Source organism: Deminuibacter soli (assembly GCF_003412455.1).
Taxonomy (GTDB): Bacteria; Bacteroidota; Bacteroidia; order Chitinophagales; family Chitinophagaceae; genus Deminuibacter; species Deminuibacter soli.
Map to the genome: position 1 here is coordinate 1,263,496 of NZ_QTJU01000001.1, position 184,525 is coordinate 1,448,020.

Consider the following 184,525-nt stretch of genomic DNA (forward strand, 5'->3'; position numbering starts at 1 on the left):
CCTTTCAAAGTTGTTGATTTACCTGAGGTGGAAGAAAAGGATGACAGCATTGTTTGCCCTACCGCAACAGCGGCCGAACCGGCTACAATGTTTTTAATGGCAGCTCTCCTGTTTTGCTTGGTTCCCATGTTATATTAGGCTGTGTACCGCATGCGCAGGGCTTTATGAAAAGGTGTACAATTGACAAATAATACATCACTTCTTAAAAAAGCCGCAATATTGCTGCCGGTACCGTAATAAAATCTGCTGTTGCCGAACCAACGATACGCGGGACTGTTCATTGTAAAGCGTAAAAAGAGGGAAGGTGAATTTACCCTGAAGCTTTCAAATGGCGGCGCACATATCGTTAAATTAAAATAGCTAATGAGCGATAAATGTAATTTTTTTTACTTTTAGTTCCACATAAATGGTAAACTTTTTAACATGAGTATAAACAGGAAACTCCGTATGGGGATGATCGGCGGTGGACCGGGCGCTTTTATCGGTGCAGTTCACCGTATTGCAGCCAATATCGATGGCGAAATAGAACTGGTTTGTGGCGCATTCAGCAGCAACGCAGAAAAATCGAAACAGGCAGGCGGCCAATTGTACCTCACCCCGGAGCGCAGCTATGCCTCGTTCAGTGAAATGATTGAAAAGGAAAAAGCCCTTCCTGAAGATGTACGCATGGATTTTGTAAGCATTGTTACGCCCAACCACGTGCATTTTGAGCCAGCCAAACTGGCCATGGAAAATGGTTTTGATGTGGTGCTGGATAAACCCATGACTTTTTCCCTTGCCGAAGCGCATGCTTTAAAACAGGTTGCTACTCAAACCGGCCGTACTTTTTGCTTAACACATACCTATACCGGTTACCCGATGGTAAAACAAGCCAGGCAGCTGGTAGCTTCGGGCGTGCTGGGTGCTATACGCAAAGTGTATGTAGAATACCCGCAGGGCTGGCTGAGCACGTTTGCAGAAGGTGAAAGCAGCAACAAACAGGCAGGCTGGCGTACCGATCCGTCTAAAAGCGGTATGGCAGGCTGCATGGGCGATATAGGTACACATGCATTTAACCTCGCAGAGTATGTATCGGGCCTGCAGGTAAGCGCTGTATGTGCTGAACTGAATATTGTAGTACCCGGCCGTGCACTGGACGATGATGGTGCCGTACTGCTTAAATTCAACAATGGCGCTACCGGCGTGCTGATGGCATCGCAGATTGCAGCAGGTGAAGAAAACAACGTAAAAGTGCGCGTATACGGTGAAAAGGGCGGTATTGAATGGCAGCAGCAGGATGCCAATACCCTGCAGGTAAAATGGCTGGATAAACCCACTGAGATCTATCGTACCGGTACCGGTTATGTAAGTTCCTATGCAGCACACAACAGCCGCACACCCGCCGGCCACCCCGAAGGATACCTGGAAGCATTTGCCAACCATTACCGCAATTTTGCGCTTACGGTAAAAGCACGCCGCACCAACAACGAACCGAAGCCCGAATGGCTCGATTTCCCGGGCATTGAAGATGGCGTTCGCGGCATGGCCTTCGTAGAAAACGTGGTGAAAAGCGGTAAAAGCAACGAGAAATGGCTGCCGTTTACCCTGTAGTGCTTGTGTTTCGGGATGCAATGAAAAACCAGCTAAATTTTTAACCCTCTGCGCCTGCCCTGTACAATTGCGTGAATAACGCAAAAACAAAGGCGGCGACAGAGTTTAATGCCATATAAAACGATGACAACATTAAAAGGACCCGGCATATTTCTCGCGCAGTTTATGGGCAGCGAGGCGCCGTTTAACGATCTGAAATCTATTTGCCAGTGGGCTAAAAGCCTGGGTTATATTGGTGTGCAGATACCTACCTGGGACCCGCATTATTTTGATGTGCAGAAAGCTGCTGAAAGCAAAACCTATGCAGACGAAATAAAAGGTATTGTAAACGCTGCCGGACTGGAAATTACCGAACTAGCTTCACACCCCATCGGCCAGCTGGTGGCAGTAAACCCTGCATTTGATGTGCTGTTCGATGGCTTTGCGCCTGAAGCAGTGCGCAATAACCCCAAGGCACGTACAGAGTGGGCGGTAATGCATTTAAAAAATGCAGCAAAGGCGTCACAGAACCTGGGACTGAATGCCCACGCTACTTTCAGCGGTTCGTTTTTATGGCATACCGTGTATCCCTGGCCGCAGCGCCCTGCCGGTTTGGTAGAACAGGGTTTTACTGAACTTGCCAAACGCTGGACACCCATTCTCGACACTTTTGATGCAAACGGTGTAGACCTGTGTTATGAAATTCACCCCGGTGAAGATTTGCACGATGGTGAAACCTATGAAATGTTCCTGGATTATGTGAACCAGCACAAGCGCGCCTGCCTGCTGTACGATCCGAGCCATTTTGTGTTACAGAGCCTCGACTACCTGACGTATATCGATTATTACCATGAACGCATCCGCATGTTTCATGTGAAAGATGCAGAGTTTAACCCAACAGGTAAACAGGGTGTGTACGGCGGTTACCAGAGCTGGGTAAAACGCGCAGGCCGTTTCCGTTCACTGGGTGATGGCCAGGTTGATTTTAAAGGCATCTTCAGTAAAATGGCCGCTTACGATTACAAAGGCTGGGCTGTACTGGAATGGGAATGTGCACTGAAACATCCTGAAGACGGTGCACGCGAAGGAGCCATTTTTATTAAAGACCATATTATCCGTGTAACAGAAAAAGCGTTCGACGATTTTGCTGCCAGCGGTGCTGATGAAGCAGCCAACCGTAAAATACTTGGCATATAACATGGCTGCATGCAGGTATTTATTAGCTGAAAAAAGGATTTGTATTACCGTTGGAACACATCTTGCAACGGCTTGTAATGCGGAAATGTCAATTTTTTTGTCATAGTTCTGTAAAAAGGTTTTAGCTTAGTTGCAAGATTATTACTGGTTGTTTCCAGATCAATTGAAAAAAAGAAAGAGCAAATGAAAAAGTTTTTAGTTATGGCAGGCTTTGCTGCCCTGCTTGTTGCCTGTGGCGGTAATAACGATAAAAAAGCGGCTGGTGATGATACTTCCGCTACCACAGCAAATTCGGGCGCTGCCGCAGGTAGCGGTGACCTTAGTTCGAACCCTGACTACCAGAAAGGTCTTGAGCTGATTGCAAAAAATGACTGTTTAACCTGTCATAAAGTAGATGAAAAAGTAGTTGGTCCTGCCTATGCTGATGTAGCTGCCAAATATGAAAACACACCTGCCAATGTTACCCTGCTTGCAGAAAAAGTAGTTAAAGGTGGCCAGGGTGTTTGGGGTTCTGTACCTATGACTGCGCATCCGCAGCTGAGCCAGGCAGACGCTGAGCAGATGGTGAAATACGTGCTTTTACTGAAAAAGAAATAATCAATCGCTTTGCATATGAAAAACATACTGGCCGGTGCCGCCGCGCTGGCGTTTGTTACACTTACTTCTTTTGCACCGAAAGGAAAGTCGGAAGGTTTTAAGCCGTTGTTCGACGGTAAAACCACTACCGGCTGGCATACTTACGGACAAAAAGGTGTAACGGGCGGATGGCAGGCAGAAAACGGCACGTTGCATTTTGCGCCCAATGGCAAAAAAGGCGGTGATATTGTTACCGACGGTGTTTACGGTGATTTTGACCTGAAGCTGGAATGGAAAATTTCAGCCAACGGCAACAGCGGTATTATCTTTTATGTATATGAAGATACCACCCGCTTTAAAAGCACCTATAACACAGGTATGGAGATGCAGGTACTTGATAACGACGGCCATCCTGATGGTAAAATTCATAAACACCGCGCAGGTGATTTATACGATCTGATTCCCAGCTCAACCGAACCGGTAAAACCTGTTGGTGAATGGAACCAGGTTGAAATCATCAGCAAAAAAGGACAGCTGGAGTTTTATCTCAACGGTACCAAGGTTGTTTCTACCACTTTGTGGAACGATCAATGGAAACAACTGATCGCCGGCAGCAAGTTCAAAGACATGCCTGGTTTCGGCACATACAAGGAAGGTCATATTGCATTGCAGGATCATGGCAATGAAGTATGGTACCGGAATATTGAAATTAAGAAACTGTAAGCCTTTACAGCAGGCTTTATACCAGTTGCGCCCTTTGTATTTCAATTTGTACTACAAACTGAAAGGCAAAGGGCGCCATGTTTTATACAGGTGATGCCTGTTTTATTTTAAAGCTGCTGCTGCCGCTTCATCAACAAACCAGTGCAGCTGGCCGTCGGGATTAATGATTTGTGAAGGATAACGGTCAACGTTTTTCTCCCCTTTAATTACCTCGTGCAGCACAGTCGCTTTTTTCTCGCCTGTTGCCAGGAAAGTAACACAGGCCGAGCGGTTGGCTACCGGGTGTGTAAGCGTTACGCGGTACATATCCTGGGCCTGTAACCAGAATGAAGTAACCCAGTGTTTGGTTTCATGCACCACCGGTTGAAAAGGAAACAGCGACAGTGTATGACCGTCATCACCCATGCCCAGAATTACCAGGTCGAAGGTGAACGGTTCACCATCGAAATATTCGTGCAGCAGTTTTTCGTAAGCTGCGGCACTTTCTTCGGCAGTAATGTTTTCTGTTTGCATAATGTGAATCTGTTCTTTGGGAACAGGCACATGGTTCAGCAAAGTATCGAAAGCCATTTTTGCATTGCTGCGCTCATCTGTGAGCGGCACAAAACGTTCATCGCCCCAGAACACATGCAGTTTGGTCCAGTCAATTTTGTTTTTATACGCATCGGTAGCCAGCAGTTCGTGCAGTTTTTTGGGTGTGCTGCCGCCTGATAAGGCGATGGTAAAACGTTGCTGTTTCTGCAGCACATCCTGTATATACCCTACCAGCCAGTCGGCATAAGTAGTACTCAGCTCGTCTATATTTTTCGAGATATGAATTTGCATGGTGTTATAGTTGAAAAAACTATTCCATACCGTTGGGGTATGGAATAGTGTATAAATGAGAAATGTTAGCCTTTTGTAGGTAAGGTTACCCAGTTGTGCCCATCCCGCGCAATAAGCGCTTCGGCATCTTCGGGGCCCCAGCTGTTGGGCGCGTAGTTCGGGAAATCAACCGGCGGGCGTGCTTCCCATGCTTCAATAATCGGCATCACTACTTTCCAGGCAGCTTCTACCTGGTCTGCACGCATAAACTGGGTGGCATTGCCTTCCATTACGTCGAGCAGCAGTGTTTCGTATGCTTCGGGCTCATGACCTGCACCATATGCATCTTTGTAGCTGAAAATCATATCAACAGGATTCAGCGACATGGTTTGGCCCGGGCGTTTAGCCTGGAAGCGCAAACGGATATCCATATCCGGCTGGATGCTGATGATTAAACGGTTAGGCCTCCATGTATCTGCCGATTCTGAAGGGAAAGCATAGTGCGGCGGTTGTTTAAACTCGATAGATACGATGGTGGTTTTCTGGTGCATGTATTTACCGGTGCGCACATAGAAAGGAACACCCTGCCAGCGCCAGTTATCAATATAGAATTTCGCAGCTGCGAATGTTTCTATGGCTGATTTGGGGTCAACATTTTTTTCCTGGCGGTAAGCTTTTGCTTTTTCGCCTTTCATCCAGCCTTCACCGTACTGGCCGCGTACTGCATATGCATGTACCTGGTCGCGCGATATTTTGCGGATGGCATTAAGCACATCCACTTTTTTATTGCGGATTTCATTGGCGTCGAACGATACGGGTGCTTCCATGGCCAGTATACACAACAGCTGCAGAATGTGGTTCTGCACCATGTCGCGCAGGGCGCCGGAGCGTTCGTAGTAACCGCCGCGGTCTTCCACGCCTACCGTTTCGGCTGCGGTGATCTGGATATGATCAATGTAGTTGCGGTTCCAGATGGGTTCAAACAGGGCGTTTGCAAAACGCATGGCCAGTATGTTCTGAACGGTTTCTTTACCCAGGTAGTGGTCAATGCGGTAAATCTGGTCCTCATCGAACAGGCTGTTGAGCAGCTGGTTCAGTTCGTGTGCGCTTTTCAGGTCATGACCAAATGGTTTTTCCACTACGACACGTGTTTTCTGTTTGTCGCCGCATTCCTGCACTTTGGCGAGTTTAACAGCAATATCGGGCACCAGTTGCGGCGCAACGGCGAGGTAGAACATGACATGGGGTTCCGTTTTCCATTCTGCTGCGAATTTTTTTACTTCGTCAGACATTTTGGAATAGGCTGCAGGGTTTTCTGCATCCATCTGCAGGTAAGAAATATGCTTGGAGAATGTTTCCCATATTTTGTCCTTACCGTCTTTGCGGCGGGAAAATTCCTGGATACCATCAAACAGGTGTGTGCGGAATTTATCGTCAGAGTATTCACTGCGGCCCAGGCCAATAATCTGGAACTGCTCAGGCATCCATCCGTCGATAAACAGGTTGTATAAGGCGGGGGTTAATTTCCTTTGATTGAGGTCACCACTTCCGCCAAAAATAAAGATGACGGTGGCTGGTGGTTTAACTGTTGCTTCTGCCATAATTTTTTGTTTTAAATGTTCGTCTGTTGGTTTATGCGCCCCATTCTGTGTGAAAACTTCCTTCTTTGTCGATGCGCTGGTAAGTATGTGCACCAAAGAAATCGCGCTGTGCCTGGATAAGGTTGGTAGGCATGCGTTCTGTGGTGTAGGCATCGAAATAGGCCAGTGCACTCATTAAACCGCCAACAGGGATATTGTGTTCCACTGCTGATAAAATGGTTTTGCGCAGGCTGCCTTGCTTGGCTTTTACAATGTTTGCCAGTGAGCCGTCGAGCAGTACGTTGGGCAGCTGCGGGTTGGCACTGTAAGCTTTGTAAAAATCCTGTAACAACACGGAGCGGATGATACAACCGCCTCTCCATGATTTTACCACATCCTGCAGCGGTATATCCATTTTCAGTTCTGCAGAAGCATTGTGCAACATAGACAAGCCTTGTGCATAACAGAAAATGATGGCTGCATACAGCGCTTCACCAACCTGGGCAGTAATGGCTTTTTTATCACCGCTGACAGGTGTAACGTTTGGTGCATAAATTTTAGCTGCTTCCACACGTTCGGCTTTTACGCCGGAAATAGTACGGAAGGCAACTGCTGTATCGATGGTTGGGATGGCGATGGGCAGTTCCATTGCATCCTGTGAAGTCCATTTACCGGTACCTTTAGAGCCGGCTTTGTCCAGGATAACGTCTACCAGGTCTTTACCGGTAACATCGTCTTTCTGTAAAAATATATCGCGGGTAATTTCAACGAGGTAGCTCTGCAGCTCGCCTTCGTTCCATTGTTTGAATACCTCGTGCAGTTCGCTGTTGCTGAAGCCCAGGCCGCGTTTCAGGATATCGTAAATTTCGCTGATCAGCTGCATAATGGCATATTCAATGCCATTGTGTACCATTTTAACGTAGTGGCCTGCAGCATCTTTACCCATATAGGCAGTGCAGGGTTCGTTGTTTACTTTGGCTGCAATGGCTTCGAGCAGTGGCTTAACATGATCGTATGCTTCTTTATCGCCGCCGGGCATCATGCTTGGGCCTGTGCGTGCACCATGCTCACCGCCCGAAACACCCATACCCATAAAATGAAATCCCTTCGGATGCAGGTAATTTACCCTGCGTAAAGTATCTGTATAGTGAGAGTTGCCGCCATCGATAACCACATCTCCTTTTTCGAGCAGGGGCAACAGGCTTTCAATTACATCGTCTACCGGTTTGCCGGCAGGTACCAGCATCATCAGTTTGCGTGGTTTTGCCAGTTGCTGCACCATTTCTTCCAGTGTGCCTACCCCTTTTACGGTTGTGCCTTTAGTGGCTGCAGCTTCAAGTGAACCTGTTTTTTGGCTATCCTTGTCAAATCCAATTACACTAAAACCATGGTCTGCCATATTCAGCAGCAGGTTTCTTCCCATCACGCCAAGGCCTATCATTCCAAAATCAAAAACTGTCTTTTCCATATCTGATCTCAATTTGATTATGATGCAATTTAATTATTATCGGGTTAACATTTAATTCTGCAATTTGTTAACGAATCGATACTTCTTACAGTGCAATCCCGTATGCCTCCGAAAATGCAGCTACAGCATAGGCATCGCTTGCATAACCAAAACCCTTATCGCCCCATTCTGTGCCAAAGCTGTTGCGTATAATAAAAGCATCTTCTGTATAACCTACAATGGCCACTGCGTGCGTACTGCCCAGGTTGCCTTTGTCGTATTTCTCCAGCTTACCCTTTGTTTTTGCCGCGTTGCTGAATGCATTGTCCACATCCAGGCAGGCGAGTATTGGTCCGCCGCCGCAGCCCAGCCAGGTGCGCCAGGTGGCTGCTTTATCGGCTCTTTTCTTTATCAGGTTAAAGTAACCTGATATTTTATACTGGGAGGCCAGTGCATACAGTTCTTCTTCAGGTCCCTGGTATAATTTGCCTGCATCAAAAGGCAGGTCTTTCGCCGGCACGCAGCCATATTTGCGTGCAAGATCGAGCGCAGATTTTAAACTGGTGCCTGCCCTTTCGATAAACGAGGTGGGGCGGGTGTGAAAATTGTCGGTCTCTTTAGCGCCCATCCATATAAAACGAACAGAAAGCATTTCGTTTGGCTTCAGTTGTTTCTTTTTGGTAAAATGCCAGCGTAATACACCATCTGCAGTGGCCCATCCCACACACGAACCGCTGGTGCCCTGGTTGCTGATTTTCCACTGTTTGTCGCGCAAATCAACCGTTGCAGGCAGGGTTTTACGTTGTTTGAGGTAACCGGCAGTAAAAGCATGATCTATTTCCCAGTCGCTGTGTTGATCTTTCGAAGGCAGAATGTTGAGAATCCGTTTGGCGGGCATACAGCAAATTTGAACTAAAATACAACAAACGCCCTCAGTTTGCTAACAATTACGTAAATCGATATAGCCCAAACGAAGAAGGTAGTATTTTTGCAAAAAATTTTTAGTATGAGCAACCTGGTGAGCGAATTTAACGACTACAGGGCCCGGATGAACGAGGTTATTTTAAGTAAGAATAACCTGGTAATGAAGCGTTTGTGGAATCTTGACACCAATACTTACGAGGCTGGTGCATTAGATAAAAGAACCAAGGAAATGCTGGGCCTGGTAGCAAGTATGGTGCTTCGCTGCGATGATTGCATTAAATATCACCTGGGCAAATGCCATGAATTAGGCATCAAAACAGATGAAATATACGAGATTTTTTCCGTGGCCAATATTGTCGGCGGAACCATCGTTATACCGCATACACGCCGTGCTGCTGAATACTGGGAAGCGTTGAATAATGAACAGAAAACAGGGAATAACGAATAACTGAACCGGAACTTTTAACCGAAAACAGCCCTGAAACCCGGGCAAAGAAGGAAATGACGGGCCTGTGATATATTACACGGCATCAATATGTAAGTTTGCTGACCAATTGAAATACACCAGGCAACCGCAGGAAAAAATAAGAAGATGTGATGTTCGTTCTTCGTTTTTCCGGTTGTGATTTTAAAAAAGAGCAGTTAACAGGCAATCAAGAAGGCTTTGAATGTTTTTATTCCTTCAAACTTCAAAATTCCTTGTTCCCTGTTCGATATTCACTAAGCATAAAAAAGAGCAGGCAACAAATAACCAGGAAGCCGCAGGAGTATTCTATTCCTTCAAGCTTCAAATTTCATGTTCCCTGTTCGATATTCGAAACATGTCAACTACTACAGCCACACATCCGCAAACACTCACTGCAAAAGATTTTGCCACCGACCAGGAAGTACGCTGGTGCCCGGGTTGCGGTGATTACTCTATATTGGCACAGGTGCAGAAAGTAATGCCCGGTATTGGTGTGCCGAAAGAAAATATTGTGTTCATCAGCGGTATCGGTTGCAGCAGCCGTTTCCCTTATTACATGAACACCTACGGTATGCACTCTATCCACGGCAGGGCTACAGCCATTGCCAGCGGTTTAAAGGCTGCCAGGCCCGAGCTGAGTGTATGGATTGTAACCGGCGATGGTGATTCACTCAGCATTGGCGGTAACCATACCATTCACCTGTTGCGCCGCAACTTTGATGTAAACGTGCTGCTGTTTAACAACCAGATTTATGGTTTAACCAAGGGCCAGTATTCACCTACCTCCGAGCAGCAGAAAGTAACCAAGAGTACACCTTACGGTAGTATTGACCATCCGTTTAACCCGCTGGCGCTGGCCATGGGTGCAGATGCAACATTTATTGCACGCAGTATGGACCGCGATCCCAAGCACCTGCAGGAAATGCTTACCCGCTCGCACCAGCACAGGGGCGCATCGTTCCTGGAGATATACCAGAACTGTAACATCTTTAACGATGGTGCATTTGAAGTATTTACCGATAAAAGTTCCAAGGCAGAAGAAACTGTTTTTCTTGAACAGGGAAAACCGCTTGTGTTCAGCAACCAGCAAAAGGGCCTGCGCTTCGATGGACTGAAACCCGTGGTGGTGAACCTGGCCGATGGTTATTCAGCCGATGATTTGTGGATACATGATGAACAAGATTTTTACAAGGCACAGATCTTAATCCGCATGTTTGATGATGCACGGGTAGAGGGACATTTTCCACGCCCGTTCGGTGTGTTTTACGAAACAGCGCGTGCCTGTTATGAAGATGCCCTGCGTTTGCAGATTGAAGAAACCATTGCTGTAAAAGGCAAGGGCAACCTGGACAAGCTGCTGCGTGGAAACGAAGTATGGGAGATCGCATAACCGCAATTTAACGGCAGCCCCGGCTGCGAAACAATACCAGTTTACCAAATGCCGCCCTTACGGGGCGGTATTTTTTATGCCCAATGCGAAGATTTTTCGCAAAATCCTGCTCTCCCAACTGATAAAATGGCCTGCTATTACTTGATTCTGGTTTAAAAAGCAGTCTTTTTTAATGCAAAACCATTGATATGCAATGATTTAACAAGAAAATGTGGAAAATCACGCCGAAATCGGTGTTTTTCACATTGTTTTCAATTGAACATTGTTGCACTTTTGTATTGCTCTTAGATAGTAGTTGGTTTATCAGCTTACTATGTTAAGTTTTTTCATTGGGGGTTATATGCTGACACAACTACGGTGGCTTTCTAGCCGCCGTTTTTATTTTATATCTATTAATCTATCTGTTATTAGGATATATAAATGCACAAAAAAGGCTACTTCGCGGCGGCCTTATATAAAGTTGTATAAGGTTGGGATTTAAGCTGCGTGCATTTCCTTATCTGCCTGCTCGTATATCTTTTTCTGTTTCCATTCGTACCAGGTTTGCGGCATGGTTTTTTTCAGCAGCGTATCAATGTTGCGCATACCTACCAGGTTCCACACGCCTTTTAATTTACCTGTTACAGAATTGTTGAGTGCGCGCAGGCTCATGGCAAAACCGCTGTCGAGGTATTCCATGTGGTGCCAGTAACCGCCCGGCATAAACAGGGTATCGCCATGTTCAAGCGTAATATCAAAGCCCTGTGCAAACTGCACGGCAGGGAACTTGTTTACATCCAGCTTGCTTTTATCGTGGTCGTAATAATTGCTGAAATCAGCAAGGCTCAGCACTTCAAAAGGTTTGCGATACAGTTTATGCTGTTCTTTATAAGGGAACAGCAATACACGTTTGCGGCCAATAAACTGTGTGTGTAAAATATGGCTGAGGTCTATATCGAAATGCATGTGTGTGATAGAGCCTTTGCCGCCGGTAAACAGCATGGGCACGCGTTTTACAAAACCTTTCATCAGGTGGTCGGGCCAGGTAAAATCCTGGGTGAGCTGCGGGGCATGACTGAAAATGTTGAACAGGAAAATGCGCCAGGCAGCCGGGCCCTTGCTGATCATGTCTACGTATTCGCCAAAGGTGGTGTAGTCGTCGGCCTTGTTTATTGGGGTGTAAGCATCACTTTTTACATTGTTGTAGATCCCGACTTTTTTGTCTCCCACAACTTCCTTAAAATATTCCCAGGTCCATTTGTTGTAAGCTATCCATTCTTTGCTCAGGTTACGGATAACGACCGGTTTCTGAAGGTCGTAGTAGTTTTTCTTAAAATCCTCACCTGAAATTTCATCTACAATGTCTACCGGATGTAACTGCATGTGGTAAGAGTTTACACAAAATTAATAGTTGCTCCGCAAGTGTGGCATAGTTAAAATCTATGAACCATAAAAGAACCACTATTTTATTCGTTAAAACAAACTGCAAATATACCGCGTTATGTATAAAATTCCGGTCATATCTTGGTAAATTGCTATATGCTTGTAACGATACATCCTGTAAATCCGCAGCCCAGGCAAGTGAAAATGGTGGTGGAATGTTTGCTCGACGGCGGGGTGATTATTTACCCTACCGATACCATTTACGGTCTTGGCTGCGATATATTCCAGCACAAGGCAGTAGAGCGTGTTTGCCGCATTAAACAAATTGATCCGCAGAAGGCACAGCTGAGTTTTATCTGCTGCGATCTCAGTGATCTCAGCAAGTACACCAAAAGCATTTCTACACCGCTGTATCGCATGCTAAAGAACCATTTGCCAGGCGCGTACACATTTATTTTACCGGCAAGTAAAGAGGTGCCAAAAATTCTGCAGAGCAAAAAAAGCACCATTGGTTTGCGTGTGCCCGATAACAAGATTGCCCATACTTTTCTCAGCGAGCTGGGGCACCCTATTTTATCGGCCTCCCTGCCCGGGAATATGGTAGAAGAATACACTGACCCCGAACTGATGTATGAGAACTTTAAAAACCAGGTAGACCTGGTGATTGATGGCGGCATGGGCGGCATGATACCCTCTACGGTGATTGACTGCACTACGGACGACGATTACACGCTGATCAGGCAAGGCCTTGGCGCGTGGGATACCGGGGACTGATAGAAGGCAGGTTTAAAAGTTTAAGGGTTTAAAAGTTCAATAGTTCAAGGTGGATATTGAACTTTTGAACAATGAAACAATCGAACCATCTTATACGATCCCTGCTTCATCCGGTTCTTCGCCTTCGGGCAAAATGGAAAAACTTTTACGGTGGTATTTGCAAATGCCATGTTTGCTGATGGCTTCGCGGTGTTCGAGGGTGCCATAGCCCTTGTTCTGTTTCCAGTTGTAGTGCGGAAACTCGTCGTGCAGCTGGTGCATGTAAGCATCGCGACTGGTTTTGGCAAGAATGCTGGCGGCTGCAATGCTGGCGTACAGGCCATCGCCTTTTACAATGCAGGTGTGCTGAATAAAGGGGTAGTTGACAAAACGGTTGCCATCTATCAGCAAAAATTCGGGGATAACGCGTAATTGTTCAATAGCCAGGTGCATGGCCTTAAACGAGGCTTTGAGAATATTGATTTCATCAATCACCTGCTCGCTTACCATGGCCACGGCATAACTCAGGGCATGTTCTTCAATAATGGCGCGGGCTTCGGCGCGCTGATCGGCGGTGAGTTGTTTACTGTCTTTTACCAGCGGGTGTTTAAACTTTTTGGGCAAAATAACGGCAGCAGCAAATACAGGGCCTGCATAACAGCCCCGGCCTGCCTCGTCGCATCCGGCTTCAATCAACGTTTTCTGGTAATAGGCTTTTAACACGGTGTAAAGTTGCGAAGGGCGTACAAAAAGGGCAAAAAATCTTTTTCACATCAGCGGCAGGTTGGTTAGCATTACCTTTGCACCTGCAAAATTCAAGGCATGAACAGGGCGGATAAAAATTACCTGCATTTTACGCAGTTTGTATTGTTCTCGGTTTTCCTGGTAATAGTAGCAGGCTCAGTGGTACGTATGACGCAGAGCGGGATGGGCTGCCCGGACTGGCCCCGCTGTTTTGGCCGCTGGATTCCGCCGGTAAATGCCAGCCAGCTGCCGCCTGATTATGAGAAGTACCTGAAAAAGCAGGACATTGATCATACTTTCAACGTATTTCACACCTGGACAGAATACATTAACCGCCTTACCGGTGCCCTGCTGGGTTTGTGGCTGGTGATACATGTGGGCTGGAGCTTCAAAAAATATTTCCGCACCCGCCCTTCGCTGTTCTGGATTTCTTCCCTGCTGCTGGTAATGGTGGCGTTTGAAGCATGGCTGGGCAAACTGGTGGTGGATGCCAACCTGGCCGTGGTAAAAATAACGGCACACATGCTTGCAGCGCTGGTAATTGCAGCGGTAACCATCGTTATTATCCAGCGGGTGAACAAGAAAACGCCGGTGCAGGATAAAGAGTTAAAATGGCTGGCCAATATTGCACTGCTGTGTTTGCTGGTGCAGGTAATACTGGGTACCGAAGTGCGCGAGCAAATCGATGAAATTTCGAAATCGCTCAACTATATTCAACGCGATAGCTGGATCAGCAGGCTGAACGTGTTTTTTACCCTGCACAAAAGTTTTGCCTGGGTGGCTGCGCTTGCATGCGTGGTTGTTTTCTGGAAAAGCCTTTCGTACCCTACCGTATCTAAAACCGGTGCATGGATATTTGTTACCGTACTGGCCAGCATGGGGCTTGGCCTGGCCATGACTTACTTTCACATGCCTGCGCTTGCACAGCCCCTGCATTTGCTGTGTGCCACCATTTTGTTTATGCTGGTATTCGCGCTGCGCCTGCGTTTGAAATAAGTAATAAAAACGCCTTGCACAAACTGGTACTGCCTGTACAATTTTGTACTAACTTCCCTGTATTATAAGGCTTTAACCGGGCATACTATGGAGCACAGGTCAACATTTGTAAGCGATGTATCACACAAAACTTTACCCTGGTCGCAAAGGGTAACCGGCAAAGCCATCCGCCAGTGTATTCTGGAAGAAATACAGAAAGATTATCCTACGTTTAACGAGCACAGCGTAATGTCGCTGCTGGAGCTGAATGTATACAGAAATCGGTATATACAGGAATCGGTAACCAAAGAGCTGGGCACACTTTCGGGCCTGGAGCAGAAAGTGGTGGAGGCCATGCAGAACGATGAAATACTCAGTGACAAACTCAATGAAGGCGAACTGAAAGAACTGCCGTCGCACAGCCAGCGCCTTGCAGACAAGGTTGCTTCGTTTGGCGGCAGCTGGAAATTTATAATCCTGTTCACCACGTTTATCGTGATATGGATGGGCATAAATGTTGTACTTCTGTACAATAAAGGTTTTGACCCTTATCCGTTTATATTGCTTAACCTCATTCTGTCGTGTATTGCTGCATTGCAGGCCCCGGTGATTATGATGAGCCAGAACAGGCAGGAAGAAAAAGACCGTGAGCGCGCACGCAACGATTACATGATTAACCTGAAATCGGAACTGGAAATACGGCTGCTGCACGAGAAAATAGACCACCTCGTGATTAACCAGCAAGAGAAGCTACTGGAGATTCAGCAGATACAGATGGATTTAATGAGCGATATATTGCGGCACCTGGAAAAAAAGATGAATCATTAGGATATGAAAAAATACCTGATCGGTTTTTATTATTCTCTGCCTATTCAGTTATTTCTGCTTCATTTCAGGCGTTACCAGATTTTCCTGATATTCTGGTATGTACTGTTTGCCACCATAGCAGGTGATTTTATGCAGAATTTTGGAGCCTATGCCCTTTACCTTTCACCCGAATACCTCGGAAGCGTAAACAGCATCAGTACCTCTATTGTGGGTTTCAGCATCGGTGCCTTTATTATGAGCTGGAACATTACTACGTTTATCCTGCACAGCAAGCACATCCGTTTCCTGGCTACAACAGCACAACCTTTTTTAAAGTATTGCATCAACAACGGCATTATACCTGTTGCCTTCCTTATATTTTATTTCTACAAGGCAGTTGAGCATAACCACTACCGCGACCTGCTGGGGGCAAGGGATATCTTTTTTCTGGCAGCCGGTTTTACCAGTGGTTTTGTACTGGCACTGCTGATTGCCTTCCTGTATTTTTTTGGCGCAGATAAAACGATCTATCACCGCATGGCCAGCATTATTACCACGGCCAACAAGCATTATGTGGAAGCGCTGAAATTAAACCCGCTGCCGGTTGATAAAAGAGAAAAGGAAATACGGGTAGATTTTTTCCTGAGTGCAAAACTGGGGCTGCGTGTACCGCGCGATGTACGGCACTACGCGCCTGAATTTCTCGACGTAATTTTTAAACGCCACCACTTTGCAGCGGTGATCGCGATATTTATTGCTTTCCTGTTTTTAATCACCATCGGTTTCTTTCTCGATAACCCTGTATTCCAGGTGCCGGCTGCTGCCAGCATCACCATTTTCTTTGCCATTCTCATTGCCGTGGCAGGCGCCTTTACGCTGTTTTGCCATAGCTGGAGTTTGCCCATACTGGTAGTGATTTACCTTTCTGTAAACTGGATGTACGAGCACGATATTATTGACCTGCGCAACAAGGCTTACGGGCTTGCCTACAACCAGAAAGAAGGGCGCCCTGAATACAGCAGGGCCACCATAGATGGCATGGCATCCCCTGAATTTGCAGAAGCAGATAAAAAGGCATTCCTGCGCAGGCTCGAAAACTGGAAGGCCAGGCAGGGGCCCGGAAAGCCCGTGATGTTTTTGATTAACGTAAGCGGCGGAGGCTCGCGCAGTGCCTATTTTACCATGAACGTACTGCAGCGCCTCGACAGCCTTACCAATGGCCGCATTATGCCGCAAACCGTGTTAATGACCGGCGCTTCGGGCGGTATGCTGGGGGCTGCCTATTTCAGGGAATTATACTGGCTTAAACAGCGCGGTGCGCCCATTCATTTGCAGGATGAGCGTTTCAGAAACGATATTGCCCGTGATTTATTAAACCCGCTGTTTTCTTCATTTATATCAAGAGACCTGGTTGGTCCGGCAAAGAAATTCCAGATCGGTAACAAGAGTTATGTAAAAGACCGTGGTTATGCATTTGAACGCGCGCTGCGGGAGAACACGCATGGCCTGCTTGATAAAACCATTGGCGATTACACCCTGGCCGAAGACAGTGCTTTTATACCCACCATGTTTTTCAGCGCCACCATTTCGCGTGATGGCCGTAAAGTGCTGATGGGTTCAAGGCCTGCGCGTTTCCTGATGCGCTCTGTGCGTACGGGGTACCGCGTGTTCCCGGAATCGGATCCTGATGCCATAGATTTTGCCTCGCTGTTTGCCGGGCAGGATGCCATGAAACTGCAGGTATCATCTGCCCTGCGCATGAATGCCACTTTCCCTTATGTGCTGCCGAATGTATGGCTGCCCACTAACCCTGTTATCGATGTAATGGACGCCGGCCTGCGCGACAATTTTGGGCAGGAAACAGCGCTGCGTTACCTGCGTGTGTTCCAGGACTGGGCTAAGGCCAATTGCCGGCGCGTGGTAATGATAGAAATACGCGACAGGCCCATTGGCGAATGGGAGAAACCGGGCGATAACAGCATGGTAAGCTTTTTAACCAAACCCTTCCTGCTGCTGCAGAACAACTGGTTTAAACTGCAGGATTATTACCAGACCGACCAGCTTAATTATTTATCCGAAACCATGGGGCCGCAATTTTACCGGCTCTGCTTTCAATACGTAGCCGGTGAGCATGATAATTATGCATCGCTGAGCTTTCACCTCAACGCATCAGAAAAAAAGGGCATTGCCATGGCACTGAACAACGATGGCAACAGGCTTACGTTTAATATTTTGCAGCAGCTGATGAAATAACTGAATGATAACTTCTTATGACAACTGAATTGTCAAAACGGGTGAATGCGTAGCAGTGGTTAATAATACATTAACAATTCCGTTACAATGCGTTAATCGTACCGTAACCTGCAGGTAACATTAGGGATGGAAATTTGAAAAACCCGCCTCTAAATGGAAAAAAGATCTGTTGATGTTGTTGTGATGAGTGATTTGCACTTAGGTACTTACGGTTGCCACGCAAATGAAATTGTAAACTACCTTAAGAGCATTCAGCCTCAAATACTGGTGCTGAATGGTGATATTATTGACGGATGGCAATTCAGCAAACGCTACTTCCCTGTAGCGCATATGCAGGTAATCAAAGAAATTATGAGCCTGCTCAGTAACGGCACCCGGGTTATTTATATTACGGGTAACCACGACGAAATGCTGCGCCGTTACAGCGATATCCAAATGGGCAACTTACAGCTTACCGATAAATTAGTGATGGAAATAAACGGGAAAATGACCTGGATTTTCCATGGCGATGTATTTGATGCTACTACTAAGGGCGGAGCCAAAATTCTGGCTAAGCTGGGCGGGCACGGGTACGACCTGCTTATTTTAATCAACAGCTTTATCAACTGGTGCCTGAAAATAATGGGCCGCGATAAAATGAGCTTCAGCAAAAAGGTAAAAAACAGTGTAAAGAAAGCAGTGGCATGGATTGCCGATTTTGAACAAACAGCAGCCGAGCTGGCCATTCAGAAGAAATACGATTATGTGATCTGCGGTCATATTCACCAGCCACAGAAAAGAGTAATAGAAACAAAAGATGGCAGTGTTACCTACCTCAACAGCGGCGACTGGATAGAGAACCTCACTTCGCTGGAGTACAGCCAGAACGAGTGGAATATTTACCAGTACAACGAAAAGGATTTTGAAAAGGCACAGGTAGTGAAAATGGAAAAGAAACTGCCGCAGCTGAACGTGGTAACCGATGAGGTTGCCATGTTTATCAATTCGCTGATTTTACCGAACGAAAACGGTAATAACATAAACGCACGCGCGCTATGAGAATCTTTTACGCCGTACAGGCCACTGGTAACGGGCATATAGCAAGGGCTATTGAACTGCTGCCTTTTCTGCAGCAATATGGCAGTGTTGATGTTTTTTTAAGCGGCAGCAACAGCAACCTGCCTGCTGCTCTTCCCGTGCAATACAAAAGCAAGGGAATAAGCCTGTTTTATAACAAAAAAGGCGGGCTCGATTACGGTAAAATGGTAAAGGCTTTTCAGCCCAGGCGTGTATGGAAAGAAGCGCGTGCACTGCCGGTTGACCGGTATGATTTGGTGATCAACGATTTTGAAAGCATTACTTCACTCGCATGCTGGCTTAAAAATGTGCCCTGTATCAACTTTGGTCACCAGGCAAGTTTTCAGAGCGCTCATACGCCGCGTCCTGCCAGCAAAGACCGCATGGGTGAACTGGTGCTGAAACGTTATGCGCCTGCTACGGATTATGTAGGATTGCATTTTGACAACTACGATAAGTTTATTTTCTCGCCTGTTTTAAAACAGTCTGTTTTGCAGGCAACACCGGTTGATAAAGGACATATCACCGTATATCTTTCACACTATGCAGATGAAATTGTTGCAGCAAGCCTGAAACAATTGCCTGGTGTGCGTTTTGAAGTATTCTCCAAAAAAGTGAAACAGCCGGTTACAGACGGCAACATCACTTTTATTCCCATCAATAACGAAGGGTTTAACCAGAGCATGATCACCAGCCGCGGTGTAATTACCGGCGCCGGCTTTGAAACGCCTGCCGAAGCTTTATATCTTGGCAAAAGACTGCTTTGTTTGCCCATTAAGGGCCAGTACGAGCAATGGTGCAATGCCGCAGCACTGGAACAGTTCAATGTGCCTGTTGTGCCCAGTATCGGGGCTAATTTCGCTGCTGTGGTAGATGACTGGTTACAGTCGCCATTACCCAAACAATTACAACTGCGCCAGTCAACCGGCGAAATTGTACGCCATGCCGTACACAAGGGTCTTAGCCTGCGCCAGCACGAGCCCGGCTTTACCTTGAAAGGTTTGCTGGCACCGGAAGACATCCTGGCCGTAGGGTAATACAACAACCATTAAACCATTGATCCATTAAACCATTTTTTACAATGCTAATAAGACCTGCCAGGCTTTTTCTACTGCGCCTTCGCTCAGGAGTTGTTTGGCATACAGGTGCAGTTCCTTCTCCATGTCGTCGGGGTTCAGCGAATAATACTGGAATATGTTTTTGAGCTGGTCATCGTAAAAAGCGGGATCAATGGTGGGCATACTGTGCACATTGGCCAATTGCCCCAGGTTGTTACCGGTTAATATGGCGCTGTTGCGTATGGCCGGCGGCAGGTTGTCGATACCGATACCCAGCTGAACATTGGGTTTGGCCACCTGGAATAAATTGCGTTCGTTCACGGCGCAATACCAGTCGCCGCCGAGCCTTGCCACCAGCTGCAGTTTAAGCTGGTCTATACGGCCTGCAGCATTGAGTATTTCCTCACTTACATGCATGCACAGTATTTCGGCTAATACCAGCTGGCCGGCACCGGGTTTTTCGCCCAGGCTTTTTACTTCCAGCACCCTGCATTCCATTTTTATTTTGGCTTCTTTTACCATGGGCGGCCGCACCAGGGTAGCGGGCTCTTTGGTAAAGCCTGCCTTGATAAATTCATCTGTGCCTTTGGGATACTCGCAGCTGGATAAACTGATTTGCTGCACCATATCGTAGTCGCAGATATGAATCACCACTTCCGGCACCTCCAGCACATTTTCCAGCGTATGTTTGGTGGTATTGTCGCGCACCCTGCGCGACGGAGAAAAAATAACCACTGCAGGATCTGTAGAAAACATATTGAAGAAGCTGAAGGGGCTCAGGTTTACCCTGCCTTCTGCGTCGATGGTACTGGCCAGGCAAATGGGCCGCGGGGCAATGGCATATTGCAGCCATTGCTGTTTATCTGCGGCAGATAATTGCTGTATGTCTATTTTCATGAAAGCGTGCTATAAATCAGGAAACGACCGGTTTTTTCTTCCTGGCAAGGATAGAAAAGTCTGTTTCTTCGGCAACGATATTGTTGCGTAAAGTTCCCAGGCCGTCAATGGCCATTTCTACAACATCGCCGGGTTGCAGCCATTGCTCCTGGTAACCGGGATCGTTGAGTTTTCCGGTGCCGTTCAGTTCCAGGAAGCACCCGGTGCCTACTGTGCCGCTGCCGATTACTTCGCCGGGCTGCAGGTTTACCCCGTATGCACAACGTTCTATTATTTCAGCAAAAGTCCAGTCCATATCTGCCAGGTTACCCTGGCTTACCTGCTGCCCATTTACAGTGCAGGTCATGTTTAGGTTCCAGGTTTTACCGGTGTGCCCTTCACGGGCGGGTACTTCGTATTGTTCCAGTTCATCGGTGGTAACCAGCCATGGGCCAAGCACCGTGGAAAAGTCTTTGCCCTTGGCAGGTCCCAGGTTCAGCAACATTTCTTCCATCTGCAGGGTGCGTGCGCTCATATCGTTCATAATCATAAGGCCGCCGATATAGCTGTCGGCTTCTTCTGCCGGGATATTCCTGCCGTGTTTGCAGATAACGATGGCTGCTTCCAGTTCAAAATCCAATTTCTGGAAATGATCGGGCATGCATAAAATATCGCCCGGGCCCTGGATACCGTGGTGATTGGTGAAGTAGAAAATGGGATACTGGTCAAACTCAGGTATCATGGGCACCTTGCGGTTTCTGCGTGCAGCCGCTACGTGTTGCCTGAAGGCATATCCATCGCGGCAGCTGGCCGGGAATGGTATGGGTGATAACAAGTGCACCTGATCGGGGTTGAGTGATTTTTCGCGGCCTACATTCCCGTTTTTGATGGCTTTTTCAAGGGCCTGCAGCTGCGGAAAATAGTCTTCCCAGTAATTCAGCAACAGCTGCATGCTGCCCGGCATTTCGGGGTTCAGCGCTTCGGCGTTATACAAAAGCCCATTTACTAACAGGGCGAGCTGGTCGTGCCCGTCCTGGAGATAGGAAACCAATTTCATCTGGCAGAATTTATTAATTATAGCAGTAAAAATAGTACGATTATTTGCAGCAAAACCGGAAATAATTTTGTCTGCTATTCAAGGGATTGTGGCAAAATAAACCATTTAACGGTTTGGCATAATTTTTTAGCCGTTCATTTTATATTCATACTTCAACCCGGCCGAGGAACAAGAACTACTGTTACGCCGAACGCATTTTGAGGATTTAAACAGCGCGTTTATGGAGCGAACATTGAAGCCGGCTTTTGCAAAGCCATCAGAACAGGATTTATTCCGGTTATTAAGAAAGGAAGTAAACCAGACAGTACGCTTGCTGGAACCTAAGCGAAAATTCATCATCAGGCTGAAGGCCGCATTGTTTCCCACACTGTATGTGGCCCTGTACCTTGGTGCAATTACCCGGGGTGATAACCTGCGCATACTATACAGCTGTTACTGTTTGCTGGGCGTATTGCTGGTGCTTAATTTTTTAAACCTTATTCACGAAGCAGTACACAACACGCTATTCCAGCGAAAATGGATGAACAGTTTGTATGTGCATTTCTTTGACCTGCTTGGCGCCAACAGCTTTATCTGGAAAGTGCGTCACATCAGGCTGCACCACAATTATCCCAATGTAATGGGCTGGGACAGCGATTTTGAACAGAGCCCGATGGCCCGTGTTTTTCCGCATGGTGTGTACACACGCATGCACCAGTACCAGCACATTTACCTGCCCCTGCTGTACCCGTTGTATTTGTTTAACTGGCTGCTGGTACGTGATTTCAAAGACTTTTTTTACAAAGACAAACTGGTATGGAAAGTAACCACTATACCACGTATGGAGTATGTTAAACTGTTTTTATACAAGGGGCTGTTTGTGTTTTATATACTGGTGCTGCCGGTGTTGCTGCTGAAGATAAGCTGGGCGCAGATGATGGGTGCATTTTTGCTGATGTTGTTTACCGCGAGTATCTTTTCCTTACTGGTATTGTTAACGCCACATGCGGTACCTGACAGTGAATTTCCCATGCCCGACGGGAAGGGGAATATGCCTACTACCTGGTTTGTACACCAGTTAAACACTACCAACGATGTTACAGAAGATACCTGGTTTACACGCTTTTTTATGGGCTGCTTTAACTACCATATTGCGCACCACCTGTTCCCTTCGGTAAACCATGTGTATTACCCTGAAGTAACCGAGGTAATCAGCCGTTTTGCAAAGGAGCACCAGTTGCCCTACCGGCGTTTTCCGCTGGCGGTATCGTTACAGAAACATTACCAGCTGCTGAAGAACAATAGTGTGCAGGAGGATATTTTTGAGGAGACGATGTAACAGCACAGCCGCTCACCATTTTTCGTCGTCGGGAATGTTGGTGTTGTCGCTGCGGTATTTTCTGCGCGTTTCAATTTTCTGCAGCTGCCTTTGTATAATCAAATCAGCTATCAGCAGGCCGGCATCATTGCCTGCTGCGTTGGCCAGGGCAGTTTTCAGTTTTTTCTCCGATACATCCAGCCGGTACAGCAGTTGTACCAACTGTGGAAAGTGCTGGTTAATGAGTGTGTGAATATAGGCTGCCAGCTGTTCCCTGAACAGTTCAAACGAGCTTACCGGCACCAGCGCTGTTGATGCAGCAATGCGGATAATCTCCTGCTGTACTTCCTGGTTTGTATCGTTGTTATACATATTTCTCCATTACGCCCAGTGCAAACAGGGCAAAGTCGTATTTAACAGGGTCTTCAGGGTCAAGTGTGCGCAGGTACCCTGTTAACTCCACGGCTGCATTCCAGTCTATCACTTTGCGATCGAGCAGGTCAAACCTGGTGGCTACGCGTGCTACATGCAAATCTACCGGGCAAATAAGGCTGGCCGGGGTTATTCTTTTCCATATGCCAAAATCCACGCCGCATTTGTCTGCACGCACCATCCACCGCAAAAACATATTCAGGCGTTTGCAGTTGGAGTTTTTCTCCGGTGAGGCAATGTGTTTTTTGGTGCGGTGCGGGTAATCTTCCAGCGAAAAAAAGTAGTGGTGAAAATGAATCAGTCCCAATTCAACCACATTGCCGTTTGCAGCCGCCTGCAGTACTTTATCCGGGAAAAAAGCAGTTTCCAGTGAGCGGTTATGTTGGTAATGGTATTGCAAAAAGGCAATGAAATACAGCAGGTCTGTTGCATTAAAGGTGCGGTGTTTAAAACCCAGCATGCGTTTCAGGTCGGTCTCTTCGTGGTTAACGATGAAATCGTAAGGCGCCATATCCATGAGCTGCATCAGTTCCCTGGATTTTTTGATGATGATGGTACGGTTGCCCCAGGCAAACACCGAAGCGAAAAGACCGGCAATTTCGATGTCTTGTTTTTTGGTAAACAGGTGCGGAATGCACACGGGATCATCTTTAATAAAAGACGGCTTGTTGTACTCGGTTACTTTTTTATCGAGAAAGGTTCTTACATCCATGATCACTGCTGTTGACGGCTGCCCCAGCTTTATTAAAAACATACATCCTGCTGCAGCGCTGCAACAGGATGTAGTTGGAAATGCTTTGTATATTAACCGATGGCCTGCTGCAGATCGGCAATCAGGTCGTTTGCGTCTTCAATGCCTACGCTCAGGCGTATCAGTGAATCGGCCAGGCCATTGGCCATACGTTCTTCGCGCGGGATGGAAGCATGCGTCATGCTGGCCGGGTGACCGATGAGTGATTCTACACCACCCAGTGATTCGGCCAGTGCAAACAATTGTGTTTTGCTCAGCACCTCTATCGCTTTACCGAGGTTATCATCTTTTAATGTAAACGAGATCATACCGCCGAAAGCGCGCATTTGTTTTTTGGCAATTTCATGGTTGGGATGATCCGTAAAGCCGGGCCAGTATACCCTGGCCACTTTTGGATGGTTGCGCAGGTAGTTGGCAATTACCTCACCATTTTCGCAGTGGCGCTGCATGCGTACGTGCAGGGTTTTAATACCGCGCAATACCAGCCAGCAATCGTGCGGACCGGGCACTGCGCCACAGCTGTTCTGGTAAAAGCGCAGTTTTTCTTCCAGCGCAGCATCATTGAGTATAACGGCACCATGCACTACATCTGAGTGGCCGCCGAGGTATTTGGTGGCAGAGTGCAATACAATGTCTGCGCCATCATCCAACGGGTTTTGAAGGTAAGGTGAGGCAAACGTGTTATCTACAACCGTAAGTAATTTATGTGCTTTACCAATGGCGGCGACGGCGGCAATATCAACAATATTCAGCAGCGGATTGGTGGGCGTTTCCACCCATATCATGCGCGTTTTATCATTGATGTATTTTTTGATGTCATCTGCGTTCTGCATGTTAATGAAATGAAAACGGATGCCATAACCTGCATATACTTTGGTAAAAATGCGGTAAGTACCGCCATACAAATCGTTGGTAACAATCACCTCGTCGCCGGGTTGTAACAAACGTGCCACGGCATCAGTAGCAGCCATGCCGCTTGCAAATGACAAGGCATATTTACCGTTTTCAATAACAGCCAATGCATTTTGCAGGGCAGTTCGGGTGGGGTTTTGCGTGCGTGCATATTCATAACCCTTGTGTTCACCGGGGGCGGTTTGCACATAGGTAGAGGTTTGGTAAATCGGTGTCATAATGGCGCCGGTAGAAGGATCAGGTTCTGCGCCTGCATGGATAAAACTTGTGCCGTTATTCCATTTTTTCATATGAGAGACAAATTTAGTTTTCAAACTTACGGTTTATTTTCCTGGGTAGCGATGCGCGTTTTACCCGATAAAAAAACCGCAAAAGAAACATTCTTTTGCGGTTCAACGCTTATAATAAGCTGTTTATAACAAAGTAATGGGAAGGCTTGCCTTTGAATCGTCCCACATTATATTCAGGTTCGTGTTGTTTTTGCTGAGATCGTCGAAGTAGATGGTCAACGCTTCCACAGTTTCGGGCAGTTTCTGGATGGTTACATCGGTGCGCAGCACATCTTTCTTCGGGTTTTGTACGAGGCCCCAGTAGTCTTTATCGCCGTTGATAACGATGGTCCATTTGGATTCATTGCAAATGGCATACAGGGTATAACGGCCTTTGGCCAGTAGTTTGCCGCCAATTTTCACATTGCGGAAAAATTCAATTTCCGTGGCTTCATTGGCTCCCATGCGCCATACCTGGTTGTAGCGTACAATATCACCGAATATTTTACGGCCATTGCACTGCGGTCTGCTGTAAATAACACGGGCATAAGGCTGGTCACCGGCCTTGCCGCTCATTCTGAGAATGGGATAGTTTTGCGGACAATAACTGATATCCATCGGGGACTTATCGAGTTCCGTTGGCTTTTGCTGGGCAAAACTACCCAGTGCAGATAAGGCAAACAAACAGGCGAATAGCAGCTTCATAAACGAGGGTTTTCAATTTGCGGGCAAAGATAATACCTAACCTGTTGCGGGCAGCTGTTCAATGTGTTGCAATGCGTGTGATTTAACATTCGGGAAAAATTGCTGATAAGCATTCTGCAGGTCTTCGTAGTTTTCTTCAAAGGCCCTGTAAATGGGCTTGTAATCGCTGAGATAGGCTGCCCGGTGGGTTAATCCTTTAAAGCTGTTTTCAATACCCCATGTAAAGCGGTAATTGTACAGCCAGTCCTGGCTTTCCATGTAGGGCAGCATGTAGGCAAATTTAGCCGGCAACCATTCCCGGCTGGCTTTCAGGGTGCGGTAGGTAAAACCGGCCAGTTGTATCCATTCTGTTTCTGAATGCTGATTTTCATCGAGCGCAAGAAAATGATCGTATACTATATCCATAAACGCACCGGCATATAAGCCTGCTGCTGCCTTAAAATGTTTTTTGGCCTGTGTTGTTACGGCATGTGTATCGGTGAAGTGATCAATGGAACGGTGCAGCATAATACCCTCCTGTATAATGGGCGGATAATCGAACTTTTGCTTTCCTTTTACAAAATCACTGATCATATTGCCCACCAGCAGCTGCGGGTAACGAAACGATAGGTATGCATGTGCGAGGTAATTCATTAAAAACAAAACGCTGCCGGCAGGTATTTGTTTTACAGTATACCATGCTTTCGGTTTTATTTGCCTGCAGGTTGCATTACTACGGTTGTTGTTTTTGCAGGGAGCGGTAGTAAAAATACGAGTACCCGATGGTTAAAACACTTACCGCTACACTGATGCATACAATACATATAGTGGCCGCGGCCGGCGGTAATACCAGCCCGCAAACTATAAGCAGTATGCCGCCTATAACAAATACTACGGCGCCAAAACGATGAGTTTTACGCCAGGTGGGTTCGCTCTCCAAAGTCCACGGAGTGCGTATGCCGATAAAGTAATTGGGTTTAAGACTGTTCATTAAATTACCGAGAAATACAAACAGGCCGCCCAGCAAAAAAGGCAGCAGGCGTGTAATATTGCCGCTGCTGCCGTGTTGTGCACTGTATATTACCATCACACTTACTGCCACTACCAGCAGCAATACCGCAAGTGCTATTTTTCGTGCAACATCTGCAGAATACTTCGCTGTTTTTTTAGGATCGATACTGGGCAACCACCTGCATAAGGCATACACACCTGCTGCAACACCGGTTAATATGCACAACACAATTAACAGCTCGGTTTTACTGCCATAACGGTCCGGCGTGCCCTGTATGTTAAAGTGCATGGGTACGCGGGCTGGTAAAGTATTGTATACGGCAGCAAGGTAAACAAGCGGAACGGCGAGTAAGACAAGTGCGAGCAGGTCGGTTTTGGAGAAAGTGCGCATATGATTAGTTTTTAGGTGTTGAGAATTGCAGCAGCCATTTGATGATTTCATCCATTACCGTGGTATTGAGGGTATAGGATATAAACTGGCCTTCTTTTACGGTAAGCACCAGTTTGGCCTGTTTCAGCAGGTCGAGGTGGTGCGAAACGCTGGGCCAGCTGATATCGAACTGTGCGGCTATTTCACCGGCAGTCATGTCCTTATCTTTCAGCATTTCCAGGATGGCGCGCCTGGTGGGGTCGTTTAAGGCCTTGAATAAGAGATTCACCGGCTGAAGTATTTAGACAAATGTCTAAATATGTGGGCAAATTACCAAATAAATCGCCCGGCACCGGTTTTTGCCGTTCATCACTGCCGTTCGTCACCGTATTTCACTTTTAACCCTTTATTGACTGCTTTTAGCTTCTTCTTAAGAAATCGCCTGTAATGCAGGACTGTACTGCATTTGACGGGTATGTAAGGGGTGCCGGGCACATGGGGTGCTTACCGTTCATAACAACTGTGCGATAGGCTTCGTACAATGGTCACAATTCGATTGTACAGGCTGTTGAAGCGTTCTACTTTTGAATCGTCAAGCTGCTTAAACAACACAGCGAAACAAAAATTAAACAAACTGTTCCATACATTATTCAAACCACTAGTTTATGAAAAAGATATTCTTCGCCCTTTGCCTGGCAGTAGCAATGACCACTGCTGCCTTCGCCGACGGAAAAGTAAATGCCAAAGCCCTGAACCATTTTAAAACCAATTTTAAAAATGCCGAAGGTGTAGAATGGAAAAACAATGCTGATTATACCAGGGCAAGTTTTACCTGGAACAACCAGCACATGGAAGTATTTTATGATGAAAATGGCGAAATACTGGCCTCAAGCCGCGCCATTACCTTAAAAGAACTGCCTATTAATGCCCAGGCAAAACTCGATGGCAAGTACAGTGAGTATACCGCTACCGAAGCCATTGAATTAAACAGCGAAAAAGATGGCATGAGCTATTATGTATCGCTGGTGAAAGATAATACCAAGCTTGTATTACAAATTGCTACAGACGGTAGCATGTCAATATTTAAAAAGTCTCATCTCTAGGTTTTACGGATTTACGTTTACAGTTGTGCAATTGGTTTAAAGCTCCTTTTTAAGGGAGCTTTTTCTTTTGCTGTAAACTGCGTAAACAGCAGCTGTGCAATTAACACCAGCCATACTATAAACGGCGGCAATGCTTTGAGCGAATAGGTTTTGATGGGCTTGCGCAATATGCGTGGCACCAGGTCGGTTGTGGCCAGGCTGGTAACAACCCATACCAGCAGCAATAAAGCGATTTGCCATTTGTTGATGGGCTTATCCTGCAGGCCATACCAGATAGCCACGCCGGCTACTGCAATAACAAAGGTGGCCGATTCTGATGCCGTGCTGAAAATAACTACAGTAATCAGCAACACGGCGAGGTAAGAGGCGCGGTAGGCAAAAGCAGCATATTGTTTAAAACGTAACAGGGGTAAAGCAAGCAATACAGCTGCAGGGGCCATCACCATCCAGTCTGCAAAGCCTTCGGGATGAAACAGCCTGCGTATAATGCCCATTACACACATATCCTGTGCGCTGGCAACGGCAGCGCCGCTAATGTTTTTGTTGTTCTTGATCACCAGTGCATGTATCCATTGCTGGTACGATTCTATTACGAACGAAGGTGAGGAAATAAGCATGGGCAAACAAAACAGCAACAACATCCATCCTGCAAAAAAGCCGATGAACTTTATTTTATGCTTCGAGAACAGGAAGAACAGCAAGCCCACACCTCCATAAATCTTGGTGAGCAAGCCTGCTGCAATAAACAGCGTACCCCAGATGTCTTTTTCTTCTTCAATCAATACAAAAGCGAGTACCAGCCATGCAGCAACCATAGGGTTGAACTGGGTGTTGTGCGATGCGGTCATCATTTCAATGGCGCAGAACAGCAGTATGATTAAAAACGTTGTGCGTTCAAAAGGCATGCGGCGTAAGGCGTAGTACAACAGCCAGGCATTGGCAAGTGTCCACAGGGTTACGCCCAGCCAATCGGGCAGTATGGCGAACGGGGCTATTAAACAGGCAAAACTGGGGCCGTAGTGAAAAATATCCAAACCGTAATTGGCATACAGGTTTTGAAAGTGCGTACTGTGCCAGAATGAATCACGGAAAATATAATAGTTCTGTATGCTGCCGCGCAGCGTTTCGGCCAGTACGGCAACGAATGCCATAACAAACCAGGCAAGTACCGGGAAAGCAATTTGTTTGGTGCGGGAAAACCGGATATTGCGCAAAAGCAGGTTCATGCTGAATAGTTGTAATTAAGTGGTATGACAAAATTATCCGGGAACTTCCTGATCGTCAAAATAAGTTCGGCCAGGTTTATTACAGTGCCGGCTGCCGGCGTTGCGCCAGCATTTGCTGTATGGTTACAAAATCGCCTTCCTTGCCCAGGTCGGCAATGAGCTTGTACAGGCGTTGTTTTAACGGCTCGCCTGCCCAGCGTTTGGTATAACCGGGAATATGGTAACCATCCAGCGAAGTAAATTCCCAGGGATGAAAATACAGGCACAGGTAACCATCCTGCTTCAGCGTGCGGATGGCCAGGCTTTTAAACAGGCTGTAGGGCATGTTTTTAAAGGCCAGCCAGAACAGTGGAATACGCATACGCGGCGAAACGGCTGCCGGCAAACGCAGCATGCCTTCTTCACAGTACATGGTGCGGGGCTTGTCCCTGTTATCGTACCTGCCCGGCAGCCAGGTGGGGTTAACAGATGAATCGTATGTATAACCTGCTGCAATAACATCGGGCATGGCTACATACCGCATGCGTGGCATACGCAAGCCTGTTACGGAGTTGCCGGTAATGGCTTCGAGCTGCAGCCGGCTTTGCAGCAGGTGCGGCACTTCAAAGCTGGAATGGTAAAAGGTATGGGAAGCTATTTCATGCTGCTGCGCTATACGCCGCACGGCATCAGGAAATGAATTGGCAAAATGTGCTGTGGTAAAAAAGGTGCTGGTGGCACCGGTGGCATCAATTACCTCCATGGTATCACGCAAACCTTTGTAACCAACTTCCAGCTGCTGATCCATAGGAACAGGCTGGTTGTACTCCAGCGGCATATCAAATTCTTCTACATCAAAACTCAGCAGTATGCTGCGGTTGCGGCTCATATATTGGATTCTTTTACAATGTAAACAGGGCGCTGTTTGCTTTGCATAAACAGTTTGCCCAGGTAAATGCCAATGATGCCGAGTATCATTAACTGCAAGCCACCAAAGAAAGCGATGGTTACAATCACCGATGTCCAGCCCGAAATGGCTTCACCAAAATAACGGCTGTACAGTGCATACGGCACATACAGTGTTGACAACAGTGAAAACAGGAAGCCGATATAGGTGGCGGCGTACAGGGGTTTTGTGCTGAACGAGGTAATGCCCTGCAGCGCAAAACGCATCATCTTTTTAAAGTTGTATTTCGATTCACCGCTTCTGCGTTCATCCGGCTCGTAGTCTACCGCGAGTTGTTTAAACCCGGCCCATTTCACCAGCCCCCTGAAAAACAGGTCATACTCCTGCAGGTTGCGCAGCACGTTTACCACGTTGCGGTTCAGCAGGCGAAAATCGGCGGTGCCTTTTTCCAGGTCAATATCAGAGAGGCCGTTGAGCAGGGAATAAAACAGGTTAGATGTTTGGCGCTTGCTGTACGAGAGGCGTTCATCTTCTTTGCGCACCGTGTACACTACATCGTAACCTTCCTTCCATTTGCTCAGCAATAGCGGAATCAAATGCGGCGGGTGCTGCATGTCACCATCCATGCTTATTACGCAATCACCATCGGCCATATCAAGCCCTGCTTTCAGTGCAGCCTGGTGCCCGAAATTGCGCGAGAAAGTGATAAAGCGTACTTCTTCATACATAGAAGCCTGCTGCTTTAAAACAGCGGCCGTGCCGTCGCTGCTGCCATCGTCTACAAAAATTACCTTGTAACGGTAAGGCAGGGGGCCCAGCTCCCGCTGCAGCGCCTTAATCATTACAGGAATATTATCCTGTTCATTGAATACGGGTATTACAATGGAAATAAGCTGCGTCATACTGCAATGGCTGTTTTCGGGGTTTCACACTGCTTAAAGGCCACTTCCCCAATCAGCAGCAGCCATACTATAAAGCAGGGCAGCGATTTTAATGAATAAGGGGCCACATAGTGGTTGCGCAGGTATTTAGGGAAAAGATCAGACGGGGAAAAGCTGGTTACTGCTACTACAAATACCAGCAAGGCAATATTCCATGCACTTACCGGGCGGCGGCGCAATACAAACCAGATGGCTACACCGGGTATGGCCACTACATAGGTAGATGATTCTGCCGATGTGCTGAATATTACCACCGACAACATTACCAGTGCCAGGTACCGCAGCCTGAAGCCAATATTATCATATTGTTTAAAACGCAGTAATGGTAAACCAAAGGCCAGCAATGCGGGTAATAATACCATCCAGTTGCTGAACCAGCCGGGATGAAAAATACGGCGTATCATGCCCATCACGCAAATATCCTGCGCCATGGCAAAGGTGCTGCCATCCATGTTTTGCGCGTTTTTGGCGGCGAGAGACTGGTACCAGTCGTAATAGCTGTTTACAATAAATGATGGTGAAGAAATAAGCATGGGCGCACAGAACATCACCACCAGCCAAAACACCAGCGACCAGGCGAATTTGAACTTGTCGGTTGAAAAGAGGAAGAAGGCAACGCCTGCAATGCCATAGAGTTTTACCATAAAACCCGCGGCGATAAAGAAGGTGGCCCAGAAATCTTTCTTTTGTTCTACCAGGGCAAACGACAGCAACATCCAGCCCGAAAGCATGGGGTTAAACTGCTCGTTATGGGTAGAGGTCATCATATCCATGGTGCAGATAAGTACCATGGTGAGAAAGGTTTTCTGGTTAAACGGCAGCTTTTTTATGGCCCAGAGCAGTACAGCTGCATTGGTAAGCGACCAGAGCACCACACCCAGTTTGGTGGGGAAAATGGTAAAAGGGGCAATCACGAAACTGAAGAAAGGACCATAATGGTTCAGGTCCCAGTACTCGTTCGGGTAAGGTGCATACAGGTTTTGCTGATGCACCAGGTGTTTGAATACACCCGTGAATATTAAGTAGTTATTAACCGGATCGCGCAGGGCTTCGGCTATTATCGCTGCCGCAGCGAGAGAAAACCAGATCAGTACGGGCAGGGGCATACGTTTATTACCCGGCAACCGTAGGGTGGTCGTTAATAAAAAATTCATTTTGCAGCAGCAACAGATTTTACTGTATACCAAACAAAAATAGATATTAAAATGATTAGTTAACAAGCCATACAAGGCTTAAGCTAGATTTAAACAGATTAAAAAATTACCTTTGCAGCCTAAAAATTTAAATGATGAGTAAAGGACCTGTTTCTCAATTTATAGAGCATCACTACAGGCATTTCAACGCTGCCGCGCTGGTAGATGCTGCTAAAGGTTATGAAACACATTTGCTGGAAGGCGGTAAAATGATGGTAACCCTTGCCGGCGCCATGAGTACTGCCGAGCTGGGTATTTCACTTGCAGAAATGATTCGCCAGGATAAAATTGCTATCATCAGCTGTACAGGCGCCAACCTGGAAGAAGATGTGATGAACCTGGTTGCACATAGCCACTACAAACGTGTACCCAATTACCGCGACTTAACGCCCCAGGACGAATGGGACCTGCTCGAAAATCATTATAACCGCGTTACCGATACCTGCATTCCCGAAGAAGAAGCGTTCCGCCGTTTGCAGAAACACCTGGTAAAAGTGTGGAAAGATGCAGAAGCCGCCGGTGAACGTTATTTCCCCCACGAGTTTTTATATAAGGTAGTACTCAGCGGTGAACTGGAGCAGTACTATGAAATTGACCCAAAGAACAGCTGGATTGTAGCCGCCGCACAAAAAAACATTCCGATCATCGTTCCGGGATGGGAGGACAGCACTACCGGCAACATCTTCGCCAGCTATGTTATTAAAGGCGAACTGAAAGCCAGCACCGTGAAAAACGGCATTGAATACATGGTGTTCCTTACCGAATGGTACCGCGCCAACAGCAGTGGCAAAGGCGTAGGCTTTTTCCAGATTGGCGGTGGTATTGCAGGTGACTTCCCTATTTGCGTAGTGCCGATGATGTACCAGGACTTGGAATGGCATGATGTTCCTTTCTGGAGCTATTTCTGCCAGATCAGTGATTCTACTACTTCTTACGGTTCTTACTCAGGCGCAGTGCCCAACGAAAAAATTACCTGGGGCAAGCTCGATATTCATACACCTAAGTTTATCGTAGAAAGTGATGCTACCATTGTGGCGCCGCTGATGTTTGCGTATATACTTGGATGGTAGTAATGTGGCCATTGGGTGAATAGTCAATAGTGAATAATACAGTATAAAAAAGGGTCCTGCTTTGCGGGACCTTTTTTAATAGCATCGTGAATTGTTAGTCGGTGCGGGATTTCTTTTTGGCACAATGCCCCTGCCGGATTGTCATTTTTGCACTGCATGCCTGCGAGGCAGGCGGACTACTTTTGAATAATAAAATCTTTTAGTTATGCGAAAGTTGATCATGAAAATGTCTGTTTCTGTTGACGGTTTTGCCGGTGGCCCTAATGGAGAAAAAGACTGGGTGTTTAAGAGCAGCGATGAACATTCGCGCGCCTGGCTGGTTGAGCATACCCGGCAGGCCGGACTGATTATTATGGGAAGAAAGAGCTTTGAAATGATGGCGCCATACTGGGTTACGGCACATGGCCCGCTGGCTGAAGCGATGAACGAAATACCCAAAGCGGTGTTTACCCAAAATGGATTTGCAGGTGTTAGTTTTCCCGATAAAGAGCAAACGCCTGCTACTGCTTCGTGGGCAGGCGCAAAGGTATTGGATGGAGACCTTGCCGAAAGTATCAAAGCACTTAAAGCGCAGCCCGGAAAGCCCATTATAGCAATGGCCGGCGCAGGATTTATGCGCAACCTTATTGCAACCGGGCTTGTTGATGAATACCACCTGGTTACGCATCCCGTGCTGTTGGGTGCAGGCGAACCGGTGTTCACAGGTCTTGACAAACCGCTTCACCTGAAGCTGGCAGATGTAAAGTCATTCCCCGGGGGGATTGTAGTACACATGTATCAGCCGGAGTAGAAGTACCTGCTTCGATCATTTACTATGCCTATTCATTACCCACTGAAGCGTGCACACCGCGCAGCGTACCACCTACCCTAAAACAGCACCCCTTCGTTATACAAATCAATTAAACACGCCACCAGGTTAAATACAAAGTGAAAAATAACGCCGTACCAAAGCGTGTGGTATTTTTTGCGGAGAAAGCCAAGGAAGATGCCGAAAGGGATTAGCCAGATAAGGGAAATGAAATTGAGGTGCATGGCGGCGAATATGAAACCGGTGATGATCATCACCAATTTTTCATCCATTACTTCGGCGAGATAACCGTACAGCACTCCGCGAAAGGCCAGCTCTTCAAACAGCGCAGGCATTAAGGCAATAGAGTATACCATTAGCAAACGGGGTGCTATATAAATGCGGTAGCCGCGGTAAAAACTTACGTCTGAGTGAAACAGGGATACATTCAGTTCGTGCACCAGCAGGTTTACAAGGAAGGAAAATAGGATGGCGAGTAATACAATGCCTGCAGTAATAAGCGGACTAAATCCCCTGAACGACAGCAAGGGCCGTACATTGCGGCGGTTGGCGATAGCAAATGAAACCGTGATGGCGGCGAGCAGCAGTTCTATCCAGAACAGGTGATCGTAATTGCCAAACCACTCGGTGTATTTTACCATCAGGCATATAAACAGGTACAGCGAATAAAACACAAAGGCATGGCGCAGCTGGCTGTTGTTAAACACATCAATACGCTCCCCCTCGCCGCCCAGGAAGGCGCCGCAGTTAAAGCAGAAGCGGTGATGCGGTTTTACTGTTTCGCCGCATTCACCGCAGGTGCTGTGGGTAATATGAATGTTCAGTTCTTCCACTATAAAATGTCCAGCTCCGCTTTTATAATATCGGCCCGGTAAGCATTGCGTATGCCCCTGAGCAAAATATACAACACAATGATGGAAATAAACGAACCGTATACACCCTGCAGGGTGGCAAAGGTTTGGTGCAGCCGGTTTACAAATGCGATGAGTGAAAACGTGGCCACAATTACAAAGCTGATGAGTAGTGCGGTAAAGGGCTTGTGCCTGCTCCACCAGGCAAGTACGCCAAACAGTACGGCCAGCAAAGCAGCTATTACCGACATTACATAGCGCTCGTCCATTTCACTTAACAACAGTGCAACACCCGTACCGCAAAAGGCGGTGAGCAGGTACAATATTACACGGGCAGATTGAATGGGCGCCTCTGTGGCAGATAACATTTCGAGGCGTTGCCGCATACGCAGCCTGTACAGGGTTTGCGGATGGCTTTCGGGCAATACCGGCGCGCCGCAGTTGGTACAGAAATGATAATGGGCTTCGTTTACAAAACGGCAATGACCGCAAATAATAAAAGCAGGGTTTAAAGGCACCACAGGCAGGCGTGCATGCAGTTGTTTTGCAAGCGGCATATTAAACACCTTAAGATACTGCGCTTCTTCACCCATTAACTGCAACTTACCGATTTTAGCCCAATAAAAAAGCCCCTTGCGGGGCCTTTTCAATTCAATCTGCGGTCTGTTTTACCGGCGGTTATTTCAGGGGTATATCCCGTTTGAGCATGTTGTCGCGGTTGCTCATTTCCCAGGCTGTGAAAAACACGAGTTTTACGCGTTTCTCCATTTCAGGGAAGTTGATTTTGTCAACCGTGTCGGTTGGCCTGTGGTAGTCGGCATGCACACCGTTGAAGTAAAAAATAACCGGTACGCCATTCTTTGCAAAGTTGAAATGGTCTGAACGGTAGTAGAAACGGTTAGGATCTTTAGGGTCGTTAAAACGCCTGTCAAGCTCCATGTGTGCATAGGTTTTATTGATGCTGTCGCTAATGGGCAGCAGGTCGCTGCTCAGCTTGTCTTCACCAATCACATATACATAGTTGGTTGAATCGCCTTTGTAGTCAGGGTCAATACGGCCCACCATGTCAATGTTCAGGTCTACGCTGGCCTTGCTTAAATCAATCGTAGGGTGTGCGGTAAAGTATTCAGAACCCAGCAGGCCTTTTTCTTCGCCGGATACAGTCATAAATACCATGCTGCGGCGTGGTCCGTGGCCCTGTGCTTTGGCTTTGGCAAATGCCTGTGCTATTTCCAGCACGCTGGTAGTGCCCGATCCATCGTCGTCAGCGCCATAATAAATCTGGCCGTTGTTGATGCCCAGGTGATCGTAGTGGCCGGTAACAAAAACATATTCGTCTTTTTTATCGGTACCGGGTAAAATGCCGATTACATTGCTGCTCTGCAGGGTGAGTACCTGCTTTTTCAGCGTAAGGTTAATGGCAGTGGTAAAGTTGGCAGAGAGACTGTGACCGGTAGCGATCATGGTATCCGCATCTTTTGAAAGACCAGGTGTAATGGCTTCCAGCACTTTGGCAGTTACCAGTATGGTGTTGAAACCACCGGCCCTGGCGTTAACATACATTTGACCGGTACGGCCAATGTTCATAATGCGCGGCTGGTAAACAAGCACCATCGCGGCACCTGCTGCACGGGCATACATTACTTTGGCGCGCAGGTTGCCTGCACGGGACAGCTTATTGGTGCCGGAGAGCAGGTAGTTACCGTTTTCGAGTTTGGGCTCGCCATCGGCAATCAGCACACATTTGCCTTTTACGTCGAGGTCTTTGTAATCGTCGTAAATAGAATCTTTGATACCAAAACCGGCCAGTACTACTTCTTTGATAGTGGCGGTGGTATCGGTAAGTGAAGATGGATTGATGCTGATGTCTTCACCAAATTTGAAATCCTTACCGTTTACGCTAAATGCAATCTGCGCCAGTGAATCTTCGTACACCGGGTAAAGCTGCTGGTAGCCGTTGGTAGCGCCGGGTTTAAGCCCGATGGTTTTAAAATGGTTCTCGATAAAGGCGGCAGCTTTGCGCTGGCCTGGGGAAGTGGTTTCGCGGCCCTGCATTTCTGCGCCGGCAATAATGCTGAGCTTGGCTTTTAAATCGGCTGCGGTGATGATCTCCGCATATTTGGCCGCGTTTTTATCCTGCGCCATCGCCGTAACAGATGCAGTTAAGGCAAGCACCACAGGAAGGAGTTGTTTTCTCATGATGTATGTGATTGTTTGGGATAGATAATCTGATGCACTAACAGCAGGGTATTTTGTTTACGCGTGTTTCATGCCGGCCGCCTTCAAAAGCAGTATCCATGAATGTTTGTACCATTTCCATGGCAGCTTCGGTTGTTACAAACCGCGCGGGTATGCAAATAATATTGGCGTTGTTGTGCTGGCGTATCAGCTGGGCTACTTCCGTGTTCCATGCCAGCCCGGCCCGTATGTGCTGGTGTTTGTTGGCAGTAATGGCTACACCGTTGGCCGATCCGCAGAATAAAATACCAAAGGCGGCTTCGCCTTTTTCAACAGCGGTTGCAAGCGGGTGCGCTACTTCGGGGTAATCGACAGAGCTGGTAGATGCTGCTCCAAAATCGATCACAGCGAACCCTTTGCCAGTGAGCCATTCCTTTACTGCCTGCTTGTATTCAAAACCGGCATGGTCGCTGCCAATGGCAATGGGTTGCTGTGTACTCGTATGTATGTTCATTCTTGTTCTAAATTAAACCTAGCTCCACTCTTCAGGCTCTTCTTCCCTGCGTTCTTCATCAGCTTTCATATAGTCTTTGTAGGCACGTACCGATACAATAATACTCAGCTGGTATAATAAAAAGAGCGGGATAAATACAATGGTCTGGCTCATCCAGTCGGGGCTGGGGGTAATAACCGCTGCCACAATCAATATCACCACAATGGCGAATTTCTGCGACTTCTTCAGCACGTCTGGCGTAATGAGCCCGATTTTGGTTAAGGCAAACGACAATACCGGCAGTTCAAATGCCAGGCCGCAACCCAGGATGATATTGGTAAGGTTATCGAGGTAGTCGTTAATGGTGGGTTTGGTTTCTACCAGGTTGGCAATTTTAAAGCCGCCGAGGAAGTTAAACGTAAAAGGCCCCAGCAAAAAATACCCGAACGCTGCACCCAGGAAAAAGAAGAAGGATACCCAGAATATGATAAAACGGGTGTTTTTCAGCTCTTTCGGGCGAAGGGCAGGTTTAATAAAACGCCAGAACTCCCAGAATATATAGGGAAACGAAATAATGAAGCCGAGAATGAAGGCAATGGAGATACCACTGATAAACTGACCGCCGAAGGTGGTGGTTTGCATGGTAATATGCACCGGCGGCATACACATGGCATCGCCCATATGCGCCCAGTGACTAAAATCGCACAATGCCTTGTAACTGATAAAATCGGGGTTAATGGGGCCTGCGATAATGTTGGTGAAAATCCATTCGATGTTAATGAAAATCACTACTGCCATAACCAGGATGGCGATAACAGACCGTAAAATATGCCAGCGTAATGCTTCCAGGTGGTCTACAAAAGACATTTCGGCCGTCGCGTTCCTTCTGCTGAAAAAAGATTTTGCCATTGATGTATTGACTGTCGTGAGGGGGCAAAGTTAATCGGTAGCGGTATTCAACCCCCAACAAAATGATTTTATTCGGTGTGCTTTAACGATTTCCAATATACGGGTGGAAAAACGGTGCGGTTTAGCGCAATACTTTCATCTTCACCATTTCAATGCGCGTGTCGCTTACGTTGAGCACATCAAACTCGAAACGGTCGATGATAATGCGCTCTTTGAGCTTGGGAATGGTTTCGTACTGGTTAATAATGTAACCTGAAAGTGTTTCTGATTCGTTTTCGGGGAAATCGAATCCGTATTTTTCGTTGAGAAAGTCCAGTTCAAGCCTGCCGGAGAAGATATATTCGTTTTCGGCCAGCTGTTTTTCTACAAACTCCTCAGTATCATATTCATCTTGTATTTCGCCGAATATCTCTTCCAGCACATCTTCCATGGTAACAATGCCGGCGGTACCGCCAAATTCGTCAATTACCCAGGCAATGCTTTTGCCCTCTTTGGAGAATTTGTTGATAAGGTCGGTGGCGCTCATGCTTTCGGGAACTGCCGGGATGGGCAGCATCACCGAACGGATGGTGGCGGGTTTTTTAAAGAAATCCAGCTGGTGTATAAAACCAAGAATATTGTCGATGTTTTCCTCGTACACCACCAGCTTGCTCAGTTTGCTTTCCACGAAAATGCGCAGCACTTCATCTACCGATGATTCAATATCAACGGCTTCAATCTCGGTACGGGGCACCAGGCACTGGCGTATTTTCACCATGGGCAGCGACAACGCGTTCTCGAACAGCTCGGTATTCAGTTCAGAATTGTCTTCATCCTGCTCCTTGGTTTGCTGGAAAAAATGCTCCAGGTCAACCTTGGAGAAGGCCGCATTTGTCTCTTTTACGCGCACGTTGAAGATGTTTTTCAGTATCCATTCGGAAATAGACACGAAAATAGTGGCGATGGGATAGCATATTTTGTAGAAGAAGTTCGATACTCCGGCAAAAAAGTTCAGCAGTACATCGTTCTTGGCCCTGAAAATGGCTTTGGGAATAAACTCGCCCAGCAGCAACAGTATGGCAGAGCTGAGTACGGTATCGAACAGCAGTTTCAGGTATTCGTTGTGAATTTGCAGCGGGTTCCAGAGCGAGCGTTTCATGAGATCGCTGAACAGCAGGCCGTATACCACCATGCAGATATTGATACCTACCAGGCAGGTGCCGATAAAGGTAGCCGGCTGCTCCATAAAGCGGGATAAGATACGGCCGCTGCGTTTCCCCTGTTTCTTCTTCAGTTCAATATTTAAACGGCTTGCGCTGACAAACGCTATTTCTATACCGGCAAAAAAACCGATGAGGATGAGCGTACAACCAATCAGCAGAAAAGTGTATAAATTGGTCATATATCGAAAATAATATAAATCGGTAACCTGTGCAAATAACCTCTGCGTAGCAGGCGCTTACACAAACATACCGTTTGGTTGGGGGATGTATGTTTTAAAACTCGGGTAAAACGGGTTTGGTGCGTACAATACTGTCAATTTTCGCCTTTACTTCTGTTGATAAAAGCGGCAATACATTCAGCGAATTCAGGTTTTCTTCCAGCTGCTCGCCCTTGGTGGCGCCCAGTATGGCGGTGGTTACATGCGGGTTGCTGATAACCCAGGCAAGCGACAGGTTGGTGAGGCTTACGTTCAGTTCATCTGCCACATCCTGTAGGGAGCGCACTTTGTCCAGCTTGTCCTGCTGTAATTTCTGGTCTTTCAGCCATTCAAAGCCCTGTATGGCCAGGCGGCTTTGTTCAGGTATGCCGTTATTGTATTTGCCGGTAAGCAGTCCGCTGGCAAGCGGGCTCCATACCGTAGTGCCAAGGCCAACCGTATTGAATAACTGCAAATAGTCGCATTCTATTTTCTGACGCTGGAACAGGTTGTATTCAGGCTGCTCTACCGCCGGACCAATCAGGTGCAGCCGCTGTGCGTGCAGGTGGGCTTCCATAATTTCTGTGGCAGACCATTCGCTGGTGCCCCAGTACAGTATTTTACCCTGTTGTATCAGCAGGTTCATGCTCCATACCACTTCTTCGATGGGCACATTTTTATCGGGGCGGTGGCAGAAGAATATATCAAGGTAACTGGTTTGCAGGCGTTGCAATGCCTCGTGGCAGGCTTCGGTAATGTGTTTGCGCGACAACCCGGTTTGGTTGGGCTTGTTTTGTTTGCCGCGCCAGCCGAAGAATACCTTGGAGGAGAGTACATACGAAGTACGGTCCCACTGTTTGCCGGCCAGCACGCGGCCCATCATTTTTTCGCTTTCGCCCAGTGCATATACTTCGGCGTTGTCGAAAAAATTAACGCCATTGTCATAGGCAATACCCATGAGCGTATCGGCTGTATTGGTTTCTATCTGTTTGTGAAAAGTTACCCAGCTGCCAAAACTGAGCACGCTTAACTGCAAACCTGTTTTGCCCATGCGGCGGTATTCCATAAAATTACTTTAGGTATAATGGGAATAAGATGATTGTATAACCGGGCAACGAAAATTTTGTTTGAGCAGGCATCAGGGCATGGTGCTGTCGGCAACGGTGCGTTTGGCCGAGGCGTTGAACAGTGTCCAGTGATTAAGGCTCTGGTCTGCTTCCATGCCATCCAGGCCATGCATGTAGTCGCTGCCGGGCTGGCGTATCATCACCTCTTTCTTGGTGTAAATGGTTTGTTTATTCTGATCCCACCACAGCTCTTCGGTACGCAGGGTATCGCCATTGATATTAAATACCACCACACTGTCGCGCAGGTACACCTTTCGTTCTGATTCCAGGAAGCGGCCGTATTTGGCAAAAATCTGCGATTCTACTTGGGTGCTATCATTGTACATGTCAACGTGCAGCGTATGCGGAAACTCAATTTTCGGCGTGTCTGTCTGGTAGCGCAGCATTAATGGTGAGGTAAGTTTGGCGCGCATGGCCCCGCCCTGGCTTAGGTAGCTCTCCACATTTTTTATTTCGTCGATGCCGATCTTTTTTGTTGCAAGCGCCTGAACGGCCTTGTAGTCGTTTTCACAACCCAGCAGGCAAAAGCAGATTATCAGTGCCGGCAGGCAGTACAACCGGGTTATGTGTAAAAATGGGTTCATATATTCATTAAGGCCAACGGGCGGCCCAAAGATAACCCGGTAAGCATTGTAAATGTGTGGTTACCCGATTATTAACATTTGGGCAAAGTTAGCGGTTTGCCTCGCTGATCGCATATAAACCTTTGTACATCAATCCCGCATCGGCGGTTATTTTTTTGCGGAGATGGGGGGTGAAAAACTGCATATCGCCACCGGTAAGCAATACGTTGAGGTTATTGTAACGCTCTTCATATGCTTCAATCATGCCGTCAATTTCTTTGCACATACCCAGGATGGTGCCGCTGAGCATATTGGTTTTGGTATCGTAACCCACCAGCGGGAAATTCCATTCTGCCTTTACCAGTGGTAGCTTGGCGGTATAATCGTGCATGGCTTTCAGGCGCATTTCCATACCGGGCGAAATGGCCCCGCCCAGGAATTGGTGAAACCTGTTAACGAAGTTGTAGGTAATGCACGAGCCCAGGCCTATTACCAGGTTGTGCTGGTTGGGAAACAAATCAGTAGCCGCAGACACCAGCCCCAGCCTGTCGGCCCCAATGGTTTCGGGTTTGCCTACGGGTGTGGTTACCGGCAGTTTGCTGGTGTGATCCAGTTTGTGAAAATGAGATTGCTGCGCCAGCAGGGTTTCTATTTCCGGGTTGTGATTCACTACAGACGATAATAGCGTAAAAGCAGGCCGGTGCGTTTGCAGCAGCTGTGCAATGGTGCCCGTATCATCATTATCAAGTACCAGTACCGTTGACAGGGTGCGGTTATGAAAAACAGCGCATTTAAGGCGCGTGTTGCCGAAATCGAAACAAAGCGTGGTTTGCATACTTGGTTAATATGGCTCAGAAATCCAGGTTAAATCCTTTCAGTTCCCTGAAATGACCGTTGAGTTGTATTCTTTCTTTTAATTCTTCCATCCCCGATACCACGGGCAGCACTTTGCCGAGATGCCTTTTCAGGTATTCAAGCCGCTGATTTTCCTGCAGCAGCTGCAGCAGCTCGTACTCTTCGTTCAGCGACAAGCCTACATGGTGCGCCAGGTCGTAACTGCGCAATGCTGTATCCGGTTTGCCAAAGTCTTTTGATACTTTCAGCAGCCGGTGCAGTTCACGTATATCAGTCAGCACTTTTTGCAGCAGTATTTTCTTCTGTTGCGTGGCATTGGCCGGGTAATCTACAATAGCGCCGCTATACAGTTTGTCTGGTACTACCTGTATGGTTTCGAGCATGCGGAACACGCTTACACCACGTGTGGTAATATCCATTGAACCGCTGTCGTGTACCTGCACAATCTCAACCAGGTCAACCAGTGTTCCCATTTCCTCGGGCTTGCCGTTTAACACGGTGGGAATACCAAAGGGTTTGTTCTCGGCCCTGCATTCATGGATGAGTTGTTTATAACGCTCCTCAAAAATGTGCAGGTTCAGCTTCTCGCCGGGATAAACCACAATGTTCAGTGGAAATATGGGAATAAAATTGATCATAGTTTCAGTTCGGTACAGTCATGCAATTTACTGCAAACGCAAATATCATGATTCCCGGTTTTGTGCCTCTGCAGAATTATGCCGCAAAAGACATTCGCAAGAGGGAACTTTGTACATTCGCGGGAAGCTGTTACAACAGCCTATTGTTAAATCATTTGTATGAAGATCTCCGGTTTTTCCTATGTACGCAACGGTTTGTATTACGATTATCCTTTCCAGGAAGCGATACGTTCTGTGCTGCCTGTGTGCGACGAGTTTGTGGTGGCCGTGGGTGATTCAACAGATGGCACACGCGAAGCCGTACAGGCCCTCGATCCGCAGAAAATAAAAATTGTAGATACCGTATGGGATATGTCGCTGCGCGAAGGCGGTAAAATATTTGCCCTGCAGGCCAATGCAGCGCTCGATCATATTACGGGTGACTGGGCTTTTCACATACAGGCCGATGAAGTGATTCATGAAAAAGACCTGCCTAAAATAACTGCTGCCCTTCAGCAATACGATGCAGACCCGCGTGTAGAAGGTTTTATACTGCCCTTCCTCCATTTCTGGGGAAGCTTTGATTATATCCGCAACACCCGTCGCGTACATGCACATGAAGTACGCCTGTTCCGCAACCTGCCAGGCATGCGCTCGTACCGCGATTCGCAGGGCTTCCGCAAATACAAAAGCCTGGAGCAATACAACCAGGATCAATCGCTTGGTGAAAAACTGCACGTGAAAAAAATTGATGCGCCGGTATATCATTACAACGGCGTACGCCCCGGCAAGGTAATGAGCAAACGCACACAGGCATTCACTTCGTTCTGGCAGCCCAACCAGGAGCAGAAAGAAACACAGGAGGAATTCGATTACCAGCGGGTTGACAGGTTGCAGCGTTTCACCGGCCCGCACCCGGCAGTAATGCAGCAACGCATACAGCAGCAGGACTGGAATTTTGTGTACGACCCCTCCAAAGCTGTATGGGCCAAACCGAAAGACAAATGGATACAACCCATTGAAGACATACTCGGGTTTAAGATTGGCGAGTATAAAAACTACAAACTCATTAAATAGTTAAGTGTGTTCTTTATTGGCGCTGGCTTCTTTAAGCAAAGCGTATTTCATAAAAGTGTAAAACGCATTGCCCTTGGCTATGTACCATCCTTCCACGCCGTCTAAAAAGCCCAGCCTGAACACATAACCCTGCAAAAAATTAAATAAGGGAGAGAAATACATTTTAAGCGTACCGGCTTTTTTACCTGCCGCCGCATACTTGTTTGCACTGAGTTGCGCGTACGCGAGATTCTTTTGTATAAAGCTGTAAAAGTCTTTTGCCGTGTAGTGGTGAATATACTGCTGCAACAGGGTTACCTGCATGTTCTGCAGCTCAATATCTTCATGCACGGGTGCCTGGTTCCAGCCGGTGCTGTTGCGGTTGTACAGGCGCAGTACCTGGTCGTTTTTCCATGCGCCGAAGCGTATTTTTTTCTGCCTGAAAAAGTTCTGCCGTTTTATTTTATACACCACATTGTTATCGTTGAGCGGCAGTTGTTTTATTTCCCGCGCCAGTTCCGGGCTAATGGTTTCATCTGCATCGAGCGATAATATCCAGGCGTATTTAGCTTGCGGCGCGCCCCAGTTGCGGGTGTTGCCATAACCCAGCCATGCGCTGTGTACCACCTTTGCGCCGGCAGTGGCGGCAAGGGCGGCCGTGTTATCGGTGCTGCCTGTATCAATCACCAGAACATTGTCTGTTAACTGCAGCGCGCTGTTAATGCAACGCTCAATTGCGTGCGCTTCATTTTTGGCGATAATAACAACAGAAACGGCCATGAATAAAATTATGCGGCAAATATAGGCAGTTAGTTTTTGCCCGCTATTTTGCGTGTATACTGCCGGTTGAATTAAATAGAAATACCCTTACCCCTGAAACTGGTTTTGGCGTAACGCATGGCGTTTTTTACATGCGAAACAATGGGCAGCAGCCTGCGTTTGTGGCCGAATATCACCTGCCTGTTCTTCAGCAAAAAACGGAAGAAACCGCAGTTAAATGGCGGGTGTGCCGAGCTGTTCTGCACGTCCAGGAACTGCAGCAGCTGGTGTATGTGCCGGTGTGTGCGCTCGTTCATGGCAGGTATGGTATCAAACAGGCGCAGGGTTTCATCGAGGTCCAGTTCTTTTTTCTTGGAAGCAGCACCGCTGCTAAAGAAATTATTGCTGCCGTGTATGCGGTGATGCACCAAAAAGTCGGGAACAGCAGCAATATTGCCGTAGCAGGTAGCCACAACGGCAATCCACCAATCGTACGACATGCGTTCAGGTATAGGAACAATGTGTTGTACCAGGCTTCTGCGAAACATGGCATCGTGCCCCATCATCTGGTTAAAGAACAGCAGCCTGCGGGTGTCGTTGCCGGAGAACTGGTGCTGCAGGCTTACTTTATGAAAGTCAAGCTTGCCGTTTTCGAGGCGCACCGAGCGGGAGTGCGCCAGTACGGTTTGTGCATCGTTGAAACACGGCACCAGTCGCTCCAGTTTTTCGGACAGCCATATATCATCCTGGTCGCTTAATGCAATGAGGTCGCCGGCAGCCAGCTGTATAGCGTATTCAAAGTTTTTATTGTAACCAAGGTTGTGTGCATTGCGGTGCAGTTTAACCAGCGTCGATTGCTGTTGCCACTGCTGCAGTTTTTGCCAGGTGCTGTCTGTAGAGCAATCGTCTACAATAATCAGCTCCATGTTTTGCCAGGTTTGCTGTAAAATAGATTGTACCTGCTCGTCAATGAACTTTTCGCCATTGTAGGTACACATTACCACCGATATAAAAGGGGCATTGCTTGCTTGCATAAACATTCATTAAACAGTGTACCGGTCAATGGTCCAGGCCTTGCCGCCAATATTGCTGATCAGCTTTTGCAGGGTGTTGCGGTTATTGTACAGGCGTTTGTCGGTAACAATGGCTGCAGGCAATATATCTGCCGATTTTGCCGCAAGCGCGTCAACCGTATTGCCCGTGTATTTTTCAAAAAAGCGTTGCAGCAGGTCGCGGAACTCTTTGAGGTCCCAGTAATGAAACACCTGGTCTGCCGCTTCTTTAATGGCAATGCCTTTTTGCTGAAAGGAATAACAGAAAGAGAACTGTTCAACCGTATGCCTGGGGAACAGCGGGTACAATGCATCGGTAAGTGTCAATGCAGCTTCAACCACAGGCAGGTGTTCGGCCGATAAACCAATTAACCCGGCATTGTACATATGCGTATGCAATGCATTGGGCTCGCGGAGTGCTGCAATAGCATTGGTTTCAAGAAACTGTTTCCACTTGCGCATGTGCAGGTTCTGCGGCTGGTCAATACGGCCCTCATCTGCATGAAACAATACCTGGTTGGGCTGAATGGCATTAAACAGGTGCTCGCAGGTATCAAGACAGTATGTGTCTGTATCGAGGTAAATAACTTTACCGCCGCGCTGCTGCAGGCAATGTTTGATAATTTCGATCTTAACGCGGTGAACAAACTGTATATTGCCTTTCCACGCGGTAATGCCGGCTGCTGTAATGGTTTGTATATGCAGCGGCATTTTTTCCTTAAACGCGGCAAATGCTTCCGGCTGATCGGTATATACCACTACATCGGGAATAGGCTGGTTGCCATAAGTGGCCAGTAAACGCAGCAGCGAATACCTGCACTCGTTGATAATGCCTGCCTGCCCGTATGCCTGGTATAATAAGCTTTTAGTCATGTGCGGTAAAAATACAGTACCGGTATGGAACAATGCAAAAAATTGTGGCAGCGATGGCCTGCCAAACCGTATCTGGCAGTTGTTGTTCGTGTTACGGGTATTACAGGCTGAATGCGGGCAGAATTGGCGTATCTGCTAGCGGCGTTACAATTTTTCCATTATTTTGCGGGAGAATATCCCTACCTCAAAACCACACTAAACAATTGTTAAAAAGGCCCGGGCGTTTGTAAAAGAGCCTTTTCAGTGCGTATTGCACTGTAAACCCCTAATCGACTTTATGAATCTTGCTGCAGTAGTGATATTATACCATTTTGGTGAAGATGAGCTTGCCAACATCCAATCGTATTGCGACCTGGTCGATAAACTATATATATTCGATAATACAGAAGCGGTATCCCCTTTGGCAGAAAAGCTGATGGCTTTGCCTAAAGTGCATTTCGTTCATGATTTCCAGAATGCAGGTATTGCTGTAAGACTGAACCAGGGCGCTGAAATGGCCATCCGTGACGGGTTTACGTTATTACTGACCATGGACCAGGATTCATATTTCGAAGCAACCACCTGGCGTTATTACCTGCAGGGTATTGAAAGCTACGCAAGCAAAGAACAGGTGGCCATGTTTGGTACCACATATAACGACCGTGATCATGCTGTGGTATCTACCGAAACGCCTGAGCCGGTTGATGTGCGGGATGAAGGACTGATTACTTCAGGCGCCATTTTAAACCTGGCACTCTTTAAACAGATCGGCGGTTTTGATGAAAACCTGTTTATTGATTCAGTGGATTATGACTATTGCTTGCGCGCGCATATACAGGGACTGAAGCTGGTACGTTTTCAGAATATTTTCCTGCATCATGCCATTGGCAACGAGGTGCGCAGGGCTTCCATTAAATCGTTGTTCCTGGTAAAAAAGCAGAAGTTTTTACATTCACCTTTGCGCTGCTATTACATGTACCGTAACCTGTTGTACATGGAGAAAAAGTTTGGTAAAATAGCACCGGCTTCGATGGTTACGTTACGGGAAGGTGTAATGACTTACCTGAAAAATTTCCTGTTATACGGTCGCCGTTCGCGGGCAATGTTCCGGTACCTGATTGCCGCAAGGCGCGATTTCAGGGAGAATCATATGGGGCGTATCAGGCAGGAATTATAACTGTCTTTCCCTGGCCCACCAGCGGTAACCGATAACGCCCATAATCCCGAGCGGAATCATCATCATGTACAGGATGCCGGCGTTTAAACCTTTGGCCGGCCCTTCTCCCAATTGTGAAGCGGTTTTGGTGCAAATAGAACACTGGGCCTGTGTAAGCACGGGAATCAACAGTACCAGTGCCACCAACAAAAAAATGCCTGCTCCTCTTTTCATAACAATGCCTGCTTTTTGCAAAGGTAGGAGTTTTGGGGAATCGTGAGCCGTGAGCCAAAAAGTCACCGACAGTTGGGATTATCTTAGCAAGTCCGGCGAGTGTCTCCTCACATCGCCCACGGCTGTGTCCCCGCAGCCGTATCCGCAGCATGTACTGGCTGTGAGCACACAGCCAGTGGCAGATAATTCAAACAAGCTTGTAACCCGTAGCTTGCAGTTTATTAACCAACACTACTATGAACGACTTACAGATCATCCCTTTTACAAAAAAATACGGGGCGGCGGTAGCAACGCTTATTACGCATATTCAGCAAAACGAATTTAACGTGCCTGTTACGCTGGCCGACCAGCCAGATCTGCAGGATATACCCGGCTTTTACCAGCAGGGGCGAGGCAATTTCTGGTGCGCGGTAAACAGTAAGGATGAGGTGGTAGGTACCATTGCCCTGATTGATACCGGTACAGGGGTGGGAGCCATCCGCAAAATGTTTGTGCGGGCCGATTACCGTGGTGCTGGTGTGGCCCTGCAATTATTGCAGCTGATGGAAGCGCACGCAGTGGCGGGCAAATTCACTGGCCTGTACCTGGGTACCGTACCGGTACTGCAGGCAGCCTTGCGGTTTTATGAAAAAAATGGTTATGTCCCGGTTAAGGTAACGGACTTGCCTGAGGCTTTTCCACGTATGCCGGTTGATACGCTGTTCTATTGTAAGCAACTGTAAAGCATAAAAAAAGGCAGCAGGTTAACCGGCTGCCTTTTAAGTATTGTGCAATAGCTACTATGCTTCTTCACTTTTCATAGAACGTGATACGCGTTTACGTTCTTCCTCGTCCAGTATTACTTTACGCATACGGATGTTGTTAGGCGTAACCTCGATACACTCATCCTGCTGAATGTATTCCATACATTCTTCCAGGGTTAACAGTGTTTTAGGCGCAATATTGGTGGCAGCATCACTACCGCTTGCGCGCATGTTGGTGAGCTTTTTACCTTCAATAGCGTTTACAATCAGATCGCCTGGTTTAATGTGTTCAGCAATGATCTGACCTGCGTAAACTTCTTCTCCCGGATCTACAAAGAAAGTTCCGCGATCCTGCAGTTTATCGATTGAGTAACCTGTAGTGGTACCGGTTTGTTTAGCCAGCAGCACACCGTTGTTACGGCCGGGGATAATACCTTTCCAGGGTTTGTATTCGTTAAAGCGGTGCGCCATAACAGCTTCACCGGTTGTAGCAGTGAGCATTTGTGTACGCAGGCCAATCAAACCACGTGAAGGAATTTCAAATTCCAGGTGCTGCATGTCACCTTTGGTTTCCATTACATGCATTTCACCTTTACGGCGGGTAACCAGGTCAATTACTTTACTTGCAAATTCCTGCGGCACATCTACCACCAGGTTTTCGTAAGGTTCGCTTTTTTTACCGTCGATTGATTTAACGATAACCTGTGGCTGACCCACGGTTAATTCGTAACCTTCGCGGCGCATGGTTTCTATCAGTACACCCAGGTGCAGGATACCGCGGCCATATACCAGGAAGGTATCACCGTTATCGGTATCTACCACGCGCAGGGCGAGGTTCTTTTCGGTTTCTTTCATCAGGCGGTCACGCAGGTGACGTGAGGTAACAAATTTACCGTCGCGGCCAAAGAAAGGTGAGTTGTTGATGCTGAACGTCATGTTCATGGTAGGCTCATCTACACTGATGATAGGCAGTGCTTCAGGGTTTTCGGCATCGGCAATGGTATCGCCAATGTTGAAATCTTCCAGGCCAACCACAGCACAAAGGTCACCGGCAATAACTTCGGTTACTTTTCTTTTGCCCATGCCTTCAAACACGTACAGTTCACGCACACGGTTTTTCTTGATGCTGCCATCTGCCTGAACCAGCGCAATAGGCTGACCTTCCTTGATGCTGCCGCGGGTTACTTTACCAATGGCGATACGGCCGAGGAAAGAAGAATAGTCGAGTGAAGTGATCTGCAGCTGCAGGGTACCTTCAGATACCTTGGGCGCAGGAACATATTTCAGGATACCATCCATTAAAGCGGTGATATCTTCTGTAGGTGTTAATGAATCATTGAACCAGCCGTTTTTACCGCTACCGTAGAAAGTAGGGAAGTCCAGCTGCTCTTCTGTAGCATCGAGGTTGAAGAACAGTTCAAATACCGCGTCGTGCACTTCGTCGGGGCGGCAGTTGGGTTTGTCCACCTTGTTGATTACTACAATAGGTTTCAGGTTCAGCTGCAGGGCTTTCTGCAGTACGAAACGGGTTTGAGGCATGGGGCCTTCAAACGCATCCACCAGCAGAATTACACCATCAGCCATTTTCAGTACGCGTTCTACCTCGCCACCGAAGTCGGCGTGGCCCGGAGTATCGATTACGTTGATTTTTACATCTTTGTAAGTAACAGCGGCATTCTTGCTGAAGATGGTAATGCCACGCTCACGCTCCAGGTCGTTGCTGTCCATAATCAGTTCACCGGTTTCCTGGTTATCGCGGAAAACTTTGGTAGTCTGTAATATTCTGTCTACCAGGGTTGTTTTGCCGTGGTCAACGTGCGCAATTATTGCGATGTTCCTTATATTCATACAAATTGAAATGTTGAGCGGCCTACTTTCCCGTGTTTTTGGCAAAGATCGGCCCAAAATTGGCCGCAAAGGTAAGCAAATACAATGGGGTGCCGAAATGATTTAAGCAATTACCCGGAATTTCACGTAAAATTAAAGGGCACCGTCCGAAGCGGTGCCTCACAGGTTAGCAACCCCCATAATTCAAGCCGCAAATATCGCTTAACAATGGAAATATGTAACGTTACTCCCTATAATTTCGGTAGAATGCTGTTGACTTCCTACAAAATAGGGATGCGTTGAACCTGGCGACTGGGTTGCAGCGCTAATCTTAAACATAAGCGCCCGCATTATATAACCTTCATTCCGGGTACGGCTGAGCTTAAATGCTTGTTAACAAAGCAGAAAAACTTTGCCGGATAATTACTTATTGTACCTTTGATTTACACGATTTGCTTGCGTTAACAGGATGGTAAAATCTGTTATTTAACAACATTGCCGCAGGCATAGGTGTATTATTGCTTCATTGATTTATTTTGGTCCGCGGTCATTGGCAATGTGCGCGAGCGAATGACCACTAATAACAGAAGAATGACTTACGGAACAGCGATTTCATCAAAGGCAGAAATAGTGGGTACGCAGCGTGATAAAAAGAAACCGGTAACTGGTCGTAATATCGTTTACCTGGTTAATCCAATATCCGGAACCTCTAAAAAAGATTCACTGCTGAAAGTGATAGAAAGCATCAGCCGCCAGCAAAAGCTGCAATATGAAATTATCCCTACCAATGCGAGCGGCAATTACGATTTCTTAAAAGAGAAAATATACAGCGATCATATTACCGATGTCATCATCATCGGTGGCGACGGAACGGTAAACCAGGTAATTGAAGCCCTGCACAGCCAGCCCGTTAATTTTGGTATTATCCCTTTTGGCAGCGGAAACGGCCTGGCCCTGGCAGCAGGTATTCCCCGCAAACCCAGGCAGGCGTTTGAGCTGGTGCTGGAAGGCAAAGCCAGTGCGGTAGATGCATTTAAAATTAATGGCAGGTTCTCGTGCATGCTCAGCGGGCTCGGCTTCGATGCGCAGGTGGCGCATGATTTTGCTGCAAAGGCAAGTCGCGGACTGCTTACCTACACCCAGCAAAGCCTGATGAATTATTTTAAGGCGCAGCCGTACCAGTTCGAGATTTTGCTGGATGATTTTTCATTCTTTACAGATGCGTTTTTTATCAGTATTGCCAATGGCAACCAGTTTGGCAACAATGTAACCATTGCACCCCAGGCCAGCCTGCAAGACGGGCTGCTGGATGTGGTAATAGTGCAAAAAATGAACAAGGCCAGGTTGCCCTTCGCCATTTTACGCCAGATTCGCGGCAATAACCAGCTGCAGCAACTGGTAGATGATATGTCGCAGAAAAACATCCTGTATTTTCAAACCCCGGGTTTAACCATACGCAACCCCAAACTCGCCCCCCTGCATGTGGATGGCGAACCAAGGGATACGGCGGCAGAACTGAAAATTGAGGTATTGCCCAATTGTTTCAGGCTTATTCGCCCGCAGGCATAAAAAAACTGGTGTTGTAAAATCTTTGTTACCTTTGTAACATCTCCCATTACATATTTTATTTATAAGTACATATAATGCTTGACTTCAATTCATCCGAGTCCATGGAATACAACACGGCCCGGAATTACCTCACAATGCGCGAATACGGCCGTCACATCCAGAAAATGGTGGAATACCTGCTTTCTATTGATGACCGTGAAAAGCGCCAGCAGCAAACCAAGGTGGTGATAGAGCTGATGGGCTTTCTGAACCCCCACCTGAAGAACGTGGAAGACTTCAGGCACATGCTGTGGGATCACCTTTTTTACATCAGCGATTTTAAGCTGGATGTGGATAGTCCCTATCCTATCCCCCAGAAAGAAACATACAAGGCCAAGCCCGATCCGCTGCCTTATCCTAAACGCTATCCCCGTTATTCACACCTCGGTAAAAACCTCGAGATTGTGATTGACAAAGCGCTGAAAGAAGACGACGGCGAGAAAAAAGCAGGCTTTGCACACGCCATTGCCTATTACATGAAACTGGCATACAGCAACTGGCACAAAGAGCTGGTACACGACGATGCCATTCGCAGCGAGCTGGACAATATTACCGGCGGCGAGCTGGAATTCAGCAACACCCCTTACATCAAACACCGCAACCAGATGCAGGACCGGGACGATTACCGCAGCAACAACGGTCGCCGTCACCAGAATTTCAAAGGCCGCAACAACCGCAGCAACAATGGCCGCGACAACCGTGGTGGCAACAATGGCAGCCGTGATAACCGCGGCAGCAACAACGGCGGCCGCGATAACCGCGGAGGCCAGAACAATTTCAAGAAGCGATTCAAATAAGATGTCAGCGCATCAAAAAGAGCCCCGTTTTACAGCGGGGCTCTTTTTTTGTGCAAAGCTATTGGCTCAAGCTGCAAACTTGCTTACAGTATCTGCCACTGGCTGTGTCTTCACAGCCAGTGCATGTTTGGGGATGCAGCTGTGGGGACACAGCCGCCTCCGGCGCAGTTAGATCTTCGTGCTTCAGAACGATCAAAAACTGCGCTGCGCCCTTCGCGGGTTTTCTCTTTGCGTCTTTTGCGGTAAAAAATATGAATCGCCTCAGATTTTCAAATTATTTTCGCGGCATTCAAAACAACAAAATGGCTTCATTTGAAGTAAGAGGTGGCAACCGGCTGAAAGGCACCATCGTTCCCCAGGGCGCAAAAAATGAGGCCCTGCAGATTATTTCGGCGGTATTGCTGACTGCCGAACCGGTTACCATTTCCAATATCCCCGATATCCTGGATGTGAACCTGCTGATAGAGCTGATGTACGATATTGGTGTAAAAGTAAACCGTGTAACACGCGACACCTGCATTTTCCAGGCCGACGATGTAAACGTAGATTACCTGGCTACCGATGCCTTCCATAAAAAAGGCGCCAAACTGCGTGGCAGTGTAATGATGGCCGGCCCTATGCTGGCCAGGTTTAAAAAAGCCTATATCCCCAAACCGGGTGGTGATAAAATAGGTCGCCGCCCCCTGGATACGCACATTATCGGTTTTGAAAAACTCGGCGCAAGGTTCGATTACGACGATGCGCAGGGGTATTTCCAGTTAAGCTCACCCAGGTTGCAGGGCACGTATATGCTGCTGGATGAACCTTCTGTTACCGGCACCGCCAATATTGTAATGGCAGCAGTAATGGCAGAAGGTATTACCACCATATACAACGCGGCCTGTGAGCCCTATATACAGCAGTTGTGTAAAATGCTCAACCGCATGGGTGCTAAAATCAGCGGTGTTGGCAGCAACCTGCTTACCATTGAAGGCGTAACCAAACTGGGCGGTACCGAACACCGCATGCTGCCGGATATGATTGAAGTGGGCAGCTTTATTGGCCTTGCAGCCATGACGCAGAGTGAAATACTCATCCAGGGCGCAGGCGTTGAACACCTCGGCGTAATTCCCAATAAATTCAGGCAGCTGGGTATTCAGCTCGAAATAAGAGGCGACGATATTTACATTCCTGCACAGGAAAAATATGAAGTGGCTACTTTTCTCGATGGCTCGGTACTCACCATTTACGATCATCCCTGGCCCGGTTTTACGCCAGACCTTATCAGCATTATGCTGGTGGTGGCCACGCAGGCAGAGGGCAGCGTGCTGATTCACCAGAAGATGTTTGAAAGCCGCCTGTTCTTTGTAGACAAGCTGCTGGATATGCGCGCGCAGATTATTCTCTGCGATCCGCACCGCGCCACCGTAATTGGTCTTGGCCGCAAACACCCGCTGCGGGGTATTACCATGAGCAGCCCGGATATACGCGCAGGTCAGGCCCTGCTGATTGCCGCGCTGAGTGCAGAAGGCAAAAGCGTGATTCAGAACATCGAACAAATTGACCGCGGCTACCAGTACATAGACGAACGTTTACGCAAACTGGGCGCCGACATAAAAAGGGTATAACAACAAACAAGTATGAAACAACTGGAAGATATCATCCGTGACAGGCGCAGTGTTAGCCCTGGAAAACTGAATGGCAAAAAAATAGCCAACGAAACCATACAACAGCTGCTGCAGCTGGCCGACTGGGCGCCTACACATGGCCGCACCGAGCCCTGGCGCTTTGTAGTATATGCAGGCGGGGCAGCACAGCGTTTTTGCAACGATCACGCAGAACTGTACAAAGCCAACACACCTGAAGAAAAATATTTGCAGGCTACGTACGATAAATTCCTGCACATGGGCGACAATGCATCGCATATTATTGCCGTGTACAGCAAAAGAGGTGAAAACCCCAACATCCCCGTACTGGAAGAAATTGCAGCTACCGCATGCGCTGTGCAGAATATACTGCTGGGCGCAGAAGAACAGGGTATTGCCGTATTGTGGAGCACCGGCGGTATGACGCTGAAACCAGCCATGAAACAGTATTTCCAGCTGCGTGAAGAAGACACCATGATGGGCTTGCTGTACATGGGTTACAGCGACAATGTAGACAAAACAGGCAAACGCGCCGTTCCGCTCGAAGAAAAAGTGCAGTGGCACCAATAAAAACAAGCTTATGTCAGCAGCAAAAGGAAAAATCATCATCATCACCGCTCCATCCGGTGCCGGTAAAACTTCTATCACGCGTTACCTGTTGCATAAATACCCGCAACTGGCATTTTCCATTTCTGCGGCTACCAGGCAGGCACGTGGTACAGAGAAAAATGGTGTGGATTATTACTTCATGAGCGAACAGGAGTTTCAGCAGAAGATACAGGAAAATGCTTTTGTAGAATGGGAAATGGTGTACGAAGGCAAATACTACGGCACGCTGAAAAGCGAGCTGGAACGCATCTGGAGCGAGAACAAAGTGCCGATGCTGGATATTGATGTAAAAGGTGCTATTCACGTGCAGCAGCAGTATCCCAGCCAGTCATTATCGGTATTTATTGAACCGCCTTCTGTAGATGAGCTGCGCAAGCGCCTGCAAAGCCGCGGCACCGAAACAGAAGAAAGCTTGCAGACAAGGGTAAACAAGGCAGCGTATGAAATCTCTTTCAAGCATCATTTCAATAGTGAAATTATCAATGATGATTTGCACAGGGCCTGCCAGGAAACCGAGAACGTGATTAAAAAATTCCTGGGCTGGTAAAACGCTTTGCTGTAAATTGAAGTGAACCATACGCTTGTTATATGTCATTTCAGCAACAAACCGTTTTTATTACAGGCGCCAGCAGGGGCATTGGTAAAGCCATTGCACTAAAACTGGCAGCAGCAGGAGCCAATATAGTTATTGCCGCCAAAAGCGTGGAAGAAGACCCGCGCCTTGGCGGCACTATTTTTTCAGCAGCAGCAGAAGTAGAAGCAGCAGGCGGAAAGGCGCTCGCCGTGCAAACCGATATACGTGACGAAGAACAGATTGCCGCTGCCGTGCAAAAAGCAGCAGACCGCTTTGGCGGTATCGATATTGTGATCAACAATGCCAGCGCCATTCAGCTTACCGGCACACCCCAAACCACCCTCAAGCGATTTAACCTAATGTACGACATCAATGTGCGCGGTACCTTCCTGGTGGTGCAGCATTGCCTGCCGTATTTGCTGAAGGGGCATAACCCGCATATTCTTACCTTATCACCTCCCATCAGCCTGCAGCAAAAATGGTTGTCGCCCCATGTGGCTTATACTATGAGCAAATTCAACATGAGTATGCTAACACTTGGCTGGGCAGGTGAATTTAAAGAAGCGGGTATTGCCGCCAATGCCCTGTGGCCGCGAACCACCATTGCCACTGCCGCAGTGAAAAACCTGCTGGGCGGCGATGCACTCATTAAAATGAGCCGTACGCCCGATATTATTGCAGATGCCGCTTACTTTATTCTCAGCAAAACCAACCTCGCTTACACAGGCCGTACGTTTATAGATGAAGAAGTACTGGCTGCCGAAGGCATTACCGACCTTGCGAAGTATGCCGTAGAACCGGGTGGGCAACTGTATCCTGATTTATTTATCTAATGATAGTACATAAAAAAGCAGGCTCAAATGAGCCTGCATACAAATACATGGGGGTTCAGCTATATCTTATCAGCTGTTCACACTGTGAAACAGTTTGTGTAATCGGGAAGTACTAATACAGGAAATAAAACAACGGCAGAAACACCGGTAAAATGCGCGTAGCGAGGGCCGCGTTTTAGCATAGATCAGTAATTAAAAATTAAGATAATACTAACAATCCGCATTTGCAATAGGTTAAAGAAAAAATCATGGGAAGTTGGTATTGGCGTGAATCGTCAGCCGTCAGTCGTGAGTGACCTGAGCGAGTATTAAACCTATCGCCGGAGGTGATTTAGGGCAAACAGGCTCGCAGCCTGAAGCTCGTGGCTGTTCTCCTGTCGTGATAAAAAAATGCCCCGGTAGCAATAAAGCTGCCGGGGCATTTGTATCGGTTAAACTGAAGCAGTTATTCTTCCGTTTTTGTTGTTTGTGGTTCGTTGGTTTTCTCGGGGCGCATTTGCGGGAACAGCAGTACGTCCTGGATGGAAGGCTGGTTGGTTAACAGCATTACCAAACGGTCGATACCGATACCGATGCCCGATGTTGGCGGCATGCCGTATTCCAGTGCACGCAAAAAGTCGTAGTCGATGTACATGGCTTCGTCATCACCGCGTTCCATCAGTTTTACCTGGTCTTCGAAGCGTTCGCGCTGGTCAATGGGATCGTTCAGCTCGGTATAGGCATTGGCCAGTTCCTTGCCGTTAATCATCAGCTCAAAACGTTCTACCAGTCCGGGTTTGCTGCGATGTTTTTTGGTGAGCGGGCTCATTTCAACCGGGTAATCGATAATGAAAGTCGGTTGTATGTAAGTGTGCTCGCTGGTATTGCCAAACAGTTCATCAATCAGTTTGCCTTTGCCCATGCTCGGCGTTACGCCAATATGCAGCTGTTTGCAGGTAGCACGCAGCTGGTCTTCATCCATGGCGCTTACGTCAATGCCGGTATTTTCTTTAATGGCATCGTGTATGGATATGCGCTTGAACGGCGCTTTAAAGCTGATAATTTTATCACCAACAGGCACATCGGTAGTACCATGTACCGCAATAGCCAGGCGCTCGAACAGCTGCTCGGTTACTTCCATCATCCACAGGTAATCTTTGTATGCAGTATACCATTCCAGCACGGTAAACTCGGGGTTGTGCGTTCTGTCCATACCCTCGTTACGGAAATTGCGGCTGAACTCGTATACCCAGTCAAACCCTGCAACAATCAGTCTTTTCAGGTACAATTCATTGGCAATACGCAGGTACAGCGGAATGTCCAGCGCATTGTGGTGTGTGGTAAACGGACGTGCAGCGGCACCGCCGGGGATAGACTGCAATACGGGCGTATCTACTTCCAGGGCACCCTGTTGGTTCAGGAAGTCGCGGATGGTATTGATGATACGGGTACGTTTTACAAACGTGTCACGTACTTCGGGATTCACAATCAGGTCTGCATAACGCTGGCGGTAGCGGAATTCAGGATCGGTTACTGCATCAAACACATTGCCTTCTGCATCCCTTTTCACCACCGGTAATGGCTTCAGTGATTTGGTAAGCAGGGTAAATGTTTGCGCATGAACCGAGGTTTCGCCGGTGCGGGTAATAAATACAAAACCGCTCACGCCAATGATGTCACCCAGGTCCAGGTGTTTCACCACTTTGTCAAATAAGGTCTTGTCTTCACCAGGGCAGATATCGTCTTTCTTCACATACAGCTGAATCTGTCCCTTACTGTCCTGTATTTTGATAAAGAACACCTTGCCCTTATCGTTGATGGTCATAACACGACCTGCAACGGTAACGCTGGCAAACTGATCTTTGTTTTCTTCTGTAAACTGCGCCTTGATATCGCCGGAGTAGTGGCTCACGGGGAACAAGGGTGCCGGGTACGCATCGATACCCAGTTGCGTAAGCTCCTGGAGTTTTTCCCTGCGTATTATTTCCTGCTCAGACAAATGCTGGTAACTCATATTCCTGTTTTAAAGGACTGCAAAAGTAGCTGATGCAGGGCGAAGTTGTATGTTTTACGCCAAGAAAGTAATGTGTTTGCGGTTATCAACCTGTTTTGGATCAAGCATTTTGACTTCTTTATCCCTCAAACCGGTTGGGAGGGTTCAAGGGGTTTCAAAGTTCAAGCGTTCAATGAAGCGGTTGGTTTCCAAGCAAAAATGTCGGTTAAATTGAACTTTTGAACAATTTGAACATTTGAACCGCTCTTGTACCATAACCAACGTTAAACCTGAAACTTTAAACATTGAAACGCATCTCCCCACCTGCTCCGCAGGAGTTGTAAGACCCAACATTAATCCCGCCTTTTTTCTATCTTCCGGCAAAATTGAACGTACAGCATGAAAAAATTACTGATGGTATTACTGGCCGGGGCCGCAGCGGCTGGCTGCCATACGGGTACCAATACTGCCAAAACACCCAATACTGCATTGGCAAACCTGTTTAACAGCTACTATGAAGATCGCATGCAGCTGTTTCCGCTGGAAGCCACTTTCAACGGCGACAACCGTTACAACGACCAGCTGCCGGTTGATTTTACCGACAGCTACCGCGCTAAACTCAAAACCTTTTTTCAACGTTACCAGGATTCTATCGGCCAGTACAAACGTGACGAGCTGAGTGAGAACGACCAGGTTAGCTACGATATTTTCACCTATGAAATGAAAACCAGCCTGGACGGGCTGCAGTTTCACGACAACTACATGCCTGCCAACCAGTTCTGGGGTCTTACGCTCACACTGGGCCAGCTGGGCAGCGGCGAAGGCGCACAGCCTTTTAAAACCGTGCAGGATTATGATATGTGGCTGAAGCGTGCCGCAGGTTTCAGTGCCTGGACTGACAGTGCTATTGCGTATTTCGGCAAAGGTATTGCCGACAGCACGGTACTGCCCCGTACACTGGTGGTAAAAGTGATTCCGCAAATGGATGCCATGGTTACACCGGATGCCACCAAAAGTATTTTTTACGGTCCCATTGCAAAAATGCCCGCTACATTCAGTGATGCAGATAAAAAACGCCTGACCGATGCCTATGTGCAGCTGATTAAAACACAGTTAGTGCCCGCCTATCTTAAGCTAGGCACTTACCTTAAAACACAATACCTGCCACATGCGCGCAGCACCAGCGGCATCAGCGCCATACCCAATGGCGACAAATACTACGCTTACCTGGCGCATTACTGGACAACCACCAATAAACAACCGGAAGACATTTACAATACCGGTTTAAGCGAAGTAAAACGCATCCGTGGATTGATGGACAGCGTAAAAACGGCCGTACATTTCAACGGCAGCCTGGATTCGTTTTTCCAGTACATGAAAACAAACCCGCTGTTTACCCCATACAAAACACCGAAAGAAGTGCTGGATGCCTTTCATTCCATTCACGCACGCATGACGCCCAACCTGGCAAAGATGTTTGGCCGCACACCCAAAACACCGTTTGAAATACGGCAGACAGAAGCCTTCCGCGCGGCCAGTGCCAGCGCAGAATACAACCAGGGCTCGCCTGACGGTACAAGACCAGGCATTTTCTATGTGCCGATTGTAGACGCCACCAAATTCAATACCACCAGCGGCATGGAAAGCCTGTTTTTGCACGAAGCCATACCGGGGCATCATTACCAGATAAGTCTTACCCAGGAAAACAACGACCTGCCTAAATTCAGGCGCTTCCTTGGCTACGGTGCTTACCAGGAAGGCTGGGCTTTGTATTGCGAAAGCCTGGGCAAAGAGCTGGGATTATATACCGACCCCTACCAGTACATGGGCGCACTGGGCGATGAAATGCACCGTGCCGTTCGCCTGGTAGTAGATGTGGCAATACACACCAAGGGTATGACACGCGAAGAAGCCATTAAATACATGATGGAAAACGAGCCGATCAGTGAAGACGGCGCTACTGCCGAAATTGAGCGTTATATGGCCATCCCCGGCCAGGCGCTGAGCTATAAAATCGGTGCACTGAAAATACGCGAGCTGCGCAATAAATACGAGCAGCAGCTGGGCGCCAAATTCAAGCTGTCAGCCTTTCACGATGAATTCCTGAAAGACGGCGCCATGCCACTCGACGTGATCGAGAAAAAAATGGACGCCTGGGCTGCGAAGCAGTAGAAATGTTCAAAAAGTTTAAGAGTTCAAAGGTTCAATTGGGGTATAGGTGCACGGATAATTGAACATCAGAACGCCGGAACCTCTTGAACAAGAAGACTAAAGGCGCGCCCGCAGGGCGCGCCTTTAGTCTTCTTTGTACTCCAGTATATCTGCAGGCTGGCAATCCAGCACTTTACAAATGGCTTCAAGGGTGCTGAAGCGTATTGCTTTTGCCTTACCTGTTTTGAGAATAGAAAGGTTGGATAGGGTTAGACCTACCTTTTCAGACAATTCATTCAGCGACATTTTCCGCTTGGCCATCATTACATCAAGGTTTACAATAATCGGCATGGCTTATACAGTTAATTCGTTTTCTGATTGAATTTCAATTCCTCTTTTAAAAATCTGCGCGATGATAAATAGCACAACCGCCATAAACAGCCATACATCGGCCCCGCCCAGGCGCAGGTATTGTGTATCGGGCATTTTAATGCCTTTTCCCACCAGCCATTCGGTATACTTAACGCCATACCAGCAAAACAAGCCGATAACCAGCGTGATATAAGACGAAAGGAAAAGAAATCGCCGCACCTTATCGCTGAAAGGCAGGGCCATATCCAGGTCTTTCTTGTACAGCATTTTTACGATCAGGAAAAACAACCAGGCCTTCATCACCGCAACAATGCTCAATAGCAGGGTTACTACAAAAAAATACCCGTGATCGTGCTGGAAAAGCGCCGATAAGTCAACCTGCTGCCAGAGATGCGTAACAATACCCGGGTTGGCAATGGCAAAAATGGCGTTCGCAATAAAACCGCCGGCTTCTATACACAGACCTGTAAATAAGAGCCATGAAAGAACAAGCAGTACGTTCAGCGTTTGCCTGATAGTGATTTTAATTTCCATGATGACTGTTTTGGTATGAGGCAAAAGTAATGAATATTTATTGATAAACAATAAAAATAGATCAAAATTTGATAAATAACCCGCTTACTGCATCATACATGCCATAATTTGCTGAACAATAAATATTTAATTAAAGTATTCACTCCCCAGCGTCACCTGCATTGTTTTTGAATAATTAAATCATTGAACAATTGACACTTCATCAATTAAACAATCAAACCATTTATTACAATCTGACCATCTTCCCGATCTTTGCGAAATGCGCATTGTTATCAAAACCAATCCATCGTTTACGGTTCCGCAAACGGCAGCGGGTATTTATGTTCATGAGCTGGTTTCACGCTGGATTCTGCAGGATAGTGTGAGTGAATTTACCTGCATCACCGACGGCGACCCGGTTGCCGGTAACGGACTTTGTTCGCGTACCCTGGCTGTAACACCGGCCATTAAGGGCGAAATATCTGCGCGTTTCTGGTACGACGTGAAACTGCCGGGTGTGCTGAAAAAGGAAAAAACCGGTTTGTTTATCGGTGCAGAAAGTTATGGCAGTTTAACGGCAGGCACCCGCCAGCTATTGCTGGTACCACACCTGGCTTTTCTGCAGCAGCGCAAAATGTTTTTGCCACACGAAAAAATTGCCTGGCTGGGTAAAATGGTGCGCAAGGCTACGCATGTAGTGGTGCCGTCTGCCTTTGCCAAGGCGCAGCTGGAAAAACACACGCAGCTGCCTGCCGACAAAATAACGGTGCTACACGCAGCCGCAGGCCCGCACTATGAGCCGGTAAGCTGGGCGCAGCGCGAGCAAACCAAGGTAACCTATGCCGGTGCCTGCGAATACTTTTTATGCTATGGCACCCTGTATCAATACCGCAACATCGGTTTACTGCTGAAAGCCTTTTCTGTGTTTAAAAAATGGCAGAAAAGCAACATGAAACTGGTGATTGTGGGCGATACCCCGGGTAAGTATGCGGCAGAGCTGGACATGCTGGATACCTATAAATACCGCAGTGATGTAGAAATGCTCGATCCGCAAAACACGCAAACCATGGCGCAGCTGGTGGCAGGCGCTTATGCTGTAGTGCACCCCTCTTCATATGAAGATATTGGCATGCAGGCGCTGGAAGCCATGGCCAGCGGGGTTCCGGTGATTGCTGCCGACGCAGGTGCCATACCCGAGCTGTGCGGCGATGCGGCGCTATATGCACCCGCAGGTGATGTTGAGGCGCTGGGCCAGCAAATGATTAAGGTATATAAAGACGAATCGCTGCGGGAGCAGGCCATTGAAAAGGGAAAACAACGCGCCACCCAATACAGCTGGAATAACCAGGCCGCCCAACTGGCTGCCCTTGCAGCCCGATTACACGGTTAAATTGCGATATTGTACTTTTGTGCTTCTTAAAAAAGTGATATGCATACTTCAACCATTAAGATTAATGTAGAACTGGATAAAGATAAAGTACCCGAAAATATTACCTGGCAGGCAAGCGATACCACCACCGATGAGGCGCAGAAAGCCAGGGCCATGATGATTGCCTTTTGGGATGGTGCTGATAAAAGTGCCCTGCGCATTGACCTGTGGACCAAAGAAATGATGGTAGATGAAATGGCCGATTTCTTTTACCAAACCATGATGAGCATGGCCGATACCTACGACCGTGCCACCCATCAGCAGGAACTGGTGAAAGACATGAAGGCATTTGCCCAGGCCTTCTACAAAAAATTCAGGGCACTGCAGGAAAAAGAAAACAAATAAATTTACGATTTGCGGGAGTTGCCGCTAAATGATAACCATATGAGTTTAGAACAGAACATAATGGCGCAAATGAAAGACGCCATGAAAGCAAAAGACGAAGCCGGGTTGCGCGCATTGCGTGCTATCAAGGCTGCGATTATTCTTGCCAAAACCGAAGCAGGTGCTTCAGGTGAACTGACAGAAGAAAGCGAAGTGAAAATGCTGCAGAAGCTGGTGAAACAGCGCAAAGATTCACTGGAGATATTCCAGCAGCAGAACAGGACCGATCTTGCTGAAAAAGAACAGCAGGAAATAAATGTGATTGAAAAGTTTTTACCTGTACAGCTGGGTGAGGCAGAACTAAAAGCCGAGTTGCAGCAGATTATTGCCGCTACAGGCGCAAGCGCTCCTGCCGATATGGGCAAGGTAATGGGCGTGGCTTCCAAACAGCTGGCAGGCCGTGCAGATGGCAAAACCATTTCTGCCGCGCTGAAAGAACTGCTGGCTAAATAATATTTTCGATGCATTACATCCGGTTTGCCTTTTGGTGCCCGGATGTTTAGTTATGATCTATGGCTATTGACCTGGTTTGTCTGATACTAATTGTACTGGCCCTGGTTAAAGGTTTTACCAAAGGACTGGTGCTTGCGGTATTTTCTTTTCTGGCTGTTGTAATAGGGCTTGCGGCTGCGCTGAAATTATCGGTAGTGGTGGCAGGCTGGTTGCAGGGTAACACGCATATCGCAACAAAATGGCTGCCGTTTATTTCCTTTATTATTGTGCTGCTGGGCGTAATATTACTGGTGCGCTGGTGTGCGGCATTAATACAGGCAGGAATGGATGTGGCTATGCTGGGGTGGATCAATAAACTGGGAGGTATTTGTTTTTACCTTGCCTTGTACCTCATGGTGTTCAGTATACTGTTGTTTTTTGCGAAACAAACCGGGGTGCTGAAAAATGAAACAATCAGTCAATCCATCTGTTACAACTGGATAGAACCATGGGGTCCTGTTGTTATGAACGGATTTGGCAAGGTAGTGCCGGTTTGCCGGGATATGTTTACTCAATTGGAAAAATTTTTCGGAACAATGGCCGAAAAAGCATGATTCCGCATACTTAAGCATTTATTAACGTAAAACAAGTACTTTAGTAAGTGAGTTTGCAGTAATTCACGCAATTAAACGGGACCGGTTTGGGTTTTAAGCCGAAATTCTGTTTATTTGTAATCATTGAACAGGCTGTTGCCCTTAAGAAAGATAGAGTGATGAACTACGAGATAAAACAATACGATAAATTCAGATTTCTGGAAGAAGGCGAAGGAGAACCGCTGCTGCTGCTGCATGGATTGTTTGGTGCTTTGAGTAATTTTAGCGACCTGGTTGAACACTTCCGCAAGCAGTACAAAGTAATTGTGCCACTGTTGCCGTTATTCGATCTCGATATTTTTCATACCACGGTCGGTGGTTTTGAAAAATACATTCAACGGTTTATCGAGGTACGTGAGTATGACCAGATTCACCTGCTGGGCAATTCGCTTGGCGGGCATGTGGCATTGCTGCATGTATTAAAGCATCCCGAACGTATCAAGTCCCTTATCTTAACCGGCAGCTCGGGCCTGTTTGAAAATGGTATGGGTGATACCTATCCCAAAAGAGGTGACTATGAGTATATCCGCAAAAAATCGGAGCTTACTTTTTACGATCCTGCCAAGGCTACCAAAGAACTGGTGGACGAGGTGTTTGAAATAACCAACAATCGCCTGAAGGTGATCAAGATTATTTCTCTTGCCAAAAGCGCCATCCGCAATAACCTGGGTGAAGAAGTAAGCCAGATTAAGCAGCCAACCCTGCTTATCTGGGGAAATAATGATACTATTACGCCGCCGTTCGTGGCCAAAGAGTTTAACAGGCTTATTCCCAACAGCGAGTTGTATTTTATAGATAAATGCGGTCATGCCCCTATGATGGAAGTGCCCGGTGAGTTTAACAAAATACTCGAATCGTTTTTGACGAAGCTGAAACAGCCGGCTGCAACTGTGGTGTAAGTTTTGCTGCACAAACAATGAAAGGAGGGCCTGTACATGTTAGCTTCACAACTTGTTGTTACCAATTATCCGTCTGTCAGTCCGGTTGACAAAGTGGCCCTTGCCCTGCAGTTAATGGATGATTATGATATTGCCCACCTGGCCGTGGTGAGCGACCTGAAATATATGGGCCTTGTTGCCAAAAGCGACCTGCTCGATGCTGATGATAACAATACCATCGCCATGCTCGAGCACCAATGGCAGGGCCCGTCAGTATTAATGACCGATCACTTTTTAACAGCACTTAAAACGGCTGCTTCTTTCGATATATCATTGGTGCCTGTAGTTAATGGTGAAACAAAGGAATTGCAGGGCGTAATTCCACAGATGGAACTGATTCATGCCGCCAGCAAATTCACCGGTGCCGAAGAACCCGGCGGACTGATTGTGATGGAAATGGAAAAGCGCAATTTTTCCTTCAGCGAAATCAGCCGGCTGGTAGAAACCAATGATGCCTATATTACCCAGGTAAATACCGCCGTAGATGCTGCCACTGGTATGCTGCTGATCAGCATCAAGATCAATAAATTCGAGGTATCTGATATTGTGGCTACGTTTCAGCGTTACGATTACATCATTCGCTATTACTTCGGCGAAGAATCGTACGAGAACGAGCTGAAAGAGAATTATGATCTGCTGATGACCTATCTCAAAATGTAAACACTCCCCCCTCAGGCACTGCACCCGGGAGGCCAAAAAATAAATCTTTGCATCTTGGTTTTGAACGCTAGTTTTGCCATTGCTGCAATAAGAATACAATGAAAGTTGCAATATACAGCCGGGGATTAGACGCGGAACAACATCAACAATTACTGATTTTGGTTCAGGAGCTGCAGCGGTACAAAATATCCGTGATGTTGCATGAAACCATGCATGCCGCCTATGGCGATGTGCTGAATATTGACAGGGAGTGCTGCCTGTTTAAAGATCATCACGACCTTGATACTTCGGTGGATTGCCTGATAAGCCTCGGCGGCGACGGCACCATACTCGATACGGTTACCCTGGTGCGCGACAAACTGGTACCGATACTCGGTATCAACTTCGGCAGGCTTGGTTTTTTGGCCAGCCTGGGTAAGGAAGAACTCAGCAGCGCAGTTGATGCACTGGCCAACGGTACCTATGTGGTAGACAACCGTACACTTATTCACCTCGATGCCAATGTGCCTTTGTTTGGCGACGACCCATTTGCCCTGAACGAGTTCTCGATCCTGAAACGCGATAACTCATCGATGATAAAAATTCATACCTACCTTAACGGAGAATTTTTAAACAGCTACTGGGCCGATGGCCTGATTGTTTCAACACCAACCGGCAGCACCGGCTATAACCTTAGCTGCAACGGCCCTATTGTATTCCCCGATTCTGCCAGCTTTCTCATTACCCCCATTGCCCCCCATAACCTGAACGTACGCCCTATTGTGGTGCCTGACGGGAATATTATTTCCTTTGAAGTGGAAGGTCGTACCGACCAGTTTATCTGTGCACTTGATTCGCGCAGGGAAATAGTCGACAAAGACGTACAGCTGGCCGTTAAAAAAGAAAAATTCGGCCTGAATTTGGTGCGTTTAAACGAAAACAGTTTTCTTTCAACGCTGCGTAACAAGCTCACCTGGGGGCTCGATAAAAGAAATTAATTAACGGAAACAAGAAACGTTCGGGTTTTTCGTTATTGTAACATTCCTTATTTTGCGTTTATGTTTAAGAAATTCGTACTACTTGTATTTATCGCCGTTACGGCATTCCAGGCACAGGCTCAGTATACCGACAGCTATGTGCAGGAAGGCGAAATTGGAGGAGCGCTGGGCCTGGCCCATTATTTTGGCGACCTCAATACCCGCGCCGCCATTAACAGGCCTAAATTCTCAGGTGGTATTTTCTTCCGCAAACAGCTTAACAATTACATCGCACTTAAACTGGCCGGCAACTATGCTCTGGTTGGTTATTCTGATATTTACAGCAAAAACGAAGTACAGCGCCGCCGCAACCTCAGCTTCAACAGCAATATCTGGGAACTGGCACTGAGCGGTGAGTTCAACTTTTTCCGTTTTATACCCGGTGTGGAAGGCTACAACTATACGCCTTATGTATCACTGGGCCTGGGCTTGTTTTCTTACGATCCCTATACTTATCTCGACGGCAACAAATACTATCTCCGCTCCATTGGCACCGAAGGCCAGGGCAGCACTGCCTACCCCGGCAGGAAACCGTACGGCTCAACTGCCATGTGTATTCCGCTGGCCGTTGGTTTTAAATACGCAGTTAACCCGAGCTTTAATGTGTTTGCCGAACTGGGTTACCGTTTTACCACTACCGATTACCTCGACGATGTAAGCAGCACCTACGCGCCTGATGCTTTTGTAGCAGGCTCTATCCCTTACCTGCTGCAGGACAGGAGTTATGAAACCGGCACACCGGTAGGCATAAAAGGCCGCCAGCGTGGTAACAGCTCGCAGAAAGATGCGTATGTTATTTTCCAGGTGGGTTTCTCTTTCAACTTGTCGTCTTACCGTTGCCCCACACCATAATGCGTATCGGCCGTAATATGCCGAGCGGGCACGAAATGTGCCCCATATGTATAGAAACAATAAATATTTGTCTGTTTTTACGCAGTTTTTAAGTGAATTAATTCACAATACTCCTGCATGAAACAAAATATTGGCCTATCTTTCCCACGGTAAAATCTTTTTAAAAGCCGAACACAAAGCGGTTAGCCGCTACATTTCGTAAATTTGCCAGCCTCATTTTAATGCAGGGGTTTATGCAGGAACTGATGGAAAAAATAGATAAAAATCGTTTACCCAGACACATCGCCATTATCATGGATGGTAATGGCCGCTGGGCCCAGGAAAAAGGGCAGGACAGACTGTACGGCCATTTTCATGGTGTTGAAAGTGTGCGTGATATTGTGGAAGGCTGCGCCGAGCTGGGCATTGAATACCTTACCCTGTATGCCTTCAGCACCGAAAACTGGGACAGGCCCCAGTACGAAGTGTCTGGCCTGATGGAACTGCTGGTAGATACCATCCGCAAAGAAGTACCTATACTTAACAGGAATAATATACGCATGCACGTAATTGGCGATATAGGCATGCTGCCGGCCAATGCTGCACGCGAACTGCAGGAAGCACTGGAAGAAACCAGTCACAATACCGGTTTAAACCTGGTAATGGCACTCAGCTACAGCAGCCGCTGGGAGCTGGTGAATGCAGTTAAACACATTGCCGCCGACGTAAAAAGCGGCAAAGTTGACCCAGATACCATTTCACAGGATACCCTGCAGCAATACCTTGCCACCAGTGCATTTCCCGACCCCGAGCTGATGATCAGAACAAGTGGCGAATACCGCATCAGTAACTTTTTGTTGTACCAGTTAGCATATGCCGAACTCTATTTTACCGATACCCGTTGGCCCGATTTCAGAAAAGAAAACCTTTACCAGGCTATCATCAATTTCCAGGGAAGAGAACGCCGTTTCGGCAAAACCAGCGACCAATTACAACAAACCGCTGCGATTCATTAGTTTTTCTCGTCTTTAGTGGCCCGATTTAACAAACACTTTTAATAATTCCCGTTAATTTGCCGCCACTTATCCCAGAACCAACTGCTGATAGAGTGCGCTCGCTCAGTACGGTTTCAAACAAACAGCAATATTGGATGCATAACGCTTGTAAATCTCTTATTCTGGCAATCTTGGTCTGCTTGGGCAGTCATATAGCCATAGCCCAGGTGCCAGTAACAAAACCTGCTGACAGCACAGATAAGGTCACATCTATTGATGCAGACCTCATCAACCTGTTTAATCAGAAAACTCCCAAAAAATACAAGATCGCATCTGTTAAAGTAACCGGTAACAAGGTTTTTGATGAAGCATTGCTGCTTTCTCTTACCGGCCTTAATAAAGGAGATGAAATTACCATCCCCGGTGGCGACCAGTTTGCGCATGCCATCACCAAACTGTGGGCACAGAATTATTTCAGCGATGTAGAAGTATACATCACCAAACTTGAAGGCAATAATATTGATGTTGAAATTGCTGTAACAGAACGTCCCAAATTATCCAAACACTATTTCAAAGGCATACGCAAAGGCGAAGCTGATGACCTGAACGCCAAAACAGGACTGGTGCCCAGCCACGTGATTACCGAGAACATGAAGATCACTGCAACAGATGCCATCAAAAAATACTTCTTTGAAAAAGGCTACCGCAGGGTAAAGGTTTCTATCACAGAAACAAAAGATCCTACTTCTGAAAACTACATGTTCCTCACCTTTTATATTACCAAAGGTGTGAAGGTTAAAATCAACAACATTGATTTTGCCGGTAACGATAATGTGGAAGACAGCCGTTTGAAAAAACAGATGAAAGGCACGCATGAAATGACGCGCCTGACTTTCTTCCCAACCAATGATACCGGTGGTTTCATTAATCCAAGGCACTATACATTTAAAGAATACCTGAACGATAAAGGATTTTTGACTTACAGCAAAACCAAACGTGTGCTGGATCCTTATGTGCGTTTGAAACTGTTTACTTCTGCCAAGTTCGACGATAAAAAATACGAAGAAGACAAAGACAATATCGTTACCTATTATAACTCGCTCGGTTACCGTGATGCCTCTATCGTGCGCAGCCTGCCGTTTTACAACAGCAAGGGCAACATGAACATCAACATCCAGGTGAGTGAAGGTCACAAATATTATTTCGGTAATGTAACCTGGCGCGGTAACACCAAATTCTCCGATTCTATTCTTACCGTAATTCTTGGCATCAAGAAAGGGGATATTTATAATGCAGACATCCTGCACAAAAAACTCAGTGCCGCTTCACCCGAAGGTGGCGATATCAGTGGCCTGTACATGGATGATGGTTACCTGTTTTTCCAGGCAGACCCTACTGAAACGGCGGTATATAATGATACCATCGATTTTGAAATCCGCTTGAGAGAAGGTCCGCAGGCGACTATCAAAAACGTACGCATCACCGGTAACGATAAAACGAAAGAACACGTTATCCGCCGTGAGCTGCGCACCATACCCGGTGATAAATTCAGCCGCACACTGCTGATTCGTTCACAGCGCGAAATTGCCAACCTTGGTTATTTCAACCAGGAAAAAGTTGCACCGAACGTTGTGCCTAATCCCGACGATGGTACGGTTGACATTACCTGGAACGTGGAAGAAAAATCGAGCGACCAGCTGGAGCTGAGTGCAGGTTTTGGTGGCGGTATCGGTTTAACCGGTACAGTGGGTGTATCATTTAATAACTTCTCGATTAAAAATATTTTCAGCAAAAAGGCGTGGGATCCTTTGCCAACAGGTGATGGGCAAAAGTTAAGTCTGCGTGTGCAGAGTAACGGACGTGCATACCGCTCGTATAATATATCATTTACCGAACCCTGGCTTGGCGGCAAAAAACGTAATGCGTTTTCTGTAAGCCTGTACGATACCAAGTTTTCGAATGCATATAATTATGCAACGGGACGCTATGAAAAAGCGCTGGGCGATAACTCGTTCTTCCGCACCACCGGTGTGTCAGTTGGTTTGGCCAAACAAATTAAATGGCCGGATGACTATTTCAACTTAGGCTTTACGCTGAGCTATGCGCGCTACCGTTTGAAGAACTATACGATTGATGCGTATAACCTGCCCAATTTCAATAATGGTTATTCCAATAACCTGAACCTGAAAATTGCGTTGCAGCGCAACTCGGTTAACCAGCCGATATTCCCGACTTCGGGTTCTAACTTTTTGCTGAGCGTGCAGGCTACACCTCCGTTCTCGTACATTGACCCGAGTTTGGTGGATGATGCCAAAAACGATCCCAACAAAGCATACAAATGGATCGAGTACCATAAGTGGCGCTTTACCGATGAATATTATATTCCTATCGGCAAGCCGCATGGTGAAGACCGCAACAAACAGTTTGTGCTGAAAGCTTCAGCCAAATACGGTTTCATTGGCCGTTACAACCCGAAACTGGAGATTTCTCCGTTCGAGCGTTTCCAGGTGGGTGATGCCGGTTTAAGTAATACCTATGCCCTGTTGGGTTATGATATCATTTCGCAGAGAGGTTATCCTGTATATGAAACTTCCAATGTAAATGTGAATCCCGACCAGAGCGGTGCATCGCGCTACTTTACCCTGTTTAACAAGTATACGCTTGAAATGCGTTACCCACTGAGCCTCAACCCGAGCAGTACCATTTATGGCCTGGGCTTCTTTGAAGCTGCGAACGGCTGGTACAATTTCAGGGAGTACAATCCATTCCAGCTGCGCCGTTCGGTTGGTTTAGGTATGCGCTTCTTCCTGCCGATGTTCGGTTTGCTTGGGTTTGACTATGGTATCGGTCTTGACAGAACGCAGCCGGGCCAGGGCCTGAAAGGTGCCGGCAGGTTTACGTTCATGCTGGGCTTTGAACCGGAATAGTGGTATAAAACCGGCGTCCGATTGTTAACACCGGGGCAAATTTGAAGGGCGGTTATGCCTTTCAGTTGCCAGTAATAGTATATTGCAACCAGAATCACCAAACTCCTGATGTATGAAAAAAGTTTTCCTGGCCGCCTTAGTGCTGCTGATAGGTATTGCAGGTGCAAAGGCACAGCGTTATGCCATTATCGATACCAAGTACATCCTCGATAAAATGCCGGAGTACAAGGATGCAGCGGGTAAGTTGCAGCAGACCAGCGATTTCTGGCAAAAAGAAATTGATGGCAAACAGGCAGATCTTGATAAAATGTACAAGAATTACGATGCAGAAAAAGTAATGCTGAGTGCAGAATTGCAGAAGAAAAGGGAAGACGAGCTGTTTAACAAAGAAAAGGAAGTACGCGATCTGCAGAAGAAACGCTTTGGTTATGAAGGAGATTTGTTCAAAGAAAGGCAGAAACTCGTAAAACCCATACAGGACAAGGTTTACAACGCAGTGCAGAAAATGGCAGTAGCCCGTGGATACGATTTTATATTGGACAAAAGTGAGGGAATTACTGTTATATTTGCCGACCCCAAACTGGATAAAAGCGACGATATTTTACGTGATCTGGGGATAAAAGGATAGAATTTATTATAAAACCCATAATAATTAAATAACAACAGCCAGCAACACAGTTTTTATACTCTGGTTGTTCTTATTCAAACAAAAACAAAAAACAACAAGATGAAAAAGGTTCTCTTCTCGTTGCTGGCAGTGGTAGGATTGTTGTTAGCCGCTAACAACACGCAGGCGCAGGCACAGCAATTAAAAATTGGTGTATTTGATATTGATCTGATGGTTCAGAACATGCCCGGCTACAGGAATGTAGACAGCCTGCTGGAAATTTACCAGCGAGATTCCCTGGCTGCTGAATACGAATTCATCACTTCAGAATTGAAACGTGTTGACAGCACTTACAAAGCTGATTCAGCTGCCAATAAGGCCAAAACTGTTCTTGACATGGAGAAAAACCAGCGTCAGCAGTTCATGATGCAGGTTGTATACTGGCAAAACTATGCACAGCAGAAAGCCGAATACAAAAGAGGCATGCTGGCGCAGCCGCTGTATGAGAAAGTGGTAGATGCTTATAAAAAAGTACTCGATACTAAAAAATACACCCTGGTTCTGAAACCCGGTACTATTGAAAGAGGTTCGAGCAATGCTGTTATCGGCAACATTTTTGAAGATGTGGCGAAAGAGCTGAAAATGCCTTTGCCGGCTGAACTCGGCGGCGGACAGGATGATGAGCCGCAACAGCAGGCTCCTGCCAAACCTGCAACAGGTGCAGCCAAACCTGCCACCAAAAAATAAACGAACGCTGTTACACCCGTAACAACAACGATACAAAACAAAGGCTGTCTCGCAGGAGGCAGCCTTTGTTTGTTTAAGCAGGCAATGTCCCAGCTGCGGCTTATTTTTATACTGCGTAAACAGCGCTTTATTGGATACACATTAAATCATCCATATGCAACAGATCGGCGTTTTTGATTCAGGTTATGGCGGGCTTGCGGTGTTAAAAGAAATTGTGGCCAGGCTGCCGCAGTACGACTACCTGTACCTGGGCGATAATGCCCGTGCGCCTTACGGCAACCGCTCTTTTGAAACCGTATACCAGTACACGCTGCAATGTGTGCGCTGGTTTTTTGACCAGGGCTGCCCGCTGGTTATACTGGCCTGTAATACCGCCTCGGCCAAGGCGCTGCGCACCATTCAGCAGGCAGATTTGCCGCAGATAGCTCCCGGTAACCGGGTGCTGGGCATTATACGGCCCACAGCTGAAGTAATTGGGCAATACACGCAATCGAAACACGTGGGGGTGCTCGCTACGCGCGGTACCGTTTTGTCTGGCTCGTATGAAATTGAAATCAGCAAAGCCTTTCCCGGTGTGGCCGTAACGCAACTGGCCTGCCCCATGTGGGTGCCGCTGGTAGAGAACAACGAACATGAAAGCGCCGGCGCCGATTATTTTGTACAACAGAAAATAGAAGAAGTATTGCAGAAAGACCCTGCAATAGATGCCCTGCTGCTGGCCTGTACCCATTACCCGCTGCTGCTGCCTAAAATACGGCAATTTGTGCCTGCAGGAGTGCAGGTGATAGCGCAGGGCGAAATTGTAGCTGCCAGCCTGGAAAACTACTTAAAACGCCATCCTGAAATGGAGGTGAAATTAAACAGGCAAGGCAGGCGCAGTTTTTATACAACAGATGATGCGGCAGACTTTGCCACGCATGCAAGCATCTTTTTTGGTGCGGCTGTTACAGCACAGCATGTGACCTTGCCTTAGCAGGCTGTGCCGGATGGCGCAAAATACAAAAGCCCCCGGCAATTTATTTGCCGGGGGCTTTTTGTTATAAAGAGAAAGATGAAAGTAATCCTGTTATTTTGGAATAGTGATCTGTAAGCTATCCAATTCCCGCTCTGTTACCACGGGTAATGTTTCTCCCTTCACCATTTTGCTCATCATGAGGTTACCAACCTTCAGGGCGTCTTCCTTACTCGCAAAAGCATTCGATCCCTGGAGCATTGGAATATGTTGCTGCACAATGTAAGGCTTATGGTTAACAGAGATAATAAACCCCCAGCCATTGTTCAATTGCGTGTCCCGTACATCAACAGGCACCTGGCCTTCGTGATTTTTGTGCTTGCCACCACCTGAACAGGCAATGATAAGCAGGGACAACATACAACCACCCAAAGCGGCAACAGCAGCCTTAGTCATTGGTATCTTCGGTTACGTTTGGCTGGAACTCAACGATATCATCGAGCTGCTGGCTTGATGAAGCAGAACCCAGGCCAATGAAACCGCGACCAGAGAAGCTGAAACCGATAGCACCGGTTCTTGCCTGTTTTTCAAAAGGCGTTCTTCTTGTCCACTGGTCGTTTTTGATATCGTACAACCATGTTTTAGTGAAAGGTGTGCCACCCGGCGTTTGTGCACCTGTGCTCAGGTAAGCGTTTGAACCGATAACGAAAATTGCAGCCTGTGTGCGTTTGATATCAGAATAATCGTCATCGTACGAATCTGAGCTTTTGTTAAAGATAGGGCGCAGTGAATGCCAGTGACCATCAGCAGGTTTGTAATACGCGAAATCTGTGTTCAGCGCATTGCTGCCGGTATTGGCACCTGCTACTACATAACCTGCAGTATCAGCAGAAATGAAGGCAGAGCTGCCGCTTCTTTTATCGCCGGGGCAGGATTCGATTTGTGTCCAGCTGTTTGCATTGGCATCGTATTTATAAAAATCCCTGTAAGAACCGCCGGGGTTAGAACCTGTACCAACATAGCCGGTATCTTTAATACCAAAGGCTACAGCCTGATAACGGCCATCAGTAGCGGGGAACGGCGCAATGGCAGTCCATGTGTTGCCGGTAGGATCGTACTGGTAAAAATCGTTCATAGCGTGGCTCAGGGAATCGTTGCCCAGGCCAATATAACCTTTGCCTGAGGCTGAAAAACCTACGGCACCGCTGCGGCCATAACCTGGCACGGCTGCCATTAATTCCCACTGGCCAATATTGGGCTGGTATCTCCAGAAATCTCTGTATGCTATAGCGCCATTTAATTCGGCATAGTTAAAACCGGTACCTACATAAACAACATCACCGATGTTGAAAGTGGCTGCAAAACCACGGGGTTTGCCGTCGAAGGCAGAGCGTGAAACCCAGTTACCGGTAGTTTCATCGCTGTCACCTGAACTTTTTGAACAGGATACAGCCATCAGGGTAATAGCTGCAGTAGAAAGAACAACAAGGGATTTTTTCATCCGAATCATACAATTTTACAATTTGGCGCCCAAATTATCTGATACAAACTGCTTTTAATCGTTAAAATGGATTTTTAACAGTTATTTTCAGATATACGGCAGTTATTTATCTGCTAAAGTAATGTTTTATCTTACTACCGGCAGACAATTCACGAATTTTTATGAATTATTTCCTGTATATTATTCTTGAATCCTATACTTATAGGAATATCGGTTTGACCAATCACTACGCGGTTTTTACAGATCACATTAATCTTGTTAACCGATACAATATAAGAACGGTGAATACGCGTAAACTGCTCGGGCGGAAATTTTGCTTCGAACGATTTCAGGTTCTGTAAGGTAAAAATGGGCTTGGGATTATCTTTCAGATAAATTTTGGAATAGTCTTTCAAACCTTCGATATACAGGATATCATCCAGCTCAATCTTCACAATTTTATACTCTGTTTTAATGAAGATGAATTTCTTTGCGGCTGGTTCTTCCCTGCGGCCACCTTTCAGTGCGCTTACATACTCATGCGCCCTGGTAACCGCGCTCAGAAAGCGGTTGAAGGGAATGGGCTTCAGCAGGTAATCGAGCACATTCAGATTATAGCTTTCCAGTGCATACTCCTGGTAGGCAGTGGTAAAAATCACTGCAGCGGGCTTTTGCTGCAGGCTGCGCACAAAATCAATTCCCGAAATATCGGGCATCCGGATGTCGAGAAACAGGAGGTCTGTTTCTTTGTCATTTACATGCTGCAGGGCTTCCAGCGCATTGGTATACGTTGATTTTAACCGTATAAAAGGAACTTTTTCAATAAAGTCCTTGATAACCTCTACAGCCAGCGGCTCATCGTCAATGATGGTACAGTTAAGCATATGCACTGTTTTTTAAGAGAACGGAAAGAGATGTTGTGTAATAATTGTTTTCTTCGGTTACCTGCAGCCGGTGTGTACCCGGGTACAGCAGCTGTAAGCGCTTCTGTACATTTTCGAGCCCTATGCCACCCGGTTCTGGGGTTTCCTTTTTAAACACTTTATTGGATACCAGTAAGTGCAGTTCGTGCTGCCCGGAAATTGTTATGACTATCTTAATATCGCATTGCTCGGCATAGCTAATGCCATGTTTAAAGGCATTTTCTATGAAAGGAATAAGCAGCATGGGTTCAATACTGGCGCCTGCAATATTACCCTGTACCGTGTAATGGATATGTATATTAGGTGTAAGGCGCAGTTTTTTAAGGTAGATATAATTCTGCAGGTACTCCAGTTCTTTCTCCAGCGGCACCTGGCTGGTATTGCTTTCATAAATCATGTACCGCATCATTTGCGAGAGTTGCAGAATGGCTTCCTGCGTGGCATCGGCATTGCGGTGGGCCAGTGAATAAATGCTGTTAAGCGAGTTAAACAGGAAGTGCGGGTTTACCTGCGATTTTAAAAAACCGAGTTCAGCCTCCAGTTTTTCTTTTTCCAGTTCGGCGCGTTTGCGCTCTGTTTTAAACAACTCCAGCGCAATGCGTATAAAACCGCCGGCCAGTAAAATAAGCAGGGCAGAAGAAAGCGCTTTGCGCAGCGTTAAGAAAAACAAATGTGCAGGCAGCTGCAGAATTTTTCCTTCATGCTCCATACCGCCCGCACCAAAGCCACCGAATCCACCACCCATCCAGGGCTGCCGCGGCAGGCGCATAAGGGCCATGGCACTGTCTGCCGCCTCACGCGTTGGCCAGGTATGCGGCATAATTACAGGGCGACGGTGCGCGGCTGAAATGTATTTAAAAGTAGTGTACTCTACCAGGTGCTGTTCAATGGCAATAAAACAAATGGCCAGCAACACAAAACCTGCATATGCCCAAATCCTGTTGCGTACAAAATAACGGGGTATTAAAATATTCATGTGCAGGTAAAAAAGCGCAACAAGAAAAACATTGTTGATGCATTCCTTGAAATAAAAATGCGGGTCCAGCACCCTTACATTGTAAGAGAAAAGCGGGAAAAGAAAAATGATAAGCCAGATGCAAAACTGAAATGCAATGCTCCGGAAGGCTGCTTTAAACATGGGTACATGATAGAATGTAAAAATATCAGAAGGTTCATGCAAGATGTTAACTTTATCAATACCTTAACGCCCGTTTCATTGAAAATAGCGATAAAATGCAGTTTTTTGGCGGTAAATAAGCTATTTTTAAGCCGTTCAGTGTTGGATGGCTTATTTTTCAATATAATGGAGCGTAGGCGGACATGGTTGATTCATCGTACAAAAGCGTTGAATCATCGGTAACAAGTGATACTTGATATATAGTAACAATTCACTAACACCATAGCCGTCTATTATTGCTCTCCTTTTAACCAGGCGCAAACAATTATGATATCGAAACGCGTTATTAATTCCCTTTTGTTCTCAACGGGCACTGCTTTGTTACTTATAGCGTCTTGTAAAAAAGCTGACATCAATTATGGTTCTCAATACGTCGATAGCAAAACCAATGTGGTGCGTATCGATACTTTTGCTCCGGTTGTTTCCACTGTTTTTGTAGATTCATTCGCCACTGCCGCAACAGGTACCGCACTAATTGGTAAATACACCGACAGTTACCTGGGCAAAGTTGCTGCTGAATCGTATTTTGAATTAACCACCCCATCAGGCACTGCGCCTACACTGAAGGCTTCCTATGATTCACTGATACTGGTCATTAAACCCAACAGATCGTACTACGGCGATACTACGCAGAATATTCAGCTCAACGTAACACAGCTGAATGAGATTATCGGCCTGAAAAATACGGCTACTACCTTTTACAACACTACTTCGTTCCAGAAAGGGGCGGTAATTGGCCAGGCGAATTTCACCCTGCGCCCGCGTTTTACCGATACCGTGAGCATCAGGCTGAACGACAACCTGGGCGCCACCCTGTTTGCAATGCTGCGCGATAAAACGACAGAAGTGCAGAACAGCGAAAACTTTATCAACTATTTTAAAGGACTGGTTATTTCGGCCACAGGCAATACGTCATCGGTGTTTGGTATTAAAGACAGCATTACCATGCGTCTCTGTTACCGCGAGCCAACATCTGACTTTACCAATGAACGGCAGCTGAGCTTTACGCTTAACAACAACAGCCACCAGTTTAACCATATTGATGTTGACCGCAGCGGCACCAAACTGGGTGATGTGCATTTCGGTTTTACCAACAGGGATGCCAGTTCTTACACAACCGGCAACATGGCGTTTACGCAGTACCTTACCGGCAGCATGATTAAAATACGCTTCCCGTCTATCAGGCAGATTGCCGTGATACCGGGTTTTGTAAAAATACTCAATGCACAACTGGTGGTGCGGCCCATTAAAGGCAGTTTTGCCAACGACAGCCTGCCTGCACAGGTTACACTTGCCGCAACCGATGTAACCAATACCATTGGTGTACCGCTTACCATCTCTGCAGGCTCGTCTGCTGCAACACAGTACGGCAACCTGGTGTATGATTTCCAGAACAGCAATACCAATTATTCATACGATTTAACTACTTACTTACAAGGACAGCTGGGAACGGCTTATGACAATAATCTGGGTTTATTACTGGTACCGCCAACACCGGCGCGCACAACAACCTTCAACAGGATTGTTGCTGCCGACAGCAAGCTGGGCGCGGATAGCAGGATGCAATTGATCGTGTATTATTTGTCTATTTACTAAACTTACTATCTACTGCAATGAAATATTTTTATACGATCATCCTCTTATTGGTTCTTGGAGAAACGGCATCTGCCCAAACAAATGCGTCGCCGTATTCTATTATAGGTATTGGTGATATTGAATCCAGTTATTTCGACCGCGGCTCGGGCATGGCTGATGCGAGCATTTCGCTGATTGCCGGCAAATTTCAATACAATGCCAACCCTGCCTCTTATGCGCGTATGGACGACCATTTTTTCTCTGTTGAATTATCAGGCAAGTTTAAAAATGTAGGATACACCGGCGCTAACATTCAGGGTACAGCACACTCCAACGATTTCCAGATTGAACGCCTGGCCCTTGCTATAAAAATTAAGCATTGGTGGGGTATTGGCTTTGGCCTGTTGCCTTTCAGCAGCAGCAACTATTCGTTCACTGCTCCTAAAAATATTATCGGTACAGGCCAGTATGTAAATACCACCTATACCGGTACAGGCGGTTTGCACAAAGCCTATCTCGCCAACTCATTCATGCCCATCAAAAACCTTACGCTCGGTGTTGAAACGCAATACCTGTGGGGTAACCTGCAGCAGGAGCAGGTGATGAGCACCAGCAGTGTTGCCGGTGGTACGCTCGATGCGGTGCAAAACAATTACCTGAGCAAGGTGGCTTTCAAATTCGGTGCTTTATATAATGGTAAAATCGCGAAGAAATGGGCCATTGGTTTGGGCGCAACTGCATCTAACAAAACCAAGCTCAATACAGATAATACCATTACGGTAACCGATGCAGGTCAGCCGATTGTTACCGATTCATCTTATAACTATGGCATATTTACCCTGCCGGTGATGTATGCATTCGGCGGACACCTTACCTATAATGGCAAGTACACCCTGGCAGCCAATTACCAGTTTCAGAACTGGGCCGATCTGAAACAGAAAGGCCTGGGTTATTCACTGGTAAATGCCGACCGTTTATCTGTGGGCTTTGAATATGCCGGCCTGGTAAACAACCTGTACGAGAAATATTACCTGCAGGCAGGTGGCTATTATGGCCATACTTACCTGAATGTGAACGGCAACCCGCAGAAAGATTACGGTTTAACACTGGGTGTTGGCTTAAACACCACCTCGCGTGTTCCCGGTGCCGGTTTAATGAGCTACCAGCTGAACCTGGGCCTCGGAAACAGGGGCAGCACCAACAACGGCGGCATCAAAGAAACCTATACTACCGTTGGTTTCTCCGTGATTTTCAGGGATCTGTGGGGTGTTAAACAGCGCTACGAATAATTTAGCGGTTCAGGGAAGATTTTTGAGCTAAAAATTAAAATTCTTTTCTTACCTTTGCCGTCCTTTCACAGGGTGGCAGTATGGTGACTGTTACCTGTTCGTTGAAATTAATTATTTGGGTTAGTAAAAAATATTTGCAATGAAACGTACATTTCAACCACACACGCGTCGTCGTAAAACCGTTCACGGTTTCCGCAAACGCATGCAAACTGCCAATGGCCGTAAAGTGTTGGCCAGCCGCCGTGCGAAAGGCCGTAAGAAACTCACAGTTTCTGACGAAAGAAAATTAAAATAGTGTTGACCGGCACGGGCCGGGAATAGCGACTATATTCAGCCTCATCCTAACCGGTGGGGCTTTTTCTTTTTTAAATTCCAGATTATCGCAGCATCATTTTCATATGGTAAAATAGAAAAACTGAAAAGCCGCAAGCTGCTTGAACAGTTGTTTCGTGAAGGCAAATCGTTCCTGGTTTTCCCGGTGAAGGTTATTTACCTGCAGCCTGTCGAGCCAATGGATTTCCCGGTGAAAGTAGCGGTGGGTGCCAGTGGCAGGCATTTTAAAAAAGCCGTTCACCGCAACCGTGTAAAACGCCTGATGCGCGAGGCCTACCGTTTGAACAAGGCGCCGCTGCACCAGCTGGTGACCTCGCAACAAAAACAGGTTGCCGTATTTTTGCTGTACATCGATAAGGTGCTGCCGCCCAATGGCGACCTGCTGCAGCAAAAAATGCCGGTGCTTATAAACAAACTGGTAAAAGAACTGAATGAAAACATTACTCCGCATACTTAGCTTTCCCCTGATTGCGGTGATACGTATTTACCAGTACGTAATATCGCCTGCCATGGGGCCCAAGTGCAGGTTTACCCCCACCTGCTCGCAGTATGCCGTGGAAGCATTGAAAAAATACGGCCCTTTCAAAGGGCTGGCACTCGCGCTGAAACGTATTGCGCGCTGCCACCCCGGCGGCGGAAGCGGCTACGACCCGGTGCCGTGAGAATAACGGACAAGGAACAGGAAATATTGAATGAAGGAACGGCTACCGGCTTCGCCGGAGGGCCGGGATCGGGTGAATACTGAATAGTCAATTGTGAATTTGGGGGCGGGTATGGAATGAAACACAGTGATGTTAATGAAGAGCTTCCCCCCGGTGGAGCTTATTTTGTTCTGAAGCAATCCTTTGAACAGAAGCTTCGCGAAGCATGTCGCGAGAGGGCGTAAGATCAACGGTTCATGATAATAAAAAGGCTCCCGTTTTCGGAAGCCTTTTTGCATTTAGTGCGTCATTTTTTCCAGGTTGTTAATCAGGTCTGTGAATTCGGCACCGGAATAGAATTTATAAATTTCAGGGGCCTTTCCATCTTCACCGGGTTCAAGCGCAGCGGGTATTTTATGGTAGGGGCCGTACAATCTTGCTTTGGGGTTTTCGCTTATTTTAACCAGGGCGCCGGGTGCGGCCAGGTAGTTTTGGTTCGCGGCTGATACATTAAGGCCATGCGACAATTGTTTGAGGCTGTCGATTTTTACCTTCAGTTCCTGCTGGGAAATCATTTTGTTGCTGCTGAGGTCTTTACCCAGTTCCAGCTTGCTGCCTACCACTGAATCAACACGCAGGTTAAGGATATATGCACCTGCTGCAGGTACATCAACGGTAGTAGTATTGCTGCCGTTTTTTACTGTAAGGGTGGTTTTTTCACTGCCTGATAATTCCAGTTCTTTTTCGGCATAACCAGTGCCTTCTTTAACAGTAATGTTGTTGCCTTCCGCAGTTACACTGCCTTTGGCCATAACAAGAACTTTTTTTCCGGGACCGCTGGAGCATGCGGCAAATGTTGCTGCAGCCGCAAAAGCCAGTAAAAATTTTTTCATGGTTGTTAATAATGGTTAGAGAATAAAAAAGTCCGGCAATATTGCCGGACTTCCAAAGTAAACCTATTTGGTGTGGGAGCCAATTTTTATTTTTTATTGAAACGTTCACCCACTTTTTCCCAGTTTACCACGTTCCAGAAAGCACCCAGGTATTCGGGGCGGCGGTTCTGGTACTTGAGGTAGTAAGCGTGTTCCCAAACGTCGACACCCAATAATGGTGTGCCTTTTACTTCGGCAACGTCCATCAGGGGATTGTCCTGGTTAGGGGTAGAAGTGATTTCGAGCTTGCCGTCTTTAATAATCAACCAGGCCCAGCCGCTACCGAAACGGGTAGTTGCTGCTGCATTGAATTTTTCCTTGAAAGCATCGAATGAACCGAAAGTGCTGTTGATGGCATCGGCCAGCGCACCTGCAGGTGCAGTGGTTTCGGGGTTTGGCGCCAGGCTTTCCCAGAAGAAGCTGTGGTTCCAGTGACCGCCACCGTTGTTACGTACAGCAGGTGAAATGCTGCCTGCTGCCTGTACCAGCTCTTCGAGGCTCTTGTTTTCGTTTTCAGTGCCTGCAATGGCTTTATTCAGGTTGTCTACATAAGCCTGGTGGTGTTTACCATGATGTATCTGCATGGTAGTAGTGTCGATATGCGGTTCCAGCGCATCGTGTGCATATGGAAGGGCAGGTAACGTAAATGCCATAACTATCAATTTAATTTAATGATCAAATCTGATTCAGGTATAGAGTAACAAAAGTATTATCAGTTGGTTGAATATGCCAAATCACCTTTTTATAAAATATTTTCCAGCGCCTTTAAATCGTGCACCACATAGGTTGCCTGCACATGCGGATCAATACCCAGGTGGTTCACAAATATGGTGTCCATGCCTGCATTGATACCTCCCTGTATGTCGGCATCCAGGTTATCACCAATCATTATACTGGTTGCGGCAGTGGCACCGGTAAGCGCCATGGCATAATCAAAAATTTCCTTGTTGGGTTTCAGGCTGTTCGATTTTTCTGAAGTAACCACTTCCCCGAAGAAACTTTTGATACCGCTGTGCTCGAGCTTGCAGTGCTGCACGCTATCAAACCCATTGGTTACCAGGTGCAGGGCATAGCCTTTTTGCTGCAGGTACTGCAGTATTTCCATGGTGTAGGGAAACAGGTTTTTGCGGTAAGGCAGGTGGTCGAGAAACCTGGCAGACAGTTCCCGGGCCAGCGGCTCATCTGCTATTTTAAAATCGAGCAGCGTAAGCCATTGTCTTTTCCATCGCAGCTCATCCTGCTTAATGTAACCCTTGGTATAACGATCCCACAGGCGGTTGTTGTGAAAATTATACCGCTCAAAAAACAGCTCAAAATCATGAACGCCTCTTTCCGCCAGCGCATGCTGCTGGTACAGCGTTGAAAGTGTTTCGCGTGCATTGGTTTCAAAATCCCACAACGTATGATCGAGATCGAAAAATAAATGTTTGTATTTCATTCAGATAAAGTCTTTCGGCACTGTACATAACAAAGCTAGTCTATCCCGGCAACAACAATTGTCGAAATGAAATATTTTCGTTGTATGAATATTGTTATCACCGGTGCTTCCAAAGGATTGGGCAAGGCCATTTCCGAAAAATTTGCCGCAGACAAACAGGGTCACAGTTTTTTCCTGTGTGCCCGCAATGCTGAAACTTTAAAGGCTTTTGCCACGGAATTGCAGGCCCGTTTTCCGCGAACGACGGTAAATTTTTATGCCTGTGATATGGGCGTGAAAGCTGAAGCCGAAGCATTTGCCAACTGGGTGTTGGGTTTTAACAAACCGGTAGATATACTGGTGAATAATGCCGGCCAGTTTGTACCCGGCAGTATTTCGAATGAGCCGGAAGGCGTGCTGGAGCAAATGATACAGGTAAACCTGTACAGCGCTTACTACTTAACCCGTGTGCTGCTGCCGCATATGATACAGGCGCGGCAGGGGCATATTTTTAATATGTGTTCCATTGCATCGCTGAAAGCATATGATAATGGCGGGGCTTACAGCATTAGCAAGTATGCGCTGGCAGGTTTTTCGCGCAACCTGCGGGAAGAATTGAAACCACACCAGGTAAAAGTAACAGCAGTGTATCCCGGTGCAGCCTATACTGATTCGTGGAGCGGATCGGGCGTTGACCCGCAGCGTTTGATGGACGCCGGCGATATTGCAGAAATGGTGTATGCCACGGCACACCTGTCGCCCAGGGCCTGCGTGGAAGATATCATTCTGCGGCCGCAGCTGGGAGACCTGTAGTTGTTTAAAGTTGGAAGTTTAACGTTTAACGTTCGTGTTTTTACCCGGTTTTGAATTCGGTATTCATCATTCCTTGTTCCTTGTTCGATATTCGTATCTTCGCCGCATGGAACAACTGTTGCAACAGATAGAACAGGTAAAGCAGGAAATCAATACGTTTGAAGGCTATAACGGCGAGGCCGCTGAAACATTCCGTATCAAATACCTGGGCACCAAGGGTATTATAAAAGGCCTGATGGGCGGTATGAAAGATGTACCCAATGACCAGAAAAGGGAATTTGGCCAGGTAATGAATGCACTGAAGCAACTGGCTGAAGAAAAATGGGAAGCATTGAAACTGGCAGGCGGCGATGGTGCTGCAGCCGGTGGATCAACCATTGACTGGAGCCTGCCCGGCACCCAGCAGCAGGTAGGCAGCCGCCACCCTATCAGCATTGTGCGTAACGAAATTATTTCAATATACCACCGCCTCGGCTTTGCTATTGCAGAAGGTCCCGAGGTGGAAGATGACTGGCACAACTTTACCGCATTAAACCTGCCCGAGAATCACCCGGCGCGCGACATGCAGGATACGTTTTACATAAACCAGAACCCCGACTGGCTGCTGCGCACGCACACCAGCAGTGTTCAGGCACGTACCATGGAAACGCAGAAGCCCCCCATCCGCATTATATGCCCGGGCCGCGTGTACCGCAATGAAACCATCAGCGCACGTGCACACTGCTTTTTTCACCAGGTAGAAGGTTTGTATGTAGATGAAAATGTAAGTTTCGCTGACCTTAAGCAAACCCTGTATTTCTTTGTGCAGGAAATGTTTGGCAAGGAGGTGAAAGTACGTTTCCGCCCTTCTTATTTCCCCTTTACCGAGCCAAGTGCTGAAATGGACATCAGCTGTACCGTTTGCGGTGGCGCCGGTTGTTCATTGTGCAAACATACCGGCTGGGTAGAAATACTGGGTTGCGGTATGGTGCATCCTAAAATGCTCGACAACTTTGGCATCGATTCCAACAAATACACCGGCTTTGCCTTTGGTATGGGTATGGAGCGTATTTGCCAGCTGAAATACGTGGTAAACGACCTGCGCCTGTACTCACAGAATGATGTGCGGTTTTTACAGCAATTTACGAGTTCTGTATAACGGTTTCAAAAGTGTTTTTACATCATTCAACGATAAGAGAAAGCCCCGCGATAATACTTCGCGGGGCTTTTTTTTGTGCAATGCCTTTCAAAATGACAGGCTTTTTTCAAATCGGAAGGGAAAACTGGGTAACAGACTATGCCATTCAGGAACAGGAAACGGCTACACTGCGCGCGGCTGCTGTGTTTGCGACGACTAGGCGATACATGTCATGAAAATGGAATGTGTTTTGGCATATAACGTACTTAGTAAACACAAAGAACATGGATCCCGAGGTCATTATCAGGATAGCAAAGGACGGCGATGTAAAATATGCCTTGGCTATCGTTACAGAAATGGAATCTTCTGCCAAAGCAAGGGGTACGGGTATTGCCCGCAGAACCCCGGAAATGATTGGTGAAAAAATAAAAAACGGCAACGCGGTTATTGCCGTAACCCGCACCGGCGAATGGGTTGGGTTCTCTTACATTGAGCCCTGGAGCAATGGCACATTCGTTTCTAACTGTGGTTTAATTGTATCACCTGCGTTCAGGCATTTGGGTGTAGCCACAGGTATTAAAAAAAGAATATTCGAGCTGTCGCGTATGAAATACCCGCTGGCCAAAATATTCAGCATCACAACCGGTATGGCGATTATGAAAATTAACCACGACCTGGGTTTTAAACCGGTTACTTTCTCAGCCGTAACACAGGATGATGCCTTCTGGGATGGTTGCCGCTCGTGCGTAAACTATTCTATTCTGGAGGGTAAATGCAGGCAGAACTGTTTGTGTACTGCCATGCTGTACGACCCGGCCGAACACATCAGCTGCAGCGATGAGGCGCTGGTGTACTAACAATGGGTGTTCATTCCAGGGAATATGCATGTAAAAATGACAAAGGTGATACGGACTGTATCACCTTGTCTTTTTATACAACTATGTAATAAACTTATTGTTGTTTTACCATTTTCTCGGCGTTCTCTGCTACCTGCAATGCCTCGATAAATTCATCAATATCACCATTGATAACCGCATCAAGATTGTAAGAAGTAACACCTACACGGTGATCGGTAACACGGCCCTGTGGCCAGTTATAAGTGCGTATTTTGGCGCTGCGGTCACCGGTGCTGACCAGGGTTTTACGTTGGCGGGCAATTTCTTCTTCCTGCTTGCGCACCTGTTCTTCGTACAGGCGGGTACGCAGCATGGTCATGGCTTTTTCACGGTTGCCCAGCTGGGTACGTTCTGTTTGGCAAATAACAACGGTGCCTGTAGGTATGTGTGTTAACATTACCTTGGTTTCTACCTTGTTCACGTTTTGTCCGCCCGCACCACCGCTTCGTGCGGTTTCCATTTTCACATCACTGTCTTTCAGTTCAAAGTCTACTTCTTCGGCTTCGGGCATTACTGCAACAGTGGCGGCCGATGTATGTACGCGGCCCTGTGTTTCAGTGGCCGGTACGCGCTGTACGCGGTGCACACCACTTTCAAATTTCAGGGTACCGTATACATCTTCACCGGTTACTTCTACCATCACCTCTTTGTAGCCACCGGCAGTACCTTCGCTTTCGCTTACAATGGCGGTTTTCCAGCCTTTTTTAGCACAGTAGCGCAGGTACATATTAAGCAGGTCGCCGGCAAAAAGCGAGGCTTCATCACCACCGGTACCGGCGCGTATTTCAAGTACTGCATTTTTATCATCCTGCGGATCTTTGGGAATCAGCAGTTTGGTGAGGTCTTTTTCAAGCTGTGTTTTCTTTTCTTCCAGTTCGGGCAGCTCCATTTTGGCAAGCTCGCGCATGTCTTCATCAGAGCCGTTCAGTGCTTCTTTGCTGAAATCATAATCGGCCATTACCCTTTTGTACAATTCAAATGGCTGTACAATTTTTTCGAGTGAGCGATATTCTTTGCTAAGCCTGCCAAACTCCTTCTGGTTATTGATAATTTCAGGATTCGTCAGCGCCACGCCTATCTGCTCAAAACGGGCTTTTATGGCTTCCAGTTGATCTAACATAATTTCTCTTTTTTACTCCGGGTGTTTACCCGGCTGCAGCATTTATTACAGTCAACCAGTGGTTGGGTAATAAAGTGGCGGCAAAATTACAGGTTTTCGGCGGCATCCGCTTATCACACTTACCTTTACCGCATGGCAAATTTGAAATTCAGGGCAGATGTTTTGTTTACAGGCCGGGAATTACGCGATGATCAGTCGGTTCTGGTGCTGGATGATGACAAAAAAGTGGTGGATATTATTGCACTTGCCGACGCCGGCGATGATGTGCAGTACCACCCGGGCTGGCTGCTGCCCGGATTGATTAATTGCCATTGCCACCTGGAATTGAGCCATTTGCACAAACTGGTTCCGGAACAAACAGGGTTGGTTGATTTTGTAATGACCGTAATGAAACAGCGGCATTTTCCCGAAGCTGAAATACAGCAGGCCAGCGAAGCAGCAGAGCAGCAAATGCTGCGGCAAGGCATAGTGGCAGTGGGTGATATCTGCAATACGGCGCATACCTTGCCCGTTAAACAGGCAGGCCGCATGCAGTACCGCAACTTTGTGGAAGTAAGTGGTTTTGTTCCGCAAACGGCTGCCATGCGTTTTCAGCAGGCCGAAGCAGTATACAACCAGTTTGCACAGGCAGGTATGGAACAGCAAACAGCTATTGTGCCGCACGCACCCTATTCTGTTTCTGGAGCATTGTTTGGTTTAATCAATGCGCATAGTGCAGGCAAACGTATTACCATGCACAACCAGGAAACACTGGCAGAGGAACGTTTTTTTGTAGACGGGCAAAGCGATTTCAGGAGATTATATACCGGCTTTGGTATTGATATTTCCTTTTACCAGGCACCCGGCAAAAGCAGCCTGCAGGCGTGTTTGCCGTTATTGAACCAGACGGGCGGCATTGTGCTGGTGCACAATACCTTTACCTCCGAGGCTGATATTGCTTTTGCCTTGCAAACAGGCGAGCCGGTGTATTGGGCCTTATGCCCCAATGCCAACCGGTACATTGAAAACCGCATGCCGCCTGTGCCTATGCTGCTGAAAAACGAAGTGAACATTGTACTGGGAACAGATAGCCTGGCCAGTAATCACCAACTGAGTATATTGAGCGAAATACAAACCATCAGCCGCCATTATCCTGAAGTGCCGTTGCATACCATGCTGCAATGGGCTACACTGAATGGTGCGCAGGCATTGGGGTTAGATGCCCTGCTCGGCAGTTTTGACCCCGGCAAACAACCCGGTGTTGTAAACATTACCGGCGTTGAAAACAATGTACTGCAAGCCAATGCTGCGGTACAGCGCATTGTTTAAGCAGCATTGGTTGTGCGCCATACACTTTAGCGTTTAACCCAGTACCTCCTGCAATACCTGCAGGGTACGCATTTGCCCGAAGTCTGCAATGTGCAGGGCTACATATTGCTGCAGCGCCTCAATAAGTTCGCGGCGCATAAGGCGGTTCATGGGAATGTTTTCGAGATCGTTGTAAAACTGGATATTGTGAATGCGTGAGGTTAGGCTGGCAGGTTCGCCGCTGATATAGTGCGGATGCAAAGGAGATTCTGCAATAAACTGTCCTTCCTGCAAATCCAATACAGGTGTTTGTTTGCTGAATTCACCCTGCAGCTGAAAACCCAGTTCGGTACCCAGGTGCAGGGTGAAGTATAATGGCAGGTTGGCAACCAGTGTGTCGTTGCCGCGGTCGAGCTGTTTCAGGGTATCTTCTATCAGGTAAAATAATTCAGGGTTAGCTTCGGGTTGTTTTAAGCTGTGTTGCACCAGCTCTACCACGTACATGGCAACAGCATTGCGTATTACGTTAAAAAACACCTGCTGGTAAATATAGCCCCACTGGTAGTCTTTAATAAACTGCAGGTTCTTGAGATCGTTATGGTACACTTCCATTTCCAGTACCGCGCCTGGCTGAAAGTAAGCTGCCTTGCCTGCAGAGCGTTTGGTGGTTTGCCGCACGCCTTTTACCATGTAGTTCTGCACGCCGAACAGCTCGGTGTAAATGGTGCTGATTACACTGGTTTCACCGTACCTGATGGTGCGCAATACAATGCCTTTGGTTTTATGCGTCATGAAACGTGCGCGGGAATTTCTTTTACATTACCCGTACGTTTTAATACACCCCAATGCTGCAGCTCACCTTTAATGGCGCGCTTAAACGAACGGAACAATACCACAATCATCAGCCAACGGTACACAAGTCGCTGCGGAATCATCCATACCAGCTTGGCTGGTTTCTCTTTTTCCAGTCCAAAGGCCAGTAGCGCAATGGCTGCGTCTACAATCATGAATACGAGGTAATAGGTAAATATTTTACCGCGGTTATCGGTCATTAAACCGAGTATCATAATAATATCTGCCAGTGGTGTAAACAGCGGTATAATGTATTTGAACAACAGTATATCGGGCAATGCGAGCCAGCCAAGTGATGTATACTTGTGGTTGAAAACAGCATCGTTGTTTTTCCAGAAGGTTTGCATTACACCAAAGCTCCAGCGGAAACGCTGTTTGAAAAACTGTTTCAGCGTTTCGGGCGCTTCAGTAAAGGCCAGTGCTTTTGATTCGTTGGCTACTATGTAACCGCAGCGCAGAATACGGATGGTGATGTCACAATCTTCTGCAAGGGTATCGGTGGTAAAGCCGCCTGCCGCTTCAATGGCTTCTTTGCGGAAGGCCCCGATGGCACCGGGTACAACCGTGATGGCATTTACATAGGCAAAGGCTTTGCGGTCGAAGTTCTGGCTGGTAATGTACTCAATACTTTGCCAGCGGGTAAGCAGGTTTCTTTCGTTGCCTACTTTTACAGTGCCTGCCACTGCACCTATTTTTTCATTTACAAACGAACGCACCAGCATACGCACTGCATCCGGGCGCAGTTTGGTGTCTGCATCTATACAAACCACGTAGTCTGCACTGGATTGCGCAATGCCGTAGTTGAGTGCAGAAGCCTTGCCTCCATTGGGTTTGGTAAATACACGCACCAGCGGGTGATCTTTAAATGCTTCGTACACTACCTCGTATGTGCGATCGCTGCTGCCATCGTTTACGAAGATGATTTCGAAGTTGGGATAGTCGCAGGCCAGCAGGTTTTGCATGGAGCTTACGGCATTCACTTCTTCGTTAAAGGCAGGCACAATAATGCTTACCAGCGGGTTGCCGGGCAAGCCGCTCAGGTGCGCCAGTTTTTTTTCTTTTCTTTTCTGCAATACAGCCAGCACGCCGATAATGGCCAGGCGTATCATGCTGATGGTTAAGAAAGACAGGAACAATATTTCAAGAATATGCCCGAGATAATATCCACCCTGGGCGAGTATCATGTTCATTTGAATAAAACCATAACCACTGTCTTTGGGTATGGGCGGCATCAGTTCTTCTTTTGATTTGCCCAGCAAATCGGCAATGGTGGTAAAGCGGTAGCCCTGGCTTTGAAAGTATTTGATAATGCGGGGCAAGGCTTTAATCGTGGCTTCACGCGGACCGCCTGCATCGTGCAGCAGTATAATGTTGCCGCGGTTTTGCTCACGTACTATGCGGTTGAAAATAGTGTCGGCATTGTAGGTGGGGTCAATAGATGCCTGCCAGTCTTCCGGGTCAATGCTCTCGCCAATGGTTAAATAATTGCGCGAGCGGCTAAGGGCAACCGGTATAATCTCTTCTGCTTTTTCAGGCTCACTATCCGCATTAAACGGCGCACGGAACAGGATGGTGCTGCGACCGATAATACATTCAATCAGCAGCCTGGTGGCATCCATTTCAAGCAATGCACGCTTTTTACTGATGTTGGCAATATTGGGATGTGTAAAGGTGTGGTTGCCTATTTCATAGCCCTCGTTGTAAATTCTTTTTACCAGCGGTATGTAGTTTTCGGCCTGTATGCCTACTATAAAAAATGCTGCCGGTACTTTGTACTTGGCCAGGGTATCGAGAATTTGTTTGGTGTACACCGGGTCTGGACCATCATCAAAGGTGAGTACCATTTTTTTGTCTTTCGGTGCGCCCCATTTTTTTACCACGTAGTTGGATGGCAGTGAATCATAATGTTCCTCGGCAATCAGGTATTCTGTGCTGTCGAGTTGTATGCTGATATGGCCGTTGGCGGGCGTGCTTTGCACATCGAGTACCTCACCTTCGCCAATATAATCCACATCGTTGGTGCCGAGAATGCTGCTGAAATCTTCGTAATTGAACGAGGTTAAAGCGGCCTTGGTCATGGGCAAATCATAGAAGTCCCACAAGCGGCTGTCTTCATTACCCAGGCGCCACATGGCTGTGCCTGCCAGTCCGTATTCTGTGGCAAAACGGATAGTATTGAAATTAGTGGCAGCATCGGCAAAGTGTACCTGGTGCGCTACATTGTTGTCGTCGGTATAGCTGAACTTGGCGTTGTATGTGTTATTGTCAAAGTCAATCGTGGCATCATTGTCACGTGCCAGTGTAAGTGCCTCCTGGAAAGAAACGGTTTGCACGGTATCCTTCGACCAGTCGTACCCGTAACCCGCAATGTTAAGTACAATCTTTTTCGACGGTACTTTCTTCGCAACCTGGTCTACCGCCGCTTCAATCCATTTCTGGCTCGATATAGGTCCGGGGCCGGTATCATCCGAATGTTCGTCGTATGCCATCAAAAACAGGTAATCATTGTAGTTGCTCAGTGCTTCGTAGTCGTAGTCTTCATTAAAAGCCGCAACGTTTTGGGTTACCAGGTAACCATTGCTGTGCAGGCGTTCGTACAGTTCTTTTAAAAAGGTAGTGAGGTATTCGTTCTGGTCTTCCTTTAAATCTTCAAAGTCCACATTCAATCCTGCAAAATCGTACTGTTTAAAAATGTGCAGCAGCGATTGAATCAGTCTTTCTTTTTTAGCGGGATCATGCAATATGCGGTGAACAGCTTCGCCCTGCCATTTGCCTTTGGCATAGTTGGAAAGCATGGGCATTATTTTAACGCCTGCTTTCTGAATTACGTCGAGTGCACGGGTATCGATATTGGTGTAAACAGTATCTGCTTTGGGATCGATAAACAGCCATTCGGGAATAACCAGGTTAAGCTTCGATACGTTTTTGCGCAGCGAGATGAGTGATTGCAAGTCCCAGTCAACATAAAACGCGGCACGAATGCCAAGGCTGTCGCTGAAAAGTGATGAGTTGGAAAGGTTAAGGGTTTTGTTTTTCTGGCCCTGCCCTTTACCGGCAGCCCATTTGGCGTTGATAGCGCTGCGGAAACCCTTGTATTTTTTGCTGAGCGGACTTGTGGCGAAAATGGGTTTATCATCCTGCAGGGCGCTTTTCATGGCTGCACCCAGTTTGGGTAGCGAGGGGGTATACACGTTGCGGATGGCGAAATAAACCACTACTCCTGCGAGCAGCAGCAGGAAAAGCAATATGCGGCCTACCCATTTAAAGCGTTGCCACCGGGTAGGTGTGGCTGTTTGAAATATTTGTTTGGCAGGGGTTTGAATTGTGCTCATGGCTGCGCAAGCTACATATGATGTTTGGAATGGGTGCAAAAACCGCGCTGAATTTCAACAACGCAGACTGAATTTAACGATTAAAACCGCCGGGTATTATTTTTTTACACAAATACTAACAATTGGCAAATGAAAAACGGTTTTCTGCATTACACGGGGTAAACAGAAAACCGTTTTGTTATAGTGAGGCGGATTAATTATCCTTCAAAGCTGCTGTAGAAGTACGGTGTTTTGGCTTCAAATTCTGCGCTGCAGGTATCTACCATTTTAAACACGCGCGTAATGCCAAGGGCCTTGCGTTTTTCGTATACTTCCTCGTCGGTGGTATTGCTGTGCAGTATGCGGGCAATCTGCTCGTCGCTGAAGCCTTTTTTCTTGGCATCTTTCAGCAGTTCAACAGGCAGGGAATCGAGGGTATATTTCGCGATTTCCTTTTCTATATTGCAGATATCCTGTATCTGGTAAATAAACCAGCGGTCAATACCTGTTGCTTCCACAATGGTTTTAACACGCACACCCTGCATCAGCGCATCTTTGATACGGAAAATGCGGTCCCATTTCGGTACCTTGATGTATTCTACCAGGTCTTCGCTTTTCATCATGCTTTTGCCATAGTAACCCAGGCCAACTGCCTCGTTTTCCAGGCTCTGGCAGGCTTTCTGGATAGCTTCGGTAAAGCTGCGGCCGATGGCCATTACTTCTCCCACGCTTTTCATTTGCAAACCCAGCGTGTCGTTAGCGCCTTTAAACTTGTCGAAGTTCCAGCGGGGCACTTTTACAATTACGTAGTCCAGTGCAGGTTCAAAATAAGCCGAAGTGGTTTTCGTGATCTGGTTTTTCAGCTCATCCAGGTTGTAACCAATGGCCAGTTTGGCGGCAATTTTGGCAATGGGGTAACCGGTTGCTTTAGATGCCAGCGCAGAAGAACGGCTAACGCGGGGGTTAATTTCGATGGCAATCAGTTCTTCTGTTTCAGGATTCAGGGAGAACTGCACGTTACAGCCGCCGGCGAAATTGCCGAGGTCGCGCATAATCTGGATGGCAGTATTGCGCATCAGCTGAAATGCGGTATCGCTGAGGGTCATTGCCGGCGCCACGGTAATGGAATCGCCGGTATGGATACCCATGGGGTCAAAGTTTTCTACGGTACAGATGATTACTACGTTGTCGGCAGAATCGCGCAGCAATTCCAGCTCAAACTCTTTCCAGCCCAGCACGGCTTTTTCTACCAGTACTTCGTGAATGGGTGAAGCAGACAAACCGCGGTTCAGCGCTTCGTCAAGGTCGGCTTTTGTGTGCACAAAACCACCGCCTGTACCACCAAGGGTAAAGGATGGGCGGATAACCAGCGGGAAGCCGATTTCCTGTGCAAACTCCTTGCCTTCCAAAAAGCTGTTGGCTGTTTTGGCAGGGGCAACGGGAACGCCGAGCTGAATCATCCACTGGCGGAATTTCTCCCTGTCTTCTGCTTTGTCGATGGCTTTAATATCTACACCAATCAAACGCACATTGTATTTTTCCCAGATCCCAAGCTCTTCAGCTTCTTTCGCCAGGTTCAACGCAGTTTGTCCGCCCATGGTAGGCAGTACGGCGTCAATTTCGTTTTCCTGGAGAATCTGTTCAATGCTGTCTACAGTAAGCGGTAACAGGTACACCCTGTCGGCCATCATGGGGTCGGTCATAATGGTAGCCGGGTTGCTGTTAATAAGAATAACTTTAATTCCTTCTTCGCGCAAGCTGCGGGCGCTCTGCGATCCGGAATAATCAAACTCACATGCCTGGCCTATTACAATAGGACCAGAACCGATAATAAGGACAGTTTTGATAGATGTGTCTCTGGGCATGGTACTTGCTAAAAATGCGGTTATATTTACAAATGCCTTTACCCGGTTGGCGTTTACTGGTTACCAGGTGACCGTTTTGGCCGGATAAATTGCGCAAAAGTAAGATTCATCGGCGAAATGGCCTTGCTAATTTTAAATTGATTGTTGTTTATTTGCTCAAAGCTTAAGTATGAAGCAGTTGCTGAAGCAGTATTTGTTTTTTTCAGGATGTGTTTTAGGTTTACTAACAGTTGTTACAGCCCAGGCCCAGGTTCCGCCACCTGCTATCGCCAATAGTTATTTCCGCGACCCGCTGGGTATACCCATTTCGCTTGCTGCCAATTTCGGCGAAATACGCAAAGGGCACTACCACATGGGGCTCGACATTCGCACCCAGCAAAAAGAAAACCTGCCTGTATATGCTGCAGCAGCTGGCTATATAAGCCGCATTTCCATAGAAAAAGGCGGTTTCGGCAAAGCCATTTACATTACCCACCCCGCAGGTTACACCACCGTGTACGTGCATCTCAATAAATTTTACGATTCGCTCGACCGCTATGTGCAGGCCAAACAGTATACAGATAAAAGCTGGGAACAGGATTGCGATATACCTGCCGGCTTATTCCCTGTTGCCAAAGGCCAGTTTATTGCCTGGAGCGGCAATACCGGCGCTTCGCAGGGCCCACACCTGCATTTCGAGATCCGCGACAACAAAACTGGTAATAATCTAAACCCCTTGTTGTTTCCTTCCCTCGGTGTGGAAGATGCAACACCACCGGCTATTTATGGTTTGTACTGGTACAACCGGAATTACAGCACCTACCAAACCGAGCCCAAACGCATTTTGCTGAAACGCCAGGGCGGCGATTATGTTAGCACGCAACAGGTGGTAAAAGTTGGCTCGCAGCGCATTAGCCTGGGCATACGGGCAGAAGATAAAACTTCCTCTTCTTCGTTTATGTTCGGCATATACCAAGCCTCTGTACTGCTGGACGACAGCCTGCAGAGCAGTTTTGCATTGAACGGTTTCTCATACAACGATACCCGCTATATAAATGCCTGCGTGGATTATACAACCTGGGTTACCAAAGGCACGCCCATTCAGCATTTGTCGCGCCTGCCGGGCAATGAACTGCCGGTGTTTACCACGAATGAAGAAGGCGGTATGCTGCAGCTGAAAGACAGCCTGCCGCACCAGGTAAACATTGAAGTAAAAGATGCAGCAGGCAATACCTCACGCGTGCATTTTACCGTACAGTACGATCCTGCCCTGCAGGAGAACCTGTTCTTTACCATGAACGGCATACCCCTGCAGCCCAATACCGCCGGCAATGTCACCAGCGAAAACGTAAAAGTGCATTTTGGTGAGTTTTGCCTGTACGATGCGGTAAACTTTGTACTGGCCGAAACACCAAACAAAGGCTGGCCTTATGCTTCGGTACAGGCGCAGCTGCACAATTACAAAGTGCCGGTGCACGAGCCTTACACGGTATCATTAAAGCTGAGCAGGCCAGAGCTGGCGCAGTATGCCGATAAAATTGTGATGGTACAGCAAAGCCCGGTAGCACGCGCTGCTATTAAACCTATTCGCGAGGGCGACTGGTTTACCGGCTCGTTTAAAAGCCTGGGCAGTGTACAATTGGTGATAGATAATGAGCCGCCTTCCGCACAACCAACTAACTTTGCCAACGGAACGCATGTGGGCTTAAACAGCACACTGCACCTGCGTTGCGGCGATAATATTGATGTGAAAAAAGTAGCCGTAACCGTTGATGGCAACTGGTTGTTGTTTACGCACAGCTACGGCGATTATGTATATGCCATGGATGATCATTTCCCGCTGGGCGAACACACCGTACGGGTTACTGTGACCGACCTGGCCGGCAATGTTACCGTGAAAGAATACACGCTCACCAAAGAAGACAGGAATATCGCCGCGCCGGTAAAAAGAAGTAAAAAACATAGTTCAGGTAAAAAGAAATCAAATGGAAGCAGCAGTAAACGAAGGAAGTAAAGCACCCGTGTTTAAAGGGGTTGACCAGGATGGCAATGTAATTTCACTGGCAGATTTTAAAGGGAAGAAAGTGGTATTGTATTTCTATCCCAAAGACAATACACCCGGCTGCACCGCACAGGCCTGCAACCTGCGTGATAACTACACCGAGTTGCTGGAGCAGGGTTTCCAGGTAGTGGGTGTTAGTGCAGACAGCATTAAAAGCCACAAGAAGTTTGAAGACAAGTTTCAGCTGCCATTTCCCTTGCTGGCAGATGAGGACAAGAAAATTGTGGAGCAATACGGCGTGTGGGGCGAAAAGAAGTTTATGGGCAAAACCTATATGGGCATCAGCCGCACTACTTTTTTAATAGATGAAGCAGGTGTGATCCGTAAAATCATTACTAAGGTTGACACACAGGATCATACAGCCCAGGTGCTCGGGGCATGGAATGAGGCGTAAGCGGGCCGGCATCTGCATCAGGAGGCCAGGTCCCAGCGCACCTCGCCAAACTCAACGTAAGGATAAATGCTGTCGCGCAGCCACAGGCGGCCCATTTCGTCAACATGGTCAATGATGCATTCGAAAGCAATAGCGTCTTTGTGCAGTTTTACTTTTTCGCCGCGCTTAAAGAGGCGTTCGTTGTAAGCCTGCAGTAATGCATCAGTATCATTTTCGTGCAGTTGCTGAAAGCGTTGTTCCAGAAACGAACACAGTTCCTGCGCAAGTGCCGGAGTATCAAAATTTTTACCGGTAATTTGTTTTAGTGAAACAGGGTTTTTAATGGCAGCATCAAATACAACCTGGTTAATATTTATGCCCATGCCGGCTACCGCCCACTGCCAAATATTACCTTTCAGCACATTCTCGATGAGGATGCCCCCTGCCTTTCTGTCACGCCAGTAAATATCATTGGGCCATTTAATACGTGTATCGTCAAGGGCATATTTGCTGTAAAAATCATGTACGGCAAGGGCTACAGCCATGCTGAGCCTGAATTGCGCGGAAACTGCTAAACGGCTGGTATCCAGCAGTACAGATAAAATGATGTTTTGACCGGGTTCTGTTTTCCAGGTCTTGCCGCGTTGGCCTTTACCGGCGGTTTGTTCCAGTGCAAACCAGGCAGCACCATGCATAGCCATGCCGTTTTGTGCCAGGGCCATGGCATAGTTGTTGGTGCTATCCACGCGGATTAATTGTGTGAAAGGATATCCAATTATCGGTTTATGTTGGGGAGTAGGCAAAAGAATGCTTATTTTTGACGAAGCGAAACTACAGGATGAAAGGATATGTTCGAAACATCCCGCCAATTAGTTTGCAGTATTAGCGACAATCCTGCAAGGGCTTGTCAGAAACAACAATCATTATTCATTTTAAATTTGTTTGATTATTGGCACCTTTATCCGTCTTATCTACACGTACCAAAAGCAGCACTACTTCGCTTACCCGGAATTCCAAACTTTTTAAGACAATCATCAAGGCCATCCAGGATAAAAAGGGTGAAAACATTATTTCACTCGATTTAAAAAACATCCCGGAAGCTGTTGCAGATTTTTTTATTATCTGTGAGGCAACAAGTACAACGCAGGTAAAGGCGATTAGTGACTATATTGAGGTGCTGGTAAAAGATGAACTGGGCGAAACCCCTTATAAACACGAGGGTTTTCAGGCATTACAATGGGTGTTGATAGATTATGTGAACATCGTAATTCATGTAATGCAGCCTGATACAAGGAAATTTTACAGGCTTGAAGACATGTGGAGTGATGCTCAGGTTCAGGGGCACACGGATTAAATAAATTTTTTATTCACCAATCTTTTTTTGAACTTTTCGGCAATTCAACTCTTATAATACAATTTGTGAGGCACAGAACGTATGGCACAAGATGATAAAAAAATAAAACCCAATTTCATGGACAGGGGTGGGGATGACAAAGGACAAAGACGTGGCCCCAGATTCAGTATCTACTGGATTTACGCCATCATTGCCGTTATTCTTATCGGTTACAACTTTCTGAGCCTGGGTGGCGATGTTCAGCGTACCAATGAACAGGAATTTAAACAAAGGATGCTGGCCGCCGGCGATGTAGAGAAACTTGATTTAATCCGTAACAAAGATCTCATAAGGGTTTACATTAAAAAAGACAGCCTGGAGAAACCTTTTTACAAAGAGAAATTCAACCGCAGGCCTGTTCAGGACAATACCAAACCGCTTTTTGAATTCCGCGTAGCCGATTGGAAAAGCTTCCAGGATAACCTGAATACTTTTTACAAATCAAACGGCATGACCGAAGTACCCACCTACGTTACCGACGAGGGTGAGTGGTTTGGGCCTGTTGCCAATACGCTGGTTACTATTTTACTGATGATAGGCCTTTGGGTGCTGCTGATGCGCAAGGTAGGTGGTCCTGCCGGCGGTGGCGGGCCCGGTGGTATTTTCAACATCGGTAAATCCAAAGCCCAGCTGTTTGAAAAAGGTACCCGCGTAAACATTACTTTCTCTGATGTGGCCGGTCTCGACGAAGCCAAGCAGGAAGTAATGGAAATCGTAGACTTCCTCAAAAATCCCAAGAAATATACAGCCCTCGGCGGTAAAATACCGAAGGGTGCCCTGCTGGTAGGCCCTCCCGGTACAGGTAAAACCCTGCTGGCAAAAGCCATGGCAGGTGAAGCACAGGTGCCTTTCTTCAGCATGAGCGGTTCCGATTTCGTTGAACTGTTTGTGGGTGTGGGTGCAAGCCGTGTGCGTGACCTGTTTAAGCAGGCCCGCGAAAAAGCGCCTTGTGTAATCTTCATCGATGAAATTGACGCCATTGGCCGTGCACGTGGACGCAATGCCATTATGAGCAACGACGAAAGGGAAAACACCCTGAACCAGTTGCTGGTAGAAATGGATGGTTTTGGAACAGACAGCGGTATCATTATCCTGGCTGCCACCAACCGCCCCGATGTACTCGATTCTGCATTGCTGCGTCCCGGCCGTTTCGATCGCCAGATCAGCATCGACCGTCCTGACGTAAAAGGCCGTGAAGCGATTTTTAAAGTGCACCTGAAACCCATCAAAATCTCTCAAACACTCGATATTCATAAACTGGCTGAGCAAACCCCAGGTTTTGCAGGTGCCGATATCGCCAACGTTTGTAACGAAGCAGCCCTGATCGCTGCCCGTAAAGGCAAAGAAGCGGTAGACATGAGTGATTTCCAGGATGCCATTGACCGTGTGATCGGCGGCCTGGAGAAAAAGAACAAAATCATTCTGCCCGAAGAAAAGGAAATCATCGCCTACCACGAAGCCGGTCACGCCATTTGCGGCTGGTTCCTGGAACATGCCTATCCTTTGCTGAAAGTAACCATTGTGCCCCGCGGTACCGCAGCACTGGGTTATGCACAGTACACGCCGAAAGAGCAGTATTTATACAATACCGATCAGCTGATGGACCAGATTTGCATGACCCTTGGCGGCCGTGCTTCTGAAGAAATTTTCTTCGGTAAAATATCTACAGGCGCTTCAAACGACCTGCAGCAGATTACCAAAATCGCTTATTCGATGATCACCGTGTACGGTATGAACGATAAAGTGGGTAATGTAAGCTATTACGATCCGCAGGCAGAAAATACGTTTACCAAACCTTACAGTGAGGAAACAGGAAAGATCATTGATGCAGAAGTTCGCAAATTGATAGAGATTGCTTATGTACGCACCAAAGAGCTGCTGACACAGAAAAAACAACAGGTAGAAATCCTGGCGAAAGAGCTGCTTACCAAAGAAGTACTGTTCCAGAGCGATGTGGAAATGCTGATTGGCAAACGCCCTTACGAGGATAAAAAACCTTTGGAGATTGACCCTGAAACTGCGCACAACGAAAAAAGCGGTGCCATCAGTGAAGGTGTTCCGCCTTATGATAGCGGTGTAAGCGCTCCTCCTTATTAATCGCATTTGAAATATAGCAATGAGTTCTGCAAAAGAGAACATTTTGAAAAAGATACGACAGGCACTGATTAACCCGGTGCCTGTTCCTTTTCCACTCAGTGAAGGAACTGATAGTGTGTTTAAGCCGGCCAAACAGGAAGCGGAAGTAGAGTTTGCTGAAAACTTTACCAAACTGCAGGGCCGTTTTGTATTTTGTGTAAACGAAACCGAACTGGCGCAACAGCTCGATGCCCTGGCCAAAAGCCGTAACTGGCAAAAAGTATACTGCCAGGAGCCGGAGTTGCGCAGCATGCTGCAACAGCACGGCTACGATCAGCTGAATGCGCCCGATGTGCATACCTGTGATGCGGCCATTACCGGCTGCGAATGGCTGGTAGCACGTACCGGCAGCATATTGATGAGCAGCGCCCAGCCAAGCGGCCGTATTACCAGCGTATATGGCCAGGTGCATATTTGTATTGCCTATACCGATCAGCTGCTATACGATATCAAGGAAGCCCTGCAGCAGGTAAAGGATAAATACGAACAACTGCCTTCGCTGGTTACACTGGCCACAGGGCCCAGCCGTACGGCAGATATCGAGAAAACACTCGTGGTTGGTGTGCATGGCCCCAAAGAAGTATTCTGCTTCCTGGTAGAGCGCAGCTAACTACTGAAACCGTTTGACTACATGGAACTACAGCCCGGTAAAAAAATATACTTTCTCTCCGATTTTCATTTGGGCGCGCCCAATTATGACAAAAGTCTTGTACGGGAAAAAATGGTGGTGGCTTTTCTCGAAAGCATCCGCCACGATGCACAGGAAATTTTTATCGTAGGTGATCTGTTTGATTTCTGGTACGAATACAGGCAGGTGGTGCCCAAAGGCTATGTACGTATTCTCGGCAAGCTGGCCGAAATAACCGATAGCGGCATACCTGTTCATTTTTTTGTAGGCAACCACGATATGTGGATGCGCGGTTATTTTGAAAAGGAACTCAATATTCCTGTGTACCACGAACCCAAAACATTCAGCTGGAACGGGAAATCATTTTACATTGGTCATGGCGATGGATTAGGGCCCGGCGACCATGGCTATAAGTTCATCAAAAAAGTATTCCGCAACCCGGTTTGCCAGTGGTTATTCGGGTTATTGCATCCCAGCTGGGGTATTGGGCTGGCCAATTATTTCAGTCGTAAAAGCCGCGCCAAAACAGGTGCGGCAGATGCCGAATGGCTGGGTGATGATAAAGAATGGCTGGTAATTTACTGCCGCGAAGTGCTGGCCAAACAACATTTCGATTATTTCATTTTCGGTCACAGGCACTACCCTGTTGATTTCAAATTGTCGGCCGACAGCCGGTATATTAACCTGGGCGACTGGATTGTGTACTTTACCTACGCTTGTTTTGATGGCAGCGATATGCACCTGCAGCATTATACAAACACACCATAACTGCTGTTATGAAAGATTTTTTGCAATATACTTTTCTCGATAACAAGGTAGAAACCTACCTGTATGTATCAGTGTCTATCCTCATAGCGCTGATGATAAAAAGGTTTGTTTCACAAAACCTCGCCAACCTGTTGTTCAGGATATTTAACCGCGCCGGCCGCACATTTCATAAAAAGTCATTCCTCGATCTCGTTGTTGGTCCGCTGGAGTGGTTTCTGCTCGTAGCCCTGGTACTCATTGCGCTCGACAGGCTGAAACTGCCGTCTGTACTCGATTTCCGTATTCACCGTATTGAATCGCGCACCATCTTCGATTCGCTGGGTAATGCGGTATTTGTAGTGGTGTTTATCCGCCTCTGTATTCGCTGTGTACTGTTCTTCGCCATGATACTTGAAGAGAAAGCTACAGCAGGCACAGGGCACAACAGCAGCCAGCTGGTTAGTTTTTTCAGGGATTTCTTTAAAGTGCTGCTGATATTGCTGGGCATATTGCTGATACTGCATTTCTCTTTTAATTACGACATCAGCAACCTGTTAACAGGCCTTAGCCTGGTAGGTGCAGCCATTGCACTGGCCACCAAAGAGAGCCTCGAAAACCTGATCGCTTCTTTCATCATCTTCTTCGATAAACCATTTGCAGTAGGCGATACCGTAAAAGTAAACGGCTTCACCGGTACGGTGGAGAAAATCGGATTGCGCAGCACCCGCATACGCACTGATCAGAAAACCTATATTACTGTTCCCAATAAACAAATGGTAGATACTATTCTTGACAACATTACCATGCGCAGTCAGCGTAAGGTAGAACAACGCCTGGAGATTGGGTTATCTGTGCCGCCGGCACAATTAAAACAGGTAGTAACAGCCATCAAATCTATCCTGGACCGCTTCCCTGCTGTGCTCGACAACAATGTGTTTTTAAGTGATACAGGCAAAACTGCGCATGTGATAACCATGGATTATTTCACCTCTATTGCCCAAACCAACAGCGAGTTCAACAGCATGCGGGAAGACATTAATCTTGCAGTAATAGATATGCTGAACCAGCAACAGATCAGCTTTGCAGCATCAAGTACAGATGTGGTAGTACACCAGGCAAAAGCGTGAACCAACAGCTAATCGCTATCAGCTATTGTTACTTGATGGTATTTACAATCTCGCCCAGCTCTTTATCAATTTGCCCATACTTACCGTATTCCACTACACGGCCAACTTCTGTTCCGTCTTTCATTACAATAAAAGTAGGCACATTGGTAATATGGAAAGCGCTGTGCAGGTTATCAAGCGTGGTTTTGGCGCGGTCTACGCCGATAAGTGTAATATTATTGGCATTATAACCAGAGACATCGGCAAGGCGGTAAAATTGCGGCAGCAGGTTTTGTGTATCGTGGCACCAGGTGCCGCCGAAAATAACCACCTGGAACTGGCTGCCCTTTTTGCGGAAAGCATCTGCCGCAGCGGCATCTGCCATACCCAATTGCATATTCTGTTTAAACCAGTTGAAATGCACTGTATCAGCTTCAATATCTGCACGGCTGATAAGGCCTTTCAATACCACGGTTTCTGTGTCTGCTACTATTTCGTAAGCATGTACTGCATGGCCTGAAACCATTGGCTGGCGTGCTTTACAGGCTGCCAGGCCGGCAATGGCCAGGGCAGCAGCGATCAATATTCTCATGCCTGTAAATTCGATTTCATTTCCAGTAAAAAGCTGCGCAGTTTGGTGAGGGAGTATACCAGCTGTGTATGTGTGTCTGCTTTTTTCTTGTTGCCTTTCAGGTACTCTTTGGCACCTTCAATGGTAAACTTGCGCTGACGCAGCAAATGGTAAATCACCTGCAGGTTCTTGATGTCTTCTGGCCTGAAAAGGCGGTCGCCTTTTTTATTCTTGCGCGGGCGGAGAATATCAAATTCATTTTCCCAGTAACGGAGCAGGGAAGTATTTACATTAAACCAGCCGGCCACGGTGCTGATGGGGTAATATTGTTTTTCGTATAGTTCGTCATCGTTGGGGATGTTTACCATATCTACTTCCGCATCAATTTCGCGGAAGGATTTACGGCCACGTTTTTTGCCTGCTTCAGCAGGTGCAGGCATAATGTCTGCAGGCCTTGCATCGGTTTGTGCAGGCGCTTCAGGCTGCTCTGCTTTTTTGCGCGACTGTTTTTTTGATTTCGACAGCGGTGCAGTGTTGTAGGCAGGTGTAACGGGATGCACTTTGGCAACAGGCGCAGCAGGCTGCCAATGCCAGGAATCGGCGCTGGCTGGCTCAACAAGGCCGGCGTTGCCGCCATCTTCTTCCATCCAGGGTTGTTGTGCAACAGGCGCAATATCGATGGTTTCCGTAATGGGCGTTTCTTCTTCAACTGCAGTGGCTGTACCGTCTTCGGCAATTACTGCCGGCGTAGCCTCAACAGGTGTTGCTGTTGCTTCGATTGCCGGTGCACCGGCTGCTTCCAGGCTTTGCAGTTCTGCTTCAGCCAGCGCTTCAGCAAGTAGCACGTTGGTGCTAACCGGTTCTTCTTCCTGCACAGCAGTAATAACTTCGGCAGCTTCGCTAACAGCGGGTGCGGCTCCGGTTATTTCAGGTACAGTTTCAGTAATCACAGGTATAATTTCAGGGGTTGCTTCATCTGCTGTTTCTATCACCGCAGGCACTTTCAGCAGGTGTGTTTCTACTGCAATTGAGGCAGGCGAAGCTTCTTCCTGTACTTCAATGGCTGGTGCAGGTGTTGCTTCCACTGCTGCAACAGGTTGTTCCGGTACGGCTTCAACAGCCGGGCGCTTCCATTTTATTTTTACAGAAATCTTGTTGTCAGAAAAAATAACCGTGTTATTGGGAACAAAATTGCCGGTAGTGTTGGCTTCGGTTGCTGCATCCTGTTGCTCAGGTGCGGCATCTGTAACGGCCGGGGTTTCTTCCTGCTGCAATACCGTTGGTATGGCCTCGGGTTGCTGCAAAGCAGTTTCTGCAACAGGTGTTGTTGCCGGTGTTTCCTGTGCAGGGAATATTGTTTCGTTAACAGTTTCGGGTTGTGGCTGGGTAATGGGTTGAGGGGTTGGCGCATGACTTTCCGCTGCAGCGAAAACATCAAAAAGGCTCGGTTGCTCGAACGGAGACTTCCTGGTTTCCTGCACAACAGGTTCAACAGCCATTGCGGCAATACCGCCCATGGCTTTCTCTTCCTGTTCAACTTTAACAGGTTGCAGCTGATTGCCTAAACCAAACAGATCTAACTGTAGCATAATGTAAAAATAATAACCTTTCTGTTGCGTCCCGCGTTTTATGCACGTTGGTGGATAATATGTAAGTATCTTATTAACAACGTATGTTTGTAAAAACTATTGGTTATGGATAGTGCTGCGGTTGTTTGCGTTTGCGGGGCCGGTACTATGGGCAGCGGCATTGCACAATTGTGCGCCCAGGCAGGCTTCTCCACCCTGTTGTTCGACATCAGCGAACCTATGCTGGATACGGGCAAACAGCATATTACCGGCAACCTTGACAAGCTGGTAGCAAAAGGTAAATTAACCGCAGCAGCGGCTGCCGCCATCACCGGCCGCATCCGCTTTACCAGCCGCATAACCGAGTGCATCGCCGACCTGGTGATTGAAGCCATTGTGGAGAAAAAGGAAGCGAAGACCGATCTTTTTACCCGGCTGGCACAAATCAACACACCACAAACCATTTTTGCCACCAATACCTCGTCCATTGCCATTGCAGCTATTGCCGCAGGCGTGCCGGGCGAAGAACGCGTGCTGGGGATGCATTTTTTTAACCCGGCGCCGCTGATGAAACTGGTAGAAATTATCCGCGGTCCCAAAACCAGCGATACGGTAGTGCAATCCGTAACAGGTTTGGCCGCAATGCTGGGCAAAACAGCAGTGGTTTGTAAGGATGGTCCGGGATTTATTGTTAACCGTGTTGCCAGACCCTATTATCTCGAAGCCATGCGGCTGGTAGAACAGGGCCATACCACGATAGAACAGGCAGACCGGCTGCTGGAAGCAACAGGGTTTAAAATGGGGCCGTTTAAACTGATGGATTTAATTGGCATGGATGTAAACTATTCCGTTAGTAACATTGTATGGAATGCCCTGCATCAACCGGCAAGGCTGCAGCCGTCGGCACTGCAGCAACAGAAGGTAGCGGCAGGTGAACTGGGACGTAAAACAGGCAAAGGTTTTTATCAATATTGACAACAGCACACCGATTTAAAATTTTCGTACGTAATGATACTTGTAACAGGGGCAACGGGTTTGGTTGGCAGCCATTTAATCAAAGCATTGACGCAGCAGGGTAAAAAAGTGCGCGCCATTTATCATTCCACTGCCCCGGCAGCCGGCAATGATGCCCTGGTTGAATGGGTGCAGGCCGATATTCTCGACAGCTACTCGCTCGAAGCTGCCATGGAAGGCGTTGAACAGGTATATCATTGCGCAGCGATTGTTTCCTTTAACCCCGGCGACCGCCATTTAATTCATCATACCAATATTGAAGGCACGGCCAATGTAGTAAACGCCTGCCTGGAAAAAGACGTGCGCAAATTATTGTTTGTAAGCTCGGTGGCTGCCATTGGCCGTATGCGCAATTCGGAAACCATTGATGAAACCATGCAATGGAATGAAAAGGCCAACAACAGCGAATACGGCAAATCGAAATACATGGCCGAAATGGAAGTTTGGCGTGGTATGGGAGAAGGATTGAATGCAGTAATTGTAAACCCCGTGATTATACTGGGTGCGGCAGACTGGGATAAAGGCTCTGCAGGTATTTTTAAATCTGCCTACAATGAATTTCCCTGGTATACCGAAGGCGTAACCGGGTTTGTGGATGTGGCAGATGTGGTAAGGGCCATGCAGCTGCTGATGGATAGCGATGTGCACAACCAGCGTTATATACTCAGTGCTGAAAATATCACTTACCACCATTTGTTTAACCTTATTGCCAAAGCCTTTGGTAAAAAAATGCCGCATAAAAAAGTAACACCGCTTATGGCTGCACTGGTGTGGCGGGCAGAAGCAGTAAAGGGAAAATTAACCGGTAAAAAACCATTACTCACCAAAGAAACCACCGGTACCGCACAGGCGAAAGTATACTTCAGCAACAGCAAATTTCTCGAAGCATTTCCCGGCTTTGCCTACACACCTGTTGAAGTTTCTGTACAGCGTATCTGTCTTGAACTGAAACAAAAATATGCGCTGCCTTAACAGGAAGCAGTATTGCAGATAAGTAGTTTTAGTGTTATATTTAACGAGTTAAAACCTCGCCCTGAAACAACTGCTTGTAATATTACTTTCTGCATGCCTGTACCTGCCGCAACTGGCACGGTATATCGCTTGTGTAAAATGCGCTTATGAAGCAGCTGCAAACACTGATGGCGTTTCAGTTTGCGAATGCGAAAAGTTTAATGCGGCACAGACCGGCATCCCCGCATCCTCCACCACCAACAAACAACAATTCATTACCGATAAAACGGCTGACTGGCAATATCTTCTCACGCCATCCTGGTTGTTACAACACGCAGTGTTAAGCGTACATGCAACAGGTAAAATGCAGCACAACACAAGCATTGCGAAAGGTTGCTGTAACAATATTTTCCGGCCGCCGCGAATGATGTAAGCATATTTATTTATTGTTTTCCCAATGCTGATACACAGGCTGAAAACTGTGTGGTACCTGCATGTACCTGCTTGTGCTACAAACAAACAGGCACAGGATTTCTATTTCTTTACATCAATTAAAAACAAACTTATGCGCTACAATATATTGCTGTGTGCGGCCGCTATTGTTATGGCCGCAGCCTGCCACCGTGCAACGGTAACTGCTGTAACACCCTATGCCAATACTGAAATACGCAATGCCAAAGGCGATACCATCCTGGCCGGTCATTGTGCAACAGATATGCTGCTGCAACCACACTACAGGCAGTGGTTTCAGCAATCCTACAACAGCTATGCAGTTGATTCTGCCACGGCGCTGCAACTGCAGCCGCTGCTTGCCGGTAAAACCATCGAGGTATTCCTGGGAACCTGGTGTGGCGACAGCAGGCGGGAAGTTCCCCGGCTGATAAAACTGCTGCAGGTAGCTGCATTTGATACCAGCCACCTGCACCTGGTATTTGTTGACAATGCCCCCGGTACCTATAAACAAAGTCCGGCCCACGAAGAAAAAGGCAAACTGATACACCATGTGCCCACCATTATTGTATATGATAAAAAAGAACTGGGCCGTGTGGTGGAAACACCGGTTGTATCGTTAGAAAAAGACCTGCTGCGCATTGTTAAGGAAGGGGATTATGTAAGCAAATACAGGCTGGCAGAACATATGCGCAGGAAAGGATTGTATAACAGCAAACCCTTGCCTGATAAGCAGCTCAGCGATCTGGCAACTGAAGTAAAACCGCTTGCAGCCAATGCCGGTGAATTATCTGTGGTTGGTTTTGTACTCAATGCACAGCAGCAATACGCAGCAGCTTTGAACGTGTACCGTTTAAATATTTTATTGTACCCTGCAGAACCTGCTTTGTATGGAAGGGTAGCGGGTGTGTATGCAGCCATGGGTAACCGGGAAAAGGCAAAATGGTATTACAACAAAGTGCTGGAATTAAAACCCGGCGATATTGATGCTGCCAAACAATTAGCCTCCCTGCAATAGGCACAGGTAACAAAAGAAAACCCGTTATTCAGGCGAATAACGGGTTTGTTATTTAGCGCTGTTTCAGCTTTTCCCACATTTCCGGGATGCGTTTAATCCACACCAGTTCCCTGCGTTTGGTTTGCGCGTCTTCTGCAGGATAACCGAAGTAGGTTTTACCGCCTTCGAGCGAGGAAGGCACGCCGCTTTGTGCAAGCACTACGGCATTGGCGCCGATGGTTAATGTTTTGCTTACACCAACCTGGCCCCATAACGTTACACCATCCTCAATAACGGTTGCACCGGCAATACCCACCTGTGCAGCAAACAAACAATTGGCGCCTACATTGGTATCGTGACCAATATGCACCATGTTATCCATTTTGGTGCCTTTGCCTATGCGTGTAGAGGCGGTAACGCCCCTGTCAATGGTGCAGCCTGCGCCAATCTCCACATTGTCTTCTATTACCACATTGCCGCAGCTCTGCATACGTTTATACCACACTTCACGGTTTTTTTTGGTATTGTAGTAAAAGGCATCGCTGCCTATTACCGAGCCGGCCTGTATTATCACATTATCACCTATCACCGTATAATCCAGGATAGCTACATTCGGGTGTATAATACAGTTGTTGCCGATGGTTACATCGCGGCCGATAAATACATTGGGCATAACTACTGTATTGGCGCCAATAACCGCTGTATCACTGATGCTTTTGGTGGCAGCAGTGAAAGGTCTGAAATGATTTACAATAGCCAGGTATGCTTCAAAAGGTTCTTTTGTAACAAGCAATGTTTTACCAGCCGGCACTGTTACGTTTGACGTATTGATGATAATGTGCGTGGCATTGCTCTGAAGGCATGTATCATAGTATTTGGGATGATCAACAAACACCAGGTCGCCGGTTTCCACTTTATGAATTTCATTAATGCCAGTTGCCTGCGCCTGTGCATCACCTATAATTTCCGCATCAATCAAACCAGCGATCCATTGAACAGTTACCGGGGCGGGAAATTTCATAATTACTCTGTTTTAGGCGTCAAAGGTAGTAACCGGGCAGCTCCTTTGAGAAAATTTAATACAACATCCGGCTTGTTAAAAACAGGGCGCCGGCAACGTGAAATATACAGTGCAAAAACAACAGGTTTTACCATGCATAAAAACAACAGTGTTGTGTAATGCTGTAATGGTGCATGTTTCAGCGATCATTGTATACAAACATGTTTAATCGTTGTGCAACTAGGTGCATGTTTTTGCCTGGCAAGGGGAGCTAGAATGTAAGGTGTAATGCACATGATTCAAAAAAATGTGAATAAAATTGTTGCCATTTTTTTTTGTGTTAGAAAAAACTATTTTTAATATTGTGTTGGGAATTCGAATTCCCATTACTTACTAACCCATCCATATAGTAAAATCCCGCTTCGGCGGGATTTTTAGTTTGTATGAATTATTACTTCATTATCTACAAACCTTACCTCGTACTGTCGCAGTTTTCTTCGCAGGATGGCAAGCAATCACTCAAAGATTTTTTTGATGTGCCAAAGGATGTATACCCTGTAGGCAGGCTTGATTATGACAGTGAAGGTTTGTTGTTGTTAACAAACGACACGGCTTTAAATCACCGGTTGTTACATCCCTCTTTTGCACACGAACGTGAATACCTGGTGCAGGTAGATGGCGCTATTACCGAACAGGCCCTGCAGCAACTGCGCAGCGGTGTTATCATCAGTATTGATGGCAGGGAGCACCGCACGCTTCCGGCCAGGGCAACCCTGCTGCAACCATCGCCTGAGGTACCCGAACGCAACCCGCCTATCCGTTTCAGAAAAGATATTCCTGCACCATGGATCAGTCTTGTATTAACAGAAGGAAAGAACAGGCAGGTGCGCCGTATGACAGCCGCTGCGGGTTATCCCACATTGCGGTTAATACGCTACCGCATAGAAGCACTTGAACTGGGTGCATTACAACCCGGCGGTATTGTTTCACTGCCGCGCAAAACCGTTTACAAAAAATTATTCCATGAATAACCAGCATTACCAGACCAGCAGAGAGAATTTCATGATCAGTACAGACAAAAGTCTCTTACAGCCGGATGTAATTCATAACTATCTTTCTAATGAATCGTACTGGGCTAAAAACATTCCGTTTGAAATAGTAGAACGTTCGATTGAACATTCACTTTGTTTCGGGTTGTACGATGGCAATAGCCAAATCGGTTTTGCACGTATCGTGACAGATTATGCAACGTTTGCTTATCTCGCCGATGTATTTATAGTAACAGCATACCGGGGAAAAGGATTGGCCAAATGGTTAATGGAAGTGGTGCATGCGCATGCTGCTGTAGAAGGCATACGCACATTCCTGCTGGTAACAAGTGATGCGCATGGTTTGTATGAACAGTTTGGCTGGGAAGTACACCAACATCCGGAAAGGGTGATGCGCCGCAAAACCCGCCCTAATTTTTATGACCGCAGGCGTGAATCGTGAATCGTCAGTCGTAAGTGATCGAAGCGGGTACTTTGCTGTTGCCGGAGGCGATTTACCGCAAACAGGCTTGCAGCCCGACCTGCAGCTACTTTTGTGCCCTTTGCAGGTTTTCTGTTTGTGTTCTTTGCGGTTAAAAAAGCAATGCGCTTAACTAAACACCCTAGGTACTTCCCGGCCTGAAATTCCCGCCCGGGCACAATTTCTGTTAAAAAATGCCGTATTTACGCTGTTTTGAGGCGATAAACAGAATTATGGTGCAAAATTTTTATTGAAAATCAGCATATTGCAAAGGCGGTATGTAAAATAAAGCCCTCAATCGTTGGAAAATCCCCCAGGTATCGGCACCTTTGCGCTCCATAAATTTTCCGGTGGGTTAGCGCCGGGCCTTTCGGCAGGGGCCGAAAGTTTTTTTAAAAACAATAGAAAACAGAAGAAAATGAGCAAACTTCATTTCACAACCAAACACGCGAATGCGGCTACCGTACAACGCAATTGGTACGTTGTTGACGGTACTAATCAAACCGTAGGTCGTATGTGCGCAAGAATCGCTGCTGTTCTTCGTGGCAAGAACAAAGCGAGCTACACGCCGCACGTAGACACCGGAGATTATGTTATTGTAATCAACGCCGACAAGGTGGTATTTACCGGTAACAAATTCGAAGACAAAGAGTACATGCACTACACAGGTTACCCAGGTGGCCAGAAAGTGGAAACAGCTAAAGAACTGATCAAACGTCGTCCCGATGCATTGATTGAGCGCGCTGTAAAAGGTATGCTGCCTAAAAACCGTCTTGGCCGCAAAATGGTTAAAAAATTATTTGTGTATGCCGGTGATGTTCATCCGCACACTGCACAGCAACCTAAAGCGCTGAAGTTCTAATCATTGCCCCCAGGGGTTATTAACATTAACATTCCAAATCAGTATAAATGGAAAAGCAAAAAAATGCTGTTGGTCGTCGTAAAGAAGCTGTTACCCGCATTTTCTTAAGCAAGGGTGATGGAAAAATTACTATCAACAATAAAAACTATAAAGAATATTTTCCGCTGGTATACCTGCAGAACCAGGTAGAAGCTCCTTTGAAAACTGTTGAATCACTGGACAAATTTGATGTAAAAATCAATGCAGCCGGTGGTGGTTTAAAAGGCCAGGCCGAAGCAGCTAAACTGGGTATTGCCCGTGCACTGCTCGAGGTAAATCCTGAATACCGTCCTGCGTTAAAAGCTGCCGGTCACCTGAAACGTGATCCCCGTGGTGTTGAACGTAAAAAATTCGGTCACAAAAAAGCCCGTCGCAGCTACCAGTTCAGCAAACGCTAGTACGGTTTCTGCCAACAACAATAATAAAATCATTAATCATATTTTACAATGGAAAACAACACTTCATTACAACAGCAATTACTCGATGCGGGTGTTCACTTTGGTCACCTGCGTAAGAAGTGGAATCCTAAAATGTTGCCTTACATTTTCGCTGAAAAGAAAGGTATACATATCATTGACCTGAATAAAACCGTTGACCACCTGCAGGAAACTGCTGCTGCGCTGAAACAGATCGCAAAAAGCGGTAAAAAGATCATGTTCGTGGCCACTAAAAAACAGGCGAAGGAAATTGTGAGCGAGTGCGCTAAAAAAGTAAACATGCCTTACGCCACTGAACGTTGGTTAGGTGGTATGTTAACTAACTTCAACACTGTTCGTAAAAGCGTTAAGAAAATGCAGAGCATTGAAAAAATGCTGAACGACGGCAGTGCTGAAAGCCTGACTAAAAAAGAACGTCTTACTTTAAGCCGTGACAAAGAAAAAATGGAAAAAGTACTGGGCGGTATCGCTCAGCTGGGCCGTCTGCCGGCTGCTTTGTTCCTGGTAGACATTGGACACGAGCATATTGCACTGGCCGAAGCAAAACGCCTGGGCATCACTACTTTCGGTATGGTTGATACCAACTGCGATCCTAACAAGGTTGACTACGCCATTCCTTCAAACGATGATGCTACCAAATCTATCGCTATCATCACCAACTACATCACTGCTGCTATCGCAGAAGGCTTGGCTGAACGCCAGGCTGCCAAAGAAGATGATGTAGAAGAAGTGGATAATGAAAACGAGAAAAAAGCTGCACGTTTACAGGCTGAAGCTGAAGCTGAAGCTGCACGTGGCGGTAAAGTTCGTGGTGGTGCTGCTCCTAAACGCCGTGTACCCGGTGGCGCAAGCCGCAGGCCTGCCGGTGGTGGTGCTGGTCCCCGCTAAGCAAACAGAAACTTAATAGTTTCATCATTGAAATAGAAAATGGTTTACCAATGAAATGAAGAGTTTTGTGTAAACCATTTTCACTTTTTCCCTGTCACCAGACAGGAAATCTTTCAAAAATTCTCAAATTACTTCTCTATGTCAACTGTAGCAATAACAGCCGCTGATATCAATAAATTACGTCAGGCTACCGGTGCCGGTATGATGGATTGCCGTAAAGCCCTGACTGAAACCAACGGTGACTTCGAAGCAGCCATCGACTGGTTGCGTAAACAAGGCCAGAAAGTAGCTGCCAAACGCAGCGACCGTGAAGCAAAAGAAGGTGTGGTACTGGCTAAAACAACTGCTGATAACAAAACAGGTATTGTTGTTTGTATCAGCTGTGAAACTGACTTCGTTTCTAAAAACGCCGATTTCGTGGCCTTCGCTACCAGCATTGCTGACGCAGCTATCGCCAACAACGTAAAAAGCGCTGAAGAACTGAACGAAGTAAGCATCAACGGTGCTAAAATCTCTGACCTGATCAACGACAAACTGGCTGCCATCGGTGAAAAAATCGGTATCAGCAGGTTTGAAAGAGTGGAAGCGCCTTATGTTGCTTCTTATATCCACGGTGCAAACCGCATGGGTGTGCTGGTTGGCCTTGACAAAGCATCTGACGAAGCTGGTAAAGACGTGGCTATGCAGATCGCTGCCATGAACCCTATCGCTATCGATTCAGACAGCGTTCCTGCCGATGCAGTAGAAAGAGAAAGAGCTATTGTTACCGAACAGATTTCTCAGGATCCTAAGATGGCTGGTAAACCTGCCGAAATGATCGCTAAAATCGCTGACGGTAAACTGAATGCTTTCTTCAAAGAACAAACTTTACTTGCCCAGCCTTTCGTAAAAGACGGCGGCAAAAGCGTTGCTGAATACCTGAAAAGTGCAGGCGACGTGAAAGTTGTAGCTTTCAAAAGGGTTGCCCTGGGTTAATAAACTCCGCAACTTTAACCATATAAAGAGCAGGTGTATGTATAATGCACCTGTTTTTTTGTGCCCAACAAGCCCGTAAGTCGCCAGTCGTGAATCGTGTTAGTATGGGGCATAAAAAAGCGGTCACAGCTTAGCCGTGACCGCTTTTTAGCGGCATGCAGGATTAAGACTAACCCGGCATACGCATGATATTTTTTTCGAGCTGCCTGATCTGGTCTACCACTTCTTTTGATTTGGGGTTACAGGCTTTTGCCTTGCGGAAAAAGTCTTTGGCAGCACGGAATTCACGTTTGTTGAGAAAAATCTGGCACATGCTCAGGTAAGCGACAGCTTCGCTTTCTTTATCAGGAATACCTGCACGGATAGCAGCACGGATATATGATTCACCGTTACGCAGATCACCTTTCTGCAGGGCCATCATACCCAGCTGCAATTTGTTGGCACCTTCTGCTTCAGGCATCGGGGCACCCAGCTGTGAGCTTTTCTTGAGGTGTTTCTCAGCAGTATCAAAGTCCTGTTTCATCATGGCCAGGTTGCCTTTCACTGTATAAAACGTAGAGCGGATAGGTTTGTACAGCAGGTTGGGAAACCAGATAGTGCCCAGGATTTTTTCCACTGCTTCTACATTACCCTGCTCCATTGGCTCTTGTATGAGGCGCATAGGGCCGATAAAGAAGTGACTGAACAAGGCAATCACCCCCAGGAAATACAGCACAAATGCGGGCCAGAAACCACTGTTGATGTTTACAACAACGGCCAGTATGATAGACAGAATACCCAGCCAGAAACGGTATTTTATTAACTGATTGTAAAACTTCATAACTCAATTTTCGAGCGGCAAAGATACTGTGGATAATGCGAGATTGCGTGATTTTCAGCGCCGGAAACTGAGTTTTATTCTGCAATTCCGGCACTTCCGGCGGTTATTGCACAAAGCACTCATTCTCAAACCAACACATAGGCATATTTTTAAACTAGAACTGGTCGTTGTTCACTTCTATCCAGTAGCCGTCAGGGTCTTGCAGGTATACCTGCTGAATTTTATCCGGCCGTGCCTGTGTTTGTCCCTGGTCGCCTTTCCAGTTGCCGTATTTTATATGCAGTGCATCGAGGTGTTTCATAAAATCGGGCAGCGATGCAACGGAGAACGCCAGGTGAATATTGATATCGTGCGGCACAATGTTTTGTGCACCCTGTACAATGTGCAGCTGGCCATGTTCGCCCATTTTATACCAGGTATGTTTGTTGTCATGAAAAGGCTCGGAGATCACTTTCAACAGCAGTACCTTCTGGTAAAATTCATTGCTTTTCTGCATGTCTACCACATACACGGTTGTATGATTGAAATGTGGTGTAATGGCTGCATCTGCGCTTTGCGCATGTACCTTCAGTACAGCAGTGCAGCACAGGAGCATGAGGATAGATTGAACAAGTTGCTTCATACGACAATTTTATGTGATGAAAATAACTAAATATTGTACACCGGGTAAGAAATAAGTACAGAATACCCTATTTTTGCGGCGAATAACGCCTGATTCATTCAGCGTTGATGTGGCGGCCCTGTAGTTCAATGGATAGAATAGAAGTTTCCTAAACTTTAGATACAGGTTCGATTCCTGTCGGGGCTACAAAGCCGCTTTACGAAAGTAGAGCGGCTTTTTTATTGCTTATTGTCAGTTAAAATAACGATCTCGCATGAGAAACATTCCCCCGTTAGTACAGCCATCCAGGCAACATTTTGATATGCTAGATGGCTTGCGCGGTATTGCCGCCATTGCCGTAGTAATTTTTCATTTTATGGAATGGGTGTATACAGACCCAGGCAAAAATTTCATCGGGCATGGTTTTCTGGCAGTAGATTTTTTCTTCTGTTTATCCGGTTTTGTGATAGGCTATGCATACGACAACCGTATTGCGAAAATGGGGCTACGCAATTTTTTTGCTGCACGGCTTATCCGCCTGCACCCATTGGTTATCCTGGGTTCTGTACTGGGTTTACTGGGCTTTTTTCTTGATCCTTTTACTAACAATGCGGGCTTATACAGTGCAGGTCAATTAGTATTGATTTTTCTCTGCTCTATTTTAATGAGCCCGTATCCTGTAATGAAAGACCGTGCTTTTAATCTCTTTGGACTTAATGCGCCTGCGTGGTCATTGTTCTGGGAGTATGTAGCCAATGTTGTATATGCCTTTGTGCTTTGCCGGTTGAAGCGCGCATACCTGGTAGTGCTGGCAGTATTGTCGGCAATAGCTGTTTGCCTGGTTGTTCGCCGTGCCGGTACAATTGTCGGCGGTTGGAATGGCCATACATTCTGGGATGGTGGCGCGCGTGTGTCTTATTCATTTATCGCCGGCCTGCTGGTGTACCGTTTTAACTGGATTATCAAAAACAAACTGGGTTTTGCGGGGCTGACAGTGTTGCTGTTGCTGGCTGTGTTGATGCCTTTTTCAAAATGGAACTGGCTTACAGAACTGTTTGTTGTGTTGCTCTATTTCCCCTTGTTAATAGCCCTGGGAGCAGGTGCTACCTTAACGCCACGGTTTCACAAAATTTGTGTGTTTTCAGGCAACATCTCTTACCCCTTGTACATGACGCATTACATGGTACTATGGGCATGGGGAAATTATTACGGCAAGTACAAACCCAATACAACACAATTATTCTTCATTGTGAGCGCTTCAATTGTAGTATTGATTGGCTTTGCATACCTGGTAATGCGGGTGTATGATATGCCGGTGAGGAAATACCTGACTGCTAAATGGAAGAAGGCCAATGTGTGAAATAAAAGGTGCGCTGTTCAGCGCACCTTTTTTGTATGAATTTATTAAACCGGGTACGTTGCAATCACATTCCATTGCCTGGTATCGTGCTGCAGCAAATGAAAACCGGTTACGTCAAATGATGCGTTGTATGGTTTTGCCTGGTATACTTTCCATGCGGCTGTAAACTGCTGCGGCGTAAGATCCCTGTAGCCGATGGTGATATGTGGTTTAAAACGCAGCTCCAGGTCTGGTACCTGTATCATGGGGAAATGCTCATGAAAATTATGCACAATCTCTTTCTGCAGGGCAAACAATGAAGCATTGGCAACAGGCTGCACAAATATTACCGGGTGAGCCTTGTTGTTGAACATGTTAAATCCGTTGAGCGTAACAGTGAATATACCGGTTGCGCAATACAATTCCCGGAACCATTGCAGCAGTGATGTATGGGCTTCTGCCGGCAGCTGAAACGGGGCTTTTAATGTAATATGCGGTATTACTTTCAATGCAGCGGCACTGTTATAATTATCGCGCAGATCGGTTTGAAATGCGATAATATTCTCCCGTATAATCTCCGGTGGAATAATGGCGATAAAGTACAGGTTATTGCGCATAAGTTTTTATTATACAACCTCCAGGATAATGGTAACATCGTTGTCATCGGTCGCAAACGGAACTGCTTCCATACCCGGCACAAAATTAAACAGGCGCTTACCTGTCATGGGTAATGTGTGCAAAGGTTTGTCTGCCTGCAGATGTACCGTGCAATGCTGTTTTTTTACTGCAACAGCTTTGTCTGAAATAGAATGGACTGTTTCTGTAGAAGCCGAGATGACAGGTATAATGATCTTGATTTTTTTACTGCTGTCACCATCATGTTTGTAGTGAATGGTTACGCCATCAACGCTGAACCGGTAAGTAATGTTGCAGGTGATTTTTCCGGTGCCCGGGTGCTGTTGTGTTTTTGATACAAGTGCTGCAACGGTTTCTACAACAGTGATACCCTGCTCTTCGGTAACGGTTATTGTTGCGGAAAAGTCGTTAATGTTCATGTAGGTGTTCCCGGCTTCCTGCAATTCGATGCGCGGTGTGAGCGGCATGCCCAGCGGGTCATTGTCTGCCTGCATATTGCCGGCTTCATACAACTGGTATTCATTCATGCTGGCGGTAATGATGGGGCCTGCTTCCAGGTGCCACAGCATACTCAATGCACCGCCTGATGCATGCCCGCCTTTGTAATCTTTGTAATTGCGATCATAACCCGTAACCGTTGCACGGTAAGGGCCGCGTGCAACAAGCGTTGTCTGGATATCTTTGTAGAAACGGTGTCCGTAAGCCTTTTCTCTCGGCAGCTGTACCTGTGCCATATTTGCGGGTGCTGCAGGCACACCATGATCAAGTATCGTAACAAGAGCTTTGAGATGACAGAATGTATGGTGCAGGCTGGCTGTTAAACCATGTGAAGCGTAATGCGGGCCGCCATACAACACGCCGTGTTGTGTAAGGCTTTGCAGCAGGGAAGTGTTTTGCAGGGCTGCTTTATAGAAGGCCGGATTTTTTGCTGCGAGCAGCGCATAAGCCGGCTGACAGCCATCTGATGTACGGCTTCCCCAGTAAGTCCATTTGTAATTGCGTGTTCCCCAGCTATTATCCCAGGCCCCGTCAGGCAGCATAAATGCGAGGTGAGCCTCCATACTGCTGCTTACTGCAGACAGCACTTCTTCGTCTTTTGTGAGCAGGCTGTACAATACCAATGAGGGCAATGATTCTTCCACATTGTAACCCAGGTCAACCGAGTAACAACCCTTAGCACTGGGCATGTTATAAGGCGTGCCTTCACCTGTTAACAGGTGATCGGTTGCAGAGAAAAACGGCAAAGCCTTGTGTGCAATGTCCCTGCCTTTCCCTGTATAACGTGGCATATCAAGCAATTCACCGAGCAGCGACAAACCGTAGGTGGATGCAATTGGATAATTGATATTGCCGTATTCAATATTGAAATTGTTGTAAATAAACTCCCCGCTTTTGTGCAGCCTGTTTGTAACAGCATTTTTAAACTGCGTGCCCATAATATGGCCATGCCGTTTCACTGCTTCTGCCAATGCAATGGTGGCAAATACGGTAGTGCCCTTCCATGATCCTTTCACCGGTTCATTTAACCAGGAGCCATCTTCCTGGCTCACTGTTTTTTCCATCCATTGAAATAACAATTCTGCAGCATCGAGATAGGCACTGTTGTGTAAGGTATCGGCCAGGTACAGGAAGGGATAAATGGTATCGCCCATACGCCCATGCACTTCATTCTCCGGCGGGTAGATAATAGTGCCGTAATGTTTGTTCTGCCGGTTGGTCACCTGCATACTTAACAATGCTGCGCCCCAGTTTTCAGCAAGTTGTTTGCTTAGCGTGTATAATGGATTGTGTGCGGCAGGATTGCCTGCTGCCAGGCCCTGCAGTGCTGAAAAAGAAGTTAGCAAACCTGCTGTGCCGATTGTACCGTTTTTAATGAAATGTCTTCTGGATATTGTCATGAGCTTGCATATGGCTGCATGAATTTACATTGTTTCTGCAATGCCTGCAGCATCACTGTAAAAGAATAAGTGACGATGGTTTTATTTGCGTTGGATGAGGCAATTGTATACTTCTCCATTACCCATGTCAATTATACCGGTATCGTCCCTGGTCCAGATGGTGTGTTTGCCGTCTGAATATTTAGCGCCTGAGCCGGCAGAAATTCTTTTCAGTCTTAGCTCTTTATAGTAAATGCCTTTCAGCGTGCCGGAAACAATGGCTTTGTCTTCCCAGAAGCTCACTTTTACCAGGTTACCGGCAGAGCAGTTGAGTGTAATAACAGCGTTTGGCAGGTTGGTGGATGATCTGGAAGCGTCACAGGCGTTGAGGACAAACAATGCTGCAAAAAGTGCAGCGAAAACAGGTAAGGTCTTTATCCCGGCTTTTTTCATTTCCGTTTTTTTAAGAACAAAAAATTGGTGCCGGCAGCAGGTTAGAATGCAGTACACAAGCCGGTCGTAATGCTTATTAAATGTAAACAATAATTGCAGATCCCAGGGTTAAAATAGCCATTGCTCCCGGTGAACTATCAGATTTCTGATGGATAATAGTAGTAACCGGCAAAGGGAACAGCTGTGTTCCCTTTTTGGTTGATGACCATGTATGGTCAGGACAGCTGCGCTGCGTTTTGCTTTATATTTATGGCATTAATTGATGTCAATGACCAAACGTTCCCGGAAGTACAGTGCAGCATGGATAGCGGCCTGCCTGTGTATTGCAGCAACTGCTCCTGTGCATGCACAAAAAAAACTGAAATGCGAGTATCTCGAAAATCCACTGGGTATCGATGCTACCCACCCGCGCTTTAGCTGGCAGCTGGATGATGCAACGCCCGGTGCCACACAAACTGCCTGGCGTATACTGGTGTCAACTGATTCTGCGGGGCTGGCAAACGACCAGGCTACTGTATGGAACAGCGGCTGGCAGCAGTCCGGAGCAGTACTGGCCGTATACAATGGGGCGGCTTTACAGCCTTTCACCAGGTATTTCTGGAAAGTCTCCACGAAAAGCACGCAAACAACTACTTCTTCTATTGCCAGTTTTGAAACAGGCATGATGGACAAAAAGAACTGGCAGGGTGCCTGGATAAGCGATGGCACTGATATTAACCTGAAACCTGCGCCTTATTTCAGAAAAGTGTTTACAGCAGGTAAAAAAATAAAACATGCCAGGGCCTATATTGCTGCTGCCGGTTTGTACGAACTGTATATCAATGGTGAAAAAATAGGCAATCACCGGCTCGATCCCATGTACACCCGTTTCGACAGGCGCACGCTTTATGTTACCTACGATGTAACACAGGCGCTGCAAAACGGGGCCAATGCCATCGGTGTATTACTCGGCAATGGCTGGTATAACATGCAGAGCACTGCTGTATGGAATTTCCACAAAGCACCCTGGCGCAACCGTCCTGCGTTTTGTTTTGATCTGCGTATTACTTATGAAGATGATTCTGTTGAAACCATCGCTTCAGGAAAGGACTGGAAAACGGCCTTAAGCCCGGTAGTGTTTAACAGCATTTATACAGCCGAACACTATGATGCGCGCAAAGAACAACCGGGCTGGAATACCATCCATTTTGCAGACAGCAGCTGGAAGGAAGTGTATTTCCGCACTGCACCTGCTGCAACTATTACGGCACAAGCAATGCATCCTGTACGCAATGTGGAAGAGGTAAAACCACAAACCATTAAACAGCTGGATGATACCACCTGGCTGTTCGATCTTGGCCGCAACATTGCCGGCGTAAGCCGCATTACCGTACAGGGGCCGGCAGGTACTGTTGTGCGCATAAAACATACAGAACGTTTGTACGCCAATGGCCGCGCAGATATGTCGAACATTGATGTGCATTACCGGCCCACCGATAATACAGATCCTTTTCAAACAGATATGGTAATACTTAATGGCAAAGACGCCACCACGTTTATGCCACATTTTAACTACAAGGGTTTCCAGTATATTGAAGTGAGCAGCAGTGCGCCGGTAAAGCTTACCAAAGAAAGTGTAACAGCCTATTTTATGCATAGTGATGTGCCTGCGGTGGGTGAGGTGAGCAGCAGCGACGATATCCTCACTAAAATATGGTCTGCCACCAATAACTCTTACTTATCTAATTTATTCGGCTACCCGACCGATTGCCCGCAACGCGAGAAAAACGGCTGGACAGGCGATGCGCAGATAGCCATTGAAACAGGCCTGTACAGTTTCGATGGCATTACTGTGTATGAAAAATGGCTGGCCGATCATCGTGATGAACAGCAACCCAATGGCGTGCTGCCCTCTATTGTGCCTACTGATGGCTGGGGGTATGAATGGGGCAACGGGCCAGACTGGACAAGCACCATCGCTATTATTCCCTGGAACATTTACCTGTTTTACGGCGATACCACCTTGCTCGCCAATTGCTACGATAACATTAAACGGTATGTTGAGCACATCAACCTGATTAGTCCTGCAGGGCTTACCACCTGGGGGCTGGGCGATTGGGTTCCTGTAAAATCAACTACACCGGTTGAATTAACTTCTACCTGTTATTATTATGCCGATGTACTGATACTGGCCAAAGCTGCAAAGCTTTTCGGGCATACAGCCGATGAACTGCGTTATAACCAGCTGGCTGCAAAAATCAGGGATGCCTTTAACACCAAATACCTACATACAGAAACAGCCACCTATGGCGATGGGGTACAAACTGCATTAAGCACACCCTTGTACTGGGGGCTTGTGCCAGATGCGTACAAGGCAAAAGTGGCAGCAAGCCTGGCGAAAAAAGTGGCGTCAGACAACTACCATCTTGATGTGGGTTTGCTGGGACAGAAAGCCATTTTAAATGCACTGAGTGAAAACGGTTATGCAGATGTGGCTTATAAAATAGCCTCACAGAAAACCTATCCCAGCTGGGGTTGGTGGATGGTGAATGGTGCTACCACCTTGTACGAAAACTGGAAAATTGATGCGCAGAGCGATATCTCTTTAAACCATATTATGTTTGGTGAAATAGGTGCGTGGCTGTACAAAGGCATTGCCGGTATAAAACCTGATGCAGCACAACCCGGGTTTAAAAACACTGTACTGCAGCCACACTTCGTAGAAGGGCTCAATAGCTTTGAAGCAAAACATGAAAGCCCGTACGGAACCATTGTTTCCTCATGGGTCCGCAAAGGCAATGCGGTAGCCTATACTGTGGTAATACCTTCCAATGCCACAGCCAGCTTGTATTTGCCGGGTTATACCATAACAGAGAACGGAAAGCAGGCAACGGGAAACGTATTGCAGCTGCAGGCAGGTACACATAACCTGGTTTGCAAAATGGCGGCTAAATAAACAGGAAGGCAACTGAAAATAAAATCCACCCGTACTTAATGGTGCGGGTGGATTTTTTATGTACAGTAAGCAATTAAACGGCTACCTGTGTACGTGTGTACAACAGCAATACGCCCGATTCAAAAGTTCGTGTTTTAACCAGTTGCAGTTCGTGGGTGCTGCTGGCGGTTGCAGTATGTTCTTCTTCCAGTACAGGATGAATGGTTACTTGCCGGCCATTGATCAGCACCAGCTGAACAACAGTTGCCTGTGCCCCGGGCCGGGCCGCCTGAATGGTAACCGGGCCCAGCTGTATGGCTTGTTTGCCGGTAACACGCTGTATGCTGCCACTGATTTTTTGTACAAAGGAGTTAACGGCACCCTGCCAGTGTGGTATGCGCTGACCAGGCGGAAGTTTACTGAATACAATGCCCGGGATAGTGCAGAACAAATCGCCTGCATGCCGGTTAATCTCCTGTTCGGCCAAACGCCAGTCAAGCCCCTGGTAAGGCGGCTGGCCATCGGCAGAATCTGTTAGTATGGATAAGATGATTTTTCTCATAAAGGTTACTGGCAGGTGGTTTCGCCCGTTAAGGGAAGTAAACTTATTATCATAATTTTAGAGGAATGGGGGCTGTACAAGACAAAAACCGGGGGAAATTGTGACAGGTTTAAAACCGGTATGAACGGTGCCGGTAATCACTGGTTTTTACCACGTAAATGACCTGTTTTCACTCAGTTCTGGGTATATGTCATGCGTTTTTTCCTGATTTAGAACAGGTTGCATGGATATTTAATACACTTTTTGTATATTATGAGTAGATTTAACCCAAAAAGTAATCCTTATCCGGAATATCTTTCAATATAACGAGACAAACAGCCTGGCAGCCTTGTTATCCGGTACAAACAATGACAGGAGTGGTAAAATAATCCTGCATGTCGTGTTCTGGCTTTTCATGACAAAATGGATACTGTTTCAATCGAGCTGGATGGTTGGGAACCAGCATTCTGAAGCAAGTTATTACCTGGCTTTTTATCGTTACCTGCTGGTTATCGTGGCGTTTTATACCCTTTCGTATATCACTACCCTGCCATTACCCAATTCACGCATGTGGATTGTAACATTGCTAACCCTGGTTGGATTTTTATTGTTGTATTGTTTAATGATGTATGCGGTATGCAGCTTTATTTACTGGCATTTTGCCGAGCTGCCCTACTATTTCAGGGACAATATCTATGAAAATATCACAGCGCGCGGGCCATGGACTTTTCTGCTGCACCCGATGACTTTTTATTTCCATTTCGAGCAGTTGGGGCTGGCGCTGTTGCCGGCATTGACTATTAAGGTTTTCAGGCTTACCTTGCAAACCCGGTTAAAGAGCCTGAAGCTGGAAAAGAGTAACCTGGAACTGGAACTGAATTTTTTGCGTTCGCAGATTAACCCGCATTTTCTGTTTAACACCCTGAACAGCCTGTATGCATTGATTGAAGAAAAAGATGCAGTAGCTGCATCGATCATTGCATCTTTGTCGAATATGATGCGTTATGCATTGTATGAATCGAATGCGCCTGAAGTGGAGGCCGGTAAGGAACTGGATTTTATTAAAGGATATGTTGACATTCAAAACGTAAGGCATAGTAACCGTTTACATGTTGAACTGGGTTTTGACCCTGAAGTGTATTATAAAAAGGTGCCGCCGCTGATACTGGTTACTTTCCTGGAAAATGCGGTAAAGCATGGTCTTGATAAAACGAGGCAAAAATCGTACATTAAGATCAGCGCCTACATGGAAAATGAACAATTCTGTTTCTTTATATTGAACTCCAAGCCCCGGCAAAAAGTTGGCAGCAACCCCGGCCATGGCGGAATTGGAATAAAAAATACGCAAAGACGACTGAATATACTGTACCCCGACCGCCATGTGTTGAACATACAGGAAACGGAAGATGAGTACAGTGTTTTGCTAAAAATCTGGTAACATGGAGCAACTTATTTCCTGCGTTATAATTGATGATGAACCATTAGGCCTTGAACTGATTGAGAAATATATCAAACGTATTCCTTCGCTCAGGCTGGTGGCTAAATGGGACAATGCTATTGAGGCGTTGGACCAGATGGAGCGTTTGCGTCCCATGCTTGTTTTTCTCGATGTAAACATGCCTGAAATGAGCGGCATAGAATTTATCAGAACCTTTAACCATTACAAACCGCAGATTATATTAACCACCGCTTACTCTGAATACGCGGTGCAGGGGTATGAATATGATGTCACCGATTTTATTTTAAAACCTGTAACCTTCGAACGTTTTGCACGTGCCATCAATAAGGTAAAAGAACGTTTATCCAATGCGCAAAAATCTGTGGCCATGCAGCAGGCCGGGGAAACAACCGCACCGGCAGCAGAACAACCCGAGGCTCCGCCGGTACAGGTGCCGGGTATGCAGCAGAACAGGCAGCTGCTGATTAAGGAGAATAAAAAATTCATCAACATTTCCATCGATGATATTTATGTGGTGGAAGGCATGAAAGACTATCTGAAAATACACACCAAGGCAAGGGTGATTGTTACGCATATGACCATGGGTAAAATGGAAGATACCCTCCCTCCTACAGACTTCCTGCGTATTAACCGGTCTTATATTGTACGCAAGGCTGCAGTAAAAGCCATTAACGGCAATACCATTGAACTGCTGAACAATGTAGAACTGCCGATTGGCATTAAATACCGCGAGATTATCAAACATTTAATGGATAAAGGATCATTATAATTTGGTCTAAAAAGAGAAAGTACCCCTGCAAAACGTAACTTGAACGTGCATCGCGCAGGGTTAGTCTAATTAATTTCATGTCGCTGGTTACATTGAGTTTCTTTGAACTCAATAATAAAACCAATACAATCATGAAAACAGTTAACAACACACAGAGCAAACTCACTATCAAAAAAGAAACTGTATCTGTGCTGAGCATTCCTGCCAACAAAGCCATCAAATCCGGTGACATTTATTTTGAAACAAACCCCATTACTTCTTCTGCTATTTGTTTCGAGATTTTCCAGCAACAGTAATAGGTGCGCTTACTGTACAACGAATAACTTATTCCAGCGGCAATAAAATGAAAGCTGATGGTGCTAACTTGTGGTATAATTGAAGACGAACTGTTGGGTCGTGACTTGCTGGCCAGGTATATTTCACGTGTTCCCAACCTGCAGCTGAAATGGACCAAGGGGTCTGTGGAAGAATTGCAGGAAGCCAATGCAGGAAACCCTTTGCAGCATTCCGTAGACATTGTATTCCTCGACCTGTGGAGTGAAATGTACGGCAACCGCTCCAACGCCTATATGTTCGTCGAAAAATATGGTCATATCATTCTTACAACAGCCTATCCCGAAGTACTGGTGGGTACGCTTCCATTCAGTTATGTGGGTGTGCTGAACAAACCTATCTCTTTTGACAAATTCCAGGAAACGCTGGAAGGTGTTTTATACCGGCTCAAAGAGCTGCGTATGCCGCATGGAAAAGAAACAGATGTGCCGCATTAAACCTTGCTGCGATAATTTCTTTACGATTGCAGAACAAACACGAACCGTGATGATATTGTAACCCCGGGCCTCCCGGGGTTTATTGTTTTTGGCCGCTATGCATAAAAAAATACCCCGCAATCAGATGATGACGGGGCGCTTGCACATGGTGATCTACAAATCAAAAACTTAATAACCGATGGTGGGCAGCAGTTCTATATCACAGCCATGATAAGTCATGATAGACAGGCCATAGCCTGCCAGGCCTTCGCTCAGGCAGCAGTCAACCAGCGGCTGGGCATTTCTTGTTTTGCGGGCAAAGCCTGCTGTTGCATTGCTTTGGCGGCTGAATGCCAGTGAAGTATTGTACCAGAAGGTAGCTGCATCATTAAACAAAACATTACCTGTATGTTCATGCACCTGCTTAAACAACAGTGATATGCCTGTGCTGCCGTACATGAGTGATGCATCGTTAATACCTATCAGTTTCGGCTGGCGGCGGTTGGCTATAAGCAGCAGGTCGCGCATGCCTTTTGAAGCTAGGGCTGTATCGTTGAGCGCCATGCCCGATTGCCAGATGGAATAAGCCACACCGGCATCGCCATAACAAAGGTTCATCGGCATTTCTATACCGGGCTCCCCGGCAATATCCGGGTAAAGGCGTGTAGGACTGTTTTGGCGGTGTGCCAGCAGGTAAGCGGTAATGCCCTGCAGCAGCGCGTCAATAATGGCTTCTGAAGAGGTGGGCAGCGCTTCGCTGTCTTTCAGTTGCCCGAGTAGCAGCAATATGCCTGCAAGACCGTGCCCCCAGCCAAGATACACCTGGTTGCTGTCGAACAGCCGGGAGCGGTAAAAGCTTTTGTGGTCGCTGATTTCCCTGATGCAAGCCAGGTTTTTCAGCACCGTATCGAGTATTTTTTTGCCTTGCCTGTTGGGCCGTTTCAGAAAATACCGCGCAATAGGCAGGTAACCGGAAAAAGTATCAAAATTGCCCTGTTTGAGCATTGGGTCGATGGCCTGCGATAATAATCCGTCTATCTTTTCGAGCACTTCGTCGAAAGAGCTGTCCAGATAATCCCGCTGTTGCAGGTAAAGAATCATGGTGCCCAGTTCGGCTGCATCCCGGTAGTGAAAGTTGGGTTGCCTGTACAGGACATTGATCGTTTCCATCAGCATTTCCTCGGCAACCAGTGCATACCGCGATTCTTCACTGATGTATTCGTTATAGGCATACAAAAACCAGAACATGCCCATTCTTCCGTTCAGTAAACCATGCTGGTTGCTGCTCTGCTGGGCTTGCTGGTAAAGGGATTCTGCAATTTCAGGCAGCTTGCCTAATCCTTCTTCCTGCTGTATAGTCAGGGATTCAACGTGCGCGACATTGTTCTCCATATCTTCCTCATTTTTACACTACAATTTTTGCATTTTATAAGTGAGTGGCCTAATTATTTCGTCTAACTATAGCCAGTGCCAGACGAATATTCCGAAACGGAAATTTGCTAAACAATCACAGGCCCCGCCGGTGGTGCCTTCAGTTGGTCTAAGTGAGGTGTAAGTTGGTCTACTTTAATTCTCCGGTGGTACATATTTGCTTTCTTTTGGCATATAATTAATCAGTTATAATCCCTGCAAACTGAATTGCCCGAAGCGCCCGTAAAAAGGGTGCACCAATGAAGCGTTATGAAAAATTCTGTTCAGCTGAAAGCAGATCCGTTTTACCTTATCAGGCGCCCCCTTTTACCGGTAAACACCTTGTTTGAACTGAATAAGCGTTTGGTTGAAACGCCTGACCTGCTTTGGCCTTTCCTGCATCAGCTTTTTAACGAGCCTTTGGTTAATGAAGCCATTTACCTGGCTTCTCCCGAACTGCACAGCGAGTTCGGCAAACTGCGTGCACATGATGCAGCAGGTGCGGTTAAAATGGCGCAATCCCTGTATAAATACCTGGTGCGCATGTGTACCCGCGCCACGCCCTACGGTTTGTTTGCAGGCTGCTCTGCCGGTACAGTTGCGGCGCATACGCAAATCAGCTATGCCGGTGCGCAAATGCATAAAAAATCCAGGCTGGATATGTTGTATGTGTGCGAACTGGTGCAAGCCATTGCAGCAGACCCTGCCATTAAAAAGCAACTGCGCTATTTTCCCAATAACAGTTTATATACTGCCGGAAACAATTACCGGTATGTTGAATATTCAGTAGCCGGTAAAAAACGTGCCTACACCGTTTCGGCCGTTCAGCAATCGCCCTACCTGCAGGCGGTGCTGGAGAAAGCCGCATGCGGACTGTATTACAATGATATTGTTGCAGCAGTGCTGGAAACAGATGCAACCCTGGATATGCAGGAAATCGGCGAATTTATTGATCAGCTTATCAGCGCCCAGCTGCTGGTGAGTGAACTTGAACCTTCACTCACGGGTGATGTTTTTTTCGATACACTCGCTGAAAAGCTGCAACATATTGCTGCACCGGAAATGGTGGGCAGCCTGCAGCAGTTGCGTGCATACCTGCAATGCGGCGGTACAGAAAACTATTGTAAGGCGCATGAGCTGATTAATGAACAACTGGTGCAGACGGGTACGAAAGACCTGGTGCAGACAGACCTGTTTTTTACGCACGCGCAAAACACACTTGGCGAAGGGTTTACCAATATGCTTACAGAACAGCTGGCGCCTTTGTTCCGGTTATCATCACAGAAACATACGCCTGAGCTGGATACATTTAAACAACGTTTCCAGGCACGTTTTGATACGCAGGAAGTGCCGCTGCTGCTGGCCCTTGATATAGAAACAGGCGTTGGTTACGGCACTCAGCATGGCAGCAGCACATTGATGCCGCTGGTTGGTGATATCGATTTGCCTGCTGCTAAAAATACTGCTGCACTCAGCTGGAACGGTTATACCCAATTGCTGCATACTTTGTACAGCAGGGCATTACAAACAGCCGCTCAGGAAGTGCAGATTACCGATGAAGACCTGGCTGCTATTGAAGAACCCAATCATTTGCATACGCAAATTGCACCCAGCCTGTTTGCTTTTGGTTCACTGCTGGCTAAAAGCAGTGAGGCAATAGACAAAGGTGATTTCCGCTTTTTGCTGGCCACCTGCAATGGCCCGTCAGCCGCCAACCTGCTGGGCAGGTTTTGTTATGGCGATGAAGCCCTGTTGCACAAGGTTAAAAAAAGCCTGGCGCAGCACGAACCAGATACTGCCCATACTGTATATGCCGAAATTGTGCATTTGCCTGAAGCCCGCGTGGGTAATGTATTGCAGCGTCCGTGTTTAAGAAACTACGAGATCCCGTTTTTGGGAAAATCGGGTATGCCGCAGCAAAACCAACTGCCGGTAAATGACCTGATGGTATCTGTACAACATGGGAAAGTGGTACTGCGGTCAAAAAAATTAAACAAACGCGTTATACCGCGTATGGCTACTGCACACCAGCATGCCCAGGGTTTGCCGGTGTACCGTTTTTTGTGCGACCTGCAGCGCCAGCAATTGTATTACGGGTTTCACTGGAAATGGGAGCACCTGGCAGGCAGCGATTTTTTGCCAAGGGTTGTGTATAAAAACATTATCCTGTCTAAAGCCAGCTGGCAGGTAAAACTGGCAGATATAACAGGCAATACACAGCAGGCTGATGATGCAGACCGGTTACGCAGCCTGCTGCAGCTACGCAATATTCCTGTTTGCGTGTCCATTACTGAGCACGATAACGAGTTGCTGGCCGACTGGTCTACCACTGCAGGCCTGCAGTTAATGCTGCGCCAGTTGCAGAAAAAAGGCAGTGTACAGTTAACTGAATTTTTACATACACCGGACAATTGTTTTGTTACCGGTGACAATGATGCATTGTATGCCAATGAAATAATAGTGCCGTTGCACAACCCGCTGTATAAAACCGGGCCACCATTGCCACAGCGCGCAGTACCTGCAGTGCAGCGCAGTTTTGCCCCGGGAAGCGAATGGGTTTACTGGAAATTATACGGCGGAGCGAAAGACACCGAAACCATATTAAAAGAGACGATTACGCCGTTTGTACAGCAATTGCGGCAGCAAAATGCAATTGATGGCTGGTTCTTTATCCGTTATACAGATCCTGAGCCGCACATACGTTTGCGCATGCATTTGCCTAAAACGCAGCAACATCTGCTTGGACAACTGATCTGCGGTTTGCAGCAAGCCCTGCAGCCGGCATTGGATGCGCACCTGCTGCACAGTATACAGCTCGATACTTATGAACGGGAGCTGGAACGTTATGGTGCAGCAAATATTGAAGACAGTGAGCAGGTCTTTTTCCACGATAGTAATGCCACGGCAGCTGTGCTTACCATGCTTGACGGTGAAGACGGTGAACGCTGGCGCTGGTTGCTGGCTATGCGCAGCACAGATATGCTGTTAAACACTTTCGGCCTTACATTGAACGAAAGAAAAGAACTGATGAACAGCTTGTCTGCAGCGTACTTCAGGGAGTTTAACGGCGATAAGAATTTATCGGCTCAGCTCAACGATAAATTCCGGGCAGAAGGCCGGATGATCAGGAGCATGCTCAACCCTGCAGATGATGTGCAGAACCAGGTATCTGCGGTTGTTGCGCTATTTGCTGAAAGAGATGAAGCCATTGCGCCGGTGCTTGAACGCATTGCTTGCAGAGCTGGTGCCGGTTTCAATGAAGAAGGCGGCATGGACTTGCTGCGGAGTTACCTGCATATGAGTTTGAACAGGTTTTTCCCGGCTAAACAACGGCTGCACGAGTTGGGCATTTATTATTTGCTGTATAAACATTATATGTCGTCTGTTGCTATACTTAAAAGTAATCAAACACCGCTTGCTGTTGCAACCGTATAACGGATGTATGCAGGAGATTATTTTTCCGTTAATGGTACCGGCAGTTTCACATGGGCCTTTGCTAACCTGAACACTTAACCCTCACCCGTTTAAAGCGGTGTGGTCTTTTTCGACTTTGAAGAGCAGTGCTGTTACAAACAGCGCTGCTCTCACGGCCACAAACCCAGCAGCCAATACACACCCACCGGATACTGATACTGCTTAATTCAGTACCTGCTCGTGCTTACGCACGGTAAAGCCCTGTTTCTGGTAGCTTGCCGGGGTAGTGCCTGTCCAGCGTTTAAAGGCACGGGTAAATGCACTGAGTTCATTATATCCCAGCATGTATGATATTTCTTTAAACTGGTAATTGCCTGAATCAATATAATGCAACGCCAGCGATTTGCGGGCCTGCTCTGCCAGCTGCTGAAAACTAACGCCTTCCTCTTTCAGTTTGCGTTGCAGGCTCCTGGTGCTTACATTAAAGTTGGCGGCAATGTCTTCCAGTGAGGCAAGTCCAAGATAGGCGTTCGACAACAGGTAACGGTATATTCTCGCCTGCAGGCTCTGCGGGTTAACATCGGGTAAGGCGGCACCTGTTACCTTTTGCAACAAGGCTTGCTGCAATTCGTATTGTGCCGTAACAATAGGTTTGTTCCAGTAGGCAGCAGGCAGCTGTATGGCCCAGGTGTTGGCCCTGGTAACAGGCCTGCAGCGAAACACTCTTTCATATTCCCGCAAATCCCCGTCTTTAATGGCATAAGGCAGGTTTACTGCAACCGGTTTTATCTTCTCCAGCACCAGTCCGTCCATTTCATGCACCACGAAAGCCATAAACATATCCATGGTTTGCCGGAAGGAAAAGTTATCCCCTTCAGTCAATGGATTGAATTGTATGCTGAAAGTACCGGTATGATGTTCTACGCTCACAGAGAAAAGATCGGTAAACAAATGTGCCATAGCCGCAGCCTGTGTAATGCCCTCACCAACAGTGCTGCTTGTTTTAATGATTTCACCTACAATACCCAGTGCCGCAAGTTGCAGCGATTCGCCGAGGTGCAGGCCAAACAGGAGGTCATGTGAAAGATGACTGGCATGCGTCCACAGTTCGTTTAACCGGGCAGGTGTAATGGCAGGCTGCCGGTTTTGTTCAACAGCAGCAAAGTCGATGCCCGACAGGTTGCAGAGCACTGCGGCATCGGTATCTTTTTGTACGGCATAAGCTAGTATAGCTGTGGCTATACGCAGGCGGTGGTCTTCCATAGTATTAAAGTTAGGCAGCGATGTATTTGGGTGCAGCTGGTTGTCGTTAAATGGCAAAAGCTTGTCGTAAACGGGCAATTACCGGGTTATGCGGTCGAAGTAGTTTTACAGTATTAAATCAATACAATATGTCAAACAATAACCAGTCATTACAGGTAGTAAACGCATTTTTAACGGCCGTACAGCAGGGCGATTTTGAAAAAGTGGGCAGCCTGCTGCATCCTGAAATTGTATGGCAGCAGCCGGGGAATAACCCGTTTTCAGGCACACAAACATCGGCTGCTGATGTATTTAAAATGGTGGGCGGCATGTTTCAGCATACAGCCAATAATATGGCGCTTACGGCTATTAAAACGATGGCGACACATGGCGAAAGCGTTGCGTGTTTGCTGCACTGGAGTGCAACCCACCCGTCGGGCAAAGAAATGGAAGTAGACAACATTGATGTGTACACCGTGCGTAACGGGCAAATTGTAGCGGCTGTTATTTACACTGCAGATGAAGCGCTCGAGAATATGTTCTGGAACAACTAAGCAGCGACATATGGCATGGCTGTAAAAACAAAGAGCGGCCTGCTTGCAGGCCGCTCTTTGCATATAATAAGGTAGTATTGTTACTGCAATACAGGTACCGGTACAGGTGCCAGCTGTGTTTCCGGGTGAGCGTTCATCTGGGTCATTTCAATATCGGCTTTGGACTTGTCTGTCAAAGGAACTTTACCCCTGTTGTTGCGGATAATGCGAGAGAACAGCGATATTTCCTGGTCGAAAAGGAAACGGAAGAACAATTTTACCCATGAGGTATGGTAATAAAGGCTGTCGTAAAATATGGGAGCTTTCGACCTTATCTGCGGCAGTTTATTCCATGGTATAGAAGGAAAATCATGGTGCTCATTGTGGTAACCCACGTTAAAAGCCAGTTTGTTCATATTACCGTAATAGCTGTAGGTTTCCTGGTTTTCTTTTACAACATAATGTTCCTGTATCCATCTTGCACCCAGCGGGTGCAGACCAACAGAAAAGAAAAAGCTCAGCACCATAAAGGCAATGGCTTTAAAGCCGAAGAAATACCACATGGCAGCGGTAAAAACAACCTGTATAATAAAGTTGGCGACTGTCCATTTGTCAAACGCCTTGATTTCTTTCAGGCGGCCCAGTCTTGATAACTGGAAAAAGGGATATAATAACAGCCACATTACTTTTCCGATGAAATAGTTGTTGATGAGGCGTGCTTCCCAATGGTTGGGTAAATCGCCATCTAATTCATGCACACCCTGGAATGAATGGTGTTTGATGTGGTAACGTTCAAAAGAAATAGAGTTGGGAAAAATCTGCGGCAGGTTGGCGAACATGCCTGCTAAACGGTTTGCAATTTTGCCTTTGAATAACAACTGGTGGGCACACTCGTGAATCATTACAAACAGTGCATGGTTGGCGAATGCGCCAAGTAAATAGGCTGCTCCGAATACCAACCACCATGACTGACCGGATACAAGGCCTGCCAAAGCAGTTTGAAATACAACCAGGCCAATGATGGCAAATATGGTATAAGGATTTTTTCCGATAAGCTCCCTGATGTCTGGATGCTGCTGAAGAATTTTTTTTGTACGTACGCGATGAGGTTCACTCACGTGTGAGTAGATAAATGTTTGTTTGTCCAATGTAGTAGGTTTTATATGAGAACGCTTTAAGGTAACGCTTAAATACATTGGACAAACTTTTTTTTAGTTATTTGTATTAGTCATAACATATATTTAATTTGTTATATGCGGCTACAGCAGGTGTTTAATCTCTTCAATAGTATCCGAAAATGCAGGCTGGCGTTGAATATCGCTGTGCCAGGCCAGGTCGCGTTCAATTAAATCGATCTCTTTTTTAATTGTTGCACCCTGTTGGCCATTTTCGGTGCCTAAAATATAAACCGTATCTGAAATAGCCACCGCATGCTGAATATCGTGCGACACGATAATGAGTGTTTTTAATTCATCTGAAAGTGATACCTGCAACAGCAGTTCTATAACCTTATCAAGCACACAAACATCCAGGCCTGAAAAGGGCTCATCAAGCAGCAGGAAGGAGGCGCCTTTGAGTAATTGTTGCATAATACTTACGCGTTGCTGCTGGCCGCCGGATAACTGCCCGGGATAATAGTGCTTTACACTGAGCAGCCCGAAGTTGCTGAGGTATTGTTCCACGGTTTCCTTTTCCTTTCCTTTCAGCAATGGGTTTTGCCTGGCAGCCAGTAACAGTGACTGGTAAATGGTACGCCAGTAAAACAGGTAATAGTTCTGGAAAATAACACCCATATCACCTGCCTGTGCAGGGCGGTTACCAAACAGCGTAATGCTGCCTGCACTGGGTTGCTGCAGGCCGGCCAGTATTTTCAGCATTTGTGTTTTGCCGATACCGCTGCGGCCTATCAGCGATACTACCTGCCCTTGCAGCATACCGGGGCGCACAATGTTTTTGATACAGAAATTGATGTCTCTTAAAATAGGGGCATCACCGTATTGTAACTGAATATTGCTGGCCTGCAGCAATACTTCTTTTTTCTGGTAAACAGTCATACTAAAATTGTTAACGGGTGTAAGGAAATAACCATTTGCGTAAAACGCCCAGCAGGCAGTCGAAACAAAGCCCCAGCAGAAAAATGATCAGTTGCAGGGCCAGCACATACGCGAGGTTATTGTATTTGTTATACTTGATCATCATAGCGCCAATGCCGCCCTCGCTCATGTTCAGGCCTTCTACCAGCGTAATCATCAGCCAGGCGATGGCGAAGTTTTGCTGCAGTATTTCCAGCACATTACCTGCCTTGCCAATGATCACGGTTTCGTACAGGGTTTGCCAGTTGTTGTAACCAAGCGTTTTGCACAGGTCATATTCCTGTTTGTTCATGTTGGTAATAATACTCAGCAGCGAGGTAACAAAAAAAGGAACCATGCCAAATATCAGGAGTGATAATTTCAACTGGCTGCCGTTTTGTGTAAGCAGGGTGAAAATAAAAATCAAACCCGTTAATGTGAGATACCGGCATTTGACCAGGAAATGTGCAACTGCACTGAAAAATGGAATGACAGACAGGTAGGCAAATACCAGGGTAATGGCAATGGAATACAACAGAGCCTGTACAGTAAGGCCAATGCTTGTGAGTAAATTATCAAGCAATGTTTTACTGCCCAGTAATTGCAGGAAGGCATCAGCCACTTTTAAAGGCTGCGGTATTAACCCGTTTGAACAAGCCTGCCACAATACCAGGGCTATTGCTACCTGGCCACCTGCGAGTATGGTTACGGTGCTTTTGCTTAATTGCTGAAAGGGTATAAACAGTTTTTTCATGATGCAATGGTTAAGAAACAAGAATAAAAAGAACCGGTGTACAGGCGGAAACCCTGTATATGCAAGGCTTCCGGCACTGTCACGGGTTAAACAACACTACAAACCCAATACAATTTCCACACGGCGGTTTTTACTTTTACCGGCTTCGGTGCTGTTATCGGCAACCGGTTTGGATGAACCATAACCTTTGGCTTCAATCTGGTTTTCTTTCAACCCTTTTTTCAGCATCCATGCTTTTACAGCGCCGGCTCTTTTTTCGCTCAGTGGCTGGTTAATGGCGTCTGAACCATTGTTATCGGTATGGCCATACACACCCAGTTTTAAACCTTCGGCTACTACGGCTGATTCAAATATTTCGTTGAGCAGCTGGTACGAAGAAGGACGGATATTGGCAGAACCTGTTTCGAATTCGATGCTGTACGATTTTGTTGAAACTGCTGCCGTAATTTCCGTTGCGTACTGCGTTTCAATGGGCTTGCCTTCCAGCAGTTCGGGATGGTTGGCAATAACACTGAGCAGGAACGATTTGTCTACCGCTTTTTCATAGGGCAGAAAGCCGGGCATAATAGCAGGATACATTTTTACCATCAGGTTGCCGAAGGTGTTGTACACTGCCTTGTAACGGTCTACCTTATCGGCGCCCAGGCCATAGGTATTGGCCATATCCTGCAGGTTAAATACGGCCGAGCCTCCAAGGTTCACGGTTAATCCCTGCACGTCTTTTTCTTCTACACCGTTAAAGTATTTCAGCCAGTATGCGGCTGTTTGTTCCTGGTACAGTTGTGCGCTTACTTCAGCTGCGAACTTTTTGGCTTCCGTAAACGAGCGAACCTGGTCGCCGGCCTGTGCAAGGGCTACAATCATGTTCTCCACATCGGTTCTGTGATCGTTGGCCCATTTGCGGATAGCAATGGTTTGGTTCGACATCTGCGAAGCATACTGCCTGGTGCTTACAACAGTAACCAGTCCGCCCTTTTTGGTAGCAACGTTTACATCACCGGGTGTCCAGGTGGCAACACCATCTACGCCCACGGTTGTATCGCGGCCGGTGGTTTTGCCGTTGGCCACTATCCTGCGTTTCTCGGTATAACCAGTGATATACTTGTTAGGTGCATCGAGGAAGTCACTTGCAGCTACCAGGTTCACTGCAGTTGCATCGTACGTGGTTTCGTCTGGGTTAACACGCAAACCATTGTCACCGGCCCATTTCAGCAGAATGTTCACGTCGCCGTCACGCATCACGCCGGCTACACATTTACCGATGGCATTGTGCGCATCCTGCTTCCATGAAACCGGGGCCATCACCTGGTCTTCACCAAATGATTTACCATGGGTAACGGGTATAATCACGGGCTGATATTCGGGGCCAAGCGGTTCCAGCTGTTTCGACAAGGCGGTGATAAATGCAGGCATACCATCACCCATAAACGTGATGAGCACACCAGGGGTATTCGGATTGCTTTTGTAATCACTCGCAAATTTTACGAGGTCGGCCATTTGTTTGTTACAGTCATCCTGGCGCAGGTAGCTCACATCCAGTTTTGCTTTATCGAATAAAGAACCTTTTGTGGTGCGTACGCCACCGTTGGCATACATGGCAGAGAACTGGCTGTTCCAGGCCATGCGCTCCCAGGTAACCTGCGAGCCGCCGTTAATGGCCGTTTCATTACCAGGTAAGGGCAACTGCACGGCATTGCTGCTTAAAGATGCATCGGGGGCATCGGGCAATGCTACTTTACCAACTTCTACAGCGCTGGTAGCTGTTTTGGGTAAATGCTGGTACCATTTAACACCGGCAATACCTGCGGCAACAATGCCTGCTATAATCAATACTTTACCGGCGGGTTTTAATTTAATGCTCATATAAGTTGTTTTTACAGTTTGTTTGAGTGTTGTTTTACGGGTGTATGAACATAGGTTGGGTGTTAAGCAGCAGCAGTAGTTTTTTACGCTGTTACTTTCAGGTAATTTGACGGCCTTTGAGTTGGAAAATGATTAGTCGAGCAGCCCTTTGTACCGGTCTGGTACCTGCACATCTTTCAGTCTGCCGTTATTGGCATTGCGTTGCAAGGCGTCGCGGGTGTAGTTAAAATCGCTGTTTACATCAAAACGTTTGATGAGTTCAACAGCCTGTGCCGATTTGGCTTTGTCTTCAAGCACCCTGTCGTCGAGAAAGCGTGAAGTAACATCAATGGCCGATTTAATATGACCTATTTTTTCGCCGATCTTTACTTTCAGCAAGGCCAGTGCTTTTTCGGCATCACTATTCAGCTCATCATCACCCTTAAAGGCTTTCATGGCGCTGGTTACAGCGCTGAGGCCGGTGGTTACAGAGTAATAAAGATCTTTCTTGGCTTCCAGGTCAAGCTTCGCATCTTCGAGCATAATACCACTTTCTTCATAAGCGGTATCGGCAAACTGAACCAGTTTGTTTAAGTCGCCTACAATAGGTGTAACATTTTCGATATACTCTTTACAACGCAATACATTGTTGGCATACAGGTCAACCTGGCGGTTGTTGTTACCTTCTGCCTGCAGAATTTTTACCTTCTGCACATTGAGTTGCAGTTCTTTTTCTTTCCCGTTCAGTTTATCTACCAGTTCGCTTTGTTTCCCCTTTAAACGTGCTGCCTGTTCATACAGCGTGTTGCGGTCTTTATAGCCCTGGTCAATCTTGGCCTGTAAAATATTGAAGGGATTCAGTTCAATGGCCAGGCCAACAGTGTAATTGGCGATAAACTCACTGAAGTATTTCAGTGCGCGCCAGAACTTTTTGTTGGTTACAAGCATCAGCAGAAAGCCTGCGATAACACCTCCTATAACCAGGTTAACCATGTTCCAGGTTACGGTTACCAGCCAGGGCAGTACAAAGGTAAAAAAGCCCCATGCCAGTCCGGCGAATAACAGTACAGCAACAAAAGTGGTAGCCATGTTTTTGGGCTCGCTGAACCAGCCGGGTTTTTGCTGCTGTTGAAATGTGTTTGGCATATACTGTTTGTATTGTTAGTACGCTACGTAGCGTTTTATTTTTTCAATATCGGCCTGTATGGATTGTTTCAGGAAATTGCTTTCCTGCACATAACCGCCGGTGGTTGCTGTTATTTTTTCTTCGTTTTCTTTCAGCTCATTTTGCAAAAGTGTAATGCAGTTGTGCAGGTCCGTGATCTCTTTCGACAGCTGTTGTATACGCTGTGTTTTTTCATTGATTTCTTCCTGTTTGCCATGCACCTTTTGCTGTGTGGTAGCTGTTATGGTGTTATTGAAATTGGCTGCATCTGTATCAATCAGCTGAATGTAGGCTGCTGCGGTTTGCAACAGTTTTTCCTTACTCAAACCCTGTACCTGCAGGCCTGCAAAGGCTGCCTGGTAACGGGCTGTTTCATAGGGTATGGTTTGCATGGCGCTGATCATTTTTGAGAACTCATAATAATCAGGTCCGGGCAAATTGGCCTCTTTAAACAGCTGATCGAAATACTGTTTAAACTTACCATCTGTTGTTACAGGCGGTGCCGGGTTGCGGGCAGGCACAGCCTGCTGTGTTGCCGGTTCGCTGGTAACAGTATTGGATGTATCTGTTACTTCAACAAAAGCTGACAACAGTTTTTTTCCTAAGCTGGACATCGTGTTGTTTGTTTTATAGTTGACTTAATAATAGCTGTATACCCGGCAGGCTGAAACACAAAACCTGGTAAGCATGTGCACCTGTGTGCAAAGCCGTTTTTTGCTGGCTATGCCTGGCATGGTAGTTTTTTGCATGCCGGTGTATAATCGCGAGCATAAGGGTGATGCATACGATCACCAGTATTCTGCTTTTCATAATTGTTGATTATTAAAACTGGATACAAGAATTGACGGGCAGTTCCGCGATGGCGGAAGCCTGGATGGTTTAAACGCGGTAAATCTTTTTGCTGAATTTTACTGGCTGGAGATTGTGGCCGTTGGTTTTACCCTGTTGCTGCAAAGACGAATGCTTGAAAACGTCTGTATGTTGCTCATTTGTCGTGGAGATGTGCTCCTGTTTGATTTGATGAAGTAAAGGTATATGCAGGAAGCCTCACGATGTTAGGGAATGTGAGAGGAGCGGTTTCTTTTGTCTGAAAACGGTAAAGGACGTGTTATCAGCGGTTAAAAAACAGGATGAGGTTTGTTAAGGACATTTTAAGGGTAAGCCGCGCGGATAGGCGGTTAATGAAGCGGATGGATGGTTTTGGAAAACTAAACCAATTGATTTTAAACACATATAATAATTATTATTTATTTATTAGGATTGTAGCTAAATTGATTTTTCACTACAGATATCGCCTTAATTTTGGCATTTTTTTATCTTTTTCGTAACAAAATTTTATTGTTTGTAACATCTTTTAATATATTTGACTTGTACCCATTACTAAAATGCACATGAGAAAGCAAACATACCCTGTTCAACTAAATGCCGTAAACCGCCTGTTGGTGGTTATTGCGCACACGCTCCATAAACTTAAGTTGATACCTGATTCGAGTAGGTATATGCCCATCGTGCTAAATCAATTTAGCCTAATTTAAATTTTATATATCTTTTTGATTAACTGCGATTTGCACCCGTAGTGATTCCTATTCCTTTATTTGTTTTTAAATCAACGCACATGAGAAAACTTTTATCACTGATTACAGTGGCTATGCTGTTTTGCATATTCGCCACTGCCCAATCTCAACAGATCAGTGGCAAAATCACTTCAACAACGGGTACACCGGTTGAAGGTGCCACCGTTTTGTTAAAAGGTACCAAAATGGGTACCAGTACCGATGCGCAGGGTAATTTTACCATTACTGTCAAACCAGGTAGTACCCTTTTAGTAAGCGCGCTGAACTTCAAAGCAAAAGAAGTTTATGTAGGCAAAAACTTTAGCGGCGCTGTACAGCTCGAAGAATCCAATGCATTAATTGATGAGGTGATTGTTACCGCGGGTGGTATTAAAACCAAACGCAGGGAACAAGGTACTGCCAACACTGTAGTAAAAGCTACACAGCTTACTGCAGGTAAAGCAGTGAACATTGCCGGCGGTCTGCAGGGTAAAGTTGCCGGTTTACAGATCAACGCAACAGGTGGTGGTGTTAACCCCAACTACCGTTTAATTCTGCGTGGTCAGCGTTCATTGACTGGTAATAACCAGGCGTTGATTGTATTAGACAACGTAATTGTTCCAAACACTTTACTGGGTAACCTGAACCCTGAAGATGTAGAAGATATCGTAGTGTTAAATGGTGCAGGTGCAGCAGCATTATACGGTTCACAAGCTTCTAACGGTGCCTTGATTGTTACCACCAAAAAAGGAACAAAAGGTGCACCTGTTGTTAAAGTGTCTAACACTACAACTATTGAATCTGTTGCCTTCTTCCCTAAACTGCAATATGCTTATGGTGCAGGTGGTAGCGCTTATGGCTTTGATGCAAATGGTCAACCCCTGTTCTCTAACCTCGAGAACCAATCTTACGGCCCTGCTTTCGATGGCAGCAAAGTTCCCCTGGGTGTGCCTTTGGAAGATGGCAGCCAGGATTCTGCTTTCTATAGCGGCAACAACGCACACAACAACTTCTGGGTAAAAGGTTATACTAACCAGACTGACTTCTCAGTTTCTTCTGGTGACGAAAAATCTACCTTCTATCTGTCTGGCCAGTACGCGAAAGTGACCGGTACAACACCTGAAGACCGTTATAACCGTACTACACTGCGTGCAAACGGTACCCGCAAAATCACTGATAAATTGCTGGCTACCTATACTGCTACTTACTCGCAGAACAGGTACGACATTACTACGCAAACTTCAAGCATGTTCGCCAACCTGCTGAATATGCCACAGAACGTAGATGTTACCAAATACAAAAACTGGCGCACAGACAAATTTGCCAACCCCAACGGTTATTATAACCCATGGTATCAGAACCCATACTTTACGCTCGACAATAACAGGTCTAAACAGCGTAATGACTATCTGACCGGCAACATTGAATTGAAATATTCTCCTACTTCATGGTTAGATTTAACCGGTCGTCAGGCTATTGCTACAAGAAACAGCTCTTACAAAAACACAGTAGGCTCATTCGATTATACCAAATTTGCTGAAACCAGCAGCGGTGCAAAAACTGATATCAAAGCTTCAGTTGCTGATGGTTCATCTTATACCACTGAACTGTTAACCGACCTGTTGGCCCAGTATCACAAGAAATTTGGTGATTACAGTGTGAACGTGATCGGTGGTGCCCAGTTCCGCCAGGATGAATCACAGGGTATCGACGTATCTGCCGGTGGTTTATCCATTCCTGGTTTGTTCAACAACAGCAACACCACTGCAAGAATCTCTGGTCCTGAAACCAACTTCAAGGCCCGTCAGTTCGGTGTGTTTGGTGATATCCGCCTGGGTTACAAAAACTTTTTGTTCTTACACGGTACAGGCCGCAACGACAAGGTTTCTATCCTTGCTCCTGAAAACCGTTCGTTCTTCTATCCTTCAGTTGACCTCTCTTTCATCGCTACAGATGCATTGGATTTCCTGAAAAGAAGCAAAACCATCAGCTACCTGAAACTGCGTGGCGGTTGGTCTAAAGTAGGTCAGGTGAACCTGGGTAACAGCACAAACTTTGGTGCTTATTACCTGCAGCAGACTTTCAGCCAGCAGCATGGCTATCCTTTCAACGGCGTTGCAGGCTACGGTTTGGACAACACCCTTGTTTCTCCAAGTCTGAAACCTGAGATCACCAAAGGTTACGAAGGTGGTTTTGATTTGAACCTGCTGAAAGACAGGGTTGTTACTTCACTTACTTATTACAGCACTAAAACTGATAACCAGACAGTATCAACCAACGTATCTAATGCTACCGGTTATACTGCTTACCGTGTAAATACCGGTCAGACTTCAAGCCGTGGTTTAGAGCTGGCAGCACACGTTACGCCTATCAGGTCTCGTGATCTGGACCTGACAATTGGTGGTAACTATACTTACCTGGACAATAAAGTAAACTTTATCAGTGCCGACCTTTCTAAAATTTCACTGGCAACCTACGGTAACGGTTCCGGCTCTTATGCAGTAGCTGGTCAGGCATTCCCTGTTATCATGGGCTTCGATTATTTCCGTGATCCACTGGGCCGTGTAATTGTTGATTCTAAAACAGGTACACCACAGGCAGATAAAGACAACCTGAAAATTCTGGGTAATGCAGTTGCTAAAAACCGAGTAAGCCTTGATCTGCAGGTTCGTTATAAAAACTTCCGTTTCTCTACCTTGTTTGAATACCGCGGTGGTTACAAAGTGTTCAACAACATGGGTACAGAACTTGACTGGGCTGGTACCGGTATCAGAACTGCTGCCTTCAACCGCGAACGTTTTGTATTCCCGAACTCAGTATACATGGATGGTTCTGGCAAATATGTGGCTAACACCAACATCACTGTACAGGATGGTAACGGTAACTCAGGTTTCTGGACCAACGATGAAAACCGTGGTGTAACAGCTAACTATGTTACTTCAGGTAATTTCTGGAAATGGAGAGAAGTTTCTCTGGCTTACGATGTACCAGCAGCAATACTGGCTAAAACAAAAGCCATTAAAAGTGCAACGATCAGCATCCAGGCACGTAACCTGTTTGTATGGCTGGCAAAATCAAATGTGTATACCGATCCTGAATACAGCGACGCAGGTAACGACAGCAATGGTATTGGTTTAACCGGCCTCGGTCAAACTCCGCCATCACGTTTTTACGGTGCTACTTTGTCACTCACTTTCTAGGATAGTATAATCAATCACAGGCCCTGCCTGGAGCTTGTTTCAAAGCAGGGTTGGTTTTAAAATTTACAGTAATGAAAAAACTTATATTTCTTATAGCGGGTGGTGTGATGGTAGCAGGTACCTCTTGTAAAAAATACCTGGATATCAACGATAACCCCAACAGTGCCACTACCGGTACACCAGAGGTAGTGCTTCCACAGGCACTGGTATTTACTGCTTCTACCATGAACACATTAAACAGCTATGGTTCACAGCTGGTGGGTTATGCAGTAAATGCCGGCGGTTATGGCGGTTTCGGATCTTCTGTTACCTACAATTTCGGCAGCAGCGATTACAGCGGTATCTGGTCTAACACGTTCGATAACCTGAACGATTACCAATACGTAATTAACGCAACAGACACCATTGCTGATTATGGCATGTACAATGGTGCAGCTAGGATTATGAAAGCATTCCATTACCAGATGCTTGTTGATACTTATAATGATGTGCCTTACAGCGACGCATTAAAAGGTACAGGTTCACTGACACCTAAATACGACAAAGCAGAAGCAATTTATGCGAGCCTGGCTAACCAGCTGGATTCTGGTATTGCTTCGCTGAAAAAAGCACAGGCTTCCCTGGATAGCGACCCCAACAGTAACGTAAAGGCGCTGAAAGTAAATGCCGGCTATGATCCTTTGTTCAAAGGCGACGTTAAACAATGGGTACGTTTTGCCAACACTATTAAACTGCGTCTGATTTTGCGTGCAGGTAATAAAGTTGCCTGGAAAAACCCCACTTTTGATGCATTGGGCTTTCTTACCAGCGATGCTATTATACAGCCTACTTTCATCAAAGACAATGGTCAGCAGAACCCCGCTTACGATACATGGAGCTATAAATACGATGGCTCTGCAGGTAACAAAGCATGGATTACCAGTATCTATGCGCTGGGCTTTTACAACGGTAAAAAAATCAGCGACGAAAACAGGGGTACAGTTATGTACCAGGGCTATCCTAACGTAGCTGCTAACCAGCTTGGCTTTGAAAGCAACAGCGTGCCTTCATGTCCTGCGGGCAGTGTTTGGTTGCCTTCTCTGGGTTCTGGTGCACTGAAAGGTCCTAACGCGGGTTATCCTGCTATGCTCGCAGCTGAAAGCTATTTCCTGCAGGCTGAAGCTGTAGTACGCGGTATTATTCCAGGCAATGCAGAAGCCTTATTCAACAAGGGCATTGAAGCTTCTTATACTTTCCTGTATAAAAAAGCAGACAATGTTACCCTGGTTGGAGATCCTGTTGCTGATGCTGCTGCCTACCACGACGAAAATGACAATACCGACAACTACCTGGTGAACTTTAACCTGGCGACTACATTCGACGAACAGATTGAAGCAATCATCACCCAGAAATACATTGCCCTGAACTTTGTAAATGGAGCAGAAGCATTTAATGAATATCGCCGTACACACTACCCTGTAACTGCGGGTAACAGCGATGCAGTAAACAGCTTTGCTTCCACACAGTCTACCAGCACACGTCCTGACAAACTGCCTACCAGGGTGTTGTATCCCAGCACTGAGGCCAGCAATAACTCAGGTAACCTGCCCAAAGGAATTAACCCGAATACTTCTTTTATCTTCTGGGCTTTACAATAACTTTTAATTCTATCAGAGTATGAGATTTTCATTAAAACATATACTGCCGGTTCTCGCTGCAACAGCCATGGGGGCAACTTCATGTCTTAAAGATGCTCCTGCGGTTGACCCTTCACAGTCAAACAGCGTAGTTGAGTTTGCCAATACCGGTTCTATCGTTTCCGGCGCCAATGCTGCATATGCCCGTTTTTCTAGCGATCTCGGTGTATTGAAAACAGGCGATTCCGCCAAATTCAATGTAAATGTGAGTTATTCAGGTGCAGATGCTGCCCCAACAGATATCACGGTAAACCTCGCAGTAGATACGGCAGCCTTAACTGCCTACAATAACAGCGATGATGGTGATTATGTAGCACCTCCGACAACTATTTATAAAGTACCCAGCTCAGTGGTAATTAAAAAGGGTACACACCAGTCACAAGTTCAGGTAACCGTAGTGGTAAATGCATCTTACGATTTTAACGTAAACTATGCATTGCCTTTAACTATTGCTTCTGCTTCTTCAGGTATTATCAGCGGCAATTTCGGCAAAGCGATCTATTCGTTCTCTGCACGTAACAGTTATGATGGTAAATACACTATTACCGGTACTTTTAATGACACGCAAAGCGGTGCATTCAATGGCTGGTATCCATTGGACGAAGAACTGATTACTTACTCAGGCAATTCAATTGCCCTGAAAGATGTAGAATATTCGGGTAACTATGGACATCCGTTTTACAGCGATGCGAGCGGCAGTAAATCTTACTACGGTAACTTTGCTCCTATTTTTTACTTCGATGCAAGCGGTAATGTTACCAGCGTAACCAACTATTACGGACAGGCAACCAACTCACAGAAACGTGCTGCACAACTTGATCCTACCGGTATCAATAAAATCACCTTCAACGCAGATGGTAGCGTAAAATCATTTGCTGTGACTTATTGGATGGTTCAGGCTGGTGTTAACAGAACCAAGTTCGATGAGGTATTTACTTACACTGGCGCACGTTAATAAACAAGCACCTTGTATATAAAAAGAGGCTGTACGGGTTTAACCCGTTACAGCCTCTTTCTTTTATCAGCTTATTCGTGTACATACCCCCCCATTCACCTACTCCATAGTTTCATCACAACAGTATTTAGCGGTTTCAAACTCCAGCGTGGCGTGTACAATTTGCTGGTGTTGCAGTTCATGTTTAATCTGCTTTTTCATGGCATCCTGCTGTTCGGGTGTGCAGTTGTCATCTACTACAATGTGTGCAGTTAAGGCATTGGCCGTAGTGCTGATGCCCCATACGTGAATATGATGAATGTCTTTTACACCGTTGACCTTCTTTACGGCGTTTTCAATGTCGGCCAGACTGAGATTTACCGGTACGCCATCCAGTGCAAGGCGCAGGCTTTCTTTCAACAGGTTCCAGGAACTGGCAATCAGTATCACAATAATGGCAAGACTTACCACTGTATCTAACCAGGCCCAGTTGGTAAAATAAATCACCACACCTGCCACCACCACACCCAGTGAAACAGCCGCATCGGCCATCAGGTGCAGGTAAGCGGCTTTGGCATTGAGCTCGCTGTCTTTACTTTTCATAAACAATAAGGCGCTAAGTGCATTTACCGCAATACCAATGGCTGCTATAATGGCCACTCCGCCACCATGCACCGGCTCGGGCGGGTGCAGCAGCCGCTGAATACTTTCCCAGCCTATTACACCAACGCCAATAAACAGCAGCAGCGTGTTGAGCAACGCAGTTAGGATGGTGGTTTTACGGTAGCCAAATGTGTATTTATCTGTAGGTTTTATTTTGGCCAGGCGAAGTGAAAGCAATGACAGGCCCAGCGTAGCCACATCACTGAAATTATGCCCTGCATCGGTTAACAGCGAGAGGGAATTGGTTATAAAACCGCCAATCAGTTCGGCCACTACAAATACCAGGTTTAGTACAATGCCTGCTACAAATGCACGGGTATTGTCGGGTATAGTACCGGCAATGCCGTGATGATGGTGATAGCCATGTTCGTGCCCATGCCCGTGATCATGGCTGTGAGAGTGGGTATGCTGCACTGTTTGTTCAGTTGCCATTGCTGGTTGTTTTAAAGCAAAGTTCGGAAACGGCAATGAATTGATACCCTGCCCTTATTGCAGCGAAGATGCAAACGTGTGCTGGTTATTTGTTGGTGCCTGTATTGTCGTTACCAAAAGTTTCGTAAGGCTTTTGTGCACTGTCGCTTTTGTGTTCAGGCGAGCTGCCGGCTGCCGGCGCAACGGGTAAAACAGGTGCCGGCTGACCAATATGCAGCAGCCGGGCGGTAAATAGTCCCAATACAAAAGTGAGTATTGCTATCAGCAACCAGTTGCGCTGCGACCAGTTGGGTGTGCTTGTGTGTGGTGTTGCCATAAGCCAGGTTTATAACCTGCATGTTGCACTAATCGGGCCATAGTGTATCAGGCTGGTAGCAGGTCCAGTTTCAGCATCAAATCAGTTTGTACATCGGTGCCCACGGTGTAGTGGTGGGTACTGAATGCCACAAACCCGTTTCTGCGGTAAAAGGCCAGTGCTTTGGCATTGTGTTCCCAAACACCCAGCCACAGGTATTGCAGGCGTAGCTCTTTTACCAGTGCGATGGCCTTGTTCAGCAATAGCTGGCCTATTTTTTGTCCTTGCCAGTTCTGCACTACATAAATGCGTTCCAGTTCCAGTGCATTGGCGTCATGAAGTTCGGTTTGTGCAGGAGCAAAGTTCAGTTTCATATAACCGGCAACAATATCACCTGCCATGGCAAAATAAAACCGGCAATGCGGCGATGTTAGTTCTTTGGTTATCTGCAGCAGGTTATAGGTCTTTTCCAGGTGCTGCTCCATATCGGCAGCGCTGTTTTGTGCAGCAAAGGCATCGTAAAATGTTTGCCTGCTCACATCGGCCAATACCTGCGCCTGACCGGGTGTAACTGTTACAATATGAATAGCTGGCATCATAATCTGTATTTATGTAAGATAGTAAATTATAAAAAGCAACAGCCGGCAGTGCACATTGCGCCCGGCGCTGTTGGTACTGCATGAAATGAATAAAAAAAGGGAATCCCATACAATGCAGCAGCAGGGCTGTTTACAGCGGAAACAGCTGTTAAGGTGCTACTGGCGAAAGCTGCCGGGGCTTACAGCACTGCTTGTTATTAAAGGGTTTACCTAATTTAGTCTTTCCAATAAATCTATCAGCATATGACTATCCAGCAATTAGAGTACGTTATAGCATTAGATGATTACCGGCATTTTGTAACAGCTGCCACCCATTGCAGTGTTACGCAACCGGCGCTGACTATCCAGGTAAAAAAGCTGGAAGAAGAGCTGAATATGCAGCTGTTTGACAGGAGCAAGCAACCGCTGGAACCCACCAGGGCAGGAAAAGAAATTATTGCCCGCGCAAGAGAAGTATTACGCCAGCTAAGTCATATGAGAGATTATGTGGACGATGAAAAAAACAGCATCAGCGGGTCGTTCAGGTTAGGTATTATACCCACGCTTGCACCTTATTTATTGCCGCTTTTTTTGCCTGCTTTTACCAAGGCTTGTCCTGACTGCAACCTTGAAATTGAAGAAGATCATATTTTCGGTTTGCTGGATAAGCTGGCTAACGATAAACTTGATATGGCTATTTTATCTACCCCGGTAGATAACCCGGTATTACGCGAAATTCCTTTGTTTAACGAGCCTTTTATGGGCTACCTGCCGCTGAAACACCCACTGGGTAAAGCATTGAAGCTTGAGACCAGTGATCTTGACGCGAAAGAACTGCTGCTGCTGAGCAAAGATTACTGTTATTCATCACAGCTGATGCAGGTATGCCATACCAAAAAGCTGGCGCGCCGCGATACGCCTTACGGGTTCCAGGTGAGTTCGATAGAAACACTCAAAAACCTTGTAAAGGCTAACCAGGGTTTTACACTGGTACCCGAATTATCGGTGATAGGCGAAGGAGCCGATAAGCGCATCAAACGTTTTAAAGATCCGCAGCCTGCAAGGGAAATAAGCCTGGTAGTGCACCAGAGTTTTCCCAAAGAAACCTTGCTGGAAAAAATACGCGAAGTAATTGCAGCCAGTGTACCTGCATCGATGCAGCAAAGCAAATACAAACGCATTAAATGGAATGATGTGAATTGCCTGCGGGTACTGGGGGCGGCTGTTTAGTTTTCATAGCATTATTTTTGATAGCTTCATCTACTAAAGCAGTGTTATGTTACAACTACAGTACCCGTCTCTGCTGCAGGCAGGCTATTTTATCAATAATGAATGGAAAACAGATACCAGCGCCACATTCCCGGTGTATAACCCTGCAACCGGTGAAGAAATAATACAGGTAGCAGACGCTGCTGATACACATGCCACAGCCGCGGTAGAAGCTGCCCACGCGGCATTTGCGCAATGGAGCCGCCTGCCGGCAAAGGAACGCTCAAATATTCTGCGTAAATGGTACCAGTTAATCATCAATCATACAAACGACCTTGCCTTGCTGCTGACCAGCGAACAGGGCAAGCCGCTGGCCGAAGCTGCAGGTGAGGTACAGTACGGCGCTTCGTTTATTGAATGGTTTGCAGAAGAATGCCGCCGTGTATACGGCGATATTATTCCCGCACCTGTGGCAGACAGGCGTTTCCTGGCCATGAAGCAGCCCATAGGCGTGGTTACGGCTATTACGCCGTGGAACTTTCCCGTAGCCATGATTACCCGTAAAATTGCGCCTGCGCTTGCAGCGGGTTGTACGGTGGTGCTAAAACCGGCAGAAGATACACCGCTGTGTGCGCTGGCACTGGCGCAACTGGCCCAAGAAGCGGGCATGCCTGCCGGTGTGCTCAATGTAATACCTACCATGCAGGCCGAGGCTGTGGGTAAGGTATTAACCACGCACCCGCTGGTGCAGAAAGTCTCATTCACCGGTTCTACCGAGGTGGGGCGCATACTGATGAAACAGGCTTCCTCTACCGTTAAAAAGTTATCGCTGGAGCTGGGTGGTAATGCGCCGGTCATTGTATTTGATGATGCAGACATTGATGCCGCTGTAAAAGGAACCATTGCCAGTAAATACCGCAATGCCGGGCAAACCTGCGTATGCGCTAATCGTGTGCTGGTGCAGCGTTCTATTTATCCTGCATTTATGGAAGCCTACAAAAAAGCGGTGGCTGCGCTAAAGGTTGGTAACGGCACAGAAGAAGGTGTAACCATCGGGCCGCTCATTAATACAGATGCGATTGAAAAGGTAGAACGCCTGCTGCAGGATGCCTTATCCAGGGGCGCTGAACTGGTATTGGGTGGCCAGCGTACACAGGCAAACAGCCTGTATTATGCACCTACCATTATTTCCCGCTGCACAACAGCTATGGAGCTAAGCCGGGAAGAAATATTCGGGCCGGTATCTGCCGTATATATTTTTGATATGGAAGCCGATGCCATTGCACTGGCCAATAACACCGAGTATGGACTGGCCGCTTATTTCTTTACGCCGGACATACATAAAATATGGCGCGTGGCCGAACAGCTGGAGTATGGTATTATTGGGGTAAATGAAGGATTGATATCGTTTGCTGAAGCACCTTTCGGCGGTATCAAGCAAAGCGGTTACGGTAAGGAGGGCAGTAAGTATGGTATAGAAGATTATCTCGCGATAAAATATGTATGCCTGGGCGGTATGCAGTAAGCCTGCCCGGGTGCAATAAAAAACGGCAACAATGGATACAAATTCCTGTTGCCGTTTTTAGTTATATCAACACGCAGTGTATTAATCCAGCACAGGACGCAGCCATTTCTCTGCTTCATCTGCCGTCATGCCCTTGCGTTCCTGGTAATCTTTAAACTGGTCGTCCAGTATTTTACCGATACCGAAGTACTGGCTTTGCGGGTGACTGAAATACCAGCCGCACACGGATGATGCAGGGTACATTGCCAGCGATTCTGTTAAGGTAATACCGGTATGTTTGGTGGTTTCCAGCAAATCGAACAGCTTGTATTTTTCTGTGTGATCGGGACAGGCAGGATAGCCCGGGGCCGGACGGATGCCGAGGTATTTTTCTTTAATCAGGTCTTCCTTGCTCAGTATCTCGTCTGATGCATAACCCCACATGTCTTTACGTACACGCTCGTGCAGGGCTTCTGCAAATGCTTCTGCAAAGCGGTCTGCAAGGGCCTGCAGCATAATTTTGTTGTAATCATCGTGTGCTGCTTCAAGGCGCTGTAAATGTGGTTCAATGCCGTGAATGGTCACGGCAAATGCGCCGATATAATCTTCCACACCGGCTGATGCTGGCGCAATAAAATCTGCCAGGGAAAGATTGGGCTGGTCTGCTGCTTTTTTTACCTGCTGACGCAAAAACTCCAGCGTGGTAGGTGTACCATCTTTAACAACGGTAACGCTGTCGTCGCCGGTTTTGCCGGCAGGCCAGAAGCCTACTACACCATGTGCAGACAGCCATTTCTCGGCAATCATCTGGTCTAACAGGGCGTTGGCATCATTGTATAATTTGGTCGCTTCCTTGCCTATTACTTCGTCTTCCAGCAGCTGCGGGAAGCGGCCGCCGAGTTCCCATGTAATAAAGAACGGACCCCAGTCAATGTACCGGCGCAGCTCGGCCATATCAAAATCAGGGAACGCCTTGATACCGGTGAAGGTTGGTTTTACAGGCCGGTGCTTAGTCCAGTCAGGCTGCAGCGCTTTTGCTTTTGCGTCTTTATAAGGAATATATTGTTTGGATGATTTGCGGTTGGCAAAATCTTCTTTCAGTTTCAGGTATTCGGTATTTACGCCGCTGAGGAAACCGGGCTTCTGGTCATTACTCAGCAAAGAACCTGCAACGGTTACACTGCGTGATGCATCGAGCACATGCACTACACCGTTTTCGTATTCCGGTGCAATTTTAACGGCGGTATGTGTACGCGAAGTGGTAGCGCCGCCAATAAGTAAAGGTTGCACCATATTGCGGCGTTTCATTTCTTTGGCCACATGCACCATCTCATCCAGTGAAGGGGTAATTAAACCGCTGAGACCAATGATGTCTACATTTTCTTTCTGTGCGGTTTCGAGTATTTTATCAGCAGGCACCATTACGCCCAGGTCAATAATGTCGTAGCCATTGCAACCGAGTACAACGCCTACAATGTTTTTACCAATATCGTGCACATCGCCTTTCACGGTAGCGAGCAGAATTTTGGCTGTACCGCCCTGCTGTGCTTTGGGGTTGTTGCGTTTTTCTTCTTCAATGTATGGTGTTAATACTGCCACGCTTTTTTTCATTACGCGGGCGCTTTTAACTACCTGCGGCAAAAACATTTTACCTGAGCCGAATAAATCACCCACCACGTTCATGCCATCCATCAGCGGGCCTTCAATTACTTCCAGTGGTTTGCTGTACAGCTGCCTGGCTTCTTCCGTATCTGCTTCAATAAAATCGGTGATGCCGTTTACCAGTGCATGTTTCAGGCGTTCCTGCACACTGGTGTTGCGCCATGCATCATCTTTCTTTACTTCCTTGCCTTTGGCTTTTACGGTTTCGGCAAAGGCAAGCAGTTTGTCTGTTGCATCGGGGTGGCGGTTCAGGATAACATCTTCGCACAACTCGCGCAGCTGCGGTTCTATTTCATCGTATACTACCAGCTGGCCGGCATTCACAATACCCATGTCCATACCGGCCTTGATAGCATGGTACAGGAACACGCTGTGCATGGCTTCCCTTACGGGTTCGTTGCCGCGGAAAGAGAAGGAGATATTACTTACGCCACCGCTGATTTTAGTAAGCGGCATGCGTTGTTTAACGGCACGTGTGGCTTCAATAAAATCAACTGCATAGTTGTTGTGCTCTTCAATGCCTGTAGCAATGGCAAATATGTTGAGATCGAAGATGATATCCTGCGGGGGAAAACCAACTTCTTTGGTTAAGATATCATAGGCGCGCTGGCAAATGTCTATCCTGCGCTGGTAGGTATCGGCCTGGCCCTGTTCATCAAACGCCATTACCACTACTGCTGCGCCATAGCTTTTGCAGATGATGGCTTCGCGTTTAAATTTCTCCTCGCCTTCTTTCATGGAGATGGAGTTCACGATACACTTACCCTGTACGCATTTCAGTCCTGCCTCAATGATCGAGAATTTGGAAGAATCGATCATGATGGGAATTTTGGCGATATCGGGTTCGCTCTGCACCAGGTTCAGAAAGGTAGTCATGGCCTGCACACCTTCCAGCAGTGCATCATCCATGTTTACGTCAATCACCTGCGCGCCGCTCTCTACCTGCTGCCTGGCAACACTGAGTGCTTCTTCATAGTTGTTTTCTTTGATTAAACGGGCAAACTTTTTAGAGCCGGTTACGTTGGTGCGTTCACCTACGTTGATAAAATTTGTTTCCGGCCGTACAATCAAAGGCTCCAGTCCAGACAGCCTTAAGTAAGGTTTAATTGTATTTACTGCGCTCATAATATTTCAGAACCTCCGGAACTGGTCCGGTTTAAAGTAGTGCAAGGTGTAAGAACTCAAATGTGTTGAAACTGCTGCGTTTAGTAAGCTGCTTCCAGTACAGGAACTGCCCTTGGCGTGCAGCGTTGCACGTTATTGGCGATATGGCGTATATGATCGGGTGTTGTGCCGCAGCATCCGCCAACAATGTTTACAAAGCCCTGTTGTGCCCATTCTTCAATAAAGTGGGCAGTTTCGTGTGGTTGTTCATCGTATTCGCCCATGGCATTGGGTAAGCCGGCGTTGGGATAGGCCGAAGTATAACAACCGGCTATCTGGCTCAGCTCTTCAATGTGGCTGCGCATATCGGCAGCGCCCAGTGCACAGTTAAGGCCAATGCTCAGCGGCTGTGCATGCATTACCGAAACATAAAATGCCTCGAGTGTTTGGCCGCTCAGCGTGCGGCCAGATGCATCGGTAATGGTGCCGCTGATCATGATGGGCAGCTCGGGTAAACCGCTATCACGGAAAAACTGCTTCACCGCGAAGATGGCTGCCTTGGCATTGAGGGTATCGAAAATGGTTTCTATCAGTAATAAGTCTACACCGCCTTCTACCAGGGCTTTGATCTGGTCGTAATACGCATTGGCCACTTCATCAAAGCTCACTGAGCGGAAGCCGGGGTTGTTTACATCCGGAGAAAGCGACAGGGTTTTGTTCATAGGGCCGATGGCGCCTGCTACAAAACGCGGTTTAGCGGGATTTTTTGCGGTGAATGCAGCAGCCGCTTCTTTGGCAATGCGTGCAGCGGCTACATTTATTTCGTAAGCCAGTGATTCCATATGGTAATCGGCCATAGATACCACCTGGGCGTTAAACGTATTGGTTTCGATGATATCGGCGCCTGCTTCCAGGTATTCGCTGTGAATGCCTTTGATAATAGCCGGCTGGGTAAGGCAAAGCAGGTCGTTGTTGCCCTTGAGATCGGAATGCCAGTCTTTAAAACGCTCGCCACGGTAATCAGCTTCAGTAAGGTGATGGCGTTGTATCATGGTACCCATGGCGCCATCAATTACAAGAATACGTTCCTGTAAACAATCCTGTATCGTTTTCATAATATAAACACCTCCTTAATTGGATGAATGATGTGCCTATTGTTCTGTTGCTGAAGCACATGTAGGGTATTGCACCATACCGGATAAACGTCGGGGAAACTAACTTGTGGCGAGTATTATTCCTTGGCGTTTATTAGTTCAGTTTTTTAATAGCAGGCCGAACAATAAACAAATCCGCCTGCGGGCACAAAAATACTGTATTTATCCTTATTGTCAAAGCACCGGGCCATTAGCGGTTACTGATATAACTTTCTACCGGCAGGCGGTTAGCCAGGCTGCGGCCGAGGGTCATTTCGTCGGCATATTCCAGCTCCCCGCCAAAGGCGATGCCCCTGGCGATAGTGGTTATTTTGCAGGGGTACTGCTGTATTTTTTTCTGGATATAGTAAATCGTGGTATCGCCCTGGATATTGGGGTTAAGGGCAAAAATAAGTTCTGTAACATCCTCACGTGCAATGCGTTGCACCAATGTTTCAATATTCAGCTGGTCGGGGCCAACGCCGTCGAGCGGGGAAATAATACCGCCCAGCACATGGTAGGTGCCGTTGAACTGCTGGGTGCTTTCGATGGCAATTACGTCGCGCAGGTTTTCTACCACGCACACCTGCTGCCGGTTACGCTGCGAATTGGCGCAAATGGCGCAGATATCGCCGTCGCTCACATTGTGGCAGCGCTGGCAGAATTTGATGTTGCGGCGCATGGTGGCAATGGTGTCGCTGAACAGCTGCACCTCTTCCGTTTCCTGCTTTAACAGGTGCAGCACCAGCCGCAGCGCTGTTTTTTTACCGATACCGGGCAGCCTGGAAAATTCATTCACCGCATTTTCTAACAAGGAAGAAGGTAGTTGCATGAGACAAAGTTAGGAAAACCAGGGGATCAGCGGAGGGGGTGAGGAGGATCCCTGCATTATGGCCTTATAGTTAACAAAACTGATGTATAATTAAAAGAGACGTTTGCATAGCATATCTCATTGTTGTTGTAATTGGTAATTTCCAGGAAAAATTCCACGTATTGCTCTTCCAGGCGATACTTTAAAATTGTACCGATACTTTTTGCCCAGTCTATGTGAAGGAAGTCTGATGAATTCAGGCTGTTGTAGTTATAAAACTTGCATTGAAACGATTTCAGCTCTTTTGTTGAAAAATTTAATAATTCAATATCAATAATGAGCGTATCATTTTCTCTGTTAATGTTTTCAACACTGCCGTCATGAAAAGAGTAAGAAGCTTTTAAATTTAGAAGCTCATTTTGCATGTTTAACATTTGCTATTTACAAGTGGGTTTAATGTGAGATTTATCTGCTCCTTTTGCTATTGGATTTCCAGCTCTATCCAGATAGTGGTCGAATTTACTTGTTCTGTAAGGGTTATGCAAGTGGTAATGATCTATTCCCTCCCAGCCCAATTCTCCAGGTTTGCCTGGATGGAATTCGATTTTTTGTCCTGTTGATGGATTCATTAAATCAATCATGTTAGTATTCATGTATTTTGCTGGATGAGTAATATTTTGCCAACCAATATCTATAAGATCCTGAGGGTTGGAGGGCAACTCAAAGATATATCCAACGGGGGCTAATCCGAAAGGGTCAATCTGTATGTTATTGTCATGCACATAAGAATACAACCGCATTCCCCCATGCAACCCAACCGGATCCTGGCTGATATACATACCTCCGGCCGGACTATAATACCTGAACCGGTTATAATACAATCCGGTCTCTGCATCTTCGTACTGGCCCTGGTAACGGAATGGACAACTGCCCGGCTCTCCCTGCTGTATACGCATGCGGCCATAGCCATCCAGCTGACCCTGCCACAGGCGGGTACCGTCTTCGGCATACATTTCGGTTGGCGTGCCGAGGTGGTCTGCAATGATACTGTAATTTTTGCCGCCCTTTAACCTCGCAACCGGCACAAAGCTGCCCGGTTCAAATACCCAGGTAATGATATCGCCGGGTGTGCTGTTGCGTGTATCGAATGTTTTCCATTCGTGCAGTGGTGTGTCGCCATCCCACACCCAATGCGTGGTTGTTTGTTTAAACCGCTTGCAGATGCGACGGCCAAGCGCATCGTAGCTGAAGTTTACTTCGTTACCATCCGGGCGTATCACCTGTCGCAGACTGCCATTGTCATTCCACACGTAGGTCCATAAACACCCATTGGCTTCTTTTTGTACCAGGTTGCCTTCTGCATCATAGCAGTAACTGGTGTCCTTTGCTTTCAACAGTTTGCCGCCTGCACCATACCTGCGGTCGGTTTGTGTGCGGGCTTCAAAAAGATTGCCTGCTGCATCGGGTAAGCGGTATTCGGTTTTGCCGTTCCCATAAACAAGCTCGGTCAGATTGCCGTATAAATCGTGCTTAAACTGCACAATACCTGTTTGCGTGTCGCTTATTGCCAGCAACCTGTTGCCTATACCCCAGTTGTAATTGCGGTGTTTGAGTGTGGTTTTACCGTGTAATACCTGTTGCGCGGCCGGCCGGCCAAAACGATCGTAATGCCACTGTAGTTCAATACCGTTGTTCGTGCTGCGGCGTGTTTCATTGCCTGCTTCATCGCGCGCGTAACTGCAGTGCCAGCTGCCAGCTGTAAGTGAAGTAACATCACCCATACGGTTATAACCTGCCGCGATAGCGGCGCCAAGCGAGCTGTTGACAAATGCACGGTTGCCGGCAGTATCATAAGTGTATTGTACAGATACGGCTGGCTGTTCTTTCACTTCAAGTGTTTCAGCTATTACCCTGCCCAGCAAATCCCGCTGTAACGAAACCGAACTCCCGCTGTTGGTGGCTTTGACAAGCTGGTTGAGGTTGTCGTAAGCAAATACTTCTGTGCTGTTGTCGGTGTAGCGTGCCTGTATCATGCGGCCTGCGGTGTCATATTCATAGCAGGTAGTCCGGTTGCCCGGCCGCAGCATTTCAATCACCTGGCCGGCTGCATCACGGCGGTAATTCCGGGTAAGACCGTCAAATCCTGTTTCGCGTATTACCCGTCCTTCGCTATCAAGGTCAAAACGGTATTGTTCTGCATGCTCATTGCGTATTAACAGCAGCTGGCCTTCTTTATCGTACACATATTCAATGGCAGTTGTTCCTTGTTTCCTGCTGGTAATGTTGCCGAAAAAGTTATACGAAAGTTCAACCTGGTACAGCTTGTCCCATGCACGCACGGTGTTGCCCATGGCATCGTATTGCAAGTGCTGCACATTGCCATCGGGATCTCTGATTTCAATCAGATGACCATTGAAATCGTATTTACGCAACTGGTGATTGCCATACATATCTTCCAGCTGCGTGCAGCGTCCAAGCGTGTCGTAACTGTAGCGAACGCGGCCGTTGTCAGGCAGAATTATTTCGCTTAACGCATACCGGCTATTGTAACGTAATTGGGTAGTGTGCCCGCCGGCATTGGTAATTTGTGAAAGTAATCCATGCGTATAGGTATATAGTATTGTTCCGCCTGCTGCATTGGTTTGCTCAACCAGGTTACCGGCTTCATCATAGGTGTATTGCCATACACCACCATTGGGCCGGTTAATCTGCAATGGCAAATCCTGTGAATTGTACAAAATGCCGGTTATACCCTGGCCGGGTAATCCTATAGCTATTGTGTTACCACGTTCATCGTAGTAATAATTGGTTACACGGCCCAGTTCATCCTGTATGCCCAGCAGGTTGCGGTAACGATCGTACCGGTAAACACATTCGGCTGCCTGGCTGTTTACCACACGGGTAACAAGGCCTGCATGGTGATGGTAGGTTTGGCTGTATCCCAGGCTGTTGGTGGCAATGGTAAAACCTTTATGATAGGCAAAACGATAGCTGTATAGGCCATCGGGGCCAAGCGCTGCCGTGCATTGGCGATCGTGGTTGTATTCAAACCGGAAAACAGTGCCGTCTTTAAAACGTCTTGCTATTACGAGATCATTCTTCCATTGAAGGCCATTGCAATGGCCCATGGCATCCTGAAACTGCACCAGGTGTCCCTCTTCATCGTAAGTATAACGAACGGCATCAATGTGAACACCCGGGAAGTCGGGATGTGGCAACTGAATGGTTGTGATGCGGCCATGTACATCATTTACAACGATTATTTCGCGATGTGTGCTGTCGGCTATTTTAACCAGGTTGCCGCGTATGTCGTAGTTAAGCCGTACGGCAAAACCATTACGGTCGCTGATGCTGCGTAGTTTATGGAAGCCCTGCTGGCTGGCGAAATGATTAAACGCATAGTACAACCCGTTTTTGGTGCCGGCGGTATATACCCCGTCTTTACTGCGGTGCAGTGTGTATTTGTCCCGCGGATTAAACCAACTGTTGCCGGGTTCTAGCAGGGGAAAGGGAACAGCGCAACCGTACTGGTCGCGCAGCAGTATCAGTTGTTCCGTTTCCAGTACCTGCAAGGTTATGTCATAGCTATGGTATATGCTTTTGCCCATTGGGCCGCTATAGCTGCTGTCACTGTAATAGTTGGCTTCCCATACAAAGGGGATGGGGCCGGGCAGTTCAAACCCCTGCAGCAGGCTGGCCATGTGCCCGCTGGCAGCATCTACCGGTTCGCCCAGGTATTTACAGATATGCGGCTGTACAGCAGAGCCATGTGCACGATATGCGGGGAAGCGCTCCATCAATGCACGGTTCATTTTAGAGAGTAGTTTGCCCAATGTTTTAGTAAGCAGCTTTGTACTTCCTTTCATAATGGCCATCATCATAAGTGCATTTACCAGATCGGCCACAGAATATTTATGCGGAACGAAGGGCCCGCCCACCAGCACCGGCTTGCCAAAGGGCAGCACAGCGATGATAGCGGTTGCATAGTTGTTAAACAGCCCGGTGGGCATATTGGGTACAAAACCCCCAAGGTCTGCACAGCTGTATACGGCACATAGTAAGGCGCTTTGTTCGCTGCCCGCGGTAATTACCGTTTTGCTGCCATGTGATACCTGCCCATCGTGCGGGGCCATGTGTGGAAACATGAATACAGGCTTGGGCAACACTGCATGCAACGGGTTAAATTGCTTTGAGAGACCGGCCATTTGCTGCAACCTGCCAGGCACAGGCGCTGCCACGGGTGGCAGCGGGAGCACACCGGTGGTGGCTGCAGCGCGGTAGCAGCCGTTGATAATAACAGTTCCGCCCATTGGTACATTGGTTTGCAGGGAAAAACCACCCTCACCGCTGTATACTGGCATCGCAGGAATAGTAATGTGCAGGTAGTCCATGGGATCAAATACCATGGCTGCAAAAGGAACAACAGGGCAAGGAATGACTACCGGAGGTGGCATTTTTATAAAATGAAAATCCAGCCCCAGTACAATGTCAAAATGTTTGGATGCCGGCTGTGGTGTAACAGACAGCTGTGCAGGCGGTATGTTCGCCTTTATTTTTAACGCCATAGGTTAGCAGTTAGATCAGGTAATGGTGGCCGTTCAGGTGTTGTTGAATGCTATGGCAGCATTAGGCAGTAAATGTAGTATACCGAAAGATTAGTATGTGTATTCACTTTATTCAGGCTGCCGGGTGTTTGCATAATAAAAACGGCCGTCCCTGTTTTGAGACGGCCGTTGGAACTAATTTCTTCTGCCTGGTTTGCCTTTATTGGAGCTGGGTGCCGTGCTTTTGTTGCCAGGCGCTTTAGGGGCTGCCTTGGGCGCATCAGGCGGCAGGTCGTATTGTATTTTTACGTCCCACTCCGAATCGAAGATAGTGCGCAGGTTTACCTTGGCAGGGTCTGCCGGGAACACCAGCTCAGGTTGTTGTTTTTTCCCTTCCCAAAAATGACCGGGGTCCCAGGTGCCGTTGTTGTTGTCATCCAGCAGAATGCGCAGGAAGTATTCACCGGGATGGTATTTGGGCCAGAACATCTCTTTTTTGGTGATGGGCATGGAATCTATCACCTTATCGCCCTGCACAATCTGCAAAACCGGGTGCTTCGCTGTGTCCAGTCCGCTGAAGCGTAAACGCATGCTGGCGTATTCCGATTCCTTTTTGGTTCTGAAACGGATGGTATCACCTTTCAGCAGCGATACGTCTGCACTGTCGGATATGGCGTCTTTCTGCAGCAGCAGTTTAAACTCCGTGTCTTCGGGCCAGGGATGTATCAGTGTAATTTTTGTTAAAGAGGTATCCCACAGGTAACGCACGTTTTTTACAGGCACGTTGTTGGTATCGGCCAGTATTATTTTGCTGCTGTCGAATGTTTTTAGCTTGCGGTTAAAGATAAATTCGATGTTGCCCAGCAGGTCCTGGTTACCGGCAGAGAGGCTGGTCGTAAACTTCAGGCGCTTATCTTCTGTTTTCTTTTTCGCGTTGGCATTGGCCTGGCTGTTGCTGCTGGTTCTGGGTTTTTCCACAAACTCCTGGAAGGCGTACAATACCAGGTTGGGGTGCGGCGCACTAATGGTAACGCTCGAATCCATGAAGGCAAACAGCTTGGTGCTGTCGTCCATGCGTTTGTTGTAATCGTTGGGTATTACATACATGTTGAACCTGCCCTGTGGCAGGTTGGTAAACTGGAAGCGGCCCTTGCCATCGAGTTTGGCATAATAACGCGGTGGCAGTTTGTGAATGGCGGTGTCGTTCAGGTTATTGTGCAGTACCACCAGCAAGGTGGTGTCTATTTTACCGGTAGCGGCCAGCTGCACGCGGCCACTGATGGCCCCGTTGTCGATGGTGTCGCCGGTGGTAAATACATATTTAAACTGTTTGGCGATATTGCCTTCGTTTACGTCTTTAATGGCATTGCCGAAGTTGATGGTGTACGTGGTATTGGCCTCGAGGCTGTCTTTGAGCTTAATGGTAATGGTACGCAGTTTGGCATCAATCTGCGGCGGTTTTTTCTGGTAGGGTGAAACAATTACGTTTTCAATGTAGTTGTCGAGTGTAACGTATTCATCGAAGTTTAATACAATGCGGTTGGCGGTGAAATGCCGGGTTGAATCGCGGGGGGTACTCTGCAGCAATACCGGTGCAATGGTATCTTTTGCACCGCCGCTCGGTGGTATAATATTGGCACATCCTGTTGGCAATACTGCTGACAAGGCCAGCAATAGTACACATAAACAAATCCAGCCTGCTGATCGCTTCATGTAAAAGTATTAGGTAATGGCTGCAAACATAAACAACCGCGTTTACACGGGGTTAAAAAGCCTGGTTAAAAATCGGTTTCTTCTGCTGTTTCCTCCGTTATCTCGTGCAGGGCTACAGCCAGGTTATTGGTTTTCACAAATTCGCACCAGTGGCAATCCGGCTGGCCGCAACCGGTATAAAAGTCACGTTGTTGTATTTTGTTCCACACCAGTTCTATCTGGGCTTTTACCGTGGTAATGTCCTGCGGGGTTATCATCAGCCTGCGTTTGTGGTATTGCTTTTTGCGGTCTGGCTCTACAAAATCAAACTCACTGCTTTCTACCTGCCAGTTGCGGGCGTCCTGCCCATCGACCAGTATTTTGTAGAAAACTGCCTGCCGCCAGTAATCGCCGCCATTGGGTTCTTTTTCACTGGGCGGATTCATTTTCTTCATTCCTTTTTCAGGATCGCCGGTTTTATAGTCTACTACGTTTACCAGTTTACCGTCAAATTCCAGTTTGTCGAGCTTGCCTTTCAGCGGCACGCCGTTTACTACCACGTTGCGGATATTGCGTTCAATGGCTACAATTTTGTTCCACTGGTTGAGGTAGGTATTGTAGTAATTGGAGAGCATTTCATGGCCGTATTCCAAACGCCTGTTGTACTGCTCCTGGGTAAAGCTTTCGCGGTGGCGGTGCATGTACCATTCAAAGTCGCGGACAAAAGCAGTAAGGTCGGGGAATGTATTGGCCGGGTCGGCCTGCATTTTGCGGAACAGCTGCTCCAGCGCAAAGTGTACGGCAGAACCAAATTCTGTCGCTTCATTTTTGGGTGAAGGAATGCGTACCAGGTTTTTAAAATAAAACTCCAGCGGGCATTTCAGGTAATTGCTGAGTGCGGTTACGTTCATTACAAACTTATCGAGCAGGCGGGTAATGAGGTCTTCTTCCAGCTGGTTTATTTCTGGGGCAATGAGTTGTTCAAACTGCAGCGCCTGGAATCCGGCGGCTACATTTTCATCGATAATCACCTTTTCGCGCGGCAGTATTTCCTTGTCGAGTATCTCTGCAATAAACATGGAGGGCTCCATCTCTTTACCATCATTTTTATAACGGCTGTACGAGATAAACAGGTGTTGTTCTGCACGGGTAAGCGCTACATAAAACAAACGGCGCAGTTCTTCTTCCTCGGCTTGTTTGGGTTGTGATACAAACATGGTATCCGGGAAGCTGTAACCGCCGCCCGGCTTGCGTTTCTTTTCCCAGAAGGCGGCATTGCAGCCGGCAAAAAACACATAGGTAAATTCCAGTCCTTTAGAGCCATGTGCGGTTAACAGGTTCACGCCTTTGTCGCTGCCGCTCACTTCTACCAGCGGTAACGGAAGGTTTTCTTTCTGCATCAGGTCAATCACGCTGACGAACTGTTTCAGCTGCATCATGGGGTTGCGGCGTGTCTCGTCTTTTACAAAATCGAACAGACTGGTAAGTATCTGCAGCTGTTTTACTTTGTCAGGCTGCTGCATTATATCTTTCAGAATACCTGCTTCGCGAATAATCAGCTCTACCAGGTTTTGCAGCGTAACATTGGGTACTTCGCCCACCAGTTTTTCCATAACAAGCCCTGCTGCTTTCAGCTGCGGGTTAATGCCCTGCGAAAACAGGTCGCGCGGGGGCTGGTTGCTTTTTTCGTAGAGCAGCCTGCGCAGTGATGTTTTATCGTCGCTGAATTGTTTGCCTGCTACTTCCATGCTTAGTTTGGCTATTTCAACAGGTGGTACGCCAAACCAGTTAAAGTGCAGAATTTCGAACAGCATTTCATCGCCACCATAGGGCGTATCGTGTTCTGCGGCGAGGTAACGCAGTATCAGCAACAGTTTTTTTGCCAGCGGCAGGGTAAAGATGTTCACGTTGCGTTTGCTGTAAACCGGTACCTGGTTCAGTTTCAGGTATTGTGTAAGTTCTTCGCCGTACTTGTTTTCCTTGAATATGATACCGATATGTGCGGGCGGCACTCCCTGTTGCAGCAGCTCTTTTACTGCATTGGTAATGCCGATCATTTCCATGCGCGGCGTTTCGTATTCGCGCAGTTGTGGCGGGTGCTGCAGGTGATTGATGCGTGTGTTGGCGGCGAGCAGGTCTTTACTCAGGTTGTCGAGTTGCTTTACCAGGCGTTCGTCATTGCGGTCAATCAGCGCCTTCGATGCATTGAGAATAGGTTGTGTACTGCGGTAGTTGTTTGTGAGTACAATGGTAAGCAGATCCTGCTGGTAGTTATTGGCAAAAGCCAGCATGTTTTCTACGTTGGCGCCCTGGAAACGGTAAATACTCTGGTCATCATCGCCTACTACAAACACGTTGGGTTTTTCCCAGTAGTTAATAAGCAGCTGCACCAGTTTGTTTTGTGTACCGCTGGTGTCCTGGTATTCATCTACCAGTATGTATAAAAATCGTTCCTGGTATTGCTGCAGCAGGTATTTGTTTTCTTCAAAGGCCTTGATCACCCAGTTGATCATATCGTCGAAATCGTACCGGTTGCGCTGGCGCATCAGTTGCTGAAAGCGGTCGAACTCATTTACGGCTGCGCGCAGTTTCTCTACTTTTTCCGTTTCTTCCGCTATTTTATCGGTACGCAGGTCGCCTTTCTTAAATTCTTTGGTGGCGCGTTTGGCGATGTAGGTATCGCGGGCAGGCAGGTCTTTGAGATAAGCATCTATCTGCCGGTTGATGAATTCCGGTGTCCATCCCTCGCGCTTCATGGTGCTGAAGAGATTGCGGAGATTATCGGCTTCAAAGTACACATCCCCGCGGTAGCGTTTGAGCGGGTGGTTTTTCGGGAAGCTGTCAATGAGTTCTTTCAGCAATTCGATACGCTCAAGGTCAGATATGGGGTCGAGTGTGTTTTTCTCAAACAACGACAGGTTTTCCTGGATAATATCGTTACAAAAGGCGTGGAAGGTGTAGATGTTTACCTTATATGCTTCGGCTCCGATAAACTGCAGCAGGCGGCGGCGCATGGCTACCACGCCGGCATCGGTGTAGGTAAGGCAGAGAATATTATCGGGCTGGGCATCTGCTTCCAGCAATATTTTGCCGATGCGCGCACTCAGTATCTGCGTTTTACCGGTGCCTGGTCCGGCAATTACCATTACTGGTCCTTCAATGGTATCTACTGCCAGTTTTTGCTGGGCATTCAAATTGCCGTATACCCGTGAAAACTGCTCTTCCTGTTGTTGCCTGTTCATATGCCGCAAAGTTAGGCGATCGCCCCGCCCGGCAAGGGAAATTTTACGTGTACAACAGTGCGTGCAACTTATTGGCGCTTAGTTTTGTTGCTAACTAAAAGCCGTTGTATGTCGCGTGTGTATCAAATCAAAAAAGAGCAGTTTTTACCGGTAAGCCTGGCGCAGGCATGGGATTTTTTCAGCCGGCCGGCCAACCTGAAAATCATCACACCGGCGTATATGAATTTTACCGTTACCAGCGAACCCTGGGAAGGAAGCATGTACCCCGGGCAGCTCATTGAATACAAGGTAAAACCATTGCTGGGCATTCCCCTGTACTGGATGACGGAAATTACGCATGTGCAGGAGCAGGTTTTTTTTGTAGATGAGCAACGTTACGGCCCTTACAGTTTCTGGCATCACCAGCACCATTTTGAAACAGTGCCGGGCGGCGTTAAAATGACAGACAGGGTGCATTATAAAATACCGTTCTGGTTGCTGGGCGATATTGCCAACACCCTGCTGGTGCGCAAGCAGCTGGAGCAGATATTTGCGTTCAGGTTTCAGAAGGCAGTGGAGATCTTTGGGACAATTTGAGCATGTGCTAATTTGAAAATTTGAAAATAAGATGGACCAATGGTTAAATGGATTGATGGTTTAGCGGATGGATAGGAAATCTTCGTTTATGTGGGTACAAATCTGTAACTTATCTGCTTAAACCTTACTGTTATGTCTGCCGAAAAAGACGAACGCCTCTGGCGCCTGGCACGCAAGAGAGCTTCTTTCAAAAGAAACCTGTTTGTATACCTGGTGATTAACCTGTTTTTATGGGCGGTATGGTGGTTTACCATCGGGAAAGATAAGGGGTTTCATGGCTATCCATGGCCTGTATGGGTAATGCTGGGTTGGGGCATTGGGCTGGCTTTCCAGTATTTCAATGCCTACAATGGCAACCACAACGATCTGGCACAGGAAGAATATGAACGTTTGCGCCGCGAAAAGGGATTATAACAGTTTGTTTGGTTTGGCCGCATTATTTTTGAACATACCTATTAAGCCCCCAACCCAATTTTTGATTGAAGCATATGAAAGAACCGAAACGCTTATTTGATGCAGTCGCTTACCAGCTGGCGAAGTTTCCTAAAAATGATATGCTGGTTGCCAAAGTGAACGGAAGCTGGAAGCCTTACAGCACCAGTGAAGTAGCGGATGTTGCCCATCGATTCAGCGCAGGCCTGCTGCAGCTGGGTGTAACCGGCGGCGACTATACCGAAGAAGGATCTGATAAAATCGCCATCATCAGCAATAACCGGCCTGAGTGGGTATTTACCGATCTGGCTGTACAGCAAATTGGCGCCATACTGGTTCCGTTGTACCCAACCACCAATCCCAATGAAATAGAATTTATTCTCAATGATGCTTCCGTAAAATTCATTTTCGTCAGCAGCAAAGAGCTGTTTGATAAAATCAATGCATTGCGCCCTAACCTGCCCAAGCTGCAGAACATATACAGTTTTGATGAGCTGGAAGGTGTTGATCACTGGTCAAAAATAACTGAACTGGCCAATGACGGGTTGCTGCAGAAAGTGGGGCAGCTGAAAAATGAAGTGCCCGAATCACATACAGCCACTTTTATTTATACATCAGGCACTACCGGTACACCCAAGGGGGTGATGCTTACACATCGCAATATTATCAGCAATGTGTTTTTATCTAAACAAAGTTTCCCGTTTGAAGATGCGCCGCATTTTAAGGTGCTGAGCTTTTTGCCGCTCAACCATATTTTTGAGAAAACGGTAACCTATATCTACCTGTTCAGCGGCATCAGCATTTACTATGCAGAAAGCATGGATACCATTGGTGATAACCTGCGCGAAGTGAAGCCGGATGGGTTTACCACGGTTCCGCGTGTACTGGAGAAAGTGTTTGAACGCATTATGACCACCGGCAACCAACTTACCGGCATTAAACGCAAACTGTTTTTCTGGGCAGTGAAGCTGGGCGAAAAATATGATAACAACATTAGTGGCGGCGCATGGTATAACCTGCAGCTGGCCATTGCCAATAAACTCATCTTCAGCAAATGGCGTGCTGCGCTGGGTAACAACGTATCGTTTATTGTAACCGGCGGTGCTGCCTGCCAGGAAAAGCTGCTGCGTATTTTTAATGCAGGTAAAATTCCTGTGTACGAGGGTTATGGCCCTACAGAGAACAGCCCGGTAATATGTGTAAACCGCAAAGCACCTGGTGGTACCAAGTTTGGTACCGTTGGCCCGCCCATTGATGGTATTGAAGTAAAGCTGGCCGAAGACGGTGAGATTATTGTAAGAGGCCCTTCGGTAATGAAGGGGTATTATAAAAAGCCGGAGCTAACTGCAGAAACGGTGATAGACGGCTGGCTGCATACCGGCGATATCGGTGTATGGGATGAGGGCAAGTATTTAAAGATCACCGATCGCAAGAAAGAACTGTTTAAAACCAGCGGTGGCAAGTATGTGGCGCCGCAGCCTATTGAGAATAAGTTTAAAGAAAGTCCGTATGTAGAGCAGGTACTTGTTGTAGGGCCTGAGCGCAAATTTGTGGGTGCGCTTATCATTCCTTCGTTCAACGCACTTAAAAACTGGATGCGCCAGGAAGGTGTGGGTTTTACCACCAACGAAGCGGCTATTAAAGACCCCAGGGTAATAGCCATGTACCAGCAACTGGTAGATGATTTCAATGCCAGTTTCAACCATGTAGAGCAGATCAAGAAGTTTGAACTGCTGCCGCAGGAATGGAGTATTGAAACAGGTGAAATGACACCCAAGCTCAGCCTCAAACGCAAGGTGGTAATGGAAAAATACAAAGACGCTATCGAAAAGATATACGCATAACTGCCCAGGTTTTAAAACCGGTACTTACGCTGCGGCAACCCTTCTGCCGGCACGTTTGGCCGGTTTTAAAGCAGGCTTGCTGCGCATAAATTCCAGGCGTATCAGCAAACCGTTTTCGTTGGTAAAACTGAGCTGGCCTTCCAGTTGCTGGGTCAGTACCTTTATCAGCCGCATACCCATTGCATGCATGTCTTCATCATTAAAATTGTACGGCAAACCTTTGCCGGTATCCTGTATTTCCAGTGTAATAAAATCTTCTTCATCTTCCCGCATGCGTATATAAATTACGCCCTTCGCATTATCCGGAAACGCGTACTTAATGGCATTGGTGATGGTTTCATTCAGTATTAAACCGATGGGTATGGTTTGTGAAATTTCCAGTTCAATAGGGTCAATGTCTACGTGAAATTGTATGCGGTAACCGGTATTGAAACTCTCCCTCAGGTAATCTGCCAGTTCGTGCACAAAATTAGGCATATTCAGCAGGGCCATGTTATCGGTCTGGTACAGCTTCTGGTGAATCAATGCCATGGCTTGCATGCGGTGCCCGCTTTGCTGGATGGCCGCAACGGCCTCTTCACTGTTCAGGTAAACGGATTGGGTATTGAGCAGGCTAATGGCTATTTGCAGGTTGTTTTTCACGCGGTGGTGTATCTCTTTCAGCAGCCATTCCTTTTCGTTCACCAGCTGTTCCAGCGATGCGTTTTTCTCGTGCATTTCCCGGTTATTGCGCTGCTTAATGCGGTACTGGTTGTACAGCATGGCCAGTATAATAACCAGTACAATAATACCGCCAAAGGTAATATTGCGCACCAGGGTTGATTGCTGCAGTTCCAGTTGTTTCTGGCTGCTGATATAACTCAGCTCCTTAATGCGGGCTTTTGATTTTTCCAGCTCGTATTCTGCTTTCAGCGATTCAATGTTGTGTGAAATGGCCTGGTAAAAAAAGCTGTCGGTTATTTCATGCTCCCGCGCTTTTGTTTCGTACGCTTCCTTGTATTTGCCCTGTGCCTTATACAAATCGGCAATATTGCTCATGTAGCGCGTTTCCTGTTTGTGGGCGCCCCTGTTGCGCGCCAGCGCTACGGCCTGGTCAAGGTACCCGATGGCTTTCATGGGGTTTGATTTTGCATAGGTTCTTGACAGGCCGTTAAGGCTTTGCAGCTCGCGCAGGTAGTTTTTAATCTGCCGCGATTTTTCCAGCGCCGTCAGCTGCAGGGCAACGGCTTTCTGCATATTGCCTTCTTCTGAATATACAGATGCCAGGTTGTTGATCATGGTAATATTCAGGCCCTGGTATTCTATTTTATCGCTCAATGCAATGCCTTTTTCCAGGTAAAACTTTGCCTTTGCGTATTCTTTTTTATAGCGGAATAAAATGCCGTAGTTGTTGTAAATATTCAGCGATGTGCTGGACAAGGGGATCTGCTGGTTTATTTGCTCGGCAATGTTGAGGTATTGCTCACAGGCTGCAAGGTTTTTCTTCTGGTCTAAATAAGCCCAGGAAATGCTGTAGTTGGCTTCCATAATGCCGGCCTTGTCACCAATGGCTTCCGAGTTTTTCAATGCTTCCAAAAACCTGCCGATGGCTTTATCGTAATTGCCGTTGCGCAATTCCACTACGCCCAACCGTATCAGCACACTGGCCATGCCTTTTTTAAACCCGGTTACTTTAAAGATATCCAGCGCCTGGTGGTATTTTTTTTCGGCTATGTCAGACTTGCCGTTGTTGTCATCAATAATGCCCAGCTGCACCAGTATGGCGCCCACGCCGTTACTGTCACTGTGCATCCTGGCATAGGCAATGCCCTTTTCAGCAAAATAAACGGCCGAATCCGGCTTGTAATACCGGTAGCGGCGTATTAAAGCATCGTAACCTGCCGAATCCTGGCAAAATGCCTGGGTGCAGTACAACAATGCGAGCAGGGCAATTATTTTGTAGAACATGGCATACAGGTTTAACGAATGGTTTATGCTAAAAAATTATCTATCCGCATGCAGGCAAACCTAAACCCGGTAAGGTAAAGTTCGCGGCACACTGTGTACCTGCCAATACACAAATGGCAGATTGACATGTACAAATCATGCATTTCGTCTAACGAAACAAGGGCCGTGTTGCCACAGCCTTTACCAATAATTCATATGGAAGGGCGAAATCGTTGCGGTATTAAGGCGTTTTTTTATCGTCATCGTCTTCTTCCCTGTCTTCCGTTTCCTGCAGCGCAGGGTCTTTGCTGCCGCGGCGAACGCGCACTACCGGGTTGTCGCGGGTGCCGGTAACGGTTAAGGGAATACCGATAATGCCGAAGGGCGGTAAACCCAGCCTGAATTTGAGGTTCAGCCTGCCGTCGAATGTGGTTTGGCCCTGTATTTTGGGCCTGAAGCCGGATACGCGCATTTTTACCGGCTCAATGTTAATCACATTGTTTTTGATGGTGGTTTTGATGTTCACCTTCGACAGATCGGGGTCGTTGATGCTGTTTTTGCCGGTGTTCTGGCTCACGGCTGAAAACAGTTTAAACCCGCGCATTTTTACTTTCTGCAAAGTTAAGGTGCCGCCGCCTTCCAGCGAAGGATAAACGGGCATCATATCGGCATTCAACCTGCCCTTTAACTGGTAGTCGATTGATACAATGCCTTCGGCCTTGGCTGCAGCCGGTGCCAGATCGTGAAACAGCGGTATGGTTTGATACGCTTTTTTTACATCGAAGTTCTGCGCATTCAGGTGGTAGTTGAACAGGGCTTTTACCGGTGTTACGCTGCTGTAGCTGCCATCCATGCTTACATGGCAGCCAATTAAATCAAACCCGGTTTGCTGCAGGTGTATGGCGGCGCTGTCGATACCAATGTTGCCGGTAACATTGCTTAACTGCAGGCCATTGTAGTCAACGGTGGTGGCATCTGCCGTAAATACCAGCGATACACCGGGCGGTACCAGTATCACACCCTTATTATTGCCGCCGGCCGGTTGGCTGCCCGATGTGGTGGCTGCGGTAGAAAAGGCCATCAGCTGATCAACCAGTATGTATTTGCTCTTTAAATCGAATTTGCCGATGAGTGTATTGTTCGGCTGCAACGCATAGTGTATGGCGTTTTGCAGGTAACCGTTCAGCGAAAAGGCCGATTTGCCATAACGTGCCGTAAACCGGTCAAACCACATTTTATCCTGGTCAAAACGGAATACTCCGTCTTCAATCAGCAGGGGCAGCGGCAGGTAATCTGAATGAATGCGCACCTGTTTTACACGCATGGTGCCTTTGTTAGACAATGCGTCGTAATTGCCCGACATGGCGTCGCTTTGCTGGCCTTTCAGCGAGAGGTCTGTTTTCAGCGTACCGCTTACATCCAGTCCTTTTACGCGAAATACCTGGTATATCTTGCCAATATCAATTACACCTTTTGAAAACACATTGTACCGAAGATCGCTGAAGTTATGCAGGTCTGCTTTCAGCATAAAAGGCTGCCCTTCAAAATTGAAGGAGATGGGCTGTACTGCTACATTCAGGCTTTTCAGCGAACTGCTGCTGCTGCGTATGTTGGCGCTTACCTGTATATCTGTTAGCGGGTGCGGGTAATACTTGGTTTGTACCCAGCCATCGTTGAGGCGGATGGCCGCATTGGTTACCGGGAATAGCTTTTTGGCGGCTATATAACTGCCTTTGGTTTGTATGTTGATATTGGTTTTGCCCTTCAGCTCCATGCTGTCCAGCGGGTAAAACTGTTTAATGGAAGCCAGGTCCAGCACGGCGTTCAGGTTGGCATCAACGGTATAACCATTGTCGTTGCCCAGGTGTATAAATCCTTTTACATAGTTCTGCAGGGCAGTGGCATTAATGCTGTCAACCAGCAGGCGTGCGTGTTTGTAGTTATGATCGTTGCATACGGCACGCAGGTTAAAGCCAATGTTTTCAACGGCACCGGGCAACGCGTTGTATTTTACATAACCGTTTTGCAGGGATGCGGTGAGGTTAAAATTGGGTATGCTGGTAATCACGGTGGCAGTATCCTGTTTGCGCAGGCCGCTTACCTGTATGCCTGTTTTGTATTGCCCGTTTACTGTGCCATTTACCTGCAGTTTGCCCTTGGTATCATAGGCAGCCAGGCCAAGTGCTTTGTCCCAGTTTTCCATATCCATCAGTGCATTAATATGGCCGGTTACAGAAGGTGTGGTCATGCCTTTTATATGCAGTGCAGCATTGCAGAAATCTTTGCCGATGTTGAAATGCAGGGAATCGATATTCACCAGTAAGCTGTCTGGTGTAAGGGAGGGCAGTTTGCTGTTAAAATCCAGCAGCAGGTGATTGATGGGGATGGTTGATTTTTCGTAGGCGATAGATCCTTCGTTTACTTTCATGTTAAACGTGAGGTCAGGCATTTTTTGGGTAGAAGCTTCATAGGCACCAATCAGCGAGGCAACAATAGAAGCCTGCCCGCTCACCTCGGTATGCTGCAGCCAGGTGGCGTAAGCAGGTGGCAGCACGGTAAATACATCGAGCAGGCTGGCGTCTTTTGTTGTTAGCCGGAAGTCCATGTTGTACCCCTTGGGCAAAAACTCGAACCTGCCGTTGAATTGCAGTGGCAGCTGGTTTATTTTCAGGTCGTTTTTTTCGAACAATAAGGCCAGTGAGTTGGTGTTGATTTTTGTAACCAGGTCACCGTTTATTTTCTTTGAAAGAAAGTACGCTTCGTTATTAAAATACAAATCAAACGAGCCGATTTCTGCATGTGTATGCAGATCGAACACGGCTTTGCTTAAATCGCCGCTGCCCGAGTAACGCAGGTCCCTGGCATTAATAAGCAGGGGAAGCGATCGGTCGTTATACGTAAGGCTCGATTTGTCAATTTCTATATCTTCCAGCTGCAAGGCTGCACCGCTGGTATCAGCAACGGCTGCTTTGGTGCTATCGGTTTTCTTTGATACGTATACATTGTAGTTTGCTTCACCCTTTTCGCTTACCTGTATGTTAATGTAGCCTTCGGTTAAAAATATCTTGTTGATGCTGATGGTATGCGAGAATACGGTTTTAAGGTTCAGACCAAGCCCCAGTTCTTTACCTGCAAGCAGGGTATCATTCTGGTAAGGTGCAGAACCTTTCAGTGAAAAATCGTACAGTGTTAAGGTAAGTGAAGGAAAGTGGCGAAAGAAGGACAGCCGCGCTTTGGAGAAGTTCACCTGCCCGTTGATTGAGTTGTTGGTCCATTGTTTTATTTTGCCTGCTACTGTATCCGGGAACAGGTATGGCAGCAGAAACAGCAAGGCAACAACGGATGCAATAGTGATAGTAACTATTTTGGCGCTTCGTAGGGCGATTCTTTTTACGGACCACTTCATATACTAGAAAAATACGTCAAAAACGGGAGAAAAAGCAAGTTCATTTTCATCAGGCGCTGCCCTGGCAAGGGCCGGATGGCTATCGCTGCGAAAGGGATTCTTTGGGTACCTGCTTCTTTTCAAACAACCACCAGAAACGTCTCCTGGGTTTTATTTTATAATTGCCCGATACATATTTGCTGATGTGTGCAATGGCTTCATCCGCATCATCGGTCAGCAGTACCAGCTGCATATCGGCCGGCGCTATGGTACCTTTCTCGGCCATCACCTGCATGTAGTTCATCAGGGGCTGGTAGTATTCCTTGCCAAACAGCACTATCGGGAAACCGCTGATGGTTTTGGTTTGCACCAGGGTAAGTGTTTCAAAAAACTCGTCCATGGTACCAAAGCCGCCGGGCATAATGATAAAGGCGTAGGAGTATTTTACCAGCAACACCTTGCGTACAAAGAAGAATTTGATGTTGATGCTTTTGTGCAGGTAGGGGTTGGCATGCTGCTCGTGCGGCAGTATAATGTTTACGCCAATGCTGGTGCCATTGTTTTCAAAAGCGCCTTTGTTGGCTGCTTCCATAATACCGGGCCCGCCACCTGTCATGGTAGTGAAACCTGTTTCTGCAATGCGTTTGCCCATTTCAACAGCAGCTTCGTAATAGGGCTGCCCGGGCTTAAACCGTGCAGATCCGAATACGGTAATGCAGGGGCCTACAAAGTGCAGGGTTCTGAACCCTTTAATAAACTGTACAAACACCTGCCAGGCAAAACCCAGTTCAAATACACGTGGTCTTGCACCTTCGAGGTATACCTCGGTTTCGGCGGGAATAATGCGGGGTGAGCGGATCTGCTTTTCCATAATAAAAGCGCAAGGTATGTAGAAGTGTTTGCATTACTTTGCAGATACAATATTTTAATATGCGTGTTATTTCTTATAATGTAAACGGCATACGAAGCGCTATTACCAAGGGTTTTACCGAATGGCTGCAAACAGATCCTGCAGATGTCATCTGCCTGCAGGAAACCAAGGCACACAAAGAGAATGTAAACTATGCAGCGATAGAAGCACTGGGCTACCACACGTACTGGTTTTCGGCCGAGAAAAAGGGCTACAGCGGCGTGGCGGTGTTTACAAAAATAGAACCTACCGCCAGTTTCTTTGGCAACGGCATTATGCAGAGCGACGCGGAGGGCCGTGTAATACGACTTGATTTTGGTGATATCACACTGGTGAACGCCTACTTCCCCTCCGGCACTACCGGCGATATCCGCCAAACATACAAATACCAGTGGCTCGATGAGTTCCAGGTATACCTCGAAACCCTGCGTGAAACACGTCCCAAACTCATCATTTGCGGCGATTACAATATTGCGCACAGGGAAATAGATATCCATGATCCCAAAGGCAACAAAAATTCATCGGGCTTTTTGCCTGAAGAAAGGGCCTGGATGGATCAGTTCCTGGCCAGGGGTTATGTAGATACCCTGCGTCATTTTCATCCCGATGAAAAAGGCATGTACTCCTGGTGGAGCCAGCGTTTCCCTTCCGTAAGACTGCAGAACAAAGGCTGGCGCATCGATTACATCACAGTAACCGAACCCCTGCGCAGCGCCCTCAAAGACGCCCGCATTTACCCCGATGTAAAACACAGTGATCATTGCCCCATTTACGTGGAACTTGCGTAATAAATGCAATACGTTGCGGGTGAATTGTTCAATGGTTTAATTGTTCGATGGTTGTAAAGCCATCAAACCATAAAGCCATCAAACCATAGAATTATCAATCCATCTTACGATCATGTTCATCTATAACATTACTACCAAAGTAGATACTGCCATTCACGATGCCTGGCTGCAGTGGATGCTCGATGTGCATATACCCGAAGTGCTGGGTACAGGCTGTTTTGAGAAACACCAGCTGGTGCGCATCCGCGAAATCGATGATTCTGACGGGCCAACCTACGCCATCCAGTACTATGCGGCCGGGAAAGCCCTGTATAACCGTTATATACAGCAGTACGCGCCGGCCCTGCAGCTGGAAGTGCGCAAGACCTGGGGCGACAGCATTGTGTCGTTTAACTCGTTAATGGAGGTTGTGAATTGATTGTGGAAATCTATAAATAGCTGTTCCGGGAATCGGGAAACTATTGTATATTTCTTTTAAAGCCGCTACAGCACTGCGTTTCAGCAGTTTTCGCGTGAAACGTAGTGCTGGCAAGGGTTTCACGCGATGGATGTGAAAAATCACATCCGCTGTTAACATGACGCAAACGGCTATAATGCAGAACAGTCGCGGTCTTCAGCAAATGTTAAATCAATGAAATTGCGGTAAAAATATTTGGCCGGTGTAGAAAAGCGAATAAATTTGTTTCACTTAATCACAAGCTAAATAAAATACTATGAACAAAGCTGAATTGGTTGCGAAACTTGCCGAAGACGCTGGCATAACCAAAACTCAGGCTAACGCTACCCTGGATTCTTTCGTGGAAGCAGTTACCAAAACCTTAAAAGGCAATGGTAAAGTTACGCTGGTTGGTTTCGGTACTTTCTCTGTATCTAAACGTGCTGCCCGCACCGGCCGCAACCCTCAAACAGGCGAAGTGATCAAAATTAAAGCGAAGAAAGTAGCACGCTTTAAAGCTGGTAAAGAACTGTCTGCCAAATTATAATGGTTTTCGAACCAGCCAAAAAAAGCAGAAGAACCAGGTTCTTCTGCTTTTTATTGCCCGTACTTTGCCGGGAATTCTGCATTTTTGCAGCCTGTAATGAAAATTTTCAACAAGTAAACATTTTTACAATGGGCAGAGGTGATAAAAAAACCAAAAAAGGCAAGATTTTTAAAGGTTCTTACGGTAAAAGCCGTTCAGCACGTCCTGACAGCTCCAGTGCTAAAAGAGCAGCTGCTGCAAAAAAATCTGCTTAAGTTGATCGGTTGAAAGGTTGCTGGTATCATCGCCATCAGCCTTTCAACGAAATCAACACCTGCACTGTTACGGCGCCAGGCGCTCTATTTTCCATCCTGCTCCTTCACGGGTATACAACAGCCTGTCGTGCAAACGGCTGCTTCTTCCCTGCCAGAATTCCACTTTCTGTGGTTGTACCACATAGCCGCCCCAATGCGGCGGTCGGCCCACATCGTTCCCGAATGAATTGGTATAATGTTCTGTATTTGTTTCCAGCAATTCCCTGCTGGTAATTACCTGGCTCTGCGGCGATGCCCAGGCACCTATCCTGCTGCCCAGCGGGCGCGAGAGAAAATAGGCATCACTGTCTGCTTCACTGGTTTTGGTCACCGTGCCTTCAATACGCACCTGGCGCTCCAGTTCTTTCCAGAAAAATACCAGCGCAGCATGGCCGTTCTCTGCCAGCTGTCGGCCTTTATCACTTTGGTAATTGGTAAAAAATACAAAGCCCCGCTCGTCAAATGTTTTCAGTAATACAATTCTTGCCGAGGGAATGCCTTCTTTGTTCACAGTAGCCAGCGTCATAGCGTTTACTTCATCAATTTCGCTGTGTGTGGCGTCGTTCCACCAGCGGCTAAACTGGGCAATGGGGTCTGGTGCCAGGTCTGTTTCGTCGAGTGTGCGTAACTTGTAATCCTTCCTGATCGCTGCTATGGCCGGTTGTATAGACATGATGCGGTGTTTAGAATGGCGTGAATAATACCGCAAAGGTATTACAAACCATAATAACCAAAACCGCCGTACGCCAGTCCGAAAAAGGGGCGCAGTATAATGCTTACGATAATGCCTGTCAGCAAAAAAATCACGACCATCACCAGGAATATCACGGCGAGGTATACCACCTTCTTATCGTCTGGTGTGCGTTTAATGGGAGACAAGCCGATATACCATACATAAGCTGTGTAACACAAACCAGCAAGTGAAATTAAGCCCGCAATGGCCGGTATTACCGAAAAAACACGTGCTACCAGCAGGGGCGTGCAGCCATAAGCCACCAGCTGCAGCGAACGGCCCAGGTGTTTTTCCGAATCGAACGAAGGCGCCAGTGCATCTACCACATTGGCCGAAATATACACGCCCAGCACAGATACCAGCAGGTGCAGCACGCCGTTAAACAGCCCGGCCTCAATGCTGGCAAACCGCACACCCATTACCGGTATGCCTACAAAACCAAAGCCTACAAAGGCGGCAATGGCAATTACTATGGCCAGCGGTATTACATAACCGCGCATAATCATCGCGGCATTGGGCTGTTCTGCTTCAATGGCCAGCCATTCGGTCCTGGGGTTGAGCAATATGTTTTTTACACGGTCAACGATGTTCATGCGGTAAGCTTTTTAAATGAAATTTACTCATTGCAGCGCGTAAATACAAACACAAAAAAGCCCGTACAGTTGCTGTACAGGCTTCTTATGGTATAAATAGGGTTCAATTTAGCTTACCAGTGTGCCAACGCCTTTGCCTTCTACCACCTGCAGCAGGTTGCCGGGTTTGTTCATGTCGAATACAATAATCGGCAGTTTGTTTTCCATGCAAAGTGTGAAAGCCGTCATGTCCATTACTTTCAGGTTTTTGCTGATGCATTCCTGGAAGGTAATGTTGTCGTAACGTGTGGCAGTGGGATCTTTCTCGGGATCGGCTGTGTAAATGCCATCTACGCGGGTGCCTTTCAGAATAACGTCGGCCTTCATTTCAATGGCACGCAGTGAGCCTGCCGTATCAGTTGTAAAGTAGGGGTTGCCGGTGCCACCGCCAAATATTACCACGCGGCCTTTTTCCAGGTGGCGCATGGCTTTTCTGCGGATATATGGTTCAGCGATCTGTTCCATTTTAATAGCGCTCTGTAAACGGGTGTACACGCCTATTTTTTCCAGCATCGCCTGCATGGCCATGCCATTGATCATGGTTGCCAGCATACCCATGTAATCACCGTGTGCACGTTCAATACCGCTCTCTGCTTCGTTCATACCACGGTAAATATTGCCGCCGCCAATTACAATGGCTACCTGAACACCCAGATCGGTTACCGTTTTAATGTCGTTGGCATACTGCTCAATCACTCTCGGATCAAATGGGTCAACACCGTTTTTACTTTCACCAATCAATGCCTCGCCGGATAATTTTAATAGAATACGTTTGTACTTAGGGAGCATGCCTCAATTTTTTATGAACGAATCGGCTGCAAAGAACCTGAATTTTTGGGCAATTGCCAAGAGGTATTTTCCCCCGCCTTTACCTGCCACACAGGCTGCAAACACTGCTGCCACTACAATGCAACCGGGTGTTTGCGCACATCAGAACAAGTTGAAATGGGTGTTTACAATAACACCGCTGTTGTACTGAAATGCGTTTTTACCATCTATTTCCCTCGACAGCTGCACAATCTGGTTCAGGAACCCTGCTTCAATCCTGATATTGTTGTTGAACTTATAACCCATTAGTATGCCAAGCCTGTTCTGGTCAAACACATTTTCACCTAAATTTTTTCCGAAGCCAATGAACAGTTCATCATACAACGCTGCAAACAGGTGTTTGTTCAGCGGTACATCCAGCCGAGGCATGTAACGGATGCGGTTTAGGTAGGTATACGTATCGGGTTGGTGCGCCTCCAGGCTATTGTACTTCGCCAGCCAGCGTTGCTCCAGCCTGAAGCGGTGGCTCAGCGATGCCTTGCCCACTGTGCTGTTTACCACTACCTGCTCATAAATCCTGCGCTCGCCAAACGAGCGGGGCACTGCCGACAGCTGGTGTTCGCTGTAAGGGAAGGTCACTATCCAGCCATAACCCGCATGCAGGGTTACCTGCGGATGTATTTTATAATTGAGGCCAATACGCAGCAGGCTTTGCTGCCAGTCGGTAACAATGTTGTCACGCCGCCACTGGTACTCAATATGGCCGCTGAGTTTAGAAGTAATACGCGGGGTAATGGTGGTGGTAAACCAGCCAATGTCGTTGTGGTCGCTTACACGCGTTTGCGCATAAGGCAATAGGGTGGCCATACAGGCTGCCACCGCAAGTAGCACTTGTTTCATGAATAGTAGTAGTTATAAATTGTCCAAACACACCGGCAGCAGCGGTCCAATGCTGTGCCGCATAGGCCAAAGATAGTGTCGCGCCATTAAAATACTGCCAAACAAATTGTTTCTTTGCCGCTTTAAACAACTGTTATATGACCAGCGAGCCTATGTATTATGGCACCTACCTGCAACTGGATAAAATACTCGAAGCCCAGCACCCGGTGAGTTTTAATCCCGGTAATACACCTGCACACGATGAAATGCTGTTTATTGTAATACACCAGGCGTATGAACTGTGGTTTAAGCAAATCCTGTTCGAGCTGGATTATGTGATGCAGGTGTTCGGGAAGGAAAAAATCAACGACAATTCCGGGGAGCTCAACCTGGTGCGTCACCGGCTTAACCGCATTATCAGCATACTGGAACTGCTGAACCAGCAGGTGGGCATTCTCGATACCATGACGCCGCTCGATTTTCTCGAGTTCCGCAACCTGCTCACGCCATCCTCCGGTTTCCAGAGCAAACAGTTTCGCTTAATAGAGGCTACACTGGGTTTGCAAATGGAAAAACGCCACCAGAAAGATTACTACAAACGCACCAACGAAGGCGGCTTTACCCAGCCAGATTACAACCATATCAACGATACCGAACAGGCGCCCAGCCTGCTGCAGCTGGTAAACAAATGGCTGGAGCGGATGCCATTCTTTGAAACCGATTTCTGGAAAAACTACCCGGCAGCTGCACCTGCCGCACCTGCCAAACATCCGTTCTGGAACGATTACCGCCGTATTTACCAGCAAAGTCTCACAGAGCGTGAGCAGGGAAAAATCAACGACTTCGATTATGTATTCTTCAACCACGATGCCACCGGTTTTACCCCCGAACAGCTGGCCGGCTTACGCGGCAGCCTCTCTGCCCCTGCCATGCAGGCCGCCCTGTTCATTATGCTGTACCGCGATTTCCCGGTGTTCCAGGGCTCGTACCAGGTGCTGGATGCCCTTATCCGCATAGACCACCATCTCAGCAACTGGCGGCACAAACACCTGATTATGGTGCGCCGCATGATTGGTATGCGCGTGGGCACCGGCAATACTTCCGGCGCAGGCTACCTCGAAGGGGCGCTGAGCAGGCATTACATCTTCCGCGATCTTGCGGGCTTGTCTACTTATTTAATTGAACGCCACAACCTGCCCGCACTGCCGCAGGAGCTGATCAGGCATCTCGGGTTTAATATGTAGAAGGTAGAAAATCCTTGCGCAAAAAGCATGGCGAAGTGCGCAGGAAATGCAGGGATTTGTCGTTTTGACTGAAAAGGTAGGTTCGCCCGGTATTCGTCCGAGGTTCGATCGGGGGGCGTTCAGGCAGGTCGGGGGCTAAAATGAGGTAAAAAGTCTTTTCGGGGGCATAGGCGCGTTGCCATATGCCCCGCCACTTCCTGTCTATCCTCGTTGCAGAGCAATCATTAAATTTGCTAACAATGTTAGCGAATATCAACCCGGTTATTTACCTTCACGCCGAAAGGAAGGAGCTACAATATGAAAAGCGCGGCAGGCATTCACCAGTTATTGAAAGACAGGTTTGGTTACACCAGTTTCAGGCATAACCAGCAGGATATTATCGAAAACCTGCTGCAGGGCAAAGATGCCATGGTGCTGATGCCTACCGGCGGCGGAAAATCGGTTTGTTACCAGTTGCCTGCCCTGGCGCTGCCCGGCGTAGCCATCGTGGTATCTCCGCTTATTGCGCTGATGAAAGACCAGGTAGATGCGCTGCTGCAAAACGGCATCCCTGCTGCTTACCTCAATTCCACGCTCTCCAATTACGAGCAGCAGCATGTACTTAACCAGCTGCCGCAGGTGAATGCACCCGATGCCGACAGCGGGTTGAAGCTCTTGTATATTTCCCCCGAACGCTTGCTCGGCGAAGGCAATTTCATCCAGTTTCTGAAAAATATCCGTGTATCGCTGTTTGCCATTGATGAGGCGCACTGCATCAGCCAATGGGGGCACGATTTCCGGCCGGAGTACCTGCTGCTGGGCCAGTTGAAAGAACATTTTGCCGATACGCCCATTATCGCGCTCACCGCCACGGCCGACCAGCTTACCAAAAAAGACATTATTGCCAAATTATGTCTCACAAAGTACACGGAGTTTGAAAACTCTTTCAATCGCCCCAATATCCACTACTTCGTAAAGCCGAAGAAAGATTATATCAAACAAATCACCGACTACCTCAATACCCACCGCGACGATTCGGGTATTATTTACTGCCTTTCGCGTACCGGTACGGAAGAGCTGGCCGAAAGCCTGCGCAAAAAAGGTTTTGATGCCCAGCCGTATCATGCCGGGCTGGAAAAATCTGTACGCGACGAGCGCCAGGAGCTGTTTTTGAAAGATGAACTTAAGATAATGGTGGCCACCATTGCCTTTGGTATGGGCATCAATAAAAGCAATGTGCGTTTTGTAATGCATGCCGATTTACCCAAGAACATGGAAGGTTATTACCAGGAAACCGGCAGGGCAGGGCGCGACGGGTTGTACAGCGAAGCCATTTTGTTTTACAGTGCAGGCGATGTGTTTAAGCTGCGCAATTTTGCCAAAGTAGACGGCAATGAAGAACAATCGCGCATACTGCTGAAAAAGCTCGACCAGATGTCGGCCTTCTGCGAACTGCGCAGCTGCCGCCGCAAATACCTGCTCAACTATTTCAACGACGGGCCGGCAACAGCTGCGACAGCTGTGATATCTGCCTCAGCGATGTAAGCAAAACCGACATTACCATTCCCGCACAAAAAATACTCAGCGCCGTAACCCGCCTCGAAGAGCGGTTCGGCATTAATTACATTATTGATTTTCTCCGCGGCAGCAGCACGGTAAAAGAAATGCACCAGACACTCAAAACTTTCGGCATCGGCAAAGAAACCGGTAAAGAAGAATGGCGGGCCTGTATCAAAGACCTGCTGCACACCGGCTACCTGCAGCAAAGCGAAGGGGAGTACCCCGTGCTGCAACTAACCGCCGCCAGCTGGGATGTGCTCAGGGGCCAGCAATCTGTACTGGTAACCTCATTTAAGAAAAAGGAACAGCCACAGCAACCGGCTACAGAAGAGGGCGGCGCTGTTTTGCTCGAAAAAGACCTGCTGCAGCAATTGAAACAGCTGCGTAAAACCATCGCGGCAAAAGAAAACATGCCCCCTTACATTATATTCTCCGATGCAACGCTGGTAGAACTGGCTACTTATTTGCCACTGGTTACAGGTGATTTGTCGCGCATCAGTGGTTTTGGCGAAGTAAAAATGGACCGCTATGGCAATGATTTCCTCGAGTGTGTACAGGATTATTGCATTTTACACAAGCTGCCAACCCGTATTCAACAACGGCAGGATAAAAAACTGCGGTACAAACGATAAAAACCAACCAGTTTTTTAGAAATGCTGAAACACAATACCACACTGCGTTTTACTCTTGTTCAGTACTGGTCACCGAAAACAATTTCACTATTTTTTTCAAAATAAATTTGGCAGAAAGTTTTGGCTGCATACCTTCGCAGCCCGTTAATAAAACGGGTAGCTCTTTCAGCGGTGCTTGGGTTTGAAAAAAGGTAGAGAAATTTGAAAATAAATTTGGTGAGAATAAAAAGCTGCTTATCTTTGCAGCCCGGTTTGAAAAACTGGTAGCTCATTGGAACTCAATCTTTTAGGAATAACAAACGGAAAAATATTTTGAAGAAAAATTTGGAAGTTTAACCGAAAAGTTTTTACCTTTGCAACCCCAAATGATACGGTGGGAAGCGAAAAAAGAAGTTCTTAAAGTATAGAAACGATGGTGCGGCTTGAGGCCTGGAGGTTCACAACCTTAACATCAGCAGTAGCGGATAAAGCAGTAGTGCTTTATCGGTTAAAGATCTTTGAAAGAAGGAAGCAACAGTACGTAACGAAAGTTATGGTAAGATTGCAAGCGTAACACAATT

General features: G+C 47.1%; 172 protein-coding genes and 1 tRNA gene (1 of these 173 cut by a window edge). 88 read left to right on the forward strand and 85 right to left on the reverse strand.

Features of this window, described 5'->3' with window-relative positions; genetic code table 11:
* Positions 1-128: the 5' portion of a hydroxypyruvate isomerase family protein gene (locus tag DXN05_RS05505; RefSeq protein WP_116846168.1), read on the reverse strand. It extends 757 nt beyond the left edge of the window; 128 of the gene's 885 nt are visible here — the first part of the coding sequence; its start codon is at positions 126-128; the stop codon falls past the left edge of the window.
* 295 nt (positions 129-423) lie between these two features.
* Between DXN05_RS05505 and DXN05_RS05510 the strand changes: the two genes are divergently transcribed.
* From DXN05_RS05510 to DXN05_RS05525, 4 genes are all read left to right on the forward strand, one after another.
* Positions 424-1,590 carry a Gfo/Idh/MocA family protein gene (locus tag DXN05_RS05510; protein WP_245975132.1) on the forward strand — a complete coding sequence of 389 codons (1,167 nt, stop codon included), beginning with the start codon at positions 424-426 and terminating at the stop codon, positions 1,588-1,590.
* Positions 1,591-1,713: 123 nt separating this feature from the next.
* Positions 1,714-2,766 carry a sugar phosphate isomerase/epimerase family protein gene (locus tag DXN05_RS05515; RefSeq protein ID WP_116846170.1) on the forward strand — a complete coding sequence of 351 codons (1,053 nt, stop codon included), beginning with the start codon at positions 1,714-1,716 and terminating at the stop codon, positions 2,764-2,766.
* A 183-nt stretch (positions 2,767-2,949) separates the two neighbouring features.
* The gene (locus DXN05_RS05520) at positions 2,950-3,363 is read left to right on the forward strand and encodes a c-type cytochrome (RefSeq protein WP_116846171.1); all 414 of its coding nucleotides are present in this window, start codon (positions 2,950-2,952) and stop codon (positions 3,361-3,363) included.
* Positions 3,364-3,378: 15 nt separating this feature from the next.
* Complete coding sequence (locus DXN05_RS05525; RefSeq protein WP_116846172.1) at positions 3,379-4,065, forward strand: 3-keto-disaccharide hydrolase; 687 nt, start codon at positions 3,379-3,381, stop codon at positions 4,063-4,065.
* A gap of 102 nt (positions 4,066-4,167) precedes the next feature.
* Here the strand turns inward: DXN05_RS05525 and pgl are convergent, their stop codons facing one another.
* From pgl to DXN05_RS05545, 4 genes are all read right to left on the reverse strand, one after another.
* Complete coding sequence (pgl, locus tag DXN05_RS05530; protein WP_116846173.1) at positions 4,168-4,890, reverse strand: 6-phosphogluconolactonase; 723 nt, start codon at positions 4,888-4,890, stop codon at positions 4,168-4,170.
* 65 nt (positions 4,891-4,955) lie between these two features.
* Positions 4,956-6,470, reverse strand: coding sequence for a glucose-6-phosphate dehydrogenase (zwf, locus tag DXN05_RS05535; RefSeq protein WP_116846174.1), 1,515 nt, complete (start codon positions 6,468-6,470; stop codon positions 4,956-4,958).
* Positions 6,471-6,501: 31 nt separating this feature from the next.
* A complete protein-coding gene (gndA, locus tag DXN05_RS05540; protein WP_116846175.1) occupies positions 6,502-7,917 on the reverse strand; it encodes an NADP-dependent phosphogluconate dehydrogenase in 1,416 nt (471 codons plus the stop codon).
* Positions 7,918-8,002: 85 nt separating this feature from the next.
* Positions 8,003-8,794: a C1 family peptidase gene (locus DXN05_RS05545; protein WP_116846176.1), complete on the reverse strand. Its 792-nt coding sequence runs from the start codon at positions 8,792-8,794 to the stop codon at positions 8,003-8,005.
* Positions 8,795-8,902: 108 nt separating this feature from the next.
* Between DXN05_RS05545 and DXN05_RS05550 the strand changes: the two genes are divergently transcribed.
* Together DXN05_RS05550 and DXN05_RS05555 are read left to right on the forward strand one after the other, a co-directional pair.
* Positions 8,903-9,268, forward strand: coding sequence for a carboxymuconolactone decarboxylase family protein (locus DXN05_RS05550; RefSeq protein ID WP_116846177.1), 366 nt, complete (start codon positions 8,903-8,905; stop codon positions 9,266-9,268).
* Between the two features lie 373 nt (positions 9,269-9,641).
* A complete protein-coding gene (locus tag DXN05_RS05555) occupies positions 9,642-10,676 on the forward strand; it encodes a 2-oxoacid:ferredoxin oxidoreductase subunit beta (protein ID WP_116846178.1) in 1,035 nt (344 codons plus the stop codon).
* A gap of 477 nt (positions 10,677-11,153) precedes the next feature.
* Here the strand turns inward: DXN05_RS05555 and DXN05_RS05560 are convergent, their stop codons facing one another.
* Complete coding sequence (locus tag DXN05_RS05560; protein WP_116846179.1) at positions 11,154-12,038, reverse strand: cupin-like domain-containing protein; 885 nt, start codon at positions 12,036-12,038, stop codon at positions 11,154-11,156.
* Between the two features lie 156 nt (positions 12,039-12,194).
* On the opposite strand from DXN05_RS05560, the gene DXN05_RS05565 reads away from it, so the two are divergent.
* On the forward strand, positions 12,195-12,812 hold the full coding sequence (locus DXN05_RS05565; protein WP_116846180.1) for an L-threonylcarbamoyladenylate synthase: 618 nt from the start codon (positions 12,195-12,197) through the stop codon (positions 12,810-12,812).
* A 90-nt stretch (positions 12,813-12,902) separates the two neighbouring features.
* Here DXN05_RS05565 and DXN05_RS05570 read toward each other — a convergent pair whose 3' ends face one another.
* Positions 12,903-13,514, reverse strand: coding sequence for a ribonuclease HII (locus DXN05_RS05570; protein WP_116846181.1), 612 nt, complete (start codon positions 13,512-13,514; stop codon positions 12,903-12,905).
* Positions 13,515-13,613: 99 nt separating this feature from the next.
* Between DXN05_RS05570 and DXN05_RS05575 the strand changes: the two genes are divergently transcribed.
* The 5 genes from DXN05_RS05575 to DXN05_RS05595 all read left to right on the forward strand — a co-directional run bounded on the left by DXN05_RS05575 (position 13,614) and on the right by DXN05_RS05595 (position 19,663).
* Positions 13,614-14,531: a COX15/CtaA family protein gene (locus tag DXN05_RS05575; RefSeq protein WP_116846182.1), complete on the forward strand. Its 918-nt coding sequence runs from the start codon at positions 13,614-13,616 to the stop codon at positions 14,529-14,531.
* An 87-nt stretch (positions 14,532-14,618) separates the two neighbouring features.
* Positions 14,619-15,338: a DUF1003 domain-containing protein gene (locus DXN05_RS05580; protein ID WP_116846183.1), complete on the forward strand. Its 720-nt coding sequence runs from the start codon at positions 14,619-14,621 to the stop codon at positions 15,336-15,338.
* A gap of 3 nt (positions 15,339-15,341) precedes the next feature.
* The gene (locus DXN05_RS05585) at positions 15,342-17,570 is read left to right on the forward strand and encodes a patatin-like phospholipase family protein (RefSeq protein ID WP_116846184.1); all 2,229 of its coding nucleotides are present in this window, start codon (positions 15,342-15,344) and stop codon (positions 17,568-17,570) included.
* Positions 17,571-17,723: 153 nt separating this feature from the next.
* Positions 17,724-18,608, forward strand: coding sequence for a UDP-2,3-diacylglucosamine diphosphatase (locus DXN05_RS05590; RefSeq protein ID WP_116846185.1), 885 nt, complete (start codon positions 17,724-17,726; stop codon positions 18,606-18,608).
* On the forward strand, positions 18,605-19,663 hold the full coding sequence (locus DXN05_RS05595; RefSeq protein WP_116846186.1) for a glycosyltransferase family protein: 1,059 nt from the start codon (positions 18,605-18,607) through the stop codon (positions 19,661-19,663). The genes DXN05_RS05590 and DXN05_RS05595 overlap by 4 nt, the downstream gene beginning before the upstream one ends.
* 39 nt (positions 19,664-19,702) lie before the next feature.
* On the opposite strand, the gene DXN05_RS05600 is transcribed toward DXN05_RS05595, so the two are convergent.
* Together DXN05_RS05600 and DXN05_RS05605 are read right to left on the reverse strand one after the other, a co-directional pair.
* Positions 19,703-20,581 (reverse strand): flavin reductase family protein, encoded by an 879-nt coding sequence (locus tag DXN05_RS05600; RefSeq protein ID WP_116846187.1) that lies wholly within the window; start codon positions 20,579-20,581, stop codon positions 19,703-19,705.
* 16 nt (positions 20,582-20,597) lie between these two features.
* The gene (locus DXN05_RS05605) at positions 20,598-21,617 is read right to left on the reverse strand and encodes a fumarylacetoacetate hydrolase family protein (protein ID WP_116846188.1); all 1,020 of its coding nucleotides are present in this window, start codon (positions 21,615-21,617) and stop codon (positions 20,598-20,600) included.
* A 220-nt stretch (positions 21,618-21,837) separates the two neighbouring features.
* Here DXN05_RS05605 and DXN05_RS05610 point away from each other — a divergent pair, with 220 nt between their 5' ends.
* Positions 21,838-22,935, forward strand: coding sequence for a fatty acid desaturase family protein (locus DXN05_RS05610; protein WP_116846189.1), 1,098 nt, complete (start codon positions 21,838-21,840; stop codon positions 22,933-22,935).
* 12 nt (positions 22,936-22,947) lie between these two features.
* Here DXN05_RS05610 and DXN05_RS05615 read toward each other — a convergent pair whose 3' ends face one another.
* From DXN05_RS05615 to DXN05_RS05645, 7 genes are all read right to left on the reverse strand, one after another.
* Positions 22,948-23,286 (reverse strand): hypothetical protein, encoded by a 339-nt coding sequence (locus tag DXN05_RS05615; RefSeq protein WP_116846190.1) that lies wholly within the window; start codon positions 23,284-23,286, stop codon positions 22,948-22,950.
* Entirely contained in the window at positions 23,279-24,058 is a 780-nt protein-coding gene (locus DXN05_RS05620) for a TIGR02757 family protein (RefSeq protein ID WP_116846414.1), read from the reverse strand. The genes DXN05_RS05615 and DXN05_RS05620 overlap by 8 nt, the downstream gene beginning before the upstream one ends.
* Positions 24,059-24,150: 92 nt before the next feature.
* The gene (locus DXN05_RS05625) at positions 24,151-25,299 is read right to left on the reverse strand and encodes a cystathionine gamma-synthase (RefSeq protein ID WP_116846191.1); all 1,149 of its coding nucleotides are present in this window, start codon (positions 25,297-25,299) and stop codon (positions 24,151-24,153) included.
* A 123-nt stretch (positions 25,300-25,422) separates the two neighbouring features.
* A complete protein-coding gene (locus DXN05_RS05630; protein WP_116846192.1) occupies positions 25,423-25,983 on the reverse strand; it encodes a DUF2911 domain-containing protein in 561 nt (186 codons plus the stop codon).
* A 36-nt stretch (positions 25,984-26,019) separates the two neighbouring features.
* Positions 26,020-26,616: an acyl carrier protein phosphodiesterase gene (locus DXN05_RS05635; RefSeq protein ID WP_116846193.1), complete on the reverse strand. Its 597-nt coding sequence runs from the start codon at positions 26,614-26,616 to the stop codon at positions 26,020-26,022.
* A gap of 79 nt (positions 26,617-26,695) precedes the next feature.
* The gene (locus DXN05_RS05640; RefSeq protein WP_158559137.1) at positions 26,696-27,364 is read right to left on the reverse strand and encodes an SdpI family protein; all 669 of its coding nucleotides are present in this window, start codon (positions 27,362-27,364) and stop codon (positions 26,696-26,698) included.
* A gap of 4 nt (positions 27,365-27,368) precedes the next feature.
* On the reverse strand, positions 27,369-27,632 hold the full coding sequence (locus tag DXN05_RS05645) for an autorepressor SdpR family transcription factor (RefSeq protein WP_116846195.1): 264 nt from the start codon (positions 27,630-27,632) through the stop codon (positions 27,369-27,371).
* Positions 27,633-28,008: 376 nt separating this feature from the next.
* On the opposite strand from DXN05_RS05645, the gene DXN05_RS05650 reads away from it, so the two are divergent.
* Positions 28,009-28,446: a hypothetical protein gene (locus DXN05_RS05650; RefSeq protein WP_147313841.1), complete on the forward strand. Its 438-nt coding sequence runs from the start codon at positions 28,009-28,011 to the stop codon at positions 28,444-28,446.
* Positions 28,447-28,463: 17 nt separating this feature from the next.
* On the opposite strand, the gene DXN05_RS05655 is transcribed toward DXN05_RS05650, so the two are convergent.
* The 4 genes from DXN05_RS05655 to DXN05_RS05670 form a co-directional block, all read right to left on the reverse strand.
* Complete coding sequence (locus tag DXN05_RS05655) at positions 28,464-29,672, reverse strand: glycosyltransferase family 87 protein (protein WP_116846197.1); 1,209 nt, start codon at positions 29,670-29,672, stop codon at positions 28,464-28,466.
* A 79-nt stretch (positions 29,673-29,751) separates the two neighbouring features.
* Positions 29,752-30,540, reverse strand: coding sequence for a polysaccharide deacetylase family protein (locus tag DXN05_RS05660; RefSeq protein WP_116846198.1), 789 nt, complete (start codon positions 30,538-30,540; stop codon positions 29,752-29,754).
* The gene (locus DXN05_RS05665) at positions 30,537-31,460 is read right to left on the reverse strand and encodes a glycosyltransferase family 2 protein (RefSeq protein WP_116846199.1); all 924 of its coding nucleotides are present in this window, start codon (positions 31,458-31,460) and stop codon (positions 30,537-30,539) included. Before DXN05_RS05665 ends, DXN05_RS05660 begins: the two co-directional genes overlap by 4 nt.
* Complete coding sequence (locus DXN05_RS05670) at positions 31,457-32,653, reverse strand: glycosyltransferase family 87 protein (protein WP_116846200.1); 1,197 nt, start codon at positions 32,651-32,653, stop codon at positions 31,457-31,459. The genes DXN05_RS05665 and DXN05_RS05670 overlap by 4 nt, the downstream gene beginning before the upstream one ends.
* A 134-nt stretch (positions 32,654-32,787) precedes the next feature.
* Between DXN05_RS05670 and DXN05_RS05675 the strand changes: the two genes are divergently transcribed.
* Together DXN05_RS05675 and DXN05_RS05680 are read left to right on the forward strand one after the other, a co-directional pair.
* On the forward strand, positions 32,788-33,762 hold the full coding sequence (locus DXN05_RS05675) for a deoxyhypusine synthase family protein (protein WP_116846201.1): 975 nt from the start codon (positions 32,788-32,790) through the stop codon (positions 33,760-33,762).
* Positions 33,763-33,967: 205 nt separating this feature from the next.
* Complete coding sequence (locus DXN05_RS05680; RefSeq protein WP_116846202.1) at positions 33,968-34,552, forward strand: dihydrofolate reductase family protein; 585 nt, start codon at positions 33,968-33,970, stop codon at positions 34,550-34,552.
* Positions 34,553-34,629: 77 nt separating this feature from the next.
* Here the strand turns inward: DXN05_RS05680 and DXN05_RS05685 are convergent, their stop codons facing one another.
* From DXN05_RS05685 to DXN05_RS05730, 10 genes are all read right to left on the reverse strand, one after another.
* Complete coding sequence (locus tag DXN05_RS05685; protein ID WP_116846203.1) at positions 34,630-35,403, reverse strand: CPBP family intramembrane glutamic endopeptidase; 774 nt, start codon at positions 35,401-35,403, stop codon at positions 34,630-34,632.
* The gene (locus DXN05_RS05690; RefSeq protein ID WP_158559138.1) at positions 35,403-36,023 is read right to left on the reverse strand and encodes a zinc ribbon domain-containing protein; all 621 of its coding nucleotides are present in this window, start codon (positions 36,021-36,023) and stop codon (positions 35,403-35,405) included. Before DXN05_RS05690 ends, DXN05_RS05685 begins: the two co-directional genes overlap by 1 nt.
* Positions 36,024-36,099: 76 nt before the next feature.
* Positions 36,100-37,620, reverse strand: a complete 1,521-nt coding sequence (locus tag DXN05_RS05695) for a M28 family peptidase (RefSeq protein ID WP_116846205.1) — start codon at positions 37,618-37,620, stop codon at positions 36,100-36,102.
* 37 nt (positions 37,621-37,657) lie between these two features.
* Complete coding sequence (rpiB, locus tag DXN05_RS05700) at positions 37,658-38,113, reverse strand: ribose 5-phosphate isomerase B (RefSeq protein WP_116846206.1); 456 nt, start codon at positions 38,111-38,113, stop codon at positions 37,658-37,660.
* An 18-nt stretch (positions 38,114-38,131) separates the two neighbouring features.
* The gene (tatC, locus tag DXN05_RS05705; RefSeq protein ID WP_116846207.1) at positions 38,132-39,001 is read right to left on the reverse strand and encodes a twin-arginine translocase subunit TatC; all 870 of its coding nucleotides are present in this window, start codon (positions 38,999-39,001) and stop codon (positions 38,132-38,134) included.
* A gap of 121 nt (positions 39,002-39,122) precedes the next feature.
* On the reverse strand, positions 39,123-40,382 hold the full coding sequence (locus DXN05_RS05710) for a hemolysin family protein (RefSeq protein WP_116846208.1): 1,260 nt from the start codon (positions 40,380-40,382) through the stop codon (positions 39,123-39,125).
* A 94-nt stretch (positions 40,383-40,476) separates the two neighbouring features.
* Positions 40,477-41,466 (reverse strand): aldo/keto reductase, encoded by a 990-nt coding sequence (locus DXN05_RS05715; RefSeq protein WP_116846209.1) that lies wholly within the window; start codon positions 41,464-41,466, stop codon positions 40,477-40,479.
* A 72-nt stretch (positions 41,467-41,538) separates the two neighbouring features.
* Entirely contained in the window at positions 41,539-42,111 is a 573-nt protein-coding gene (gene lptC, locus DXN05_RS05720; protein WP_116846210.1) for an LPS export ABC transporter periplasmic protein LptC, read from the reverse strand.
* An 88-nt stretch (positions 42,112-42,199) separates the two neighbouring features.
* Positions 42,200-42,925 carry a type III pantothenate kinase gene (locus tag DXN05_RS05725; RefSeq protein ID WP_116846211.1) on the reverse strand — a complete coding sequence of 242 codons (726 nt, stop codon included), beginning with the start codon at positions 42,923-42,925 and terminating at the stop codon, positions 42,200-42,202.
* Between the two features lie 16 nt (positions 42,926-42,941).
* Positions 42,942-43,583 carry an LON peptidase substrate-binding domain-containing protein gene (locus DXN05_RS05730; RefSeq protein ID WP_116846212.1) on the reverse strand — a complete coding sequence of 214 codons (642 nt, stop codon included), beginning with the start codon at positions 43,581-43,583 and terminating at the stop codon, positions 42,942-42,944.
* A 159-nt stretch (positions 43,584-43,742) separates the two neighbouring features.
* Here DXN05_RS05730 and DXN05_RS05735 point away from each other — a divergent pair, with 159 nt between their 5' ends.
* Positions 43,743-44,639: a glycosyltransferase gene (locus DXN05_RS05735; RefSeq protein WP_116846213.1), complete on the forward strand. Its 897-nt coding sequence runs from the start codon at positions 43,743-43,745 to the stop codon at positions 44,637-44,639.
* On the opposite strand, the gene DXN05_RS05740 is transcribed toward DXN05_RS05735, so the two are convergent.
* From DXN05_RS05740 to DXN05_RS05750, 3 genes are all read right to left on the reverse strand, one after another.
* Entirely contained in the window at positions 44,640-45,398 is a 759-nt protein-coding gene (locus tag DXN05_RS05740) for a glycosyltransferase family 2 protein (RefSeq protein WP_116846214.1), read from the reverse strand. It abuts the gene before it with no gap.
* Between the two features lie 71 nt (positions 45,399-45,469).
* On the reverse strand, positions 45,470-46,411 hold the full coding sequence (locus tag DXN05_RS05745) for a glycosyltransferase (RefSeq protein WP_158559139.1): 942 nt from the start codon (positions 46,409-46,411) through the stop codon (positions 45,470-45,472).
* A gap of 9 nt (positions 46,412-46,420) precedes the next feature.
* Positions 46,421-47,302, reverse strand: a complete 882-nt coding sequence (locus DXN05_RS05750) for a hypothetical protein (RefSeq protein ID WP_116846216.1) — start codon at positions 47,300-47,302, stop codon at positions 46,421-46,423.
* 277 nt (positions 47,303-47,579) lie between these two features.
* Here DXN05_RS05750 and DXN05_RS05755 point away from each other — a divergent pair, with 277 nt between their 5' ends.
* Entirely contained in the window at positions 47,580-48,458 is an 879-nt protein-coding gene (locus DXN05_RS05755; protein ID WP_116846217.1) for a glycosyltransferase family protein, read from the forward strand.
* On the opposite strand, the gene DXN05_RS05760 is transcribed toward DXN05_RS05755, so the two are convergent.
* Positions 48,453-48,671: a hypothetical protein gene (locus DXN05_RS05760; RefSeq protein WP_116846218.1), complete on the reverse strand. Its 219-nt coding sequence runs from the start codon at positions 48,669-48,671 to the stop codon at positions 48,453-48,455. The genes DXN05_RS05755 and DXN05_RS05760 overlap by 6 nt on opposite strands.
* 236 nt (positions 48,672-48,907) lie before the next feature.
* Between DXN05_RS05760 and DXN05_RS05765 the strand changes: the two genes are divergently transcribed.
* The gene (locus DXN05_RS05765) at positions 48,908-49,393 is read left to right on the forward strand and encodes a GNAT family N-acetyltransferase (protein WP_116846219.1); all 486 of its coding nucleotides are present in this window, start codon (positions 48,908-48,910) and stop codon (positions 49,391-49,393) included.
* A 57-nt stretch (positions 49,394-49,450) separates the two neighbouring features.
* On the opposite strand, the gene typA is transcribed toward DXN05_RS05765, so the two are convergent.
* Positions 49,451-51,262 carry a translational GTPase TypA gene (gene typA / locus DXN05_RS05770; protein WP_116846220.1) on the reverse strand — a complete coding sequence of 604 codons (1,812 nt, stop codon included), beginning with the start codon at positions 51,260-51,262 and terminating at the stop codon, positions 49,451-49,453.
* A gap of 570 nt (positions 51,263-51,832) precedes the next feature.
* On the opposite strand from typA, the gene DXN05_RS05775 reads away from it, so the two are divergent.
* The 6 genes from DXN05_RS05775 (at position 51,833) to DXN05_RS05800 (ending at position 57,287) form a co-directional block, all read left to right on the forward strand.
* The gene (locus DXN05_RS05775) at positions 51,833-52,810 is read left to right on the forward strand and encodes a diacylglycerol/lipid kinase family protein (protein WP_116846221.1); all 978 of its coding nucleotides are present in this window, start codon (positions 51,833-51,835) and stop codon (positions 52,808-52,810) included.
* Between the two features lie 101 nt (positions 52,811-52,911).
* Positions 52,912-53,646: a DUF4290 domain-containing protein gene (locus DXN05_RS05780; RefSeq protein WP_116846222.1), complete on the forward strand. Its 735-nt coding sequence runs from the start codon at positions 52,912-52,914 to the stop codon at positions 53,644-53,646.
* A gap of 302 nt (positions 53,647-53,948) precedes the next feature.
* Positions 53,949-55,253, forward strand: coding sequence for a UDP-N-acetylglucosamine 1-carboxyvinyltransferase (gene murA, locus DXN05_RS05785; protein ID WP_116846415.1), 1,305 nt, complete (start codon positions 53,949-53,951; stop codon positions 55,251-55,253).
* 12 nt (positions 55,254-55,265) lie between these two features.
* The gene (locus tag DXN05_RS05790) at positions 55,266-55,841 is read left to right on the forward strand and encodes a nitroreductase family protein (RefSeq protein WP_116846223.1); all 576 of its coding nucleotides are present in this window, start codon (positions 55,266-55,268) and stop codon (positions 55,839-55,841) included.
* Between the two features lie 10 nt (positions 55,842-55,851).
* Positions 55,852-56,427 (forward strand): guanylate kinase, encoded by a 576-nt coding sequence (gene gmk, locus DXN05_RS05795; protein ID WP_116846224.1) that lies wholly within the window; start codon positions 55,852-55,854, stop codon positions 56,425-56,427.
* 41 nt (positions 56,428-56,468) lie between these two features.
* Positions 56,469-57,287 carry an SDR family oxidoreductase gene (locus tag DXN05_RS05800; RefSeq protein WP_116846225.1) on the forward strand — a complete coding sequence of 273 codons (819 nt, stop codon included), beginning with the start codon at positions 56,469-56,471 and terminating at the stop codon, positions 57,285-57,287.
* Positions 57,288-57,732: 445 nt separating this feature from the next.
* On the opposite strand, the gene lysS is transcribed toward DXN05_RS05800, so the two are convergent.
* Entirely contained in the window at positions 57,733-59,280 is a 1,548-nt protein-coding gene (lysS, locus tag DXN05_RS05805) for a lysine--tRNA ligase (RefSeq protein WP_116846226.1), read from the reverse strand.
* A 378-nt stretch (positions 59,281-59,658) separates the two neighbouring features.
* Here lysS and DXN05_RS05810 point away from each other — a divergent pair, with 378 nt between their 5' ends.
* Entirely contained in the window at positions 59,659-61,431 is a 1,773-nt protein-coding gene (locus DXN05_RS05810; RefSeq protein WP_116846227.1) for a DUF885 domain-containing protein, read from the forward strand.
* Positions 61,432-61,554: 123 nt separating this feature from the next.
* Here DXN05_RS05810 and DXN05_RS05815 read toward each other — a convergent pair whose 3' ends face one another.
* Together DXN05_RS05815 and DXN05_RS05820 are read right to left on the reverse strand one after the other, a co-directional pair.
* Positions 61,555-61,761, reverse strand: coding sequence for a helix-turn-helix domain-containing protein (locus DXN05_RS05815; protein ID WP_116846228.1), 207 nt, complete (start codon positions 61,759-61,761; stop codon positions 61,555-61,557).
* Between the two features lie 3 nt (positions 61,762-61,764).
* Positions 61,765-62,316, reverse strand: coding sequence for a DUF2975 domain-containing protein (locus DXN05_RS05820; protein WP_116846229.1), 552 nt, complete (start codon positions 62,314-62,316; stop codon positions 61,765-61,767).
* Positions 62,317-62,575: 259 nt separating this feature from the next.
* On the opposite strand from DXN05_RS05820, the gene DXN05_RS05825 reads away from it, so the two are divergent.
* The 13 genes from DXN05_RS05825 to murI all read left to right on the forward strand — a co-directional run bounded on the left by DXN05_RS05825 (position 62,576) and on the right by murI (position 74,887).
* Positions 62,576-63,685, forward strand: coding sequence for a glycosyltransferase family 4 protein (locus tag DXN05_RS05825; RefSeq protein WP_116846230.1), 1,110 nt, complete (start codon positions 62,576-62,578; stop codon positions 63,683-63,685).
* Positions 63,686-63,724: 39 nt separating this feature from the next.
* Entirely contained in the window at positions 63,725-64,069 is a 345-nt protein-coding gene (gene gldC / locus DXN05_RS05830) for a gliding motility protein GldC (protein WP_116846231.1), read from the forward strand.
* Positions 64,070-64,108: 39 nt separating this feature from the next.
* On the forward strand, positions 64,109-64,561 hold the full coding sequence (locus DXN05_RS05835; RefSeq protein WP_116846232.1) for a GatB/YqeY domain-containing protein: 453 nt from the start codon (positions 64,109-64,111) through the stop codon (positions 64,559-64,561).
* A gap of 59 nt (positions 64,562-64,620) precedes the next feature.
* Positions 64,621-65,154, forward strand: coding sequence for a CvpA family protein (locus DXN05_RS05840; protein ID WP_116846233.1), 534 nt, complete (start codon positions 64,621-64,623; stop codon positions 65,152-65,154).
* A 158-nt stretch (positions 65,155-65,312) separates the two neighbouring features.
* Positions 65,313-66,092, forward strand: a complete 780-nt coding sequence (locus DXN05_RS05845) for an alpha/beta fold hydrolase (protein ID WP_116846416.1) — start codon at positions 65,313-65,315, stop codon at positions 66,090-66,092.
* A 36-nt stretch (positions 66,093-66,128) separates the two neighbouring features.
* Complete coding sequence (locus DXN05_RS05850) at positions 66,129-66,791, forward strand: CBS domain-containing protein (protein ID WP_116846234.1); 663 nt, start codon at positions 66,129-66,131, stop codon at positions 66,789-66,791.
* Between the two features lie 98 nt (positions 66,792-66,889).
* Entirely contained in the window at positions 66,890-67,768 is an 879-nt protein-coding gene (locus DXN05_RS05855) for an NAD kinase (protein ID WP_116846235.1), read from the forward strand.
* Between the two features lie 60 nt (positions 67,769-67,828).
* Positions 67,829-68,659: a type IX secretion system protein PorG gene (gene porG / locus DXN05_RS05860; protein ID WP_116846236.1), complete on the forward strand. Its 831-nt coding sequence runs from the start codon at positions 67,829-67,831 to the stop codon at positions 68,657-68,659.
* Between the two features lie 233 nt (positions 68,660-68,892).
* The gene (locus DXN05_RS05865; RefSeq protein WP_116846417.1) at positions 68,893-69,654 is read left to right on the forward strand and encodes an isoprenyl transferase; all 762 of its coding nucleotides are present in this window, start codon (positions 68,893-68,895) and stop codon (positions 69,652-69,654) included.
* 179 nt (positions 69,655-69,833) lie between these two features.
* On the forward strand, positions 69,834-72,560 hold the full coding sequence (locus DXN05_RS05870; RefSeq protein WP_245975133.1) for a BamA/OMP85 family outer membrane protein: 2,727 nt from the start codon (positions 69,834-69,836) through the stop codon (positions 72,558-72,560).
* Positions 72,561-72,672: 112 nt separating this feature from the next.
* Positions 72,673-73,188, forward strand: a complete 516-nt coding sequence (locus tag DXN05_RS05875; RefSeq protein ID WP_116846238.1) for an OmpH family outer membrane protein — start codon at positions 72,673-72,675, stop codon at positions 73,186-73,188.
* A gap of 99 nt (positions 73,189-73,287) precedes the next feature.
* Positions 73,288-73,914: an OmpH family outer membrane protein gene (locus DXN05_RS05880; RefSeq protein ID WP_116846239.1), complete on the forward strand. Its 627-nt coding sequence runs from the start codon at positions 73,288-73,290 to the stop codon at positions 73,912-73,914.
* A gap of 154 nt (positions 73,915-74,068) precedes the next feature.
* A complete protein-coding gene (gene murI / locus DXN05_RS05885) occupies positions 74,069-74,887 on the forward strand; it encodes a glutamate racemase (RefSeq protein ID WP_116846240.1) in 819 nt (272 codons plus the stop codon).
* 93 nt (positions 74,888-74,980) lie between these two features.
* On the opposite strand, the gene DXN05_RS05890 is transcribed toward murI, so the two are convergent.
* The 4 genes from DXN05_RS05890 to DXN05_RS05905 form a co-directional block, all read right to left on the reverse strand.
* Positions 74,981-75,322, reverse strand: coding sequence for a DUF4907 domain-containing protein (locus tag DXN05_RS05890; protein ID WP_116846241.1), 342 nt, complete (start codon positions 75,320-75,322; stop codon positions 74,981-74,983).
* Positions 75,315-76,367: a Kelch repeat-containing protein gene (locus tag DXN05_RS05895; protein ID WP_158559140.1), complete on the reverse strand. Its 1,053-nt coding sequence runs from the start codon at positions 76,365-76,367 to the stop codon at positions 75,315-75,317. Before DXN05_RS05895 ends, DXN05_RS05890 begins: the two co-directional genes overlap by 8 nt.
* A gap of 149 nt (positions 76,368-76,516) precedes the next feature.
* Positions 76,517-77,230, reverse strand: coding sequence for a LytR/AlgR family response regulator transcription factor (locus tag DXN05_RS05900; RefSeq protein WP_116846243.1), 714 nt, complete (start codon positions 77,228-77,230; stop codon positions 76,517-76,519).
* Positions 77,223-78,449 (reverse strand): sensor histidine kinase, encoded by a 1,227-nt coding sequence (locus DXN05_RS05905; protein WP_116846244.1) that lies wholly within the window; start codon positions 78,447-78,449, stop codon positions 77,223-77,225. The genes DXN05_RS05900 and DXN05_RS05905 overlap by 8 nt, the downstream gene beginning before the upstream one ends.
* A 264-nt stretch (positions 78,450-78,713) precedes the next feature.
* Between DXN05_RS05905 and DXN05_RS05910 the strand changes: the two genes are divergently transcribed.
* The 5 genes from DXN05_RS05910 to yidD all read left to right on the forward strand — a co-directional run bounded on the left by DXN05_RS05910 (position 78,714) and on the right by yidD (position 82,305).
* The gene (locus DXN05_RS05910) at positions 78,714-80,042 is read left to right on the forward strand and encodes a DUF4270 family protein (protein WP_116846245.1); all 1,329 of its coding nucleotides are present in this window, start codon (positions 78,714-78,716) and stop codon (positions 80,040-80,042) included.
* A 17-nt stretch (positions 80,043-80,059) separates the two neighbouring features.
* Entirely contained in the window at positions 80,060-81,310 is a 1,251-nt protein-coding gene (locus tag DXN05_RS05915; RefSeq protein ID WP_116846246.1) for a hypothetical protein, read from the forward strand.
* A 139-nt stretch (positions 81,311-81,449) separates the two neighbouring features.
* Positions 81,450-81,605 (forward strand): 50S ribosomal protein L34, encoded by a 156-nt coding sequence (gene rpmH, locus DXN05_RS05920; protein ID WP_116846247.1) that lies wholly within the window; start codon positions 81,450-81,452, stop codon positions 81,603-81,605.
* A gap of 120 nt (positions 81,606-81,725) precedes the next feature.
* Positions 81,726-82,100, forward strand: coding sequence for a ribonuclease P protein component (locus tag DXN05_RS05925; protein WP_262511494.1), 375 nt, complete (start codon positions 81,726-81,728; stop codon positions 82,098-82,100).
* Positions 82,075-82,305, forward strand: coding sequence for a membrane protein insertion efficiency factor YidD (yidD, locus tag DXN05_RS05930; RefSeq protein WP_116846249.1), 231 nt, complete (start codon positions 82,075-82,077; stop codon positions 82,303-82,305). The genes DXN05_RS05925 and yidD overlap by 26 nt, the downstream gene beginning before the upstream one ends.
* Before the next feature lie 278 nt (positions 82,306-82,583).
* Here yidD and DXN05_RS05935 read toward each other — a convergent pair whose 3' ends face one another.
* The 3 genes from DXN05_RS05935 to DXN05_RS05945 form a co-directional block, all read right to left on the reverse strand.
* On the reverse strand, positions 82,584-83,177 hold the full coding sequence (locus DXN05_RS05935; RefSeq protein WP_116846250.1) for a hypothetical protein: 594 nt from the start codon (positions 83,175-83,177) through the stop codon (positions 82,584-82,586).
* A gap of 86 nt (positions 83,178-83,263) precedes the next feature.
* Complete coding sequence (locus DXN05_RS05940; protein ID WP_116846251.1) at positions 83,264-83,869, reverse strand: superoxide dismutase; 606 nt, start codon at positions 83,867-83,869, stop codon at positions 83,264-83,266.
* A gap of 89 nt (positions 83,870-83,958) precedes the next feature.
* Positions 83,959-84,654 carry a YjjG family noncanonical pyrimidine nucleotidase gene (locus DXN05_RS05945; RefSeq protein WP_116846252.1) on the reverse strand — a complete coding sequence of 232 codons (696 nt, stop codon included), beginning with the start codon at positions 84,652-84,654 and terminating at the stop codon, positions 83,959-83,961.
* Positions 84,655-84,738: 84 nt separating this feature from the next.
* On the opposite strand from DXN05_RS05945, the gene DXN05_RS05950 reads away from it, so the two are divergent.
* The 3 genes from DXN05_RS05950 (at position 84,739) to DXN05_RS05960 (ending at position 87,420) form a co-directional block, all read left to right on the forward strand.
* A complete protein-coding gene (locus DXN05_RS05950) occupies positions 84,739-85,446 on the forward strand; it encodes an SDR family oxidoreductase (protein WP_116846253.1) in 708 nt (235 codons plus the stop codon).
* A gap of 106 nt (positions 85,447-85,552) precedes the next feature.
* Positions 85,553-86,584 (forward strand): phenylalanine--tRNA ligase subunit alpha, encoded by a 1,032-nt coding sequence (gene pheS / locus DXN05_RS05955; protein ID WP_116846254.1) that lies wholly within the window; start codon positions 85,553-85,555, stop codon positions 86,582-86,584.
* Between the two features lie 263 nt (positions 86,585-86,847).
* Positions 86,848-87,420: a GNAT family N-acetyltransferase gene (locus DXN05_RS05960; protein ID WP_116846255.1), complete on the forward strand. Its 573-nt coding sequence runs from the start codon at positions 86,848-86,850 to the stop codon at positions 87,418-87,420.
* Positions 87,421-87,514: 94 nt separating this feature from the next.
* On the opposite strand, the gene prfA is transcribed toward DXN05_RS05960, so the two are convergent.
* Positions 87,515-88,579, reverse strand: coding sequence for a peptide chain release factor 1 (prfA, locus tag DXN05_RS05965; RefSeq protein WP_116846256.1), 1,065 nt, complete (start codon positions 88,577-88,579; stop codon positions 87,515-87,517).
* Positions 88,580-88,711: 132 nt separating this feature from the next.
* Between prfA and DXN05_RS05970 the strand changes: the two genes are divergently transcribed.
* Entirely contained in the window at positions 88,712-89,887 is a 1,176-nt protein-coding gene (locus DXN05_RS05970) for an amidohydrolase family protein (RefSeq protein ID WP_116846257.1), read from the forward strand.
* A 33-nt stretch (positions 89,888-89,920) separates the two neighbouring features.
* On the opposite strand, the gene recO is transcribed toward DXN05_RS05970, so the two are convergent.
* The 3 genes from recO to carB all read right to left on the reverse strand — a co-directional run bounded on the left by recO (position 89,921) and on the right by carB (position 95,894).
* Positions 89,921-90,658: a DNA repair protein RecO gene (gene recO, locus DXN05_RS05975; protein WP_116846258.1), complete on the reverse strand. Its 738-nt coding sequence runs from the start codon at positions 90,656-90,658 to the stop codon at positions 89,921-89,923.
* A complete protein-coding gene (locus DXN05_RS05980) occupies positions 90,655-94,050 on the reverse strand; it encodes a glycosyltransferase (RefSeq protein ID WP_116846259.1) in 3,396 nt (1,131 codons plus the stop codon). The genes recO and DXN05_RS05980 overlap by 4 nt, the downstream gene beginning before the upstream one ends.
* A gap of 197 nt (positions 94,051-94,247) precedes the next feature.
* The gene (gene carB, locus DXN05_RS05985) at positions 94,248-95,894 is read right to left on the reverse strand and encodes a carbamoyl-phosphate synthase large subunit (RefSeq protein ID WP_116846260.1); all 1,647 of its coding nucleotides are present in this window, start codon (positions 95,892-95,894) and stop codon (positions 94,248-94,250) included.
* A gap of 169 nt (positions 95,895-96,063) precedes the next feature.
* On the opposite strand from carB, the gene DXN05_RS05990 reads away from it, so the two are divergent.
* Together DXN05_RS05990 and bcp are read left to right on the forward strand one after the other, a co-directional pair.
* Positions 96,064-97,887, forward strand: coding sequence for a peptidoglycan DD-metalloendopeptidase family protein (locus DXN05_RS05990; protein ID WP_116846261.1), 1,824 nt, complete (start codon positions 96,064-96,066; stop codon positions 97,885-97,887).
* Positions 97,859-98,329 (forward strand): thioredoxin-dependent thiol peroxidase, encoded by a 471-nt coding sequence (gene bcp / locus DXN05_RS05995; protein WP_116846262.1) that lies wholly within the window; start codon positions 97,859-97,861, stop codon positions 98,327-98,329. The genes DXN05_RS05990 and bcp overlap by 29 nt, the downstream gene beginning before the upstream one ends.
* 17 nt (positions 98,330-98,346) lie before the next feature.
* Here the strand turns inward: bcp and DXN05_RS06000 are convergent, their stop codons facing one another.
* A complete protein-coding gene (locus DXN05_RS06000) occupies positions 98,347-99,054 on the reverse strand; it encodes a biotin--[acetyl-CoA-carboxylase] ligase (RefSeq protein ID WP_245975134.1) in 708 nt (235 codons plus the stop codon).
* Positions 99,055-99,257: 203 nt separating this feature from the next.
* On the opposite strand from DXN05_RS06000, the gene rsfS reads away from it, so the two are divergent.
* The 5 genes from rsfS to DXN05_RS06025 all read left to right on the forward strand — a co-directional run bounded on the left by rsfS (position 99,258) and on the right by DXN05_RS06025 (position 104,339).
* Positions 99,258-99,662, forward strand: a complete 405-nt coding sequence (rsfS, locus tag DXN05_RS06005; RefSeq protein WP_116846264.1) for a ribosome silencing factor — start codon at positions 99,258-99,260, stop codon at positions 99,660-99,662.
* An 81-nt stretch (positions 99,663-99,743) separates the two neighbouring features.
* A complete protein-coding gene (gene ftsH / locus DXN05_RS06010; protein WP_116846265.1) occupies positions 99,744-101,798 on the forward strand; it encodes an ATP-dependent zinc metalloprotease FtsH in 2,055 nt (684 codons plus the stop codon).
* A 43-nt stretch (positions 101,799-101,841) separates the two neighbouring features.
* On the forward strand, positions 101,842-102,447 hold the full coding sequence (locus DXN05_RS06015) for a LutC/YkgG family protein (protein WP_245975135.1): 606 nt from the start codon (positions 101,842-101,844) through the stop codon (positions 102,445-102,447).
* Between the two features lie 21 nt (positions 102,448-102,468).
* Positions 102,469-103,233, forward strand: a complete 765-nt coding sequence (locus DXN05_RS06020; protein WP_116846267.1) for a UDP-2,3-diacylglucosamine diphosphatase — start codon at positions 102,469-102,471, stop codon at positions 103,231-103,233.
* An 8-nt stretch (positions 103,234-103,241) separates the two neighbouring features.
* Positions 103,242-104,339 (forward strand): mechanosensitive ion channel family protein, encoded by a 1,098-nt coding sequence (locus DXN05_RS06025; protein WP_116846268.1) that lies wholly within the window; start codon positions 103,242-103,244, stop codon positions 104,337-104,339.
* Between the two features lie 28 nt (positions 104,340-104,367).
* Here DXN05_RS06025 and DXN05_RS06030 read toward each other — a convergent pair whose 3' ends face one another.
* Both DXN05_RS06030 and DXN05_RS25025 read right to left on the reverse strand, forming a co-directional pair.
* The gene (locus tag DXN05_RS06030) at positions 104,368-104,910 is read right to left on the reverse strand and encodes a thioredoxin family protein (protein WP_116846269.1); all 543 of its coding nucleotides are present in this window, start codon (positions 104,908-104,910) and stop codon (positions 104,368-104,370) included.
* Positions 104,907-106,478, reverse strand: coding sequence for a MerR family transcriptional regulator (locus DXN05_RS25025; protein ID WP_245975136.1), 1,572 nt, complete (start codon positions 106,476-106,478; stop codon positions 104,907-104,909). Before DXN05_RS25025 ends, DXN05_RS06030 begins: the two co-directional genes overlap by 4 nt.
* A 105-nt stretch (positions 106,479-106,583) precedes the next feature.
* Here DXN05_RS25025 and DXN05_RS06040 point away from each other — a divergent pair, with 105 nt between their 5' ends.
* From DXN05_RS06040 to DXN05_RS06050, 3 genes are all read left to right on the forward strand, one after another.
* A complete protein-coding gene (locus tag DXN05_RS06040; RefSeq protein WP_116846270.1) occupies positions 106,584-107,432 on the forward strand; it encodes a 3-hydroxyacyl-CoA dehydrogenase family protein in 849 nt (282 codons plus the stop codon).
* 33 nt (positions 107,433-107,465) lie between these two features.
* A complete protein-coding gene (locus DXN05_RS06045) occupies positions 107,466-108,443 on the forward strand; it encodes an NAD-dependent epimerase/dehydratase family protein (protein WP_116846271.1) in 978 nt (325 codons plus the stop codon).
* Between the two features lie 544 nt (positions 108,444-108,987).
* A complete protein-coding gene (locus DXN05_RS06050) occupies positions 108,988-109,890 on the forward strand; it encodes a TlpA family protein disulfide reductase (RefSeq protein WP_147313843.1) in 903 nt (300 codons plus the stop codon).
* Between the two features lie 52 nt (positions 109,891-109,942).
* Here the strand turns inward: DXN05_RS06050 and DXN05_RS06055 are convergent, their stop codons facing one another.
* Positions 109,943-110,890: a UDP-3-O-(3-hydroxymyristoyl)glucosamine N-acyltransferase gene (locus tag DXN05_RS06055; protein ID WP_116846273.1), complete on the reverse strand. Its 948-nt coding sequence runs from the start codon at positions 110,888-110,890 to the stop codon at positions 109,943-109,945.
* 422 nt (positions 110,891-111,312) lie between these two features.
* Here DXN05_RS06055 and DXN05_RS06060 point away from each other — a divergent pair, with 422 nt between their 5' ends.
* The 6 genes from DXN05_RS06060 to tsf all read left to right on the forward strand — a co-directional run bounded on the left by DXN05_RS06060 (position 111,313) and on the right by tsf (position 115,579).
* A complete protein-coding gene (locus tag DXN05_RS06060) occupies positions 111,313-111,900 on the forward strand; it encodes a pseudouridine synthase (protein ID WP_116846274.1) in 588 nt (195 codons plus the stop codon).
* Positions 111,893-112,360: a GNAT family N-acetyltransferase gene (locus DXN05_RS06065; RefSeq protein WP_116846275.1), complete on the forward strand. Its 468-nt coding sequence runs from the start codon at positions 111,893-111,895 to the stop codon at positions 112,358-112,360. Before DXN05_RS06060 ends, DXN05_RS06065 begins: the two co-directional genes overlap by 8 nt.
* 436 nt (positions 112,361-112,796) lie before the next feature.
* Entirely contained in the window at positions 112,797-113,240 is a 444-nt protein-coding gene (rplM, locus tag DXN05_RS06070; RefSeq protein ID WP_116846419.1) for a 50S ribosomal protein L13, read from the forward strand.
* A 47-nt stretch (positions 113,241-113,287) separates the two neighbouring features.
* Positions 113,288-113,677 (forward strand): 30S ribosomal protein S9, encoded by a 390-nt coding sequence (gene rpsI, locus DXN05_RS06075; RefSeq protein WP_116846276.1) that lies wholly within the window; start codon positions 113,288-113,290, stop codon positions 113,675-113,677.
* Between the two features lie 48 nt (positions 113,678-113,725).
* Entirely contained in the window at positions 113,726-114,604 is an 879-nt protein-coding gene (gene rpsB / locus DXN05_RS06080) for a 30S ribosomal protein S2 (RefSeq protein WP_116846277.1), read from the forward strand.
* Positions 114,605-114,742: 138 nt separating this feature from the next.
* Positions 114,743-115,579 (forward strand): translation elongation factor Ts, encoded by an 837-nt coding sequence (gene tsf / locus DXN05_RS06085; protein WP_116846278.1) that lies wholly within the window; start codon positions 114,743-114,745, stop codon positions 115,577-115,579.
* A 169-nt stretch (positions 115,580-115,748) separates the two neighbouring features.
* On the opposite strand, the gene DXN05_RS06090 is transcribed toward tsf, so the two are convergent.
* Complete coding sequence (locus tag DXN05_RS06090; RefSeq protein ID WP_116846279.1) at positions 115,749-116,399, reverse strand: tetratricopeptide repeat protein; 651 nt, start codon at positions 116,397-116,399, stop codon at positions 115,749-115,751.
* Positions 116,400-116,553: 154 nt separating this feature from the next.
* Positions 116,554-117,021: a VOC family protein gene (locus DXN05_RS06095; RefSeq protein WP_245975137.1), complete on the reverse strand. Its 468-nt coding sequence runs from the start codon at positions 117,019-117,021 to the stop codon at positions 116,554-116,556.
* Positions 117,022-117,135: 114 nt separating this feature from the next.
* On the opposite strand from DXN05_RS06095, the gene DXN05_RS06100 reads away from it, so the two are divergent.
* Positions 117,136-117,207: transfer RNA gene (locus tag DXN05_RS06100), tRNA-Arg, on the forward strand.
* 67 nt (positions 117,208-117,274) lie between these two features.
* Positions 117,275-118,360: an acyltransferase family protein gene (locus tag DXN05_RS06105; RefSeq protein WP_116846281.1), complete on the forward strand. Its 1,086-nt coding sequence runs from the start codon at positions 117,275-117,277 to the stop codon at positions 118,358-118,360.
* Positions 118,361-118,404: 44 nt separating this feature from the next.
* Here DXN05_RS06105 and DXN05_RS06110 read toward each other — a convergent pair whose 3' ends face one another.
* The 3 genes from DXN05_RS06110 to DXN05_RS06120 all read right to left on the reverse strand — a co-directional run bounded on the left by DXN05_RS06110 (position 118,405) and on the right by DXN05_RS06120 (position 121,305).
* Positions 118,405-118,956, reverse strand: coding sequence for a 2'-5' RNA ligase family protein (locus DXN05_RS06110; RefSeq protein WP_116846282.1), 552 nt, complete (start codon positions 118,954-118,956; stop codon positions 118,405-118,407).
* Positions 118,957-118,965: 9 nt separating this feature from the next.
* On the reverse strand, positions 118,966-120,873 hold the full coding sequence (locus tag DXN05_RS06115; protein ID WP_116846283.1) for a hypothetical protein: 1,908 nt from the start codon (positions 120,871-120,873) through the stop codon (positions 118,966-118,968).
* An 81-nt stretch (positions 120,874-120,954) separates the two neighbouring features.
* On the reverse strand, positions 120,955-121,305 hold the full coding sequence (locus tag DXN05_RS06120) for an MliC family protein (RefSeq protein WP_116846284.1): 351 nt from the start codon (positions 121,303-121,305) through the stop codon (positions 120,955-120,957).
* Positions 121,306-121,573: 268 nt separating this feature from the next.
* Between DXN05_RS06120 and DXN05_RS06125 the strand changes: the two genes are divergently transcribed.
* Positions 121,574-124,240: an alpha-L-rhamnosidase gene (locus DXN05_RS06125; RefSeq protein WP_116846285.1), complete on the forward strand. Its 2,667-nt coding sequence runs from the start codon at positions 121,574-121,576 to the stop codon at positions 124,238-124,240.
* Positions 124,241-124,313: 73 nt separating this feature from the next.
* Here DXN05_RS06125 and DXN05_RS06130 read toward each other — a convergent pair whose 3' ends face one another.
* Complete coding sequence (locus DXN05_RS06130) at positions 124,314-124,781, reverse strand: hypothetical protein (RefSeq protein ID WP_116846286.1); 468 nt, start codon at positions 124,779-124,781, stop codon at positions 124,314-124,316.
* 394 nt (positions 124,782-125,175) lie between these two features.
* Here DXN05_RS06130 and DXN05_RS06135 point away from each other — a divergent pair, with 394 nt between their 5' ends.
* The 4 genes from DXN05_RS06135 (at position 125,176) to DXN05_RS06150 (ending at position 127,758) form a co-directional block, all read left to right on the forward strand.
* Positions 125,176-126,198: a sensor histidine kinase gene (locus tag DXN05_RS06135; protein ID WP_116846287.1), complete on the forward strand. Its 1,023-nt coding sequence runs from the start codon at positions 125,176-125,178 to the stop codon at positions 126,196-126,198.
* Between the two features lies 1 nt (position 126,199).
* A complete protein-coding gene (locus DXN05_RS06140) occupies positions 126,200-126,988 on the forward strand; it encodes a LytR/AlgR family response regulator transcription factor (RefSeq protein WP_116846288.1) in 789 nt (262 codons plus the stop codon).
* Positions 126,989-127,119: 131 nt separating this feature from the next.
* Positions 127,120-127,284 carry a hypothetical protein gene (locus DXN05_RS24575; protein ID WP_158559143.1) on the forward strand — a complete coding sequence of 55 codons (165 nt, stop codon included), beginning with the start codon at positions 127,120-127,122 and terminating at the stop codon, positions 127,282-127,284.
* Between the two features lie 57 nt (positions 127,285-127,341).
* Positions 127,342-127,758, forward strand: coding sequence for a response regulator (locus DXN05_RS06150; RefSeq protein ID WP_116846290.1), 417 nt, complete (start codon positions 127,342-127,344; stop codon positions 127,756-127,758).
* 168 nt (positions 127,759-127,926) lie between these two features.
* Here the strand turns inward: DXN05_RS06150 and DXN05_RS06155 are convergent, their stop codons facing one another.
* Entirely contained in the window at positions 127,927-129,129 is a 1,203-nt protein-coding gene (locus DXN05_RS06155) for a lanthionine synthetase LanC family protein (protein ID WP_116846291.1), read from the reverse strand.
* 288 nt (positions 129,130-129,417) lie between these two features.
* On the opposite strand from DXN05_RS06155, the gene DXN05_RS06160 reads away from it, so the two are divergent.
* Positions 129,418-132,582, forward strand: coding sequence for a lantibiotic dehydratase (locus DXN05_RS06160; protein ID WP_116846292.1), 3,165 nt, complete (start codon positions 129,418-129,420; stop codon positions 132,580-132,582).
* Between the two features lie 201 nt (positions 132,583-132,783).
* Here the strand turns inward: DXN05_RS06160 and DXN05_RS06165 are convergent, their stop codons facing one another.
* Positions 132,784-133,824 carry an AraC family transcriptional regulator gene (locus DXN05_RS06165; RefSeq protein WP_116846420.1) on the reverse strand — a complete coding sequence of 347 codons (1,041 nt, stop codon included), beginning with the start codon at positions 133,822-133,824 and terminating at the stop codon, positions 132,784-132,786.
* A gap of 128 nt (positions 133,825-133,952) precedes the next feature.
* Here DXN05_RS06165 and DXN05_RS06170 point away from each other — a divergent pair, with 128 nt between their 5' ends.
* Positions 133,953-134,357 (forward strand): nuclear transport factor 2 family protein, encoded by a 405-nt coding sequence (locus DXN05_RS06170; RefSeq protein WP_116846293.1) that lies wholly within the window; start codon positions 133,953-133,955, stop codon positions 134,355-134,357.
* An 80-nt stretch (positions 134,358-134,437) separates the two neighbouring features.
* Here DXN05_RS06170 and DXN05_RS06175 read toward each other — a convergent pair whose 3' ends face one another.
* The 7 genes from DXN05_RS06175 to DXN05_RS06205 all read right to left on the reverse strand — a co-directional run bounded on the left by DXN05_RS06175 (position 134,438) and on the right by DXN05_RS06205 (position 140,979).
* Positions 134,438-135,484: a fatty acid desaturase gene (locus DXN05_RS06175; RefSeq protein WP_245975138.1), complete on the reverse strand. Its 1,047-nt coding sequence runs from the start codon at positions 135,482-135,484 to the stop codon at positions 134,438-134,440.
* A gap of 111 nt (positions 135,485-135,595) precedes the next feature.
* Entirely contained in the window at positions 135,596-136,390 is a 795-nt protein-coding gene (locus tag DXN05_RS06180) for an ABC transporter ATP-binding protein (protein WP_116846295.1), read from the reverse strand.
* A 10-nt stretch (positions 136,391-136,400) separates the two neighbouring features.
* Entirely contained in the window at positions 136,401-137,162 is a 762-nt protein-coding gene (locus DXN05_RS06185) for an ABC transporter permease (RefSeq protein WP_116846296.1), read from the reverse strand.
* A gap of 96 nt (positions 137,163-137,258) precedes the next feature.
* On the reverse strand, positions 137,259-139,025 hold the full coding sequence (locus tag DXN05_RS06190; RefSeq protein WP_116846297.1) for an OmpA family protein: 1,767 nt from the start codon (positions 139,023-139,025) through the stop codon (positions 137,259-137,261).
* Positions 139,026-139,157: 132 nt separating this feature from the next.
* Positions 139,158-140,150 carry a hypothetical protein gene (locus DXN05_RS06195; protein ID WP_116846298.1) on the reverse strand — a complete coding sequence of 331 codons (993 nt, stop codon included), beginning with the start codon at positions 140,148-140,150 and terminating at the stop codon, positions 139,158-139,160.
* A 15-nt stretch (positions 140,151-140,165) separates the two neighbouring features.
* A complete protein-coding gene (locus DXN05_RS06200) occupies positions 140,166-140,783 on the reverse strand; it encodes a hypothetical protein (protein WP_116846299.1) in 618 nt (205 codons plus the stop codon).
* A gap of 13 nt (positions 140,784-140,796) precedes the next feature.
* A complete protein-coding gene (locus DXN05_RS06205; RefSeq protein ID WP_116846300.1) occupies positions 140,797-140,979 on the reverse strand; it encodes a hypothetical protein in 183 nt (60 codons plus the stop codon).
* An 805-nt stretch (positions 140,980-141,784) separates the two neighbouring features.
* On the opposite strand from DXN05_RS06205, the gene DXN05_RS06210 reads away from it, so the two are divergent.
* From DXN05_RS06210 to DXN05_RS06220, 3 genes are all read left to right on the forward strand, one after another.
* Entirely contained in the window at positions 141,785-144,922 is a 3,138-nt protein-coding gene (locus DXN05_RS06210) for a SusC/RagA family TonB-linked outer membrane protein (RefSeq protein ID WP_116846301.1), read from the forward strand.
* Positions 144,923-144,993: 71 nt separating this feature from the next.
* Entirely contained in the window at positions 144,994-146,559 is a 1,566-nt protein-coding gene (locus tag DXN05_RS06215) for a SusD/RagB family nutrient-binding outer membrane lipoprotein (protein ID WP_116846302.1), read from the forward strand.
* A gap of 19 nt (positions 146,560-146,578) precedes the next feature.
* Entirely contained in the window at positions 146,579-147,553 is a 975-nt protein-coding gene (locus tag DXN05_RS06220; protein ID WP_116846303.1) for a DUF1735 domain-containing protein, read from the forward strand.
* Between the two features lie 99 nt (positions 147,554-147,652).
* Here DXN05_RS06220 and DXN05_RS06225 read toward each other — a convergent pair whose 3' ends face one another.
* From DXN05_RS06225 to DXN05_RS06235, 3 genes are all read right to left on the reverse strand, one after another.
* Entirely contained in the window at positions 147,653-148,627 is a 975-nt protein-coding gene (locus DXN05_RS06225) for a cation diffusion facilitator family transporter (RefSeq protein WP_116846304.1), read from the reverse strand.
* Between the two features lie 85 nt (positions 148,628-148,712).
* Positions 148,713-148,943 (reverse strand): hypothetical protein, encoded by a 231-nt coding sequence (locus tag DXN05_RS06230; RefSeq protein ID WP_116846305.1) that lies wholly within the window; start codon positions 148,941-148,943, stop codon positions 148,713-148,715.
* Positions 148,944-148,990: 47 nt separating this feature from the next.
* A complete protein-coding gene (locus DXN05_RS06235) occupies positions 148,991-149,521 on the reverse strand; it encodes a GNAT family N-acetyltransferase (RefSeq protein WP_116846306.1) in 531 nt (176 codons plus the stop codon).
* Positions 149,522-149,764: 243 nt separating this feature from the next.
* Here DXN05_RS06235 and DXN05_RS06240 point away from each other — a divergent pair, with 243 nt between their 5' ends.
* On the forward strand, positions 149,765-150,730 hold the full coding sequence (locus DXN05_RS06240; protein ID WP_116846307.1) for a LysR substrate-binding domain-containing protein: 966 nt from the start codon (positions 149,765-149,767) through the stop codon (positions 150,728-150,730).
* Positions 150,731-150,776: 46 nt separating this feature from the next.
* Positions 150,777-152,234, forward strand: coding sequence for an NAD-dependent succinate-semialdehyde dehydrogenase (locus tag DXN05_RS06245; RefSeq protein ID WP_116846308.1), 1,458 nt, complete (start codon positions 150,777-150,779; stop codon positions 152,232-152,234).
* Between the two features lie 81 nt (positions 152,235-152,315).
* Here the strand turns inward: DXN05_RS06245 and metH are convergent, their stop codons facing one another.
* The 7 genes from metH to DXN05_RS06280 all read right to left on the reverse strand — a co-directional run bounded on the left by metH (position 152,316) and on the right by DXN05_RS06280 (position 166,401).
* Complete coding sequence (metH, locus tag DXN05_RS06250; protein WP_116846309.1) at positions 152,316-155,000, reverse strand: methionine synthase; 2,685 nt, start codon at positions 154,998-155,000, stop codon at positions 152,316-152,318.
* An 80-nt stretch (positions 155,001-155,080) separates the two neighbouring features.
* Positions 155,081-156,094, reverse strand: a complete 1,014-nt coding sequence (locus tag DXN05_RS06255; protein WP_116846310.1) for a homocysteine S-methyltransferase family protein — start codon at positions 156,092-156,094, stop codon at positions 155,081-155,083.
* A 229-nt stretch (positions 156,095-156,323) separates the two neighbouring features.
* On the reverse strand, positions 156,324-156,944 hold the full coding sequence (recR, locus tag DXN05_RS06260) for a recombination mediator RecR (RefSeq protein ID WP_116846311.1): 621 nt from the start codon (positions 156,942-156,944) through the stop codon (positions 156,324-156,326).
* Positions 156,945-157,000: 56 nt separating this feature from the next.
* Positions 157,001-157,348 carry a hypothetical protein gene (locus DXN05_RS06265; protein ID WP_147313844.1) on the reverse strand — a complete coding sequence of 116 codons (348 nt, stop codon included), beginning with the start codon at positions 157,346-157,348 and terminating at the stop codon, positions 157,001-157,003.
* A 12-nt stretch (positions 157,349-157,360) separates the two neighbouring features.
* A complete protein-coding gene (locus DXN05_RS06270; protein WP_116846313.1) occupies positions 157,361-161,488 on the reverse strand; it encodes an RHS repeat-associated core domain-containing protein in 4,128 nt (1,375 codons plus the stop codon).
* 174 nt (positions 161,489-161,662) lie between these two features.
* Complete coding sequence (locus DXN05_RS06275; protein ID WP_116846314.1) at positions 161,663-163,180, reverse strand: Ig-like domain-containing protein; 1,518 nt, start codon at positions 163,178-163,180, stop codon at positions 161,663-161,665.
* A 65-nt stretch (positions 163,181-163,245) separates the two neighbouring features.
* Positions 163,246-166,401: an ATP-dependent helicase gene (locus DXN05_RS06280; RefSeq protein ID WP_116846421.1), complete on the reverse strand. Its 3,156-nt coding sequence runs from the start codon at positions 166,399-166,401 to the stop codon at positions 163,246-163,248.
* A 108-nt stretch (positions 166,402-166,509) separates the two neighbouring features.
* Here DXN05_RS06280 and DXN05_RS06285 point away from each other — a divergent pair, with 108 nt between their 5' ends.
* The 3 genes from DXN05_RS06285 to DXN05_RS06295 all read left to right on the forward strand — a co-directional run bounded on the left by DXN05_RS06285 (position 166,510) and on the right by DXN05_RS06295 (position 169,253).
* On the forward strand, positions 166,510-166,977 hold the full coding sequence (locus DXN05_RS06285; protein ID WP_116846315.1) for an SRPBCC family protein: 468 nt from the start codon (positions 166,510-166,512) through the stop codon (positions 166,975-166,977).
* A 132-nt stretch (positions 166,978-167,109) separates the two neighbouring features.
* Positions 167,110-167,391: a 2TM domain-containing protein gene (locus DXN05_RS06290; RefSeq protein WP_116846316.1), complete on the forward strand. Its 282-nt coding sequence runs from the start codon at positions 167,110-167,112 to the stop codon at positions 167,389-167,391.
* A 74-nt stretch (positions 167,392-167,465) separates the two neighbouring features.
* Positions 167,466-169,253 carry an AMP-dependent synthetase/ligase gene (locus DXN05_RS06295; RefSeq protein ID WP_116846317.1) on the forward strand — a complete coding sequence of 596 codons (1,788 nt, stop codon included), beginning with the start codon at positions 167,466-167,468 and terminating at the stop codon, positions 169,251-169,253.
* 24 nt (positions 169,254-169,277) lie between these two features.
* Here the strand turns inward: DXN05_RS06295 and DXN05_RS06300 are convergent, their stop codons facing one another.
* The 3 genes from DXN05_RS06300 to DXN05_RS06310 form a co-directional block, all read right to left on the reverse strand.
* Positions 169,278-171,200: a tetratricopeptide repeat protein gene (locus tag DXN05_RS06300; RefSeq protein ID WP_116846318.1), complete on the reverse strand. Its 1,923-nt coding sequence runs from the start codon at positions 171,198-171,200 to the stop codon at positions 169,278-169,280.
* Positions 171,201-171,420: 220 nt separating this feature from the next.
* Positions 171,421-174,585 carry an AsmA family protein gene (locus DXN05_RS06305; protein ID WP_116846319.1) on the reverse strand — a complete coding sequence of 1,055 codons (3,165 nt, stop codon included), beginning with the start codon at positions 174,583-174,585 and terminating at the stop codon, positions 171,421-171,423.
* Between the two features lie 79 nt (positions 174,586-174,664).
* Positions 174,665-175,435, reverse strand: coding sequence for an LOG family protein (locus tag DXN05_RS06310; protein ID WP_116846320.1), 771 nt, complete (start codon positions 175,433-175,435; stop codon positions 174,665-174,667).
* Between the two features lie 59 nt (positions 175,436-175,494).
* Here DXN05_RS06310 and DXN05_RS06315 point away from each other — a divergent pair, with 59 nt between their 5' ends.
* From DXN05_RS06315 to DXN05_RS06330, 4 genes are all read left to right on the forward strand, one after another.
* Complete coding sequence (locus DXN05_RS06315) at positions 175,495-176,262, forward strand: exodeoxyribonuclease III (protein WP_116846321.1); 768 nt, start codon at positions 175,495-175,497, stop codon at positions 176,260-176,262.
* A 112-nt stretch (positions 176,263-176,374) separates the two neighbouring features.
* Positions 176,375-176,680 carry a DUF4286 family protein gene (locus tag DXN05_RS06320; protein ID WP_116846322.1) on the forward strand — a complete coding sequence of 102 codons (306 nt, stop codon included), beginning with the start codon at positions 176,375-176,377 and terminating at the stop codon, positions 176,678-176,680.
* Positions 176,681-176,975: 295 nt separating this feature from the next.
* Complete coding sequence (locus DXN05_RS06325; RefSeq protein WP_116846323.1) at positions 176,976-177,245, forward strand: HU family DNA-binding protein; 270 nt, start codon at positions 176,976-176,978, stop codon at positions 177,243-177,245.
* A 128-nt stretch (positions 177,246-177,373) separates the two neighbouring features.
* Positions 177,374-177,499, forward strand: a complete 126-nt coding sequence (locus tag DXN05_RS06330; RefSeq protein WP_116846422.1) for a 30S ribosomal protein THX — start codon at positions 177,374-177,376, stop codon at positions 177,497-177,499.
* 67 nt (positions 177,500-177,566) lie between these two features.
* Here the strand turns inward: DXN05_RS06330 and pdxH are convergent, their stop codons facing one another.
* The 4 genes from pdxH to DXN05_RS06350 form a co-directional block, all read right to left on the reverse strand.
* Positions 177,567-178,211: a pyridoxamine 5'-phosphate oxidase gene (gene pdxH, locus DXN05_RS06335; protein WP_116846324.1), complete on the reverse strand. Its 645-nt coding sequence runs from the start codon at positions 178,209-178,211 to the stop codon at positions 177,567-177,569.
* Between the two features lie 41 nt (positions 178,212-178,252).
* Positions 178,253-178,864 carry a Yip1 family protein gene (locus DXN05_RS06340; RefSeq protein WP_116846325.1) on the reverse strand — a complete coding sequence of 204 codons (612 nt, stop codon included), beginning with the start codon at positions 178,862-178,864 and terminating at the stop codon, positions 178,253-178,255.
* A gap of 108 nt (positions 178,865-178,972) precedes the next feature.
* A complete protein-coding gene (gene pyrH, locus DXN05_RS06345) occupies positions 178,973-179,692 on the reverse strand; it encodes a UMP kinase (RefSeq protein ID WP_116846326.1) in 720 nt (239 codons plus the stop codon).
* Between the two features lie 141 nt (positions 179,693-179,833).
* A complete protein-coding gene (locus tag DXN05_RS06350) occupies positions 179,834-180,571 on the reverse strand; it encodes a DUF2490 domain-containing protein (RefSeq protein ID WP_211329980.1) in 738 nt (245 codons plus the stop codon).
* A gap of 137 nt (positions 180,572-180,708) precedes the next feature.
* Between DXN05_RS06350 and DXN05_RS06355 the strand changes: the two genes are divergently transcribed.
* The 3 genes from DXN05_RS06355 (at position 180,709) to DXN05_RS24885 (ending at position 183,965) form a co-directional block, all read left to right on the forward strand.
* On the forward strand, positions 180,709-181,794 hold the full coding sequence (locus tag DXN05_RS06355; RefSeq protein WP_116846328.1) for a tryptophan 2,3-dioxygenase family protein: 1,086 nt from the start codon (positions 180,709-180,711) through the stop codon (positions 181,792-181,794).
* 297 nt (positions 181,795-182,091) lie between these two features.
* Entirely contained in the window at positions 182,092-183,318 is a 1,227-nt protein-coding gene (locus tag DXN05_RS06360) for a RecQ family ATP-dependent DNA helicase (RefSeq protein ID WP_211329981.1), read from the forward strand.
* A 32-nt stretch (positions 183,319-183,350) separates the two neighbouring features.
* A complete protein-coding gene (locus DXN05_RS24885; protein WP_245975145.1) occupies positions 183,351-183,965 on the forward strand; it encodes an RQC domain-containing protein in 615 nt (204 codons plus the stop codon).
* The last annotated feature ends 560 nt before the right edge of the window (positions 183,966-184,525 follow it).

Excerpts from the sequence above, each read along its gene's own strand:
- murA (WP_116846415.1), top strand. The coding sequence starts at position 53,949 with ATGGCTTCATTTGAAGTAAGAGGTGGCAACCGGCTGAAAGGCACCATC.
- DXN05_RS06050 (WP_147313843.1), top strand. The coding sequence starts at position 108,988 with ATGCGCTACAATATATTGCTGTGTGCGGCCGCTATTGTTATGGCCGCA.
- DXN05_RS06190 (WP_116846297.1), bottom strand. The coding sequence starts at position 139,025 with ATGAGCATTAAATTAAAACCCGCCGGTAAAGTATTGATTATAGCAGGC.
- DXN05_RS05800 (WP_116846225.1), top strand. The coding sequence starts at position 56,469 with ATGTCATTTCAGCAACAAACCGTTTTTATTACAGGCGCCAGCAGGGGC.
- DXN05_RS05615 (WP_116846190.1), bottom strand. The coding sequence starts at position 23,286 with ATGTATAACAACGATACAAACCAGGAAGTACAGCAGGAGATTATCCGC.
- DXN05_RS05810 (WP_116846227.1), top strand. The coding sequence starts at position 59,659 with ATGAAAAAATTACTGATGGTATTACTGGCCGGGGCCGCAGCGGCTGGC.
- DXN05_RS06180 (WP_116846295.1), bottom strand. The coding sequence starts at position 136,390 with ATGACTGTTTACCAGAAAAAAGAAGTATTGCTGCAGGCCAGCAATATT.
- DXN05_RS05510 (WP_245975132.1), top strand. The coding sequence starts at position 424 with ATGAGTATAAACAGGAAACTCCGTATGGGGATGATCGGCGGTGGACCG.
- lysS (WP_116846226.1), bottom strand. The coding sequence starts at position 59,280 with ATGAGTTACCAGCATTTGTCTGAGCAGGAAATAATACGCAGGGAAAAA.
- DXN05_RS05890 (WP_116846241.1), bottom strand. The coding sequence starts at position 75,322 with ATGACTAAGGCTGCTGTTGCCGCTTTGGGTGGTTGTATGTTGTCCCTG.
- pyrH (WP_116846326.1), bottom strand. The coding sequence starts at position 179,692 with ATGCTCCCTAAGTACAAACGTATTCTATTAAAATTATCCGGCGAGGCA.
- DXN05_RS05865 (WP_116846417.1), top strand. The coding sequence starts at position 68,893 with ATGCAGGAACTGATGGAAAAAATAGATAAAAATCGTTTACCCAGACAC.
- DXN05_RS06200 (WP_116846299.1), bottom strand. The coding sequence starts at position 140,783 with ATGTCCAGCTTAGGAAAAAAACTGTTGTCAGCTTTTGTTGAAGTAACA.
- DXN05_RS05790 (WP_116846223.1), top strand. The coding sequence starts at position 55,266 with ATGAAACAACTGGAAGATATCATCCGTGACAGGCGCAGTGTTAGCCCT.
- DXN05_RS05780 (WP_116846222.1), top strand. The coding sequence starts at position 52,912 with ATGGAATACAACACGGCCCGGAATTACCTCACAATGCGCGAATACGGC.
- DXN05_RS05880 (WP_116846239.1), top strand. The coding sequence starts at position 73,288 with ATGAAAAAGGTTCTCTTCTCGTTGCTGGCAGTGGTAGGATTGTTGTTA.
- DXN05_RS05820 (WP_116846229.1), bottom strand. The coding sequence starts at position 62,316 with ATGGAAATTAAAATCACTATCAGGCAAACGCTGAACGTACTGCTTGTT.
- rpiB (WP_116846206.1), bottom strand. The coding sequence starts at position 38,113 with ATGAACATACATACGAGTACACAGCAACCCATTGCCATTGGCAGCGAC.
- recO (WP_116846258.1), bottom strand. The coding sequence starts at position 90,658 with ATGACGCATAAAACCAAAGGCATTGTATTGCGCACCATCAGGTACGGT.
- DXN05_RS05945 (WP_116846252.1), bottom strand. The coding sequence starts at position 84,654 with ATGAAATACAAACATTTATTTTTCGATCTCGATCATACGTTGTGGGAT.
- DXN05_RS05675 (WP_116846201.1), top strand. The coding sequence starts at position 32,788 with ATGAGTAAAGGACCTGTTTCTCAATTTATAGAGCATCACTACAGGCAT.
- rpsB (WP_116846277.1), top strand. The coding sequence starts at position 113,726 with ATGGAAAACAACACTTCATTACAACAGCAATTACTCGATGCGGGTGTT.
- DXN05_RS06310 (WP_116846320.1), bottom strand. The coding sequence starts at position 175,435 with ATGGAAAAGCAGATCCGCTCACCCCGCATTATTCCCGCCGAAACCGAG.
- DXN05_RS06225 (WP_116846304.1), bottom strand. The coding sequence starts at position 148,627 with ATGGCAACTGAACAAACAGTGCAGCATACCCACTCTCACAGCCATGAT.
- DXN05_RS05760 (WP_116846218.1), bottom strand. The coding sequence starts at position 48,671 with ATGAAAAGAGGAGCAGGCATTTTTTTGTTGGTGGCACTGGTACTGTTG.
- tsf (WP_116846278.1), top strand. The coding sequence starts at position 114,743 with ATGTCAACTGTAGCAATAACAGCCGCTGATATCAATAAATTACGTCAG.
- DXN05_RS06025 (WP_116846268.1), top strand. The coding sequence starts at position 103,242 with ATGAAAGATTTTTTGCAATATACTTTTCTCGATAACAAGGTAGAAACC.
- porG (WP_116846236.1), top strand. The coding sequence starts at position 67,829 with ATGTTTAAGAAATTCGTACTACTTGTATTTATCGCCGTTACGGCATTC.
- DXN05_RS05640 (WP_158559137.1), bottom strand. The coding sequence starts at position 27,364 with ATGCGCACTTTCTCCAAAACCGACCTGCTCGCACTTGTCTTACTCGCC.
- DXN05_RS06165 (WP_116846420.1), bottom strand. The coding sequence starts at position 133,824 with ATGGAAGACCACCGCCTGCGTATAGCCACAGCTATACTAGCTTATGCC.
- DXN05_RS06045 (WP_116846271.1), top strand. The coding sequence starts at position 107,466 with ATGATACTTGTAACAGGGGCAACGGGTTTGGTTGGCAGCCATTTAATC.
- DXN05_RS05755 (WP_116846217.1), top strand. The coding sequence starts at position 47,580 with ATGAATCTTGCTGCAGTAGTGATATTATACCATTTTGGTGAAGATGAG.
- DXN05_RS25025 (WP_245975136.1), bottom strand. The coding sequence starts at position 106,478 with ATGCTACAGTTAGATCTGTTTGGTTTAGGCAATCAGCTGCAACCTGTT.
- DXN05_RS06155 (WP_116846291.1), bottom strand. The coding sequence starts at position 129,129 with ATGGAGAACAATGTCGCGCACGTTGAATCCCTGACTATACAGCAGGAA.
- gndA (WP_116846175.1), bottom strand. The coding sequence starts at position 7,917 with ATGGAAAAGACAGTTTTTGATTTTGGAATGATAGGCCTTGGCGTGATG.
- DXN05_RS05575 (WP_116846182.1), top strand. The coding sequence starts at position 13,614 with ATGAACAGGGCGGATAAAAATTACCTGCATTTTACGCAGTTTGTATTG.
- prfA (WP_116846256.1), bottom strand. The coding sequence starts at position 88,579 with ATGTTAGATCAACTGGAAGCCATAAAAGCCCGTTTTGAGCAGATAGGC.
- DXN05_RS06300 (WP_116846318.1), bottom strand. The coding sequence starts at position 171,200 with ATGTTCTACAAAATAATTGCCCTGCTCGCATTGTTGTACTGCACCCAG.
- DXN05_RS06320 (WP_116846322.1), top strand. The coding sequence starts at position 176,375 with ATGTTCATCTATAACATTACTACCAAAGTAGATACTGCCATTCACGAT.
- rpsI (WP_116846276.1), top strand. The coding sequence starts at position 113,288 with ATGGAAAAGCAAAAAAATGCTGTTGGTCGTCGTAAAGAAGCTGTTACC.
- DXN05_RS05950 (WP_116846253.1), top strand. The coding sequence starts at position 84,739 with ATGAATATTGTTATCACCGGTGCTTCCAAAGGATTGGGCAAGGCCATT.
- DXN05_RS05855 (WP_116846235.1), top strand. The coding sequence starts at position 66,890 with ATGAAAGTTGCAATATACAGCCGGGGATTAGACGCGGAACAACATCAA.
- DXN05_RS05625 (WP_116846191.1), bottom strand. The coding sequence starts at position 25,299 with ATGAAAAAATGGAATAACGGCACAAGTTTTATCCATGCAGGCGCAGAA.
- DXN05_RS06205 (WP_116846300.1), bottom strand. The coding sequence starts at position 140,979 with ATGAAAAGCAGAATACTGGTGATCGTATGCATCACCCTTATGCTCGCG.
- DXN05_RS05520 (WP_116846171.1), top strand. The coding sequence starts at position 2,950 with ATGAAAAAGTTTTTAGTTATGGCAGGCTTTGCTGCCCTGCTTGTTGCC.
- DXN05_RS06350 (WP_211329980.1), bottom strand. The coding sequence starts at position 180,571 with ATGAAACAAGTGCTACTTGCGGTGGCAGCCTGTATGGCCACCCTATTG.
- DXN05_RS06245 (WP_116846308.1), top strand. The coding sequence starts at position 150,777 with ATGTTACAACTACAGTACCCGTCTCTGCTGCAGGCAGGCTATTTTATC.
- DXN05_RS05525 (WP_116846172.1), top strand. The coding sequence starts at position 3,379 with ATGAAAAACATACTGGCCGGTGCCGCCGCGCTGGCGTTTGTTACACTT.
- metH (WP_116846309.1), bottom strand. The coding sequence starts at position 155,000 with ATGAGCGCAGTAAATACAATTAAACCTTACTTAAGGCTGTCTGGACTG.
- DXN05_RS05740 (WP_116846214.1), bottom strand. The coding sequence starts at position 45,398 with ATGGCCGTTTCTGTTGTTATTATCGCCAAAAATGAAGCGCACGCAATT.
- DXN05_RS05715 (WP_116846209.1), bottom strand. The coding sequence starts at position 41,466 with ATGGAATACCGCCGCATGGGCAAAACAGGTTTGCAGTTAAGCGTGCTC.
- DXN05_RS06160 (WP_116846292.1), top strand. The coding sequence starts at position 129,418 with ATGAAAAATTCTGTTCAGCTGAAAGCAGATCCGTTTTACCTTATCAGG.
- DXN05_RS06105 (WP_116846281.1), top strand. The coding sequence starts at position 117,275 with ATGAGAAACATTCCCCCGTTAGTACAGCCATCCAGGCAACATTTTGAT.
- DXN05_RS05515 (WP_116846170.1), top strand. The coding sequence starts at position 1,714 with ATGACAACATTAAAAGGACCCGGCATATTTCTCGCGCAGTTTATGGGC.
- DXN05_RS06135 (WP_116846287.1), top strand. The coding sequence starts at position 125,176 with ATGACAAAATGGATACTGTTTCAATCGAGCTGGATGGTTGGGAACCAG.
- DXN05_RS06305 (WP_116846319.1), bottom strand. The coding sequence starts at position 174,585 with ATGAAGTGGTCCGTAAAAAGAATCGCCCTACGAAGCGCCAAAATAGTT.
- pdxH (WP_116846324.1), bottom strand. The coding sequence starts at position 178,211 with ATGTCTATACAACCGGCCATAGCAGCGATCAGGAAGGATTACAAGTTA.
- DXN05_RS05765 (WP_116846219.1), top strand. The coding sequence starts at position 48,908 with ATGAACGACTTACAGATCATCCCTTTTACAAAAAAATACGGGGCGGCG.
- ftsH (WP_116846265.1), top strand. The coding sequence starts at position 99,744 with ATGGCACAAGATGATAAAAAAATAAAACCCAATTTCATGGACAGGGGT.
- gldC (WP_116846231.1), top strand. The coding sequence starts at position 63,725 with ATGCATACTTCAACCATTAAGATTAATGTAGAACTGGATAAAGATAAA.
- DXN05_RS06210 (WP_116846301.1), top strand. The coding sequence starts at position 141,785 with ATGAGAAAACTTTTATCACTGATTACAGTGGCTATGCTGTTTTGCATA.
- DXN05_RS05815 (WP_116846228.1), bottom strand. The coding sequence starts at position 61,761 with ATGCCGATTATTGTAAACCTTGATGTAATGATGGCCAAGCGGAAAATG.
- murI (WP_116846240.1), top strand. The coding sequence starts at position 74,069 with ATGCAACAGATCGGCGTTTTTGATTCAGGTTATGGCGGGCTTGCGGTG.
- DXN05_RS05970 (WP_116846257.1), top strand. The coding sequence starts at position 88,712 with ATGGCAAATTTGAAATTCAGGGCAGATGTTTTGTTTACAGGCCGGGAA.
- carB (WP_116846260.1), bottom strand. The coding sequence starts at position 95,894 with ATGCCCAGAGACACATCTATCAAAACTGTCCTTATTATCGGTTCTGGT.
- DXN05_RS05580 (WP_116846183.1), top strand. The coding sequence starts at position 14,619 with ATGGAGCACAGGTCAACATTTGTAAGCGATGTATCACACAAAACTTTA.
- DXN05_RS05850 (WP_116846234.1), top strand. The coding sequence starts at position 66,129 with ATGTTAGCTTCACAACTTGTTGTTACCAATTATCCGTCTGTCAGTCCG.
- DXN05_RS05730 (WP_116846212.1), bottom strand. The coding sequence starts at position 43,583 with ATGATCAATTTTATTCCCATATTTCCACTGAACATTGTGGTTTATCCC.
- DXN05_RS05735 (WP_116846213.1), top strand. The coding sequence starts at position 43,743 with ATGAAGATCTCCGGTTTTTCCTATGTACGCAACGGTTTGTATTACGAT.
- DXN05_RS05775 (WP_116846221.1), top strand. The coding sequence starts at position 51,833 with ATGACTTACGGAACAGCGATTTCATCAAAGGCAGAAATAGTGGGTACG.
- DXN05_RS06170 (WP_116846293.1), top strand. The coding sequence starts at position 133,953 with ATGTCAAACAATAACCAGTCATTACAGGTAGTAAACGCATTTTTAACG.
- DXN05_RS05660 (WP_116846198.1), bottom strand. The coding sequence starts at position 30,540 with ATGAGCCGCAACCGCAGCATACTGCTGAGTTTTGATGTAGAAGAATTT.
- DXN05_RS05915 (WP_116846246.1), top strand. The coding sequence starts at position 80,060 with ATGAAATATTTTTATACGATCATCCTCTTATTGGTTCTTGGAGAAACG.
- DXN05_RS05585 (WP_116846184.1), top strand. The coding sequence starts at position 15,342 with ATGAAAAAATACCTGATCGGTTTTTATTATTCTCTGCCTATTCAGTTA.
- DXN05_RS06330 (WP_116846422.1), top strand. The coding sequence starts at position 177,374 with ATGGGCAGAGGTGATAAAAAAACCAAAAAAGGCAAGATTTTTAAAGGT.
- DXN05_RS05680 (WP_116846202.1), top strand. The coding sequence starts at position 33,968 with ATGCGAAAGTTGATCATGAAAATGTCTGTTTCTGTTGACGGTTTTGCC.
- DXN05_RS06115 (WP_116846283.1), bottom strand. The coding sequence starts at position 120,873 with ATGACAATATCCAGAAGACATTTCATTAAAAACGGTACAATCGGCACA.
- DXN05_RS06275 (WP_116846314.1), bottom strand. The coding sequence starts at position 163,180 with ATGAAGCGATCAGCAGGCTGGATTTGTTTATGTGTACTATTGCTGGCC.
- DXN05_RS05670 (WP_116846200.1), bottom strand. The coding sequence starts at position 32,653 with ATGAATTTTTTATTAACGACCACCCTACGGTTGCCGGGTAATAAACGT.
- DXN05_RS05745 (WP_158559139.1), bottom strand. The coding sequence starts at position 46,411 with ATGCAAGCAAGCAATGCCCCTTTTATATCGGTGGTAATGTGTACCTAC.
- DXN05_RS06355 (WP_116846328.1), top strand. The coding sequence starts at position 180,709 with ATGACCAGCGAGCCTATGTATTATGGCACCTACCTGCAACTGGATAAA.
- DXN05_RS05695 (WP_116846205.1), bottom strand. The coding sequence starts at position 37,620 with ATGAGAAAACAACTCCTTCCTGTGGTGCTTGCCTTAACTGCATCTGTT.
- DXN05_RS06230 (WP_116846305.1), bottom strand. The coding sequence starts at position 148,943 with ATGGCAACACCACACACAAGCACACCCAACTGGTCGCAGCGCAACTGG.
- DXN05_RS05845 (WP_116846416.1), top strand. The coding sequence starts at position 65,313 with ATGAACTACGAGATAAAACAATACGATAAATTCAGATTTCTGGAAGAA.
- DXN05_RS06130 (WP_116846286.1), bottom strand. The coding sequence starts at position 124,781 with ATGAGAAAAATCATCTTATCCATACTAACAGATTCTGCCGATGGCCAG.
- DXN05_RS24575 (WP_158559143.1), top strand. The coding sequence starts at position 127,120 with ATGAAAACAGTTAACAACACACAGAGCAAACTCACTATCAAAAAAGAA.
- DXN05_RS06265 (WP_147313844.1), bottom strand. The coding sequence starts at position 157,348 with ATGCAAAATGAGCTTCTAAATTTAAAAGCTTCTTACTCTTTTCATGAC.
- DXN05_RS05940 (WP_116846251.1), bottom strand. The coding sequence starts at position 83,869 with ATGGCATTTACGTTACCTGCCCTTCCATATGCACACGATGCGCTGGAA.
- tatC (WP_116846207.1), bottom strand. The coding sequence starts at position 39,001 with ATGGCAAAATCTTTTTTCAGCAGAAGGAACGCGACGGCCGAAATGTCT.
- rpmH (WP_116846247.1), top strand. The coding sequence starts at position 81,450 with ATGAAACGTACATTTCAACCACACACGCGTCGTCGTAAAACCGTTCAC.
- DXN05_RS06150 (WP_116846290.1), top strand. The coding sequence starts at position 127,342 with ATGGTGCTAACTTGTGGTATAATTGAAGACGAACTGTTGGGTCGTGAC.
- DXN05_RS06220 (WP_116846303.1), top strand. The coding sequence starts at position 146,579 with ATGAGATTTTCATTAAAACATATACTGCCGGTTCTCGCTGCAACAGCC.
- DXN05_RS06040 (WP_116846270.1), top strand. The coding sequence starts at position 106,584 with ATGGATAGTGCTGCGGTTGTTTGCGTTTGCGGGGCCGGTACTATGGGC.
- DXN05_RS05990 (WP_116846261.1), top strand. The coding sequence starts at position 96,064 with ATGAAGCAGTTGCTGAAGCAGTATTTGTTTTTTTCAGGATGTGTTTTA.
- DXN05_RS05665 (WP_116846199.1), bottom strand. The coding sequence starts at position 31,460 with ATGACGCAGCTTATTTCCATTGTAATACCCGTATTCAATGAACAGGAT.
- DXN05_RS05750 (WP_116846216.1), bottom strand. The coding sequence starts at position 47,302 with ATGACTAAAAGCTTATTATACCAGGCATACGGGCAGGCAGGCATTATC.
- DXN05_RS06065 (WP_116846275.1), top strand. The coding sequence starts at position 111,893 with ATGAATAACCAGCATTACCAGACCAGCAGAGAGAATTTCATGATCAGT.
- DXN05_RS06255 (WP_116846310.1), bottom strand. The coding sequence starts at position 156,094 with ATGAAAACGATACAGGATTGTTTACAGGAACGTATTCTTGTAATTGAT.
- DXN05_RS05980 (WP_116846259.1), bottom strand. The coding sequence starts at position 94,050 with ATGAGCACAATTCAAACCCCTGCCAAACAAATATTTCAAACAGCCACA.
- DXN05_RS05960 (WP_116846255.1), top strand. The coding sequence starts at position 86,848 with ATGGATCCCGAGGTCATTATCAGGATAGCAAAGGACGGCGATGTAAAA.
- DXN05_RS06185 (WP_116846296.1), bottom strand. The coding sequence starts at position 137,162 with ATGAAAAAACTGTTTATACCCTTTCAGCAATTAAGCAAAAGCACCGTA.
- DXN05_RS05550 (WP_116846177.1), top strand. The coding sequence starts at position 8,903 with ATGAGCAACCTGGTGAGCGAATTTAACGACTACAGGGCCCGGATGAAC.
- DXN05_RS06235 (WP_116846306.1), bottom strand. The coding sequence starts at position 149,521 with ATGATGCCAGCTATTCATATTGTAACAGTTACACCCGGTCAGGCGCAG.
- recR (WP_116846311.1), bottom strand. The coding sequence starts at position 156,944 with ATGCAACTACCTTCTTCCTTGTTAGAAAATGCGGTGAATGAATTTTCC.
- DXN05_RS05610 (WP_116846189.1), top strand. The coding sequence starts at position 21,838 with ATGGAGCGAACATTGAAGCCGGCTTTTGCAAAGCCATCAGAACAGGAT.
- DXN05_RS05710 (WP_116846208.1), bottom strand. The coding sequence starts at position 40,382 with ATGACCAATTTATACACTTTTCTGCTGATTGGTTGTACGCTCATCCTC.
- DXN05_RS05545 (WP_116846176.1), bottom strand. The coding sequence starts at position 8,794 with ATGCCCGCCAAACGGATTCTCAACATTCTGCCTTCGAAAGATCAACAC.
- DXN05_RS06120 (WP_116846284.1), bottom strand. The coding sequence starts at position 121,305 with ATGAAAAAAGCCGGGATAAAGACCTTACCTGTTTTCGCTGCACTTTTT.
- pheS (WP_116846254.1), top strand. The coding sequence starts at position 85,553 with ATGGAACAACTGTTGCAACAGATAGAACAGGTAAAGCAGGAAATCAAT.
- gmk (WP_116846224.1), top strand. The coding sequence starts at position 55,852 with ATGTCAGCAGCAAAAGGAAAAATCATCATCATCACCGCTCCATCCGGT.
- DXN05_RS06195 (WP_116846298.1), bottom strand. The coding sequence starts at position 140,150 with ATGCCAAACACATTTCAACAGCAGCAAAAACCCGGCTGGTTCAGCGAG.
- DXN05_RS05560 (WP_116846179.1), bottom strand. The coding sequence starts at position 12,038 with ATGCAGTTACATCCGGTAGACATTGTAGATGAAATTTCAGGTGAGGAT.
- DXN05_RS05655 (WP_116846197.1), bottom strand. The coding sequence starts at position 29,672 with ATGAACCTGCTTTTGCGCAATATCCGGTTTTCCCGCACCAAACAAATT.
- DXN05_RS06055 (WP_116846273.1), bottom strand. The coding sequence starts at position 110,890 with ATGAAATTTCCCGCCCCGGTAACTGTTCAATGGATCGCTGGTTTGATT.
- DXN05_RS05935 (WP_116846250.1), bottom strand. The coding sequence starts at position 83,177 with ATGAAAAAATTTTTACTGGCTTTTGCGGCTGCAGCAACATTTGCCGCA.
- DXN05_RS06340 (WP_116846325.1), bottom strand. The coding sequence starts at position 178,864 with ATGAACATCGTTGACCGTGTAAAAAACATATTGCTCAACCCCAGGACC.
- DXN05_RS06360 (WP_211329981.1), top strand. The coding sequence starts at position 182,092 with ATGAAAAGCGCGGCAGGCATTCACCAGTTATTGAAAGACAGGTTTGGT.
- DXN05_RS06290 (WP_116846316.1), top strand. The coding sequence starts at position 167,110 with ATGTCTGCCGAAAAAGACGAACGCCTCTGGCGCCTGGCACGCAAGAGA.
- DXN05_RS06280 (WP_116846421.1), bottom strand. The coding sequence starts at position 166,401 with ATGAACAGGCAACAACAGGAAGAGCAGTTTTCACGGGTATACGGCAAT.
- DXN05_RS05835 (WP_116846232.1), top strand. The coding sequence starts at position 64,109 with ATGAGTTTAGAACAGAACATAATGGCGCAAATGAAAGACGCCATGAAA.
- DXN05_RS06140 (WP_116846288.1), top strand. The coding sequence starts at position 126,200 with ATGGAGCAACTTATTTCCTGCGTTATAATTGATGATGAACCATTAGGC.
- DXN05_RS05650 (WP_147313841.1), top strand. The coding sequence starts at position 28,009 with ATGAAAAAGATATTCTTCGCCCTTTGCCTGGCAGTAGCAATGACCACT.
- DXN05_RS05630 (WP_116846192.1), bottom strand. The coding sequence starts at position 25,983 with ATGAAGCTGCTATTCGCCTGTTTGTTTGCCTTATCTGCACTGGGTAGT.
- DXN05_RS05620 (WP_116846414.1), bottom strand. The coding sequence starts at position 24,058 with ATGGATGTAAGAACCTTTCTCGATAAAAAAGTAACCGAGTACAACAAG.
- DXN05_RS06110 (WP_116846282.1), bottom strand. The coding sequence starts at position 118,956 with ATGCGCAATAACCTGTACTTTATCGCCATTATTCCACCGGAGATTATA.
- DXN05_RS05840 (WP_116846233.1), top strand. The coding sequence starts at position 64,621 with ATGGCTATTGACCTGGTTTGTCTGATACTAATTGTACTGGCCCTGGTT.
- DXN05_RS05910 (WP_116846245.1), top strand. The coding sequence starts at position 78,714 with ATGATATCGAAACGCGTTATTAATTCCCTTTTGTTCTCAACGGGCACT.
- DXN05_RS05900 (WP_116846243.1), bottom strand. The coding sequence starts at position 77,230 with ATGCTTAACTGTACCATCATTGACGATGAGCCGCTGGCTGTAGAGGTT.
- DXN05_RS06295 (WP_116846317.1), top strand. The coding sequence starts at position 167,466 with ATGAAAGAACCGAAACGCTTATTTGATGCAGTCGCTTACCAGCTGGCG.
- zwf (WP_116846174.1), bottom strand. The coding sequence starts at position 6,470 with ATGGCAGAAGCAACAGTTAAACCACCAGCCACCGTCATCTTTATTTTT.
- DXN05_RS06030 (WP_116846269.1), bottom strand. The coding sequence starts at position 104,910 with ATGAGAATATTGATCGCTGCTGCCCTGGCCATTGCCGGCCTGGCAGCC.
- typA (WP_116846220.1), bottom strand. The coding sequence starts at position 51,262 with ATGAATATAAGGAACATCGCAATAATTGCGCACGTTGACCACGGCAAA.
- DXN05_RS05875 (WP_116846238.1), top strand. The coding sequence starts at position 72,673 with ATGAAAAAAGTTTTCCTGGCCGCCTTAGTGCTGCTGATAGGTATTGCA.
- yidD (WP_116846249.1), top strand. The coding sequence starts at position 82,075 with ATGAAAACATTACTCCGCATACTTAGCTTTCCCCTGATTGCGGTGATA.
- DXN05_RS06095 (WP_245975137.1), bottom strand. The coding sequence starts at position 117,021 with ATGAAGCAACTTGTTCAATCTATCCTCATGCTCCTGTGCTGCACTGCT.
- DXN05_RS06060 (WP_116846274.1), top strand. The coding sequence starts at position 111,313 with ATGAATTATTACTTCATTATCTACAAACCTTACCTCGTACTGTCGCAG.
- DXN05_RS05725 (WP_116846211.1), bottom strand. The coding sequence starts at position 42,925 with ATGCAAACCACGCTTTGTTTCGATTTCGGCAACACGCGCCTTAAATGC.
- DXN05_RS05635 (WP_116846193.1), bottom strand. The coding sequence starts at position 26,616 with ATGAATTACCTCGCACATGCATACCTATCGTTTCGTTACCCGCAGCTG.
- DXN05_RS05595 (WP_116846186.1), top strand. The coding sequence starts at position 18,605 with ATGAGAATCTTTTACGCCGTACAGGCCACTGGTAACGGGCATATAGCA.
- DXN05_RS05600 (WP_116846187.1), bottom strand. The coding sequence starts at position 20,581 with ATGAAAATAGACATACAGCAATTATCTGCCGCAGATAAACAGCAATGG.
- DXN05_RS05565 (WP_116846180.1), top strand. The coding sequence starts at position 12,195 with ATGCTTGTAACGATACATCCTGTAAATCCGCAGCCCAGGCAAGTGAAA.
- DXN05_RS05605 (WP_116846188.1), bottom strand. The coding sequence starts at position 21,617 with ATGAAATTGGTTTCCTATCTCCAGGACGGGCACGACCAGCTCGCCCTG.
- DXN05_RS06125 (WP_116846285.1), top strand. The coding sequence starts at position 121,574 with ATGACCAAACGTTCCCGGAAGTACAGTGCAGCATGGATAGCGGCCTGC.
- pgl (WP_116846173.1), bottom strand. The coding sequence starts at position 4,890 with ATGCAAATTCATATCTCGAAAAATATAGACGAGCTGAGTACTACTTAT.
- DXN05_RS06325 (WP_116846323.1), top strand. The coding sequence starts at position 176,976 with ATGAACAAAGCTGAATTGGTTGCGAAACTTGCCGAAGACGCTGGCATA.
- bcp (WP_116846262.1), top strand. The coding sequence starts at position 97,859 with ATGGAAGCAGCAGTAAACGAAGGAAGTAAAGCACCCGTGTTTAAAGGG.
- DXN05_RS05825 (WP_116846230.1), top strand. The coding sequence starts at position 62,576 with ATGCGCATTGTTATCAAAACCAATCCATCGTTTACGGTTCCGCAAACG.
- rplM (WP_116846419.1), top strand. The coding sequence starts at position 112,797 with ATGAGCAAACTTCATTTCACAACCAAACACGCGAATGCGGCTACCGTA.
- DXN05_RS06215 (WP_116846302.1), top strand. The coding sequence starts at position 144,994 with ATGAAAAAACTTATATTTCTTATAGCGGGTGGTGTGATGGTAGCAGGT.
- DXN05_RS06270 (WP_116846313.1), bottom strand. The coding sequence starts at position 161,488 with ATGGCGTTAAAAATAAAGGCGAACATACCGCCTGCACAGCTGTCTGTT.
- DXN05_RS06240 (WP_116846307.1), top strand. The coding sequence starts at position 149,765 with ATGACTATCCAGCAATTAGAGTACGTTATAGCATTAGATGATTACCGG.
- DXN05_RS06285 (WP_116846315.1), top strand. The coding sequence starts at position 166,510 with ATGTCGCGTGTGTATCAAATCAAAAAAGAGCAGTTTTTACCGGTAAGC.
- DXN05_RS06020 (WP_116846267.1), top strand. The coding sequence starts at position 102,469 with ATGGAACTACAGCCCGGTAAAAAAATATACTTTCTCTCCGATTTTCAT.
- DXN05_RS05590 (WP_116846185.1), top strand. The coding sequence starts at position 17,724 with ATGGAAAAAAGATCTGTTGATGTTGTTGTGATGAGTGATTTGCACTTA.
- DXN05_RS05555 (WP_116846178.1), top strand. The coding sequence starts at position 9,642 with ATGTCAACTACTACAGCCACACATCCGCAAACACTCACTGCAAAAGAT.
- DXN05_RS06315 (WP_116846321.1), top strand. The coding sequence starts at position 175,495 with ATGCGTGTTATTTCTTATAATGTAAACGGCATACGAAGCGCTATTACC.
- lptC (WP_116846210.1), bottom strand. The coding sequence starts at position 42,111 with ATGAACCCATTTTTACACATAACCCGGTTGTACTGCCTGCCGGCACTG.
- DXN05_RS05895 (WP_158559140.1), bottom strand. The coding sequence starts at position 76,367 with ATGAAAAAATCCCTTGTTGTTCTTTCTACTGCAGCTATTACCCTGATG.
- DXN05_RS06090 (WP_116846279.1), bottom strand. The coding sequence starts at position 116,399 with ATGAAGTTTTACAATCAGTTAATAAAATACCGTTTCTGGCTGGGTATT.